The following is a 230686-nucleotide window of genomic DNA, read 5'->3' as shown; positions in this document are numbered from 1 at the left end:
ATCATTGGCCCTCGTAAAGACCGGTTTATTAGCCCTCAACAAGTCAATGAAATCCCATCCTATAACCATACGTTAGTCACAATAGGCGTATTTCTTATGGTATTTGCATGGTTAGGGTTCAATGGAGGAAGTTTCTACCAGTTTGACGCCCGTGTGCCAGTGGTACTGTTTAACACCCTGCTATGCGGTGCCGTTGCAGGATTTGTGACGCTTATGCTTGTTCATCGGTCTCGGCATATCCCTGTTTTTGTTACTTTGAATAGTGTTTTAGGCGGCTTAGTCATCGTGACAGCAGGCGCAAATATCTTAAGTACTGTCGAGGTGGTTCTGCTCGGAATATTGGCATCCTTCACCGTTTATTACGGAGAAAGAATACTTGTCGCCTTGCGTATTGACGACCCCGTTGGTGCTATTCCTGTCCATCTTTTCTGTGGGATGTTAGGTGTCCTTTATACAGGGTACTCATTGAGCCTAACTCAAAATGGTGATCTATTGTGGGATGTGGCGGTGCAAGTTATTGGTCTATTGGCGATTTTGCTTTGGGCTGGTGCGAATTCCTATCTATGCTTCCGGCTATTGAAATGCTTCGATCTTGATAGAGTCTCTCCTGAAGATGAACAGGTGGGTTTGAATGTCACTGAACACGGGGTTCAAATGAGTTGGCTGGAGACCTTAAGAGTGATTGAAGATATTAGCCGAGATGGTGATTACTCTAAGCGTGTCCCTGTTGAGTTTGGTACGGAAGCTGGAGATGTTGCCATTTCCTTTAATCGTTTGATGGATAGACTGGAAGCGAATATTGAAGTTTTACACCACGTAGCAAAGGGAAATCTCGATGATGTTGCCGTGGTTCCAAGTAGCGATAAAGATGTCATGGCTAATTCACTTCATTCGATGATCGTCAGCTTACGCTCTTTAATAGATGAAGTCGAAGATGAAATCGAAAATAAGGCGATGCAAATTGAAACCAGTGAACACTCCATTCAGACGCTGATTGAGAAGTTTAAGCGCACTCAAGACCAGCTGATGGAAGCGGAGAAAATGTCTGCTTTGACAGGAATGGTTGTCGGTGTCGCTCACGAGCTCAATACGCCGTTGGGTATTTCAGTCACAAGCCTTTCGGTACTCAGTGAGCAACTTGATGAAGTGGCCAAGAAGTTTGTTCAAAAAACCATCACGACGGAGGATTTGAATCGGTTCCTGACTGTGGCGAATGAGTGTGTTGAAATGGTTGTCAATAATGTCGAACGTTCTGTCGATTTGGTCAGCAAGCTGAAACAGATCAACCAAAAAATGACCACAGAGGAACCAAAACTGGTCGATTTAAAGCAGATGATTATCGATGCTGTACTCCATGTGAATGAGACACTCTTGGATAAATCCATTGACGTCGATATACAATGTGACGAGTCACTTCAGGTCTTTTTGCCACCGATATCACTTCAGTGTGTGATTGAAGAGCTACTCAACAACAGTGCACTTCATGGCTTTAATGGTGAAGGGCTAAGTCATGAGCGGGTTATCATCGTTAATGCCAAAGAAATCAATGGCAAAATTAATATTGTAATTGAAGACAATGGTGTTGGGATCACACCCGAAAATCAAAAGAAAATCTTCCAACCTTTCTTTACTACGTTGAGAGCTAGAGGAGGAACTGGACTCGGTTTACACATGGTTTATAACATTTGTACACAAAAATTAGCGGGTGCGATTAATGTTCAAAGTGAAGTGAATAAAGGCACTCGGATTGCCCTTTCTCTGGATCCTCTGTCTGCTACTCAGTGAGTCAACGAACTATCATCAACTGTAAAAATACTGCCGCAAAACCTTAAGCGTCATGTCACGTTTGCTCAACAAACTGAATATCAGTGTGATAAACATTGGTGTGATGATGAAAGTAGCAATTTTTGGTAGCGGTTATGTTGGCTTAGTTCAGGCCGCAGTCTTGAGTGAGGCCGGTCATAACGTTTTCTGTATTGATGTGGATGAAGATCGTGTTGAACAGCTTAGAAAAGGCGTCATTCCAATATATGAACCGGGGTTAGAAAAGTTAGTTGAAGAAAATGTATCGGCAGACCGACTCACTTTCATGACTGACGCTGAAGAAGCGCTTGCTCTGGCTGATGTTATTTTCATTGCCGTCGGCACCCCTCAAGATGAAGATGGCTCGGCGGATCTCAGCCATGTGTTAGCAGTAGCCTCGCAGATAGGGTGTTACATCAACACCGATAAAATTATCATCAACAAGTCCACGGTTCCCGTTGGAACTGCACTGGCCGTAGAGTGTGAAATCCAGCAGCAACTGAGCCGTCGCGGCTTAGAAAAGCTGGACATTGCGGTCCTGTCTAATCCGGAGTTTCTCAAGGAAGGCAGTGCAGTGACGGATTGTATGCGTCCAGACAGAATTATTATTGGTTTGGATAAACGTCATCCTCGGTATCTGCTCCTTAAGGATATGATGCGGGAGTTATATGCCCCTTTCAATCGCAATCATGAGAAGCTGATTTTTATGGATGTAAAGTCGGCTGAACTAACGAAATACGCGGCAAATAGTCTCCTTGCGACCAAAATAAGTTTTATGAATGAAATGGCTAACATTGCTGAGCGTGTGGGGGCCAACATTGAGGATGTTCGCAAAGGGATAGGGAGTGATGAGCGTATCGGCTATCACTTTATTTACCCTGGTTGTGGTTATGGAGGTTCATGTTTCCCGAAAGATATTCAGGCGTTGATCAAAACCTCTGAAAGCTTTGGTTACAGTAGTGAGATTCTAAAAGCTGTAGAGAATGTGAATTTCTATCAGAAACGCAAGTTGTTTGATTTAGTGCAGGCCCATTTTGGTGGTAGAGAATATCTACGCAACAAGACATTCGCCTTGTGGGGGCTGGCGTTTAAGCCGCGTACCAATGATATGCGTGAAGCGCCTAGCCGTGTTTTGATGGAATCATTATGGGAAGCGGGCGCCAAGATTCAAGCTTTTGATCCCAAAGCAATGGAAGAGGCGCAACGAATTTATGGCACTCGCTCAGATTTGAGCTTGATGGGAACCAAAGAAGCGGCTTTGAGTGGGGCTGATGGGCTTATCATTTGCACCGAATGGCAGAATTTTAAAGCGCCGGACTTCGATTTCATTAAACAGGTGCTTAAGCAAGCAGTGATCTTTGATGGCCGAAACCTGTATGAGCCAGAACGCCTTTCGAGTCGAGGAATTCAATATTACTCTATAGGTCGTCCTGCGTAGCCAATGACAGAAGGGGGATTCCCCCTTCTGTTTAGCCAAGAAATTGTGTTTGTTTTACAGGTTCGGTTACTTTGCGCACGACAACCGTTTTGGCGATCAAGTCATGCCAACCTTGTTTCTTTCCATTAAAAGCAATCCAAATAAAACCGAGACAGAGTGGAATTGCACTGACGTAGTAAGCGAGATAACGAAGGAGTGACTTAGACAATGTCAGTCGGTGGCCTGTTTCTTCATCCAATACCTCCAGCTTGAGTGCCATTTTTCCCGGAGTTGCGGAGCGGTAGACCCAAAATGCGACAGTCGCAATGAGAGGGCAAACCCAATTGAGCACCAGATCCCAACCACCCAGCAGGAAATCATCTGAGCTCCAATAGAGTTCCCCATAAACCCAGTGCATAAGTGGTGTAATGAGGAGTAACAGTAGTATCGTGTCGATGATTGATGCCGCTAAGCGGATCCAAAAACCTGCGTATACCATGGATGTATTGTTCATTTTTTACCTTCTAGCCAGTTGCCGAGCCTAACGATAGATAGACTTGATGGTTTTATTGTCATTAATAGCAAAGGGAATGTATCAGAAGTTGAGGGAGAAGTATTCTCCCTACAATTAATCAGATACCCTCTGATAAACCTGTCTATTGAGCTATTGAGTGGTCAAATACTCAGAAACAGCTCGGTGAGTTCTGCTAAAGGATACAATGCTTGGCGTAGCTGGTGGCTTCATTTGCAGTCCAGTCGCCTTTTGGTTTGTCTGATATGCTCTGACACCAAGCTTCACTGCCAACTGTATTCTGAAACACACAGTGCTTGGCAAAATCTAATGCCCCTTGTGCATTCCACTCACTTTTGGGCTTTTCTTGCATATTGTCACACCAATCTTGTGTGCCGACTTCGGCTTTGCAGGCGTTCAAAGCGAAACCAGTAGCAAGGATGACAATTAGTCTCTTCATGGTTTTTCTCTGTAATTTTGTTTGCGTCACTATACCTAAAATCATAAACCAAGTGTGTAAATTGCGAGTGATAAGTTGCATTTTAGATGCTTTCTAAACGTTAAATTCGGTGAATTAGGTCACTGTTTGGTGCTGTCAGAAACATCAATTAAAGATCCGTTTCACACTCTATGAATGAGACTCTCGCAAAAATGCCGGTAGAGCTTATGATTTCATCGAAACGTTTCGATGAGTTTTTTGTTAATAAAAGTGAAGGTTATTGCAGTTTGAACGTGCATTCGATAGGTCAATGAAATGAAAAAAAGTACCCTGATAAATTCTGAACTTTCCTACTTGGTCGCATCACTAGGCCATACTGATGAAATCACGATATGTGATGCTGGCCTGCCAATCCCAGAGCAAGTTCAGCGTCTAGACCTAGCCTTGACCCATGGGGTTCCGAGTTTTCTAGAAACGGTTCGAGTAATTCTTTCAGAATCACAGATTGAAGGGGTAGTGATTGCAGAAGAGTTTGCGTCTGTTAGTCCAACACACCATGAAGCTTTGATTTCGGAACTGCGTGTTGAAGAGGAAACGACAGGAAAAGCAATCACAGTGACTTATGTATCACATGAAGAATTCAAAACACGCACGCAACATAGCCGTGCTGTTGTCCGAACTGGTGAATGTACACCTTATGCGAACGTTATTTTTCAAGCGGGCGTTGTGTTTTAAGCCGTTTGAGACTGAGGACCAATTATGACTCAAGCTATCCTACAACTGAGCGAAATTGAGAAGGCATTTCCCGGTGTGAAAGCACTGGATAAAGCCAGCCTGAACGTTTACTCCGGAAAAGTTATGGCTTTGATGGGTGAAAATGGCGCGGGTAAATCCACCTTGATGAAGGTGCTTACTGGGATCTACAGTAAAGATTCAGGCAGTATTCATTACCAAGGTCAGCCAGCTGCGTTTAATGGCCCACGTGATTCACAGGAAGCTGGCATCAGTATCATTCACCAAGAGCTTAACCTGATCCCTGAATTGACCATCGCTGAAAACATTTTCCTTGGCCGAGAATTTACAGGCGCAATGGGGCGTATTCAGTGGGATAAGATGTACGCCGAAGCCGACAAGCTTTTAGCAAGGCTCAATGTTAAGCACAGCTCTAAACAATTGTTGGGTGAGCTCAGTCTCGGTGAACAGCAGATGGTTGAGATTGCTAAAGCACTGTCGTTTGAGTCGAAAGTCATCATTATGGATGAACCGACCGATGCACTGACGGATACCGAAACCGAGTCTTTGTTTAGCGTGATTCGCGAACTGCGTGAGCAAGGTTGCGGCATTGTTTATATCTCTCACCGTTTGAAAGAGATCTTTGAAATCTGCGATGACATCACAGTGCTTCGTGACGGAAAGTTCATTGGAGAGTGCTCTGTAGCGTCTACCAACGAAGATGGACTGATTGAAATGATGGTTGGTCGTAAGCTAGATGAGCAATACCCACGCATTGACGTTCAACATGGCGACATTTGCCTTGAAGTGATTGGACTAACGGGATCTGGTGTTCACGATGTCAGTTTTAAACTGCAGCGTGGTGAGATACTCGGTGTCTCGGGTTTGATGGGGGCTGGGCGCACTGAGTTGATGAAAGTTATCTATGGCGCTTTACCCAGTGAGCGTGGGGTAATCAATCTGAATAACAAAACCATCAACCCAGTGAGCCCACAAGATGGCCTTGCAAACGGCATTGCTTACATCTCTGAAGACCGTAAGGGTGACGGCTTAGTCTTGGGCTTGTCAGTAAAAGAGAACATGTCGCTTTGCTCTCTGGATAAATTGACCAAAGGTGGTCGAATTCAGCATAGCGATGAAGTGGTTGCTGTCGAAGACTTCATCAAACTCTTCAACATCAAGACCCCAACTCGCGATCAGATCATTGGCAATCTATCTGGTGGTAACCAGCAGAAGGTGGCGATAGCGAAAGGTCTGATGACTAAACCTAAAGTACTGATCCTTGATGAGCCCACCCGTGGTGTCGATGTCGGTGCAAAGAAAGAAATTTACCAGCTCATCAACAAATTCAAAGCCGATGGCATGAGTATCATTCTGGTTTCTTCAGAAATGCCGGAAGTGTTGGGAATGAGCGACCGCATCATCGTGATGCATGAAGGTCGCATTAGTGGTGAGTTTGATGCCAAAGACGCCGATCAGGAGAAGTTGTTGGCGTGTGCAGTAGGCAAAGAAATAAATGAGGAAGCAGCATGAGTACTAATACCATGAGCAAACCAAACGAAGCGGGCAGCAAGAAGCTGTTCAGCAAAGAGTGGCTGATTGAACAAAAGTCGCTCATTGCACTTATCTTCCTGATTGTTGTTGTATCGTTCCTTAACCCCAACTTTTTTACGGTCGATAACATTCTTAACATTCTGCGTCAGACCTCCGTAAACGCAATTATTGCAGTAGGTATGACGTTGGTTATCTTGACCGCAGGTATTGATCTGAGTGTCGGCTCGGTTCTGGCCTTATGTGGTGCCTTTGCCGCCAGTTTGATCGCTTTGGAAGTGCCTGTATTGGTCGCGGTTCCAACAGCCTTGTTTGCTGGAGCGGCATTGGGTGCGATCAGCGGTATCATCATCGCCAAAGGCAAGGTGCAAGCGTTTATCGCAACACTGGTAACCATGACCTTGTTGCGTGGCGTCACTATGGTTTACACCGATGGTCGTCCAATTTCGACAGGCTTTACCGATACCGCTGATGCTTTCGCATGGTTTGGTACAGGTTACGCTTTGGGCATTCCGGTTCCAGTCTGGTTGATGGTGATCGTTTTCGCTGCGGCCTGGTACCTACTTAACCACACGCGCTTTGGCCGCTATGTGTATGCATTAGGCGGTAACGAATCTGCGACACGCCTATCTGGCATCAACGTCGATCGCGTTAAGATTGGTGTTTACGCTATATGTGGCCTGTTGTCTGCACTAGCGGGCATCATTATCACATCTCGTCTTTCTTCTGCTCAGCCAACGGCTGGTATGGGCTATGAACTGGATGCCATCGCTGCCGTTGTACTTGGTGGTACTAGCCTTATGGGCGGTAAGGGTCGGATCATGGGCACATTAATTGGTGCGCTTATCATCGGCTTCCTCAACAACGCTCTGAACTTGCTCGACGTTTCATCTTACTACCAGATGATCGCTAAAGCTGTGGTTATTCTGCTGGCTGTACTGGTCGACAACAAGAACAAGTAATTCATAAAAAGGCTTGGAGGTAAGTACTCCGAGCCACCCTACACAAGGACTAAACACAATGAAAAAACTCGCAACTCTTATCTCTGCTGCACTTCTTTCATCCACCGTCTCTGTTTCGGCGCAAGCGCAGGATACGATGGCCATCGTACTGTCAACGCTAAATAACCCTTTCTTCGTTACGATGAAAGATGGTGCTGAAGCGAAAGCGAAAGAGCTGGGCTATGACCTGATTGTTCTTGATTCACAAAATGACCCAAGCAAAGAGCTATCAAATGTGGAAGACCTCACGGTACGTGGCGTGAAGGCAATTCTGATTAACCCGACAGACTCTGATGCCGTTTCCAATGCAATTCGCATGGCTAACCGCTCAAAGATCCCTGTATTGACACTAGACCGTGGTGCAAGTCGTGGTGATGTCGTTAGCCATATTGCTTCTGATAACGTAGTCGGCGGTGAAATGGCAGGTCACTTCATCATGGAAAAAGTGGGTGAAAAAGCAAAAGTGATCCAGTTAGAAGGTATTGCGGGTACATCAGCTGCGCGTGAACGTGGTGAAGGCTTTATGAACGCAGTTAAAGGCAGTGAGATGGAGCTGCTGGCCAGCCAGCCCGCTGACTTTGACCGCACCAAAGGCCTAAATGTAATGGAAAACCTCTTGGCTGCTAACCCAAATGTGCAAGCCGTTTTTGCTCAGAACGATGAAATGGCACTGGGTGCTTTACGTGCTGTTCAAGCATCAGGTAAAGACGTGATGATTGTTGGTTTTGATGGCACTGAAGATGGTATTGCAGCAGTGAATCGCGGCAAACTGGCGGCAACAGTCGCACAACAGCCAGATCTGATTGGCTCACTGGGGATTGAAGCTGCAGACAAAGTACTGAAAGGTCAGGCTGTAGAAGAGTACATCCCAGTACCACTTAAAGTGATTGCCAAGTAATCGTTATTTTGCCCTTTTCTCTATTTTCAACCTGTCGTTTTGGGGAAGAGGGCAAATAGGCTTGCGCTTTTGCGAGAGTGCAAACTTATTATTCCCGTTCCAAATTAGTAAGGTTCCATTGAACCGAGGATAACCGTATGAATAAGTTAGTGGTATTAGGTAGTGTTAACGCTGACCATGTTCTCCAAGTGCCTTCTTTTCCTCGCCCGGGCGAGACGTTACATGGTCGCAATTATCAAGTTATCCCTGGTGGTAAAGGGGCAAACCAAGCCGTAGCGGCTGCCCGATTAAACGCAGATACTGGATTTATCGCCTGCGTTGGTGATGATGCGTTTGGTATCAACATTCGTGAAAACTTCAAAATGGACAACATCAACATTGCTGGCGTCAAAATGCAGCCAAATTGTCCGACCGGAATTGCCATGATTCAGGTAGCTGAAAGCGGTGAGAACAGTATTTGTATTTCTGCAGAGGCGAATGCGAAGTTGACTGAAGACGCGATTGAAGTTGATCTAGAGCGAATCCGTCAGGCCAACTATCTTCTTATGCAGTTGGAAACGCCGATGTGTGGCATTGAAAAAGCCGCGAAAGTCGCGAAAGCGTCTAGAACTAACGTCATCCTTAACCCAGCGCCTGCGCGTGAGTTATCGGATGAGCTGCTTGCTTGTATTGATGTGATTACCCCAAATGAGACTGAAGCAGAAGTGCTTACTGGTGTGACGGTTATCGATAACGAGTCAGCCCAAGAAGCAGCAAATGCACTTCACCGTAAAGGTATAGAAATCGTATTGATCACGCTCGGGGCTAAAGGAGTATGGCTAAGTCAGAATGGCCGTGGTGAACTAATCCCAGGCTTCAGAGTTGAAGCAACAGACACAACCGCTGCAGGTGATACCTTTAATGGGGCCTTAGTCACTGGTTTATTGGAAGATTTACCACTAGAATCGGCGATAAAGTTTGCTCACGCTGCCGCGGCCATTTCCGTCACACGTTTTGGCGCACAGACTTCAATCCCTAGTCGAGCTGAAGTTGACGCTTTTCTGGAGCAATACAGTTAGTCAAAGATAAGGAGATAATTACATGGCTACAATGAAAGATATTGCCCGGCTCGCCGGTGTTTCCACTTCAACTGTCAGTCATGTCATTAATAAATCTCGTTATGTGAGTGAAGAAATCTCTGAGCGGGTGAACAAAGCTGCTCAGGAACTCAACTATACGCCTTCCGCGCTTGCACGTAGCCTTAAGATGAATCGTACCAAAACCATTGGTATGCTCGTGACCACTTCGACGAACCCCTTCTTTGGTGAGGTCGTGAAAGGGGTTGAACGTAGTTGCTATCAGCAAGGGTATAATTTGATCCTTTGTAATACTGAAGGGGATAACGAACGCATGCGTGAGTCGATCAACACCTTATTACAAAAGCGTGTAGATGGCTTAATTTTGATGTGTTCATCATTGGAAGGTGAACGTATCGATGTCTTCGAAAAGTACCCTGATATTCCTGTTGTTGTCATGGACTGGGGACCGATGTTATTTACCAGTGATAAAATTCAGGACAACTCGCTACGCGGTGGCTACATGGCTGCTAAGCATTTGATTGAAGCTGGTCATAAAGAAATAGGTTGTATAACCGGCCCTTTGGTTAAACACCAAGCACAAATGCGTTACGAAGGTTATAAACGTGCGTTAATTGAAGCGAGCTTAGAATTTAATCCAAATTGGATTATTGAAGCTGACTTTGAATGTGAAGGCGGCCATGAGGCCTTTATTAAAATGCATGCCAAAGGCCCGCTTCCAAGCTCTATATTTGTGTGTAATGACATGATGGCAATGGGGGTGATCAATGCGGCTAATGAAAAGGGGATTCGTATTCCTCAAGACCTTTCTATTGTCGGTTACGACGATATTCAAATTTCTAAGTTCATGACACCAGCGTTAACTACTATCCATCAACCTAAATATCGATTAGGTAAAGCCGCCGTTGAAGCATTGCTTAAAAAACTCGATGGTGGCGAAACAGAGCCGCAAGTCGTTCAACTAGAACCTACACTCATTGAGCGTAAAACCGTATATCAAATTCAGTAAATGAAAATAGTGGTCACCCGAGCTATCCGATGTTCAAATTTGCTGAGTTATCAAAAACCTGAGCCTACCAACAAAAAAGCAACGGTTTGATTTACTAGGTAAGCCTTTTCTATAAGTTTGTGCTAAACCTTAAGTTAGAGAAATGTAATTAAGGGGTTAGACAAGAAATGGAATTGTTTGCGGACCATCGACAGTCAGAACAGCCTGAAATCAGTGAAGATAACCGTGCTGCTGAGCGTTTGGCTCCACCGTGGAAAGTGCTTCTCATTGATGATGATGAGCAAATGCATCAGGTGACGAAACTGGCTCTGTCAGATTTTGAGTTTGAGGGCAGGTATCTCGATCTCATCTCTGCCTATTCCGCAGCAGAAGCGAAAGACATTTTCCGAGAATCTGAGGATATCGCGCTTGCTCTTGTCGACGTGGTGATGGAAACAGAACATGCGGGCTTGGAATTAGTCAAATATGTTCGTGAAGAGTTAGGTAATGGCTTGGTTCGCCTTGTTTTGCGAACAGGGCAGGCAGGGCAAGCACCGGAAGATACGGTGATTCGTGAATATGAAATCGATGACTACAAAGAAAAAACCGAACTGACGACACAAAAGCTGAAGACCTTACTTTACTCTATGCTTCGCTCTTATCGGGATTTGTGTCTGATTGAGCAGCAAAAAAAAGGCTTAAGCAAGGTGATAGAAGCTTCAGCCTATGTTCAAAACACCAATACTTTGCAAGCTTATGCGACTTCAGTGTTGGAGCAACTGACCTCATTACTCAAGCTGGATCAATCTGCTCTTTACTGCATTGTTCAACCAAGACCGAATGGTGAAGAATCACGTGCTTTAACACTTGCTGCCACGGGGAGTTTCGTCGATTACTACAGTGAATGCGCCTTTGAAAAGTTACCAGAAGTAGTGGCAGAACGATGCAAGCGGGTTTTTGAGGGGCAGAAGTCTGAGAATTTTGGTGATGCCTATGTGCTCTATACGCATGATGATCAGGGTGTCGATTGCATCTTATATGTGAATGTCAGCAGAGAGTTGACCGAGCTGGATATGCAGTTGCTTGAAATCTACATGCAGAACATAGGGCTGACTTTTGAGAATCTCAGTTTGATGCTTGATATCCGTGAAACGTCCAAAGAGTTGGTTTACAACTTAGCAAATGCGGTGGAAGCGCGCAGTAAAGAGACAGGTGCCCACGTGCAACGTGTTTCTCTTTTCAGTGAAAAGTTGGCATTGCTATATGGTTTAAGTGAGTATGATGCTTCAATGATTAAACATGCCTCACCTCTGCATGATGTGGGTAAAGTTGCGGTTCCAGATTCTATTCTGCATAAGCCCGGAAAACTTAATGCAGAAGAGTGGGAGATCATGAAAAAGCACGTCGATTATGGGGTGGATATTCTCAGCAAGTCCAAGCGTCGACTGATTACCGTTGCTAAGGAAATTGCAGGCTATCACCATGAAAAGTGGGATGGCACTGGGTACCCAAATGGTTTGTCTGGCTTAGATATCCCGGTCACCGGAAGAATTACGGCGTTAGCTGACGTGTTTGATGCATTAGGGGCTAAACGCAGCTACAAAGAACCATGGAGTGATGAAGATATTATGGTCGAACTGGTGGCGCAAAAGGGCAAGCATTTTGAACCAGAACTGGTTGAATTACTTGTTCAGCACTGGGATGAATTCATCGAAATCCGTAATTCGCTTCCTGACTAAAGCGCTACTTTTATTCGGATTCTGGAGGTAAGTTCATTGGCAAAATGAGCTTGAACATTACACCTTCTCCTGGTTGAGAGCTGAATTCCAGCTCTCCTTTTAATTTTTGTTTGACTAAGTTGAACACCAAGTTTAACCCGAGTCCTGAGCCACCCAGCCCTCGTTTGCTTGTATAGAAAGGTTCAAATATTTTTTGATGGAGTGACTCTTCAACCCCACTGCCGTTATCACGATATTCAAATAAGACCATGTCATCAACTTGATAGAAATGAATGCTGATCGCCGCATTAGGCTGCTGCTCAAAGGCATGATTGATACTGTTCATCACTAAGTTGGAAATAATCTGCGTTAGTACACCGGGTAAGCTATTCATTAAAATGGTGTTATCTCCTGTCAAAAGAGGTTCGACAGGGATCTTGCGAGTTTCAGGGTGTAAGCTGGCTAATAGAGCTTCCAATACTTGCTGTACATTAAATTGAGAACGTGCTTCGGAGACCTGATCTACGGCGGTTTGTTTGAAGTCCTTAACCAGTTTGGCAGCGCGGCTTAAGTTGTGTTCCAACATTTGGCTGCTGTCTGACATCCGTTTCATTAATATTTCAAACTGACTGCTGGTCAAAGTTTGTGCGGCAAACGCGGCGTTGAGTTCACGTGTAGCGTCTCGTATTACTGATGTTGCAGTTACAGCGATGCCGAGTGGCGTATTCACTTCATGTGCGACCCCTGCAACTAACCCACCGAGTGCGGCTAACTTCTCTGATTCAACTAACTTGTTTTGCGCCTCTTGCAACTGCTCCATACTTTGTTTGAGGTCCAAGGTTCTGGAAGCCACCATACGCTCAAGGTTTTGGTTGAGTTCTTCTAGCTCAATCTGGGTTAATTTAAGTTCGGTGATATTGATTGCCGTGCCTCGAAAACCTAAGAAATGACTATTCTCATAGCGGGCTTTGGCTTGGAATAGAAGGTGTCGAGTGATGCTGTGGATCGTGACACTTTCTTCAACTTGAGTGAAGTCATTGCGCTTTGCAATGGCCTTATGTAGTTTTGTCGCTTCTTGCAAATCAGGAATATCAGAGAAGCTAAGTCCATGAACCGTCGTCAGCCCGAGGACTTCTTTCATAGGCTCGGAACAGTAGGTGAGTTGTCCAAGCTCATTGGTTTCCCACAGCCAGTCTGAAGAGACATGAGTAAAATCGGCCAAACGTTCTTGCTCTTCTTTGATGTTATTGTAGAGCAGGGTGATATTACTACTGATCTTGTTTGCACCTTCGCCAAGCCAGTCGAGCTCATCGTTTTTCTCTGTTATCCAACGCTTGTGTTTTAAAACTAAAGGTGGGCTGGGATGACGAGGGTTAAAGGCTCTCAAATATTGTGCGATCTGAAAAACTCGACGATTAACACTGGCGTGGAAGATGAACATCATCACTGAGCACACGAGTAAGGTTTTGAAGGCATTTAGAAGCAGTGTAGAAATGAATTGCTGAATAAGGTAGTCATAGATTTCTTGAGCATTTGACTCAACATAAATGGTGCCGATATCCTCGGTATGGCCATCATCAAGATCGTGATAGGTCAGTAAATAGGTGGCCTTCACCACATTGCCTGTGACTTTTTTTCCTGAGTTGAATGTGTAATTGCCCGAGTTCACTTCAAGGTAGTCTATTTTAGGTAAGTTAACTAATCCATCCAACCTCTCCTGCAGAACCACCAAGTCAAACGACCATAAAGAAGAAGCTAACAAATTCGCATGAACATCCCGTATTTCGACGTGCCTTTGGTCTACATCATCGAACTCTTTGTCATAGTCCCATGACAGTTGCAGCAGTGTAGTAAGCAGTGTTACTACACTGCTTAATGTCACCATGAGTAAAATGATGCGACGACCAATTCGGCTATATAACGGGTTGTTGATACTTTCTTCTACTTTTTTGCTGCGGCTCATAGGGCTCTAAAGTCGTGTTTTTACTTGAGTATAGCTTGCGCTGATTAAGTTTTATAATGACCTATTCACACTAAAGATGGTTTCTACTTCTAAACTAAAGTGTGAGGTGTCGTTTTCAGGAGGTGCCCATGAGGGGACTTGTTTTGTGTTTATTGTTTTATGCCAGTGTGTCACAAGCGGAAAAAGTCCTGCTGATAGAAAGTTACCATGCGGAATACCCATGGGATGTAAGCTACGTGAAGGGGATTGAAGAGGCCTTAACACAATCTGCGGTGTTGTACCGATTCCAAATGGATACCAAAAGGTTACCTAAGGAGGAGTTTGAAGCTAGAGCGGATCAAGCCCTGTCTTATTATTATAGTTTGCAACCTGATGTAGTGATTCTGGGCGATGATAATGCTCTGAGCTACATGCTCCCTAGATTGTATAAAGAGTCTATTCCTATTGTGTTTTTAGGTGTGAACGCCAATCCTCGTTATCTACTCTATCAGTATCGAGGCAGTGCTAAAGTGACAGGGGTCCTAGAGCTTCCTCTTTATATTAAAACTCTTGGCGACCTCAGCGTAATATATCCGGAGCGGTATTTTAAAGTACGGGTCATGTTTGATTCTGGAATTACTTCCAAGATTGCTGCCAAATACATAGAGCGACAACATGACATGATCAAAGATAACTTAGGTATTGAAACTGAAATTTTACTTCTTTCTACACAGCATGAATGGGAAAGCGCCATTAAAAGTGCTGCTGCCGACAATGTATCCATCATCATTATTGGTCTTTACCATACTTTGAAAGATGAGCATGGAGAAAGCGTTCCTTCAGAGCAGATTTTACAATGGACCAATGAAAATTCGACGATTCCTTTATTTGCTTTTTGGGACTTTGCTGTCGGTGAAGGGAAAGCAAGTGGCGGTGTTGTGCTTTTTGGAGAAAGCCAAGGTAAGCAAGCAGCAAACTTAGTGAATAAAATATTAGACGGAGAAAGTGCCGATCAAATCCCTATAATCATCGGAGAGCAGGGACGAGCGATTTATTCAGCTACAGAAATGCAGCGTTGGGGGTTAGCTCCTCCTTCACATTGGCAGGCTATCGATTGACAAGATATAAAAATCCCCACGAGCTTGCGCTGGTGGGGATTTTAAAAATCAGCTAATTAAGCTTCGGTGCGACGGTCACGGCTATGACCACGTTCACCACGGTAGTTGCCACGGTGATCGCCACCACGGTTGCGGTCGAAGCGACGTTCACCATCACGACGGCCGCCTTCTCGATTGCCACGACCACCTTCGCGGTTACCACGATAGCCACCTTCACGATTGCCGTCACGGTTACCACGGTAACCACCATCACGACGGCTGCCATCGCGACTTCCACGACCGCCATCACGGCCACCACTACGACGTGGTTCGCGGAAATCATTGAAGTCACACACTACAGCGTCAACTTGCTTCTGACGGATACGCAGTTTGCGTAGCTTACCTGCAGTGTCTGAAGACATCGCTTTTGGTAGCTGAACGTAAGTTTCACCTTGTGCAAGTTTGATTGCACCGATAGAGCCTTTCGTCAGGCCAAGTTCGTTTGCAAGCGCACCAACGATATCTTTAACTTGTACGCCTTGCTCACGACCCACTTGAAGTTGGTAAGTATCCCAATCTTGAGTATTGAAGCTACGGCCACCGTCACGGCCATCGCGACCATTTTCACGACGTTCTTTACGGCGTTTCTTGTCACGCTCAATCGCTTCAATCATTGGGTCTTCGCCAATGTAGAATAGTGGGCGCTTACCTTGCTGGCGCTTAAGAAGAATGGCAGCCAGTGTTGCTGCGTCTAGCTCTAGAGATTCTTGCAGTTTTTCAACTAGCTCAGAGAACTTCTCTAGTGCTTTGTGTTCTTTATCTGCTTCAAGTTCTGCCCCCAGTTTTGCAACGCGAGCTTCTGCAACTTTGTCACGATGTGGAAGTTGGATCTCTTCCATTGATGACTTAGTTACGCGCTCAATAGTGCGAAGCATACGTAGTTGGTTAGTACGAACTAGAAGGATCGCTTTACCTTTACGCCCAGCACGACCTGTACGGCCGATACGGTGGATGTAAGACTCAACATCGAATGGAATGTCGTAGTTGAATACGTGCGTGATACGTGGAACGTCAAGACCACGTGCTACAACGTCAGTTGCAACTAGAATGTCGATAACACCTTGTTTGATGTGATCAACAGTACGTTCGCGTAGAGACTGAGGAATGTCACCATGTAGGGCAGATGCTTTGAAGCCACGTGCACATAGCCAATCCGCCAGACGCTCAGTGTCTTGACGAGTACGTACGAATACGATGGATGCGTCAGTCTCTTCAGTTTCTAGAAGACGAGACATTGCTTCGTCTTTTTCTACGCCTTTAACAACCCAGAACTGTTGCTCTACTTTGTCTACTGTGTGGTTTTTCCCCGCAACGTCTACTGTTTCTGGATCACGTAGGAAACGTTCAACAATGCTCTTAAGCATAGGAGGCATAGTCGCAGAGAAAAGTACACGTTGTGCTGATTCAGGCGCGTGCTCCATGATTTCAGTCACGTCATCAACGAAGCCCATGTTTAGCATCTCATCCGCTTCATCAAGAACGAATGTGTGTACTTCGTCTAGGTGTAGACGGTCACGGTTGATAAGGTCTTGAACACGGCCAGGTGTGCCGACAACAATGTGAGCACCGTTTTTAAGGGCACGCATTTGATCGACGATAGACGCACCACCGTAGATCTCAAGTACTTTAAGGCCAGAGATGTTTTTGCCTAGGTTCTTAATTTCAGCTGCAACCTGAATCGCAAGTTCACGCGTTGGTGCAAGCACAATGGCTTGAGGCTTACGTTGTGCCAGGTCTAGCTTGTTAAGAAGAGGGAGAGAGAAAGCTGCTGTTTTACCAGTACCAGTCTGAGCTTTACCTAGTGCGTCTTTACCAGCCAATAGGTGCGGAATGGCCGCTGCCTGAATTGGCGTTGGTGAAACAAAACCCATACCGTCAAGAGCTGAAAGGATAGAGTCGTTAAGCGCTAGATCGCTAAACTGAATTACAGAATCTGTCATTGGGATCCTACTATATTATGTCAACAAAAGGTCCCATGAGCTCTACCAATTCCAATACCAATCCAGTTGAGAGCTGATTCCATTCAGATGCGGAAAAGTCGTAAATCGCATCAAGCCACTAGGGACATAAATTCTCTCGATGCCGCTCACTACTTTGCATTGTGTCACGTGGTCACTTTGCCATAAAAGTAGTCGCATCGATTTGAGGGAGCGAATTATTCCCTAAAAGCATAAAAAAAGCCAGAAAAAATTGAATTACATCACATATTTTTCTCACTATGGACAAAAATGAGTGCTCAGTGAGCGAAAGTTGGGGGCATGTGAAACTATTTGTGTGCAAAGTAGCCATCAAACGTTTCCTTGGTAGAAGCTGCTGATGATAAAACAGTTCTGCAATATACATTGATCACATTACCTAGTACCATGTGCGGCAACAAGTGGACTCCAAAAAATGAGTGGTCATTGCGAAGTGCTGATGACTCGTTGACTAGGAAGAATATAGCGTCGAATGCGACTGCATTCGGGATATGAACGAATTAGTTAGAAGTTAAAATGTTCCAAGACAATCCTCTACTGGCTCAACTCAAGCAGCAAATCCAAGAAAACCTTCCTAAAAAGGAAGGCATAATCAAGGCGACTGAAAAAGGCTTTGGCTTCCTAGAAGTCGATAGCAAGACAAGCTTCTTTATCCCGCCTCCGTACATGAAAAAATGTATGCATGGTGACAAAGTGAAGGCGATTATTCGTACAGAGAAAGAGCGTGAAGTGGCTGAGCCAGAAGAGCTTTTGGAGCAGGGCGTCAATCGTTTTATTGGTCGAGTAAAGCTATTCAAAGGTAAGTTGAACGTTGCTCCTGACCATCCTCAGCTTAAAAAACTATCTTTGAAAGCAAAAGTTCAGAAAGGCTTGAAAAGCGACGACTTTAATGAGGGCGATTGGGTTGTCGCTCATTTGACTCGTCACCCTTTAAAAGGGGATAACGGCTTCTTTGTTGAAATTTCACAGAAGATTACTGACGCTGACGACAAGATCGCGCCTTGGTGGGTAACATTAGCTGAAAACGACTTACCAAACACCGAACCGGCCGGTATCGATAATTGGGAAATCAAAGATGACGCAGAGTTAGAGCGTATCGATATGACGCACGTCCCTTTTGTCACTATTGATGGTGAATCAACCAAAGATATGGATGATGCGTTGTACGCTAAGAAAACGGAAACCGGCGATTTTGAGCTGACGATTGCGATCGCTGATCCAACGGCTTATATCACACCGGATAGTGATATGGACAAAGTGGCGCGTGAGCGTGGCTTCACGATTTATTTACCTGGCCGTAATATTCCTATGCTGCCGCGAGATCTTGCCGATGAGCTATGTTCTCTGATTGAAAACGAACAGCGCCCAGCTTTGTGCTGTACTGTTACGGTGAGTAAAGATGGGGTGATTGGTGATGATGTTAAGTTCTTTGCTGCAAATATCAAATCTCATGCTCGTCTGGTTTACGACCATGTTTCAGATTGGCTTGAAAACGGCCATTGCGATGCCTGGCAACCAAATGATGAGATAGCTGAGGTCGTCCGAGATCTTTACGCGTTTTCTCAAGCTCGAGCAGAATGGCGTGAAACTCATGCCGTTGTATTCCCTGATCGACCAGATTATCGTTTTGAACTGAGTGAAGATAACGATGTGGTTGCAATTCACGCGGATATGCGACGTTCTGCAAACCGCCTTGTTGAAGAGTCGATGATCACTGCTAACATCTGTGCGGGTAAAGTACTAAAAGCGAGCTTTGATTCTGGCATGTTCAATACCCACGCGGGTTTTAAACCTGAGAAAGTAGCTGACGTTATTACATTGATTAACCCAGAAGGCGACTTACCATTTACGGTAGAAAGTGTTACTACTCTCGAAGGTTTCGCTCAATTACGTCGTTGGTTAGCAAAGCAAGAGACGAGTTACCTTGATAACCGAATTCGTAAGTATCAAGCGTATAGCGAAATTGGTAATCAGCCATTGCCTCATTACGCGATGGGGCTAGAGTTATATGCGACTTGGACATCCCCAATTCGTAAGTATGGCGACATGATTAACCATCGTATGCTTAAAGCACACATTCTGGGTAAAGAGCCGGTTCAAACGGCAGATGAAACTGTGGGTGAAGAGCTAGCTTTACATCGTAAGCATCATAAAATTGCTGAGCGTAGTGTTGGGGATTGGTTGTATGCTCGAACTCTCGCAGAAGAACCAACAAAAGGCACCATCTATAATGGTGAAATTTTTGATGTCTCACGTGCAGGTGTTCGGGTTCGCTTAATTGAGAATGGCGCGGCGGCATTTATTCCGGGCTCTTTAATTTTGGCGAACAAAGAGCGCTTGGAGTGCAATGGTGAGGCTGGCACTGTTTCTATCGATAAAGAAGTGATCTATCGTCTAGGGGATGTGCTTGAGCTAGTGCTGAATGATGTTAATCAAGAAACACGCAGTATTGTGGCAAAACCAACTCAGGTGTTTGAAGATGTGAAAACATCCGAACCTCAAGTCGAGTCCTAGTCCAAGCGAAAGTTGCAGCTGAGCGATGACTTTTAGACTACCGATCCCCAAGCGTTTAGCTTGGGGATTTTTTTTCGGGTCAGGGAAGGTGAACTTTAGTCAATGCATAGGGATGAGAGGTTTATGCTACGGCGCGACTGCCCCACCTAAATCTAGAGAGGTTGGCCATTTAGTGATACGATTCCCACCTAAGAAGATATTGCCTTTCACAGTCATCTTATCTGGGAATTCAGTAATGTTTGACCCTCCAATATAAAGATTACCTTCGACGACTAATCCTTCTGGGAGCTTCTCAAGCGGGGTTCTTATCACGCTCAAGTCACCTTTGACTTTGAAGCGAGGAGGGAGCTTAGTAAGAGGCGTGTCTGTCAGATTGACATAGCCTCCGACTTTAATGCCTGATGGCCAGCGGGTGATTTGTGAGGCAAGTAAATTCGCGTAACCTCTGATGTTCACGCCTTTAGCTATCTTTTTGAGCTGGCTGTTTGAAGCATCCAAGCTACCTTGTATCTCAACGCCTTGAGGAATTTCTTTGATGCTGGTTTTGGCAATGTTGAGATTGCCTTTAATCACTAAGCCTGATGGAAGTTCTTGATAAGGTTTATTGCGAAGGTCAAGATTGCCATAGTTATCAAGGTGATTGAGGATACGATAATGATCTATCGGCTCACCAAGTGTAGGCGCAGACAGTAGAGCGATAAGTGAAGGCAGAAGCCAATGCTTCATAAGACAGTCCAGACGATAATTTGCCTTAAGTATTAATGAGGAGTCTAGCCTGGGTCAATATTGAGAGAGTAACGGCACCAAAAAAGCGGACTAGATGTCCGCTTTTTACATATCTTAGCGTGTCAGTGAACGCGTTTTTAACTCAAAAATAAGCTTTTCTGCGCTGACTTCGAACTTGAATCGAGCGGTTAGCTCTTTGGACGTCTCTTCAATTGCTGTGACTTCATACTCTACATTCTCAGAAACTTGTTTTGCTAACTCTATATATTTATTCAGCTCCGCTTCGAGTAGGACTTTTCCCTCGGAAAAAATCGTGACTTCTGCGATGTCATCCCCTTCTTTGATAATAAAGCCCATCTCACCAGCGCAACCACATGCTTCACATACGTCAGCTTGTTCTAGTTCTGTGCTCATTACTACAATCCTCTTACAAAAATTATGGATATTTTATCGAGTTATTTGATGGTAATCCACAAAAATGAGCAAGAGTCCAGAAGGTATAGATAAACGAAATGTTATCTTATAAATATATTGTGGAAACAGCTGAGAATTGATAAACCTGTCAAATAGTGTGACATTAGTCATGTTGTTGCGAAATATCATGTCATTATCGAGTCAGGATGGTGTGCAGTTAGTTGTAAGCGAGTTCGATTTGTATGATTATCGTGAGCCAAATTATATAAATGAAAGATAATGCCTGTTTCTTTTATAAATTGCGCGGATGTGGTGATTTATAAAAAGTATATCTTACACGACATTGTGTACCCATCTAAGACGCCGTTTGTATTATATGGTACGATGGTTTTATTAGATTCCCTATAGGGATCTGCTGAGACTATAACGGGTGTCTTGTAAGATATCTAATAGGCGACATTATTGACTCGTTTGAGTTAGATGGATTTACAGAGAGAAGAGCCTGAACATGCCAAAGCGTAGTAAAGAAGATACTGAAATCACGATTCAGAAGATTATGGACGCAGTAGTGGATCAACTTTTGCGTCTGGGCTATGACAAGATGTCGTACACAACCCTAAGTCAACAGACAGGTGTATCGCGAACAGGTATTAGTCACCACTTTCCGAAGAAGACAGACTTCACGGCAGCGCTAGACGGTCGAATTTTCAAAATGTTTGTTGAGCATTTGAATTTTGACGGCAGCTTGCAAGAGTTCTCAGACAGTTGGGTGAAAGCGTTAGACAACGCAGAGTTTCTAGCGATTTTACGCCTACTATTCCACCATATCGTAACCTCTCAAAGCACACATGAGTTTGCAATGAATGGAATTGAGCGTCTATACAAAACGACAGAAGCACAATACGGCGCAGAGAGCGCTAAAGAATTAGAGTGGCTAATTGGTAAGTCACTGGTTCGCATGGCTAAGTAAACGCGTTGTAGACGACGATAATAAGCCTTCTAAGATTTGAAGGCTTTTTTGTGCCTAGAGCTTCCTGAACTGATTCACCAGTTTCCCTTGTGAATTTAGGTTTTTAACTAACCCTTCACATTCATCTCGCGTATCGCTGGCCAGAATATTTGTGGCTGAGCAGACTTCACTAATTGATTGCACGCTGGCGTTCATGTCTTCTGTTACTCGCGCCATCTCTTCAATCGCCGCCGCGATTTGATTGTTGCGATCTGAAATATCCGTCACTTGCCCAAATAGAGCATCCAGTTTCTCGCCAGATGTGCTAGCGCAATCTACGCAGATATCAGAGAGTTTGCTACCTTCGTCCATGGCTTGTACGGCTTTGTCAGTACTGGTTTGAATGAGTGTGATAATATTTTGTATTTCTTCTGTAGATTCATGGCTTCGTTGGGCGAGTTTTCGCACTTCATCAGCGACGACTGCGAACCCACGTCCTTGCTCCCCGGCTCGTGCTGCCTCTATAGCAGCGTTTAAAGCAAGTAAGTTGGTTTGTTCAGCAACGCCTTGAATTACAACTAATACTTCTCCGATGGTACGACCATGCTCTGCGAGTTGTTGAACCACATCTGCTGCTACGCCAAGTTGTTGTGAAAGCTCGTTCATCGAAGTGACGGTTTGTTCAACAGAGGTTTTCCCTTCACCTAAAGCAGAATTAGCACGCTCGGTTGCTTCCGAAGCACTTTGAGCATTTTGCGCAATTTCATTTGCGGTGGAGTGCATTTCATTGATCGCAGCAGCGACTTGTTCCGTTTCCGCTGTCTGGCCAATCAAGTTGTCTGCTGTTGTTTCACAGTTTTGTGCTGATGACTGAGCGGCGTCTGCAATTTGCTCGTTTGAGTTTTGGATTCGCCCCACTACAGCGTTGAGCTCTGATTGTCTCATTTTTAACGCTAAAGAAATTTCAGAAAGGTCATCAACGTGCCCGTTATAAACCAGCTCCATTAGGGGGTTATCGAACACTTTACGTGCCTCTGCTGAAAGAGCCTCTAATCGTCTGGTAAATAAGAGACCAGTACCAGTTGCTAGGAGGAAAAATAACCAGATTGCAGCAATAGGAGAGACAGACGCAACCAATGTGGAAATTACAGCAGCAGCAAGAAATGCGGCACAGAGCCTTTGCCATAGACGGGTGCGAGGCATTTTGAGCTGAAAAGGTGTTTGACCTGCTTTGAGTTGAGCGTAAATTTTTTCGGCGTTTTTGACATGTTTACGGTTGGGACTGAGACGAACGGATTGATACTCAACGATTTTGCCATTTTCCTTTATCGGCGATGCAAAAGCATCAACCCAATAGTGATCGCCATTTTTACATCGGTTTTTTACTATCCCCATCCAGGATTTGCCAGACTTTAGAAACTCCCACATATCCTTAAATGCCTCAGGTGGCATGTCAGGATGGCGAACGATGTTGTGTGGTTGCCCAACAAGTTCATCCAAACTATATCCAGCAACATCGCAAAACTCTTTACTGGCATAGCTGATGTGACTACTGGTCTTGGTGACGGACAACAAATTGTATTCAGGAGGATAAGTGACTTCTTTCTGGGTCACAGGTTCGTTTATGCGCATCGAGCAACCTCGTACAAAATAATAGAAATGACTGGGTACTTCTCAAACAGTATAAGTACAAATTTTTAAACGTGAGAGAATTGTCTGGTTTTTATTGATATTAAAGTAATTTGTTTCTAACTATTCAACTTATTGCTCACAGTCTTATTTTATTGACTATCCTGATACTAATGAGCTGTGCAGGAAGGAATCAGCTCGACTAAGGCCTTGAATACAATAATCATGGAGGTTATTGGTATGTCTCTTACTTCTTCGACAGGAAACTATAACAGTGCCCAAAGTTTACTAGAGCTTCACGATCTGAATGAGGCTGACTTAGCGCTAATCAGAAAGTTCGGCAGCATGATGGTACCGAAGCTCGATGATTATGTTAGGCACTTTTATGATTGGCTCGACAAGCTACCAGAATATAAACAATTTTTTGGTGATGAAAAGAAACTTGTACGAGTGCAAGACTCCCAAGTACGTTATTGGACCGTATTCTTTGAAGCGAAAGTCGATGAAGCTTATGTAAAGCAGAGAAGAGATGTCGGAGAGGTACACGCTCGCGTTGGATTGCCCTTACCTACGTACTTTGCTGGCATGAATATCTCAATGGTGATTTTTACTAAGCGAATGTATGACGGCAGTTTATACAGCGATGAATACAGTTCTTTGGTCACTGCATTCACTAAATTACTTCATCTTGATACGACGATTGTCGTGGATACCTATTCGCGCTTAATTAATAAAAGGATCGCTGAGCAAAGCGAAGCTCTGCTAGCGATGTCGACACCGGTTACCATGATCTGGCGCGACATCTTAATGCTTCCCATAGTGGGGATTATAGATTCTAAGCGTGCGCAAGACATCATGACTGCGGTATTGAATAAAATCTCTGAGCATAGAGCTAAGATTTTCATCATGGATATTTCTGGTGTAGCAGTGGTGGATACTGCGGTGGCTAATCACTTCATTAAAATAACCAAAGCAACCAAACTGATGGGCTGTGATTGCTTGGTTTCAGGTGTTTCTCCTTCTATCGCTCAAACCATGGTCCAGTTGGGAATCAATGTAGGCGAAGTTTGTACCAACGCGACTCTTCGTGATGCGCTAGAGAATGCCTTCAAAATGGTTGGGCTCAATGTTGATGCTTTAAAACAGCTCTCTGATGAGTCGTGATAGGCAGGTCAGAAGATGCATAAATCGATTTCCATCAACCGAATGAAGCAAGCGCTTATTGCCAATATCCAAGTGGATTTAAGTAAAGCGGTGTTGGATGAGTTCAGGCAAGAGCTGTTGAATATGGTGATGAACTCAACCTCGATCAAAGGAGTGCTTATTGATCTATCTGGTGTCAAAACATTAGATAGGCAAGACATGGACTCGCTTATGCAGGTTGTTAGTGCCGTCGAAGTCATGGGGCGTATTTGTCTCTTTGTAGGAATTCGTCCGGGTATTGCTATGGCATTAGTCAACATATCTTACCAGACAGAGTCCTTGCGCTGCGTAAGCAGCATAGATGATGGTCTGGCGATAATAGGGAGTTAGTGAATGACGGCGTCGAGCATAGTGGAAGACATAATTGAAACATACGAAATTCGCTCGGAATCCGATGTGATGAGCTCAGTGATCGCCACGTATACCTTAGCTGCACAATTTGGATTCAGCACTCCAGCCGTTAGTGAATTATCAACCGTTGTGTCGGAACTGGGGATGAACATCGTCAAATATGCTGAGTCTGGGGTTATCTCTGTATGGAAGCTAGAAAGGGAAGAAGGGCGAGGAATGAAGGTGGTTGCTCAGGATAGTGGCCCCGGAATAGAAGATGTCGATAAAGCGTTAGAAGAAAATTATTCAACTGGACGCTCGCTTGGTTTGGGGTTACCAGGTGTGCAGAGAATGGTGGATGAGTTTGAAATCGACACCTGTATTGGTCAAGGAACCCAAATTCAGGTAGTGAAATGGAGAGAGTAGATGGGATTTTCATACAGCTCTCGCGCTGTTCCCTACTTTGGTGAGTTAGAAACGGGAGACGGCTTCTTTATCCAGGAGTTCAGCGAGGCTCTTCTCGTCGTGATTATTGATGCCCTTGGGCATGGGAGTAAAGCTGCAAAGCTGGCGCGTGAGATTGAGCACTTTCTCGAAGAGCATGGATGTGAAGACGTGGAGTGGTTGATGACGGAGCTACACCGAGTCTTCCTTGGTTCAATAGGCGCGGCAGTAACGATCGTCTTTTTTGATGCTGCTCATAAGTCTGCCAATGGTATTGGGATTGGAAATACGCTTGTACGTCAGCTTGCCAGCGAGAAAAGGTCCTTTCCTGCACAGCCTGGCATTGTTGGTGAAATGTTGCCTACTCTGCGTCCGTTTCAGTTTACTTTTGCTGATGGGGATGTATTTATGTTCACCACTGATGGCATTAAAGAAAATATCAACGGTGATTTACTGCCTAATGCGAATTACGAAACTGTCGAATCACTTTCTTCCAAGTTTATTGAATCTTTTAGCAAACCTTATGACGATGCGACCGCTATCGCAGTGAGGTATACCGATGGATAGGCCGCATGTATACCGCTTAACGAACGATGATGAATCTCGAATTGTGCTGCGCAGAAAACTCATTGCTGTGCTTGATTTGATGGGTTATGAAAGGCATTACAGAGATCAAGTTATTTTCCTATGTGGCGAGATACTTTTCCAGTTATTCGCAGCCTTACCCTCTATACAACTTAAAGTTAGGGTTCATGACAACGGCATTCAAGCGTTGTGGTGCTCAACGGACGGTGAAAGTTTACCTAATGTCTCTATTCCTCTTTTGACGCTTACACAGACCAGTCATGAGTTGGCTTGGACGCTCAATGCGAATAAGCCACTTACCCCATTAGATTTTGCTGAAATCAAAAACGTGCTGTCTGAAAAAACACGTGATGATCTCATGCACGAACTCCAAGTTAAAAATCGAGAGCTGGCGACTCATCAAGAGGGATTGGAAGCAGAAATTGAACGGCGAACTAGAGACTTGCAGGCGAGTGAAGCATTGTCTCGAACGATTATTGAAGGAGCGCCGTCCAGTGTCGTCATCGTCGATAAGCACAAAAATATTGTTCTGTGGAATAAAACCGCTATCGAGACCTATGGCTATAGCGTGGAAGAAGCTGATGGAAAAAACCTATTTGATTTATTAAATGCAGAACTGCCAGAGGATTTAATAGAGCTGATTTCAAGAGAGATAAGCCTTGATGATCAGGACAAGGTGAGTGGCTCGTTTTTTGAAGTACAGACTTATACTCGCGATGGAAAACTAATTCCCGTTGATCTCGGAATGACAATATTTTTGTTCGATGACGAATACCGTATAGCAATGTTTCTTCGCGATGTGACGTCGAGAAAGCAAGTAGAAAATGAGCTAAATGAAGCGAGAGCAAAGGCTGAAGAAGCCGTTGAAATCAAATCCATGTTTTTGGCTAATATGAGCCATGAAATTCGAACACCGATGAACGCCATTATTGGCATGTCTCATCTTGCTTTGAAAACAGATTTAACCCCTAAACAACATGACTACATCTCCAAAATACACAATTCAGCTTCGCTTTTATTAGGCATCATTAATGACATATTGGATTTCAGTAAAATTGAAGCGGGTAAGTTATCTATAGAGGAAATTGAGTTTTATCTCGACGATGTTCTGCATAACGTTTCTATGGTGACTGGGCAGAAAGCGTTCGAAAAAGGTTTAGAACTGCTCTTCGATATTCCTAGAGGCGTTCCTAAGATGCTTTATGGTGATCCACTTCGGCTTGGGCAAATCATTATCAATCTGGTTAACAATGCGGTGAAATTTACCGAACAAGGAGAAATTTCTGTTGCTGTTAAAGTGCTAAGAACCCTAGACGACAAGATTGATCTGGGATTTGTAGTAAAAGATACGGGGATTGGGATGAGTGATGAGCAGTCTAGCAAGCTCTTTAATGCTTTCACTCAAGCTGATGGCAGCACGACGAGAAAATATGGTGGTACGGGTTTAGGTCTATCTATTTGTAGGCGATTAGTCGAATTAATGGGGGGAAGGATTTCCGTTGAAAGTGAACTGAATGTGGGGAGTAGCTTTCATTTTAATATTTTGGTCGGTGCGTCGACTGAGGGGGCATATACGCCTGTCGTTGTGCCGGATTTGCTCAATCATGTCAATGCGTTAGTTGTAGATGACAATGAGCATGCGCTTATGATTATGGAAGACTTGCTCGATATGTTCCTTTGTAAGCCTAAGTTTGTCAGTAGTGGTGAACAGGCCTTGGATGAATTGAAACGTGCTTCAGCCTCTGGAAAGCCCTACGATTTAGTCTTTATGGACTGGAAGATGCCGACAATGAGCGGCATTGAAGCTAGCCAGCATATTAGGCAGCAGATCAGTGCTGCGCACCAGCCCAAGATAGTTATCGTCACGGCCTACGATAAAGATGATATCTCTGATGAAGTGTCAGCATTGGATATTGCAGGTTTCCTCTCTAAGCCTGTGGGACAGTCGTATCTGTTTGATCTCATCATGGATCTCTTTGGTCCTCAAAGTGGTAACGAAAGGCCAGCCAGTCCTTCTCGTCGGCATTATAAGGACAAAGACCTTGAAGGCTTGTCCGTTCTTTTGGTGGAAGATAATGAGATCAATCAACAGATTGCAGTTGAACTGATGGAAGAAAAAGGCATCGTGGTTACGGTCGCAAACAACGGTGCTGAAGCGTTGGAGTGTTTGGAGCAAAGAATAGGCACGCCCGATATGTTTGAGATAATCTTCATGGATCTTCAGATGCCCGTGATGGATGGCTATGAAGCGAGTAAGCGTATACGCAGTGATGCTCGCTATGACACGGTTCCACTGATTGCAATGACAGCCCATGCAATGGTTGAAGAGCGTGACCGTTGCATGAAAATTGGAATGAACGATCATGTCTCTAAGCCGATTGACCCTGAGCACCTATTCGCGACGATAAAACGTTGTTGTCCGCAAGGGGGGCAGGAAAAAACACAAGCACGTCACAGTCACTCATTTCCTAGTCCGGTCGATAAAGTCGTTGAAGAAAATCAATCGACAGCATCACTACTTGAGGCAATTGAAGCCCTAGATACCCACAATGGTTTACTTAGAGTAGCCAGTAATGAAGCCCTTTATCACCGTCTTCTATCTCAACTTGTGGACAAAGAACACGACTTTGTAAAACGACTCGATGTCGCTTTGGATAAAGGGGACTTCGACTATGCAAAACTGAGCACCCACACCTTAAAAGGTTCATCAGCTAACCTTGGTGCTATTCGGTTATCTGATACGGCGGCCCGACTTGAACAAGAATTGCAAGGCGGGGAGCCAACTGAGCGGCTGGTGCAACTTAGAAATGAAATGTCAGATTATCTCGCGGTCTTTGTTCATGACGTATGTCAGGCACTACATCGGCCACAGCCCTCTGATTCTAAGGGAGATTTAGACGATGAAAGCGTGAAAATTATACACCATCTGGATGTGCTTCTTCAGGAGTTAGATGCGCAAGCGCTCGATTACCTTGACGAGCATTATTTGTACCTCAATACTTTACTTGGGTCGGAAGAATTCGACACTTGCTGTAAGTGTATCAACGATTGTGATTTTTTGTCTGCAAGTGTTGCCCTAAGAAAAGCAGCCAGCATTTATCCCTTAGATGTGGATAAAGTGTTTGGGGGAAACCATGGATGACCATTTAACCAGCGTCTTAGTTGTCGATGATAATGCTGAGAACAGAGTGTTACTTAGCGGCTTACTGAAACCACACCATCGTGTTCTCGTAGCAACGGGTGGGATGCAAGCAATAAATATCTGCAAGCAAAGAAAACCAGATATTGTTCTTTTGGATATCATGATGCCAGAAATGGATGGCTATGAGGTATGTACACGTTTAGCGGCGGATCCCGATACTTGCGATATTCCCGTTATTTTTCTCACTGCGAAGTCACAAATTGAAGATGAACAGAGAGGCTTTGCCGCGGGTGCGGTGGATTACATACTCAAGCCCATCAGCCCACCAATACTAATTTCTCGGATTAATACTCACCTAAGATTGCGTGGTGCCATGGATGAGTTAGCTGAGCAAAATGAAGAGTTGGAGAGAAGAGTTAAAAAACGCACGAGAGAACTGGAAATGTTGCAAGACGCGACCATTGGTGCGATGGCCTCTCTTGCTGAAACTCGTGATAATGAAACGGGTAACCACATTCGACGTACACAGCATTACGTCAAAGCCTTAGCTGAAGAACTGGTACGTGGAGGTCATTATGTGGAGGACCTTACACCAGACGCGATCGAGTTACTTTACAAATCTGCGCCTTTGCATGATATCGGTAAAGTTGGCATACCTGATAGTGTGTTACTCAAGCCTGCTCGATTAACCGATGATGAGTTTGATGTTATGAAGTATCACACAACTCTTGGGCGAGCAGTGTTAATGACAGTAGAAGAATCGATAGATTTCAAATGCGACTTTTTAACCGTTGCTAAAGAAATTGCATATAGCCATCAAGAAAAGTGGGATGGAAGTGGCTATCCAGAGGGACTGGCCGGATTAGACATTCCTCTCAGCGCAAGACTGATGGCATTAGCTGATGTATATGATGCATTAATTTCCGAGCGAGTCTACAAACCAGCATTTCCTCACGAAAAGGCATTGGACATTATATCTGAAGGCTCTGGCAGCCACTTCGAGCCTTTAATCGTGGACGCGTTTTTGAACATTGAAAACACTTTTAAAGAAATTGCATCCACCTATCAAGATGAAGGGTTTGATGAAAGCACGTTTCAGTTAAAAGCGAGCGGTGAAGAATAACGGTTCGTGGTAAGTTGCTTTTTACTGCCTAGCTTGGCTTGTATCATTTGGCAACATCACACTGTCTGATCGGAGTTCTCATATCAGATGTGTTTTATCTCGTTGGATTCGTGTCTGATGAGTTAACTATCTGTTACACTTAAACTATTAGTAACAAGAATAGCAGTAGGTATATGCATGGCTTTTCCTGTCCTTATCTGTGACGACTCTGCGTTAGCCCGAAAGCAAATGGCGCGTTCATTACCTGCTTCTTTGAATGCAGAGATTACTTTTGCCGTCCATGGGCTGGATGCACTAGAACAACTAGAACAGAACGACTTTAAATTGATGTTTCTCGACTTAACCATGCCTGAGCTTGATGGCTTTGGTACGTTAGAAGAGATAGGCAATCGTGATATCAACATACAAGTTGTGGTGGTTTCCGGCGATATTCAGCCTAAAGCGAAAGAGCGGGTCATGGCTCTTGGGGCCAAAGCTTTTATACAAAAACCGATCGATAAAGACGCGTTAAACGCTGTATTAAAAGAGTTAGTTGAAAAGCCCACTCAGCCACAAATAGTCACGCCTGTGTCTGTTGATTTACCCGTATTACGTCGACGCGATATTTATATGGAAGTGGCCAACGTCTCTATCGGTAGAGCGGCTGATGCCCTTGCTCGGCACTTTGATGTCTTCGTACACCTTCCTCTTCCTAATGTTAATATCTTCGAAGTTAGTGAATTGCATATGGCGCTGCGTGATTTGGCTGAGAACGATCAGGTGTCGGGAGTTTGCCAAGGCTTCAGTGGAGAAGGCATTGCCGGAGAAGCATTGGTCTTGCTCAGTGATTCCAGTGTTTGTGATTTAAAAAAATTAATGAAAGTCCCGGCTGATAGCGAAGAGCTGGAAGAGTTAGAGCTGTTGATGGATGTGTCAAATATTCTCGTCGGTTCTTTCTTGAATGGATTAGGCAAGCAGGCAGAGGTTCGTTTTTTCCAAAGTTCACCAGTATTGCTCGGTCAACATATTTCGATCGATTCAGTTATCCAATCGACAACGGGATCGTTTAAGAAAACCATGACGTTTGAGGTGAGTTACAACATCGATGGGACCTCCATCCGCTGTGATCTATTGTTTATGTTTGTTGATGAGTCTCTTCCATTGCTCGACAACAAGTTATCTTACTTGATGGAGGACTTTTGATGCTTAACCTTCCTGCCGAATTTGAGCAATTCCACTGGATGGTGGATATGGTGCAAAATGTCGATCTCGGGCTGATTGTGGTTGATCGTGAGTATAAAGTTCAAGTTTGGAATGGCTTTATGACTCACCATAGTGGAGTTCAGGCTCATGATGCGATAGATAAGTCACTGTTTGAACTGTTTTCTGAGATACCTGAAGACTGGTTTAAATTAAAGAGCAAGCCTGTTTATGATTTAGGATGTCGGAGCTTCATTACATGGCAACAGCGTCCGTACTTATTCAAATGCCGAAACGTAAGACCTGTGACACAGCAAGCGGATTTTATGTACCAAAATATCACACTCAACCCGATGAGAACGCCGACAGGTGACATTCGCTCAATGTTCCTATCCATTCAAGATGCAACGGCTGAGGCTTTGGTTTCGCTGAATCAAGTTAAGTAGAGTGAATTTAGCCTAATGTATGTATAAAGCCAGAATCTGTCTGGCTTTATTTTTATCTTAAGGAGTCCCCATGTCATCCCCCATTCCTCTTTATCGCGCAGAGCAGGTGAAAGCAGGTGAAGTGGTTGCCGCGAAAAGCCAATCAGTAACTTTATATCAACTAATGATTCGTGCTGGTCGTGCCGTCTTCGAATTGATCCAAGAACAATACCCCACATGCCAAAGTATTCTGGTTGTGTGTGGAGGAGGAAACAATGGGGGAGACGGTTATGTGGTGGGTAGATTGGCGATTGAAGCTGGGTGGCGAGTGACGGTCTGGCAAAGTGTCGAGCATAGCAAACTCAAAGGTGATGCACTACAGGCATACCAAGACTTTAGTGCAGTTGGCGGGTGTGTTGAGGTGCCGGACCTAGATTCAAAGCTTAACTATGACTGCATTGTGGATGCTTTGCTTGGCACGGGCCTTTCTGGCTCTGTTAGAGCGCACCTTCTTTTGGTTATTAATAAACTCAATCAGAACGATACCCCCATTGTCTCAGTGGATGTTCCTTCTGGCCTTTCCAGCAATACAGGGCAAGTGCTAGGAAACTGCCTTAAGGCTGACCATACGGTATCTTTTATCGGGCTAAAGCAGGGGTTGTTTACAGGGCAAGCTCGGGATTATACGGGAATAGTGCATTTTCGAGGACTAGGAGTGGAAGGTGCATTTGAACAACAGAATGCTCCGTCTGCGCAGCTGCTTAATAGAGTAGAAGATTATGCACCAATGCTTTCTCGATCAAGAAGTGCGCACAAAGGTTTGCATGGCAAAGTGACGCTTGTGGGAGGCAATCAAGGAATGGGAGGAGCGGCGGTACTTTCTGTATTGGCATGTCAACGGGTCGGGGCAGGTTTGACTGCATTACTTACCCATCCGGATCATACACTACCTGCTTTAGTGTCATGTCCAGAGGTTATGGCATCATCATGGCTGGATAACAAGGTTAATGCGTTGAGGTTGAACCAGTGGTGTAACTGTTTTGCCATTGGCCCTGGTCTAGGTACGGATGCGTCTGCAAAGAAGATGTATAAAGCCGTTGTTGATACCACATTGAATAAAGTGTTTGATGCAGATGCTCTTAACTTGCTTGCAGAAAAAGCAAATTATGACCCTAATCGAATCCTGACCCCCCATCCAGGTGAAGCCTCTCGGCTTTTAGGGTGCTCAGTTCAAGCTATAGAAAGTGATAGATTCAATGCAGTACGCAAGCTGCACAAGAAATATGGTGGTGTCATCGTTTTAAAGGGGGCAGGAACGCTCATTTGTGATGGACAAAAAACCTATATTTGCAATGCAGGCAATCCGGGAATGGCGACTGGAGGAATGGGGGATGTTCTTACTGGTGCGATCCTTGGTCTGCTAGCACAGGGAGAAAGTTTGATCAGTGCGGCAGTAAAAGGTGTGATGATACATAGCCAAGCCGCTGACAGAGAGGCTGAAATCAACGGTGAACGAGGCCTTTGTGCAAGCGATTTACTGCCTCATATTCGTTATTTGGTGAACACATAAACCCAATACAACCTTTTTCACCAAAAACAATGAAGTGAACGATTTCGGAAAACGATTGCGGGATGCGTGATGAATTTTTATCAGTAGACTCTAAGTCTTTGTTTGTTGGAGTTTCTTTTGGCGAAAGGGATGGTATGGGGGAATCGGATTTGCAAGATGACAAGATGGTATCACAAAAAAAATGCAAATATCAGTCTTGCGGGAAATAAATCCCAGCCTATAATGCTGAAAACCGGAGCGTCTGCCAACGCTCCGGTTTTTTTGTGTCCGAAACTCAGTAAAACGTCTGCCAACGTTTACCGAAAACGCACGACACGTAAATTTGCTTACAGGAAAATTTATCATGCGTATCGAACAAGAACTTAAGTTAGGCTTTAAAGATGTACTGTTCCGCCCGAAGCGTTCCACCCTTAAAAGTCGTTCTCAAGTTGAATTAACCCGCGATTTTACATTCAAGCATAGTGGTCGTCAATGGTCTGGCACACCGGTAATTGCGGCAAACATGGACTCAGTGGGTAGCTTCGCGATGGCAGAAGCTCTAGCTGAACATGGTGTGATGACTGCAATTCATAAACACTACACTGTTGAGCAGTGGGCTGATTTCGTAGAATCAGCCGATCAGAGCACATTGAACAATGTATTTGTCTCAACTGGTACTTCTGAGGCTGACTTTCAAAAGACTCAAGACATCATGGCGTTAAGTGATGACCTCATTTTCATATGTATTGATATCGCCAACGGCTATTCAGAGCACTTAGTCGAGTACGTAGAAAAAGTGCGTGCAGCCTTTCCTGATAAAGTGATCTCCGCAGGTAACGTTGTGACTGGCGATATGTGTGAAGAACTTATCCTCGCAGGCGCGGATATAGTGAAAGTGGGTATTGGTCCCGGCTCTGTATGTACCACTCGCGTTAAGACAGGTGTGGGTTATCCTCAGCTTTCAGCCATCATCGAATGTGGTGATGCTGCGCATGGCCTAGGCGGCATGATCATCGGTGACGGTGGCTGTTCATGCGCAGGTGATGTAGCAAAAGCCTTCGGCGGCGGCGCTGATTTCGTTATGCTAGGTGGTATGCTTGCCGGCCACGAAGAGTCAGGCGGTGAACTTGTTGAGAAAGACGGTGAGACATTTATGAAGTTCTATGGCATGTCTTCTCAGTCTGCTATGGATAAGCACTCAGGCGGTGTTGCAAAGTACCGCGCAGCTGAAGGAAAAACCGTACTATTACCATTCCGTGGCAGTGTTCACGGCACTATCTCAGACATCCTTGGTGGCGTGCGTTCAACTTGTACCTACGTAGGCGCAGCAAAGCTTAAAGAGCTAACTAAGCGTACGACTTTCATCCGTGTACAAGAGCAAGAGAACAACGTTTTCGGTAAAGAGAAGTAATCCTGCACTTCTGAAAACTCGAAATATTAAGAGCCGCATTTTGCGGCTCTTTTTTTGCCTGAAAATTGTTAAGTGGCGACAACTATAAAGAGTAATATCTATATATGTTCACTCAGCTTCTCCGGCTCTGTCTATCTACTTACACTGTTTATTACGCTACCTAATCAAAAACAATTTGAATGGTATTAGGTTACACATAAGGCTAAAAGATGGGAAGAACTTCACAAAGGTCTAATTGGAGTAGGTGAAAATAAGCGGTGGCTTTAATCCAGCTCCCCGAGATCGTCGAAAGTAGTTTGAAAATTAAACAAGATAAAGGAAGGCATCAGACAAGTAATCCCTTCTAAAGAAAACGCCAAGCTTAAGCTTGGCGTAGTGAATGTGGACTTTAGAAGATTAAACTTTAGGTGTGGTTCAAGTTATTCTCTTGCACTAAGATATCTTGCTTCGCATAATCCGCTGTTTTGTGTGACACCTATCCGAACGGGTTTCTGTGTAGAATAGGCAGTTAATGCTGTGGAGAGCATAGCTTTGGGACTAGGCTTGTTATTTGAGCTGAGCCACACAATGTCATGTCCACATTTCCATTCTGAAGATGCCGGATTTGGATTGGTATGGTCTTTGAGACCAATCCACACACTTTCGTTTTCCATAGCCGTTACCCTGTATACAGTAGCGGTCCAGTGAACCTCACCCTCAGATGCAACAGAAGGGATGGTGAATAGAGTTGTGGCTAGTATAGCTAATAGTTTTTTCATTGATTTTTCTCAGCTTAGTCTTTATTTGAGAAGGATATTAATGCATTACAGATTTAAATGTTAGGGTGATTTTAAATAGACTGGGTTGATGGAAATACTTTGAGTAGGGAAGGTATGCGTTGGCTGTTGAGTTGTTTGGCTGGTTTTATCTATCTGTTTCAATCCTTTAACTTTAAATTGAATTAGGCTGGGTAATAACTTTCGTCTTACTTATCAAAGTTCATTGGTAGGCGGGTCACAGAATGAAAATCCAAAATGTCACACAGTAGATGAACATTAGATCTTTTGTAATTATGCTGGTGCAGAATTATTGGAGGAGCTATGGATCTATTAGTTAAGTTGTATGATATGCCCCAGTTAGAACGAACTTGCCCAAGTGATGTACTGATTCGACCTGCTATGGTGCCGGAGAGGCATATAGTTGTCGATTTTGTTCGAAAACACTTTAGTGAATATTGGGTAAGTGAAGTCGAGTTTGCCTTATCACAACATCCTGTTCGTTGTTTGGTTGCCATTCAAAATGGAAATGTAGTGGGTTTTGCTTGTTACGACACCACTTTTAAAGGTTTCTTTGGCCCCACTGGCGTGAGTGAGGCGATGAGAGGTCGAGGCATTGGAGAGTTGCTTCTGCATAAAGCTCTCAATTGCATGAAGGATCAAGGCCATTGCTATGCATTTGTAGGAAAGGCTGGCCCAAAAGAATTTTATGAGCGCTCTGTTAATGCTATCGAAATTGAAGGTTCCGTCCCTGGTGCTTACAAAGGCCTATTACGAAGAGAAAATCAAAATTAAGTGATATATTATCTAAGTGTGAGAGGGTGTGGTTTTATTATTTTTGTAAATTATGATGAATAATATTATTGAACTATATTTATTAAAATATTGAAACACTAACTGATTAGGGCCGTTATTAGCGGCTCTTTTTATATATTAAAATTAATAAAAATAAGAATAATCTTATTTTAATCGTTTTCATGTTAGCTATTATCTTAAAGCTAGATTTTATGATGTTTCATATTGATAAGTGAGAATGATGAAAGAAAAAGAGCATATAGATGAAATTTTGAGTAAACACTCAGAGTTTGAATGCCAGAATCTATCTAGTAGCGTATCAAGTGAAGAGTTTATCAATAATCAAGCCTTATTTTTTGATAAAGAGTCTCACTGGTACGCATCAGAAGAATCTAGACCGGGGTTTACGGAATTAAGGCTGCAAGATATTGCTTTTAGCCCTCAAAAGTACTTGGAAGAAAAACACACTGATGCTCTTAATATCTTAGATGTCGGGACAGGTTCAGGAGTGCTGATTAAATATATAGAAGATGCATTCCAAAATATTTGTCTGCATGCTTTGGACTTGTCCTACAATCAACTGAGAATCGTTCAGTCTCAATATCCACATGTCTATACTCATCAGGGAGATATATCTAGCTTTGTTAATCCAGTAGCATTTGATGTGATATATTGTAATGCTTGCTTTGGAAACTTTTTAAACCAAACGGCTGCGTTAAAGAACATGTCAAATATGTTGAGTAATCATGGCATTATTGTAATCAGTCATCCTCTTGGGTCCGACTTTGTTGAACACCTTCATCTGAGTAATAAGTTCATTGTGCCGAACACTTTACCCACTAGCATAACAGAAATTCAAGAGTTAATTTCAGACACCAAACTAATAGTATCTGACCTGATAGATACTAAAGATCTTTACATATGTGTTTTGAAAAAGACGGTTTGTTGAGAGTAATGCTATTAATTTATCCACAGTTGGCAGCTAATAAAGATAGCCCTTTGTGATTAAAAACATGAGGTTGTCACTCCAATAGAAAGTGACACTTAAAACCAATGTTTGATCAGCACTTCTTAATTATGACAAGTATGCAGTTGTAATCTTTTGTTAAGTACACTGACCCTCACAGGGAAGGATAAAAACCTACTTGATTTTAAAGAAATTTCTTTGTCCTTGTTCAACTTAGATACTATTATCTCTTTAGTAAAGTGTTAAAATTGCTTATAATTTCAGATAATTAACCATTGCTTGTGTAGGGGAAGCTGAGCGTGGCAAGTGTCGCTTCAAAGATAAAAATAGCAATACTGGATGATCATGAACTCGTATTACAGGGTATCAAGTCCTACTTAACTAATGAAGAAAGCTTCACTATCCTTGGTACCTATACAAAAAGTAGTGAATTGCTTAAAAGCTTTATCCATAACCTACCAGATGTGCTTGTTGCTGATTATGAGCTGACACCCGATGAGAACGATGGTGCTAATTTAGTTCGTTCTATTCACGCGAAATTTCCAAGTGTCAAAATCATAGTCATGTCCAGTCATTTTAATACAGGTATCGTTTCGTTAGCGTTACGTGCTGGGGCAAAAGGATTTGTTGGGAAACATCAAAGCCAAGAAGAACTGATTAAAGCAGTCAAAATGGTCTGTAAGGGAAAGCTGTATTTAGAACGAAATATGGCAGAACAAATCTCTGAAAATAGGGGTGTTTCTCTAAGCCTCAATAATGGCTCTTCTCATACATCATTGCAGATGACCCCGCTGATTAAACAAGGTGAGCTCACCACCCGAGAGAGAGAAGTAATCCGATGCTTAATTTCCGGAATGACTGTGTCTGAAATCGCTGCTAAGTTTTCTCGGAGCATTAAAACAATCAGCACACAAAAGGTAAATGCTATGAAAAAACTCGGTGTGAGTAGTGATAAAGAGCTTTACCAAATAGAATTTAAAGAGATAGATAGACAAGAATAAACCTACTATCCTGTACTAATTTAGCTCTGAACTAGCAGAGTAAAGCGGAAGTTTAGATCGAATCTGAATTAGCACACTTTAGGTAACTTACTCTTCTATCTCATTTTTGGTCGGTAAAGGATGGGTTAATAGGTCGCTATAAAATCTAGATTCCGAAAATTGGAAATTTATAATGGATTCATCGGATTGAAATGTAGAGCTCTTAAATTCTAACTCAGTGTTTTTACCAGTCACTATATAATCATTATGGACAACTATGGAATCAGAGGAAATAGTGCTTAATTCACTGTTCTTAAAGCTTAATTCTACACCTCCAGACATAATATGGTTACCTTGGTTGTCTAAGAATTGACTTTTTGTATAAATGATTTTCGGATATAGGTTATATGAGTCGCAATTTAAAGCTAGAGTGAAGAATAATATTGTTACTATTTTTAGAGCTCGATGGGTTTCAATATTATTTTTTGATTTCGGTAATAGTGTAAGAGTGTTAATGTCTAAAGTGGCTTGTAGAGATTGAATAGTTTCTTTGGATGCTATACCTGTTTTCTCTACTCTTTGGATAGTACGAATACTCAAGCCACTCATCATAGCAAGACTCTCTTGAGTCAATAATCGCTTTTCTCGAATCTCTTTAAGTTTATTACCATCAACTTTCATAACGATTACTGTATGTAAGTAAGCCCAGAGAGAATATTCGATTCTGGGCTATTTAAGAGTTATTGATACTTATTGAATATTACTTCCCCCAAATCCGCAACAACTTTGTCTCGCTCCTCAAGGGATGTTTCACCTTTTCTCACATACATCGAAATGAGCAGTGGGGAGCGAGTATCAGACCACGCCATGGAAATGATTCCTCGGACACCATAACTGCTTGCACCGGAGCGATCCGCGATTTGCCATCCTTGAGGCAAAGAGGCCCTAAGTAGTCCATCTGCGACTTTGTTTCCTTCCATCCAAGCTAACAGCTGCTGCTTTGATGTGTCAGAAAGCGTCTCACCAAGCAAGAGTTCTTGTAAGCTTTTTGTCATTGCATTGGTGGTGGTTGTGTCCCTGTCATCACCAGCCACGTTGAGAGTCAAATCCGGTTCGTATCGATCGGAGCGGAATGTCTCGTCCCCTATTGAACGCATAAACTTTGTTAAGCTCAGTGGGCCACCAACGGCGGATATTGCATAGTTAGCCGCTGTGTTATCACTATATGCTGTTGTGGCATCACAGGCTTGTTTCAAGGAAAAGTCTTTCCCTACATAATCTTGAGTGATTGGAGAGTACTCTACGATATCTTCTTTACTCAACTTGATGCTATCATCAAGCGACAATTGCTGATGATCGACTTTATATAATACATTTGCGCACGCTAAGACTTTGATAGTGCTGTTGAAATGAAATCGCGTGTCACCATTTATAGACTCCATTTCGTTTGAGCTCGTATCTAAAATCGTGACCCCGACTTCCCATCCTTTTTGCTCATAATATTGAACTCTCTCCTCCAAATCAGACGCTAGTGCGTTTGTTGACATCAATAAACAAGTTGATAGAACGGCTAAGCGCGCCGATGTATAGCTGTAAGGTTTTTTCATAACTAGTTATTTCGCATTTTAATGAATGGGAGCCAGTGATTCTTGAATCACAGCCTACATCGATTCCTCAATACAGCGAAACCCCTTAGTGAGGTGATTTTGTAAAATTAGGATTATTCCTATTTTTTTTATGTGGAGGGAGATCTAAGTTTAGCAAGCTTTATTGAATAGATGGCTTGTCAGGCCGACCAAGGATGTAAATTAGTCGTGCATGCTTGTCCTTCTGGTAACGACTTAAAATGTTTTTCCGAAGTAACCCTTAGTTGTCTGAGCTCGCGGCAGATAACATTTAAAAATTGAGAAGATGATGAAGAAAAGAATGAAATTGCACATCACGTTAGCCACTATTTGTTCGTTAAGTACTTTTACGGCTTTTGCGAGCTCTGAAGCGACCATAGATAGCAAATTAAAAAATATCGTAGATGAAAATGCAGCAGAGCTGATGAAGGAATATGATATCCCAGGCTTGGCTGTGGCAGTCACGGTAGATGGTGAACGTTACTATTACGATTATGGTGTTGCCGATAAAGAAACCAACAGCCCGGTAACCAATGAAACCATCTTTGAGTTGGGTTCAGTGAGTAAGACTTTCGCGGCAACTTTGGCTGGCTATGCCGAGCAAAAGGGTAAGTTGAATATGGGGGATAAAGTTTCGGCTTACATGCCAGAGCTGAATGGTAGCCCTCTAGGAGAGGCTAAGTTACTACACATCGCCACCTATACTGCGGGTGGGCTACCTCTTCAATTTCCTAGTGAAGTGACCGATCATCAGGGCATGATCAATTATTACCAATCTTGGCAGCCTGAGTTTGAAGCAGGTGAACAGCGGAGGTATTCAAACCCTAGCATCGGTTTGTATGGTTATATCGGAGCCTTGAGTATGAAGGCTGACTACGCTGAAATGATGGAAAAGGTTATTCTCCCTAAACTTGGAATGGCCAATACGTTCGTAAATGTTCCTAGCAATTTAACGCACAAATATGCCTTTGGATATAATGCAAAGAATGAAGCAGTGCGAGTAAGCCCAGGAGTGCTTGACGCTGAAGCTTATGGTATTAAATCGACTAGTGCGGATATGCTTCACTTTATCGAAGCGAATATGGGAAAAATATCTCTAAGTGATGATATCGAGAAGGCGATAGAAAGCACACATAAAGGGTATTTTGATGTTGGCCCATTCACCCAAGCCGTTGGTTGGGAGAGTTATGACTACCCGGTTTCACTTCAAGATTTATTAAAGGGGAACTCAAGAGAGATTATGTTCGCTTCTAATCCAGTTACTGAAAGCCAATCTAGTAAACTAGGAGGTGCTGCTTGGGTCAACAAGACAGGCTCAACAGGTGGTTTTGGCGCGTATGTGGCGTATGTACCCTCTGAAAAAATTGGAGTGGTGATTCTAGCCAATAAAAGCTATCCAATTAATGAAAGAGTGGAAGCGGCTTACGACATTATTAGCGCTATCACTCAATAGATAGAAAGCGCTCAACGTTAACAGCTTAAAGTAACGTTGAGCTTGCTCACATACACTCTCTCATTACCCGATATTGAACCGACAAAAGATCCATACAGGGATGAGTTACATACTAAGTAATTTGAGCAGTCGGTATACATATTGACGTGGTAGAAGTTATTTGTACTATTGAGTAGAAAATTTATTTAAATCTGGAGTTAAAATGAAAACCAAGCACTGGTCGAAGACCACTTTGCTGCATGAAGTTGTGACGAACCCTAATATCACTATTAAGGGTAAACACAGCTATTACAGCGACTGCTGGGATGCAGGGTTTGAAGAGTCTGTCGTCAGATATTTACAAGGTGATGAGGGCAGCCGAGATTGGGAATTAAAATGGAAGGTTGATAAGTTACATATCGGTGACTTCGTGTGTATTGCGCCTGAGGTTGTGATCGTGATGGGTGGTAATAGTACCCACAGAGCAGACTGGCTATGTTTATATCCGTTTATGGACTTTATCGAAGAGGCGTATGTCGGAAAAGGCGATACACATATTGGTGATGGAGTATGGATCGGCATGAGAGCCATGATCATGCCGGGTGTCAATATTGGGGAAGGGGCGGTTATTGCTGCAAATAGCGTAGTTACTAAGGATGTAGAGCCTTATAGTATGGTGGCAGGTTCACCCGCTCAGCATGTAAGATATCGTTTCACCAAAGAAACCATTGATGAGTTAATGGCGTTGAAAGTATATGACTGGCCGGCAGATAAAATTGAAAGCTTAAAAAGGTTACTATGTTCAGATGACATTGAAGGTTTGAAAAAAGCCAGCGCAGAATATGATAGCAGAGCAAGCTGAACACAAGACCACCATTATTTTTTGATCAAACAAAGGAGGCTGAATATATTCGCCTCCTTTGTTTGTTTTTGAGCCTTAAATATGATTATCAAACAAGCCAGTTAGGGCTGGCTTGCCGATTTTCAATAGGGTCAACACACACGTTGGTAACTGTTGTGTTTAAGCAGAGTGAGCAGATCACCTTGGCCATGTTTCTCAACGGCTGCTCGTTGTTGATGACGAATCACTTGGTCATAGGTTGGGCGGTTAACTGACCGCAAAACACCGACTGGAACAGGAAATTCAGGATAACTCAAGTTAGCCAGAGCATAAGCATAGTTTGGGTTATCATTATTCGGTAAGTGCATCAGAAGATTAGTAGTATCGGATTCCACAACCTCAAACCCAAACCCTTTGTTGGTCAGTGCTTTGGAATGGTGTCTGCCATACAATAAGGGTTCATTTTCCTTGAGGTAAAGCAAATGTTCATTCCTATTTGCTGGCCCGTTATAGGGCTCATGGACTTTGTCATTGAAAATAACGCAGTTCTGTAATATTTCAACAACCGCTGTTCCAGTATGGGCGGCAGCGGCTTCTAGAACCATGGTCATATGGGTAGGATCATTGTCAGAGGTTCGTGCAAGGAAAGTGGCACCTGCAGACGCTGCTACGGCCAATGGTTTTAGTGTTTGGTCAGGCGATCCCTCTGGGCTTGATTTGGAAACAAACCCTTGCTCACTGGTTGGAGAGTATTGCCCTTTCGTTAACCCATAAACCGCGTTATTAAATAGCAAGATCTTAATATCTTGGTTGCGTCTAATTGCGTGGATAAAGTGATTACCTCCAATACTTAACGCATCACCGTCACCGGTCACGACCCACACATCCAGATCTGGATTGGTCGCCTTAACACCTGTCGCTATCGCTGGCGCTCTGCCGTGAATAGTGTGAAACCCATAAGTTTCCAAATAGTAAGGAAAGCGAGAAGAACACCCGATACCAGAAATGAAGACGGTATTCTCTCGGGACCGTCCCGATTTTGCGAGTACTGACTGCATGGTTTTTAGAACATTGAAGTCGCCGCACCCACGACACCACTTCACTTCAACATCAGACGCGAAATCTTTGCGGTTGAGTTCATTAGTCTTCATGTTTGATTTCCTCTTGGTAATGCTGAATCGAATCTATGACATCTTGAACCTTAAATGGCAGCCCCTTAACTTGAGTGATGCTGTGTGCGTCAGTGGAAAATTGAGCTCGAATGACATTAACTAACTGCTGATTATTAAGTTCGAAGACGATTATGTGCTCATACTGACTGATGATGTCCGCGAGGTTTGCAGGAAAAGGGTTGAGGTATTGGATATGGGCATGAGCCACTGAGGCGCCTTGCTTTCTTAGTTGTGATATTGCGGTTGCTATTGTGCCCTGAGTGCCGCCCCAACTAATGACTAAAACAGAATCTTGAAGGTGCCCGACTAATGACTGCTCTGGTATGAAATGTTGGATATTACTAATTTTGTGGGCTCTTTCCTCGGTCATACGTTGATGATTTTCGGGATCGTGAGAAGGCTCACCTGTGATTGATTGTTTTTCTAACCCTCCAATGCGGTGCATTTTATTTTGGGTTCCTGGAGTCACCCATTCGCGGCTGAGGTAGACCTCATCACGCATATAGGGCTGAAATGGTGTTGAGTCTGAATGTGACGTTTTCGGACTTAAAGTGATATCGTCAGGGTTAGGGATGAGCCATGACTCTGAACCATTAGCTAGATAACCATCACTTAATAAAATTACAGGTGTCATAAAGGTTGTAGCAATACGACTTGCTTCTAAGGCCATTTCAAAACAATCCGCAGGTGACGCGGCAGCCAGAACGGGCAGTGGAGAATCTCCGTTCCTGCCATATAAAGAAAGCAATAAATCGGATTGCTCGGTTTTGGTTGGCAACCCTGTTGAAGGGCCACCGCGCTGAACATTAACAACCACAAGTGGTAATTCAGCCATGACAGCAAGGTTAATGGTTTCTGTTTTTAAGCATAACCCGGGCCCAGATGTTGATGTCACGCCAAGACCTCCGGCATAAGATGCGCCTAAAGCTGAGCAAGCGGCAGCAATTTCATCTTCGGCTTGGAAAGTTGTAACACCAAAGTGCGCGTAGCGAGACAAGGTATGGAGAATATCAGATGCTGGTGTTATGGGGTATGAACCCAAGAACAATGGACGTTTTAGCTTTTCGGCGGCGCATATCAAGCCTAATGATAAAGCCTCATTGCCAGATACTGTGCGGTAGAGACCATGCTTTTCAGCCACGGGGGCAACTTGATAGCATTCACTGAATATTTCTGTGGTATCGGCGTAATTGAATCCGGATTTTAGTGCCAGGATGTTCGCCTCACGAGCTTGTGGTCTATCAGAGAACTTATCATTCAACCACTGGATGGTTGGCGCCATTGGGCGATTATAAATCCAGCACACAATACCAAGCATAAAGAAATTCTTACTGCGCTTAACTATTTTTGGCGCAATATTCAGCTCAGCAAGCGATTGCACTGTCAAGCGAGTAAAGCTGTCGGCAATGACCCGGTAGTTTGCCAAACTGTCATCGGTTAATGGATCAGATTGGTATCCGGCAAGCTCAAGATTCTTGTTATTAAAGCCATCCACATCAATAAGGACGAGTCCGCCACAGGCTAACTGTGAAATCTTGCTTTTCAGTGCCGCTGCGTTTAAAGCAATCAAGACGGAAAATTCATCGCCCGGTGTAAATATCTCGGAAGAAGCGAACTGCATTTGGAAAGCTGACACACCCGATGTGGTACCGGCCGGAGCGCGTATTTCTGCTGGGTAGTCAGGTAATGTCATTACATCATTACCTTGCTTTGATGAGTTATCTGAAAAGCGCTCTCCTAGCAACTGGATACCATCCCCTGAGTCTCCGGCAAAACAAATGACTTCGCGTTCAAGTTGAATTATCGTCATAAAACCTCTGACTTTCACTGTTCAATATAGGTATAGGTGTTGCGATTTTTTGACCAGAAAAGCAATAAGCGGCAAGGACGAATACAACTCTGAATTTTCAAGGTGTAGTGCAGTGCTGACTTATGAGATATCTAGCCTAAAAGCAAAAATGTTAAGGTGTGGAATTGAGCCATGTCACGGTATACTAGGAAAGATCACGGGGCACAGAAATACATTTTTCATCACATTAGATGTGAACTTATTTCACTAATTATTGGTCGGTATGGATAAATTAAATTTATTAAAACTGTTTATATCAGTCGTTGATTTAGGCAACTTCACCTCGGCTGCGAATCAGCTCGGGCAGTCACCTTCGACCATCAGTAAAGCCATTGCCAGGTTAGAGCAAAACTTGGGTGTTCGCTTGATTCACCGCACAACGCGTCAGGTAAAGCTCACTGAAGCTGGTTTTAATTACCTAAACACGGCAAGAGAAGTGGTCGATCTTCTTAAAAACAGTGAGGAACAATTAGCTCAGAGTACGAGTTCACCTTCGGGGACACTTCGAGTGAATCTCCCTCTTTCATTCGGCCAGCACTATATTGCTCCTCTGATGCCCGAGTTTTGTCGTCTTTATCCAGAGGTGAAGCTGGATCTTAGCTTTTCGGATGAATATACCGACATACTGGAAAGTGGCATGGACATCGCCGTACGAAGCGGAAAGCTGAATGACAGCAACCTCATTGCTAGACGTTTATGTCCTATTGATTTAGGCATGTTTGCCAGCCCAGAGTACTTACGGGAAAAAGGGCGGCCTGATAGCGTTGAACAGCTAAATGAACACAAATGGATCATGTATCGCTTTAAACAATCTGGGCGTTTACTGACCATGGTGATGACGTTCAACGGGCAACAGATAGAAATCAATCCAGAATACCAAATCACTGTAGATAACGGATACGCGATGGCCACATTGGCTAGCCTTGGAGCGGGTATCGCTTATATGCCTCATTACCTTGCGCGAGATTTAGTCCAAGAAGGAAAGCTGGTATTAGTGTCGCAACCACAAAGAAACCCAGAACAGGCTGTATACCTATACTATCCGTGTCGTGACTTTGTGCCTGCTAAAGTGAAAGTGTTTATTGACTATGTGGTTGAAAAGCTAGAAGAGCAGGGCGAGTCTATGAACAGTAGTTGGATGTACCGAGGTGGTTAAGCGCAATAAGTGAATATCCCAGCTTTCAATTCGTTGTCATGCGTTCAATGCATGACTGTACTTAATTTCAAACTCTGACGATTTCAAAATACCCGTTATGCTCGTGAAAACATAACGGGTGTGGGTTTCACTCTACGTTCTTGAAGTCAGGGGGGCACTTAAGATTCGATTTTAAGAACTTGGCGAGGCCTTGATACACTTGCTGCCCCTCAGGGGAGTTGGGAATCATTGTGTATTCAACATGTGAAAGCCCTTCTAAGATGTGTAGCTCCACTGGGATTTCTTTTTCCAGCAGTTTTCGGTGTGTTCTTAGTGTGTCACTTAACAGTAGGTCTCGTGTGCCACTGACTAAGTAAGTGGGCGGGTAGTTTTCAAAGCTACCATATATTGGTGACAGGTATGGTGTCTTTAGATCTGTGCCATTTGCATACAACAAAGCGGAAGCTTCTAGCCACCCATCGTAAGTGTTTAATACGCGGTCAATCCCATCTAAAGTATGGAGCGTGTCGCTGCTGTCAGAGAGATCTGACCAAGGTGAACCTGCATATAAGGCTCCAGGCATTGGCAGCCCCATTACTTGGAATTTTTGTAGTGCCGCCATACTTAGCCCAGCACCGGCAGAGGAACCGCCAATTGCGATTTTGTTAGCTGGGTATTGATTCAACAGGCTTTTATATACCTGAATAGCGTCATTGAGTGCAGCAGGGTAAGGGTGGCTTGGAGGCATTCTGTAATCCACAGCAATAACCTTTATATTGGCTGATGCAGCAATGAGTGCGCCTTCATACGCACCAAGAGGGCCTGAATTAAACACATAGGCACCGCCATGCAGATATAAGAAAACAGATTGCGGTTCTGTCTTGTCTGCTTGTGGTGGGGAGAGCTCATAGGTCAGTACGCCTCCCATATTACGCTCTGTTGCTTCAATTCCGAACCAGTCTTCTAAATTTTCTAACGTGATCCCTGCTCCATCAATAGTTTCAATTAGCTCTTGCCATTCTTGCTCATTGGTTGGTTTGCTCGCCGTAACTTCTTTAGGGTAAACGTAACCTTGCTTTATGGCGTTTTGTAGCTCTTCGCTAGCAGCACTTGGGATAGGGAATTTGTCTAAGCCTGTTGTGTCTGCAGCACAACCAGAAGCGTATAACAGTGCGGTTGTAGAAAGAAGTATGTTTCTCACTAATGAATACGAGATTAAACTTTGCATATCAATGGTTTCCAAGTCGTTGAGTTTATATACGGTTAATAAGACTTGGAATTAAACGTAAATAGTGAGTGGTTTCAAATCAGAGGATTCCTATTTTTAAACGCTGAAAATGTAATGAATCGCAATGTGAAGTTCATCTTTCATCTCATTTTTATTTATAAAGAAACTCTATTCAATTACGATGTTTACTTTTTTTAAAAATCTTTTAAAAACATAGGTATGCATATAAATAAATATAAAATATAAGCGATGTCATATAAAAGTCATAGGGTAGTTCTAGTTGTGAATGAGTAGGGGCGGCTAATATCGCAATGCGACACAATATTTCATTTGTGTCCTTTTAAAAACACAGAGTTCACCTTGGAGGAATCATGAAAAGAAATGTGATGATGAAAAGCATGCTAGTGTGCTTTTTGTTCTCGGCACCGTCATTCGCAGTGGAAATGAGCGCAAATAAAAACTATCAAGTGCAAAAGTATATTGGAAATGCCGAGATTTTATTTGGACCCGAAGAAAAGTTTGAAATAGAAGCAGACTCTATTTCTGAAATAGCGGGTAAAACCATTTATTCAGGTAGTGTATCTATCAAGATATTGCGTAGCGGTGAGGCTCCAGGAAAGATGGCTGAAGTGGCTTCGAGTCAAAATCATGAAGGTGCTGAGTACCTAGAAACCATCACAGTAGAGGATAAGTATCTGATCGCTGAATCGGATCGTGTCACACTATATCGATTGGCAAATGGGGGAAACTTGTTAAAATCAGATGAGTTTACTTTGGTTCGTCGTCATTGAATTGTATGACGTACTGATAGGCTGATATTTTTAGGCCAAAACTGCAGTGAATGTAGTTTTGGCCTCGTTAATTTTAAGGGGATGACGCGGCAATAAGCTCAGTTGTTCCTGTTTACTATTGATTGCTCTTCCACTCGCTATGACTGGTACTGGCTCACTTCTATGATTGCACTTTTATTCAAAATCGCTCGACTCTGTCGTAACCTTGTTACGCTGTTAATAATGATACTTTGGGTGATGCCGACCCAGGCTCATGAGTTGTTCAGTCAAGAAGAAAAACAGTGGATAAGGGCTAACCCTGTTGTTTGGTACGCTTATCCTGATAGTTGGCCAGTCGACTTTGAGCAAGAAGGGCATCATGTTGGGTTGTCAAAAGATTATCTGGATATTATCTCTGAAATTTCTGGTTTAACGTTCCGCGCAGTGTCAGATGATACGGCCAATGGTAACAGCCAAACCGTTGACTTGATTTCGCTAGTTTCACAGCGTTTTGCAATGGAAGATAAACATTGGCTACTGACTATCCCCTATCTAAATGTTGGGGCCTTAGTGGTTTCGAAATCAGACAAAGCTACCGTTTATTCCCTTAAGCAACTCTATGGTAAAAAACTTGGTGTACTGAAAAATAATCGTTTCTTTAGTGATTGGCTAATTAAGCATCACCCCCAAATCATACTGGTTGAATTCGAGGATGCTCTTCATGCCATCGAAGCTATTAAAGAGGGCGATGTTTATGCCGTTCTAGATACAGAACTCACGATGCGTCCAATTGTGCAGCGATATGCTCCGATGAGCCTATCCATTACGGGTAGCCTACCTGAAGCTTATATTGGTCTGAGTATGGCTGTAGATAGTTCAAAGCCTGTGTTGCTCTCTATTTTGAACAAATCGCTTCAAGCATTGACCGCTGAGCAAACGGAGAAGATTTTTAATCAGTGGGGTAACACTCTCCAATTGGGAGTTCCTCCAGTAAAAACGGTGCTGTATTACTATCGCTATGAGGCTGTTACATACAGCATTTTAATCTGTGTGCTTTTGGTTGCCATGCGTCAGGTTTGGATAAGCCGACGACGAGCGCAAGCCAGTGAAAAGAGTAAAGCCCGTTTTCTTGCTGTCATGAGTCATGAGATTCGAACGCCATTGAATGCGGTAATGGCTTCTTTGGACTTACTTAAGCAATGTGATACACCACAACAAGAGCAAAAGTACCTAAGCTTAGCGCGGCAATCTGCGAACAACCTAATGGAACTGTTAAACGACATTCTGGATTATTCGCGTTTAGAATCTGAAAGTATGACGATTCGCAAAGAGGCTATTGATGTTGGGGAACTATTAAAGTCGGTTTGTGATAGTCATCAGCCCTCAGCAATCAACAAAGGTTTAGTGCTGAGGTTGAAAGAAAGGACTGACGCCGAAAAACTTTTCATTAAAAGTGATGCTCAACGATTAAGACAAATCCTGCATAATCTAGTATCAAATGCGATTAAATTTTCTTCTAGTGGAGAAATTCTTATGTCGTGGGAGGTTGTAAGAAATAACAGTGAACCCTCTGTAGTCATCGATGTCCGTGATGAAGGGCAAGGTATCGAAAAAGAAGCGCAAGCCAAAGTGTTTAAAGCTTGGGAGCAATCAAATAGTGGAGTGAGCCGGGGTGGAAGTGGGTTAGGGCTATACATCTCAAACCAGTTTGCGCAGTTAATGGGAGGAAAGTTAACTTTACATAGTGAGCTGGGCAAAGGAACGCGAGTATCGCTTTCATTGCCTTTAGAACTGGCGTCCGAACAAGAAATGTACGCTTGTTCTGTTGAACAAAGCGGTGTTCAATTTAATGATGAAACCTCTGTCTTAGTCGTTGAAGATCATCCGGTAAACCGACAACTTATTTGTGAGCAGTTGCGCTCTTTAGGATGTCATGTGGAGAGCGCTGACAGTGGGGAAGCCGCACTGGCACTGCTCGAAGATGAAAACTATTACAGTATGATTTTACTGGATTGTCATCTTCCTGGTTATAGTGGTTATCAGGTGGCTGAAAAGATACGCGATAGGGAAGAACAACTTGAATTAGATCATACTCCTATTGTGGCCATCTCTGCGCTAAACGAGCAAAAGCATGTTGAAAAGTGTTATGCCAGTGGTATGGATGACGTACTTCATAAGCCGATAAGTTTTGAAAACTTAGTTCCGGTTTTAAATAAGTGGTGTGAGCAAGCGGCCACGATGGCTACGGCCTTGTCTTCGACACAGTTATTTACCCAAGAACAATGCACACTTGTCGAAGCCGATTTGAGATCGTTGGAACTGGCATTTAACAATGGAGACATTAAGCATCAGTTGTATTACGCGCACCGCCTTCATGGGGTTGCTCTGATGTCTAAAGACGCGGCGTTTATAAAGAGCGCCGCGCGCTTAGAGAGTTTGCTGCGAGAGAAAAAGCCCATATCGGCGCAAGAAGGCGCAGCATGGTGCAGCAAGTTAGCATGGCAAATTTTAGCCTTATCTCAAGATAAGACTGAATAATACGCTATTTAAAGCAAACGAGGTTTATGTCGGTGTTAGGTACCGCACAGCACGCCAACACCTGACCTTGTGCTTTTTCACTGTCTTGAATTGCGGGGGCATCGGCTTGGTGCACGGAACCTGATATAACGGTGCATTTACACGCTCCGCAGAATCCGGCTCTACAGCTGTTGGAGATGGAAAGACCAGCAGCTTCGGCTTGCTCAAGGATAGTGCTCTGGTTGTCACCCTCAAATACCACTCCATCTAGGCAAACTTTAACCTTTTTATAGGGCGGCAAAGGGGCTCTTGAAATACCAAAGGTTTCTTGGTGATATTGTTCTTCTCTTAGTCCGTTGGTTAGCATTAATTTTTTAATATTTTCCATGAAGCCACTAGGCCCACAAACAAAGACTTGTCGTGAGCTAAAGTCTAGAATTTGCTTCAAATGGGAAAGATTAAACCGCCCTGCTTGTCCTGGCCAATGTTCTGATGGCTTGCTGAGTAGGTAGGTAATGGTCACATTCGGGTGCTGCTTGCTGATGAGTCTCAGCTCTTGTTTGAAAGGTATATCATCTTCGGCCACGCATTGGTGATAGAACACGATGTCACGAGTATCATTTCTATCTGTTAAATCACGCAGTATTGACATCATAGGGGTTACCCCGCTACCCGCTGACAGTAATAATAAAGGGGCATTTGGCGCTTCTGAAAGGTGAAAACTCCCTTTTGGTTGGTCCGCGATAATTGTTCCCCCGGTTTGAAGATGATCAAGAAGCCAATTGGAGACTTTACCGCCATGGACTCGCTTCACCGAAATGGCCAAGCGCTCTGGGCGAGTTGGACTAGAGGAGAGGGTATAGGTTCGTTTTACGCGCTGATTATCGATCAACACTTCAATTGGAAGATGCTGACCAGCTTTGTAGCTTGGCGTGTGATCTGTCTTGGGCTTGAGCCAGAAGGTCTCAAAATCTTTTGCGACGGTTTCTCTGGCCACACAAATAAACTCTTGTTGCTTCGCATCGAGATCTTCGTAGCGTTCTTTGGCTTTATATTCAAGCACCTCAACGATGTCATTGGTTGAGATCATCCCTTCGTTTTTTGCGATAAGATTCTGGCCAAAAAATATTTTTCCATCCTCGTTGGCTCTAAAACGAGAGAAGGTCTTGAGTGGCTCCTTGTTTGCTCTGAATGTGCCTTGTTCAACATTGAGTGTGGTTAATATACAGCGCTCACAAGGTTCTACGGTTTCAAACTCCACGTCACCGATTTTAATCCGCTTCCATGAATCTTCGATAAAAGGCTCATCGGATTGAACGACCAGATTGGTACGAAACTGCGCCATGTTATGTACCTCACTACTTCGCCTATTGAGCTCATCCAACGAGGCGGAACTAATGAGCAATAGTGGAAAGCCATCAGCAAAACTGACGGGCTGGGCCGTGTTTTCTCTTATCCGGTTGGACTGTTCCCCTGTGAAGATGAGTGTCACTCGTTTGCCTATTACCTTACTGAACCAATCATCCGCTTCATCGGTCGTCGTATAAGCAGAAAAGTGATCTCTCCATACGATTGCGTTGGTGTTGTGCATATTGAAATTAGCATAATGCAATTCAAGTGGAGGCATGCCGGGATAGGTAAAGACGATTCCCGTAGGTCGTAAGCTTGATGCCACCTTAACCATGTTCGGGTATTGACGTGCAGTGACCATCGTCGGGTACTTAGCATTCATTGCTCGGGAGTCACCCACTAGCATTAGCATAAAGCGGCGATCAAAACAGAGGCCTTGCTTTTCGACCCATGATGAAGACAGGGAAATTCCACCCGTGGACTTAACTGGGTAAACATTTATTTGAGAAAGTACAGTAGGATTGACCACAATGTGCCCTTTTAAAATGATGTTTTTGAGGAATGAAATAAAAAGTAGGCTGACGCTAAGAAAATGCCTATCCCAGCCTACAGAGCATAATCAATAGAAAGTATGATCGTTAGCTGCGACAGAATATGGCTTCATAACCGAAGACGCACACTTACTTAGGATGAATGTCGTCGAACCCAATACACTCGATATCGTTCTCTTTCAACCAGTTGGAAAACGCGTCACTGGTTAAGATCTCCCATTCTTTGTGTCGATGATGCGCATAACTAGACAGTTGCTCCAACTCTGCGCTGACTGAGTTAGCAGGGTGGCACATTAACTCAATGGTGCCATTCGGCATGGCTTGCTTGTAGGCAGTCAGTATGGCTTTTAGGTGTTCGATAGTGGCGCCTTCTGCAAAAAAGCCAGTGTCAAATGCATCTGGTGTAGGCACAGAAAGTCGATCTTGACCAAGAATAAAGGTATCGATCCGTCTTACCGGAAGGCCGATTTCATTCGCTGCTTGGACAAACCCCGCTTTTAGAGGCCGATATGCGCCAGCAAAATGATGGCTGTCGATGTGGCTGATTTCTAACCCTGCGTCTAGCGCGGCTTGATATTGTGCCAGTAACTCTCTTTTTATATCTTCAGCGGACACCTCTGACTTGCTAAATAGCGCTGTTCTCGAGAAAAAATTACCATTTTTGTCTACGAGAGTTGGTATGGCTTCAGGCTTGGAAATAGGCTTGCCTGATGTCACTGTAAAATGAAGCCCAACATGACGAATTAATCCGCTTTTGTAGAGTTGTATTGCGTGGTTTACCGCCGGCTGGTTCATCATGATGGTTGTGGATTTTACCGTTCCTGCGCGAAAACAGTCGGCAATACCTAAATTTACTGACTCTGTAAGACCAAAGTCATCTGCATTCAATATAAGTTTCATACGGCATAACCTGAATGATTAAAATGAATAATACTGGCATTAAGCATGATCACAGCAACTCTTTTCTGTAGTGACAGCTTCGAGCTTCTCTCTTACGCCAAACTAAGTATTTTTATGGTGGGTATTAGATTGATTAATTTATAATGTAATTTTTCGTCTAACAAACTAATATAATCCCAATATAAATTAACTGAGGTAATGCATGGGTGTGCCAGCTAACCAACAGCAACTCCTTTCGCTACTGTATACATTCAGTGTGGCTGCTCGTCATTTGAGCTTTACCGATGCCGCTGAAGAGCTTTTCTTAACGCAAGGAGCGATCAGTCAGCGAATAAAAAAGCTTGAGGGGTTACTTAAATTCAACTTGTTTATCCGAAAAACAAGAAGGCTAGAACTTACACCAGAGGGGAGGAGGGTATTAACTACACTCAATAGTTCGTTCGAATCTATCTTTTCCGTATTATCCGATATCCAAACGGGGGAACTTACTGGCGATTTATACATAGCCACCTCACCTTATTTTGCTTCGGCATGGTTGATCCCTCGCTTACCCTCACTTCGGCGGCAATACCCAAGTTTAAGTATTAAGTTGCAGACGAAGCAGAACCAATCTGATTTTCAGTTTGAACCATACGATGTAGCTATTTTTTATAGCGAAGGGCGTTACCCCAATCACTATAGTGAACGACTTTTTTCTGGCATCAGGACTCCAGTATGCAGCGCCTCTTATGCTCAAGAACTTAACCTTCATAGTGGAATTGAGTCACTTTCTCGGGTGAATTTTATTCATAGGGGGGATACGAGTGCATGGCAGTATTGGCTAGATGAAATGGGGGCCAATATTGACTGTAAGAAAAAATGTGACTTTTACAGTGATAACCGCCTAGCAATGGAGGCAGCAGAGTTATCTCTAGGGGTCTTTCTAGCACGGCTAGAGTTTGCTCTTCCCTTAATTAATGCAGGAAAGCTGGTGGCACCTTTTCCAAGGATTGAATCAGGGAAAGGCTACGACCTGGTATGTCCTAAGGGGATGGAAACAAGAGCAAAATTTCAAGCCTTCTCTCGTTGGATTCACGCTGAGGTGAATAGTAAGAATAATCATATAGGCTAATGGGATGGAGCAGTAGAGCCTTGTTCGCTATAAACTAAAGAAGCCTAGCATCGCTGCTAGGCTTTGAGTTGGGAATAATGAAATCAACGATTTCTTGTATGTAACAAAAAAGCACAAATCGTTGCGGCGACACCGCACAGCGTCAAGACTAATCCCAGCGACTGCATGGCTCCAGCCAGACCTAGTCCTATACTTAGCAACAAGTAATAAGCTAGGCCAAATAATGCGCCAGCGCTCCCCGCAACCTCTTTGTAATCGACTAAAGCTTGGCTCAAGATATTTGGTATTGCGATACCAAATGAGATCACAACGCCCATCATAGGTAACAAGAACCACAGTGATGATTGAGTCAGCCATACCGCTGTTCCACAAATGAGCGCGATACCAACGGCGAGTTTGGTCAGTGCCATGGGTGACCATCCCTTATTGAGAAGGTGCTTATTCATCATGCTACCAATAAATGTCGCCATAGCAAGCACTACACCGGAGTAGCCAAAGTCTTTTGCTGTCATACCAATATCTGAAAACAAAAATGGTGCGAGGCTGTAATACCCAAACAACATTGAGTTGAAAATAGCAACCAGTAAGGCGTTTAGCCAAAGTGTTGAGTCTTTTGACATTCGCTTTATCAAGGGCCACATCTGTACCTTAGAGGTTGTCATAGGCCTAGTTTCAGGTAACCCCCATACTGCTATGAGCAATAGAACCATTGCGAGTAGCATCAAACCACTGAAAACACCGACATAGCCATAGTATTCAGCAAGCAACCCACCGCTCAATAGGCCTATGACAGGGCTAATTGAGAGAGCAACCCCCATGACGGAGAATACTTTTGCTAATTCAGAGCCATCATAGCAATCACGCAGCATCGTCTGAGTAATGACCGAACCCACTGCGGCACCAAATGCAGAAATGACACGCGCCAACAACAATATTTCAAACTTGTTTGTGACTAAAGCGAGTAGTGCACCAAGTCCATACGTCAGTAAACCTGCAAGCATAGCTGGGCGTCTTCCGATTAAGTCACTTAGCCTTCCCCAAAACACCACTCCGATAGCAAATGCTAAAAAGTAGACGGAAAGTGTTTGAGATGCTTTAGCATCGCTAACATTAAACTGATGAGCTATATCAGTAAGAGCTGGACTGTAGATTGTCTCCACGATTTGTGGAAACATCATTAATACCACCGCTAGCCATAGAGGCGGAACTTTAGAAATCATAATAACCTCCATTAATTAAGTGGCGGCCATTGTAAAGTTTCGCTTAAAGCTCTGTTATAATAATTAAGACTAAATACATCAAAAATAGGACATTATGGCAATCATTCATCCGCAGCAAGATTTTAATCCTGATTTAATCGATGCCATGGTTGTAGGTGTGGCCTCAAAGCTCGCAGTGCATGACTCTGGCCCACATACGCATCGATCTCACCAGCTGCTGTTTGCTCAAGCAGGGTGTATGAGTATTGAATTGGATCAGCGGATATGTCTGCTTCCTCCTAGCCGCGCTGTTTGGATTCCTGCTGGGATGGTACACAGAGTGTTAATGACTGGTGTCGTTGAGTACCGTTCACTTTACTTCTCGCTTGACACTGTGTTGCCTGACTTTGATAAGGTCCAGATAATGGAGGTCAATCCTTTACTGAGAGAGCTGATTGAAAGGATGGCTCATTGGCAATGGGATATGCCCGTGGGTGACCAAAAAACGGTACTTGCTCTTTTTTTGGAAGAAATAAAGAGCGCACCACGCGAATATTGGCAGTTAAAAATGCCGAAACATCCGAGGTTACAAACTTGGTTATCAGACCTTAAACAAGATCATTTGTTACCTGAACAACTCAACATATTCTCTAAACAAATTGGAATGAGTACGAAGACGGTCAGCCGTATTTTCAAAGCTGAGACGGGCATGAGTTACCAAGCTTGGCGTCAGCAATGGCGGTTACTTAAAGCAATGAATTTATTAGCCGATCACTTACAAGTTAACCAAGTCGCTGATAAATTAGCCTTTTCAAGCGATAGTGCTTTTATCAGTTTTTTCAAAAAACACACAGGCCATACGCCACTCCATTATCAAAATAATGAGTAAGCGGGCGCGAGAAAGAAAATCATACATGACTGCTCGCCCCGTTTAGAGTGAGCGCTTGCCCAATATGGATTCAAGTTCATCTTTTGGCATTGCTCGATAAAATAACCAACCCTGTGCTTTGGGGCTGTCACAAAGCTGTTTGATATGTGCCAGCTCCGATGGGTGCTCAATGCCCTCAAAAATGAGCGGTTTATTCAATTGGTTTATCATTACAATAATATGTGTAACCAACTCTCGCTTGAGATCATTGGATAGAGATTGTGTAAAAATACGGTCTATTTTTATCTCGCTAAAATCTATTTCCGTCAGCCACACCAAGTTTGCTAACCCTGTCCCAAAATCGTCCAGAGCCACAATAAAACCGAGTCCTTTCGCTTTTTGTGAAAATGCCCTCAGGTAAGGAATATCCAGTTCCACTCTTTCAGTAATCTCAAGTTTAATTTGGCTAGGGTTAATCCCCTTTGAGTCCACTTTATCGATCAGGGAATCAAGGTAGTCCAAGTGAAGTATCTCGTAAGATGAAACATTCAACGCGAGGAAAAACGAGGAGTCCGAACGTAGCAGGGCTTCCATCTCTGATAATGCGGTATCGACGATGAATTCAGACAATTGAGCATAAAGTGATAGCTCCTCAGCCATCTGAATGACAAATTCTGGCGATACATGGCCTAGTCGTTCATCGTGCCATCTAAGTAGCGACTCAACTCCGACAATATGTTCAGATCGGGCATCAACAATAGGTTGGTAGGCTAAATGTAACCGCTTATGCTTGAGAGCTTCTTGAAATCGATGCTCCATGGAGGCACGTCGCTTTTGAACGGAAGCCCACCAATAAGTGAGTAAGGCACTGAGCAAAGCGCATATCAGAACCACGACAATGAGCGCGGGAGCTGATAAATACAAGATACCAGAACGCTTGTTATTTGTGTCTATACAAATAGGCAATGTGTCACTGCATTGTTGAATCTGTTGATATAGGAAAGGTAGCTCAAAGGCTTCTGAGTCGAGGGCTTCATACGAAGCAAGAGTCTGAGACGGGCCTTGGGATAAAATGCGATAAGAAAAATCAGGAGCCAATCGCGAATACTGAGCATAGAAATCCAGTGATGCAAATGCAGCAATGGAGCCTACTCTAAAGGCAACCAAAGGTAAATCTGCCGGAAAAAGGTTGTTAGTATCTGTATAAATTTGCAGCGCTGAAGTCTCTTGGCTTTGTTTATCAATCAAAGGAGGAGGTGAATCTAAGAGACCCCAGTTGGCGGTGCATACGAGTGTGTCTTTATCGATCAAACCAATGTCATAGACAAAATAATGGTAATTCGCGAGAAGTTGAAACTCATCAATGCTAGCAGAAGAGCATTGCTCAAGTGGCTTTTCTTGAGCTTCATCGATAGCCGTCATCACATCCTGCACAACACGTTCAGTATGGGCGAGTAACCTTTCAGTAAATGCTGACTGCTTGGACAGTTGAAATTGCATAATAGAAAAATTAGCCAGTGCAAGCAGCACCAAAAATGTCACCGTCGCAATGCTTAGTATTAAAGTGCGCATCGTGTTTAGTGACATAGTTTACCTCGTTTCTTCGTGTTAATGATTGAGTGTATCGCTTGTAAGCCAATGCTATTTAAGCTGGGCAGCCCCCCAACTATGTTGGGAAGCTTTGAATGTCTCAATAACGGTGACACGAAACTGGTGTCCTGAATACGTCATTGATGCGCATAACTTGAGTCCTGATGATTTTAGGCCTGCAAGCAGTTGATCTCAATATGTAGTCGGAAATGTTTTATCATACGTAAACCGAGATTTTATGTTACTGATTGGGTTGTGGGTAGGTATTAGGCGAGACAAACGCAGGAGAGGTAACGGTTATCTCATGTTTTCCTTCTTTATAGTTGAATTCAATAAACCTAGACGTCCAACCGACGGTATTTGTCACTTTGGGTAGAGTAAAGGTACATTTTTTCTCATCACAGCGGCCTTTTATCGTATTGGCGCTGTACCTAATGTTGGTAGGGAATATGCGAAAATCACGCCCATTGGGGTTGTATGCAGACCAAAGTGTCGCTTGCTTTTCTGGAACAAAATCTGTCGTGATTACGATATGTTTTTTGTCGTATCTCCATGTCACTGAGGGATAAGAGTGATTATCAAGGAACATAGCGTAGTACTCATTAAGAGCCGTGCTGATGATTTTGGAATCAATCGAATGTGATTGATTGGGTAATATTCGAACCATGTTTTCACCTGGCAGTTTATCAATGTATTGAAGCAGAGAGCCTGGAGTAAAAAAGTCATCTGATGAGGCATTGATAATATATTTTGGAATGGAAAGTCGATCTGCGTATTCAGGTAAATTTGAGTAAGCAAGGGGGTCCTCAATACGCATCAATTTAGTGAAGTTTGGCGTATCAATTCTATCGACTACGCCTTGAGATACGTAATCATGAAACGCAATTGGCCAGTCCCCAATGCTGTCATGAATGTGGCGAATGTTATCGTCGGTATTTAAAATATCAGCGGCAATTGGAACCAGCCCGCTGACGCGAGTGTCAACCAGTGACGTTAACCATGCTACCCACCCTCGTTTGCTTGCTCCTGCTAATACGAAGTGTTCAGGTTTCGTAAAGCCTTGATTCCTTGATGCTTCTTGCACAGCGTTCATTGCTTGAACAACCGACTTAACCATGGGTAAGTGTGCAGACCAATAGGCATTGTTTGCTGGATCATCCATATAACGATTCCAGCTATAAGCCACTATGCTATCTTCCTTTCTCGGTATTCCATCGTTAAAAAACAAATACTGGTTCGGCACATCATGTAGATCCACAACTATCGAAGCGTTGTTCAAGGCAATCTCTTGTAAAGCTAAGGACTCTGGCTGAGGGTTCCCGTGAGCGTCTTGAGGAACATTAGTGCCGCCATTGATATACAGTAAAGCCTGATGGTGCTTAATGGTGTGAGGGACATAAATGATAAGAGTATGTTCCCATTCTTTACCAATGTTCTCTATAGGCGTATTTGGCCAGTATTGGCTAATTAGCTTGAAGTAATGGATATCGATAGAATCTTTTGCTTCCGACTTGATTAGCTCAATGCTAGCCATGTTCTGTGATGGCTCTGAAAGAAAGCATTGCAATACATTTTCTGGTTTGTCGTTGAGCGAATGTGGGGCACATATGTCCTGCGCTGCTGCGGGGAGGACGACAATACTGAGTAGTGTACAGATGAAGTGATGAGCACTTAAAGTGCTCAATCTTTGAATCTTGAACATGCATGTATTCCTATAAGTTGCGACACAATGGGTAGTTCACGGCAGAGAGTCGACTAGATAGTAAAAGGAACACTTGCATTATAACTATCAGATAAATCTTATATTTTTCGTCCGAAGGTTTAAGTCTTGGCCTTCTGTCGTACCCCGAATGAAGAGATACGTGAGCAGATTTGACACAGCAGATTGTGCTCAAGAGTGAATTATGATTGTTGGCTTATAGGAATTGACCTAACCTGCCAATTAAACCGTGGCACTCTTCAGCTGTTCGAATGTTGGTAAAACCAAGAATTAGGCTTGGGTGCGTTGGCTTTGAAGAGCACTGTGACAGCGCTTGAGCAAATAACCCGGCTTGCATCATCTGGCGAGAGAGCGCTAGATCATCACACTTAGGGTCATTTAACCTTGCTATCATATGCATTCCCCCCGGTTGGGGCTCAATAGATAGCTTGTGGCCTAGGATTTTGGTGAACAGCTCAGATGTTAATTCTCGCCGTTCGCGATATAGCTTTCTCATCCGTTGAATATGGCGAGGAAAGTGACCTTCTTGCATGAAGGTAAGAATACAGTTTTGTGTAAAAGTTGGGACGTTTCCAGCGAATAACTCTGCATATTGTTCAAATTGAGAGACCTGACTTGGTGGAACTACTATGTATGCCACTCTCAAGCTTGGGAAGAGAACTTTACTGAAAGTACCCGAATAAATCACTCTGTCATGAGTATCTAAACTTTTTAAAGCGGGTAGGGGCTGCCCTGTATGGCGGTACTCTCCGTCATAGTCATCCTCTATAATCCAGCTTTGATTGCTCACCGCCCAGTTTAATAGCATCTGTCGTCTTTGTAGTGAAAGTGATACACAGGTCGGGCTTTGATGCGCTGGTGTGACAATGAGTGCTTTCACTTTACTGTTGACTGGAAGAGCTAGTCCTTCCTCGTCAACAGGAATCGGTTCAGGGTGAAATCCACTGCTTACCAGTACCTGACGAGTTAGCGGGTAACCGGGGTCTTCAATGCCAATATAAGAGTGTGTTTTGAGCAGTACGTTAGTGATCCAGCGAATTGAATTGACATAACCTGATGTAATAAAAACCTGTGCCGGGTGGCACTCAACACCTCGGTATAACTGCAGATATTGGCTTATTGCGCCTCTTAAATCCGGCAGCCCGCAGGTTGGAGGATAGGCAAGGCTGCTTTTGTGTGTGTTCCTCGCACATCGCGCCGAAATTCTTGACCAAGTGTTGATAGGAAAGGCATCTAAAGCGGGAATGCCTAGGTGAAACGGTAAAATATCAGAGTGATCGTTCTCTAAATTGAGCTGAGAAGGTGGAGTTGATGGATTCCCTTTAGCTGGGGTCAATAGTTGATGACTGACGACAGTGCCAGCCTGCCCTTTCGCCTCGAGGTAACCTTCCGCTTTAAGTAATGCATAGCCTTCTTCGATTGTCCCTCGTGAAACTCCCATTTCTTTCGCAAGTGCGCGAGCCGAAGGTACTTTCTCACCCGGTTTTAGTATCTGTTGTAAAATCGCGTCGAGAATACGCCGATACACACGCTTATATGCAAATTGTTTTGGTTTTTTCATTACTATATGGACCATAAAAAAAGATAACTTATGGTTCTTAAACTGAACCATTGCCTCTTATAACATACTAAGTAAAGCAGCAGCAATTACCCTGTTTTTTGGGAGAAATATATGAATATCCTGCTAGTTAACAGTAGTCCTAGAAAGCTTCAAGCATGTACGTATCAATTGGCGCAACTTATTATTCAGCAGATGTCTGAGAAGGTAGACGTTGAAGTGGTTGAAGTCGATACAGCAACCTTGCCTCATCTTGATGCTGATTATGCTAAGGCACTGAGTACGCCTGACCTCATGTACGATGAATCAAGCGGTAGTTTATCATTGTCGAATCAATTAATTGCCCAGCTAAATAAAGCTGATCTCATTATTATTGCATCACCAATGCACAACTTTACTTTACCTTCCAGTCTTAAATGCTGGGTGGACCATGTGGTGAGGGCTGGAAGGACATTTGAGATTACAGACACTGGCAAGCGTGGTTTGCTAATCGATAAACCTATTTATGTTCTTGTGTCTGCGGGCGGAAGGTTTTCTGGGAAAAATGCTTATCAGCCAGATTTCTTTACTCCGTACCTGACAGAAATTATGGCTACAATAGGGTTAAAAGATATTAAGTTCTTCACCATTGAAGGGACTGCTACAAACCGCGAAACCGTACAAGAACAAATTGATTTACTGCAAAAACAATTAAAAGACCATTTAGAAAGGACTGAAATATCAAGAGAGATGTTTGTCGCGACTTGATGGTAGTTGCTGACTAAGACATTGATACTTTCTAGTAGTATCGTCGTATATCTCTGAGTTATGTTTTTTTAAGAGTCGTCTGATTGTTGTAAGTGAGACATATCGATAAATTAGCTCTGCATTCTGGGTCTTCCCTGTAACCCTTAATGTGATTAACTAAGGTTAGTTTGAGCCTCATTCATTGTTTTGTGTGAGGCTTTTTTTATTGTTTCTCTTCAAAGATTATTGATGGTTGGTTGTCATTTATTAACTCGATGCCATGTAGGGTGTGAACCTAAAACACACAACGGCAATGTACTCAGTTTTGATTTTAGAGGAAATATAAGAGTATGAAATCACGTATGAATTATTACACCACAGCTCCGGAAGCGATGAAAATTCTGATTGGACAAGAAGAGTATTTACGTGAGCAATTTAAAACATCTGAAACTCTTACAGTTCATTTATGGGAGTTGATTAAGCTTAGAGTGTCTCAGATGAATCAATGTGCGTACTGTGTGAATTTGCATAGTAAAGATGCGCTTGACCAAGGAGAAAGTGTGGAACGATTGATCGGCCTTAGTGCATGGCGTGAAATGCCTTTTTACGATCATGTCGAATCGATAGCACTTGATATGGCAGAAGTTCTGACCCTAGGGCAATCATTGGAAGACGACAAATACAGCCAAGCAGTGGAAATTTTGGGTGATAAAGCGGTAGTCGATTTAGTTGTAGCGATCAACGCCATTAATAGCTGGAACCGGATAGCGAAAACGTTCAAACCGCAAATAGCAAAGAAATAAACAAGATAGGCTGAATGCAATGAATAGACGCGGATGAATCCGCGTCTTTCACTTTTTGAGCCCGAAATCTACATCTTGGACGGACTAAATAGCAGGGCTGAAAAGTGAAATTTGTGTGAGTACCCTGACGAGCTTATTAATTGATTGAAAGCTCATGGTCGACGGCTATTCACGATAGGTTGTCAGTGAGTTTTCCAAGTCAATAATTGTGCATCGAATAGAAAGCATTTGCATTGCCGCGCCCGGAGAGAGCTTTCTGATAAAGCTAACGGCTTGATGTAGATCCTCGGGTGATATTTTTAAATCGTTTTTGATACGTCCATCATTGGTCATGTCAGTGTCCACGACGCTTGGACACAGACAACAGACCTTGATACGAAATGGTAGGCACTCATCATATAGGGAGCGGCTGTAACTCACTATGGCGGCTTTAGTCGCGGAGTAAATAGCAATTTTAGATACTGGTTCTAAACCTGCAGTAGAACCAAGGTTGTACACCTCACCAAATCCTTGAACCTTCATCTTTTCAACCACCATATTACAGATCAAAATATTAGAGATAATGTTGGTATTTATGAGTTCAGTGAGATCATTTAATGAAACTTGAGTATTCCCTGATTTCAATATTCCAGCACAATTGACCATCACATCAATTTTTTCATAGCGAGATAATAGTGACTTTATGGATTGCTGAATGTCCGATGGATTACGAAAATCAACCGAGACAGTTTCAATCTCACAGTAAGGATACCGTGACAGAATGTCGCTTTTCGCTTTACTTAGATTATCTGGATTGTTCGCGACAAGAATAAGAGAGAAATGTTGCTTTGCGAAGTATTCCGCTATGCTTTTCCCAATGCCTCTACTTCCTCCAGTTATAAGTGCATATTGATGCATCCTTTCTCCAGTCATTACTTGAGTATCTAGGCCAAAGGATACAAGTTCGAGATGTTTTTTTTCTTAGGAATTATCTGACTTTTCAATGAACTTAGGCAATCGAGCGTTCATATTTTCCTTCACATTAAAGTTGGAGTTGATTGAACGGTTCTCTTATGTACCAGAATGGTTGTTGATGAGAAGCGTATGTAGCCAGTAAGAGCAACCTCATGCTTCCCGATTTCCTTAGGTACATCGCCTTGTTATGAAAAGGGATAATGAGATTTTTGTTCTCGCTCATTAATTGAGCGTTTTGATTTTTATAGATCTAATGAATTTACTTGATTAGAACTCTAATGAAAGATTTTCCTCAAATACATCGATATCGAGTTAAGTGTCTAAGCTTGTGAGGGTGTAAATTCATTTCTGTATTTTGCTTTATTTGTTAAATTCACATTAAGATATTGATTTAAATTGTTTTTGTTTTGTGTTTTTGTTTCCATTTACCTGGCGATAACAACGAAAATAACTTCGACTTGGGGGAATAGACTGAAGAAATCATCATCACTATTTCTGTGAAAGCTAAGTGGTATTTGTCGGATAATTAAAAAAATAGTTTGAGTGCTAACTAATTTTCTGGCATTTTATATTTAATTGAACGTTCAATTAAAAAAGGAAAGAGTCATGCCTAAGGTAGGGATGCCAGAAGTCAGAAGGCCTCAGCTCGTTCAAGCCACAATGGCGGTGATTGATAGAGTTGGGTTGCACGCAGCGAGTATTTCGTTGATCAGTAAGGAAGCGGGAGTCTCGACTGGAATCATCAATCACTACTTTGGCGGCAAACAAGGTTTGCTGGAAGAAACAATGCGAGAAGTGCTTCGGCAGCTTTCGCTTACCGTGACGGAGCGCCTTAAGAAACTGCCTACCAGCGCACATCAGCAACGTATTAACGCGATTATTGATGGAAACTTTGTTGGTTATCAGGCTGAGAACAAAGTGGCCAAAACTTGGCTCGCGTTTTGGGCTTACTCAGTACATGAACCTCAGCTCAAGCGCTTACAGCGTGTCAATGAGAAGCGCCTTTTATCGCACCTTCGGATAGAGTTGAAAGCGCTATTTGACAAAGAGCAAGCGGAAATTATCGCGCATGGCATCGCAGCATTGATTGATGGCATCTGGCTGCGAGGCACGATGAACCCTCATGGCATTGATGCTGATAAAGCCCGGTTAATCATCAATGATTACCTGGATAAGCAGCTCACTTTTTATTCACAAAAATAACGAAAAGTCAGAACTATCAAATGGATATGAAATCACTATACATCGATGGTAACGCCTGTAAGGCGACATCGGGTGAACACTTTACTACTTACAACCCCGCGAATGGAGAACCATTGGCTGAAATTGGGCAAGCTAGCCAACAGGATCTGGATCGGGCCATTGAGTCGGCAAAGCGAGGCTTCAGAGTTTGGTCTTCGATGTCACCCATTGAGCGTAGCCGCATACTGCTTAAAGCAGTGGCTATATTACGCGAGCGAAATGATGAATTAGCCGCTCTAGAAGTAGCAGACACTGGCAAACCTATTCAGGAAGCGATTGAAGTCGATATCACAACGGGCGCAGATGTGATCGAATATTACGCAGGTCTTGCTCCTAGCATGCAAGGTGAGCAGCAACCTTTGAGCGAGAGCCAGTTTTTCTATACGCGGCGTGAACCTTTGGGGATTTGTGCCGGCATCGGTGCTTGGAACTATCCCATTCAGATTGCGATGTGGAAATCGGCCCCTGCACTGGCCGCAGGTAACGCTATGATCTTCAAACCTTCAGAAGAAACACCACTGACTGCTTTAAAGTTGGCGGAGATATTCACTGAAGCAGGGCTACCCGATGGTGTATTTAACGTTGTTCAAGGCGATCACCGTGTAGGACAAATGCTTACGGCACACCCTGACATTGCAAAAGTATCATTCACGGGTGAATCAGGTACTGGCAAACTGGTTATGGCGGACAGCGCTAAAACGCTGAAGCAGGTCACCATGGAGTTAGGTGGCAAGTCACCAATGATTATTTTTGACGACGCCAAGTTAGACCATGCGGTATCAGCGGCAATGGTAGCGAACTTCTATACCCAAGGCGAAGTGTGTACACATGGTACACGAGTCTACGTTCATGAAGATATTTATGATGCTTTTGTTAGCCAATTAAAACAAAGAACAGAAAAACTGGTGGTGGGTGATCCAATGGATATGGGCACTCAAATCGGTGCGCTGATCTCCAAAGAGCACCTAGGTAAAGTTTTGAATGCCATCGAAGAAGCAAAGCACAGTGGTGCCACTCTTCTAACTGGCGGTGAACAGTTAACGCATAACGGTCTTGAAAAAGGCAATTTTGTTGTGCCGACTGTTTTTATTGATTGCTCTGATGATATGCCACACGTCCAGAACGAAATCTTTGGGCCAGTGATGTCTGTACTCAAGTTCTCAGATGAACAAAATGTTATCGAACGAGCCAATGATACAACCTACGGCTTAGCTGCTGGCGTGTTTACACAAGACCTTTCTCGTGCCCATCGAGTGATTCACCAACTACAAGCGGGAATTTGCTGGGTAAACACATGGGGTGACTCACCTGCTGAAATGCCTGTGGGCGGCTATAAGCACTCAGGTATTGGTCGCGAAAACGGTCCTGAAACGCTTCGTCACTACACCCAGACAAAGAGTGTCCTAATCGAGCTGGGCGATTACGTCAGCCCTTACGCTTAAGCAGCAACGGAGAAAAAAATGGAGCAAAGCTACGATTATATCATCGTTGGCGCGGGTTCGGCTGGCTGTGTTCTGGCGGATCGGCTTTCTGAAAGTGGTGAACATCAGGTGCTTCTATTAGAAGCCGGTGGCACAGATAAGAGTATTTTTATTCAAATGCCGACCGCACTTTCTTATCCGATGAACACCGAAAAGTATGCTTGGCAATTTGAGACGGTTGCTGAAGATGGCCTAGATGGACGTAAGCTACATTGCCCTCGCGGCAAAGTGCTTGGCGGAAGCTCTTCAATCAATGGCATGGTTTATGTTCGAGGACATGCTTGTGATTTCGATGAGTGGGAAGAGAACGGAGCCAAAGGCTGGAATTATCAATCTTGCTTGCCGTACTTCCGTCGCGCAGAGTCTTGGAAAGGCGGAGAGGATAAATACCGTGGAGGTGAAGGGCCAGTCGGTACCTGTAACGGTAATGACATGACGCTTAACCCATTGTATCAAGCTTTTATTCAAGCTGGCAAAGAAGCGGGTTACCCGGAAACTGCCGATTACAACGGTTATCAGCAGGAAGGTTTTGGCGCGATGCATATGACAGTGGATAAAGGTGTACGAGCATCCACGTCTAACGCCTACTTAAGGCGCGCTCTAAAACGCAAGAATTTGACGCTGCTTAAAGGTGTAGTTGTTCATAAAGTTTTGTTGGAAAACAAAAAAGCCATAGGTATCGAGTTCGAGCGTTCGGGTAAAGTAACGAAAACCTTTGCGAAAAAAGAAGTCATTTCTAGCGCAGGATCCATTGGCTCAGTGCAATTACTTCAATTGTCTGGAATTGGACCAAAGGCCGTACTCGAGCAAGCGGGAGTAGATGTAAAGCACAACCTACCGGGAGTCGGTGAGAACCTGCAAGATCATCTTGAAGTTTACTTCCAATATCATTGCCAGCAACCCATCACTTTGAACAGCAAGCTCGGCTTGGTGAGTAAAGGTATGATTGGGGCGGAGTGGATCCTGACACGCAAAGGTTTAGGGGCGACTAATCACTTCGAATCTTGTGCGTTCATTCGCTCACGCAAAGGGCTTAAATGGCCCAATATTCAATACCACTTTTTGCCTGCAGCAATGCGTTATGACGGGAAAGCTGCATTTGATGGACATGGCTTCCAAGTCCATGTCGGTCCTAATAAACCAGAAAGTCGTGGCCGGGTGGCAATCAAGTCTGCAGACCCGCAAGACAAACCCATGATTGAGTTTAACTACATTTCGACAGAGCAAGATCGACAAGACTGGCGAGATTGTATTCGCCTGACGCGTGAGATCCTCTCTCAACCAGCCATGGATATGTACCGTGGGAGTGAAATTCAACCGGGAGAGAGTGTCACCACTGACGCTGCCATTGATGAATGGGTTAAACAAAATGTGGAGAGCGCATATCACCCATCTTGTAGCTGCAAAATGGGTTCAGACGAAGACCCGATGGCAGTGTTGGATGAATATTGCCGAGTACGCGGTGTTGAAGGGCTGAGGGTGGTGGACTCGTCGATCTTTCCTACCATCCCTAACGGTAACCTGAATGCCCCCACCATCATGGTTGCGGAGCGAGCCGCAGATTTGATTTTAGGGAAGCCTTTGCTCAAAGAGGCTAAGTTACCGGTCTGGATTGCGCCAGATTGGCAAGAAAAACAGAGAACCGAGACACCAAAAAGAGACATATCTTCTGTCTCGTAAAGTCAGTAAATATTACAAGGAAAACATTATGTCTATGATGACAAAAACATTATCAACGGTCGCGCTGAGCGTGATGACAACGACGGCTTATGCTAATCAGTGTGAAACCGTTCGATTTGCAGATGTGGGCTGGACTGATATTACCGCTACAACGGCAGTAACCAGCGAATTACTCAAGGGGCTGGGTTATAAAACGAAAACCGACTTGCTCTCTGTTCCGGTCACCTATTCTTCTATGGCGAACGGTGATATCGATATCTTCCTTGGCAACTGGATGCCAACCATGGAGGGAGATATCGCTAAGTATCGTGAAGCTGGAACGGTTGAAACTGTACGAGCAAACCTTGAGGGCGCAAAATACACGCTAGCTGTACCCAAATATGTTTATGATGCGGGTGTGAAAAGCTTTGCAGACTTAGCAAAAAATGCCGACAAATTCAGAGAGCGTATTTACGGTATCGAGCCAGGCAATGATGGCAACCGTTTGATTCAGTCGATGATAGACAGTGATGCATTTGGCCTAAAAGGTTTCAACTTGGTCGAATCGAGTGAAGCGGGCATGGTCTCTCAAGTTTCCCGAGCGGTCCGTCGCAATCAGTGGATTGTTTATCTTGGTTGGGCGCCGCACCCAATGAACAATAACGTGGATATGGAATACCTTGACGGCGGTGATGACTTCTTTGGACCGAACTACGGCGGCGCCAACGTTTATACCAACGTACGATCTAACTACCTAAATGAGTGCCAAAATGTTGGTCAGCTCCTGAAGAACCTGAAGTTTAGCCTAGAGATGGAAAACGCTTTGATGGAAGAGATTCTGAATCAAAATGTTAAGCCTTCAAAAGCAGCATTGCAGTGGCTGAAAGACAATCCAGAACAAGTGAAAACTTGGCTTGATGGAGTCAAAACGCTTTCAGGTAGTGATGCAGCAGAAGCGGTATCAAGCTACGTTAAATCTAACGCATAACGTTATCTGGCGGGCAATCTTGCCCGCCAAGCAACCTAAGGTTTTATTGTGAATTTTATTACCAACAACAAAATCCCTTTCGGTGAATGGATGGAAACGGGTGTCGACTGGCTAACCATGAATGCAGCGGGCTTTTTTGACTCCATCTCATATTTTCTCGAAACTATTATCCTTTTTGTTGTCGACATCTTTAAATGGATGCCACCAGCACTACCGATTTTACTTACCGCTGCTATCGCTTGGTATTTACATCGTAGCATTCCATTGGTTTTGTTTATTATTGGTGCATTGCTAACCATTCTTAACCTCGGCTACTGGCAAGAAATGCTGGAAACCTTTGTCCTAGTGTTTGCTGCGACAACGATTTCCGTATTAATTGGCGTTCCATTAGGGGTAATGGCAGCGCATCGCGCTTGGCTGTATACCTTACTGCGTCCTATTTTGGATTTGATGCAAACTGTCCCCACTTTCGTTTATTTGATTCCAACCCTGGTTCTGTTTGGTTTGGGGATTGTTCCTGGGTTAATTTCGACCATTATTTTTGCTATCGCAGCTCCGATTCGTCTTACGTATCTTGGGATCATTAAGGTTCCAGAGGAGCTGATTGAAGCGGGTCAGGCATTTGGCGCGAGTAAGATGAAATTACTCTATAAAGTCGAGCTACCAGCGGCGTTGCCAAGCATTATGGCCGGTGTCACTCAGTGCATTATGTTGTCACTTTCAATGGTGGTAATTGCTGCACTAGTCGGCGCTGATGGCCTAGGTAAACCAGTGGTTCGGGCACTAAACACTGTGAATATCTCTCAGGGCTTTGAAGCCGGACTGGCCATTGTGCTGGTTGCGATCATTCTTGACCGCCTTTGTAAATCACCTAATCAGAAGGAAGTGTAATCATGGATGCGATTAAGATTCAGAACCTTGATGTTGTATTTGGTGATCAGCCGCAGAAGGCTTTGTCGCTGCTGGATGAAGGAAAAGTACGTCAGGAAATTATCGATCAAACAGGGCAAGTCGTGGGCGTTGATAACGTCACTATGAGTGTCAAAGAAGGCGAGATTTGCGTGTTAATGGGCTTATCTGGTTCAGGTAAATCAAGCCTACTTAGGGCGGTGAATGGTTTGAACTCTATCAGCCGTGGTTCATTGCAAATCAAGGATGGCGATAATCAGGTCGAGCTCTCTTCTTGTAATGAAGAAACGTTAAGACACCTTCGCACTCATAGAGTATCCATGGTATTTCAAAAGTTTGCTTTAATGCCATGGCTGACTGTGCTCGATAACGTTGCATTTGGCCTTGAAATGCAAGGAATGCCGAAAGCTGAACGAAGAGCAAAAGCACGTGAGCAGCTGGAAATGGTCGAGCTGTCAGACTGGGAGCAAAAATATCCGCATGAGTTATCTGGCGGGATGCAGCAGCGTGTAGGGCTGGCCAGAGCGTTTGCAATGAATACTGATATCCTGTTGATGGATGAGCCCTTTTCGGCGCTTGATCCTCTGATTCGTGCTCAATTGCAGGATGAGTTGATCCAGCTTCAGAAAAAGCTTAATAAAACCATATTGTTCGTCAGTCACGACTTGGATGAAGCACTTAAAATTGGTAATAACATTGCCATCATGGAGTCTGGTAAGCTGATTCAACATGGTAAGCCAGAGCAGATCGTACTCTCACCAGAAAACGATTACGTGAAAGACTTTGTATCGCATACGAATCCGCTTAACGTGTTAAAGGGCCGCTCACTAATGCAACCGGCGAGCGAACTAGAACAAGAAAACGCAAGATGGCAAATTTGCCCAACCCAAAAAGTGTGGGTCGAAGGGCGTGACAATCAGTTGCATCTTGATAGTGGCATCAATCTAAAGCTGGTGGATTGGCGCGATGATTCGATTGAGTTGAATGATATAAATAAAGAGTCCGTCGTGATTGCAAACCCAGACATAAGCATGAGAGAAGCGATTAAACTCAAGCAGAGAAGTGGCCAGCCCATTTTATTGGTTGAAAATGGTGAGCTGATTGGCGTTTTGGATGACAGCGACTTTTACGCTGGTTTGCTGGGAAAGCATACTAAACCTCAAGCTGCTTAAGTAGGCGTTAAAATTTTGTTATGAAGCCGCAGCACTTTATGCTGAGACATAAGTGCTGCTTTTTTTGGATAAGAATCTACGCGATTTAGCTGGTTACCTTACGCCACGCTGAGATCGCGTTAGCGATAAAAGTGGTTAGTACGAATGAAATGGTCAATTTGTTTTGGGACGAAGGCGGTATAAATCATACTGGTATGTGCACTTCTCATCTCTATATGATCGGTCATGCCTTCAATTTTTGTCTCATCAACCGTAACCGTACCATCTGATAGGGTTTGATTTCCCATCATCAAGAGTGCTCTCGCTCCGACAGCTAAAGTGCCAGCAATGCTACCAAGCTTCTGGGGAAAGCACCAAACGTCATCATGCTCCTGTAAGCCAAACTCTGCTGCATTGCCGAGCATCGCACCCATACCAAGATCTTGAATACGGCTAACAATCGAGGCGCCTTTTAAAGGCGAGCCGACAGTCACAACATGCGAGATTTTCTGCTTAGATGGTTGTCTGGATGAGAGATAGTGCTTGATGATCAACCCTCCAAGGCTATGGCCAACTAGTACGTTACTTTGTTGTGGTGACAACGCTTGGTCTATGGCTCGGAACACTTTGTGCTCATCAATGGCAACACTGTTATAGCTAATAGTTTGAGTATCGTAGCCGTAAGAGCGTAACTTTTGGCTGAGTGGTTGCATTGCCAGCCCATGCATGTACAGCCCATGGAGAATGATTATTTTCATCGGACTTCTCACTACAAAATCTTAGCCTTATTCTGCCAATGCTGGGGTGGTTTAACCAGCAGTGGAAGCAAGATTTGATAATCCGTCGGCAGTATTTGTATTGCTCAACTGAACAAAAGCAATTGGCGGGGACAAGAAACCAGAGCAAGACAGTTGTTGTTCAATAGGTAGAAGCAAAAAACGGATGACACCCTAGCTACTTATACATAGATTTTGCTGCGTGAATATAGAACCGCATCACCCGAAACAATCACCTTGTCCTCTTCCACGTGACAATATAGAGTTCCACCACGTTTAGACGCTTGATAGGCTTTGAGGTTGGACTTACCTAGTTGTTTCGACCAATAAGGAGCCAGTCCGGCATGAATGGAACCCGTGACGGGATCTTCACAATCACCAACATCGGGCCAAAAGTAACGAGAGACAAAATCATATTGTTGGCTTTTGGCTGAAACCACTAAGTCATAAGGTGCTAGTCTTTCTAAATATTCACGACGAACCTGAACCTCAATGATATCTTGCTCATTCTCATAGAAAGCGAAATAGGCCTGTGGGCTTTTCAGTACATGGCTTGGTTGAATGGAAAGTGCTTCCATTACTTCCGGCGGTACTTCAGATTCAATTGGCTTCCGATTTGGGAATGTCATTAATATTCGCCCAGACAGGTCTTTTTCAACTTCTAATGAGCCTACATGTCTTGTTTCAAACTCGATCTTTCCATTCAGAGCGAAAAATTGGTAAAGCACATACGAGGTGGCAAGTGTCGCGTGGCCACAAAAGTCGACCTCTGCAACGGGAGAAAACCAGCGAATCTCATATCGGTTAGCGCCTGTGGGTTTAACAAAAGCGGTTTCAGAAAGATTATTTTCTGTTGCAATGTTTTGCATTATTTCATCGCTGAGCTAATCAGCTAAAGGAACTACTGCCGCGGAATTCCCTTTAAAGCGTTGAGTTGTAAATGCATCGCAGGTGAACATATCCAGTTCCATACTTCTCTCCAATTCTTGTTATGTATTAACTGTTGAGAATATATTCTCATAGGTAATTATTTGTAATGCTTTACACACCGTGAGTGGGAGGTCTTCGCAAAGGATAATACTTTTGTTACATGCTGTTAATAAGAACTGGGATGAGCGTAAGAATCAGGGAAGGGGAAAATTAGGCAGCACAGCATGCTGAATGTACTGCCCAAGTTGTTATTTGAAGCTAACTAGAGATTCCCTAGTCAGTTCTTGAATGTTTTTCGCGCCAGTAAGTGTCATGGCAACGCGCATTTCTTTTTCGTACAGGTCGAGAAGGTTTTCTACGCCTGCCTGCCCCTGTGCTGCAAGTGCATAGATGTAAGAACGGCCTAGCATGGCACAATCTGCACCCAAGGCGAGCATTCGGACTACATCAAGACCAGTGCGAATACCAGAATCAACAAAGATCTTCAGATCACCTTTTACGGCATCAGCAATACTTGGTAATGCTTTAGCAGATGACATAACTCCATCTAACTGGCGACCGCCGTGGTTGGAAACGACAATGCCATCAGCGCCAAATTTAACGGCATCTTTTGCGTCCTGCTCATCTAGAATTCCTTTGATGACCATGGGGCCATCCCAGAAGTCACGAATCCACTCTAGGTCTTTCCACGAGATGGAAGGATCAAAGTTTTCACCTAACCAGCCAATGTAGTCTTCGAGCTTCGTTGGCTCACCGCGGTAAGTTGAAATGTTGCCTAGATCGTGTGGTTTACCAAACAGACCGACATCAAATGCCCATGAAGGATGACGCATCGCTTGAAAGACTCGACGCATTGCGGCATTTGGTCCGCTCATACCAGAATGCATGTCACGATAGCGAGCCCCGGGGACTGGCATATCAACCGTAAAGACGAGCGTTGTGACTCCGGCTGCTTTCGCGCGTTCAAGTACGTTTTTCATGAATCCACGGTCTTTCAAAACGTAGAGCTGAAACCACATGGGTCTTGCGAGCTCTGGTGTGACTTCTTCAATAGGGCAGACGGACACTGTCGACATCGTAAATGGGATGCCTTTGTTTTCCGCAGCAATAGCGGCCTGTACTTCACCGCGTCTCGCGTACATGCCAGTTAGACCAACTGGAGACAGAGCAATAGGTAGAGCGAATTTTTCACCAAAGATTTCGGTTTCCAGATTCAGATCAGACATGTTTTTGAGAACACGTTGTTTTAGGGCAATATCCGCGAGATCTTCGGTATTGCGCCTTAACGTGTGCTCTCCATAAGAGCCACCATCAATATAGTGGAATAAGAACGGCGGAAGTTTAGATTTAGCCGCTTTGCGGTAGTCTGTTGAAGCTGAGATGATCATAAATTCAGTCCTACATTTACATATTGGGGGCCTAGATAAGGCAAGAACGACATCTTTATTAGATTAAAAAGGCGTTAATACCCGCATTTATTAGGCACGAGTGCCCAGTCTTGTCAGGGGCAGGTATTAACGCGAAAAGGTTTACTTCATTAGCGCATCGGTAATTTGGATACCATAAATGGCTACCAAGCCAATAACACCAGTCACTACAAGATAGTAGAACGTTGGGATAACGGTCTTGCGCAGCGTCGCACCTTCACGACCCAGAAGACCGACGGTTGCTGAAGCCGCTACAACGTTATGAATCGCAATCATGTTACCTGCTGCCGCACCGACTGCTTGAAGAGCGACGACGACTGCACTTGAAATAGACAACGTCTGAGCAACTTCAAACTGGAACTGGCTAAACATCATGTTAGAGACGGTGTTTGAGCCTGCGATGAATGCACCCAAAGCGCCAACTGTGGCACTGAGTGCTGGGAAGGCTTCACCCACCAAACCCGCAGCGAAGTTTGCGGTAGTCACAGGCATACTTGCTAAATCAGCTCCGTTGATTCCAGAGTTGATAAAGATACGTACCATTGGGATGGTAAACACAAGTACGAAGCCCGCACCAATCAGTGTTTTACTCGATTCACCAAACGCTTTCGTCAATGGGGTAGTACTGCGTGCTTGAAGAAGTACTGCAATCAAAGCGACAAACACTAAGATGCCACCAGGCAGATATAAAGGTTGGATAGCAGTACTGATACCAGCTTCACCAAGAATGTTGCCAAACGACAAACTCACGCTACGCAGCAAGGCTTTAAACTCAGCGCTGACGCGACTTGCTACTAGGACGACAGCTAGAAGCACGTATGGCAGCCAAGCCATAACCATGCTCATTGGCTTGTCTTTGGAATCCGCCAGATCAATCTTAAGAGAGCCTAGCCATCCTGCAGGCCATTTCTTCTCGTCTTCAAAATCCCACGTTGATTTAGGAACAAGGAAGCCACGCTTAGCAGCTGAAACCACGATCGCTAAGCCAACCAGACCACCGATAAGTGATGGGAATTCTGCGCCCAAGAACACACCTGTTAACGCGTACGGAATAGTAAAAGCAAGGCCTGCAAAAATGGCAAATGGAACAATGTCTAGGCCTTCTGTCCAGCTTCTGTTCTTGCCAAAGAAGCGTGTTAGCATCATCGCCATCAGCACAGGAATGAGAGTACCCACAGAAGCGTGGATCAGCGCAACGCTGGACGTTATCTGCTGAAGGTATGCGTCCCAGTTTGAACCGTTAGCCACAAGCGCTTCAGTAATGTTATGTGTATCTAGGCCTTTGTTCACGCCGACAATGATCGGGGTTCCTACGGCACCGAAAGACACGGGTGTAGACTGAATCATCATGCCCATTAAAACGGCGGCAAGAGCAGGGAAACCAATCGCGACCAGAAGCGGAGCAGCAATGGCAGCTGGGGTACCAAAACCAGAGGCGCCTTCAATGAATGAGCCAAAACACCAAGCAATGATGATCGCCTGAACTCGACGGTCTGGCGAGATATTGGTAAATCCATTGCGGATGGTTGATATCGCACCAGTATGCTTCAGCGTGTTGAGCAGGAAAATGGCGCCGAAAACAATCCATAGAACAGAGACAGTGATGCCTAATCCTTGGAAAATAGAGGCAAGAACTCGGGTAGTAGACATATCCCAGAAGAATAGGGCAATCACAACCGTCAATCCGAAAGCGACAGGCATTGCGCGTTTAGCTGGCCAGTTGAGACCGACTAATAATATAGCCGCAACAACTATCGGCGAAAAGGCCACTAAGGCCAGTAAAGTTTCACTCATTGGTACATCCTCGTACAGGCTTTTACTTTTACAAATCAGGATTCTCCAGAATCTCTTAGATTTTATAATTGTGATATTTGTGTTAACTCGAGGTGAATTTACCCCTTTCTTTTTTATTGATATAGGGAAATAATGAAAATAATTAATTCCAAAAATGACATAATGGTATGCGTGCGGACGATATAATCTTGTTTTCTCAGGTCGTAGAACTGGGTAGTTTTAGTAAGGTGGCAGAGATAAATAACCTTACAAATTCGGTAGTTAGTAAAAGAATCGCTCGATTAGAAGAAGAAATTGGCGTTCAACTATTATATCGAACTACGCGTAAATTGACGTTAACTGAGGCTGGTAAGGCGCTGACCCACGGCGCGAAAAATGTGAAGCAAGCCGCTCAGGAAGCGATGGACGCGGTATCTGGGTTTGGTGAGAATATCAGCGGCCACATCAAAATGTCGGTTCCTTCAATCTCTGGTGACCTAATTTTGGCTGATGCAGTGGCGGAGTTTTGCAACTTACATCCAGGCTTAACGGTTGATATGTCCCTCGATAATCGCTTTGTCGACTTAGTAGAGGGCGGTTATGACTTAGTGATTCGCACGGGGTATCTTGAAGATTCCAGCCTGATTGCTCGTCATATTCTTGATTCTCAATGGGTGGTTTGTGCGTCACCTTCTTACATCGCACGCAACGGAAAACCGATCAAACCTGAAGATCTGGTTACTCATAACTGCCTGCAATACGCCTATCAAACCACAGGTGCCTCAGAGTGGGAGTTTAAGTCAAAATCGGGGAACTATATTGTGAAGGTATCTGGGTCTTTCTCGACCGACAACGCGACAGCATTAAGGAAAGCAGCGTTGGGAGGGCACGGGATTGCGTATGTACCGCGATGCTTGGTTTATCACGATATTCGCAATGGTCAGCTGGTGGATCTGTTTCCCGAGTTGGTCGGCAAGCGGTTAGGGATTTACGCGGTGTACCCGTTTACTCGTCAGCCACCCAATAAGGTTAAGCTGCTAATTGAGCACATTCGGGCGCGCTATCTGGCTATTTCACACTATTTCTAAATAAAAAAGCCGATGCATCCTTGCATCGGCTTGTGTTGGCGGCCAAACCAATGTATTTCTATTTACTATGCTGCGACGATCTCTTCGTCTAAATCGAAAGACGCATCGATAAGCATCTTAGTGTAGTCGTTCTTCGGAGAGTGGAAGATTTCATCGGCCGTACCTTCTTCCATCACTTCGCCTTTCTGCATCACTAATACGCGATCAGAAAGTGCTTTCACTACGCTCAAGTCATGACTGATGAACAGGAAGCCAATGTTGTGCTTTTTCTGAATATCTTTAAGCAAGTCGATAACGGTCAACTGTACAGAGCGGTCGAGTGCAGAAGTCGGCTCATCCAGCAGAATAAAAGAAGGTTCTAGGATCAAAGCCCGTGCAATTGCGATACGTTGACGTTGACCACCAGAGAACTCATGTGGGTAACGGTTGATTGAATGAGGATCAAGTCTTACCTCTTCTAGCGCCTTACGAGCACGCTGCATACGCTCAGAGCGGCCCATCTGAGGCTGATGTACTGTTAGACCTTCGGTAATGATATCACCGACAGTCATACGTGGGGATAGAGAACCATAAGGATCTTGAAAAACCATCTGAATGTCTTTTTTAAGCCCAAAGCGCTCTTTCTCACTCAGTGCCTTCACATCCTGACCTTTAAATTCAATGCCTCCCGTACAGGGCAGTAGCCCGATAAGTGCACGTCCTAGTGTCGATTTTCCTGAGCCAGACTCGCCGACAATACCTAAGGTCTCACCTTGCTTAAGCTCAAGAGAAATACCTTTAACCGCTTCAAAGTACTGGTTTTTCCTTTGAATGAAATGGGACTTTATCAGGAATTTAACGCGAATATCTTCTGCTTTTAGCAGAGGTGCAGCACTCTCTTCTATAGGCTCTTTACTTCCCTTAGGTATCGAGTTGATGAGCATTCTTGTGTAATCATGCTGAGGATCGTTAAACAGTGCCTGACATTGCCCCTCTTCAACCACATCTCCTTTACACATGACGATGACACGATCCGCTAGGTGCTTTACAACACCAAGATCGTGAGTAATAAAGAGAATCGCCATGCCCATTTTTTCTTGGATCTCTTTAATTAGGTTAAGAACTTCTGCCTGTACAGTAACGTCGAGTGCAGTGGTTGGCTCGTCAGCAATAAGAATGTCTGGTTCGTTGATCAATGCCATCGCAATCATGATGCGCTGTAGCTGACCGCCTGAGAACTCATGAGGATACTTTGTGTAAGCTTGCTCTGGGTTTGGGAGGTGAACAAGGTTAAACAACTCTAATACTTTCTGTTTTGCTTGAGAACGAGAAACAGGGCGGTGGCACATGATGGCTTCCGCCACCTGAATACCTACGCGCATAAATGGATTAAGTGAAGTCATGGGCTCTTGGAAAATCATTCCAATGCGGTCACCACGAATAGACTGCATTCCCTTCTCCGCTTTATCAACGAGTTGTTCACCTTCGAAAATGATGCTTGATTGAGCGTGAACAATGGCATTATTTGGTAGTAATTGCATCAAAGCGTTGGTTGAAACGGATTTTCCGCTTCCCGATTCACCTACGATGGCGAGCGTTTCTCCTGGAAACAGCTCAAAATTAACATCCTTTACCGCGTCAACAATTCCGTCATTAGTAGTAAAGCTGACAGAGAGGTTTTTTACCTCAAGAATTGGCTTCTGTGACATTTGCATTCCTTGTATTAATTTATTGAGTGAGAGCTTTCCATTGCACTGCCATAGCTCTTTAATGTCGCAAAGTGGTGGTGGGCTTTCTGAACTTGCTCAAACTCCAACATCCACTGTGCATTACGCTGAGCACTACAAAATGCGCCCATATGGCGTAAAAGATCCTCACAGTTTTTATCTAGAATTTGGTGGGTGGCTTGAACCAATTCAGTAGGCTCAATCGACAGAAACTGAAGCAAAGCATAACTTTGGTTGAGCAAATCGAAGGCATTATGATACTGCCCCATTTTATTTAGGATCTCAGATTGAGAGATGGCTGCATCACGTAAGCCGGTCAACAAACAACTGAATTGGCATGGTTTGATTTGGTCATCACTGAGCGCACTTTGAATGTGCGTAGGTAAATGATGCAGAACCTGATCGTACAAGTAGTGTGCTTCTGGCCAATGACCTTGTTCTAATAACTGCTCAGCTTTGAGGTAATGTGTCCAGCACTGTTGTAGATCCATGTTCAAATACTCCACCAAAATCGTAACAATGCACATTTAAATGCAATTTATTATCTATTGCAAATGGTTATCATTTAAAAGGTGTTTGACGTCATAATTGATGGATATTTAATCAGTTGAACTCTAATAGTACCTAAGTCACTAAAATATATAAAAAACTGGCCTACACTAGGTCGTTATAGAGTGGATGAAAAATAACAATAAGGAAAGAAAGATGGCAATTCAACGGCTTGAATCGAGCCAGCTGTACCATGCTGCGGAGCTGGAAATGCTACCGAGTAAGTCTACAAAAGAGCTGGCACCCATTGACGAAATCGTCGGTCAAGAACGCGCCCAGAAGGCGGTAGAATTCGCAATGTCCATTAAGGAAAAGGGCTACAACATCTACGCCATTGGCCAGAACGGCCTTGGTAAGCGAACTATGATTTTACGTTACCTTAATCGCCACCAGCATGACGCAAAAGCACTCTATGATTGGTGTTATGTGGCAAATTTTGATGATATTAGAACGCCAAAAGTACTTGCACTGCCTTGTGGTATTGGTAGCCAGTTAAAGCAAGACATTGAAAAGTTAATGTCAAAACTGGTGAATGCTATCCCATTAGCGTTTGATAATGAGCTGTATTACAGCCGTGCTGACAAACTCAAAAATCAGTTGGCCCAAAAGCAGGAAGCTGAACTGGCCGTGATCACCAAAGAAGCGAAAGCGAAAGGCATTAGTCTGACCATCACTAACCAAGGTGATTATCAGTTTGTGGCCATGAATGGCGAAGAGATGCACACCGAAGAGTCTTTTGAAGAGCTGACAAAGAAAGAGCAAGAGTATTTTGGCTCAACCATTGACGAGCTTGAAATCAAGCTAAGAGATATGGTTCGTCAGTTGACCGAGTGGGAAGAAGCATACAGTGAGAAAATCAAGAAGTTGAATGATGAGGTGACTTTAGAAGTCATCACACACTTTATCAAGCAATTGAAAAAGGATTATTCTGGTTACGCGGAAATTAAAGCGTATTTGACGGAACTCCAGAAAGACATTGTTGAAAACGCAGATATTTTTCTTGAACAAAGTGGAGAGCAAGGTGAAGTTGCCACGGCATCATTGGATAAGAAACTCCCTCGTCGCTACAAGGTTAATGTCCTTGTAAGCCGTAAAGGTGACGAATTCCCAATCGTTGTTGAAGAGAATCCCAACTACCACAGCTTGTTTGGTTACATTGAAACGGCAACGTTTAAAGGAACTGTATTTACAGATTTCTCTTTAATACGCCCTGGTAGCCTGCACAAAGCGAATGGCGGCGTGTTACTTATGGATGCTCAAAAGGTATTAGAGCAACCCTATGTCTGGGATGGGATCAAGCGAGCATTGAGAGCACGCAAGCTGAGCTTTACCTCGCTAGAAAAAGAAGTGACACTCACTGGCGCGGTTTCCTTGGATCCGGAGCCGATTCCATTGGACGTGAAAATTATCTTATTTGGTGACTATCGTACATACCAATTACTTCAACATTATGACCCAGAATTCAGCGAGCTATTCCGTGTGACGGCAGATTTCGAAGACGAAATGAGTCGTAGCCCAGAGTCTGAGCTTCATTATGCTCGCTTTATCTCCAGTGTCGTGAATGATAACAACATGCTGCACTGTGATAAAAAAGCCATAGCTCGAATTATAGAGCACAGCTCTCGGTTATCCGGTGATCAAACTAAATTGTCACTGCACTCTGCTAACATCGCGAATCTTATTCGTGAATCCAACTACGTAGCGCGTCAGGCTAACTCAAACATGATTCGCGCAAGCCATGTTGAAGAGGCTCTGGCTAACCAAGAACTGAGAGTTAGCCGACTCAAAGATAGTGTGATGGAAGGCTTCATTAATGGTACCACTTTACTTCAGACTGCAGGCCAAGCTGTAGGGCAAGTTAACGCGCTTTCAGTGTTAAGTACCAGTGAGTATATGTTTGGCGCACCAAACCGGATTACCGCGACCACTTGCTATGGTGATGGTGAAGTCATTGATATTGAGCGAAGTGTAGATTTAGGTGGTAGCATTCACTCCAAAGGTGTCATGATCCTGACCGCCTATCTTTCATCGGTATTCGGTAAAACCGCAAAAGTCCCTCTCAAGACGACCATTACTTTTGAACAATCATACGGTGGAGTGGATGGCGACAGTGCCAGCATGGCAGAGTTCTGCGCTGTGGTATCGGCATTTTCTAAGCAGGCAAATCGACAAGACATCGCCATTACTGGCTCGATGAACCAGTTTGGGGAAGCTCAGCCTATCGGTGGGGTTAATGAGAAAATTGAAGGCTTCTTTGACGTGTGTAGCATTAAAGGACGAAGTGAGACACAAGGCGTCATCATACCGAGAGCCAACATGCACAATCTGATGTTACGTTCAGATGTTGTTAAGGCGGTAGAGCGAGGGGAGTTTCAGATCTGGGCTATTGATCATGTTACAGAAGCGATAGAACTGTTCATGGGCAAGCCTGCAGGCGAAGCCAGTGATGAGGGAAGTTACCCGATAGATACGGTTTTTGGCATAGCACAAGCCAAACTGAATGCATTAAGGAAATAAAAAAGAAAGGGCTTTCATATGAAAGCCCTTTTTAATCGTTACAACTCTAGCAGCTCATTACCTGAGCGCTTTGCTTCACTGAATGCAGCAATATTACCCAGCGTTGTATCTGCAATGTTGCCTAACGCTTCGTCCGTCAGAAACGCCTGATGACCAGTAAACAGTACATTGTGACACGCCGATAAACGGCGGAAAACGTCATCGACAATCACATCGTTGGATTTATCACGGAAAAACAGTTCTTTCTCGTTTTCGTATACATCCAGGCCCAAAGCACCGATTCGACCTGTTTTAAGAGATTCAATAGCCGCGGCAGCATCAAGTAATCCGCCACGGCTGGTATTGATGATCATGACGCCATCTTTCATTTGCTCAAAAGCTTTTTCATCAAGCAGATGATAGTTTTCTTCTGACATTGGACAATGGAGTGTGATGATGTCACTTTTCTGGAAAAGCGCTTCTTTTGAGCAGTAGCTTGCCCCAAGTTCAATGGCGAGTGGGTTTTCAAACGGGTCCAAGCAGAGGATATTCATACCGAGTCCCTTCAGGATGCGCATCGTAGCAATCCCTATTTTACCGGTACCAATTACACCGACAGTTTTACCGTGAAAGTTAAAGCCAACTAAGCCGTCTAAGGAGAAGTTGGCATCACGGGTACGTTGATAAGCCTTATGGAAACGGCGATTCAGGCTCATCATTAGGCCAACCGTATGTTCGGCTACCGATTCTGGAGAATAGGCTGGAACACGAACCACTTGGATGCCAAGACGTTTTGCAGTGTTGAGATCAACGCGATCAAAACCAGCGCAGCGCATCGCAATTAACTTTACGCCTTGTTCTGCAAGTGCTTCGAGCACTGGGGTGGATAAATCATCGTTTACGAAAGCGCAGACTACTGCACAACCGTGCGCCATTTTGGCGGTCTTCTTAGTTAGCTGAAATTCATGGAAGTGGAGAGCAAATCCATATTGTTTATTAACTTTAGTGAAAGATGCTTCGTCGTAAGACTTAGCACTAAATACAGCGACATCTAACATGATGGGCCTCTCTCAAAATATTACGGGAGGAAATAAAACTGACTCTATTGAACCGTGATTTAAGAAAAAATTAAACCACAAATATTTTATGGCAAATGAAACACTTATATTCGTCAGGTGCTTGTAGTGACTTTTTTGTTATTAATAAAAATGTTTGCAATGTTTGGCCTATTTTCATCTCAAGGTCACTTTTTTACTGCTAAAGTGGTATTTATAAATTAAATGACTCTTAGCTTATCAATCATCGTGTTAAACGAGGGTTAGGCTAGGAGTTGATGAGATTTTGTTCTCCGGCTAGGAAATATGGATATGATTAAACAAAGGCTTTCTGAAGTGTCCATAGCAGCACGAGCGTGGTCTATATTAGGCTTGTTTGCTATTGGTTTATTTGCGAATACTCTCCTCAACATTGCCCAGTCTCGGGAGCACATGCGTGAAAATTATGAACGTGGTGTCTCAACTTTGGTGGAATCAGCTTCCGGTGTCGTCAAACATTATTATCAACTTTATCAGGCGGGTCAGCTTTCGGAAAGTGAAGCTCAGGGTCGAGCTCTGCAAACTATCTCTTCAATGCGCTTTGATGGTGACAATTATATTTTCGTCGGTGACTCTAATGGAGTGCAACTTGCCAGCGGAGTACTCTCTTTGCTGGGTAAAAATATTCTTGGCTTAAAAGACAGTGAAGGTAAGTTTTTCGTTCAGGATCTTTATCAGGTTGCTCAAAATGGTGGCGGGTTTGTTGACTACAGCTGGAAAAATCCAGACAGTGAAAAAACGGACCCGAAAACCAGTTACGCTCTGATGTTTCAACCATGGGGGTGGATGATCGGTTCTGGTATGAATATGGTTGCTTTGCAGGAAGATATGCATCGTTCTGAGGTCGCATCGGCAGGCTACGCCATCGGCATCCTCTCGATTCTTTCTATCGCAATTGGCTTTTTCATCAAAACCATCACATCTCCAATCAAACGCACGGTTCGGGCGATGAAAACTCTTTCTAAAGGGGAGGGCGATCTGACTCAGCGACTTCCTGAAGAGGGTAGTAAGGAATTGGTGCTTCTGGCTCGTTACTTCAACCAGTTTGTCGCGTCTGTACAAGGGATTATGCTCAGTATTAGCGACTCGGGTAGCCAGGTTTCTAGTGCTGCCAATCAGCTCGCTAATTCCGTTCACCATATTGACGACAGCCTGAATCAACAACAAACCGATGTCGACATGTTAGCAACGGCTATGACCGAAATGTTAGCAACCGTAGAGGAGGTTGCGGCTCGCACAGTAGAAGCGAACGATGCCAGTCGCTTAGCCGCGCAAGAAGCCAATCATAGCCACACAATCATTGATAAAAATGTCCAAGAAGCTAACGAACTTGCCGAGCAGATACAGTCTGCCAGCCAAGTTGTCCAAAAACTGGCCTCAGATGCTCGCAATGTTGATACGGTTCTTGAAGTGATTCGAGGCGTGGCTGAGCAGACCAATCTACTGGCGCTGAATGCTGCCATTGAAGCGGCGAGGGCGGGTGAACAAGGACGTGGATTTGCTGTGGTGGCGGATGAAGTAAGAAGTTTATCTTTACGTACACATGAGTCGACCTTGGAGATTCAAAACATTGTTGAGAAACTGCAGGTGGGCGCGGAGAATGTGGTTAAAGTGATGGACCAAGGTACAGCGAAAGCTACCAATGCTTCTGAGCTTTCAAGTCAAGCAGGTGAAGCGCTAAATAAGATCAATAAAGAAGTTCATACCATAGAAGAGATGAATCAACATATTGCTACGGCCGCAGAAGAGCAGACAGTAACGGTCAATGACATAAATCGCAATGTTGTGAGTCTGAGTGATATGGCCTCGACCGTTTCGAGTGAGTCTGCGCAAATGGCCAGTTCTAGTAAAGAGCTCGGGCGTGTGTCAGACGGCTTAATGGCAATGATCAATCGGTTTAAACTCGCCTAGCTTGAGGCATCAGGGTGATGTGGTAGAATCGCGGCAAATTTTTCAATGCAAAGACTTCATGCGACACCTTAAAACAGCCATTCACCCTGATATTGATCATCTTGATGATAAAACCGTTTTCCAGCGTAAAGCTGCAAGAGCGATTGTCGTCGATGGTGAAGATATCCTCCTGTTATACACTGAGCGCTATCATGACTACACCATCCCTGGTGGTGGTATTGATGATGGTGAAGACATTATCGCAGGTCTGGTGCGTGAACTTCAGGAAGAGACAGGCGCGCAAAACATTCATAACATAAAGCCATATGGTATCTATGAAGAGTTTCGTCCTTGGTACAAAGACGACGCTGATGTAATGCACATGCACTCTTATTGCTACACCTGTAAAGTCGATCGTGAGTTAGGTCAAACCGCGTACGAAGACTACGAGATAAAGAATGGTATGAAAGCGGTTTGGTTGAACATTCATCAAGCGATCGCCCACAATGAAAAAACGATCGCTGAAAGCCCGAAAAAAGGCATGAGCATTGAACGTGAGACATTCTTGTTACACATGATCGCCAAGGAAATACTCTAAAAGATCACTAAACCCAAAACCTGCTTGATTCAGCAGGTTTTCATTTCTCTCTATCGAATAACTTTCCCTCTGTTATTAGCATATCCTTCGTGAACTCTGCGATAGGTTTCAACTGAACGCCTATACTTATTCAAGTAATTGAATTATTAATATTAATTAATAGTATAGTGTGAAAAGAATTGCGAATTCAGCCGAGGGAACAGGGAATGACAAGAATGCGCCACGCCCTATTAGGGGCAATGATTGCGAGTTTAAGCTCAATCGGATATGCAAAAGTAATTGAGACAACCAGTTTGGTTGGGTTTGGCGAAGCTAAGTATCTACAAGACTTCACTCATTTTGATTATGTGAATCCAGAAGCGCCAAAATACGGCAAAATCACTTATGGTCAAGTCGGCACATACGATAATTTCAACCGTTTTGCTTCAAGAGGTGTTGCTGCTGCAGCGACAGCAGAGCTTTATGACACCTTGATGTTTAAACCTAGTGATGAAATCGATACTTACTACCCACTGATCGCTGAGCGAGTCAGGTATTCGGACGACTACACTTGGCTTGAATTGGATATCAATCCTAAGGCGCGATTCCACGATGGTGAGCCGATCACCGCGCATGATGTCGCATTTACATTTGATAAATTTATGACAGAAGGCGTGCCGCAGTATCGGGTGTATTACAAAGATATTAAATCTGTTACCGCCAAAAACGATATGACGGTTCGTATAGAAATGGCCACGCCGAATCGCGAAAAAATGTTCAGTTTTGCCCAATCAACCCGTGTGTTACCAGAACATTTTTGGAAGAATAAAACCTTCTCCGAGCCTTTATCAACCCCACCAGTCGGCAGTTCTGCGTATAAAATCATCGATTACAAGTCTGGTCAGAGTGTGACTTATTCGTTAGTGGATGACTATTGGGCGAAAGATCTCCCAGTGAATGTTGGGAGAAATAACTTTAAGCAAGTTCAATACGACTACTATCGGGATGATACGGTTATGCTGGAAGCTTTTAAAGCCGGAGAGTTTGACTTCCGCTTAGAAAGTTCAGCGAAGTTTTGGGCCAACTCTTATACCGGTGTGAATTTCGATAAGGGCTACATCATTAAAGAGGAAATTCCTCATCAGAAGCCTGAAAATACGCAAGCATTTGTGTTCAACATTCAAAGTGAAGTCTTCAAAGATGCTCGAGTTCGCGAGGCATTGACTTATGCGATGGATTTCGAATGGATGAACAAGAACATGTTCTATGGCCAATATACCCGTACACGTAGTTACTTCCAGAATACTGATTATGAAGCGAAAGGTCTGCCAAGTGCAGAGGAGTTAACCGTTCTAGAGCCTTTTAAAGATCAAATTCCACCGCGAGTGTTTACCGAAGAGTATCAACCACCAGTCACGGATGGCTCAGGACGGATTCGTTCGCAAATGAGAACTGCGTTCAAACTGTTAAAAGATGCGGGTTGGGAGTTAAAGAATAAGGTCTTAACCAATACTAAAACAGGTCAGCCTTTTTCCTTTGAACTATTGATCTATAGCCCTACCGCTGAACGTATTGCGATCCCGGTACAGAAAAATATGAAGCGTCTGGGTATTGATATGAAAATACGTTCTGTTGATACCACTCAATATATCAAACGACTGCGTGACCGTGACTTTGATATGGTCTCTTCGTCGTATTCTGCAAACCCTTATCCGAGTCCGAACCTGATGATTGTCTGGAACTCTAACTACATAGATTCGACTTACAACACGGCAGGTGTTATTGACCCAGTGGTCGATAGTTTGACGATGCAGATATCGAAAAAGCAGCAAGACCCGGATGCATTACTTGCGTTAGGACGTGCACTGGATCGTGTGTTGCAGTGGAATTTTTATATTATTCCTCAATGGCACGTAAGTGAATATCGTGTGGCGATGTGGGATAAGTTTGAGCGGCCGACCACAATGCCAAAATACGATTTAGGCGTCGATACTTGGTGGATCTCCAAAGAGAAAGCCGAAAAACTTCCTGAAAAACGACGCTAGTGAGGGATAGATGGCTGCCTATATATTTCGTCGCTTACTTTTGGTGATCCCCACACTGTGGGCGATCATCACCATCAATTTCTTTATCATCCAAATTGCACCAGGTGGCCCTGTTGAGCAGGCAATTGCACAGCTTGAAGGTCATAGCTCTGGGATCATGGAGCGCTTTGCCGGTGGCGGGAGCGAAGTCGAATTGGACGTAGGAAGTGATGCAACAGCAAGTGGTTATAAAGGTTCGCGTGGCTTAGATCCAGAAGTCGTGGAGGAAATCAAAAAGCAGTTTGGATTCGATAAGCCGATCCATGAACGCTACTTTGATATGCTCAAAAACTACGCCACTTTTAACTTTGGCGATAGTTTGTTCAAAGGTGGAAATGTGATCGACTTGATTGTTGAACGGCTACCTGTGTCAGTTTCTCTTGGCTTATGGAGTACCTTGATTATTTATTTAATCTCCATCCCATTGGGGATAATGAAAGCCATTCATCACGGTTCCAGGTTTGATATTTGGTCGAGTGCCGTGGTCATTGTCGGCTATGCGATTCCGGGCTTTTTGTTTGCCATCATCTTAATTATCTTGTTTGCCAGTGGGAATTACTTTAGCTGGTTCCCGCTAAGAGGCCTCGTCTCCAGCAACTTTGACCAGTTGGCTTGGTATGATCAAATTATTGATTACTTTTGGCATCTTACCTTGCCAATTCTGGCGATGGTGATTGGTGGTTTTGCAACGTTAAGTATGCTGACCAAAAACTCTTTCCTTGATGAAATCAATAAGCAATACGTTGTCACAGCTCGGGCCAAAGGTCTTGATGAGAGAAGTATTCTTTATAAACATGTGTTTCGTAACGCCATGCTGATCATTATTGCAGGCTTCCCAGCCGCATTTATCAGCATTTTCTTCACAGGCTCAATGCTGATTGAAGTGATGTTCTCCTTAGAAGGGATCGGCCTGCTGGGTTTTGAGTCGACAATCCAACGCGACTATCCCGTGGTGTTTAGCTCGTTATACATCATGACGCTGCTTGGCCTTATTTTGAGTATTATTTCCGATTTAACCTACACCTGGGTTGACCCAAGAATTGATTTTGAGGCGCGTTAATGCTGACAAAGAAAAGACGTAACCCGTTAAATGAAGCGCGCTGGCAGAGGTTTCGGGCCAATAAACGTGGCTATTGGTCTTTGTGGATCTTTATGGTCTTGTTTGTGATCAGCTTGTTTGCGGAACTGATCGCGAATGACAAACCGCTGCTAGTCGAATATGAAGGCACATGGTATTACCCTATTGCCACGCAGTACGCCGAGACGGAGTTTGGTGGAGAGTTTGAGACAGAAGCTGATTACACTGACCCATACGTGATTGAGTTGATTGAGGAAAAAGGCTACATCATTTGGCCTCTGATTCGGTTTAGCTACGATACCATCAATTACAACATATCAGGTTCGGTTCCTTCTGCTCCAGATCACGTTAACTGGCTTGGCACGGATGATAAAGGTCGAGATGTCTTGGCGAGAATCATTTATGGTTTCAGGATTTCTGTCTTGTTTGGTTTCGTCCTTACCATTATTTCCAGTGTTATTGGTGTGATTGTTGGGGCAACTCAAGGCTATTATGGCGGTTGGCTAGATTTGTTAGGGCAGCGGTTTATCGAGGTTTGGTCGGGGATGCCGACACTCTTTCTTCTCATTATCCTTTCCAGCTTTGTTGAACCCAATTTCTGGTGGTTACTCGGGATCATGGTACTGTTTAGTTGGATGAGCCTAGTCGGAGTTGTGAGAGCTGAGTTTTTGCGCTGTAGAAACTTTGATTACGTGAGGGCTGCCCAGGCATTGGGTGTTAATGATAGCCGCATAATGAGCCGCCATATGTTACCTAATGCCATGGTTGCTTCACTGACGATGATGCCTTTTATCTTGTCGGGCTCTGTAACGACACTCACGTCACTCGACTTTCTTGGCTTTGGCCTTCCTGCTGGTTCTCCATCTTTGGGAGAATTGTTAGCGCAGGGGAAAGCGAACTTACAAGCGCCTTGGCTCGGCTTTTCTGCTTTCTTTGTCTTGTCAGTCATGTTGACTCTACTTGTTTTTGTCGGTGAAGCAGTTCGCGACGCCTTTGACCCGCACCATCAGGGAAGCTAACCATGATTAGAAAAGTATTAACTATTGATGGGTTGTCAGTCGGATTTGGCCGTGGGAAAGAGGTCGAACAAGTTACTCATCGGGTCTCTTTTTCGATTAATCAGGGTGAAACCCTAGCGTTAGTTGGCGAAAGTGGCTCTGGAAAGTCCGTTACAGCTAACTCGGTATTAAAGCTCTTACCCAAGGGCTCTTCTCACTATTTAGAAGGCAGTATTCACTTTGATGGTATAGACATTCTGAATTGTTCTGAGCGACAGCTAAGAGGCATTCGGGGTGGTAGAATCGGTATGATTTTCCAAGAGCCTATGGTATCGCTCAACCCACTGCATAAAGTCGGTAAGCAACTGGTGGAAACTCTAGCGATTCACCGTGGTGTTCGGCAGAAGAAAGCTGAAGCTTTGGCTATTGAATGGCTGGGTAAAGTAGGAATCCGTAACCCAGATGTAAAAATTAATGCCTATCCACATGAGTTATCAGGAGGTGAGAGACAGCGTGTCATGATTGCAATGGCTCTCATCAACGAACCTGAGCTATTGATTGCTGATGAACCCACGACTGCCCTTGATGTATCAGTACAGGCACAAATTCTAGACCTCCTAAAAGAGCTGCAGCAAGAGCTAGGCATGGCCATGTTATTCATTACCCATGACTTAAGTATTGTGCGGCGTATTGCTGACCGTGTCGCTGTGATGCAAAATGGCAAACTGGTTGAAGAGGCTGACTGCAAGTCTCTATTTTCCACTCCCCAGCACCCCTATACACAAAAGCTGATCAACTCGGATCCAAGAGGTTTACCCGTCGAAGTTCCGGCTGATTCAAGTGGCCTTTTGTCTGTTGATAATCTCCGAGTTTGGTTCCCAATTACCGGCGGCCTATTTAAACGTGTGGTATCGCATATCAAAGCGGTAACCGATATGAAGTTTGATCTTAAACGTGGACACTCCATTGGTTTAGTCGGAGAAAGCGGATCTGGCAAGTCGACAACAGGAATGGCTATTTTGCGTCTTGTTCACTCTGAAGGTTCGATTTCTTACCAACAACAAGAGTTACAAGGCTTGGATCGCAAAGGAATGCTGCCGTATCGCAGTAAAATGCAGGTAGTGTTTCAGGACCCGTTTTCAGCACTTAATCCGCGAATGTCTGTGGCTCAGGTCATTGGAGAAGGGCTACGTGTCCACCAAGACTATGACGATGAGACGGTCGATAGAATGATTTGTGATGTGATGGAAGAAGTGGACCTTGATCCGGAAACCCGCTTTCGCTATCCAAACGAGTTTTCAGGAGGCCAACGGCAGCGAATTGCAATTGCAAGAGCGTTGATTTTAAAGCCAGAGTTTATTTTATTGGATGAACCTACTTCCTCTCTAGATCGAACTGTCCAGGCACAGGTGCTGGACTTGCTCAAATCTTTGCAGGAAAAGTATCGTTTAACTTATCTCTTTATAAGCCATGACTTGAATGTGGTTAAATCTCTGTGTCATTACACCATAGTGATGAAACAAGGAGAGATTGTTGAACAAGGAGAAACTGCGGATCTATTCCATAACCCGAAGCGGGAGTACACCAAAGAGCTGGTGGAACTATCCAGTTTTTAACCATGCTAACTAGAGGTGGCGACAAAGAGGCTGCATTCAGACCGCCTCTTTTTTAAACGGTTTTAATCGTTTTGTACAGGTTTGAAAGCGCTGACTAAGTATTTGCGTAAACGGCATTTCGACCATTTTGCTTTGCTTGATACAGAAGCTCATCGGCGCGTTTAAGAGATTGCGATAGTGTACCTGAGTAAGGGTATAGTCCCCCAGAAATGGTCACCTTAGGTGCTTGAGTAAACTGGGATACATCCATGCGTATACGATTCATGGCTTGTTGTGCATCTTGCATGGAGGCTGTCCGGATCAGTATGACAAACTCTTCACCCCCAATTCTAAATGCATAGTCTGAAACGCGGATACGTGACTTGATAATAGATGCGACTCGTTTGATCACTTGGTCTCCGACATCATGGCCGTATTTGTCATTGACGGATTTAAAATGGTCTATATCGAAAATACCCAAGTAGTAATTGCCATTAGCGAGATTTTGCCTTTCTACTTTCTGTAAATAGTGTCGGTTGTACAAGCCAGAAAGTTGGTCGGTGTAAGTGATTTTGCTTAACTCTCGTCGTTCTTGCCTTAACTTGTACAAGTAGTACGAAGCACCAATACTCACACCCAGCAGAACCATAATCAAATACAGATACTTAGGAATAAACTCATCTTTTCCTATCACTTTAATCAGGTAGTAAGGTTTATTGCCAAAAAAACCAATATTACGATAGATGAAGTAGAGTTCATCTTGTTCGAGAATACCTTCAGAACGTTGAGTTCTGCTTAGATCCCGCCAAACGGTCGAGTATGAATCGGATAGGTATTGATAGCGTTCAATCGACGGGTGAGAGCTTGAGTAGATAAACCCACTCTCATCTGCAAGGAGGATATCTTTTCTACTGGTGCTGTTGAACTCGCTCATATTGATGTCGACAACCAAATAGCCTATGTGTTTTGAGCCCTGATAAATAGGCGCAAACTCTGTGAGAAGACCCAAATCAGGCTGATAGAGAATTTGAAGTAAATCAGCATTGAGGCTAGAGGCGTAAAAAGGCGTGTAGGAATCGATTAAGTTTTTATATCGATAGCTGTGTTCTGGGTTTTTGGTGACGATTTCTATTTTGTCGATCAAATCTTGATTGGTAAGCAAGTGCCTGATCACATCATTGAATGGCTCAGGGTGTTCAAAGTAGTTTTGCGCAAGCTGGGTTTTACGTAGGGCTAGGTAGTTACTGACTTGTTGTTTTCGAAGCTTCAGTGTTTCATCGATGGCTTTGAGTTGGAAAGAGATATCTTGTTTTTGTGCGTCTTTAATGAAACTCAGAGGAGTATTGATCGCGAAGACAGCAATGAGCATGATGCCCAGACATTTAAGCTCAATATTGCCGTTAGAGCGGGGAGACTTACTGTAATGGAGAATCATTGCTTGTATTTAATTTGGTCGAATTATCATCAAGAAAGTTGATGTTATTGAGCATTGTCACAAAAGTCTATTTCCCATGGTGAACCTTTTGTGACAAAACGTTTGTTGGCGAGGTGCGTCAAACTAAGGTGTATTGACTGGCGCTAGCGAGAGAAAGTGGCTTAGAGAACCAATACCCTTGGAGGAATGAAGCACCCATATCAGTGAAACATTTTTGCATCTCAGCATTTTCTATACCTTCAACAACGATATCCACCTTGTGTGATTGGCATAATTGAGTGATAAATGTGAGGTATTTTAAAGTAGCGGGGTTGTCGAGACATCGCCAAGCCATGGTTTTGTCGACTTTAATTTGCTTAAGGGGCAAATCAAAAAAGCTGTTGAGTGAGCTATATCCTGAGCCAAAGTCATCAAGGGAAAGTAAAAAACCGTATTCGCTCAAGCGGCTTAATTGAGAGATGGCACTTTTGTTGCCATCAAGAATGATCGTTTCAGTCAACTCTAAGACAATATTTTTTGTGTCGACTCCGTGTTGGTCGGCAATCAGTTTTATTCGATCTGGAAACTGATGGTTCAACAACTGTAGAACAGATACGTTCACATTCACACGAATGTTTGTTTTGTGGGTTGCTAAGTACCTTTTAATGAATTGGCACGCTTTGGAGAAAACAAGGTAACCTAACTCAACAATCAAGCCTTTCTTTTCAGCCACTTCAATGAATTCATCGGGGTAAATTTCACCAACCGTGTTACTTTTCCAACGTACCAGTGCTTCGAAGCTGGCGACACGATTTGTTTTGGCACAGATGATAGGTTGGAACTTAACCGTCAGAGTTTCGTTATGAATGGCGTTGGCAAGTTCCCGCTCGATGTAAAAGTGCCGATCAACTTTGCTTTTCGTCTCATCATTGTAGACACCAACGCGATTATGTCTTTTTTCACCTGCAAACTGACAGGTACGCGCAGCGATTTTAATCACTTCTTCCGCTGCGAGTCCAATGTCAAAGCGAGGAAACATCCCGATACTAATATCTGCACCATACAGGTATCCACTGGCTTGAACCGATTGTTGGTAAGTCTTGGAAATGTTTTCTCCTAGCAGCATGAGCTCATCAGTCGAATATTGGCCTCTTATCAAGACAGCAAAGTCATCGGATCGGACACGATAGATATCAACAAAGTCATCGGTAAACGAATTTAATGCCGTGATAAGGTGTGACATCACATCACGTAAAATATGGGGCCCGTAAGCGCTGAGGTACGAGCGAATATCGCCAATTTGGATATAGACCAGTGAATGTAACCCCGGTAACTGGTCAGCTAATCCATCAATATCGATGATGAGTTTCTGACCATTAGATAGCCCAGATGCATTGTCTCTAAATGCAGCTTGCTGAACGTAGGTTTCCATCAATTTTCGGTCTGAAATATCACGGTGGCAGCCAATCATAAAACGTGTACCGTTAATGGTTTTGGTCACCGCCGTTCCTTCAATCCAAACATATTGACCGGATTTGTTTTTGACTCGGTATTGAGTCGATAGCTTACGATCATCCTCTTGGAAGTGTGTGTCAACTTCACCTTTTAGCATGGCTTTATCCAGAGGGTGTACTAGGTTAAACCATGCATCTAGATGACATTGACCAGAGGCAATATCATATTTTTCATAAAAAGTAGGATTGTAAAAAAAGATCCGATCATCATCGGTCATATAGAAAATACCATCATTAAACACATCAAACATGTGCTTAAAGTGGTTATCCATCAATTCGTCAAGTTCGGCGCCACTCAGAGAAGCGGAGCTTTGTCCTGGTAAGTTCTCATTGGCAGAGCGGCTACCTGAGATCGACGAAGCGTTCGATTGCGACGTTTTGTTCTTGATGATATGTGACATTTAATTCGACGTACCTAATCCAACACTTGGTAAGCCTTCCATAAGCTTTATTGTTTAAATTTATAAATATCTTCCGTGTAACCTATATTTGTAACATGAAATATTTATTAAGCTCCAGCAGTCAAGCCAGTATCGGGCAGTAAATGTGAGCTTTTATTGATGTGTGTTCATATTTTAAGCTGAAATGTTGTTTTCAGAGGTAGCGAATTGGAGAAATGAGAAGCTGCGCTTCTAGAATTTGGCTGTAATAATTCGTCACTTGCAAAGTCAACTTCATTTGAAAAATGATTGGGTTTGTTAGGTGATAATGTGCCAAAAGTATTAAATGCATTGCTCTTGTAAATACTGTTTTATCAACTATTCCCCTCGTTTTTGTGAACGGTAAATCCTGACGAAACTCTGATAAAACTGACGTTTTAATCAGCTTTTCCTTTCTATACCCTAACGAGCAATTTCACTCTAGTCAAAGCAGTTGAATATGTTCGGCCAAATCCAAAACATCAGCCAAGCGGGAGTCTTGATCGCAGACGACTCTCCATTGGTCGTAACTAATTTAAGAATTTTGCTTAGGGAGCTGGGCTTTAGTGACCGTTTGATCTTTACGGCTAAAGACGTGCGATCGGTCTATCAAACTTTACGAGAAATCTCGATTGACTTATTCATTTGTGATTATAGATTTGGCAAGGAGCTTAACGGCAAACAAATATACGAAGAGTGTTGCCATTATGGTTTGATTCGCTCTGAATGTGCATTCGTTATGTTGACGAGTGAAACAGCAGGAAACGTTGCGCGCTCAATTTTGGAGGCGGAACCTGACGAATACATTCTTAAGCCGTACTCGATTTATGACTTCAAGAAGCGAATTCTACGCGCTTACAAGCAAAAGCAAATATTGTCTTCTTTACTGCGATCTACCAAGAAGGCGAGTTTCAAAGAGATAGAACACTCCTTTAACAAAGCTAGGGAGCAATACCCTGAATATTCAACCAGCTTTGTTCGTGCTCAAGGGGCTGTGTACCTGAGAGAGCAATACACCGAACAAGCATTTTCACTTTTTCAGGCTTGTCAGCTAAAGTGCACCAGCCATTGGGCTATCGTTGGTTGCGCAATGGCGTTAGTCATGGAAGGTAAAGAAATCAAAGCACAAGTATTGCTTCAGCAATGGATGGATGAAACAGGCAAAAAGCCATCTGCAGTGTTAGACATGCAAGCGTTATGTTGTTTGTTGCAGAAAGATCGTGAGGGAGCCCAACAAGCGCTACTTCAAGCGATTAAATTTTCAAAAGGAAGCGCATCTCGTCTTTTGGCTTACATTCACTTATGTGAAATGGAAGAAAACTATCAGAGCGTGATGAGTCACTTAGCTGTGTATCGAGATCAAATCGTCAATACACACCGTAATACAGTAGTGAATGCCACTCACGTGCTGCGGTTAAAATTGCTCACAGCAAAAGCGCAAGGACGATCTATTTCGATGTCTGCTCACCATGAGTTGTCCAATATAATGAAGGCAGACTTGTCCGATCATGATGCATTGGCGCTCACTTTAGTCGATGTACATATTGAGTTGCATGATAAGAACTATAAAATTGCTCGGATAAAGTTGGCAAATTTACTCAAGAACTACCAGAAACTAGACTTGCCTTTACTGGATTATCTTTTATTTCTACTTTACGAAACAGACAATTACTATTGGTTTGACAAAGTAACTCATCATGTTCGAAGTCATCGCTCTGGCTCGACACCATTGTTGGAAGAGGCTTCCTTGCAATTATTAATAGAAAGCCGGATTGAACGCGGTAGAAAACGTAAGTCCGATTTAGTGAGACTATTGTGTCAAGTTGATAAGTATGCAGTTCAATCAGTAGATAAGGCGATAGCTCTGTGCTTAGAGGTGTTTAAGTCTAGACTGCAATGTGTGGAGGTCGCCAGCAAACTGTTATCTCTCCTAAGCCGAGAAATCCCAGCAAAGGTGAGTCCTGCTGACGTGAGAAAAGCGATCTTTGACTGCGAAGCCGCTATTAGCCATACATCGAGTTTGAGAAGGAGCGAGCGTATTGAAGCGCAAAAGAAGCTCAATTTAGTTAAGCACAAATTTAATCGATCATTAGCAGCTGTGACAATGTGAGAGTGAAGCCAATATTTGAGTTGATACTTTGTACCCCAGCAGAATTCCGGTCATACTTCGCCTTGGTAGTACATGAATGACCTACAGGCTACTATCGAAATAGGCTTTTATGATGGCTTCAATCTCGCCTTGTTCTTGAAGTTTCACTAGGTTGTGATTGAATTGTTTGACAAAATCTTGCTTGAATGGATAGTTATCCGGTTCACGATTTGTAAATCCTAAATAGCCCTGTTCAGCACTAACCACTGCACCTAAGGTTAGCTGCCAGTCTTCTGGTAGTAATCCTTCCTGGGTCATACGTTTAATTTCCCATAAAATAGACAATCGGTCATTCATGTAACAATCGATTTTTTTGTCATGAAGATTAGTCAGATTAGGTCGGTTACCTTTGGCTTCGAGTAGAGTGATTTTCCCTGCTTTGACTGCATCCCAAAACTGTTTGCCACCAAGGGCAAAGGCCTCATTGACACCGACCTTTAAACCAAAGTAATCGCTTGGCCAACGACTTAAAGAGCGTGTTTTTACACTGTCTGAGTTGCAGAACACAACCACTTCTTCATCAAGAATCGGTTTAGAGTAGGGGGAGATATAAAGGCGTTTGTCGGAATAATAATAGGGCGGATAGAGCGCAAAACCTTGACCCACTTTGAGCATCTTTAACCCACGTTTCCACGGAATTGGGACTAGTTTAACCTCATAGCCCGGCATCTCTTCAAAAACACGACGTAAAATATCACTGTAAATGCCTTTTGCTATGCCATTTTCACTATAGCTATAGGGTGGATAAGAGTCGTCACCATACACCAGTACTTTAACTGGGGGAGAATAGGCCACTGCCTGAAATGAAAATAAGAGCAGAATGAGTATCCATCTAAGCAAAGCGAGTACCTTTTAAATGCTTTTTCTATGATTAACTTTAGTTTATTTATTTAAGGATAGGCATTAGACTCTGCTTTTTTCTAACTGCGGCTGAAGTAAAACATGACGGATGACTACCAAAACGAGCAAGAGATTGAAATTGAAGCGATAGGAATTGAGGTTTCAACCCAGCCCATAGAACTGTATAAGGTATTCAAGATCGCTAACCTTGTCGGTGGAGGCGGTGAAGCGAAACACATTATTGCAGAAGGCTATGTTGCGGTTAATGGTGAATTAGAAACTCGTAAACGCCGTAAAATGTACGATGGTGATTTCTTCGAGTTCAACCAAGAATACTATGTTGTGGTTTGCGATGCCCCAGTGACTGAACCAGAAGAGCGTTCAATCACTAAATCGGACTCAAAGCCGGAGAAGAAGCGTAAGCCACCTAAGACAAGTCAAGAAAAGAAAGACAGTGAACAGAAGAAAAAAGGTAACAAGAAAAACGAGATAGGTCGTTCAAATATCGATTTTCTATAAAGCTCACTGCTCTGCTTTGACCTGAGCTTTTGAGCTAGCTCAGGCCGACGATGTTGCCTGCATCATCCAGATCTAGGCTCATGAAAGCGGGTTTTTCTGGCAGGCCAGGCATGGTCATCACGTTACCACAAAGCGCGTAAATGAACCCAGCACCAGCACACAGCTTTAGTTCTCGGATTGGAACATCAAAATGCGTTGGTGCCCCCTTCACAGAGCCGTCGGTAGATATGGACAGTGGTGTTTTTGCAAGGCATACCGCTAGGTTATCGAACCCTTGCTGCTTGTATTCTGCCAACTGCTGTTTTGCTTTGTCGCTTAGTGTGACCCCTGCGGCGCCGTAACCGGATTCAGCTACCGCCATTAGCTTTTCTTCTGTTGTCTGCTCGAAATGATACAGGGGTTTGAAACACGCTTCTTGCTGACATTGCTTGACTACTTTTCTCGCCAACTCAGTTGTGCCTTCTCCACCATGGGTGAATCCTTCACTGATAGCGACTTCGACATTGTTTGGTAGAGCTTGAATCATGTCAGACAGTTGCTGCAATTCATGTTCACTATCCTGTGGAAAGCGGTTGATCGCCACTACTGCTGGGATACCGTATTTGTTGACGTTGTTAATGTGCCACTTGAGGTTATCGAACCCTGAGGCGAGTGCGACAGGATCTTCCTCAAAGAGTGAATCCGGTAAGGCTTGGCCGGGCTTTAAGTCGTAATGGCCCGAATTTGCTTTCAATCCACGTAAAGTGGCAACCACGACAGCACAATCTGGTGCTTTGCCGGAGACTTGCGCTTTGATGTTACATGCTTTTTCAAACCCCATATCAGAACCGAAACCACCTTCCGTTACTGTGAAGTCACACAATTTCGTGGCAATGTTGTCAGCAATGATTGAAGAGTTGCCATGGGCAATATTAGCAAATGGGCCTGCGTGGACGAGAGTGGGGACTCCTTCGAGTGTTTGCATCAATGTGGGTTCAATCGATGCTTTCATACTCACCGCCATTGCACCAGCAACTTGAAGATCTTCTGTTGTGACAGGTTGACCTTCAAGATCATAAGCGACAACAATTCGTCCAATGCGCTGACGCAGGTCTTTTAAGTCACTGGCCAGAGCCAGTACAGCCATAAGTTCCGATGCTGCCGAGATATCAAAACCGTCTTGCCTTTCAAAGCCATTAATATTTTTGTCATGGGTATTTCGGCCGACAGTGACCATACGTAGGGCTCGATCATTATGGTCCATGACACGTTTCCAAACGACACGTTCTGGATCTATACGCAGTGCCTGTAAACCTGAACGCTGCTCAAAATTCTGATAGCCTTCTCGCTGCTCATGATAAATCCTTGCATCGATAGCTGCCGCAGCTAGGTTATGTGCAGCGGTAACGGCATGAATATCGCCAGTCAGATGCAAATTTAACTCTTCCATTGGAGCTACTTGCGAATAGCCACCGCCAGCAGCTCCACCTTTCACACCGAAAACTGGGCCCATGGAGGGTTGGCGAATACATGCCATCACGGATTGATTGATTTTAGCCAGTCCTTGAGCGAGGCCGATAGTAGTAACGGTTTTCCCTTCGCCCAGAGGTGTTGGAGTGATAGCTGTGACTAATACCAATTTACCCGAGTTATTGTCTTTTAACCTGGTTAAAGTACTCAGTGATACTTTCGCTTTATATTCCCCTTGGCTTTGATATTCGCTGTCCAGTAGTCCTGCATTTTGGGCAACTTGGTTAATTGGGTGTAATGTTTGAGAACGGCAGATTTCAATGTCCGACAGCATAAACCCCTCTATGTGTAAGAGTTTGAAGAGAAATCAACGCGACATGGCGTTAAGGGTGTCGATAACGATTAGTCGTTACCTTATTTTGCAGTAGGAGGATTATACGTGTTACGTGATGTGGAAGGCAAAAGAAAGCCCCGTAAAACGGGGCGTTCATCGTTAATACCAATCGTCCTCGGGGATTATTTTTCCCTCAGGTGCGTAAGGACCATCATCGAAAGGATGTTCAGCTTTGCCGCGCAAACTTTCTAATTGATGCTCAAGCATTTGGACAGTGTCGTAATCACCCTCTGAGCAAGCCACATAGATTTGTTGCTCGATAGCGCGAATACTATCTCTAATACTCATACTCACCTCCTGCGTTAGAAAACGCTCGGTTGAACAGTTCTACCTATTCTCAAAACGATTATAGTCAAGTAGACCAAATTCGACAGGCTGATTTTCTTTGTACCAAGCATGTATTTTGTCGCTGAAAGGCCAGAATTTGTCTGAGCTTCGGCGGATTGCGAATCGATCCAATAACTTAACGTAGTCGTCTTCCGAGCGGACATTTTTTATCATGCTGACAAGCTGAGTAATCTCGTCTTCATGTAATGAAAGATACGCAGCGGGGTAACTTCCGATCACTCCTCTCACTAGAGTGAAATCATCATTTTTATAATCGCGATTACTTTCTTCATCGAATAAGCTAGAGATGTTGGTATGTGCATTGTTGTGGAGCAAAGTAAACAACTGCTCTTCACCAGCCTCAGACTCAATCATGAGCATAATAATTTGAGGAAAATTAAGGAGTCCTTTGCCTTTGATGTTGTCGATAGTTCGCAAGGCAGATTCATTGGCAGGCTTGAACCCAGTTTGCTCTATGTCATAGCGATTGCTCAGCACCGGTGCAAGTTTTGTCTGTAAAATATCGTAAAGCTCTCGCTTAGGGTTGTCGGTCTGATATGGAACCTGTGTTGGCTGATCAAAGGGCTTCACATTGTTATGTAAGAAATCACTCAGCTGAGGGCTTTGGTTTTGATACCAACTTGATTGCTCAATGTGGCGCACATCTCGCGGGAGGAGAGCGATAAAATTACTTTCGCCTTCGAGCCTCAAGAAGTCCATAAAAAGTCGCGTCATGAGCTGGTGGCCGAAGTTTCCATAGACATCAAAGCCAGCAACGAGTAGGTAGTGAATGCGCTCAATCAGAGCATAATCTAAAATCCAAGCCGTCTTTGGTGGCTTTCCAACTAAGCCTTGAACCACTGATGCGCTGTCAAAATGGCGGAACACGGTCAACGCGGCATTTGGATTGGTGCCATCACCATTCCAAAGAATATCCGTTGTTAAGTGCTTTCCATCTTTGAACCAGTGGTTAATAAAGTTGGACTTGGCTGTTAAGTAGCGAGCTTGCTGGCGTGAGTATGCGACCCAGCTTGTAATAGGCAAAGTATTGCTCTCCAACTCGGCTGGCAATTTTAAGTTTTCAGCTTGTGAGCGATAAAACTCATTCACCTCTGGAATATCTGATTTCTCAGGGTCAAGAAAGAATACCCAAAAACGATCATTAATCACATTGAGTGCCAATTGCCCACGACAAACGGGGCCTTTTATATAGGCGTTAATAGTGTTTTGTGCATTGTCCAACATGAACTTAAAACGAGATTTTACGGGTAACTCAATAAATGCCGTCATTGGGTTAGCCGCTATTTCAGGTTCATACCCGGGGAGTTGAGCGACGTCATAATCTGCTTCGAGAAACCATTTCTGCCATTTATCCATACGTTGGGTGTTGAGAGCGAAGGGCATATGGGTCTTATCGACAATAGTGGCCTGTACAGGAATTAGGCGGTAGTAAACACGCTTGGCTTGTGGATCATCGTAAGGTCTTCTCGTTGTGATACGTTTGAGTGGTTGTCCCGGAGGCGTTTTTGAACGAACCAAAGTGAAAAAACGCGGTGTGGTTTCATTTAGCTCTGAGAAATACAGATGGGATAAAAACAAATGTTCATAGATGTAGCGTGCGGTAAGCTGTGCTTTGCGAGAGCTTTTGTTGAGAAATTGCTCGTATTCGTTGACCAAAGCTTGGTGTTCTGTGGCCAGTGGGATTGGCGCATTCATTAAAGCGCCATCTTGCAACCAGCTCATGAGTGTTGAGTATTCATTTGGTGATAGGTTAGGCATCCCAAAAGGCATGCCCCAACTAGGGTAATCTTGAGCATAGCTGTCATACTCTTCGATGGTTGGGCACTCCTGAGAGCGATCGATTGAAAAATCAAATCCTTCAAGTTGGGCTTGGTCTGGTAAAGGGTGAGCTTCTTTTTGCATTAACAATTTGGCCATTAGGCCGGCTTCGATGTTAGCTGTTGGTGTTTGATCTCTCTCATTAAGTACGGGATGAAACCCCATAGAGCGCCATTGCTCTGTTGTTTGAGCATCTTGGAATAACCGGGTTGGTGTTGCTGCGGTTAAGCGTGTTCCTTGATAGACGAGTTCCTTGCTCCCGCCTCGGTCAATACCCTCCACGGAAGACATCTTAAGTTGGCAGGGGGCATCGTAGCAGGCGTGACAGACGACACAGCGGTTATCGATGATGGGTTTGACTTCGTTTAAGAAAAAATCACTAGGTTGGCTGACCGTACTAGCTTGCCTGTCACGGATCTGAGCCTCGCCAAACAGTTGGTTGTAATTGAAACCTGCATAAGTGGCACAACCAGCGAAGGCGGTAACGACAGTGAGAATAAAAAAGGAACGTAAATTCATTTGGATAATAACTATATTGACGAGGTTTGATAATTTCAGCAGAAGGATATTAAATTGGCAAATAAATAAGAGCCTTGTAAGGCGTCTGTCTTATCGGTGAGCTAACGCTGAGTATTCGTTACATAGCAAACCGAAAACGGAACGTGGAGCTTTTGGAAGTGGTCAATCCAACGCCACTGATTGTCTTGGAGGCGATCCCCCGGCCCTTTGACTTCCATCCACTCAAACTTCCCATCTTTAAAGAGCACCAGATCAGGTAAGCCATTCCTATACAGTTTGAGGTCTTGCAACATGATCTTAAAAAGTTGGCATAACAATGAGCTTGGGATACAGGTGAGAGCGTTTTCTAATAATTGCGGGGTAAACACATTCCAAGAAACAAATGGATTGTTTACGCCTACTTTGTCTTGATAAATCTGAGTTAGATTCGAAAGACCGTCTTCTTCTAAAACAGTGAAAATATGACTGATAAGAGACTGACGCTTGAGCGAGAAATCAGGCTGGTAGAGATCCAAGGGGCGATATTGATAACGATTGATAAATGCGCCTTCTATGGGACTGAATATCACCTCCCAAAATGCCAACCCAAATAAACCGTTGAGTAAGGTATTTTCAGAGTAAAACACGTTATAACCTTGTTGTTCGAAATGTTCTTTAACCGCTAGTTCAACGCGTTGATGTGATAAATCTAGCGATAGGTGTCGCTCTTGAAGAGTGGGCTTGCTCACTCTTGGGACTTTCAAGCCCTTAAGGCGTTGCAGACGCTGCTGTAGCCTGTTCGCGACCTCTTGCTCTGATACATCATAAGGGGTATGCAACATATCAGTGACAATGTCACTCATTGCATTTAGGTGACCTTGCTTATCATAGATTCGTGCGCGACGTTCTCGCGACGGAGGTAATGACGTGTGCTCAAACCATCGGTTAGCAAGTTCGTACTCTTGGAGCCGCTCTAAATCACGTGCGATGTCGTTTATGAGGTGCTGACGCTTTCGCTCCACGTAGTCATGCTGGATTGGCGTGGCGAGCTGCGCAAGGTGATTCATCAGTGTAGGGACACATTGGCGATCTCCATTTAGATAGTTCTCCTGAGTTCGCGATAGACTAAGCAGTTGATCCAATTCACCACGCGAAGCAAAGAATCGGCGCTCACGGCTAAGTTGGTAAGGCTCAAACTGATGTAGGCCAAGCTCATCTAGGACAAACTGGCTGAGATCTTGGTGAGTATTAGCAAAGAAAAGAGCTAACAGAACATCAATAACCTGTGGAGATTCAAGTCTGATGATGATGAAGCCTAAAGCGTTATATTCAGAGAAAGCTTGGGGAGAGAGTGCCTCTATGATGGCTCCTTTTTTGGCTTGTTTATTCGTGATATTAAACAGGCGGATCAACTCCGGCTTTGTGAGCAAACTGGAGGCTAATGTTGGAATTGATATATCAGGATTGAGTGTGACGAAATCCGAAGTATTGAGTTCATCTAGAGTAGTGTCAAGGTCGTCGATCTCATCGTATTTTAACTTGTCACTTCGAAACCATTCTCCCTTGCGGGAAAGCATCCTAACCAGTAGACACTTAGCCTGAATCGATAAATGCTCAAAGTTGTCTAACCATTGCTTTTCTGATGGAGAAAGTAAATCGGGGTACATTTCTTGAGCATGATGCGTCAACTTCAAGAAGTTATTTAGGTAGTAATCAGCAGGTAATACGCTAGGTTGGTGCATAATAGATAGAGACAAAAAAGGCTTAACCGCAAGGTTAAGCCTTTTAAAGAAATTTTCAAATTATCAAGCGTTTTTAAGCTCAGCCGATTTGGCTTCAGTGATTGGCTTAGTCACCAGCGCTAATACGATACACACTGCCATCATGATTGCCGAAATGGTGTAAGCAAGACCGTAACCATCACCACTTGTCATGGAGAAACCAACGACAGCTGCGCCGATCGCACCACCAATACCCCATGCTGTGTATAGTACGCCATAGTTAGTGCCGTAATTCTTAAGGCCATAAAACTCAGCGGTCAGTGTTGGGAAAACCGCAAGTAGGGTGCCGTAACCAACAGCGGCAATAGCTGTGCCGATGATCAAAGTGAATTCCGTTTTAAAGGTGGCAAACAGCACCATGTTGATACCTTGCAACACGAAAGCAAGGAGGAGTGTACGTACACCACCAATCTTATCTGCCAGTATACCGGCGGCTACACGACCACCTGAGTTAAATACCGCCAAGATGGATGCAAGATAAACCGCATTGGGTAAGTTAGCTTGAACACTAGCGATGGTGGTGATGTTACCGATGATCATTAGACCAACAGAAGCGGCAAATGCGTACATGATCCATAGTGAATAAAACTGAGGCGTCTTAAGCATCGACTTCCACGTTAAGTCCTCTGTTTTCTTTGTCGCTTTTGGCGCTTGGCCTTCTTTTAGGTTAGGTTCCGCTGGTGTATAGCCCGCTGGCGGATTACTGATAGTCGCAGCAAGAGGAACAGCGATCGCTAAAACGCCAGCGCCCAGTAACATAAAGCTGGTTTGAATGCCCATACTGTCAATCAATGCTGAAGTGACAGGTGCAAGATAGATCGCGGCAAGACCAAAGCCCGCAGCAATCAGGCCGTTGACCATCCCTTTTTTAGAAGAGTGGAACCATTTCATCGCCGATGGCGAAAGGCATGCATAGCCAAAACCGATACCCGCACCAGTGATCACGCCAAAGGTAATGTTCAGCATTAGTGGCGTTGTAGCAAAGCCAGAAGCAATCATGCCTAGCCCTGTCAGAGCAGTACCTAAAATCAATATTTTGCGTGGGCCCATACGATCTTGAAGGATACCCGCAACAAGAAGACAAACAGAAAAAGTGATGGTTGCGATCGCATACGGTGAAGAGGCTTCAGCTGCGCTCCAGCCAGACTCCGTTACCAATGCTTTGTTAAACACACTCCAAGCATACAGGATGCCAAGACAAAGGTTGATACAGAATCCCGCTAGCAGTATACGTGTCGCTTTATCAATCTTGCTCATTTTTCTTCTCAATTTCACCTCTAGAAAAGAGGTATGGTTAACAGGCTATTTATTCAAATTAAGTTTGCGTTTATCAACACAAAGCGTAATGGGCGCGAATTATAACCAATCTATATGTGATTGGAATCTCTTTTTAGGGGTATTTTAAGATTATTTTTGTTTGTTAATTTGATGTTTTTATTGTTGTTTTTATGTGTCTGCTTTTGAGGGTTTTGGCAACCTAAACAAAGTCGTGTATTGATACGAAACCTCCTAGGGAAATAGAGACTGAAGGATGAGAATGTGTTGGGAATCAGCCGCTAACAAACATGGCTGGGTTTGTCTGTAGTCAGTCTTTCTCATAAACCTGAGCAGTATGGGATCTATTCATTGAGCAACCAGTCAAAAGTTCATGAAAATGCTTAACTTATATTTAACAATAAATAGCAAGGCGCTATAGTTAGGGGATTATTAAAATAGGAGTTATTAGGATGAAACTCACGATATCAGGGAAGTTACAGTTGAGTTTTCTGTCGCTTGCGGTACTTTTTATCGTTGCTGCGCTCTTTATCTTCCGTAGTGTCAATACTGTTGAAGAGCATACTACATTTTTATTAGAGTCCGACCTGCCGACCGTAGATACAGGACGTTCCCTACAACAATCGCTACAAGCGACAGTCTCGACTCTCAGAGCTTATATGCTGTTGGGAAGAGATGAATCTATCGGCTCCCTACAACTTGAGCAACTCAATGGCGTTATTGCCTCGACTGATGAAGCTTTACCTACACTTGAAAATTTGTTGGATGAGTCTTCTTACCAACAAGTGTTAAGCCAATGGCAATCGGTGAAAGCTTTAGTAAATCAGATCTCCGAAACCAGTCATTCAGATGAGAACCTACCGGCACACTCCTTGTTTATCAATGAGGCTGCTCCAATTGCTGAGGTGGCATTGGATCAGTTGCAGGGGCTGATTAATGATGAGGCGGGCAATAAAGAAGGTGGGGAAAGAAAGCGATTATTTCGTTTGTACGCTGATAGCTATACCTCTCTTGCTAATGCACTGTCTTCAATGCGAGATTTTCTCCTGTATGGTAAAGAGGAACACCTCAGTAAATATCAGGATTTCCTAAAAGCTCACGGCAAATATGTGGCTGAGATAGAAAGCAAAGTGAGTTTAATGAGTGATAGTGACCGGGGGCTGTGGGATCTTTTCAAAGAAATGCAGCAGCTTTACTTTCCTCTGGCAGAGCAAGTCATTGCTCTAAGAACCACCAGCGGTTGGAACCTAGTGAATGAAAAAATGGCTAAAGAGTTGGTTCCAGCAGTGGATGTTCTGAATACCAGTTTGGAAAACTTGATCCAAAAACAGCAGCAGCAAGCCGATGTCAGTGGACAAGGTATTTTCAGTTCATTGTCTAGTGTCGTATCGCTCCTTATAGCCTCTTCGATTATTTTTCTCTTAGCCTCATTCACGGTTTCCACATTCATGGGCAGAAACATAGGGCGACGGATTAAAATCGTTTCAAAGCGCGCTCAGCTGATTGCGGCCGGTGATGTTTCCCAGCCTCCACTTAATGTTGAAGGCAGTGATGAGTTGGCAAGCTTGACAAGCTCCATCAACAAGATGAATGTCGCACTGTTGGATATTGTACGTGGTGTAAGTGCTAAAGCGAGGACTGTTGGGGACAGTATGACATCACTACTTGAAGCGAACATGAATACTTCCAACAAAGTCGACAGTCAAATGTCTACGATGACATTGGTTGACCAACAACTTTCCGAAGTCAGCCTATCAGCAGATGAAACAGCGAATCAAGCCAAGCTCTCTGCTAGCAATCTTGCTGAGTCTAAAAACCAAATAGAAGACGGCTCTCAAGCGTTGGAGCAAAACATGCAAACTGTTACGTCCTTACACCGCACGATAGAAAGTGCGAGTCAGCAAGTTACAGAGTTAAGTAAAGAAAGTGAGGCCATTGGCCGTGTTACTGAGGTAATAGAAGGACTTGCTGAACAAACCAACCTCCTAGCACTTAATGCGGCAATTGAGGCTGCAAGGGCAGGGGAATACGGTCGAGGCTTCGCGGTTGTTGCTGATGAAGTGCGTCTTCTGGCAACAAGAACCACTGAATCAACGACAGAAATTAACAACATTGTTCATGCAATCCAATCTTCTACAGCTGCTGTTGTATCAGAAATAGATAAGAGCAAAATACTAGCAGAAGAAGGGGCAAATCATACCAAGCAAGCGCACGGTACACTCGGTGCGACGACCGATCAGATTGAGCGTTTGGATTCGCAGATGAAAGAGTTACTGCACTCAGCTGAGAGTCAATCTTTGGCTACTCAAGAAATCCACAGCTTAATGTCTGATGTGACCAGTCGAGTAAAGGAAGTTGCCGATATTTCAAGTTCATCTTCCCAGGTCTCTGAACAAGTTCGTCATCAGGTTGAGGAGCTCAATGAAGAGATGAAGCACTTTAGAACAGAGTAAACTAAAGTAAATCTTTTTATGTTAAATGAAGTGAGGACTAAAAAGCCACTTTAAGGTCGATTTGCACATAAAGTCAGCACTTAAGCCTGAAAATGAAAAAAAGACTTTTCTTTTCAGGCTGATGTGGCATATTGGCTCTGTCTTCACGATGATGCGTGCATCGTATAATGGCTATTACCTCAGCCTTCCAAGCTGATGATGCGGGTTCGATTCCCGCTGCACGCTCCAATCTTTCTTGTCTAAGACTCTAACTCACCTATCTAAGAACACATTACTCTGTTTCACTACAAATAAACCAAAGCTAGCGTACGTAATCTGTCTTACGCACACTGACTTAGTGAGCGTTAGTTTATCTGTTGCTCAAGCTGTGAGAAGACTTTCTGAGCCTCTCGGGATTGAGAAGATACAAGCTGCACGGCGACCTTTTCAGCGAATGCTCGCTTCTTTTCAAAGTCGATAGGCCTACCGTTTTTCCATAACTCAAAGTGAAGGTGCGGGCCGGTTGTTCTTCCCGTATTACCGCTTGTACCTACTGTTTCCCCTTGTAAGACAACATCCCCCTTACTGACATAGCGATTAGACAGGTGAAGGTATCGCGTTTTTAATCCGCCAGGATGCTGGATAACAATGTAGTTTCCCGCTATCGGGTGATAGCGAGAGGCGATGACTTCGCCTGAAGAGATACTGACAACAGGTGTTCCGACAGGCACAGCGTAATCTGTTCCAAGGTGGGGAGCCATAGTGCGAGTCACAGGGTGAAAGCGCGAATGGCTGAACGGCGAACTGATTCTAAAGCGTCGTGATACTGGAGAAAGCAGGTGCTTATCTTTGTAAAAACGCTCACCATCGGTGCTAAATAAGGTGCCAGCTTCTGTACTATAAACATAAAATGCCTGAGACTTGTCACGATATAAAAAAGCAATGAGCTGATCTTTCTCGTTAAGTTTAAAAGCAAACTGTCCAGAACCTGATACTGAATTGATGAAGTCAAACTTACCGGCAGATAAAGATATAAGGTCTTGGATAGTATTTGGTGCAATGCCCAAGTTGAGCGTCGTCCCATAGAATGAGTAACCCACATGGCTACTAATTAACTTATCTTTTTTTACCGGTGTTTTTAATACCAGATCATCTTGCTTAATAGTGTTATTAACTTCAGGCGGAGTCGTTTTGCTTGAATGCCTAGTTGATGTGTCACTGAATGGTGATATTTCAACTAGGGCGCATAAACTTAAAGGAATAAGAGCCAGATACCAGAAGGACAAATAGTCTCGGTAACTTTTCGCTGGAATAGACGTTGAATGCATTTTAATAGTTATTTGATATTTTCATACAATGATAGGGCTTTAAAGCATAAAATCCATATAAAAAAATAATTAATAATAGTGATAATAAGTCGCTTTGAAGGCTTGTATATACTTTATGCCATTAGGCTAGGCAAACAAATATTTAAAAGCGTTTTATTAGTAGTAAATGTGATGTTTTATATAGTCAATATGCCATGTTGAGAAAATTAATTTCCTAAATATAATCGTTGAAAATTTAACTTGTCATTGGCATTGGCTTCAAAAATGAAACACTATAATTATTTAGCACTCAGTGCATCTCTTCTACTTGTCGCATGTGGTGGCGGCGGTGGTGGCGAGGGTGATAGTTCACCACCGTCAAGAACGATTGGTTCAATTTCTGGCAATGTTTATGATGCGCCAGTATCGAACGCGAAGGTCTATATTTGGGAATATGATAACGGCCAGCAAGGGCGGCTCATTGCTTCGACCAAAACAGACTCAAGAGGTAATTATAGTGTTTCGGTGGAATCTGCTTCACGCCCTGTATTGATTCGTGCTGAGGGAGGATCATATATCGATCCTGTAACAGGGGAAGAGGTTTCTATCAGCGCGAACAAAGTCCTCAAGTTAGATAGTGTTGTCAATTACGTTGAAGGCTCACAGCAGTCAGTCATGGTGACACCTCTCACCAATATGGCAGCAGGCTTAACAAAACATAAGCTGAGCAAAGGTATCAGCGATTCATCAGCGGTTTCCCAATCCATTAGCGCTATAAGTGATATGTATGGGTTTGACGTTAATACGACTGAGCCGATCGATATCACGAATGGCGCTCAAAGCGCGTATGCGACTGATGGCCATAAATATGGCGCGTTGCTAACGGCCTATTCTTCCTACGCTAAGGACCTGATCACTCAGCATGGTGGTAACACTGATAACCAATACACTTCAATTAATTTAGCAAGCATTCAATATAATGACATCAGTTCTGATGGCTTATTGGATGGAATGGGGAAAATCGGTAACCATGATCAGCCATTAGATTTTGGTGCGGTGAGAGTCACCAGCGAGCTATACACCAATGAGTTAGCTAAGCATGTGATGATCGTGGCCAATAGCCCTGAGCTTAATAAGTCGAGTATTGGGGCCGAGGAGTTTGATTCTTTTGGTAAGAAAGTCAATGCTATCGGCTCCGGTGGAGATACTAATGTCATTCCTAAACGTGATGAAACCGCTATCGACTCGACTCCTCCAGTCGCAAGTCGACCAGATGAAACTGAAAACGATGTTATTGCACGTACAGGTAGTGTTGAAGTCAAACTTGAGGATGAAGTTGGGGTTGATGTCCCTAAAGTCGTACTTGAATCATTTTTGAGTGGCACATGGACTGAATTAGATACGTGTCAAGTTGGTGAGATAGGTTCTGGTCACTGCGCTATAGACGTTACTGGTTTCGAAAAGGGCTTAAGAAGCTCGAATGTTAAAGTCAAAATCGATACCGTTTCCCTGGACCAGCTCAACATCAGTTCTGGTCAGGCGCGCCTTGTGTTTTATACCGTAGACGTACTTGGCAACACAATCGTTAAGGATTCTGCGGAACACAACCCTCATATCATTAATTTTTCTTGGGATAACCAAAAGCCAATCATTAAAGTGATTTCTGGTCAGACTATCCGTAGTGACAGTACTGAGACCGACTATATTTTATTTGGTACCGTCACAGAAAGTTCGCCTGGTGGAAGTGCTGTTACTGTTTCATTTAAAGGGGATACACCTGAAGAGTTAGTTTGTTCTCCAACTGCAGAAGAAGGCACATGCGAGTTTTCTAACAAATATCCTCTTTCTCAATTTTCAACGACATCAACCAAGTTTGAGATAAGAGCAACGGATGCTCAGGGCAATATTGGTGAGAAGACTCACACGGTAACGAAAGATGATCAACCGCCGAGTCAGGATATCTCTTATCCAGCCACCCAGTTTAACTTTGTACTTGAAACGGCGTCGGGTGATCGTACTAGTTACCCTGATGCGTATACTCGAGATACATACGATGCCACATCCGTAATCACATCAAAAAACTACCTCAAAATCGATTATCAATATGCGGCTAGCAAGATTAAGAATAATACTGATCTTAATTTCCAGTCGTTTACTACTAACTATCTAGATGTTAACAAAATCCCGTACATTAAGGTGGTGGTAGAAGATGCTCGTTCGTCAGATGGTGTAGATGTTGGCTCTCCAGCCAATAAGTTGAAGTTAGAGGTGCGTTATTTTGTCAAAAAAGATGGCCAAGGCGAATACGAGCTCAAAAATACGACCACGGCTAATGCCTTCCTTGACCAAGACGCTGTACGTATACCACACGAAGCCATAGTAGAAGAAGAGGCTCAAGAAGGAGAAGATAAGTGGGTATCATCAATGACCTACTACATCCCGTTGACTAGGGATATATTAGGCGATTCATTTAGTAATGTGTCTGAGCTAGACGCGCAAAAACTTGTCATTCGCACTTCCGATGACTCAAAGAATTACTCAAGTGAAGAAACGGTGTATTTCAAAACTACCTTTGATCTTCCCACTTATACGGTAGTGACGCCCTTTGTCGGTGCGTTAGCACAGCTAGAAGGATTGAATACAGCGGATGGGGAGTTTATTGGTTTAACCACATGTCAAACATCAAGAAGATCTGAGTCTAATTCTGTATTAGCACGAGATGTTGCGACTTGCTCTTTGACAACTGACATTATCGGCTATGACTTCCTGCGAATCAGACTAGCAAGCCCTACTGCATTAAATACACACTATTTCAATTGGACTAATGACAGCAGCGATCCCGTGTCGGTTAACCTAGACGATGCCAACTTTGGGGTCTACTTTAAGCCTGATGGTTCAAGCAGTTATTATGTGACTGAGCTTTCTGCCTACCACACTGGGTTATTTGACTATCGTTGGAATAATTACCAAGGGGCGAAGGACGTAGAAGCTGCAGAATCCATTCTTGCCGAGGTCAAAAATGCATTGGCGTTAAAAACACCAGGCAGTTTTTTCGGCTTTGACCCTACCACCACCAGTTATGCAACCAACGAAATGCTGTTGAATGGTACTCCTAGTCAGCTAAGTGTTGAGTACCAGCACCGCTTCCTTGCTGAATCAATTGCAAGTTTGTCTGAAAAGGCGCTACGTTATGATTCAGCAGGCTTTGCCACCGCTTTTTACGACGATCTAAGCGCAGATGGCAAGCCTGATGGTAAAGGGAAAAGCGGTAGTGGCATTAAACTTGATAATTACGAGTTGAATGCAGAAACTTATCGTACCGATTTAGCCCAAGCATACTTTGATTTACTTACGGGTAAGCATACTGGTAAACCTTGGGTAACAGACAGCATTGCACAGTTGTTTGCGGATGATATATCCAAAGCTAGGCCCATGTTAGGTACTCTGGACCTATTTGGTAAAGATGGGGTAAGTATCGACCAAGACGCGCCTAACGTGGAACTAACGGTAGCGGGTAGAACTTATACTGACAAGAATCAACAATATGTCGCGGGTCCGATTGAAGCGAAATTGGTTGTCTCTGACCCATCGGGCATAAAAGATGATGCATCTACTCGGTTAACTTTCGCTCCGATGTGGTACAAACGCTCAACCCCTAATGACGAAGAACCAGCCAATGACATTTCGTTCACACCAAACGTGAACAATGATGAATACGTAAAACAGTTCGCTTTTTCTGTAAATACCGCGTTAAGTGAGCATAAAGACAAAGTGGAATTGGCTATCCATACCAGTGCAATGGATAACCAAGGGAACGGCTATGGCTACCCAGATAATAAGCGTAAAGATTCTCTCTTCATCGATAACGAACCTCCTAAAATCTCCTTGATTCGCCCTGAGGATCCAAAAACCGAGAATCAGCTTGAAGACAGCGTATACCTTAATACCAACAACGAACTGAAGCTACAGTTTAACGTTGTGGATACTGTCAATGACCAAAAAGAAAAGCGTGTTCTGCTATTCAAAGATAGCTCGGGTAAAATTAAGAGTTATGATGCCAATAAATTTGCTATTAATGACCCTGATAGCTTTGTTATTAACCTGTGTAAGGAAGTCGTTTGCGATAATAAACCCGTCTATCCAGGTGAAGGTGATTGGGAGGTTTATGTAAAAGCGATCGATAACTTGGGCAATGAGGTAAATGAGAACTCAATATCAGCACCGAAGTTTACAGTTCGGGTTGACTCAGTACCGCCTGAAGTTGAAAACAGGACCGCAGAAAAAATGCTGGGAGGCAATACCACATTAAATCCTGCGCCTATCTGGGGCGATCATAGCCCAGGTGACAAACTTGATTTGCAACTTAAGATAGGTAATGTCCTTGTACCCAATTTAGGCCTTTGTAGTGATGACGATACTGTGCCTTGTTTGGAAGGGACTCAACCTAACGTTGGCGTCAAGCTCGTAGCCGATGCCTTTACGCATGGTCAAACCAATACCTTGTTCTATACAGCGACAGATAAGGCATACCCACCGAATACCAGTGGGAGAGGAGAAATCAAATTTCAAGTCGATAAACAAGGGCCCGTTATCAACTTCCAAGACCCATGGTTAGTCGACTATGTCTCACAAAAGACTGGTGTATTGGGAGCTAAGTTCTCGGCGAAATTTAATAGCGTCACAGATGACTCCGGCGTAGAGAAAATCTCGCTTTATCAGAAAACAGACTCCGGTGAAACCTTCTTAAAAGATTGGACAGCAAGCGAGTGGAGCTCTAGCTTTGAGGGCACATACTCGGCAATCAATGACGAGAACAAGATTGTTACAGACGACAGTAACCGCGCTAAGCTTTTTGTTAAAGCGACCGACATTCATGGATTTGTATCAAGTTCCAATGTGTCTAATGTGATCATTGATACGCAAGGCCCATCACTAAAATTGAATGGGCATCAAGAGAATGATTTTTATGTGCCCGGTTATGAGCTCACGATCATTGCTGAAGACTATGACGACAACGGCTCGATAAACTCAAATGGTGTAAATAAGGACAAGTTTGAGTATTGGATATTCAAGGGCGATGTTGCGCCAAATGGAGAAGGAACCAAGCCAAAGAAAGTTGATGGCCAATATAAGATCCCACTACCGTCAAATCTCGATACAACGGGTGAAGATGCTATTACCGTAAAACTGAAGGCGCAAGATATCCGCGGCAATGTTTCCACGGTGCCATTTAAACTGCATATCAAACAGACACCACCAGCCGGAAGATTAATTGATGTTGTGTACGCAAGCAATAATGAATCTATTGGCACTGCTATTACTAAGGATGACCATATCAAACTCCTTCTGGAGATTTCAGATATTAGCGGCATAGGTCAGATAACCGGCTCTTACCACTTTGGGAGTGAAGAAGCCGGAACTACGACTGATGAAGAAGCCGGAACTACGCTCAGCTTTACTAAGAAAGGTGAGAAACAATGGGAATCTGTTATTCAAAAAACCGCGCTGGCTAAAGACGGTACCTACACTGTATCTATTTACGCATACAACAAGGCCAAATACTTAGATGGAGGGGATAACGCACAGCAAATACCTCTAAAAATAACAGAGACGTTAAGTGTTCAAAAAAAGGGTGTACGGCTTAAGGTTAAATCGCCGGAAGATTTCCAAAACTTTATAGCCAATGGCGAGCTAAAGGTGGATTTTGAGGTAACAAGCGCAGTCACACCAAATGAGCTCCAATGTTGGGTTCGTGAAAACTATACGTTGGACCAAGCACCGACAGATGAAGGAGCGACCTCTGGGCTAATAAAAGGTGAGCTTGGGAATACCCCAAGTTGTACGGTGAAGTCTAATCAGAACTTTCAAGACTCACCTGTGGTATTAATTGTTCAAACCAAAGGCACCAATGGAACACCGAACGTGCAAAGGTTTACGTTCAATCAAATGGATGTCAACCCACCAACGTCTGGGCAAAAAGACTACTTATTAAAGGGTGAACACGTTATTCCAGCGAGTCAATCTCCAAATAATAAAAAGCAATTAAGTATCCAGCTCGGATTTACTGACGATCAATCAGGGGTGAATATTAGCAATATAGATCAGCAAGACTTTAGACCATACCTTGCTAGAATCAACAATATTACTCCAATAAGGCCTAAAGAGTGTCTACGCAATTCTGATGGTCAAGTGACGTGTAGCTATATTGCGGATTACGCAACCTTCATCGCTTCAACAGACGCGGAGCATATCTTTAACGTTAAGAACGTAAATGATAATGCAGGTAATACGGCTGACGTCTCTCAGCTTTCATTAAAGCTTCCGGAAGGCAAGCCGACAGTTGCAATCACCAGTACAGACGATATTGCGACCCCCCTTGCTCAAAACACCGTCGTTAAGGACCAGATAAGCATCAACCTTAAAACGCTGTTACCTAATGGCTCGAAGCTGGAAGTGTTAACTGTCAAGGTAGGTGACACCACTTATTCTACTGCCAATACCAATCATAAGGATAACTTTGGTGCAGTAACAAAGTGTGGAGAGAATGACGAATACCTATGTTCGGAGTTTAACGCTGATCTGTCTGGCTCTGACGCTCAATCCTTGACGGTTACAGCAAGAGCGATGGATGTGTTTAACCTCAAAAGTGCTCTTAATGGTGAGTCTAATCAGGTAACGTTTATCGTTGACAAAGAAGCCCCTAAGGTTGGTAAAACTGTTGTGATAGAGTCACAACCGGGCGACAAAGTCAGATTTACTTTCCCCATTACCGACAGCGGAAGCGGGTTAGCTAAAGTCACTTACACAGTGACAGAGCTAGGAACGAATTTCACCAGAGAAGAAAAAAAAGGTGATGACCCTACCTACTTTGAGGTAGAGGCATCGGAACTGGCTAACAAGAACAAGTTGACAGTAACTGTCACGGCTGAAGACAAAGCGGGCCACGTGTATACAGAGAATAATATGGAGGTCAATATAGCGCTACCCACTGTAGCGTTATCTCTGAAGGATAATCCGCGTATAGAAGGGGGATTGCTTGTACTTGGCCGTACCAGTCAAGAAATGACACTAGAAGTGAATGCTACGAGTAGTATTACTGCAAAAAGTTACCGTATCACTCTTGTGCCTGTTTCAACTGGAGAATCAATCGAACAGTCGGCGACGTTTGTCGGCACGTCTGCGACCAGTACATTTAGCTTCAAAGACACGGATCAAGGCCAGTACATGTTGAAAGTGGCAGTAACGGACTCGATTGGTCGCACGCTTGAAACGTTCACTTACGCGGGTAATGAATATGGCGTTGAAGGCATAAAGTCTGTCGTTGATACCCAAGACCCGAGCGTGAGTAACCTAAAAGCCGAGCAAACAACCTTCGCACCAGATGATAATGGCGAATACTTAGTCGAGGTGACTGCAAACGTCTTGGATACGAACTTGAAAGAGGTGAATGCAGAGCTTGCGTTGAAAGCAGGTGGCAACAAAATACTGCCTAAATCTGTAGAAGAACCGACGGACGATAGTAAGCCGTACGTCTTCAGTTTCTCCGTCCCAGCGGGTGTTTATCGGGTTTCGATTAACGCGCGTGATCTTGCCGGAAAGGTCAATTCATCGCAAGAAATCGAGACCACGGTAGTAGCCGCTACGACCCCAGAGGTAAAAGCAATATCAGCCACACCGCAAGGTCCGATTGGAGGTGATAAACAGACTCAGCTGAAAATCGAGTTTTCTGAAAAGGTCCAAGACTTTACTCTGAGCGATATAAAACTCACCCAAGCGGGTGGAAGTGATGATGTGGGCACTCTGAGTGGATTATCTACAACAGACAACATTATTTGGATCGCTAACTACAAAGCGCCTCAAGGAGAAGATAAAACCATCACCTTTACCCTAGAAGACGATGCCTATCAAAGTGAGAAGGGAATCAAGGGTAAAGGGGATACGTTTAATCTAGAGGTTAAAGGTGTACTGCCAACAGTAAAATCACTATCGCTCAATCCTGAATATGCAGATACAGGGGATACCATCAATGTGACAGTGGAATTTTCACAGCCGGTCTCAGAGCCTTCGGAGTCGTATCTCAATACCAGCACAACCAAAATCAATTGGGATGCTGCTAGCGGTGAAAGTGACCGTTGGACAGGTAAGGTCAAGGTTCCAAGTGCCAATGACACAGATCTTGAAATGCCAATAGTGATTGCTGGTTTTAGTGATACATACACGAATGAGGGCGTAGCCCATCAAGATAAAAAGTTGTTACTGAAACCTAAGGTGACAATCACTGAGCTTGTAGTGAGTGCGCGCAAAGTAACGGTAAAAGGAACTACCACAAGAACAGGGACATCCGCGACGTTGAAGCTAACGTTTGAAGATGAGAGTAAAAACACAGTGAGTCTAGATAAAAACGGAAACTTGTCGGATGGCGCTTTTGAACAAACGGTGACGTTTGATGAGCTATCGAGCTTAGCCAGTGGTTCAGTCGATGTCACCGCAGTGGTAACCAACAGTCAGAATGCTTCAGGTGAAGAGAGCGATACTTTTACCTTAGACAAGCAAGCACCGACGTTGGCATCAACCAACCCAGTGAGCTTTAACCCGGGTTCAGCCGTCGTGGGCACCGACGGTGTGACAGTGACCGTGACTTTTGATGAGGCGGTGACGAAACCTTTAGGCAGCCAACTGGGCGGTGAGACCATTATCTGGGACGCAGCCAGCACGGCTAAAACAGTGTGGGTAGGTCAGGTCAACATTCGCAGCACTGCTACGAAAGCGGAATCCTTGCCACTGAGTATCAAAGGGTTCGAAGACGCATCAGGCAACCCAGGTGCGGAAAACACGGACCACCAGTTTGCGTTGCAGCCAGTAGTGACCATAAGCGAGGTAACGGTGAGCGCAGGGGTGGCGACGGTGAAAGGCAGCATGACCCAATCAGGCGATTCGGCGAAAGTGGCACTGACGTTTTCAGACACAGACGATGGCACGCCTGACGTTAGTGAGACCTACACACTACTGTCGAGCGACAGTTGGACACAAGACGTGGACGTAAGCAGTTTGACGGCTGGCACCATCACAGTAAAAGCAGTGGTCACCAACAGTCAGAATGCTTCAGGTGAAGAGAGCGATACTTTTACCTTAGACAAGCAAGCACCGACGTTGGCATCAACCAACCCAGTGAGCTTTAACCCGGGTTCAGCCGTCGTGGGCACCGACGGTGTGACAGTGACCGTGACTTTTGATGAGGCGGTGACGCAACCTTTAGGCAGCCAACTGGGCGGTGAGACCATTATCTGGGACGCAGCCAGCACGGCTAAAACAGTGTGGGTAGGTCAGGTCAACATTCGCAGCACTGCTACGAAAGCGGAATCCTTGCCACTGAGTATCAAAGGGTTCGAAGACGCATCAGGCAACCCAGGTGCGGAAAACACGGACCACCAGTTTGCGTTGCAGCCAGTAGTGACCATAAGCGAGGTAACGGTGAGCGCAGGGGTGGCGACGGTGAAAGGCAGCATGACCCAATCAGGCGATTCGGCGAAAGTGGCACTGACGTTTTCAGACACAGACGATGGCACGCCTGACGTTAGTGAGACCTACACACTACTGTCGAGCGACAGTTGGACGCAAGACGTGGACGTAAGCAGTTTGGCGGCTGGCACTATCACAGTAAAAGCAGTGGTCACCAACAGTCAGAATGCTTCAGGTGAAGAGAGCGATACTTTTACCTTAGACAAGCAAGCACCGACGTTGGCATCAACCAACCCAGTGAGCTTTAACCCGGGTTCAGCCGTCGTGGGCACCGACGGTGTGACAGTGACCGTGACTTTTGATGAGGCGGTGACGCAACCTTTAGGCAGCCAACTGGGCGGTGAGACCATTATCTGGGACGCAGCCAGCACGGCTAAAACAGTGTGGGTAGGTCAGGTCAACATTCGCAGCACTGCTACGAAAGCGGAATCCTTGCCACTGAGTATCAAAGGGTTCGAAGACGCATCAGGCAACCCAGGTGCGGAAAACACGGACCACCAGTTTGCGTTGCAGCCAGTAGTGACCATAAGCGAGGTAACGGTGAGCGCAGGGGTGGCGACGGTGAAAGGCAGCATGACCCAATCAGGCGATTCGGCGAAAGTGGCACTGACGTTTTCAGACACAGACGATGGCACGCCTGACGTTAGTGAGACCTACACACTACTGTCGAGCGACAGTTGGACACAAGACGTGGACGTAAGCAGTTTGACGGCTGGCACCATCACAGTAAAAGCAGTGGTCACCAACAGTCAGAATGCTTCAGGTGAAGAGAGCGATACTTTTACCTTAGACAAGCAAGCACCGACGTTGGCATCAACCAACCCAGTGAGCTTTAACCCGGGTTCAGCCGTCGTGGGCACCGACGGTGTGACAGTGACCGTGACTTTTGATGAGGCGGTGACGCAACCTTTAGGCAGCCAACTGGGCGGTGAGACCATTATCTGGGACGCAGCCAGCACGGCTAAAACAGTGTGGGTAGGTCAGGTCAACATTCGCAGCACTGCTACGAAAGCGGAATCCTTGCCACTGAGTATCAAAGGGTTCGAAGACGCATCAGGCAACCCAGGTGCGGAAAACACGGACCACCAGTTTGCGTTGCAGCCAGTAGTGACCATAAGCGAGGTAACGGTGAGCGCAGGGGTGGCGACGGTGAAAGGCAGCATGACCCAATCAGGCGATTCGGCGAAAGTGGCACTGACGTTTTCAGACACAGACGATGGCACGCCTGACGTTAGTGAGACCTACACACTACTGTCGAGCGACAGTTGGACGCAAGACGTGGACGTAAGCAGTTTGGCGGCTGGCACTATCACAGTAAAAGCAGTGGTCACCAACAGTCAGAATGCTTCAGGTGAAGAGAGCGATACTTTTACCTTAGACAAGCAAGCACCGACGTTGGCATCAACCAACCCAGTGAGCTTTAACCCGGGTTCAGCCGTCGTGGGCACCGACGGTGTGACAGTGACCGTGACTTTTGATGAGGCGGTGACGCAACCTTTAGGCAGCCAACTGGGCGGTGAGACCATTATCTGGGACGCAGCCAGCACGGCTAAAACAGTGTGGGTAGGTCAGGTCAACATTCGCAGCACTGCTACGAAAGCGGAATCCTTGCCACTGAGTATCAAAGGGTTCGAAGACGCATCAGGCAACCCAGGTGCGGAAAACACGGACCACCAGTTTGCGTTGCAGCCAGTAGTGACCATAAGCGAGGTAACGGTGAGCGCAGGGGTGGCGACGGTGAAAGGCAGCATGACCCAATCAGGCGATTCGGCGAAAGTGGCACTGACGTTTTCAGACACAGACGATGGCACGCCTGACGTTAGTGAGACCTACACACTACTGTCGAGCGACAGTTGGACACAAGACGTGGACGTAAGCAGTTTGACGGCTGGCACCATCACAGTAAAAGCAGTGGTCACCAACAGTCAGAATGCTTCAGGTGAAGGGAGCGATACTTTTACGTTAAATTAAAACTCGTATTGTCTATAAATAGGTCGTATATATAGACGGTGCTTTAATTTTTGAACCAAAACGCCAATTTTTATTGGCGTTTTTTTTATTTAAAATATCTGATGATAAACGAAATGAATATTGAAATAGTCTGATTGTACATTCACTCGATTAATTGACTATCTTACGCTCGATAATGGCTGTCGAAGTGTAATTAATTTCATGAATTTCGCCACGTTGCATTGTGTCTCAGACCTTGTATAGTGGCGCTGCGCCTAAGGGTGCTATCCTGCACAGGTGGTGAATACTATCTGTTTAGTATCTACAATATATTGGTACATTGACGTGATATTCAATCACGTCTTTTTTTTATTTCTTATTCACTCAGCGTATATTAATAAAGTCATAGATGTAGATACAATGCATCTTAGTCATCAATATTAGAAACGACAGCTGATTATAGTAATAATTACTAACATTTAATCACAAACTGTTCAGTATGGAACGGACGTCATTTTTATGAATTTTGGTTGCCATAAATGAGACATACCTTTATGTGCACTAATGACGTAATGATTAGTTAAAGTGGTGTTATTTTGAGTTATTGTGCCTATTTTACTGGTTTATTTTACTTATTGTATTTAGCTTGTTGAAATGTAATAAGTAACTTATTACCATGAAGGCCACCAAATCGTTACAGAGACCTCTTTTAGGGTCTACTTGTTACCGCAATCAAAAGACATTAATGGTTGTGGAGAACTAAAATGCAATTAATTTGCAAATTTGTTCCAGGAAACTCAGTTTCTAGGGACGTGTTAGACTACATACTGTCGCCAGATGAATGCATCGGGCAGCTTTCGCGTACGCGCAATCTTCAGGATATCCTCAGACAGCTCCCTAAGCCTTTGTCTGATACTCTCCCTCAGTCGGCTAAAAAAGATACCCACAGCCTTTTATCTTCGATCAAACAGCGTCTTGTACGTGCAGAGTGGGTGGCTTTGTCCTCCTTTGCTCGGCGAACTCCTCTCTCTGATGCTCAGCTTGAAGCGTATCCAGCGCTGAAAATGCGGATTGATCAATTTGCCGCTGAACAACCGAAAAAGATCATCAAAGCGAACTACAAGGCTGTTACAGACGATGTACCTTTGGCGCGCAACCTTAGCTATACGCCTGTTGAACCGTCTCCGGATAAAAAAATCGTGATTGAGTTTGCGGGGCAGTGGCCTAGTAATGCCGCTTACCTGATTTTATCCGCAACGGACAATCAGAAAGAAAAGATTGCTAAACCTCGCAAAGACTCTAGCAAAAGCCACCGCAGTGTTGCCGTTTTTAAGGGCCTCGAAGCAGAACCAAGGAATCTTTATTTAGCCATTCCTATTAGCGGCTCTGCCGCCCCACTCAAGTTATTACTGGCAGAGAATGTTGAGCCAGTGGACGCCAGCGACGAGATGGATGAATGGGATAATGTGTTAGTGCCCGTTCGACCGCTAGCGTATCTAGATGGTAGTAAAAGTAAAGATAAGGCTTCAGAGTTACGTGGTGGTTATCTTTACGTATTCTGGAAGGGTAAGCTGTGGCGTGAAATGGCGATTACAGACAAGGGCTACTATCAGGATGTAGACGTCGAGTATTACCGCAGCCTCTATCAAGAAGAACAAACGAAAGAGCAACCTAAAGCTATTCAACGTGAAGCGGAAGGATTTGCAATATCTCAGTTTTGGGTTCCTTACAAAGTCCTTGGCGAGGTGCAAGAGGGAGAAAATGGACTTAAAGTCATATTTTCTCCAAAACAAAAGCGATTCAATCAGATAGAGTCATTAGAATCTGATGCTGCATTGCTAGAGAAATCGAGCACGCCACTCGATGAACTCAGTAATTACAGTTCTGAACAAGCATTCTCTACACAGGAATTTACCTCAGACGTTGATAACGCCAAAGTCCATGCAGTTGGTGAAGACGATATGCCATGGCTGAGTGACCAACAGGTCTTGGTCCGTAGTTACGATCAAAGTAATACCGTGATTGCCTATGTCGATGGTAAGAATAGTGGTTTTAAACTTTCCGTTGAGACCGGGCTAATGGATTTTGACACCGCCATTACCCACTATGCCGTGTTGTCTGACAGTGAGAGTGACTGGGTACTGAGTGAACCATTAGAATACAGCGAAGACAATCCGCATTTTGCGACGGCGATATTGGGCGGCTTCCCACCTAAGGGCAAGTTTACCCTGCAAATCTCCTCGCCAGGGCACATCCACCATTCTGAACTGGTCTTTAGTGACCTAACATTCGAGCAAATACTGGCATGGTCTGAACCAGCAGGTCCTGCCCCGGCGCTGGAACCGCTTCCTGAAATGAGTGCAGAAGATCAAGCCGCAGTGGACGACCTTAAAAGCTATATGTCGCTATGGCGAGAAGAATTAGGACTATCAAAATGAACAAAAAAATTATATTTGGCGTCTCGGCCATGGTGATATTGGGGCTTGGTGCAGGCGCGGTATTTAGCCCACAAATGACTCAATGGTTAGACGCAAGGGCCAAAGCCAAGGCCGAACAAGCAAGATACGATATAGCGCTTAAAAAAACAGTCTCTTTTCTTGACTCGCGCCCCGGAGAATCATCCGCTTTAGCTTGGTGGTATTTGAAGGTGTCTGATCCGAGAGCCGCGCCGCTGGCACAGTGGGACAAGCCAGGTGATAAGCCGCAGATAATGACGCAAATTTATGTCGAGGAAAACCAAAAACAAGCTGGCTTATATACCATGAACTTGGATGGTACCAACTTACAAACATTATTGACCGCTGACGAAGTCAAGGGATCGGTAAGCTTTACAAAAAACCTTCGCCCACAGCGCTCGCCCAATGGCCGTTATGTGTTTTTTAATACTGGATTATTTTCTCAGCAAAAAGGTTGCGTCCTGGCGGATTTAAAAACCCGTCAAATTGAGCGCTTTGGCGGCGACTGTAACTTTGGTGGTTGGCTACCAGATAGCAGCAAAGCTTATGTTTCCGAGCTTGTTACAGCGTATGAAATTGATACCGCGACAATGACAATAAGCCATTTACCCCTTACTGTGCCAAACCCTGATACCCCTGAGTTAAGAAAGGCTTGGTTTGATGGAAATGACCATGCGAAAGATAAGATAAAACGGGTACGGCTGGTGAATAATGGCACTCAATTACTGGTCAATATCAAAACCAACTATAACAAGTCTACCTTACAGGTCAATGCTAAGCCTACCTATTTAAGTTATAAAGTGGGTGATTGGCAAAACTATCAACAGTCAGATTTTTACCCGCAAGACTGCATTCGTGAAGATTATATTTATTGGCGTGAAGATGGTGGCGCCTTTAGCTGTAATACTTCGGAAGGTTATCGCGCCTATAATGCCTACGACTTGAGCCAGTCAGCTTTGATGGCAGATGATGCTCGTTATCCACTTCAGCTTGGGCTTTTTAACGGTCAAGAAGCGATTACCCCTAGGTTTACTCGCGTGCGAAAATCAGACGAAATTTCGCCGATAGATACACTGCGCTATTTCTATCAGTTAGCCAACCCGCGTGATAAGATCTATGGTTTTTCACTTTATATCCCGCCAGCTTTAAGCCAAGGCTTTAATCAATATGATCTTGTGCAAGACTTACCTGCTTTACCTACTTATAGTCAATACAAATCGGCGTTTGCTATTAACTACCAAGAAGAATTTGATAAATGTGAGTTGCTTTGGCAAACGCCGAATGACTCTAAATGGACTCGCCGCGATTTTAATGGTTGTAAAAGGCTGTGCCAAATAGAGAAAGTCGGCAGCCATTTTATTTCGGGTGATTGCAAGGCAATGAAGGAGAACCGTCGTGGCTAATTCTAAATCCATCTCTGGCATCTATCTATTTGGTCAGCTTGCGCAAGGAAAAGAAGTTGATAAGCATTGCCGCTATTTCCCCTTGCCAAATATCTGCTTTGCCCGCGCTGATGACAATACCGCAGTGACAATAAGCTATGACGGTGAGGGAAAACAAACCCAAACCCCAGCTAAAGCATCGCTGTTATTTAGTGATGCGCTGGGCAAAATCACCGCCTTTACCAGCCCTGAATCAGGCCAACTCAGTCAAAACTTACCATTGCAAGGTAACCCTGCATTGGCCACCAATTTTGAAGCAGGCAACCCTAGACTGTTATTTTTCCCGCCTTATTTAGCGCCGGTGCATTTACTTAGCAAGCAAGGCAAAGATGGAAAATGGCTGGCAAATTTGTACAACGATTTGATATCTAGTGCTAATCAGTCGCCTAATAAAAACTATTTTTCAGCGCTTGATATTAAAGATATTCACACAGCTCAAATTATACCCAGCGATCAGGTCGGCGACTCCAACTACGCCAAAGCGATTGGTGAAGTTGAACGATCATTAACACAAAAACACTTAAGCTCAGTACGGGCTCTGGTGCTGCCGCAGCAATTTACCATTGTGGTGCAATTTTCTAGTGCGCAATTTGAAGGCGCAAACGTCACATTGTCTAACTTTCCAGAGCAGCTAAGAATTATTGGTAATAGCGAAGAGAACACCAACTTAACCGCAGTCAGTAAAGTTCAAGCGGTCAACTTTGACGATGTCGATGGAACAGATGAGAATGCCTATGCAGCGACCTTTTGGGTGATGTCGGATTCGGTGTTTGCCCTGAAAGAAGTCAACCAATATTGTCGTTTTGATATTGATTTAACAACAATAACCAATGACGATGGCCTTGAATTTTGGAAAGACGAAAACGTTGAGCAATACAGCTTTTGTGAGCGAGTATTGCATTTACCAATCCAAACCCCGCTTGGGCGCAGTGCCTTAGTGAATGGCGATCCTGTGTCGGTCGAAGAAGCACTGTTTAATCAAGCGCCTCACCTATACCCTGATTTACTTGCAAAGCTGAAACAAAGCCCGACAGATTTACCTGAAACACTCGCTAGTGAACAAAGTAAACCTATCGCTGCTCAGTTATGGCATAGCGTGCAAATGAACAAAGCCTATATCGAAAGCGCAGCGCAGGCAATGCAGCACAAGCTAAGCTGGCAAACGGTGGCTAAGATAGCGGCGGCTTCAATGGGCACGAGTGCAGACAGTGAGCTAAAAAATATCGCTGGGGCCACGGCCGCCTCATTAGCCATCATGAGCAAAGCCTATGAAATAGATAATGCCGCCTTTGGCCAAAAATCGATTGATCTGATTAAACTTTTTGGTGATAAAGGCAATATTTTATTCGATGGCTTAAAAGATAAAATTAACCTTGTTGAAGTCCCGCCCCAATGGCGAGCACTCATGCAGAATATGCAGGTGTTAGAAAACGTTGGCAAGGGCTTTTCAATTGCAGATGCCGTGATGAAAGGCGGCAGTCTGGTTGAAGCATATAAGAAGGGTGCGAAAGCAAGCAAGAAGCTTGACACTGTGGTGGTTGAGTATTTGGCTACAGTGCAGCAGCCTGGTCAGAAAGCACTGGCAGATTTTAAGGAGAAAAAAGCGCTGTCTGAAGTAGAAAAGAGAGCGCTTGAACAGCTTAAACAAATGTTACCTACACTGGGTGATAGTGATGAAGTGACCGCCGATACGCAAGTTAAGCAAGGGCAACATCTATTTGAACTAAGAAGCACCACCTTTGCTTTTGATCGTAGTGAATTCGCCAGCACACAAGCACGAGAAAAGTTGGTCAAATTGGGTGAGATTCTGTCTCAGTTAGATCAGCCTATTCCCATTACCATTAAGGGTCATACTTGCTCAAGAGGCTCAGTTGACTATAACCAAGATTTGTCACAGCGCAGGGCTGACTTTGTACGAGAATGCATTCTCGAAGGTGTTGCACGCAACCAAGCGATATGGAAAAACTGTATTAAGAGTATTGGCTACGGAGAGCAAGTTCCACTAGTTGCTAATGATTCAGAGCAGGAAAGACGGCGCAATCGCCGTGTTGACATGATCCTTCACTTTGAAGCCATATTGGATTACCCCTTATCTCGCAGCGCGATTACTGTGGTTGAAAAAGCGCGCCAAATGGCCATTGCTGAGGAACTCAAACTCGATAAAGCGACGCTGGACGCCATTGAGCTGGCGCTGGATACTGCTCTTGATGTCGCTTCGATTACGCCTTGGGGAGCGGCTGCGAATTTCCTTTATACGGTGACCAAAGAAGGTTCGTCGCTGGTTTCGAATCTGTATGACTTGTGTACGGAGAATGCTGACACCCTGAAATTGCGTAATAACCTTGAGCAAATCCAACATCAAAACTTTGTCTCTCAAGAACAGCTGCTTTCTTTTGGTTCACAAAGCTTAAGCGAGCAGATGAAGGCGAGTTATTATAAACGGGCACATGCGTTGAATGGCTTAAGTCGTTTATTACTTGAGCGTAATTACCAACAAATGAGTGGCGATGAGGTTAGCGTTGAACAACAACATATTGATGGTTATATCCAACAATTTTTATTAAAAGACCAATGGCAGCTAGATGAAAATGGTTTTGGTATGGTTCATTTAGATGAATACTATATGGACTCAGATTACGCTGAAGCAGAGCTATCACTACTCAAAGCCAGTACTTATTCTGCTTATGCTCAACTTGGGGCGAGTATTGTCTATGACAGCGTGGATGATTGGCTATCCAATGAGCAAGATGATGCTCCCAAACCTTTTATGCAATATTGTCCAATTCATTACCGCGCGTCATCAAGCATCAAAGCACTGATCGATATGTTTGAAGTGCCATTCGATACTAATGAGCTTAAGGCCTTGTACCAAGGTGCCAAACAGTCGATTTCGGTGAAAACATTGCGCGAAGGTGCGCGCCAAGAATGGTTATCTTTGCATGAGCATTTGCAGCAGTATGATTCTTTATCTCCGCTGGATGAAGTGAGAATCATTGTGGTGCTAGATAACAAGGCCATTCAAGCAGTACCTGAAGAAAAACGACAGCTTTTGCATCGTGTTGGTATTGAAACACAAACAAAATGGAGTTGGCTAAATCACTCCGAGTTGACGGATAAAGTTATCGAAGGTTCTAAAATCGTTAGTAAGAGCTCTGAATATTTGCGTGAAATCACCCCTCTGCTTAAGAAAATGAAGTTAACATCAAGTGAGCGGAGCATAGTCACTCAAGGCTCAGGTAAAGAAATTTGGGGAGCGATTATCGAGCCGTCTTATGTGTTTGGCGCTAATAAAATCAAAGGTACGCGACCATGGTTAGTAAATGATTCTTTTGACGCGTTTTATTTAAAAGCGCTGTTTAAAGATGAAGGTAGAGAAATTCGTTCTGGTGAATTGTCGCTGAGCTACGAATATTTTGCTGGAATAAAAGGTGTAAAAGACTCATTCAAGTCAATAAGCTATGACAACTGGGGGCCGTGGGATACGTCAATATTTAATTTAACTATGAGTCCTTCAAGGCTGTATCAATTTGGTGATAGTAAAGATCCCAAGCATGCGGATCATTTATTAGTGTCAGAGAGCTTTCTATTTGCTCCAAAACCAGACTCAGGTATGGCACAGTTCCCGAAAGTGTTTGATGAGCCTGTTGTTGAGCTTCATATTATGCAAAAAGGACTCTCTGGAGAGCACTCCGATTATAACAATTACTATAAAGATGATGTCGAAGGCTTTGATTGGGGTAAATATGTCAATTGTCTCGCTGTAGTAAAAACGCGCCACTGTGATGACAAATTATTTACTAATGCTGGTTTTGCGCCGGGTAAAGTTGTAGGCGTCGATGCTAAATTGAGAGAAGTCGATATGGCAAACAATGTTGATTTTATACCGGGAGTGTCAGGTGGGGAACGTTTTTCTTTGGGTAAAACCGAGTTGTATCGAATTGGAACCATTGTAGAGAAGGATGATAAGTGGACATTTGAAGCCTTTACCTTGCAAGGCGGTGGGAAGTCGTCACAACCTAAGCTTTCTAGTCATCTTAAATCTCTATGTCGATACTATTTGGACATGGAGCCTGATCAGTTAAGAAAACATGTGATAACCAGCTATGGGTTTGGTAAAGAGACGGATATTTATGTTCAAGTTCTCAAGCCAGAGTATGTGAATGCGTTGGGAACGAAAGTTCATGGTCTGAAACCGTTCAAACGGGTAGAGACGCTATCCGATATTGATTACCTAGAACTTAAACTTGAGCTTATTGGCCCGATGGGCTCAGGATTAAACGCTGAGTCTGATGAACTTAAGGTCAATCTTCATTCATTTGATCGAAACGATATCCCCGAAACATGGTACACATGTAGTGATAATGTTCTCCGATGTGCTAAGGAAATTATCCAGGTTGAGGAAAAAGATAATTACTATACTAAGCGAACTATTGCGCAGACCTATGAGCAAAGATACTCAGATATTTTGCCCGCCATTCGCTGGTTAGAGGCGAAAGACGAAGACTCTGAAAAGCTTTCAGACGAGCAACTTGAACTGATTAACCAATGGATTGAAAGTAATTAAGAACAATAAATAGACCTAAAAAAAGCCATTTCAGTAATGAATGGCTTTTTGCTTTCCATGTTCTGTCCTGAAATGTGTTTAACATAGGGACTAGACATCAACACCTGCACAATTTAGCTCGTTGTGGAAATATCGTACTTCTTCATTTTGTGGCTCAATGTGCTGACAGGCAGTGATAGCTGCTCCGCCACACGTTTGATTTGCCAGTTAGAGGCATTCAGGCAGTCGAGAATGACGTTCTTCTCGTATTCGCCTACTGCTTCCTTAAGACCTTTCGAGTAATCAATAACTTCTGTAGATTCCTCTTCGGGTTCATCTTCAACGATAAGCGATGGCTCGATCTCTACCTCAATGGGCTCTGCTATTTGAGGCTCATCCACTAAGGCCTCAGCTTCACCTAGCTCTATCTGACTGATCGTTTCAAAATCCGACAGGAGCAATGCACGCTCAACGATGTTTTTTAGTTCGCGAACGTTTCCGGGGTATGAGTATTCCTGAAGCTGCTTTTGCACCTTAGCGCTAAACCCTGGCGCTTGAGCAAGGCCTAAGTTAGAAGCGCTCTGCTTTACGAAATGTTCGGCTAGCGGCAAAATATCGGCTTCACGCTCTCTCAAAGGAGGAAGGGTGATAGGGAAGACATTGAGGCGATAGAACAAGTCGGCACGGAACTCGCCATTTTTGATTTTATCCATCAAATGACAATGCGTAGCCGCGACAACACGAACATCCACCTCGACTTCTTGGCTGGCCCCAACAGGACGTACTTTGCGTTCCTGCAAAACACGCAATAGCTTAGCTTGAAGCAATAATGGCATATCACCAATTTCATCAAGGAAAAGAGTTCCGCCATGAGCAGCTTCAAACAAGCCGACCTTGTCTTTATCTGCACCGGTAAATGAACCTTTTTTGTGACCAAAAAGTTCAGACTCAAGCAATTGCTCAGGAATCGCCGCACAGTTTTGCACAATAAGGGGTTGATCGGCACGGTTGGAGTTCTCGTGGATGTATTTCGCGATGACCTCTTTACCTGCTCCTGTCTCACCTCGAAGTAAAACATCGACTGGAAGCGTCAGTACTTTCTCTAAACGACGAAGAACTTCCAGCATTTGCTCGCTTTCTGCAATCGGCCCAGTGTAGTGGCTTTGTTTGCGCTTTTTGAGGTGTTGGTTCTCACGGACTAAAGCGGCATTATCGGCACTTAGGCTTTTGATCATATAGCCGTATTCTTCAAGCCAAACGGCTTGTCGAATACTGTTTGCTGCCATATTGCAAAATGCCGTTAGCGCCGATTCATTATCTATTACGCTCAAGTCGAATAGAGCTAATAAACCAATGGTTTTACCGCTGTCATCAACGAGTGGCCATGCAAGTAGGTTGGCACTTTTGATGCCAAGCGTAAGCTCTGTCTCATAGATGGCTTCACAATCATAACCATTGTACTGATAAAGCTCGTTAATCAGAACGACTTCGCCATTCTGTATCGCGTAGTTAAACGGATCGGTTTGGCTAGTTTGATCGAACGAGAGAGCTTGCCAAGGGTGTGAAGTGAGCGCTTGTTCGTTGTGATGAACAATGCTTGGGATCAGAGCCTGACCCGTCTGATCAAGAACGTAGATGATGCCGTGTTTGGAAAACGTCATCTGACGCGCTGCAGTGAGCACCGCATCCAAAGTTTGTGCAAGCTGGGTACGATCAGCCAGAGACTGGCTGATCGCTAACAGTGCATTACTCAGATCGTTCTGATTAGCTGAACGCATAAGATAGCGTTCCTTGCTCATCGACAGAGACAGTGATCTGACTATGCGACTCGTCCTTATCGTGCACTAGTAGTTGGGTCGACAGTTGAGGAAGTAATTGGCGATTAATTACCGCATCAATATTACGTGCACCGGTTTCTGCTAAGCGACAGTTACCGAGTACGAATTCGACTAGGGTATCGTCATAGTTCAATGACAGCTTGTGATGATTCTGCAGACGCTCTGACACTTTACCCAACTTATGGTGGATGATGTCTGTCATTGCTTCGTCTGATAGAGGTACAAACGGCAATACTGACATGCGAGCAAGTAGAGCTGGCTTGAAGTGTTGGTTTAGGGTTGGGCGAATGGCTTCTGCAATTACACCAGCATCAATATCTTTAGACTGCTGTACCAGTGACTCAATTTCATGAGTTGCTAGGTTACTTGTCATGATGATTAAGGTGTTCTTAAAGTCGATTGAGCGGCCTTCACCATCGTTCAGTGTGCCTTTATCAAAGACTTGATAGAACAGGTTAAGTACCTCTGGGTCCGCTTTCTCTACTTCGTCCAATAGAACAACAGAGTATGGACGTTGACGTACCGCTTCTGTAAGCATTCCACCTTCACCATAGCCAACATAACCTGGAGGTGAACCAATCAGGCGTGAAACAGTGTGTTTCTCTTGGAACTCTGACATGTTGATGGTGGTCATAAAGCGCTCACCACCAAATAGCTGATCCGCGATAGCACGTGCAGTTTCTGTTTTACCTACACCACTTGGGCCGACAAGTAAAAACACGCCTGTTGGTGCATCTGGATTACCTAAGCCGGCTTTTGCCGTTTGGATTCCTTCAGCCAAAGCATCGATAGCGTATTCTTGGCCTTTGATATTGCTAGTGAGGCTATCTTTCAGTTTCAGAGTTGTTTCTGCTTCATCTTGAAGCATTTTACCCATAGGGATGCCAGTCCAGTCAGAGATCACGTGGCTGACTTCATCTGGGCCAACTTCAAAGTGCACCAGTGGGTTACCGCCACGAATGGCATCCAGTTGCTCTTGGCAAGCTGCAATGGCAATACGTACCGCTTCTTCATCCATTTCTGCATAAGGAGAGGTTTGCGTTTCTTCGCCTTCTTCTTCAGCATCAGCAACTTCAATTTCTTCGCCAGATACAAGCTCATGAAGACGAGTTCGCAAAGCGATCATTTCTTCAATTTGCTCTTTCTCGTTTTTCCATTGAGCTTCTTGGATTTCAAGTTCAGCTTGGGTTTCTTCCATCTTGGTTTTTAGATCTGGAATAGAAGCTAGGCTGTGTTTGTCGCCTGTTTGCTGAAGTTGGTCACGCTCAAGAGCCTCAAGTTCGCGAGTTTGAGCAGCAAGCTCTTGCTGCAAAGTTTCGACAGAAGCAGGGACGGCATTTAAGCTGATGTTGACGCGTGCACAAGCAGTATCCAGAACGTCAATGGCTTTGTCTGGCAGTTGGCGACCTGAAATGTAACGAGCAGAAAGCGCAGCTGCGGCTGTGATGGCATCATCACGAACGTAAACGTTGTGAGACTTCTCGTAAGCAGGGCGCAGACCACGGATAATCAGAGCCGCTTGCTCAGGTGATGGCTCATCGAGTTTAACCAGTTGGAAACGTCGAGCAAGCGCTGGGTCTTTCTCGAAGTATTTCTTATACTCAGACCAAGTTGTTGCTGCGATTGTTTTTACTTCACCACGGGCAAGCGCTGGCTTAAGCAGGTTTGCAGCATCACTACCGCCGGCTTGGTTACCACCGCCGACAAGCGTATGTGCTTCATCAATAAATAAGATGATTGGTGTTGGTGAATTTTTCACTTCATCTAAAACGGCATTTAGGCGCTTCTCAAATTCACCTTTGACGCTTGCACCAGCCTGAAGTAGACCCATATCTAAGCCATAAAGCTCGACACCTTTCAGGTTATCAGGCACTTCGCCTTGAACAATTTTCAGTGCCAGCCCTTCAACCACTGCCGTTTTACCCACACCCGGTTCACCCACAGCGATTGGGTTATTTTTACGACGACGAGCAAGAATATCGACGATTTGGCGAATTTCTTGGTCGCGGCAGAAAACAGGGTCTATCTCGCCTTTACGCGCTTTCCCGGTAAAGTCGGTTGTAAACTTGCTCAGTGCCGAACCTTCCTCACGAGCTTGAGTGTTCTCAGATGTTGCAACCTGAGCCTCAAGGGACTGGCTGGTCAGCTCGCCAAAGTTACGCTTTAGGCTGTCTGGGTTTACTGTTTCAAGAAGAGCAGAATATCCATGCTGTCCGTAACGTAGAGGGTTACTGACTAAGGTAAGTAGTAATGCACCAGAACGGATCTGCGTTTGAGATAGATCTAATGAAGAAACTAGCCAGCTTTCTTGTAACCATTCGATCAATAAAGCCGAAAAGACAGGTTTTCCGCCGTTACCTGTTGGGCTTGTATCTAAAGTAGAGCGAATCGATTGACGTAAAATGTTTTCCGAACAGTCGAAGTGTGCAAGCAGAACATCGAAATCACTATTCGGTCTTTCAAGCAAACTTAGCAGGAAGTGCTCAATTTGTACTTCGTTGGCCTTTTCCGATACAGCTAAAGCTGCGGCGTCTTCTAGCGCGACTTTTGCGATAGGGTGCAGACGTTGAATTAATGAAGATAGATTAATATTTATCATTGTCTTTATCGAGCTTATGGTTTGTTTAAAGTTGGCTCGAATTGTACTAAATAATAAAAGTCATTTTTTTTTCTCCGCTATTTTAACAGGTGTTTCATGGTTGTTTGTTAAGCGATATTGAATAGTTTAAAACCCTATTTTTTACATGCGGCCGTCACAATGATTGTTATTTTAGTTATTCTGTCTTAAATGGCCGTTAATAACGCTTTTTTTACTCTATTGCCAGCCGTTGTTTTACCAAGTTATCTGAGCAACAATAAATTGTTTTTAAATCACAAGAAGTTGTTAAATTTTACAATTTATTGAATTGATAGATCACGCTAATAATAATATTAACTTCATAAGTTGTTGATTTTTATGGTTTGCAAAGTTGGCACGGAGTTTGTATTAAGCTATTCGGGTCGCGGTAATAAGCGATTTGGTGAATTTAAATAAATAGAATTTTTTAGAAGGAATACAAGATGCCAACTCCTGCATATATGTCTATCACAGGCGAAACTCAAGGCGATATCACAAAAGACGCTTACTCAGCTGACTCAGTTGGTAACTCATGGCAAGAAGCTCACGTTGATGAGTTCCTAGTTCAAGAACTTGATCACGTACTAACTATTCCACGTGATCCACAAAGTGGTCAGCCAACAGGTCAACGTGTTCACAAGCCTGTAGTCGTTACTAAAGCACAAGACTGCTGTTCACCACTTCTATTCAACGCACTAGTTTCTGGTGAAAAACTGCCTGAGTGTAACATCAAGTTCTACCGTACTTCAGTACAAGGTAAGCAAGAGCATTACTACACAATCAAACTAATCGATGCTCTTCTAGTAGATATGCAAACTCGTATGGCTCACTGTCAAGATGCTGCTACTTCTGACCGTGTAACTGAAGAAGTATTGAGCTTCACTTACCGTGCTATCGAAGTAACTCACGAAGTTATGGGTAAAGGCGGTAACGACGACTGGCGTGCTCCACGCGAAGCGTAAGATCGTCTTACAGAACGCTAAGGGCCAACTTAGGTTGGCCCTGATATTATTATTTGTATCAGGTGAAAGGTATGCCAAATAACGAAGGTACGAGTGACGTAGAATTTAAATTTGAAGTTCAGGGTAGTGGTCATGAATTTCGTGTTGAAAGTTTTCAAGTAACTGAAGAACTGTCGAAACCATTTCAAGTCAGCCTCTCATTACTTTCACTTGATGCTGATATTACTTTTGATGAACTTATCCGTAAACCTGCGCTTTTGACATTATTTGGTCAGGGTGTGGGTTCTGCTCGTTTGTTCCACGGTGTCGTAAATGAAGTACGATTCCTTGGTTCAGGGCGTCGATTCTCTCGCTATCAAATTATTCTTGTTCCACAAATGTGGTTCATGACGCAGCGTCAAGACTGTCGAATTTTCCAGAATTTAGCTGCTCCAGATATCATTTCTCAAGTGCTTGATGATGCTTCAGTCACGGATTACCGCCTTGAGTTATCAGGTGTTTATCCGCCAAAAGAATATGTACTGCAGTATCGTGAAAGTGACAGCAACTTTGTCCAGCGTATGCTTGCTGAACATGGTATGTGGTACTACTTCGAGCACGCCGAAAGTAATCACACCATGGTTATCGTCGACAGTAATGATGCTATTCCGGAATTGCTCAATACGCCGATCAATGCTTCTTATGTCGGGCCACTGGTCTATCATTCAGACGCAGGTGGTGTAGCAGATCGTGAACATATTTTTGAGCTAGCAGCGATAAATCGTGTAAGGACGGGAAGTACAACTTACACAGACTATAATTATGAGCAGCCAAAGATCCCTCAGGAAATGTCCAGTGACGGTCCTTTAGATCAGGATCTTAAGCAGTTTGACTATCCTGGCCGTTATGTTGACCCAGCGATGGGGCAAGTCCGCGCTTCAGAATGGATTGCTGATCATCAGGTAGAAAATCAGCAGATCGAAGCCGAGTCGAATATCATGAGGGTCGTGCCTGGCTACAGCTTTAATATTAGCGAGCACCCACGTAGTGCGATCAACCGCGATTATACTATGCTGTCTGTCATCCATAGTGGTCATGATCCGCAAGTGCATGAAGATGAAAACAGCGGTGCTCCTACGACTTATCAGAATCAATTTATTTGTATTCCTCGAGACGTAATATTCAAAGCGCCGAAATTGCCTGCACCTATGGTGGATGGCCCACAGACAGCGGTTGTGGTCGGTCCGGCGGGTGAAGAAATCTATACAGATAAATTGGGTCGAATTAAAGTACAGTTCCACTGGGATCGATACGGTAACAATGATGAGCATGCGAGTTGTTGGATTCGTGTCAGTCAGTCTATGGCTGCGCCAACATGGGGAGCGGTGTATCTACCGCGTATTGGGCACGAGGTGGTCGTTACTTTCCTTGAAGGCGATCCTGACCGTCCGCTAGTAACTGGTGCGGTATACAATGGTTTGCATTATCCTCCGTACTCATTGCCTGAGAACAAAACGCGTACAACTTTCCGTACTCAAACGCACAAGGGCACTGGCTACAATGAGATGAGCTTTGAGGATGAAGCGAATCAGGAAGAAATTTACTTCCATGCTCAAAAAGACATGTCGACTAAGGTGCTGAACAACCGTTACCGTGAGATTGGTCAGGACGAGTTCCTGAAAGTAGGCCGTCATCAAACTAATGAAGTCTTCGGTGACCACCAAGAAACCATCGACGGACACAAAACGACTCAAGTAAACAGTACATTTACTGAAACCGTTGAGCAGGACGTTACGGTGACATATAACGCCAACGAAACTCAAACGGTTAAAAATAACTCCACACTGGATATTGGTGATAACCGCTCGACTAAGATTGGCAAAAATGATGACTTAGACGTGGGGGAAAACAGCAACTTGGCGGTCGGTGCTTCTCGCTCAGCTGACATAGGTGCTGATGATAACCTGACTATAGGCGGAAACCTGACGGTTTCGGTGAAAGGTAATACGTCATACAAAGCCGATGCCGCGACACAGGTGATCAGCGGTGACAAAATTGTTTTGAAAACTGGTGGGTCGTCTTTGGTGATGAACAGCGACGGCAGCATTAAGCTTTCCGGTTCATCCATTACGGTTGAAGGAAGCGACAAAGTGGTGATTAAGGGTGGCAACGTAGCGATTAACTAATGAAACAGCAAAAGCACCTAGAACAATTAGAGTTAGAAACACAGCAAGCCGAGCAATCGGCTTGCTTTTCCCGTTTTGGCACCATAGTCGACTTTAACGAAACTCAGGACAGTGTGAGAGTCGACTTCGAAGGTAATCCATTCGGTCAACCCCTTTCTGCCAGGTTGGGTCGTGGCTTTAGAAAGTCAGAGCTTAAACTAGCCATGGATAATAAACTAAATTGTCGTATTGAGTTTATTAATCAGGATGTTAGCCTGCCTGTGGTGACGGATATTTTCTTCTCCATGCTGAATGATGGCGATGAAGTGATAATTCGAGCAGAGAAGATGACGATAGAAACGTCACAAGAGCTCATTGTGAAGAGCGGTGATACTCAAACTCGTTACAGTGGCAGAGACGATCGAATTACGACTCAAGCTAAATATGTAACCTCACAGGCTGAAAAAGCCCAGAAAATTCAGGGCGGAACGGTTGCTATCAACTAAGCAATTTACGCAGATAGAGTATGAGACAGAGAATTACCAAAGAGCAGCTTAACTCAGCGTTAAATGATCAAGATCTTGCCAAAGCAATGGAGAAGCTAGACTCTCATATTGCTCAGTTAAGTGCTTTGAAGCCAGTATGGCTTGAGTTTTGTCATGAGAAATCGGGTCTAGCCACAGAGTCACTCTTTTTCCTTTTCAAGCAGTGGGTAAGGTTGCACCGTAAAGGTTACCCATCAAACAGTCAGGATTATTTACGTTTGGTAGAGCGCCAAATGTATGAAGTGAAGCAAGTCTACTTGGCATTCTATAAATTGCACCCTGGGTTGGTTTATGAGTTAAAAGAGACTTCCCCAGAACTTTTTGTGTGGTTGATGCTTGAGCCAGAGTTTGAAGCGGATCGTAACCACTTGCTCGCAGCCTTTAAGATTGCTGAATCCCTTGATGCTCATGACGCAACATTACTCATGTTGCACTCAAAAAACGCCTATTTGGATATCACTTTAGCTCAGCTTGTTGAAGGTAAGGTCTCGATGAGACAGCTATGTTTTGAGCTGATGAGGCTACGTCAGACACTAAGTATTGGTCTTGCAAAACATTGGATTAAGCATGAGTCGCTTAAAGAGCAAGAGGTACATCCAGTGCTTGCTAAGTTTGACGTTGAAGACAGCATTGAATGGATCAATGAAATCCACAATGATGAAAAATACTTATTTGAATTATTGCTGTGTAAACATGACCGAGGCACATGGTTTAGAAAGCGTTTTGGTGTTCAAGAGCAAGGGTTACCCAGTGAAAATGTTGCAACCTACGCGAAGTTACTTGAACTAGTGGAGTTTAACCAGTTTGATCCAACAACTGACATGGCTCCAGTTCAGATGGTATTGACCGGCCGCCCAGAATGGATTTCTTCAGCTGTAGAGCATGTGATGGCGCTTGATGAAGAACAGGGTGAGGAATGGCTATTTGCGCTTTATATTGTGTATGGCGATCGCTTTCCGCTAAACCCTCATGATTTAGGCGTTGAATACGAATGGGGAGAAGCGGTGGTTCGACTGGAGGATTGGTGCAAGCTTGATGGTCATCGTGTTAATAAGCCGATGCGCCTAGGCGAAACCTTGACTTATGAATCGACTGTTCTTGCGATGAAGAATATCAAAATACCAGCGAAATACCGAGATTGGATATGGCGACATCTCTGTATCCATGGGCGCATCTATATACCGTGGAGTTGGACAATGCCAGTAGCACAGCAAAACTGGCTTTTCAGTAAGATTTCCAATCAACCAGCAGCGATTGAACGATTTAACCTAAGGAACCAGAATGCAACTTTGGGATATTGAGCAAACGACAGATTTGCAAACAAAAGGTCGTTTTCAGCGTGACGAAAATGGGCATGAAGTCTGGGTGCTGACGGCGAAACGTCAATGGAATTTAAACGAAAAAGTTTGGCAAGAAGTCCTTGCCGAAGAGATTCATGATGATCCTGTGTATTTAGGTGAACCGGGTTTATCGGCCATGAAAATTGATCACGAGTTTCCAGTCTCAAAGCAGAATACGGATGTGCTGGTTTACGGAAAAGCCAGAGCCTATGCAAAACGCCCAGTGACCTATCATGAGTGTCGAATACTCATTGATAGTCATATCGACAAAACGATTGCAGTACACGGTGAGAGACAGTGGGTTGAGCATGGTGGTAGTGTGACGGTTTCTCTCCCTAAAGCTTATGTCGAGGCGGAAATTGACTATTCAAGAGCTTTGGGTGGTGATGAGCGAAATCGTCTTGGTTCAGGCGTGGCTAAAAGTAGCTCGGAGCTGTTGGAAAGAGCGGTTCCATCGGTGTTTTTTCCTAATGAGGATTGGGGGCCAAATACGAAAAACTTACGTGTGGCTGGTCTTGGGCCTGTTCCGCCTTTTTTTTCCGAGAGAATGCAATACGCAGGTACTTTTGATGATAAGTGGCAAGAGTCTCGACGCCCTCTGTTACCGGAAGATTTTAATCGCAGGTTTTACCAGTCAGCGCCTGCAGATCAGCAATGTAATGGTTTTTTAGAAGGAGGAGAGCGTCTGATGATGAGTGGGTTTTCTCATGATGACGTTTTTTCTTTCCGTATTCCATCAGAAAAGTATGTTGCAGTGGCTGATTTTGGTGAAGAAAAATTTAGGATCCCAATGGCGATGTATACCGTATTTATCGATACAGAAGCAAAACGCCTGACGATCAGTTACAGCGCGTCTTTCCCATGTCAGGCTAAAGAGCATTTGCTCGTTTCCTCCAAGGTACTCAAAGTAGGAGAGAAAGTATGAGTAATGTTTATGGTCGATATGTTTTGGATGTTGATGTACTGACCCCAATGGGGATGAATTTAGATATTTCATTGGCAGTAGCTAAAGCGGATTTAGCTCGCTTTAATCAGCAAGCTGATGAAAACGGAATCGATAAGTATACTTACGCCAAAGCTGACTTTATTAAAGGAGAGGAGAAGCAAGACAGGGCTGTCGATATGATCGATACACTGCTTTCTTCTATGTTAAGTAAGTTACCGAAAACTCTTAAACCTGTTCCTGTCATAATTTCTGTCCCAGAGTCGATAGAAAATAACCGTTTACTTAGTTGGATAGAAGAAAGTGAGCATGCTAAGTGGCTATCAAAGATCGATATCTCCCATGTAGGTGGTCCCCGATTTATTCATGACTCATTAAGCGTGCTCAACCAACAAGATGCGGTAATTTGTATTGCTGTTGATTCTCTATTTTGTGATTTGGATTCGCTCATTGCAGAGTCCAAAGTCATGGGAAGTCAAAATCCTTGGGGGCTAATTCCCAGTGAAGGGGGAGCAGGTGTCATTTTCACTAAAAAAAACATTATTGAGACCCTCAAATTGAAACCTATTGCTTCATTAGAATACTTTATTGCTGAGTGGAACACGTCAGATCGCAGAGGCATGATGCGTTTAGTTCGCAAGGCTGGTGAAGCGTTTGAACATTTAGGCCGTGTTTATTCAGATATGAATAACTCTAGGAATAATACGGAAGATTATGGTTTCGCTTTAGGAGCACGAGCAGAGAAATTCACTAACCCGCAACAGCCTTTTCTTATCAATGATTTATGGGGGACGCTAGGTCAATCATCAGCGATGGCTTTGCTTGGTAGTTTCACTCAAGTGCACAAATCATCTGACTCTGCATCTTTGTTCATGTATGGGCTAAATGGCGATCGTGGCTTATTAAGAATGTCTTTGTGTGACTATAAGTAACCGATGCTAAGCTGTGCCATGATATGGCTCCCAGCTAATAATAGATTTATATTTAAGCTGTCAAAGAGAAACATGTTTTATCGGTTCTACCGTCATTCTGACTAAATTGATAGATATAGTGGGCTTTTTATTTTTACACAGTTGAAAAACAATATTCAAAATAATTAATATGCCCCCCTAGTTATTATTATTAGTTGGCTAAAGAGTAAAACGTGTCTGATCAAAATGGATCAAGCGACAGCTATATCAATCAATTAGTTCATAAAGCGATTGAGAGAAAAAAACAGTTAGAGCAGCAGGAAGCACAAAGAAATAAGCCTAAGTTGGAATATGTTTTATTCTCTCAATTCGATGTACTGGAGTCTTTTCCTTCAAAAAATGGTAATACGACATTGTACCACCTCGCGAAGCAAGGTGAGCCTGATAAGCAGGTCTGTTGTAAAGTTGCCAATGAAGGGACATCTAGTCACGAACACTCGCTACTGGTTGGTGAAGCAAGCAAGCTTGAAATCTCTCAACACCCTAGCGTTGCTGACTTTATTAAGATCGGCAATGAGTTTGATCGCCCTTACATCATGTATGAATGGATACATGGTGAGTCTCTTGCTGAGAAAATAGAAAGACACTCAAAGAAAGGCTTTAGACACGATCATATTGCTTGGCTCGTTTATCAGCTCGCTGGTGCGCTAGAGTATATGCATACCCGAGGTGTCTGCCATTTAGATATTAAACCTGCGAATGTACTTGTTGGCGAAGATGATAGCGTTAAGCTAATCGATTTTGGCGCGGCTCGTTATACAGATGAATCGCAAGGGCCAGCAGAAGTAAGCATGAATTATGCTTCACCAATGTACGTCGAAAGCGGTATTGCTAAGCCTCAGGACGATGTCTACTCTTTAGCCTTGTTGACAGGTCATCTCTTCTTGGGATCATCTTATGGTGATGTTTGGCGTCAGTTATTAGGTCAAAACAAGCGCTGCCAATTGATTCCAAAACATGTCTGGTCACTGCTTAAAAATGTCATCAACAAACCTAGAGAGCATGGCTATACCGCGATCTCTTTTGCGCAGGCACTTGCTCGTATCGATACACAGGCACTCAAATCCGATAACAGTGCTCCAATCTTTTCGAATTTACGAAACGCTGATCTTGTCTTAACGCAGCACAGTGTGGCGGATAAATTTGCATTGGGTCGGTTTAAGTATTTGGAAGCAGCGTTAGTGGCATCCGTTGTATTGGTTACTGGTACCTACTTTTATGATTATTTGCAGCCAGAATGGAAGCCTTCAGCAAAGCCAGGTTTTACTGATCCGTCGGTGTTAGTCAATAAAATTAAGCCAGCTCAAACCGCCTCATTTCTTGCTCAGCCTCCGTGGGAGATTGAGTACGCACTGGATGATATGTCGAATGATGTGGTTATGATGGCACCTTACCGCGATGCATATCGAGTCCAACAAACCAAATTACTTAATGTCTATCAGAATAATGAAGAATCTTTGAATGAGCGCAGGGAAGTGGCGAGTCATATTCCAGTTGCATTGAGGGACATCCGTACTCAGCTCGTATCACTCCATGAGAATCTAAATAACGATGGCGTGTTGTTTGCTAAATCCGAACGCTCTTTTAATCAGGTGATGTCAAATCTTAACAAGCTGACCATTGAAGCTCAGAAAGTGACAAATTACTTAGGTAAACCAGATTCTGAGTTAGTGAACTTGATTTTAAATGGTCGTGCCAAAGCGGTAGATGACTACATGAAAACTGCATGGGCGAATCACCAAGCTGAGTCGTATTATTACAGTCAAGTTTTGCCTAATAACGTATTGAATAAAGTTTATGCAACGATTGATGCAAATGCAGAGCAGCATTATTACACTCGCGCAATCGAACAAGCAGAAGCGGCAAAGCAGTATTACGGAAGCACTCCAGATTTAAACGCGAAGATCCGAGCTTTAAAAGTTGCTCGTAGTGAGTACATTCTTTTCAGCACAGTGACGGAACAGGCCATATTTGAAAATGCGAAGCTCAATGCTTCTCTCAACGATTTAGAAGTGAATGCGCCGAAAAAATTCAGCGAAGTGACTGAGTTGCTGAACAGTATGGCAAGCGATGCGATTCGAAAAAGTCATAAAAAGTCTAAGCCAGCCCGTGGTGCATTGGCTGTAAAACGTGCGATTCATGACTACCAGCCGGATGCAAGGAGCTAAGTGATGTCTGAAGAAATTAATACGCTCCTTGAACCAATCAATGACGCTTCGCCTGCGGGTGAAGACGCGCGTTATGAGTTCAGCTTCGAAATGATGGAAGCTGAAGTCAAAAAATTCGGCTCTTTGTTTGGCGAAACGGTCGATTGGGCTGTAGTTCAAAATCATGCAACCGAAGTCATCACTAAGCACAGCAAAGATTTTAAAGCGATGTGTTACCTGACGCGTTCTCTTGTTGAAAGTGAGGGCTTACAGGGGTTAGAGCAAGGCCTTTCATTGCTGGCCGAGTCGTTGGTTCGCTTTGGCTCTGATTTATACCCGCGCAGAAAGCGCGGCCGAGACGGTGCTGTAGAGTGGCTTAATCATCAGCTTAAGCTTGCTCTGCCTAAGCTACCGAACGAGCAACTTTCATGGGATGCGCTATCACGTTGTAATGATGCAGTGGAAGAGATTCAACGCCATTTTGATGAAGTATTCCAAGATTCTGAGGCGGATTTCTTTGAATTGCGTAGTGAGCTAAATCGTCTACTTCAATCCGCAGGAGTTGACGAGGCACATGCGGTATCTTCTGAGCCAGAGGCTGAACAGGCTCCAATTGAAGTTTCACAACCTAAACCTGAAAGTCAACCTTTACCAGAGCCAACGCAAGCTAAGCCTGTAGTTGCTAAACCAAGTACTGTGAAACCTGTAAGTCGACCGCAAAGAGAAGTGGATGTCGACACCGACTTTTCTTCACCTACAGCTTCTAAACGAACGCTGAAAAAGGTAGCGGAAATGATTTTGGGCTCCGAGCCTGAACTGCCGCTCTCTTACCGTATTCACAGACATTTGACTTGGTCAGACATCGAAGAGTTGCCAGACCATCAGAACAATGAAACGCCTTTAATTCTTGCTGTGTCTCAGGACAAACAATCCGAATATCGAGACAAAGCAAAGCAAGAAAGTGATATTGATACTATTAAACGACTAGAGCGTACTTTGACCGATGCGCCTTTCTGGCTTACTGGTCATTACTATGTTTATCAGATGCTCAAAAATTTGAGTCTTGAAGAGGCGGCGCAAGCAGTATCTGAAGAGGTTAAAGCTTTCGCCCAATCTTTACCGGGCATTGAGGCTCTGTCATTCAAAAATTCGATTCCATTTGCCAACGAAGCAACGGTTGAGTGGCTTAATAAAGCAAGCTCATCAACGTCCAGTGCAGGTCAACAAATGTTACCTAGTGTGGTCGTGCAAGAAGGCGATTTGGTGTCAATGGACGATGTTACTCTCGAAAACTTGGGAGAACGCGTAGCTGAAGTTGCACAAAACTTAGAACTAGATAGTTCTGGGCGAGGGCAGTTCATGCTGCATTTACAAATCGTGAAAGCTTACCAAGCTGTTGGACTTTACGCGCTCTGTTTACCTTATCTTGAAAAGTTATGGTCTATCAGGGACGAAATGCGCCTGAGCAGCTGGGAACCACACCTTTCTTTGCAATTAGATGAATTAACTCAAAAAATTCTGAAGCAGCTGTATCCAAGCAAGGAGCTGTTGCCTGCAAAGTTTGAGGAGTGGGAGTCAATCTATAACTAACTACACAATTAGATAAGGAACTAATTATGTCACGCGATGGCTCGGTAGCTCCTAAAGAGCGAATTAATATCCGTTATGTTCCAGCAACTGGTGATGCGCAAGAAGACGTTGAACTGCCGCTGAATATGATGGTTGTTGGTGACTTTACAGCACGCTCTGATGAGACACCAATCGAAGAACGTACGCCAATCAACATTGACAAAGACAACTTTGACGAGGTTTTGGAAGGCTACGCGCCAAATCTAAAAGTTAACGTTGAAAACCGTCTTACTGATGAAGAAGGTGCACAGCTTGGCGTTGATCTAACGTTTACGAACATGAAGGACTTCTCCCCTGAGGCGATTGCTAAAAGTGTTCCAGAACTAAACAGCCTACTAGAGCTTCGTGAAGCACTGGTTGCGTTGAAAGGCCCACTAGGTAACGTTCCTGCTTTCCGTAAGAAGATCGCTGCCGTTCTTCAGGACGAAGAAGCTCGTAAGAAACTACTAGAAGAACTCAGCCTTGGTGAGAGCCAAGATGCTGAAAAGGCTGAATAAGAGGGTATTATGACAGCAGAAGCACAAGCTCCAGAACAAGAAGCGGCGTTAGCCGAGTCTGGTTCTCTTCTGGACAGCATTCTTAATGAAACACGACTAAAGCCAAGTGATGAAGGTTTTGACGTAGCCAAGCGTGGTGTTGAAGCGTTCATCGGTGAACTTTTAAGCAATAACTCTGCTGAGAAAGTTGACCAATCCTTGGTTGATCTTATGATCAGCGAGATTGATCAGAAGTTGTCTAAGCAGGTAGATGCCATTCTTCACAACGAAGAAGTGCAAGCTATCGAGTCTACGTGGCGTGGTCTTAAGTACTTGGTTGATCACACTGATTTCCGTGAAAACATCCTTATTGAATTGATTTCAGCGAAGAAAGACGAAATGCTGGATGACTTTGAGGATGCGCCTGAAGTAGTGAAATCTGGCCTCTATAAGCAGATCTATACGCGTGAATATGGTCAATTTGGTGGTAAGCCAGTGGGTGCAGTTATCTGTGATTACCAGCTGACTTCTTCTAGCCCAGATATCAAGCTTATGGAATACATGGCAAATGTTGGTGCAATGTCACATGCACCATTTATTACGTCTGCCTCTTCTAAGTTCTTTGGTCTGGATAGCTATGAAGAGCTACCAAACATGAAAGATCTTAAGTCTGTATTCGAAGGGCCACAATACACGAAATGGCGTGGTCTACGTGAACATGAAGATTCACGCTACCTAGGCCTATGTACTTCTCGCTTTATGCTACGTAACCCTTACTCGGTTGCAGACAACCCAATTAAAGCGTTTGATTACGATGAGCTAGTGACTGACGACCATAACCACTTCTTATGGGGTAACTCTGCGTACGCAATGGCATCTAAGATCAGTGAATCTTTTGCTAAGTACCGCTGGTGTCCAAACATCATTGGTCCTCAAAGTGGTGGCGCGGTATTTGACTTGCCTGTATACAACTATGAGTCAATGGGCCAGATCGAAACCAAGATCCCAACAGAGATCCTAGTTTCTGACCGTCGTGAGTTCGAACTAGCAGAAGAAGGCTTTATCGCTTTGACGATGCGTAAAGGTTCAGATAATGCTGCGTTCTTCTCAGCAAACTCTATCCAGAAGCCTAAGGTTTATGCGAATACGCCAGAAGGCAAAAACGCGGAAATGAACTACAAGCTGGGTACACAGCTGCCGTATATGTTCATCATCAACCGTCTTGCTCACTACATCAAAGTGCTACAACGTGAGCAAATTGGCTCTTGGAAAGAGCGTTCTGATCTAGAGATCGAACTAAACAAATGGATTCGTCAGTACGTTTCTGACCAGGAAAACCCGCCAGCAGAAGTACGTGGTCGTCGCCCACTTCGCGCTGCGAAGGTTGAAGTCTCTGACGTTGAAGGCGATCCAGGCTGGTACAAAGTATCAATGTCTGTTCGTCCGCACTTCAAGTACATGGGTGCAAGCTTCGATCTGTCTCTAGTTGGTAAACTAGATCAGTAATCAGAGTGTTTATTTAAGTTTCGAGCGGCCAGCTTTGCTGGCCGCTCTTTTTGGGATTCAGTATGGAAAAAGGTTATCGCTTACTCGAACGCATAGAATTGGGTGAACCCAAAAACTGCTACGAAAAAGTTGTATCTCATAAACATCTTATAGAATCGATTCACATTCATCTCGCGGATCTGCTTAATACGCATGCCGGGAATGCAATGATAGACAATGATTATGGTCTTCCAGACTTCAATGATGTTCTAGCCAGTCAGTCAAACCTTGTGCGTCATATTCAGCAGAACATTCGCACCACTATTCATAAGTTTGAGCCTCGACTAGGCAACGTCGAAGTGACGTACAGGCAAGACTTTCATAATCCCTTACAGCTGAGTTTCGGCATCACTGGTGAGGTTTCCCACAACGGTGGTCAGGTACCAATGTCTATCAATGTGTTCATGGGCGTTGACGGTAAGTTTAACGTGTAAACTCAGGAGAAATCTTCGTGAGCAGCAGTAAATATTTTCAGGATGAACTTTCTTATCTCCGTGAAGCAGGGAGTGAGTTTGCAAAATATCACCCTAAGTTAACGAACTTTCTGGGAGAAGGCGTTTACGACCCAGATGTCGAACGTTTGCTGGAAGGTTTTGCCTTTCTAACCGGACGTATTCGAGAAAAAATTGATGATGAACTGCCGGAGTTAACTCAGTCTTTAATGACGTTGCTTTGGCCTCATTATATGCGTTCGGTACCGTCGATGTGTATTTCTGAACTCTCCCCGCATGTTGGGGGAGTGACGGAAAAAACAGTCGTGAAGCGAGGTGTTGAAATGGCCAGTGAGCAGGTTGAAGGGACGCAATGTCTATTTCGTACCTGTTACGATGTTGCTCTATATCCGGTCAGTATTACTAATGTCGAGCAATCTAATAGCCGTACCAGTTCTAATGTTGATGTGACCATTGCGGCAGAATATGGGCAAGAGTTATCTAGATTGAAGATGGACTCGCTGCGATTCTATTTGCATGGTGAGGTGCATATAACGCGTACTTTATATTTATGGTTGTTTCGCTATCTCGATTACATTGAGCTTGATGTAGGAGGCGGTTACAAGCATAAATTGCCTGCAAGCAATATAAAGCCTGTGGGTTTTGGCGATGATGAAGCGATTCTTCCTTATGGCGCTAACTCGTTTGCTGGGTATCGTTTGCTTCAAGAATATTTTTCTTTACCAGAGAAGTTCATGTTCTTTGATGTGACCGGTTTAGAATGGTTGAGTGGTATTCCTCAGCGTTCAACGGTCAAAGTCTCGTTTGTGTTTAAGAGAGCGTTACCTTCTGAAGTGGTGTTAAAGAATAAACATTTACGCTTGCACTGTACGCCGTCTGTCAATCTATTCCATAAAGATGGTGATCCTATCCGTTTGGAACACCGTCGAAGTGAATATAAAGTTCGACCACAAAGCAGTAACCAAGAGCATTATGAAGTGTACTCGATTGAGAATGTAGAGACATGGAGTAAAAACGAACGCAGTCGTAAGAAGCTTATCGAGTTTGAATCGTTTGAGCATCAGATCAATCAACGTGACAAAAGAGAATTCTATAAGACGAAAGTCTCTGAGCGAGTCAGTGGTCGTGGTCTGGAGCGCTATATCTCTTTCCATACCCATAACAGTGATATTGCAGATTTAGGCTCAGAAACGGTATTAATGAAGTTGACGTGCAGTAATGGCGATTTGGCAGAGCGTTTGTCTGTCGGCGATGTGACTTATACGTCGCACAATTCACCGACATATGCGAGCTTTACAAACATTACCAAACCAACTCAATCGGTGAGCCCACAGGTGAACGGAGAGTTGCAATGGCAATTGATTGCCAATATGTCGCTAAACTACCTTTCATTAGCAAATATTGATGTACTTAAGGTGCTTCTATCAACGTATGACTTCCATTCCCGAGTGGACCGTCAAGCCCATCGTGCATCAATACATCGCCTAGATGGAATCAAAAAAACGGAAATGAAGCCAGCAGACAGGGTATTTCGAGGCACGGCGATTCGAGGAACTCAGTTCACTCTGACAGTCGACTCTACTTACTTTGTTAATGAAGGTGATATGTTCTTGTTGGTCAGTGTATTGAATGAGTTCATTCGTTTGTATTCCAGTTTAAACTCGTTTACAGAGCTGGAAGTCTTCGACGAAAAAACGGGTGAAAACTATCATTGGCCAAGCTTAGCTGGGCAGCAAACGGTTCTATGATTAATCAAATTGAACAAGAAACTCATGAGTTTGGTTTTTTTCAAGCAGTTTCGTTGCTAGAAAAGTATTACCAATTTCAAACAGACTTTACCTATCAAGGGATCGGGCAAAATAAGTACATTGCGCAGGAGCATATTCGCTTTAGTGTTTCGCCGAGCTTAGCTTTCCCGAAAAGCGACATTGACTATGTTTCGCACTATGAAGTGGAGGGCAATCCCTACTCACGCGTAGAAGTGACTTTTCTCGGGCTTCACGGCTCGAGTTCTCCTTTGCCTTCTTCTTATACGGAGAAGTTGGCAGGACGTGATGATGAAGATAATCCAGTTAAACAGTTTTTTGACTTTTTCCATAATCGCCATATTTCATTGGTGTACCGTGTTTGGAAGAAGTATCGCTATCATATCCAGTACCTGAGTGATGCTAAGGACCCATTCTCAGGGAGGATGTTGCACCTGTTAGGGTTATCCTCCGTAATGCAGGAGGCAGAAGTCAGTGAACTGGATAGAGCCAAACTGCTCTCATACGTCAGTCAGTTATCGACCCGGACTCGCTCACCAAAGCTGATATCCGGTATTGTGGCTCATTACTTTAGCTTGCAGAATGTGACTGTCGATGAGTGGATATATCGACGTGTGGCAATTCATCAGTCGCAACGCAACAAATTGAACCATATGAATTGTGTCTTAGGGCATGATTTGCACCTGGGCAAAACACTTCCTGACCTGGTGGGTAAATTCCATCTACGTATTGAAGACATTGACTTTTCAACCTATCAAACATTTTTACCCGGTAGAGGAAACTACAAAACTCTTATTGGCTTAATGCAATTTATATTAAGAGATCCGTTAGCTTGGGATCTGATTATGAAGGTGAAACTGGATACGATTCCTAAAAACGAGCTAGGGCGGGGTGAAGGTAATCTATTGGGGCAAACAGTTTGGTTGGGTCAGCCAGAGCAAAAAGATGCTTCAATTAAGCAAATTGGTCAGTTATAAGTAAGCCGTTACGGTCGAAAACAATAAAAACCCGCGATATTCGCGGGTTTTGTTTTAATGTGTCCTACTCAAGCTTTTATAAAGATTAGCGTCGGATAGGTTGATGCAATACCACGGTGTTGTTTAGTGACTGAATGCCGTTAAACGACTCGATTTCATTACACAGGGTATGTATCGACTGAAGATCTGGCGCCTCAATGAGAGCAATAATATCGTAAGTGCCACCGACAATACTCGTCAGCCTCACTTCAGGAAGCTCTTTAAGAGCTTCCGTGACATTATTCTTCTTACCTTTCTCACAGGAGATTAGCAAGTAACTGGCTGCAGATCTGCCTTCTTGCTCAACTCTGATCTGTGCGGTATAGCCTTTAATTACACCGGTTTTCTCCAGTCGACTGATACGTTCAGCCACTGCTGTACGTGACAAGCCAATATTTCGCGATAAGTTCGCGATTGACTCTCGGCCATTAGACAAAAGGTTAGAGAGAATTTTCCGATCGAGTTTGTCTAATCCCTGAAGGTTAGTAGTTGACATCATATATCCTGCCTTACGTTGTTTTTATATGTTTACTTTTTTTATAGGTTGATGGTTTCTGGTAGAGAGAAGTTATACAACTCTGCCAAGGTAAATGGGTTCCTTTGCGAAAGTGGCTTCACTCTTAGCTTCAGGTCGCGACCTGAAACAGTGATATCACTAACAAAACTACCATCATGTTGATTTGTTAGTGTGGATTGGCCTAGTAGTCTGTAAATCGCCCACTGGCCACTCTTGCTCAGTACGTATTGTTTGCCCTCATCAGTTACATCTTGAATGGTAATACTCACGTTGAAGTCACCACTCTTAGGCGGCCACTCCAGTTCCCTAATACGACTTGGTCCGTGGTAGTAGCTCATCTGAGAATCTGCGACTTTAACCGTTGCTCGAATAGCGCTGGAGTCTAAGTCGAGAATCTTAGTACTAAATGGTATGTAGACACGGTTAGTACTTTTATTGATCAAGGTATCACGAATCACATTGTAGTTTTTGAGTTGCACCAGAAGTTCAGGTGTCAGTGGCATAGTTTCGCCTTCAACCCGTTTTGCTGTCCACAGGTTAGTATCGTAGAAAGACGCCAGGTTTTTTTGAATGAAGGTATCAATAATACCACCTGTCGAGAACAGCAGCTCAAAGTCTTCAAGTGCAATTTCCTCTTCAGCATTCAAATCAAACGGATATTTGTTCAATGCTAATTCACGATATTTGGTGTAAACCTCGCTATACCATTGAGTCTGAACGCCTTTTGCTGACTCGGCAATCATCACTGCCCAGCTTTGCTGAACCATTCCGAGTAACCAACTGCGTACTGGCTCTGGCGATTTTTGGGCAATTTGCTTCAATCGAACAATCGGATCAGCTTCTGAACTTTTCATTCGTGAGCGTGCAGCTAGCAAAGAGGCCATTTGTGGATCTGGAGAGTCCGCAATGTCTTTCATGTAAGTACGCAGGTTGCTCAGCGCAGTGACAATTTCATCCCATGGAGTAGGAGAGTTAGGCGTTTCATTGATCTGTAGTTGATTCAACTGGAAGAATGCTTGCTCGACACGTTGCATTAGCAGGTAGTCAGGTTGTACAAATTCTTCAGCAGAGTCAGTAAGTTTATCAATTGCTTCAGTTGCCGCTTTAGGCACTTTATTAGCTAATAGCTCTTTTTCGCCAACCGGAGAGAAGTGCGTATTTGAGTAAACTTGCTTCAATACAGTCGTCAGTGGTGAAGATGGACCTGAAACTAGATCGATAGCGTTCGTTAGCTCTCCAATTGAATGATATTCCTTGACCTTAAGTTCACTCAACGCATTACGCCAGTAATTGATGTAGTCGTCGGTGTACTTTTTACGAATTTGGTCTTTAAATGCTTCGTGTTCTTCTTTCGTTGGGGTGACATTTTTAGACAGGCCCAATACCCAGTTATTTGTGATCACGTCTTTTGACATCAGATCGATACGAGGGCGATAGAAAGTGCTAAAGCCAGTGGCGGTGTAAACTTTGCTAATATCAAGAAGATCTTGATCTATTTGGTCATTAAATACATTGTTGAAGTCGAAGCCTACAGCTCGTTCAAGATTCAAAGTGCCTAAGTCAATAGTGCTCGCTTGGTTAATTAATTGAGCGTAAACCAAATCGACATTGGATTCAGCTAATAGGTTACGGCGAGTTGCACGGACGATGTCCATATTAATATTGACGGGCTCAAAATCTGTTCTGAAATAGGCATTCAAGTACTTCATTGCTGTACTGACCTGTTCAGAGTCACCAATCACCTTGTTTAGAGTTGACTGTGTCTGTGCGGTCATAAAGGGTAAATCGCGTTTACTCTTTTCTCTGAGCATCAGATAGCCCTTAAGTATTGGAAGTGCTTGAATTGGCTTATCTTGATACTTAGTCAGCTGGACACGATAAGTTTGTTCAATGACAGGTACCAGCTCTTGCTGAATTGAATTCAGAAGGGTTTGGTAAGCCATTTTAGTCGCTGGCTCTAAACGGCTGACATTAAGAGAAACAAGCTCTTGATCTAATGCTTCGCTACCTTCAACCCACGCATTATATACGGGCTGAATTTGAGTGATGGCGTAGGCCAATTTCTCGTCAAGTAAGCGAGTACTGTTCGCTGACTGAGCATCCGTTTCAATGCTAAGAAGTTGGTAAATCACTCGAAGGTTACTATCAAGAGTTGTACCGAGTAGATAAGCGCCACCTGCCAGAAATACGATGGAGGCAACCATAGCTAAGCGACTCTGACGCAGGATTCTCTTAAGGTAAGTCTTATTCTCGCCAGCAAAATCAGCCTCAGGAAGGATCTGAGACTCAATCAGGAAGCGCGTAAAATAGGGCGTTTCAGATAGCTGAGTGTGTTCGGATGCAATAATAGGTAGGTTGAAGTATGTGCTACAACTTTTTGCGAGTAGGTTATATTTGCGTCCACCTTGAAGGCATGAGGAGAAGAACAACTCGCGCAGATCAAGGAAGTAGGCACCACGATTAACTTCACTTAGCCTTTGTACTACGTATTCAACTTCTTTCTGACATATTTCAAGTTGTTTAGGGAACGACAGAATCGCTTGTTTTTCCTTGGTATCGTTAGATTGAGAAGTAGAGTCCAGAGCATTCTTCTCAATGACTTTTACTAAATTGCTAAAGCTGTCACGGTAGTAGTCAACTAACACGCCTTTGGAGTCTTTCAGCGGAATAGAAAGGTACTCGACATTGTGTTTTAGTGGGCTGAGCTGAACATACTCTTTAAAGCCTTGCAACTTATCGAGCTTAGATACCACCATATAAACAGGCAAAGCAGTGCTTGTACGGTCACAGATCGAAGTGATGCGCTCTATCAGAGCGGTAAGCGCGTAATCAATTTGTTCTTCTTCAGAAATGATTAAAAACTCAAGGTCAGTAAAGAACAAACATCCCGCAAATGGTTTACGTGGGCGGCTGCGAATAACTTCGGAGACCATGGTATCCCACAGTAATGAGTCTGCCGCTGAAACCTCTTGAAATACCAAACGTTGATCTGGTTTGAGGTAAATCGCTTCGTCAGATTCATACCACTCGAAAAAGTCGTTTTTTGTAGTTCGAGACGTATCAATAGATTTAATGGCATTTGAACTGAATAAGAATTGCTTTTTGCCCGCAGCTTTATTACCTATCATCAAGTAGATAGGCTTTTTCTTTGAGCTGATAAGCAGGGGTCTTAATACTAAGCTTAGAGCTTCTTCTTCAGTTTCGAGTTGCTGGTCACGGCTTTGTTTTCTCTTCTTAACGAAAAGAGTGATTTGATATAAACAAAAGACTAAGACAATGACTGCAAGACAAATGTAGAAAATTGTTTTAGAAACAACTTCGGGGAATAAAAAGTGTACTGCAGTTAAACCACCTACCAATACTAGCGCAAGTAAAGTGGATAAGAATATCGGATGACGTATTATATTTTTTAGCATAGTTATTCAGCCACTACTTGGTTTGATGTTTGATTTTCTTGGGTTGCTTTTAATTGAGCGATCTTATGCAGATAAACATTTATAAGAATGAGTGAGCGATCCAGCTCTTCTGTGTTGTTTGTTTTTTCTGCATACTCAATGCGCCCTAATAGCGGGAATAATGAATTACTGTACTGGTAAGCGAGCTTAGTATTCGTGTCACCTGAGTCTAGTTTCAAATTGGCGATTGCAGTTCGCGCACGTGAAAAACGAGAGCTGATATCAGTGAAGTCTTTTTCTAATTGATTCTTCACTCTTTGTAGCTCTGTGGAAAGTACTTGAACGGATGAGGAGTCAGAATATAGCTCTGAGAGGTTATCTGTAAGTTGAATTAAGCTTGATATCTGACCGATCTTTTCTGGTGATTTATCTAAATCATAAACAATAGTATCGACAGTGCTAATTAAGGGCTCTTTAAGTTTATTAAGAGTATCTTTATTCTCTAGTCTCAAACTTTCTGTCACTTGGAGGAGGGTTGGGATATTGTTTGAAGCAATCTGTTGCTTGTAGCTATTTAGCATCTGTTCTTTGTGCAAATAGTAAGCGCTGAGTGAAAATATAAATAAGCCAACAACGAGTGCTATTGTCCAAACGGTAGCACGACTTTTTTCTTCTTCAGGTATTGGGGGGGCTTTCTCGGTCATCGGTGGCTTGACATTGACAGTAATACCACCTGGTACGGAAGTGTTAGCGGCGCTTTGGGTCGGTTCCTTTCTCTCATGAGCTTTTCTTTGCGCTTCTTTCTTATCTTCGAGTTCTTTGATCTCATCGATATATTGGCTAAACAGTCGGCGGATAACACCTAGTGAGGGGGCCTTGTGACCGTAGTGGAGTCTTAGCTCTTCTTCGATTCGTAAACATACTCTGTGGCCCGCTTCAAGGATAGGTCGATCTTCAACACCAATATTGAATTGTTTAACACGTCTTTCGGCATGTTCTATTAACCACTCAAATGCGCCCATTCTCGCGCTGGTTTTAGACACCTCAGGAAACGATGATGACCAGTAGACAACGCATAAATCTAAAATTGAATTTAGCCCGTCAACAAAGCCACTTAAACCGTCATTATGCGCAGATGCAACGGCATAGTAACAACCGCAACGCAAATCTTTACTTTTATTCTTAAGAATATCTTTAGATAGTTGTTGGACTTTTTTCCATGAAACTCGTCCAGTTACCTTGTTGATATTATTAATCTGCCGTTTAATTTCCTCAAACTCTTCGAGATTGTTTGGGTTTACTCCGCAAGGAGTGAGCTCGTCCACTGGCCGCCGAGCAAAGTCTGAAAAGTACATTAAATCCTACCCAAATGACGTTAATTATAAAAAGTGTTTTGTGTCTTATTTAGTAATTCTTAATTATCACGAGGAGGATTTTACGTAGGAGAAAAGTAATTTGTAGATAAGATATTGCTTAAAGCTAATTAAAGTTCATTAAATGTGACCGCTATCGTTTACTACTAAAGTTTAATTGAGAAAAAAGTAAATAGTGATGGTGTTTCATATTTACAGTATGGTTATTTATTGTCCATATTATACAGGTAAATGATTGCAATTTCGGATTTACCCTTTCTACTCATCATTTCGAGTTAAATATTGAGACTGATGATTGAATTTTGACCAATAGTTGAAATGTCCATTTTGATAGGAAAAAAGAAGTTAACGATAGGAGAAAGAACATAATTGTGTGGGGATTTTTTTTCGCTATTGAATTTGTTAGTTAGCCTGCTATTTTGCTGAATCTTTAATTTATCTTTTGACTTTAGACCTTTTGAGGATAAAAGGATGAACAAGTTAAGTCGACTGGGCTTACTCGCATTGGCATGTACTGTGTCAACGGTGGCTAACGCGAAAGGGGAGCGCTATGGTGGCTCCATCAATATGCTGAGCATTGACAGCATCGAATACAAAGAAGGAACGAGCGGCACAGTTGACGCGTTGAGATATGGTTTTGTCCACACTCGACCAATCGATGAAGACAACAACCGCTGGAGATGGTGGTTAGGGTTCAATTATATCAATGAATCTATTGATGCGCCTGCAAACGGTATCTATCAAGAAGTAACCAACTACGAGTTACGAATTGTGCCCCAATATGCTCTAGGCAGTTGGTCTATTTTTACACCTTATATCGGTGCAGGTTTGTCAGCTGGTTATAGCCAGTATTCGAATCGTTGGGTTGTGGATAGTGATGGATTTAAATATGGTTCACAGCTTGAAGATATTGATCAGTTCGAAGCGGGGGCTGTAGCGACAATCGGTACTGTGATCAAGTTAGGCAGCAACCCGGATGCACACCTCCAGATTATCCCGCAAGCATCGTATATTCTACCGGTCTACAACGATGGCCTTGGTGGTGTTGAGTTCACAGTGTCACTTCTTTTCTAGAGGATAAAAGCTTTGTTAGAGCGCTTGGTTATAGTCATATCAAAGCATCCTGAAGAATACACGGGAGCAAAGTTCGTAGAGTTACCAGAAAGTGGTGGCTCTATTGGCCGCAACCCAGGATGTTCAGTTCCTTTGGTTGACCACAATCGTTATATTTCCAGTACTCACTGCTTAGTGAGTATTTATGGTGATGCGTATTATATTAGTGACGTCAGCACCAATGGAGTCATTGTCAATGGGAATAAACTGCTTAAAAATCAACCTATCCCAATCCATGAAGGGGATAGTATTGTATTAGGGCAGTATGAATTATCAGTCAGCGTAGAACGTACTACTAATACCGCGGATATTGCATTCGATATTACCCCTGACCGAGATACAATGGATCCGCTCGTTAATCTGGATGAAGTGCCTGCAGAGCTTGAGCAACAGGGGCCGTTGGAAGAAATTTTCCTTGAGACAAAATCGGACGAGTCAGACGCCTCTGACCCAATGACACACTTGGATTTCTCACTTGATAGAAGCGAAGAGCATCTTATTCGTTCAGAGGAGGAAGAGCTTGAGCAGTTTGTTGTGGCGAATGAATCAGCACGTCAAATGGTCGATGACAGCCTAAGTGTTTATTCAGAGTTTGATGCACCGAGTCTGATTCCTGAAGACTGGATGGCTGGTGTTGATGCTCAGCCTAAACAAGTGGAAAACACTATACCACCTGTAACGCCGCGCCCACAATCCAAGAACACGACTGCTTCAGTACCTGCGCAGCAGCAATCCACCGCATCAGTGCCAAGCGCAATAAAAGTCCAGAGCGAGCAGTGGGAAGAAGTCGCACCTAAAATTGAGTCGCAACCTTCTGAAGGGCATGATAGACAAAAAGGTGCGGTGACTCCTGAGCATTCACACAGCGATTTGTTGTCTTCGTTCAAGAAAGGTCTGGGTGTGACTGATGATGAATTACTTGATGCTGATCCTCGCCTGTTCGAACAGATGGGGATTTGCCTACGTTTGTGTATGACAAAACTGCAGCATGAGCTTGTTGAAATTGAAGAATTGAAGCAATCTCATACGCCCGCGGACACCGATTTGATCAGCTTAATGTTGGATCTAAACAAGCAAAGTATGTTGTCACCCAACGAACTTGTAGAGCAAATGTTGGATGAAATCAGCGAGCATAAGTCTTTATATGAGCAAGCTCTGAATAGCTATGTTCAACAAAGTATCAGCCAGTACGATCCAATAATCTTTGAGCAGAAGAGCGAGAACAAAGGTTTTCTGGCCAAACAAAAATTGTGGGATACGTACAAATTGCACTATTTGGAGAGTTTAAAAGGTGTACACGGAGTGGGCACGAAAAAACTCGTTCAAGAAAATTATAATCGACTCTTAAAAGAAAAATATGCGTAAACTTATCGTCCTTTTCTTATTCTTCTCCTTAACTGGTTGCTCAATGTGGGATCAGTTCAAGGAGTCGAGCGGCATTACGCCGGAAACCTCATCTATTGAGTTGATCATTGAAGCTTCACCTCAGTTAAATCAGCGTGATGGAGGGCAACCTTCTCCAGTCATTCTTCGTATTCATGAATTAACCTCTCCAGTATTGTTTCGTAATTTGGACTTCTTTGCCTTATTCGAGAATGACAAGGCATCACTTGGTGATGAATACATTAAACGTTATGAGTACCAGCTAAAGCCGGGTGAAAAAATCCATGAAGTGCTTGTCCTTGATCCTGCGACAAGAGCATTGGGGTTTTCAGCGGCTTTTCGTGACATTAATGGCTCGTCGTGGCGAAAAGTCGAGTTAATTGAAGAAAAATCGGAATACTTCTTAAAACTGAAGCTAGAGGGAAGCGAGTTGTCGTTCAACTCTACGCGTGGAATTGAGCAAACTTACTTTTAAGGAACAACGAAATGTCATTATATAATCCTGTAGTGTGGCAAGATGGCATGTTCATGAAACCACAACACTTTCAGCAATTTGATCGTGCTCAGACGAAACTAAGCACCATGCTGTTTGCCAGTAGTACACCACTACACTGGGGTGTGAATCGTATCGAAATCAATACAGAATTACTGACTCAAGGAAAGATCGCTGTTACCCGAGCGGTAGGTGTTCTTCAAGATCGGACGCCGTTTGATTTGCCCCTTTTGGCTGAGGTGCCTGACGTCAAAGAAGTTGACCCGTCAATTACCGATAAAGTGATTTATTTGTGTTGTCCGCTGCCTTCTGAGCGAGAAGAGTTGTTTGGCTCTGACAAAGACGGTGCTCGTTATATTGTGCGTCATCAGGATGCTGTCGACGCGGTATACGAAAGTGAAGACACAGCTAACATCGCGGTCGGACAACTTAAGTTTCGGTTAATGTACGAAGATGAGGATCGTAGTGCCTACACTGCAATTCCGATTCTTAAAGTCTCTGAAGTAAAACCAGATGGCAGTGTTGTGCTGGACGATCGTTACATTCCAACTTGTATTGATATCAATGCATCAGAAGTACTCAGTAAGTTCACCAGTGAATTTGCTTCGATGTTAAAGCACCGCGCGGAATCGATTGTGGAACGCCTCGGTACCGTTGACCAGCAAGGTGTATCAACGGTCTCTGATTTTATGCTGTTACAAGCGCTCAACCGTTATGAACCTCTATTCTGGCATTTTTCAAGTGTTGAAGGTGTTCATCCTGAGTCACTGTACCGTATCTTGCTTCAGGCGGAAGGTGAGCTTTCAACATTGTGCTCTGCTTCTCGTAGACCGCCTGAATTCATAGAGTATAACCACGGTGATTTAACGAGTTGTCTATCGCGTACGTTGGAGAATGCGAAGCGCACATTAAGTGTAATGTCCGAGCAACGTGCAATACCATTAACGCTGCAAGAGCAGAACTTCGGTATTCGTACAGCGGTGATCCCTGATAAGAAAGTGGTTGAAACCGCAACCTTTATCTTGGCTGTGAAAGCAGACGTCACCCTTGATGTGCTTCATACTCAATTTGTTAGTCAGACCAAGATTGGGTCTATCGATAATATTCGTGATCTCATTAACTTACAGCTTCCTGGTATCGGTATTAAGCCAATGCCAGTTGTGCCGAGAGCGCTCCCATATCATGCAGGTTATACCTATTTTGAGCTCGACAGAGCAAGTGAAGAATGGGCCGCATTAGAAAGTGCATCGGCGATTGCAGTACATGTTTCTGGAGACTTCGCTAATCTATCGCTACAGCTATGGGCAGTTAGAGCATGAGTTACATAGATAACGATGTAACCGTTGTATTGTTCCAGCCAGAGCCGGGTAAGCCAATGGAGGTGATGCCCGCGCCTGACTTGTCGAGAAATATCGCGGTTAAAGATCCGAATATCGAGAAAATGGGTGTCAACCCGCTGGTAGATCAGTTTTCTTGGTTAATTGCTAGCCTGTCATGTATGTCTTCTATTCCTTGGCTCGAAGATCCTATGCCGTTTCGGGAGCAGATTGCTCGTGAAATACGCAAGGGAGAACGTAAGCTAAATGAGATGGAAGTCGATCGTGCATCAATATTGGTTATCCGCTATTGCTTATGTGCTGCAATTGATGAAGCAGTATGCCGTCAAGAGTGGGGATCAAACAGTAGCTGGAGTCAAAATAGTCTGCTGGCTGAGTTTCACAATGAAACTTCAGGTGGTGATAAGTTTTTTACTATTCTCGAACGTTTGAAAGCAGATCCGCGTCGTTATCGATACGTCATCGAATTGCTTTACCTTCTTATTCAGCTTGGCTTTCAAGGAAAGTATGGCCGAGAAGAAAGAGGACAGGAAAAGCTTGCTGATATCGCCAATACAATTTATCGCCTCATTAAAGATGAAAGGCTAGCGGAAAACGAAAAAGTATCCTTGGTGAATCTTAAAGCCAAATACCTAAAGCAACCTTTGAAGCGAGTTATACCTCCAAGAGTGACATTAGGTGTATCAGCGATATTGTTCTCCATTATGTATGCGGCGACGTATTTTATTATCGATACTAATTTCCAGAACCTGTTAAATAATTTTCAATAGAAAAAGTCTGCTTAGCGCAGACTTTTTTATCGCTCACAAGTTAGATCAAAGACTAACTCTTCAACTTTATCTGGTGTAAGCATATCTGTTTGTGGAACTTGAAAGCGACATGCCATCATCTGATTGAACATATTCCAATGCTTGAGTAAGCACTGTGAATAGTCCTCGGTTTCATCCCTCCAGGTTTCTCGCATGAATGGTTCGAGGCTAGCTGCCCCGTGTGCAAACATAATCATTTGCCATTTGATTTCCCAGATTTTTATCGGAGTGTTGGGGAATGCTTGATTATAGTCATCAGCAATGCGGTTGACTAACGCTTCCAGCTCGCCTGAATGGTCAATGAAGTAGTCAAAAAGTGTATCTTCTTGGCGTACGGCATCGGCGATAAGTTGTATTGGTTGCTTGAAGGTCAATAGATGGGCGAGAAGCTGAACAGAAAACAAGTACAGCTTTATGTTCGGACTTATACCCTTGGGCATATTATTGACGATGGTATGAATATAAGCCTCTATATAGCTATGTAATCGGTCACTGATTGCGTGCCAGATTTTTTCTTTGCTACCAAAGTGATGACGAATCAAACTGTGTGAAACTCCAGCTTTTTCACTGATATTACGTAGTGATACACGTTCATAACCAAGCTCGCAAAATAGTTCAGTCGCAACCTTCATGATATCGCACTTCGTCTGCTCGGCATCTTGGGCGCTACGGCGGCCTTGTTTTTTTTCTAGCATTTTCTTTTTCAATTACTTACGACGCGGTATTTCTATCAGAAATCTAACCGCTTTTCATCTCTTAAAGCACGAAAATATTCATACCATAAACCTATAATGCATGCGGTAAATAAGCGCAGGGTGCAGACGTGTAGCCAACTAGCCGTGACAAACACATTACTAAACTCTGGTCATCACTGGGTTAGAAGCGAACTCAAATAGCGGTTGGGGGCATGGTATGTTTTAGGTTCTACAACGGGGTGAGTTATAGAATAAGTATAAAATATTTAGAAATGATTATATTTGAAAACATATTTAGAGATTTTTAATATATTCCAAAATTAATAGGATGCATTTTATTTAATTATTAGAATTGTAAATTCCATAAAGTGCATAATGAAAACTAAACGTCATAGGAAATTGATTATTTTGTCATGATAATATCAACCTATCTGCAACAAAAATACTTGCTTTTTAAAAGGTGATAAAGACTGATGAAATAGGTGTAAGCAATGAAAATTCAAGTTAAAACAATGTTTTATACACTTCTGATAAAAATAAGCTTTAATTTAATTCATTTCAAATCAATGGCTTATGGTAAGTTAACACTTATATAACATTTCATTCCTTATGAGATCTCGTTCAACATTATGCAACTAAACTCAAAAAGTATTTGAACTGTAACATTAAGAGTTTAGTTTTATTTATCAGAACAAGGACAGAAAGTGCCTTACTGAAATATTACTAATAACGTTGGTTGGTGCTTGGCTTGAGCACCAGTTAGTGGCGAATAAATTTAATTGCTGTTAAGAATGGAGTCTCTTAATGAAAAAAGTCGCTTTGATCACGGGATCAAAAGGCGGAATTGGTTCTGCAATTTCTTCTCAACTAGTGAACGATGGCTATCGTGTAATCGCTACCTATTTTACTGGTAACTATCAGTGCGCTCTGGATTGGTTTAACGACAAAGAATTCAACGAAGATCAAGTCCGCTTGTTTGAGTTGGATGTCACAAACACTGAACAATGTGCTGAACGTTTGGCTTTGCTATTAGAGGAAGAAGGCACCATCGATGTTGTTGTGAATAATGCAGGTATTACTCGTGATGGTGTGTTCAAGAAAATGACCGCATCAGCTTGGAAAGATGTCATCGAAACAAATCTCAATAGCTTGTTTAATGTTACGCAACCCTTGTTTGCTGCGATGTGTGAAAAAGGCAATGGGCGAGTCATTAATATCTCTTCAGTCAATGGTCTCAAAGGCCAGTTTGGTCAGACAAACTACTCTGCAGCGAAAGCCGGTATGATCGGTTTTTCTAAAGCGCTTGCAGCGGAAGGGGCAAGAAGTGGTGTCACTGTTAACGTGGTTGCTCCAGGCTACACGGGCACGCCAATGGTGGAGCAAATGAAGCCAGAAGTGCTGGAGTCGATTAAAGCTCAGATTCCGATGAAGCGTCTTGCTACACCAGAAGAGATCGCTAAGTCTGTATCATTTCTTGTCAGCGATGCGGGTGCATATATTACGGGTGAGACATTGTCCGTAAACGGCGGCTTATACATGCATTAAGGGTGAGTGTGATGGAAAAAGTTTATATTGTTGCCGCAAAACGCACACCAATCGGTGCATTTGGTGGAACATTAAAAGACATTGCAGCAGGAAACCTAGGTTCAATTGCTATTAAGGCTGCATTGGAACAAGGGAAGGTAAGCCCTGAACAAGTTGATGAAGTGATTGTCGGCAACGTGGTTGGTGCAGGGCAAGGCATGGGAATTGGTCGTCAGGCCGCCATCTATGCTGGAATCCCTGAGACTGTGCCTGCCTATACACTGAATATGGTATGTGGCAGTGGCATGAAAACCGTCATGGACGCGGTCAGCCACATTCGCTCCGGTGATGCATCTGTCGTCGTCGCCGCTGGCGTAGAGGTGATGTCTCAAATTCCTTTCATTGTGCCTAGCAACATTCGCGACGGCCACAAGATGGGCAACATGAATCTAACGGATCTGCTCATCAACGATGGCTTAACTGATGTATTTAACCAATACCACATGGGTAAAACGGCTGAAAATGTTGCGCGAGAAGTGGGCATTAGCCGTGAGCAGCAAGATGAATATGCTCTGGCTAGCCAAATGAAAGCAGTGGCTGCGATTGAAGCTGGCAAATTCGTTGATGAAATTGTTGCTGTGGATGTGAAAAAACGCAAAGAAACCATTGTGTTCGATACCGACGAGTACCCTAAAGCAAGTGCTACGCTAAGTGGTTTAGCAAAATTGCGCCCAGCATTCGATAAAGAAGGGACGGTAACGGCTGGGAATTCTTCTGGTATCAATGACGGTGCGAGTGCCATTATCGTTGCGAGCGAGAGTGCGGTTCAACAACATGGCTTAGAACCCATTGCTGAAATAGTTAGCTACGCGCAGTCCGGTTTAGACCCGCAGATCATGGGATTGGGGCCTGTTGAAGCTGTGACGCAAGCTTTGAGTAAAGCGGATATTACCACAGACGATATACATGTTTATGAGTTGAACGAAGCGTTTGCCGCTCAAGCGCTTGGTGTTATCCATAAACTCGCACAAGAGCACGATGTATCTGTTTCTTCAATTTTAGATAAAGCCAACGTAAATGGTGGTGCAATTGCTCTTGGCCACCCTCTGGGTGCATCAGGTAACCGTATTTTGGTTTCTCTTGTACACGAGCTTAACCGAAGTAATGGGACTTATGGTGTCGCTTCGCTATGTGTTGGTGGCGGTATGGGAACGGCCGTCGTTATTAAATCAATCGCTTAAATTCAATTCGAGCCTGAATTTTAGCCAAATTAAAATGGAATTAACCCAGGAGTAAGACTATGTACACTGATTTTTTCAAATCTTTCACAGACCAAACTGAAAAAAGCCTAGAGCCCTACGTAAAATTCAACAAACTTGTGACTAAGAACGTAGAAGTGTTAACAGAGCTTCAGCTAAATGCTATCCGTACTTACAGCGAAATGGGCCTAACTCAAATGAAAGCGGCAAGTGAGATTAAAGATGTCACTTCTCTGACTGCATTCAACAGCCAGCAGCTTTCTGTACTTACAAAGCTCTCTCAGCAAATGATGGATGACAGCAACAAGCTACAATCTATCGCTAAAGAGTTCAAAGATGATGTTGATCAGCTTACTACGGAAAACCTTAAGACAGTGACTCCCGCATAGCACTGACTTGTTTGCCGCCGAGAGGCGGCATTTTTTCCGATCATAGGAGTAGCAATATGTATCAACACTTCTTTTCGGACTACCTTGTGAAGCTTCAGGAAACCAATCAACAATGGTGGGAAGATCTAGAACTAAGCAGGGCAGCCGTTAATTCCCCTCTAAACAAAGCCATGCAAGAAGTCAATTTCGAAGATACAACGAAACTCTTCGAAAGTGCAGCTAACCAACCAGCTACTATGTTGAAAATCCAAGCTGATTGGTGGCAACAGCAACTGCAAATCTGGCAAAATGTCGTTTTGGCACAAAACAACACATCTGTTGTTGAAGCGGAAAAAGGAGATAAACGCTTCTCCAATGAAGAATGGCAAAACGATGTGTTTTATAACTTCATCAAACAGTCATACTTACTTTTCAGTAAAACTTACCTACAAACTATCGATAGCATTGAAGGCTTAGATGAAAAAGCGAAAGAGCGCATTAGCTTCTTTTCTCGGCAAGCAATCAATGCGATGTCTCCTAGTAACTTTATCGCGACTAACCCGGAGCTATTGAAACTGACTCTGGAGCAAAATGGTGAAAACCTTCTTGCAGGCTTAGAACAACTGAAAGAAGACGCAGAGTCGAGTGCTGATATCTTAAAGATTCGCATGACGAACAATAACGCGTTTCGTTTAGGTGATGATGTTGCTAATACGGCAGGTGAAGTCGTTTATCGTAATGAACTGTTTGAGTTAATTCAGTATCGTCCGATGACGGAAAAAGTGTATGCAACACCACTTTTAATCGTGCCGCCATTTATCAACAAATATTACATCCTTGATTTACGCCAGAAAAACTCAATGGTTCGTTGGCTGCTTGAACAGGGACACTCGGTATTTATGATGTCGTGGCGTAACCCTGGTAAGGCACAAAGCCATGTTGAGTTTGGCGACTACGTGACGGATGGTGTGGTCAAGGCAGTATCTGCGATTGAAGATATTACCGGACAAGAGCAGATTAACGCAGCGGGTTACTGCATTGGTGGCACTGTATTGGCAAGTACTATTGCTTACTATGCTGCGAAGCGAATGAAAAAACGTATTAAGAGTGCAACCTTCTTCACTACATTGCTCGACTTCTCGCAACCTGGAGAGGTAGGTGCATACATCAACGATACGATTGTCAGTGCCATTGAAGCGCAGAATAACGCTAAGGGCTATATGGATGGCCGCTCTTTGAGCGTGACTTTCAGCCTGCTTCGTGAAAATAGCCTCTACTGGAATTACTATGTAGACAACTATCTTAAAGGCCAAAGCCCAGTAGATTTTGATCTGTTGTACTGGAACAGTGATAGCACCAATGTCAGTTCAACCTGTCACAACTTTATGCTTCGTGAACTGTATTTGAACAATAAATTGGTACAGGACAAGGGTGTCAAGATTGGTGGTGTATGGATCGATCTCAATAAGATTAAGATTCCAAGCTACTTTGTATCCACTAAAGAAGATCATATTGCCTTGTGGCAGGGTACGTATCGCGGTGCTTTGAACGTTGGTGGTAATAAAACGTTCGTTTTAGGTGAGTCTGGCCACATTGCGGGTATCGTCAATCATCCATCTAAGAATAAATACGGTTTTTGGACCAATGACAGCTTAGATGAAAGCGCGGATGAATGGTTAAGTAATGCGCAGCACACTGAAGGATCGTGGTGGACGCATTGGCATCAATGGCTATTAGGCTTTAGCCCAGAAGAGCAAGTGGAGCCGTTTAATACAGGCAACGAGCAGTTCCCTGTACTTGGCCCTGCTCCTGGTGACTATGTCAAGCAAGTGCTCCCCGTCAAAGAAGAAGTTACCAGCTAAATTTGGTGATAGAAATTGAAAAGCCCTGAGTGATTCTACTCAGGGCTTTTTTATGTCAGTGAGCTTGGAAATCATCTTGTAATTTTGTTACGCATTTGATTAATTGGTGTAGTAATCATGTGAAGGGAAGTGCGATGAAAACAATTGGTATTATTGGTGGTATGAGCTGGGAGTCAACAGTCAGCTACTACAAGCAGATTAACCAAGCAACCAAAGCTGAGAAAGGGGGCTTGCATTCTGCAAAGTTGATTCTAAATAGCGTCGATTTTGCGGAGATTGAAGTTTTGCAACATAAAGGCGAATGGGAGAAAACAGCGGTTATTCTGAGTAATGCTGCCCAGTCCCTAGAAAAAGCAGGTGTGGACTTTGTGCTTATTGCAACCAATACAATGCATAAAGTAGCCAGTCAGGTAGAAGAGGCGATCTCTATTCCATTACTACATATTGCTGATACAACAGGTCAAGTATTGGTTGAACAAGGAATCAATAAAGTTGGCTTACTTGGTACTGCATTTACCATGGAACAATCATTTTACAAACAACGTTTGACGGATAAATTTGGGATTGAGGTTATTGTTCCGAATGGTGTTCAGCGCCGACTTATACATGACGTCATCTATGATGAACTGTGTCTTGGTACCCTGAGCGTAAGATCAAAACAGGACTTTAAAACGGTCATAGAAGATTTAGGTGAGCAAGGTGCACAGGGGGTGATTCTCGGATGTACTGAGATAGGCTTACTCATTAGCGAGGACGACACGGAAGTTCCTTTATTCGATACTGCAGAGATACACGCAAATGCAGCGGTTAAAGAGGCATTAAAGTGAACAGAAACGTTTGGATTCTCTCACTGTGTCAAGCATTGTTGATGACAGGAAACATTCTCCTGATATCTGTGATCGGACTAGTAGGTAAGGAAATAGCACCGATTGAAAGTATGATTACTTTGCCTGTAGCTCTGCAATTTCTTGGCTTGATGAGTGCCACTATTCCAGCCTCTTTGATCATGGGGAGGTTCGGTAGGCGAAAAGGCTTTAGCTTAGGGAATCTAGTGGGCATTACGGGGGCGTCTGTTTCGACATACGCTCTGTATAGTGAGCAGTTTTATTTGTTTTGTTTCGGCACTTTTCTATTAGGTATTGGTATCGGCTTTGGGACTTTATACCGCTTTGCAGCCATAGAAGTTTGTAAGGAAAATGCACGGCATCAAGCAATCTCAATATCTATGGCTGGTGGTGTACTGGCTGCTATTCTTGGGCCAAACCTTGCTGTTTACTCACAGCAGATGACAGGTGATTCACTTTATGTCGGGGCGTTTATGTCTCTCATTGTACTTAACATCATCGCATTATTCCTGTTGCAAACTATTGAATTTCCAAGTCATCAGCTAAGTAAAACAAAAGATAGCCCAGATTCGATCAGGCAAATCATTAAAGCACCTAACTTCATGTTAGCTGTATTTGCTGCCATGGTGGCTTATGCGGTAATGAATATTTTGATGACAGCAACGCCTTTAGCAATGATTGGTTGTGGCTTCGATTTTGAGAAAGCCGCAGGGGTTATTGAATGGCACGTTTTGGGTATGTTTGTTCCAGCATTTTTCACCGGTAAACTGATTGAGAAATATGGCGCAAGGCAGATGATCCTCACTGGCGCTATCTTATTTGTACTGTGTGTAGCAATCAATATCCACGGACAATCTATCTGGCATTTTTCATTGGCTCTTGTTTTACTCGGCGTTGGATGGAACTTTATGTTTATTGCTGCTACGAGTTTGTTCAGTCAGTCTTATGAGACACATAACAAATCTAAGGCTCAGGCATTTAACGAGTTTTTTGTCTTTAGCTGTGTGACAATGACTGCATTATTGTCTGGTTGGTTAGAGGCGACAGTGGGGTGGGAGAGCTTAAATATCTATGTACTTCCATTTGTACTTGCCGTAATTACTTTGTTCGGCATTAATGTCTTCAGAGTGAGGCGTGTAGCGGCTTAGTGATGCATTAAAGGATGAAAAGAGGCAAATGACTTTGCCTCTTTTGATAGGGACTGACTCTAGAAGTTGAATTGATCTAACTTCGTCGCAATGATTTGATCGGCAATATATTTATGCGTTGCTGTTGTCGGGTGAGTGACACCCCAGAACACGTACTTATCAGAGCTATGATAGGCACAGTCATTGGTTAACTCATGGCTGTATAAGTAGTCAATAGAAGAACTGCGATTGAGGTTCAAACACGCATCCGTTGAGTTCTCAAAACCATGCTGCTTAGGGTTGGATGTGATTTTATCGAAGATATCGTGGGCGTCATACAGAACCACGTTTAGCCCTTTATCTTGATATAACCTTGCTTGCTCTTCAATAAAGTCATTGAACTCAAGAATCTTGGCTTGAACGGTATCAATTTCTTCTTGGTTTGAATACTTGAATTGTGGAGCTTTAGTTGCGTCGGGTAAGGTGAAAAGCAAAATGTTACTTGCTCCAGATTCCGTTAACCGAATCAATGCGCTGCTCAAATCTGCTTTAACATCGGCCACTTCTCGGCCATAGTTCATAAAGTCATTTAGGCCAAACTCAAGAGTCATTAAACTGTTCTCAGGGTTGTAGTTTTTTGCCATCTTCATATAGGTTAAGTAAGACGTAACTTGATCATAAATCCCTGTCAAGGCTACATATTGGTTGGTGCCCGCAGCGCCACCCACTGCCCAGTTGTACAGCGGGACCCCTTTTGCCTGGGCTAAGTATTCAGTCCATACAAAGCCATTCGAGAAATGGCCAAGAAACCAAGAGTTGCGGTTAGGAAATACCCATTGGGAACCATTGTATAGGTTACCTGTATCCGACAAACTATCTCCAAAAGCAATGATACGATTGATTCTGTTGTTGAGAGCGTTGTCGTTTGTCCAAATACTATGGTTGTATGAGAAACGATTATCCGAGGCATAGTAAAGAAGATCGGCACTGTCATGATGAACATCAAGTGTCTCTTTACAGCGGTTTTCTATCTCTGTTTGAGAGGCGTTGGTATAGAACATGTTCTTGAATGAAACCGATGACCACCAATACCCATCGATGGTGTAGTAGTCACCGTTATCATCACGCGCCCACTCCCAGTCAGTGGAAGGGTCGTCATGATTTTGTGCAGGGCGGTACCAGCACCGGACATAAGTGTATGTTTGTGTGTCCTGTACTTCAGAAGCATAACTTGCGGTTACAGCTTCTGGTGTCATTGGTAAGTTATCTGCAAAAACGGTAGGTGTTGCCAAAATGCAGCTAGCTAAAATCAACGTTTTATTCATAATTATGCACTTATTATTTTGATTGTAGAGTATTTACTCATTATTTTTTGCATATATAACATAGAACAGTCAAAGTATTCATTTGATAAATGAATTGAGATTGAATCAAGATCAAATTTTTATCCATAAATGAGTGTTTAATGATTAGGAATAATTAATAAGCAATGCGTTTGATTTTTAAACATTTAGAAGTCGAATTTTATGGCTATTTTTTGAAGTGGCGATTTATAGAAATAAACTGAGTGTATCATTTGACATTATTAATGTTTCGGTTAAAAAAACATTAGCCGAACATGGGATAAAAATAGACTTGGCTGTAATGCGTAGAATAAAAGGTGATTACTATAATGATAAAAATAAAAAAAACTGTAATGGATAAAAAAAGAGCGCAACTTAAGTTGCGCTCAAATCTCACTCAAATAAGAGGAGTAGGAAGTTAAGGAACGGGGAAACCTTATAGATCGACAGTTATGATTTTAGTGACTTTATCACCGTTGTTGTCCATGACGGTCAAGCGGACTTCTTGCTTACCGTAGCTCGGGAAGATAGAAGTAAATATGCGTCCACGTTTCACTTTTCCGTTTGGTAGAACCCATTCAGTATCAACGATGCGGCCATCTGGATCTGAGCTTGTTGACCACATAGTGACCCAGCGACCAAGGTGTATGTAGCGTGCACTGGCGGTTGGGAGTAGGTTGTCAGCTTCTACTGTAATGGTTTCTGTCGTTGTGTGCTGGTCACCACGATCATCCGTCACTGTTAAAGATACTGTATAACTGCCGTCATTGAGGTAAGTCCATGTAGGAGTACTCTCATTGCTCGACTCACCGTTACCAAAATCCCAGTCGTAAGCGACAATAGAGCCATCGCTGTCTGAACTCGTGTTGGTTGCAGTAACCTTCAAACCATCAATAGACAGCGTAAATGCAGCAACCGGCGGCTGATTAGGCGCTTCTGCTTTCGATACTTTGATTACACCGTAAGTGTTGTCTGTAGCTTGGTTGATCACTTCAATTTGAACACCGTGTTCAGTGAGAAGTCGGCCTGCATCTGGTGCTTGAGGGTTTGAGTAGTCTTGGTTGTCAGCGAAATAGGCATTACCAATCAGGCTCACATCTTCAAGTACATCACCGTCGCTGTTCTCCAGACGCATTGGTTTCTGGTCATTTAAAGAGAAAGCTGCATCACGAACTTGGTATCGTGTTTGCGCTGCTGTTCCTGAATTTGCCCAAATCATGGCGTTTTGATCAGCATCGACAACACCTAGCCAACCTTCACCAGGGTGTTTACCTACCCAGTTATCCGTCATGGATTCATCTACATACCAAACGATCAGCCCTGGCTCGAATGACATCAGCTTGCCAAAGCGTTTGATGTTGTTCAAACCTTCATCGACATCGTTGTGACTACGCCATTGCAGTAAGTAGTAATGAGCAGCTTCATTGAAGCCATCATTTAACCGATAACCATCGAATGTAAAACTAGATTGATCTTCCGCATCATCGATCAGAGTTGTGTTACCGTCAGCCACAATGGAAATATTATCGAGGTGAAGACCTTCCATAGCTAAGCCGCCATCGGTCACATAATCGAAACTCAGTTCAATGGTTTGACCTGCCCACTGAGATAGATCGAACTCGGCATCAATCCAACCGTCAGATTCGCCAGCGATGGCTGGAACAAGACCTGTGTTGTATGGGTCATCCATGGTTGTTATGTTACCTTCGATCTGCTGACCGTTGATAAGCACTCGAGCGTAGTCATAGTCTTTTTCGATCTGATACCAAGCTTTAAACGTCAGCTTGACGCTGTTGCCTTCTGGTAGAGTCAGTTGACGAGACATCTTGTTCTTTAGGTCATCGCCTTTACCTGAATGGAAGCTATAATTGCCCGCGAACGGTTTGTGACCTTCAGTTCGTTTGACTGGTAAGTCAATGCGAACCATGTTTTGCTTGTCATTGTCGATCGTCTGATACAGCGTAATCTCTTCACCTTTGCTCGATAGAGCATCTGCAGAGATGGTTTGGTTAGCAATCCATTTACCGCCAATGGATTCTTGTAAAAATTGTTTTGCCCACGAGCTGAATGCGGTTGGTTGTGTGCCCCCAATTTTTCCTGCCCAGCTACCTGAAGACATGATAGACCAGTAAGAGACGGGTTCACCTTTACCTGTGTACTGAGTGTCGTACTCATCTGGAAGGCCGAGATCGTGCCCATATTCGTGAGCACAGACACCTGCTGCGGCATCAATAGGTTGGATAGTGTAATCAAATGCGGCATATTTACCGTCGAAACGCCCAGGGACGGTGCTAGACGTACCTTCAAGCACATGATACTTACCTAAATTATAGCGGTGAGACCAAATTGCATCATCACCTAAGACACCACCACCGGCTTCCTCACCCACCGAAGAGTGGAATACCATCAGGTGGTCAATGACGCCATCAGGCTCACGGAAGTTGCCGTCACCATCGTAATCATAACGATCTTCAATATCGTAGTCGGCCAGATTAATACTTGGATCTTGTGCTAACTGGTTTAAGGCTTCACGTACTAACTCTTGAGCATTGAGATCATTGTCCGTTGTAGGAGAGTTACCCCCGTAGAAAGACGCGTTCTTCGACGCTCGGTACCAGCCAGCCGCTTGACCAGCTACGCTATAGCTTTCACCTGACTCACTTTCGTAATATTGACGCATGGAGATGAGGTTTTCTCCATTCGGGCCAAGATAGCCTGCACCTGAGAAGAGTAGGTTCTGGTAGTGTTCGGGTTTGTAACTATCGTAGAGCATCTCGGTATGCTCGGAGGTCAGTCGGTTTTCATCCCAAGGTAAGTCAGGGAAGTCGACGAGTAGGGCAAGGACTTTGTCTGTACGCTTTTGTGATAAATCAAAAGCAAACACATGTGCTTTATGGTGACCTTTCTTTGCTTCGATAGACTTTAGGATCTTAGCTCGCTGCTCCAGCGCTTTCTTGCCGAATTGAGCGTCTCCTTTGAAGCCTCCATTAAGCTTTGTGTTTAAGTAGTTATCAAGGGCGTTTTTTTGCTCTTCTACCGACGAATTTTTATCAAGAACCCCTTTTCTAACGAGCATCTCGATAATTTTTTCTTCGTTCATCACACCTAAATCTATAGGTGTTTTGGCGTGACCACTGACACTAAAAAGGGTCAGCACCGCTGTTGCCAGCAGTGTTTTCCTCATAGGACTCATATTATTTCCTTATTATATTTTGATTGCCAAATACCACTTATTAAGCGGTTATAACGTTGCGTGAACAACAAAATCCCAATCAATGGGAAGATTCCTTTTAAGTGACTTTCAGCCTGAGCTATTTCTTAATTGCTGAAATACACTTTTGTTCAGTCGGGTTGTTTTTTATATTGGTGTTATTATCTTTCTTATCGTTTTTGTTTTTTTTGTCGAATCTATTAGCAAGATAAATCTGGAGAGATTCTTGTTTTTCTTCATAGGTTTGATTATCGCAAATAACACCGCGTTCAATTAAAGAAGCAATGAGTTTCTCATCATCAGGTTGTGGATTTGCTATAACGGCAGAAGAAAGAAGTGTTAACAGACAACTGACAAATTTCATTTTAATTTATAAAATATTAATCTTTCGAAACAAAATATAACTAAGCGTTATTAAATGCAACGGCTATTTTTTGTCCATCAAGATCTTGATTCATGTATCAACAAAATAAGTAAACACATATGCTCGTCCTTAATTTACTCTTTTGTTATCTAATTATTTAACATTATAGAATAAATAACTTTATAAATTTGTTATTAGTGGCTTGGGGGTATTGAAAATAGAAAGGTGTGGAAAAAGAGGGTAAATATTTATTTTATCGTACGCTAACTTCAACAAAAAAGCGCCATAAGGCGCTTTTTACAATATAGAGAATGATCATTACAGAGGGAAACTGAGCCCAGCAATGTGATCTAGGCAGTTAAAGTTCTATGCGGTAAATCGATGTAGTTCCGCTGACTTCGTTACCCACTGCGAGGAGGTGCTGACCATGTCGAGCAAAATAACGAATCGATTCGGGACCTAAATCACCTGCTTCTGGGTTATATGTATCATTACTACACTCGCCATCCGAAACTTGAGTACAAACTGGCTCGGAGAAGTCGCGATTGTTTATGTAGTTGATGAACATCGGTGAAGTTGGTGTGCTCACATCGTAAACCATAATGCCACCTTGTCTTTCCAACCCGATAAACGCATACTGCCGACCATTAATTGATGCAACTTCAATGGCCTCTGGCTCAACTCCTTTATCATCACTGCGGTCATCAGCTGTTTCATTGCTGTCGTTGCTGCTGTTCAGGTGTTGTGGATCAAGTGTATTGACGATATCAGCAAACTCATCGCCACTGTCAAATACGAGTTCACCGTTTGCATTCCACAGTGAAAAAGAGCGGCTACCAAAACTATAAACCACATCATCTTGTGCTAAATCGCCATTCGGCTTTACAACTTTCAGACGGGCAAGTTGGTTTTTGTCACTGAGTTGGCTTTTTAGTGGATGTGATGCGTTGACGTTAAGGTCTTTACCACGCAGCTCATCGCTGTATACGATACAGAAGCCTTTTTCAGTTCTGTATTGGCTCGAGTCCGTGAAGTCATCTTCGTCCCATTCAAAACCTTTGCTATCGCAGACCGCTTGAGTGGTTTTAAAACCATACTCTCGACCATCACCTTCGTTGGCTGTTGCGATGTAGGTTTCTCCCTCTACTTGAAAACTAGCGATAGAATCTGGCATGTAAAGCCCTTCAAGTTGAGGGTAAGAGTTAAAGTTGCCCAGCTTTTTATCTTTGTTAGAAGCATCTAGAGCTTTTGTTTCCCAGCTTTTCCCACCTAAGCCGTAGATAGAGTCAACGGAAGCCTTGTGAATATCAATTTTAGCCAGCGCATTGTTTTCCTGAAGCGCAACGTACAAATAGCCGTCATCTGCGAAAGTCAGGTATTCTGGCTCTAAATCTTGTGCAACGGTCGCCCCTGGAGCTGATATTCTGATGGTTTCCATTAGCTCATCATGTCGTGATTCGCCTTGGTTGAACGCTTTGAATGAGATCTGTTTGACTTCGGCTTGCTCAATACCTGATGCGAGGTCGACTAATGTGATACTGCCTTCAGGGTCGATGCTGTAGTCAGAATTTGGCTCGCCTTCGTTAGCTGTTGCTATGTAACGACCATCTTTAGAAAAAGACACCATATCTGGCAGTGCACCGGTTTGATAGGTCTTAATCAGTTCTAATGTGTCTGCATGGTACAACGCAATCAAGCCATTTTCTTGCTTCACTTGGTTTTCAATGGCGACTGCGACTAAGCCATTGTGAACAGAAACACTATTGGCGGCGCCAATCTTGATGTTGGCCATTTCACCCGCGGTGGATAAGTCAATATGCGCAGCTTTAGTAGGACGATTTTGTGCATCTAAAGTCATGACATCGACTCGCTTGGCTTGGGCATTCACCACAAACAATTGATCGCTACATTCGTCATAAGCAACGATTTCTGCTGCCGAAGTGTCAAACTCACTATCGGCGACATAGGTCCCGAGTAATGTTAACCCGGTGATAGAAGACTCTGAGCTCTCAGGCTTGGCGGTAACTTGGCACTCTGCGGTCAATTTAGTTGTTTCTAGAGAAGTGCAACCCGCTAGAGCAATAGCAGTACAAGCAGCCAAAGTAGTCAATTTATGAACAGTAAACAAAATGGTTCCTCCATGATTTAACGCGCTGATACTACGGAGGAATTGTGAAAGAAATATTTAAGTTCTATAACAGTTGATTGAATTGTTGATAGTGTAATGTAGCACTGGTGGGCTTTTTGTCTTACGGACTAACGTGATGGCCTAAATTGTTAGGCAAAGTGGTTGGTGTAACAATGATATCTAAATTAGTATTGACTAATATTTGTGGGTGAGTGATAATTTTCATTAATTTAGTAAATACTAATTTATCAGTTATGGGTTCAAACACGATTGATATTCCAGAAATGAGGGAAAGGGCGACTGAGGCTTCAGATATGCTGAAGGTTATGGCTCACCCTGTTCGTTTGATGATTTTGTGCCAACTGACGCAGGGCGAAATGGGGGCAGGAGAGCTACAGAAGAACGCTTTACTTAGCCAATCTGCGTTTTCTCAGCATCTTACGATATTGCGTAATCACAAGATGATTCAGGCCCGCAAAGTCTCGCAGCAAGTTTTTTATTCTTTAGCGGACCCTAGAATTGAAACGTTAATTGAATCTTTTCACGATGTGTTTTGTAGGAGGTCATGATGAGTGGAACCTTTCCATGGCATTCTTTAATAGGTGGTACTCTTCTTGGCCTGTCAGCTGCTATTTTATTGTTATTTAACGCTAAGACCGCAGGAATAAGTGGGATTGTAAATGGCGTTTTTACGCCTAATCGGCATGACTTTTTGTGGCGTATCTTGTTTTTGTCAGGAATGGTAAGTGGAGGTGCACTCAGTGTGAGTTTTTCAGAGATACAAGTACCTAGCCCCGACTCTATATCAACGCCTCATTTGGTCGTAGCAGGTTTGCTTGTTGGCTTAGGTACGCGTATTGGTAATGGATGTACCAGTGGTCATGGTATCTGTGGTATCGGCCGATTTTCTCTACGCTCCGTTGTGGCCACGCTGATCTTTATGTTCACTGCGGCTGTGACGGTTTATGTTCGCTAAAGTGGGATAACATGTCACAGCTTAAGTTTCAAATGCCAGCACAAATATCAGAACAATTCGTTGCACTCGCCAGTGGGATAATGTTTGGTATTGGCATGGCGTTGTCTGGGATGACTAATCCAGAAAGTGTTATTGGTTTTTTAAATGTCATGGGGGATTGGGATCCCAGCTTAGCGTTTGTAATGGGAGGTGCGCTAGTCGTATTTACCCCTATTTACCATTTTATAATCAAGCCTCGGAGACATGCGTTGCTGGGGGAGCCGTTCTGTTTAGTAAGGAGCCAGAAGGTTGATAGAAGATTAGTCTCGGGCTCAATACTATTTGGTACCGGCTGGGGACTCGCAGGCATCTGCCCTGGACCTGCTATCACAAGCCTATCATTTGGTAACCTCGATATGTTCATCTTCATTATCGCAATGATGACGGGTTCACTGATGGCAAAACACATCCGAGTACCTATTAATAACATGGCCATTCAACGCGAATGAAGTCGAAAAGGGCTATGCAAGTACCGTAAAATCTTCACTGGTTGGTAGTGGCGGAATAAATTGATTTGAAGATTGAATGATCAGCCATTCCAGATTCTATGCAGTGATAGAAAGATAAGTTTCTGCAAAAGACGATGTTGAAACAGTTATCAACAGAAGCGCCAGAATCGATATAAGTTTAGTGTTTGTCATACTCTATATAATTTGTGTTTATTGACAGCCTTTATTCTATAAGCACTCAAGAAAAAGCAAGTGAAAATCGAGTGAAAATCACTTTTTTCATACATTTCTTTCAAGCTGAGATCACTGCCACTAAGATCGATTTGATCTTAATCTAGGGCCCAATTTTATTGATCGAAATCAATACATACCATGAGCTCATCTCGTTAAATACACCACAATATATTGTGTTGGTAGAGTAAAAATTAACCCTATATAGTGTATTTGTGGATAACTCTGTGAGTATTTAAAGGGTAAGGAGAGAAGGTGAAACCAATCGTAATCAAACGTGACGGCTCTAGAGCTCCGTTTAGCAGGGATCGCATTCAAGCTGCTGTTGAAGCAGCGGCAGAGCATGTCGATAAAGAGATCGCTATTTACGCGTTAAATGTCGCGTTAGCGGTGGAGCTGAAGCTAAGAGATCACGATGAAGTTCATATTACTGAGATTCAAACCTTAGTAGAAAACGAGTTGATGCAAGGTCCTTACAAATCACTGGCGCGGTCATATATTGAATATCGACATGACCGTGACATAGCGCGAGAAAAGCAGAGTACATTAACACGGGAAATTGAAGGCCTTATTGAGGAAAGTAATGTCGATCTTATTAACGAGAACGCAAATAAAGATGGCAAGGTAATTCCAACTCAACGTGATTTATTAGCGGGTATTGTTGCTAAGCATTATGCTAAAACTCACATTCTGCCTCGCGATATTGTTCAAGCCCATGAACAAGGCGATATTCACTACCATGATTTAGATTACGCACCGTTCTTCCCTATGTTTAACTGTATGTTGATCGACCTAAAAGGCATGTTGACACATGGTTTTAAAATGGGGAATGCCGAAATAGATACGCCAAAATCTATTTCGACAGCGACCGCAGTCACCGCACAAATCATTGCTCAAGTGGCCAGCCATATCTATGGCGGAACGACAATCAATCGGATTGACGAAGTCTTAGAACCTTACGTGATGGCAAGTTACGCTAAACACCTTGAGATAGCTAAAGATTGGGACATTCACGAACCGGAGGCATTTGCACGTGCTCGAACGGAAAAAGAGTGTTATGACGCTTTTCAGTCTTTAGAATATGAAGTCAACACGCTTCACACCGCAAATGGGCAAACTCCCTTTGTCACTTTCGGCTTTGGGCTTGGCACTAGTTGGGCTTCACGCTTAATTCAGCAGTCTATCTTGAAAAATCGTATTGCTGGTTTAGGTAAAAACCGGAAAACTGCGGTGTTCCCTAAACTGGTTTTTGGCATCAAAGACGGACTTAACCACAAAGAGGCTGATCCTAACTACGATATTAAGAAACTCGCACTAGAATGTGCTTCAAAGCGCATGTATCCAGATATTCTTAATTACGAAAAAGTGGTAGAAGTCACGGGTTCATTTAAGACGCCAATGGGTTGTCGTAGCTTTTTGGGTACCTACCGAGAAGAGGGAGAACTCATCCATGAAGGGCGCAATAATTTAGGTGTGGTTAGCTTGAACTTACCGCGAATTGCCATTCAATCTGAAGGCTGCGAAGCGAAGTTCTATGAGATCTTGAATGAAAAACTGGTGCTGTCACGTCGAGCGCTTGAGACTCGTATCTCAAGACTCGAAAATGTCAAAGCGCGTGTGGCGCCTATTCTATACATGGAAGGAGCATGCGGAGTTCGACTTAAAGCTGATGAACCTATCGCCAACATTTTTAAGCATGGTCGAGCATCTATTTCTCTTGGTTATATTGGTATCCATGAAACCATCAACGCACTCTATGGCAATAATGAACACGTGTACGATAGCTCAGAGCTACGTGAAAAAGCACTGAATATTATTAAGCACCTAAAAACAACAGTGAATCAGTGGGCTGAAGAGTCGGGTTATGGCTATAGCTTATACGGCACGCCAAGTGAGAATCTGTGCAGCCGATTCTGCCGTATCGATACCAAGGAATTTGGTGTGCTTGAGGGAGTCACTGAAAAAGGGTACTACACCAACAGCTTCCATTTAGATGTTGAGAAAAAGGTTAACCCATATGACAAGATCGACTTTGAAATGCCTTACCCTGAGATCTCAAGCGGTGGATTCATTTGCTACGGTGAGTTTCCGAACATGCAGCGCAATATCGAAGCGTTAGAAAATGTGTGGGACTATAGCTATAGCCGCGTTCCTTACTATGGAACCAATACGCCCATCGATGAATGTTATGAATGTGGTTATAACGGAGAATTCGACTGCACCAGTAAGGGCTTTACTTGCCCAAGCTGCGGGAATCATGACTCGACTAAAGTTTCGGTAACCCGACGTGTTTGCGGATATTTGGGAAGCCCCGATGCAAGGCCGTTTAATTTCGGTAAACAAGAAGAAGTCAAACGCCGGGTGAAACATCTGTAACATTTTTGGTTAGTGAATAGGGCGAAACCTTCGTCCTTTTCTCAATGCCAGTACTGAGATTGTATGGAGTCGAATGGCATCATGAATTATCACCAATATTATCCAGTTGATGTTGTGAACGGACCTGGTACTCGCTGTACTCTGTTTGTCTCGGGGTGTGTGCATCAATGCCGTGGCTGTTACAATCAATCCACGCAGCGACTTGATTCTGGCGCGTTGTTTACCCAAGCAGCAGAAGACCAGATCCTTCTGGATTTAAAAGATACCCGTATAAAACGACGTGGTTTGTCTTTGTCTGGCGGAGATCCACTTCATCCTGCAAACGTGGCGGATGTCCTCAAGCTAGTAAAGCGTGTGCGTAAAGAGTGCCCTGATAAAGACATCTGGATGTGGACCGGCTACACACTGGCAGAATTGACGTCAGAACAAAGCGAGGTGGTTGAATTACTCGATGTACTTATTGACGGAAAATTTGAGCAAGAGAAAAAAGATCTCAAGCTGGAGTGGAGGGGGAGTTCCAATCAAATCATACACAGATTCAAAATCTAACCTTAGCGATAGCGTTTTATTCTGAACTACTACTTTGTGTTGCAATTATGTTAACTGGTGCAGGTTTTTATCCTGTTTTGCTCTTAGCCGCTAAAATTTTATTTCTGAATTAAAGGATTCAATGATAAGTTGAACACCGTTACTTGAATTTCAAAGGGTTATGACTTTCATGTTCTCTAATTTACCAACACCTACATTGGATCCTATCCTTTCTTTATCCGTTGCATACCGAAACGATCCCCGTCCTGACAAAGTGGACTTGGGTATTGGCGTCTATAAAAATAGCGCCGGTGAAACCCCGGTCATGAAAGCTATTTTGCAAGCGCAAGATATTGTTGTTGAAACACAAAAGACGAAATCTTATGTCGGGTTAGCTGGCTGTGAAGAGTTCAACCAGAGCATGGTTGATTTACTACTATCGGGCACCTCTGCAATGGACCGTGTTGCAGCGATCCAGACGCCGGGGGCAAGTGGCGCTTTGCGTATGTTGGGTGACTTAATGAAAGTTGCTCAGCCAGAAACTACGGTTTGGATTTCGAACCCAAGCTATGTTAACCATCGACCAGTCATGGAAGCTGCAGGGTTAAAAGTTAAACACTACTCTTATTTCAGCCCAGAGACTAAGCAAGTCGACACAGGTCGCATGTTGGAAGAGTTATCGCAGGCAGGGCCGAAAGATGTGGTACTTCTTCACGGGTGTTGCCATAACCCAACGGGCGCCGATATTGATTTCTCAGCATGGCAAGCCATTACGGAACTTTCTCAGAAGAATGGTTTTATTCCGTTTGTGGATATCGCGTACCAAGGGTTTGGCGATGGTTTAGAAGAAGATGCCAAAGGCTTACGCTTTATGGCTGATAACGTTGAAGAGATGCTGATAACGACGTCGTGTTCAAAAAACTTTGGCCTATATCGCGAACGCACAGGTGCGGCCATTGTCGTTGGTAAGTCTGTACAAGATGTCAATAACGCAAAAGGTAAGTTACTGACGTTGGCTCGTGCGACTTACACTATGCCACCAGATCACGGTGCTGCGTTGGTTAAGACTATTCTTCAAAATGAAAACTTAACACATGCTTGGAAGCAAGAATTGAGTGAAATGCAGCAGCGCTTGCTCAACCTCCGTCAAACTTTGTGTAACGAACTGAGAAATACCCATAACACTTCACAGTTCGATTTTATTGAAAGCCACAAAGGCATGTTTACTGTGCTAGGATTTACTCAAGACCAAATGACGCAACTCCGTGAAGAGTATGGTATTTATGGTGTCGGTGATGGTCGAATTAACATCGCAGGACTAACAGAAAAAGATATTCCTTACGTAGCCGATGCGATAGTTAAAGTGTCTTAAATTTTGCTTTAAGGCTCACATCATGTGGGCCTTTTAAAAGCAGTCGTGTCTTGTTATTAGTTAGGTGATCGAATGAACAAACCGTGGAAAGCTTTAATTCCGATTATGCTTAGTGGTGGTTTGATGGCATGTTCTACAACAGGTCAACAGCCGGTAGAGTCAGAGCAAAAACCACAAGTTGAAGAGCCTAAAGTAGAGCCAGAAAAAGAAACAAAACCGGAAACAAAGCCGGAAGAGAAACCTAAGCCAAAACCACAGGCAAGAAAGACGGCTGATGGGAAGCTGATACTGGGTGAACAAGAATGGGTGTATGTTCCGGGGCTAGAAGAAAGTTTTAAAGCACGAATCGACACAGGTGCAACCACCTCCTCGATCAGTGCTACGGATGTCGTTGAATTTGAACGTGATGGAAAAGATTGGGTTAAGTTCAAGATTGAGCATGATGGTATCAAGAGTAAAGAGATTGCTTTGCCTGTCCAACGCTGGGTAAAAATTCGCCAGTCGAGTGCAGAAGAGTCTGAACGTCGCGCTGTCGTTGAATCTTGGATTCAAATCGGAGATCTAAAGGAGAAAACCGAGTTCACACTTGCTGATAGAACGCACCTCAAGTTTCCATTGTTGCTTGGACGTAGCTTTTTTAAAGATGTCGCAGTGGTCGATGTCAGCAAAAAGTTTGTGCAGAAAAAGCATAAGTAAAGAAGTAGCAAAGCAAGAACGGCACCATTTAAGGTGCCGTTTTTTATTGTTTTACATTGAGATTTTTGAACACAGTGAGAGAACTTAATTGCATATTCAGTTACTCTGCGCGGGTTCTTAACATTCCGTATCGGTGGCAGGCATTTCTAATTTAAAAAACACAATACGCCTGGGTTGGAAGTACCGATACAGTCAGCTTAATCCAAGGAGTCCCAAATGAAGCATTTAGCGATGGCCGTTGTTATCAGAAACGGCAAAGTTCTGATTCAAGAACGTTACCGTGCAGAGCAAGGTATGGTGATGGAATTTCCGGGAGGTGAAGCCAATGAAAACGAACCAGGAACAGATGCCGCTATCCGAGAGCTCTATGAAGAAACTCACCTAAGTGGCCTCTCACATTTAGCGACTTATAGCGATATTAATGAATATGGTGGGAGAATTTACTACGTCGTGTTGCATGCTGATGAGGCAGCAGTACCAGTCGCACACGACAAAGGCAGACAGCAAACGTTTTACTGGATGTTGATTGAAGATATTCCAATCCATGATTTTTATAAAGCAGACGTTAACTTTATTCAGCGTCATCTAAAGAAACATTTGCGCCGAGAGTCAAAGGAACTTGTATAAAAGAAAGGCCAATCATTGAATGATTGGCCTTGCTGTTATTGGATTTCTAAAAGTTCCACATCAAAGATTAAAGTTGATGCTGGTGGAATAGGACCGGTACCGTTCTTGCCATACGCTAAGGGACTTGGAATAAACAAGCGGAACTTGTCGCCTTCGACCATATGAGTCAGGCCTTCTTGCCAGCCTTTAATCACTTGTTTCAAAGCGAATGAAATCGGCTCACCACGCTCAACTGAGCTATCAAAAACAGTACCGTCAATCAATGTGCCGTGATAATGCACCTTAACTTTACTCTTAGTGGTTGGATGGACAGTGCCTGTCCCTTTATTGAGCACCAAGTACTGCAACCCGCTCTCAGTAGTGACTACGCCTTCTTTCTTGGCGTTTTCTAGAAGAAAGGCTTGCCCGGCTGCGAAGTTTTCTTCACCTGCTTTACTTGTTACTAAAGTGCGGTAAATCATAAAGCCTGCTAGAACCAGAACGACAATGGGAATAATAATTTTAGACATGAGTCTTTTCCGTATTTACTTAAGGTTGTTGAGTAAGATAATTGATGGTGTTGGCGATGTCTTGAACATCTTTATGGCCTGATGTCTGAACCATGTATTTACCATTGATAATAAAGGTCGGTACGGAGTTTATCTGACCTTTTTCTGTGAGGTTTTCAGCAAGCTGCATTGCTTTAAATAATTGGTTTTGATTCTCTTCTTTTAGCTCATATGGGCTTACCAAGCCTCGTGAGTGAAACGCTTGAATAATCGCTTGTTTTTTCTCTGCCATTGTTGCGTTGTTACCCATTTGTGCGGCTTGAAATAGCTCGTTCATCATGGAGTGATCAGGCTTTTGCCCAAGTTGCATCTCAGCAGTGTAATAAATCATGGCACTGATTTTAGCACTGTCATTAAAAGTAACGTGAACCTTGCCAATGTTTTGTTGAGTCAGTTCTTCAAGCTGAGGAAGGACTGACTCCATTTTTTTACAGTGGCCGCAGTTTAATGAGAAAACTTCGGTCACCTGAGGTAAACGATAAGTGGACAAGTCCGTAGGGAGTGTTTGGAATTGTTTACCTTCCTGAGGCACATCTCGGTCGCTACAGCCTGCCAACAAAGTGACAAACACGATGGCAAATAAGGTCATCATTTTTTTCATAATAATACTCTTTGTGGACACTGGCCATTTTGATGCTCAGCGAGGTTGTAATAGCTGGATTTTACTCTTTCACAGGCCTTAACTAAACAGTTCTGGCAGTGAAATGCTTATTAAATCATTTCAGAACGTTAAGTGGTCAGAAGGCGAACAGTAAAGGGTTAAATTATCATTAAAGTATTCCCAAATTTGCCGATATAAATGATGTATCGAAACGGAAACGAACGAATGGTGGATCGATGAAATATCTTGCCTTGCCTCTGATCTTGCTTCTGACAGGTTGTGGAAATCTGTCAAAGGAAATGCGTTACCTAACGGAAGACATGCTCGAAACCGCACCAAAGACAGATTTTGAGGTTCGATACCCTAATTGGGGGGATGCCCCTCAACTGGCTTCGTCAGGCGTTAAAGGCCCAATGGGGCAAATGCGCACGACCAGCTACAGTGATCTGCAGAACTTCTTGCTGAAGAATGGTGTTGACTACGAAGTACTACCGGGCAATCACGTCATGGTTAAGCTAACCGACACCATCAAGTTCAACACTGGGTCTTCGATGGTTAAGCCCGATTCAATGTACTGGCTGGATATGATGGGGCGCTATCTTGCAACACAACCTGGCATCGACATCGTCATTGATGGTCATGCTGACAGTACTGGTGCACCAACATTTAATGATTCACTTTCTATGAAGCGTGCCAAAGCCGTGAAGCAACAGCTGGTCAGCCATAATGTGGCGATGAACTCTATCTACACAAGAGGCTATGGGGAATATGTTCCAGCTTGCTCAAACAAAACCAATGCTGGAAAAGCGTGTAATAGACGGGTAGAAGTCCTATTTATCGTTTCGAATAACTGAGAAAAGTTCGCGCAACTCAAAAGCCAAAGCTAGACTTTTTAAATACAACTCGATGACGCTTCATTGGGATTGTATTGATTAGCTTAGCGTTAGCGGAGAGTCTATGCTCCATAAACTTCAGCCTTTATCTAAGGGCTTGGGTATATTGTTTACCTATTTCTGCCTTGTTTTTATTCCTCTGTCCGCTTCTTCGCAAACAGTCACCATTGCTGTTGGGGGGGAATATCCGCCCTATCACTCTAAACAGCTGCCTGGTGATGGCATCAATGCTCAAATTGTAACAGCTGCATTTAGAACTCAAAATGTTGCAGTAAAGTATGTGTACTTACCAACGTGGAAAGATGCCTTTGATTTCGCGGCGCAAGGGAAGGCTGATGCCACGGCGTTATGGGAGTTAAATAAACAGTATCACGAACTTTTCTTGGTCAGTGATGTTGTCTATAAGATAAACGCACACTTCTTTTACAAAGAAGAGCTAGAATTCGACTGGAATCGTATAGAAGACCTTAAAGGCTTAAAAGTGAGTGCTTTGGTCGGTGGCTATTATGGTGAACCATTTGAAAGTGCCGAGCAAAGTGGAAAAATTTCCGTCGAGCGAGTTGATGATGAAGCTAAAAATATCAAGAAATTAATCGCGGGTACTATTGATGTTTCACCGCTTTATATCGCATACGTTAACTACGTTCTTAAGAAAGAAGGACTAGAGTCAGAAAGGAAACGTTTGGCTTACCATCCTACACCTTTGTTTATCAATACTCTGCATCTATTGCTACCTAAGCGAAGTTCCGAAAGTAGGCAGAGATTGATGACTTTCAATAAAGGCCTGAAAGTCATCAAAAAAAATGGCAAGTTACAAGCTATTCTGAACGCACATCTTCATTATCGATGACCTCTCGAAACGAGAGCATTTAATGGCTTATTGCCATTGCTAGTAAAGAAATGGGGTGAATAGTTTCTAGCTGCGTGTTTTCTTCTATCTGCCACTTACAGGTTTCGCAATCTGTAATCGCATAGTCTGCTTCTGCGTTTTTGATCGATTCAAACAAGTGGTGTCCTATCTTCATTGAAACCGAATAATTTTCTTCTTTAAATCCATATGTGCCAGCGAGTCCACAGCATTCGCTATCTAACACAATCAGATCCAATCCTGGGATCTGGCGCAACACCTCTAGAGTGAATATCACATTACCGCTTCGCTCTAGGTGGCAGGGAGTATGGTATACCACGCGTTTGTTAATCGGTGACATAGATGGTGTGTTGCCGTTCATAAACTCTTTAAGCAGATATTTCATCACGTAATCAATACGGTTGTTGACGTGGTGATTTTCGACCCCTAATACATGCGGATACTCTTGCTTTAGGGTGAATGAGCATGTTGAGGAGGTCGAAATAACGGTTCGATCATGTTTTATCACTGCATCCTCAATGTTCTTTACATTGAACTCTGCGTGACGGCGAGCTTTGTTATGAAAGCCATTTGCAATCAGCGGCACACCGCAGCACTTTTCTTTCTCTAGTAACTGAACACCTATCCCCATAGTGTTCATGACGGTGATGAGGTCTTTGCCGAGTTGAGGATGGTTGTAGTTGACGTAACAACCATGAAAGTAACTAACTTGTTTAGGGTATAAATTCTGCTCCGAAACCTGCTTTTTGTACCAGCGACGAAACGTACCGTGAGAGTATTTAGGTAAGGATTTATGGTCATGCACACCAATGGTTTTATGCATGATCGTCTTGATGGGCTTGTTGTCTGTAATCCTATTGACCAACGGAGCAACAGGTGTTGCTAGAGTGCCGAACAGGTCGGTATGGCTTAAAACGAAATCCCGAATGAGCTTTGGACTTAGGCGTTTTTTTGCGTATTTTCCTCTAGCAACGGCGATGATGTCGCCAATGTTGACACCTGATGGACAAGCCGTTTCACATCGCTTGCAATTGGTACAAAGCTTAAGCGCTTCGTCGTAGTACTCCGCATTTTTTATACGTAATCGCTCTCCATCTGGGCCTGATTGCTTAGGGCCAGGGTAAAGTGGGTTTGCTTTAGCTACCGGGCAGTAAACCGTACAAACAGTGCATTTAATGCATTGATCAAAGCTAGTGATTTGAGGTGCGTGAGTGGCGAATTTTGTTGTCATACACGGGCCTCCTCAGATGTCATTGAGTGAATAATATTTTCAGCGACCTTATATGCTGACGCGATGGCAACACCGCCGCCACACCCTTCATATATAGGATCATAGTGAGACAACACTGAACCACAACAATGTAAATTGCTTATCGTCTGCCCATTTCTCGAAGGACTAAATTGACTGTTGGTCACAACGCCAAACTGCATAAATGGATGAGGTTGCTGACTCAAAAATGCTTTAGCGCGCCACTGGCGTCGGTGTTGGTGAAAATAAACGTCGAGGTTGAACACAGGTTCCACAACTTGAGTCGATTTCGCCACCAATCCATGGCTGAAGTAGCTTCCAGAGGCAAGAATGTAGTGCTTAGCTACCAGCGGAAAGTCTTCTAAATTCGCAGTTTGAATTGATTCGATACATGGTTTGTTGAGGTACCATTTTGCAGAGAGAGCTTTATCGCCTTTAAGCTGAATACCACCAAGACGGATAAATGCTCTATAAAGAGCTTCTTCAATGCGAATCCCTAGTAAAGAAGGAGGCATAGTGGGCACTTCGTGAAAATTAAGCTGGGTGAGCTGCTGAAGCTGTTCCATCAAGGTGAGCCCATCGCCATTTCCAATTATGGCAGGGAGAATAACAAGGTCATCTTTTGTCGCACCATCGCTGAGCTGATGGACTAGGCTGGAGAATGCTTTAGGCTGTTTGAGAGCCCTCGAAATATCAATAGAACGCAGTTCATTAGGGTTTTGGCGTGATGACTCAAAGCCTGGAATACGAATAGGCAGTATTTTTTTCTCTATATGTTGAAATGCTTCGATTTGGCTAAGATTATCGAATGCAAGTTGTGGCTGAAAGTCCCTAAATCCATCGATGGCAACGAGCACTAGCCTTTTGAATGTGGCTTTATGATGAAACTGGTGTACGAAAGGCTGTGATAACCATGTTGATTTTAGTGTCCCAAGAGGAGTAATTCGACAGTGATTGTTATGATCTGAACTGTGCGATAGAGACACGCCTTCTTTAGCTAATGTGGTCTGAAACCATTTCAATGAAGATTGTATTTCTTCAACACGCATTTTGCTGTAAGGATGTTCAGGGGAGAGCTCTTTGAGCTGATGAATACCAGAAAATGGATCTTTGATTGCTTGACCATTAGGTAAACTACTCAGTACGTCAATGGAGCCAGAAGAGAAGTGCAAAGAGCTATGGCCTTGATTGATTAATACGGTTTTAAGTCCTGATTCCAAACACCTAAGGGCAGCGCAGTAACCTGCAATCCCACCTCCAATGATTGCGACATCATATTTCATTGGGTTTCCTCCTTCTTTTCGGCATGGTTATCTAACTGGCTGGCACCAAATAAACCCTCATAAATCCAGTGACTAAATTCGGCCTCTCTGAGAGCATCTCCCCAAAAAATGGGTTGTATTCCTTTCCATCGCTCTTCTAAAAATTCGTTCAGCAGTAGACTGCATTGGTAACCATCAGCATTGGCATATTTATGAAACAAGTGCGCTGCTCGATAACTGCATAATTCTCCTTGGCAGGGGCCCATACCAAGCCTAGTTCTTCGGCGTAAATCGACCAGAGAATGAACATTAAGCTGTTTAATGGCATACTCAATTTCACCCGCTGTTACCATCTCACATTCACAAATAACGGTTTGTTTATCTAGGCTCTCATCAAGAAACTCTGCGACGCGTTCTCCATGTCTGTAATTCGCAGATTCGTAAACAGGCTTAGCGATACTGGCTGTTTTCCGGCTTTTTAGTTTATGTTCGTTTGAACCAGGTAAGGGTTTGGTATGGGTTGAGCAAGGTGTATCTACTGACAGTTTTTCGGCCAACAAATCAGTGGTCCATTCGGCCATAAGACGATAAGTCATTAGTTTGCCACCAGTGATGGTTGTAAAGCCTTTGAGGCCATCACGCTTTTCGTGATCGAGGAGTATGATGCCTCGGCTAATGTTTCGCCCACTACCATCGTCATCAACGGATACGAGCGGTCGAACGCCTGCGTAAGCGCGCAGCACTCGAGTATTAGCCATAATGGGAGCGAGTTTTGCCCCTTCTTCAAGTAAAACATCGACCTCTCTATCACTGACATGGAGATCATCAATCTGCTCGTAATCGATATGTTCAGAAGTAGTACCAATAAGGGAAATGGTGTCGCCAGGTACAAGGATGTCAGCATCGGAAGGCTTACGACAGCGGTTGATGACCAAGTTGTTAATGCGATAGTCGAGTATGAGCAGTGAGCCTTTAGCCGGAAACATTTTTATTTTTAAATCTGCATATTCGCAAATATTTTGGCCCCAAATGCCAGCCGCATTGACAACCTGTTTGGCGAACACTTGAAAAGGTTCATTGTGCTGCGTGTTGTAGCAATTAACACCAAGGACAGTATCTTCATGCCGGATCAAGGACAACACTTTGGTTTTATTAAAGAGGCGAGCGCCATGTTCTTTGGCGTCAAGCACATTGGAGGCGCATAAACGGAAAGGATCTAGTGTCCCATCAGGCACTTGGACTGCCCCTACTAATTTAGGGTTAACATTGGGTTCGAGCGAGAGGGCTTGTTTCGCTGTTAAGCGTTTTGTGTTGATACCTGCAGTGTCACAAGCGCCAATAAACGTGTTTTGAAAATCAATATCATCTTCAGGTAAGGTGATAAAGAGCCCTGAGGTTTCTTCCACACAATGACGAGCAATTGACTTGAGTATACGGTTTTCTTGAATACACTCCTTGGCCGACTCCTCATCAGTGACGGCGTAACGAGCGCCGGAATGTAGCAGTCCATGATTCCGTCCAGTTGTTCCTGACGCAATGTCATCTTGCTCTAAAAGGATGCAACGAATCCCTCGTAATGCGCAGTCGCGCATGATTCCGGTGCCAGTCGCACCGCCTCCAATGATAACAACGTCTGTTTCAAACCGTTTATCCATAGCGAAATGAGCCTTGTGAACAAATATCCTTAAATATAATGTGCCATTTATTTCATTTTATTTTCGATGTATTGCTCACAAATGTTCGTACGAAATAAAAATGCTTGTTGTGATGTTGGTTAATAGGAGGTTTTGGGTACTAACACGCAAGACCCTGTAGATATTACAGTAACAAGAGGCTTGAAAACGTATGCGTAACAAAAGATAAACATATGATAAGTTTGTAGTTAGAGTATTTACACCTGTTTAATGATAGGGCTCTATCATTACCACTTCTGGCTTGCTAGCAGGAGGGTATGGTTGCAAATTCATGTCAAAGGTGGATTTGGTCGCTAAGATCAAAAAATTGATTTAATTAACAAAATAGAGAACATAAAAATAACAAAATGTGCTCGAACGCTCATTAATGGGCTGGGGAAGTTTAATATCACGCTCTTGTATGCAAAATACAATGCGCAATCAATAAAAAAATAAATTGCGCATCTTAATGTAAACAAGGACTCTTACTATGACTAATAGAAAACCAACCTTACTTGGTGAATGTATCGCTGAGTTTATAGGCACTGGGCTTTTGATTTTCTTTGGCGTTGGCTGTGTTGCTGCTTTAGTACTTGCGGGGGCTCAGTTCGGCCAATGGGAAATCAGTATCGTCTGGGGCTTTGGTGTTTCCATTGCCATTTACTGTACTGCCGGTGTATCAGGTGCACACATCAATCCGGCAGTGACAATCGCACTGGCCGCTTTTCATGGATTTGATAAAGCGAAGGTTATTCCATACATCATCGCTCAAATGTTAGGTGCATTTTGTTCAGCGGCACTGGTATACAGCCTATACAGCAATTTGTTCGTTGATTACGAAATCGCTCATAGCTTCGTCAGAAGCAGCCAAGAAGCACTGGCAACGGCAGGAATCTTTTCTACTTACCCTCATGCGTCGTTATCATTTGCTGGAGCTTTAGCTGTTGAATTTGTCATTACTGCCGTTCTGATGTTCGCAATTCTGGCGCTTGGTGATGAAAATAACGGCGCAGTACGTGGTCCGATGAACCCTCTACTTATTGGTGTGTTGATTGCGGTTATAGGTGGTTCACTTGGGCCTTTGACCGGATTTGCAATGAACCCTGCTCGTGACTTTGGTCCTAAGCTATTCGCATACCTTGCGGGTTGGGATTACGCACTATCAGGTGCTAAAGACATTCCATACTTTATTGTTCCTATATTAGGTCCTATTGCTGGTGCATGTTTTGGTGCTTGGGCTTATCCAAAATTTATCGCTCAATACCTGCCAAACACGGGTACAGGTTGTACGATTCCAAATCAGTGTGACGACACTGAAGAAAATCAAGAAGCGCATGTTTAATACTAAAATTACTAATAGAAATATCGAAACAAGAAGGAAATGATCATGACTGAGCAAAAATACATAGTCGCGCTAGATCAAGGAACAACAAGCTCACGTGCAGTTGTACTCGATCACGATGCAAATATTGTCAGCGTATCTCAGCGTGAGTTCACTCAAATTTACCCTGAAGCAGGTTGGGTAGAGCATGATCCAATGGAAATTTACGCGACACAGAGCTCAGTGCTAGTAGAAGCACTTGGCAAGTCGGGCATTCGTAGCGATGAAGTTGCTGGTATTGGTATTACCAACCAACGTGAAACCACCATCGTATGGAATAAAGAGACAGGTAAGCCAGTCTATAATGCGATTGTTTGGCAGTGTCGCCGTACCGCGGCAATTTGTGAAGATTTAAAGCAGCGTGGCCTTGAAGACTACATTCGAGAGAATACAGGCTTAGTGCTAGACCCATACTTCTCTGGGACTAAAATTAAGTGGATCTTGGACAATGTGGAAGGTGCTCGTGAGGAGGCCGAAGCGGGTAAGCTATTGTTTGGTACGGTGGATACTTGGCTGGTATGGAAGATGACGCAAGGCCGTGTGCACGTGACTGACTACACCAACGCATCACGTACAATGTTATTCAACATTAATACCTTACAGTGGGATGAAAAACTACTTAAAGAAATGGACATTCCATTGTCTATGATGCCTGAAGTTAAGAAATCCTCTGAGGTGTATGGTCAAACAAACATTGGTGGTAAAGGTGGTACTCGTATTCCAATTGCAGGTATTGCTGGTGACCAACAAGCTGCACTTTACGGTCAGATGTGTGTTAATGCCGGTCAGGCAAAAAATACATATGGTACGGGCTGTTTCCTTCTTATGAATACAGGACAGGAAAAGGTCATCTCGAAGAATGGCCTTCTAACTACACTTGCGTGTGGCCCCGCGGGTGAACCTGCATACGCTTTGGAAGGGGCTGTCTTCATGGGCGGTGCATCTATTCAATGGTTACGTGACGAGATGAAGCTATTGGCCGACGCAAAAGACTCTGAGTATTTTGCGACTAAAGTGGACACATCAAATGGAGTGTACGTGGTTCCAGCATTTACAGGTCTTGGAGCGCCATACTGGGATGCATATGCTCGCGGTACTATCGTGGGTTTGACTCGTGGTGTTAATTCGAACCACATTATTCGTGCGACACTGGAAGGTATTGCCTACCAGACACGTGATGTACTTGATGCGATGCAAGCGGATTCTGGCATTAAGCTTGAAGCACTTCGTGTTGATGGTGGTGCGGTTGCGAACAACTTCTTGATGCAGTTCCAGTCGGATGTTCTGGATACGCAAGTCCTTCGTCCTAAGGTGACTGAAGTTACAGCGCTGGGTGCTGCATATCTTGCAGGTTTGGCAGTTGGTTTCTGGGGCAGCTTGGATGAAGTAGCAAATAAAGCAGAAATCGACAAAACATTTGTGCCTCATCACGATGAAGAAAAACGCAATCGACGCTACAAAGGCTGGAAGCGCGCCGTGAAGTGTGCCCAAGCTTGGGCAGATATGCACGACGAAGAGTAAAGCAAAACGCCCCGAACACGTTCGGGGCGTTTTGATTTAGCGGATAATGACTTACTATGCTGCGCTTTCGGCTTCAGTGCTCTTTTTTTCGCTTTGCATTTTCGCAAGGAAGTACACATTAACGCATGCAATAAAGCCATTCGTCACTACGACTGGCCACGCATCAATCATAAGACCGTAAGCGGTGAAAAGTGCACAACCAATGAAGTTCAGTACACGTAGCTTAACAATGTCTTTCATGGTTAAGGAAATCGCTACCATGATCGATGCTGCGTAACCTAAAATTTCAACCATATCCATAATTTGACCCTCTAAAAGTTTGCCGAACAATGTCGGTACCAATTCTTCTCATCTTGAGATAATTGAGGAAGCTCCATGCCTCGAATGGTCTAAATGATTATCTGTGAGGAAATATAACAGGGCTAAATGTGTGATGAAAGCCCCAGTTTTGGGTTTGTAGAAGGTTAGCGATTACGCAAACGTTTAACGCAATTTACTAAATTATAATAACCAAAAATGTTGGCATTACCTTCCGCTGGGATTAAAAAAGCTCGCATATTTTAATGCGAGCTTGATGTGTTACTGGAGTGAACCACTATTTCTTTTTGCCTTGAACGACTTGCTTATCTTCTTCTGTCAGTTCACGAATGCGACGGCTTATATCACGACGCTCTTTTGAGATTTCTGCGCTCTTAATGATATGGTCGTCTACACGATCTTCGTAATCCGCTTTCATATTTTTAATGATGCCTACGATTTCATCTGGAGTCATATCAGGTTTGATGTAGTCCATCAGGTTATCTAATAGGTCGACACGTTTGCGGTTATCACGAACCTTCTTTTCGTTGTCAAGCAGCTCGCGTTTTAGTTTATTCTTACGACGAGCCTGAGCTACAATTTCAAATACACCACTCATAGGTTCCTTTCCCATATTTACTTACCTTTAACTGTCAATGATTAAAACATAACATTCCTGCCGATAACAGTCTTAAGATCAATCATGACAAGGCGTTGACGGTTTTATCACCAATCTCATTATTAGGTGATTGAGCAGCAGCTATAGTTCAGGATATGATTTCATTCTCAATAGCAACATATACCTCAATATTATGCGAACTTCTGACATTATCATCCCCAAAATTGAACCTAATGATGCTCCTCAACGCTCAAGTAAAATTGTAGAAGCTTATCGAAAAGAGCGTACACGCCAAGAAGCGACAGAAGTTGAATTAAACCGTAGTAAAATCATGATGATCGATGAAGACGGTAATATGAGAAAAGTTCCCATTCTTTCTGAACACTGATTTGGGAAGATGCCAATAAGGAAATAAAAATGAGTATAGAACTAAACCCTATTGAAGCCCGTGTCATTGGCTGCTTGATTGAAAAAGAAGTGACCACACCCGATTATTACCCGCTGACCTTAAACAGCCTAACCAGCGCATGTAACCAGAAAAGCAATCGTGAGCCTGTAATGACGTTAAGTGACGTAGAAGTTCAACAAGCTGTTGATGGCTTGATTGCACGTCGATTAGTGAGCGATGAGAGTGCCTTCAACAGCCGAGCTAGCAAGTTCCAACACAGATTTTGCAACACGGAATTTGGTGACTTGAAGCTGACTGCACAAGAAAAAGGGATTGTTTGCTGCATGTTGTTACGAGGTGCACAAACGCCCGGTGAGTTACGCACTCGCACTAATCGACTGGCAGAGTTTTCCGATGTTAAAGAAGTTGAGGCCGTGCTCGAAGGTATGGCAGCTAGAGAAGAGGGCGCTTTAGTCGTTAAGCTACCACGTGAGGCAGGTAAGCGAGAGTCTCGTTATATGCACCTTTTTAGTGGTGAAGTGGATTTGGAAGCACTTTCTCCAGCGACAGAGGGAGTATCTCAGGCAGCAGACAACAGCCGAATGGAGTCTCTAGAGCAAGAGGTGACTGCACTGAAAGCTGAAGTGGCTGAACTACGACAAATGATTGAGGAATTAACGGCTTAATGTCGAACCCTAAGTCAAAAATGGTGTGTGCGGATTGGTATGTGTATCTGATCCGGACACGCTTAGATACGTTGTATTGCGGAATAACAGTCGATGTAAAGCGGCGTTATACCCAGCACCAACAGGGTGTAGGTGCAAAAGCGTTAAAAGGAAAGGGGCCTTTAACCTTAGAATGGTCTGCTAAAGTAGGCCAAAGCCGCTCGGATGCTTCCAAGATAGAATACAGAATTAAGAAACTCACTAAACCTCAAAAAGAGCAGTTGATTTCCGGTCGCTCCAACTTAAACGACTATATCGATATGACGCTACCCGATTAATATCACATCATTTTCTGAAATTTGTATTAACCTTGACTATGGGACTTCATAAAGGTTGATATGGATATGAAACTATTAATAAAAAAGTTAGTAGCGGTGGTGTCAGGTTTAATTTCGTTAGCTGCTAATGCGGCAACGGTTGTTCCCGATGGTCGGGGAAATGGGATGGGCAATACAGGGGTGACTACGGCGGATTATGTCTTAGCCCCTTTTTATAATCCTGCTCTAGTCGCTGTTTATAGAGATTCCGATACTGTAGGAATTCTTTTTCCAGGTATCGGGGCTAGAATTCGAGATACTGATAAGACGCTTGAAACGGTTGATGACCTTCAAGATGTTATTAAACAGTTTGAAGCGAACCCTTCAACACCAGGTATTGAAGACACAATTAACAGCTATTTGGATCAGCTTTCAGATGATAAACCCCTTGGCGTTAATGGTGGAGTGGTTGCTTCTATTGCGTTACCTTTGAACTCACTCTCGACCAATCTGTTTTTACGTGGTTACGCAGACGTCATTGCTAACACGGATATCTCTAATGATTCTGACACTCAAACAAGATACGAAAACTCCAGAGTTGATACGATTGCTTTTGGCTACAGTGAGTTCGGTGTTGCTATAGCAAAACGTTTGACGATCGCTGGCCAAGACGTCTCTCTGGGGATATCGCCAAAGTTTCAAACTATGCGAACCTATAAACAGGTTCTGACCGTCGAAAACTTTGATCTGGATGATTATGATCAAAGTGAAACCAAGGATGATGCATTTAACCTCGATCTGGGCGCAGTGTGGTTTTATCAGCAATTCCGCGCTGGATTTGCCGTTAAGGACTTGTTTTCTCAAAAGATTGATACGTTAAACATTGGCGGTGTTAGTACCTACAAATTAGATACTCAGGTGACGGTTTCAGGGGCATACGCGTTAGATTACTTTGTTGCAACGGTTGATTGGGATCTCACTAAACAGGAACGTTTTACTGATCGTAATGATGACACTCAATTTTTGCGTTTTGGTATTGAAGGAAATGCGATGGGTTGGGCGCAGCTCAGAGTGGGTTATGAAGTGGATTTGGAAGACACATTAGATAATTCTATTACCGCTGGCATTGGCATAAGTCCGGGCGATATAGTCAGCCTAGATCTAGCGGGAAGCTATGCCGGAGATAACCAATATGGCCTTTCAGGCAATTTATCTTTTACGTTCTAAGTGCATTTGTGCATAATGCTATAACTTATGTAAGTTAATGTTTTTAATGGATTAATCTGTAGTTATACAGCCTGTTTATGGCTGTATACTACGGATTGTCTGAGAAAACAAAAATGGAAGTCTGTTAGGCATCCAGTAAGAGGATAAAAGATGTTAAAAACAACGTTCTTGTCACTAGCCGTCATTGCGTCGGCGGCAAGCCATGCGCATACCACTCAAGTCCTCAATGGTTATTGGCAGTATGATGAATACCTCGAGTCTAACCCAGTACAAAAGCAGTTAACGGATGCGCTTTCAGAAACGGTGAGAAACTATCCGATTCCCATTTCTTTAAAACAGGATAAACCCGTATCGATTGCGGTTGTGTATCCTGGGCAGCAAATTTCAGATTATTGGGTAAGAAATATTAGGGCCTTCGAAACCCGCCTTGAAAAACTGGGGATCAGCTATAAGATTAATCAGGTTTTCACACGTCCTAACCTAGATGTCAGACAACAAAGTTTATCTTTATTAGAAGCGGTACAGAATAAAGCGGACTACCTGATTTTTACTCTTGATACCACCCGACATCGCAAGTTTATCGAGCATGTGCTTAGCTCGACAAACACTAAGCTTATTCTACAAAACATCACAACTCCGGTAAGAGCTTGGGATGATCAACAACCCTTCATGTACGTTGGATTCGATCATATCAAAGGTGCTCGAATCATTGAGCAGTACTACAAAGAGACTGTCCCTAAGCAAAGCCGTTACTCAGTACTCTATTTCTCCGAAGGCTATGTGAGTGATGCGCGCGGTGATACGTTTATCGAAGAAATGAGTCACCACGACTCTTATCAACTTTCTTCATCCTATTATACAACAGCTACGCGAGAGTCCGGCTTTAAGGCCGCGGTTAAAGCGATTGAGAAAGATCCGAACCTTTCATTTATCTATGCGTGTTCAACCGATGTTGCTTTAGGTGCAGCAGATGCTCTTAAGTCAATGAAAAGAGAAGATATTCTCATCAATGGTTGGGGAGGGGGAAGTGCAGAATTGGAAGCGATTGCTAACGGGCAGTTAGATGTCACTGCGATGCGAATGAATGATGATACGGGGATCGCAATGGCTGAAGCAATCAAGTGGGATCTAGAAGGGAAAGCTGTACCTCATGTTTATTCTGGTGATTTTGAGGTCGTGGCTAAGACAGACAGCCCGGCTAAAGTTGAGAAACTTAAGCAAAGAGCATTTAGGTACTCGGATCAATAATGGACTTACTAGCGCGGCGAGGCAGGAAAAGTCGTCTCGCCACATTACTTACTCGTTCTATATTCCTCACCATAGGCGTGTTGTCTTTGGTGATGGTACTTCAGAACTATCAAGTAAACCGCCAAGTCGTTTCCCAAGAGGTTGCACGCTCTAAACTACAAACTCAGAGTTTAGTACAGCAAATTTTCAACTTTAGACTGAAAGCTTTAGAGATCCAGCAGGACAGCTACAGTCGAAATGAATCCCTTATCGATGCATTTGTCACATCAAATGTTGCCGGTTTAGACCGTTTCTTTAATGGAATTGATCAAGCTGCACCTGAACTTGCTCCTGATTTTAGATTCATTACCGCAGAAACTGAGGTGGTATGGGATGATTCTAACTATCAATTTTATGGGATTTCCCCTGAACAACTCGCGCACCTGAATGATGAAATGACGACGGGTGGTAGTTGGCATTTATCACAAACACCATCGTTACTTGGCACTCGTTACCTAATGATTCGAAGAGTCCCGATTATTTACATGATTTCCGGTGAAGTGCTTGGGTACCTACACGTTGGTGTTGTGCTTAATAATAACTTCGCACTGATCAATGCATTAGTCAGGGGGAGTAATGCCGATGAAGTGCTGTTGTCTGTTGGTTCAGAAGTTATTGCATCAAGCACTAAGGACAAAGGGTTTAGGCATATTGAGTGGCTGGAAGAAGCTGCTCTGGACTATACCGCCAGTCAGTATATGGTTTCTAAAACGGACTTAACCATCAGCGATGTTGCAACATTTTTATCGATTTATACTATACAGAACAACCAGCCGATTATTACGCTGGTGCGCAGTCACTATATGTGGGTAGCGATAACCGCATTGCTATTAGTTGTGATTGCGGTATACAGCCGTCAGTGGTTGGGTAAACGGGTATCCAAAGAGCTTGCTAAGCTGATGCGCTATACAGAAAGCACTGTTGAAGCTAAGGATTCCAGTAAATTTCCAGGCTCTACGATTGAAGAGTTTGATCAAATTGGCCATTCCTTTGAGTTGTCTTTTCTACGATTAAGTGAGCAGGAAAAGCAATTTGCTGACTTATTTAACTTTTCTCTTTCTCCAATCACACTCTGGAATGTAGAAGGTAAGTTGTTGAGAAGCAATCCCGCTGCAGAACGAAGCTTTAGAAAAAACACTGGCTTAGAATATGATGATGACCTGCTCTTAGTTGAAAAGCTCGGACCACATATTCGTATGTGCGCTAAAGGGGCAACGTTAACCGGCATTAACATTGCCATTAGAGATAAGACGTATAGATGGAATTTATCTCCTATTTTCATCGATAAAGGCATAAGCAACATTATGGCTCAAGGTCAGGATGTGACGAGTTTTGTTGAGGCTGAGCTCCAAAGCCAGGCAGCTCGAAAAGAAGCGGAAGAATCGGCGCGAGTACGAGCAGACTTTTTGGCAAAAATGAGTCATGAACTCAGAACACCACTCAATGGCATTTTGGGGGTATCCCAACTGCTAAAAAGTAAATTGTCAGATACGGAAGACATCGAACATTTGGATGTACTCTGTAACAGTGGAGAGCACCTCCTTGCTGTACTTAACGATATTCTTGACTTCTCAAAAATAGAGCAGGGTAAATTCCATATTCAGGCAGCTGACTTCCGCTTAATTGAGCTGATTAGTGCAGTTGAGAAAATTTACACGCCACTATGTGATGAGAAAGGAATTGGTTTTGAAGTCAAGACCAATGTAAGCCATTCCACCTTTGCCCATAGCGATCAAGTGCGGCTTAACCAAATTCTGTTTAACCTTGTGAGTAATGCGATCAAGTTTACTCACGAAGGTAAAGTGACTGTATCGTTAATGTGTGGCAATGACGGCCAAAACTCTTGTTTAAATATTAGCGTTAGTGATACAGGTATAGGCATTGACCGTGAACGTATTTCGCATATTTTTGAACCGTTTGTTCAAGCGGAGGCTACCACCACTCGTGAATATGGTGGTAGTGGCTTGGGGTTAGCCATTGTTCACAGTTTAGTTGAAATGCTCAATGGTCATATCGAGATTGAAAGTTCAATAGGGCAAGGTACTACATTTAGTTTGTCAGTACCCATAGAGTTGACGGAGTCCGTAGAACAGGTAGAAGCCAATACACTCTTAGCTGACCCAGAGACTTTGTTTGATCGTACGCTCAACGTTTTACTTGTCGAAGATAATCACACGAATGCATTTATCGCTAAAGCCTTTTGTGAAAAGTACGGTATGGAAGTGATCTGGGTGCAAGATGGACATAATGCGATAGACCAACTCCAAAAGTCAGCTAAATTTGACCTAATTCTCATGGATAACCAATTGCCTAACTTAGGCGGTATTGAAACCACCAAAATAATCCGTGAAGATTTGAAGCTCGATATCCCAATATTTGCTTGTACTGCAGACGGTATGCAAGACACCAAGCGAGCATTTCTAAGCGTTGGTGCAGATTACGTAATTGTGAAACCAATCAAAGAGTTGGCACTGAATCAGGCGTTTATACACTTTAAAGAGCAGTACCTTACCAAGCTAGAAGAGTGTTGAAAGTGCTGATTGTTCTAGTAGTGCTTGCTTTAATTCGTCGGAGAGTACGATTTCCTCATTGAACTTGATACCAAACCGATGCCCTTTGTTTTCTTTTTGAATCCCGACAATTGAGTACTTAATGTCGTCCGGTAGCCATTCACTAAGTGGGGTGTCGAGTTTGATGATGCTTGCTTTCGACAATTCACTCTCACCAGGTATAAAAAACGCACAGCCAGATACAGAGAAGTCAACCATGACCGCGTTATAGCTGACGGTATTAGATTTCACTTCAATAGGAACATTCAATGCGTAACGTTCATGCTCACGAATAGCTTTGGAGGCAAAATGCTGTGGTATGCGAAGGAATATTAGCGCACCTGGAGAACTGACTTGAGATATGATCGAAGTTTTAAACGCAACGATGTGGCCGAGTTTGGTGTTGGTTATCCCACGAATAATGATGGCGACATTGGTTAGCTTGCGCATAACCAGAGACTCTCTGGCTTTCTGTGGTAAATCGATGATCAAAAATTGATTGGTCTTACAGCCAATGTAACTAGTACTGAAAGGCTGAAGGTCTTCAGGGCCAAATTCGATGGTTGCAGATAAGCGCATTCCAGGAGCGAGAAGTTTTATAAGTTCAGAAGCAGTGTCATTCACAGAGTGCATGGGCAATACCAAATCATATTATAATATTAGCGTGTTTTTTAAATATACTCCCTTCTAAATCAAGTGTAAGTTTCGAGATTAAAAATGGGGGCTAAGCCCCCATTTCTCATGCACATTGTGCGTGAATGCTATATTCCGTTTTTTCAAGGTAGCGTTCAATGGCGCGATAGCATTCGGGGTCACACAATAAATGCAACTTACTACGTCGTTTAAGAACATCTTCTGCGTTAGTGCCGAGTTCTTGCTTCACTAGATAATCTATTTCCTTTTGATAAATGCCTTCAGAAAACTTGATACCAAGATCTTGTTCAGTTATGACATCATTAAGCAGTTGTTCGACACGACTACCGTATGCACGTAGCCAACGCAGTCGAGTATCACTATCAACAAACGGGACCTGCTTGGATAAACGAGACTCCATTTCGTCCCATATGAAGTTCTCACCGCCAGGCAGTGGGGCCTCTTTCGTCCAAGACTCCTTTAAATTGAAGTATGGAGAAAGGTGCTGCATAGCAGATTCCGAAAGCTTTCTGTAAGTTGTTAGTTTCCCGCCAAAAATGGAGAGTAAGGGCGCTTCACCTTCTTGGTGATCTAATGACAGTGTGTAATCGCGGGTGATGGCTTGCGGTGAGTCGGACTCATCATCACACAGCGGTCTAACACCACTGAAATCAGCAACCACATCGTCCAGTGAAATCTGCTTACGGAAGTGCTGGTTTGTGACATCAATGAGGTACTGCTTTTCTTCTTGGCTAATCGAAACTTGTCGAGGATCCCCTTTGTACTCGACATCGGTTGTACCGATCATCGAGAATTTACCAAGATAAGGAATCACAAACACGATGCGGTTGTCTTCGTTTTGCATGATATATGCTTGCTCTTCATCGTGTATTTTAGGCACGATGATATGAGAGCCTTTAATTAATCGAATACCGTAAGGAGAAGGTAGTTTAGTGTTTTCGGTTAAGAACTCTTTAACCCACGGCCCCGTTGCATTGACTAACGCTTTAGCTTTTCTGAAAAACGTTTTGCACGTGCGCTGATCATAAAGCTCAACGTGCCAGATACCATTGACACGTTGTGCTTTTGTTACCTGACAATAGTTGCTGACCTCTGCCCCAAGTTCTTGAGCTTGGATTACATTAAGAATCACTAAGCGCGCATCATCAACCCAACAATCAGAATATTCAAAGCCAACATTTAACTCGGGTAAGGTCACATTCTGGTTGTCCAGTTTGATTTTTTTACTACTAGGTAGAGAAGTCCTCTTACCTAAATGATCGTAAAGGAACAAGCCTGCACGGATCATCCATGCAGGTCTTAGGAAAGGGCGGTGAGGCAGTCTAAAACGCATCGGAAAAGCGATGTGCGGCGCTTTGGCGAGCAATACTTCTCGCTCTGCGAGTGCTTCACCCACCAAACGAAATTCATAATGTTCAAGATACCTTAATCCACCATGTATCAACTTTGAGCTAGCTGATGAAGTGGCTCCGGCAAAATCCTGTGCTTCATAGAGGCCGACTTTCAAGCCTCGGCCAGCAGCGTCTACTGCGATACCAGCACCATTGATGCCACCTCCGACGACTATTAAGTCTAGCAATTCTTGTTCTTTTTGTTCTTTTAAGTAACTAACGGTCATCTTTTTGTTCCCTAATGTTCGAACGAGCATTTGATTTCTGCAATATAACCATATTGCAGTCGGTGATGTTAGTCTTTACGCAAATAAATATGATCTGGATCATTCAAAGGAGCGAGTTTCGAAAGTAAAACGAATGTTTTTTGGTGAAAAGAAAATGTAGGAACAAAAAAGCCCTCGACAAAGCGAGGGCTACGTAAAAAGAGGTTAAAGCTATCGTGCGAGTTTTTGATGTGCTCTCGAAAAATGACCAGCACAGAATGCACCGACAATTGAAAGTTCACCAGCAAGACAAAGTGCAGCGGCGACTTCAGCCAGTGCTTTCGCTTTACCAGTGCCATGTAACCCGAGAAGTTCTAAACAGGCCTTTTGGCTAGGAAGACTGGTACCTCCGCCAATCGTACCCACCATAATGTTGGGTAAAGTCACACACGCATAGAGATCTCCTTGTTTATTGAGCTCCATACGTGTGATGCCTATTGCTGATTCAGAAACGCACGCTGCATCCTGGCCGCAGGCGATGTATAAAGCGGCAAGAGCATTCGCGTAATGCGCATTCACGCCGATTGACCCGCTCAAAGCTGCGCCGGTAGATGTCATCTGACCAAATTTAACCATTTTTTCGGGTGTGGTATGAAGAAACTTTTCAACTAACGCTTTGGTGAGCTGGATTTCAGCCGTGACCTTTTTTCCTCGAACATGCCGTAAAGTGTGTGTGTTGGGCTTCTTATCTCCTGATAGGTTGCCATCAAGAAAAGATTCCTGAGGCGCTATGGGGGAGTGCTCCAATATGTAGTTGTACACTTCGTTGGTTGCGATAGTGACCATATTCTGTCCGGATGCATCGCCAGTGTGGAATTCAAAAATCAGATAAACGTGATTGCCTTCGATATTGACGTTGATATCGTGTAGTTTGCCATGCGATGTGGTTGATTCTGCCACTTGCTTAAAGTGGTCGTATTGAGTCACTACCCAAGCGACAAACTGGCCAGCATCGGCAAGATGTTGAAATTCAAACACGGGCGTTCTGGTCACGCCTTCGTTGAGTAACATCGCACTCGCGCCACCGGCTGCTGTAATCAATTGAGCACCGCGGTTATATGAAGCGACAAGAGCAGCTTCGGTTGTAGCGAGCGGTACATGATAATCTTGGTTGGCATAAAGGCCGTTGACACGTAAGGGACCAGCGACTCCCACAGGGAGTTTTACTGTTCCAATGAAATGCTCAATGTTCTTGTTGTAAACGTCAGCATGTTGAGCCGTTACCGGATCGAGTAATACTTCCTTCGCTGTTAACGTGCTGAGTTTCTCCCAACGTTTCGCTATATTTCTCTCTGAGATATACGGGCTTGGTGTTAAACGCATGGCTGGGTGTTCGAAATGCGGGCTAAGTTGTTGCTCGAGTTGATCGGATTGTGGCCCTTGTTTGAAAACAGGATTATTGTCACGGCGAGACAAATTGATTTTGGGCATGGCGAAAACAAAATATAAAATTATCAGTGGATTCTAACGTCTCTGAGCGGGAAGACAATAACTGTTTGCTTTTTATAACTACACATGAATATCGAGCAGAGTACCTATCATCTCCTGATCTCTTTGCAGCATATTCGTGCCAATGCGGCTGTACTGTTCTGCTTGTGTCAGTTTCAGCATTGGCTCGATTTGGGAAGGTTCTGGTTGTTTAAATTCGACTTTATTGAATTCGTAAGATTCGTCTTTTTGGATAGGGTTGGTAAGCGGAACTTGGTTGATTTCGTGCGCAGCCTCCTCAGCCATTTTCGATGACTGCTCAATCAGTTGATAACTGGGCTGGACTAATGAGACGGACATAAACACCCCCTACATATTTAAGCTTAAGGTGCATTTGCGTTTTCAGCAAGTTGTGCTAGGAAAACAGACTTGCGATCAGTTTTTGCTCTTCATCTGTAACCAGAACACAGCTGGACTCTTCCAACGTTTGTGTAATTTCACCTCTCAATGCACGTAGTTGATGAGGGGTTAGTGTTTTTATCTGTTCTTTGAACAGTTCAAATTGTTTTGTATTCATATTATGTTGCGTTCGAATCAATCTAGATGGCCGGTTCGAAAAACAAGAGCTGCTTCTTTCCATCTTCTTACTCCCGTAAGAATTATCTGAATACAGTTTATGAAAAAGAGGTCAAATTATGTCCGAATAATGTCAGGGAGTGTTAGAGAAACGTGAGGGTGTACCCGTTGCGGCCCCTTATGATTACTAGCTTTTATCGATAGTATCCAACTGATTGACACGGACAGCAAATTTACTTGCTAAGGAGTGTAATTCGGGAAGCATTCGATAGATTAAATATAACTGCTGCAATACCATTTTGGCTGAGTTGTCATCCTCTTCACGCCATTCTGCCAACCTCGCTTCAAGTGCAGGATCATCGATATCACTGGTATCACAGCTATTGCAGTGATCGTTCAATTGAGTGAATAACACCTCTAGATGCTGATGAATGACACGGTGTGCATCCAGCACCAGTTTGTGTGTCTCCTCGTCACTGATTCTTGTTCTGTGCGCTCCTAACGCGGAAATATAACTCAGCAGAGCATGACTTAATGTAAGAAAACGGAAGCTTTCATCAACAGCAGAGCGATAACGTCCAGGCTCTGCCAGCATTGAACTGATAGCGTTAGTCAGGTTCGCATCATGATTGTGGGCGCTGCGTCTAGCGATTCGATAGGTTAGGTTATCCTTTTTACCAATCCGATATTGACCAATGATCTGAGCAAGATAGTGGCGGTTAGCCTGAATCGTGTCCGCCATAACTTTATGTAAGCGTTTAGATTGCCAGTCAGGCAGAATAAAGGCGACAGCGAGCACAGCTAATGCGCAGCCAATGATCGTATCGGCTAAGCGAGGGAGGACAACCGCATACCCCTCACCAAGTTGATGGAAGCAGAACAGGACTAATACGGTAATAAACCCTGTAGCATAACCATAGTTTGCTAGCCTGAATGCAAAGAAGGCAACACCAGAGATAACAATGAATACCAGCTGGCTTTCCTGTGAAGGGAAAAAAGTCAGCAGCGGGACCCCTATCAGTAAGCCTGCAAGGGTGCCGAGTACTCTGGCGACAAGCTTTTGCCGTGTGGCGCTGTAGTTAGGCTGACAAACGAATAGTGTCGTCAGTAATATCCAGTAGCCCCGTTCAATATCAAAAGCTTGAATAATGCCGTAACCCAGGGTTAGGGCAATAGACATTCTCACTGCATGGCGAAATAACATTGAATCTTTGTTGAAGTGGGAAGTGATACGCATCCACATAGCACTGAGAGTATGTGCTTCAGTATCATCGAGTACATCTTCTTCAAGTGCTTCAGCATCTGGATTACTGATGTTACTCAGCTGCTTTTCTACTGTCGCAAGGTTATTGAATAGATAATTAAGTTGATTAAGAAGAGATTTCCATTTGGGGTTGTTTTGCTCTTGTAAATGACTCAATGAACTCATCAGTTCATCCAGTGCGACGACGGACTCTCCACTGTGTTGGTATTCCTTGCCTAATCGAATAGCTTGAGCTATCTCTCGACATGCTTTGGCTTGTGTTTCTAACAAGTATTTAAAGCGGAATAAAACATCTGAGCGTTCAAAGTGTTCGGCAAGCTCTTGATAACGATAATGACTGGAGCTGACTCGTTCATGAATATCTTGAGCGAGGAAATAGATGTTGAGGAAACGGTCGCTAGCCCCATCAACATGTCCGCGATTAGAACGACTCAATAATGTCGCCTTACATAGGTTTAAGGCGGTTACGGTTGCGGCATTGAGTGTGGCTTCTTTTAGACGATAAGGCTGAGGATCCAAGTTGGTCACTGGGTGAAATAACTGACTGCGAGAGTCTAAGTAATTGGCTAACTGTAAAAATACAGTTGCTAAACTTTGTTGGACAGGCTGCATTGGCCAAAGTGAGGACCAGAGTATAGACATGAAAAAATACCAAGATGCCCCAGCAAGTAACATCAAAGGCTGAAGCCAAACACTCGTACTTTCATGAGCTCCAAGCATGGTGTAGACAGCGATGAGCAAAGAGCCAAATGCGATACTGGCATATCGGGGGCCGATAGCGCCCAGCATAATAAAACCAAAGCTGGATACAAACAGGCCAACCGCAAACAGAGTCGGTGTATCAAATAGCAGCTCAATCGAGAACGACGCTATAGCGAAACATGCCAATGTTAAGGTGATAGAGATGAGTCGGCCGGTAAATTTATCATCACTTTCTGCAAGTGCTGCCGCAATTACGCCTAGAATGAGAGGAATAATGTAAGCGTCCATCGGGTAATACCAACTTGGGATGACAACACCCAATAAGGTCACCAAAATAAGCAGGCTGTAGTTTATGGTCTTATTAACCCAGTAAAGGCGGAGTTGACTGATAAATTGCACGTTATCGATTCTTTGTGTGGCTTTGTATTGACTATTGTAACTAATAGTCAATGGTAAACTTCTGATACAGGTAAAGAAACGGGTCTGTTTGATTACCTTTTCTACATCGTGAGCATAACAATAGATATTGACAGGATCTTTTCATTCTTCAATCCGGTTGAGTTATGATGTCGGCAATTGAATTTAAGGACAAGCAAGAATGCAGCTAATTGCCAACAAGACTGCACAATATTTAATTCAAAATGAATATCATCAGGTTTCCCTCGAGTCTGATTTCCTCGTACTCAGTTCCAAAGCTTGCGAAGAGAGAATTCCGTTTAATGTTTGGAATGGTAAAGTGAAGCTTAAGCGAGGATTATTTTGGGGGGGCTTACAGTTTTTCGCTCATTCTGAAGGTGGGGTTCAGCGTTCTTGGCTAATCCAAGGGCTTCCCTGGGAACGCTGTCGAGATTTCGCTAGATTCGCTGTCGCGGCGTATCAAAAGTGGCACCAGCATCAATGTGTTCAGCTCAATAAATTCTTACCCGAGTGGGAAATGGAGATTCGAGGTTTTGAACGTCAGCCCGCATTTCTGACACATTCAACCGTGAATAGTTGGCTTGATAAGCTGAATCAAGACTTCTCTTCTATGGAAATGACCCTAGAAGATGCCGTTCTCAGGATGCCAGAAAGGATGTCCAGTATTATTCCGTGGATAGAGCAAACCGATGAGGTAATGGCCGAACGTAATCAAAACTGGATGGTGACTGAGTTAGACAATTGGAAAGTACTGTTTTCACAGATAGAGTCTTCTCCACTGAATCTTTCCCAGCAACAAGCGGTTTTGCTTAATGACGACAACAACCTTGTTCTTGCAGGTGCGGGCTCAGGTAAAACCAGTGTTTTAACTGCACGGGTTGCTTACCTACTACAAAGCCACCTTGCGCAGGCTGAAGACATACTGATGTTGGCGTTTGGCCGCGATGCCGCTGAGGAGATGAAACAGCGTCTTGAGACCAAGATAGGGCTCAGTGCTGAAAACGTCACGGTAAATACGTTCCACCAACTGGGCTTAAAAATTCTAAATCAAGTAGAGAATGAACCTGTCATCATTTCTCCTATTGCTTTAGATGACAATCTTAAAAATGCTTGGTGCATCGACTGGCTCAAGAAACATTGGATGACACCAACGGCATTTAAACGCTGGCAAAAGCATCTTCAAAAATGGCCTATTGCTTATTTAGCAGGTGATGATGAGCTCGGCAGTCATGTAGAGAACCCGAAACTGATTGCTTGGTTAAATAAGCAGCTGAATCAGTTGTCATCAATGGGATGCACTAAGAAAGAGATACAACAGAAATTAGTGGATCACAACGATTACACCAGATTGAACAGCGAACTCTCGCTTGTCTGGCCTTGTTATCAGGCGTGGTTGGAGATGTTGAAGGCCGAAGGACATATCGACTTTAATATCATGATCACCAAAGCGACCCAATATGTTATGAAAGGTAAGTTCAAAGCGCCTTGGAAGTACATCATGATTGATGAGTATCAGGACATATCACCACAACGCTTAGCCTTGGTAGAAGCATTATGTCAGCACGTGAACGATCAACACTGTGTGTTGTTTGCCGTTGGTGATGATTGGCAGTCGATTTATGAATTTGCTGGGGCCGATGTTGACCTGACGACGGGTTTTTCTGAGCGCTTCCCGCACTCAACCGTTCATTATCTTGATACGACCTATCGGTTTAATAATCAGATAGGGCAAGTTGCAAATCAATTTATACAGCAAAACCCTGCCCAGTTGGAAAAAGAGCTGAAAAGTCACAAAGAGCAGAAATCAAAAGCGGTGACACTAGCGCCAAGTAACTCTGTTGAAAAAATCTTAGATGAGCTTAATCGGAAAGCGAAAAGTACTCAGACCGTATTGATGCTTGGCAGAAATCATTATCATAAACCTGAACTGCTTTCTGAGTGGCAAAAACAATTCGCCTTGCTGTCTATTGAGTTTATGACTTGCCATGCTAGTAAAGGTAAAGAGGCAGACTTTGTTATTGTTCTCTCTGTAGATGAAGGGCAGTTTCCAGCTCGGGTTAAAGCCTTGCACATTGATGGTGCTTTAACCCAAACTGGTGAGACCTTCCCCTATGCCGAGGAGAGGCGTCTGTTTTATGTAGCTTTGACGCGTGCCAAGAAAAAAGTATGGGTGACTTACACTGGATCTGGCTCAAGCTTTGTCAAAGAGCTGGTGGAGAATGACTATCCAGTCATTGTTAAGAAATAAGGATATACGAATTATGAGTGGGCAATTCTGTATTACTCTGACTACATCAAATAGTGACAGCATTACTCAGCAAATTATTGAGTCTGCGCTTAAGAAAGGCTTAGCAGCCTGCATTCAGACAATGCCGATTCGAAGTCATTACATTTGGGAAGGAAAAATCTGCAACGATAAAGAAACGCTACTTATCATGAAAACCAAGAAAGCGTGCTATGCGGAACTTGAACAAGTAATTGTTTCTAATCACAATTATGAGGTACCTCAGGTTGTTCAAGTCCCGTTTACAGAAGGGTTTAACCCTTACCTAACTTGGATAGAAGAGAGCACCCGCTGTTGAGACGCAAGCAAGGTTAATGAAAGTAATGCACCAAGCGTATCCATTAACATATCTTTTTGTGCATCCCATATGTCGCCTTGAGAGCCTAAAAAAGCAATGCCCTCATCCCCGCCTGCGAGGGCAGCATACCACCATTCGATAATTTCATACCCTGCAGCAAGAGACATTATTGCGAAAAGAGCGAAAGCCATGGCTAGCTTTATGCTCATCAGCTGTTTTTTGATTAGGTATTCAGCAATTGGGTAGGCGTATAAGCCGATAGAGAAGTGTGCGACACGATCGAAATGGTTTCTTTCGGAACCGATTAAGTTGTTAAACCAGTCGAATGGTACTTCAGCAAAGGTGTACTTCGCCCCAATGGTATGCAGGGTTAGCCAGATAAACATTAGACAATAGGCAGTGTTGGAAAACTGAAAGCGTCTAGAGACCCACCAAATAACGGCAAGGATTCCTAATGCAGGAATGATCTCTGCTATCCATACTGGGTACGAAGAAGGGGATATAGCAGAAAATAAGAAAACTAAAGCGTAGGCTGCTGTTAACCAATGTAATATTGAAAATGAAGCTTTATTTGGATTCATTAGACTTTTCCTAATTCAGTTCGTAACGTAATCATGCCACTCAATAAAACATTGTTCAATTGTGGGTTGAGATGTTTCCGGTAATAAGTGTTTAACGATTTATGTTGAAAGACATAAATATCGCACACTTAGAGCTCAAACAAACGTTTTCATTTCATCAAAGTTTGATTTACCTATATGTCACACTTAGAATCGCAAACTCACTTATTACATAAACAATAAAAGTAAAGCCATGAAACTGGAAACTGTCGATTATTTAGCTGAAGATGCTGCTCAGCAATTTGTCACCTCACTTCGTGAGACTGGATTCGGTGTACTAAAAAATCACCCGATTCCAAAAGAGCTTGTGGAATCTATCTATGAGAACTGGTATCAGTTCTTCATGACGGAGCGTAAGAACGAGTTTACCTACAATGTTGAAACTCAAGATGGTTACTTCCCACCTTCCGTTTCAGAAGTTGCAAAAGGCCACACAGTTAAAGATATCAAGGAGTATTTCCATATCTACCCTTGGGGGCAGATGCCAGAAGAGCTTAAAGAGCAGATCATGGATTACTATGATCGTGCGAATCAATTTGCTCAAGAATTACTAGGCTGGGTTGAAGCATATGCACCGAAAGAGGTACAAGAAAAATTTTCTGTAGCGCTTTCTGAAATGATCAAGGATAGTGATAAGACGCTGCTTCGTGTCCTTCATTACCCACCAATGACAGGTGATGAAGAGCCTGGGGCAATCCGCGCTGCAGCTCATGAAGATATTAACCTGTTAACCGTTCTTCCAGCGGCAAATGAACCAGGCCTGCAAGTGAAAGGTAAAGATGGCGCTTGGATTGATGTGCCGTGTGATTTTGGTAATTTAATCATCAATATTGGCGACATGCTCCAAGAAGCTTCTGGTGGTTACTTTCCATCGACGACGCATAGAGTGATTAACCCTACTGGTGAACGTCAGGAAACATCGCGCATTTCATTGCCTTTGTTTTTGCATCCTAAACCAGAAGTGGTATTGTCTGAACGTCATACAGCCGACAGTTACTTGATGGAACGACTACGTGAGTTAGGTGTTATCTAACAGCCAGTTTATTAGAAAGAGCCAGCAAACGCTGGCTCTTTTTTTGGGTCACGATCCTTAAATCTAAGATATTCGCTCGACAAACGGGCCATTTTGGATTTTTATTAAAAATAAACCCCTAGTGAGTGGATATGAACGAGCATCAGGAAGTCGCGGCCCAGTTCCAGCAGTATATGGAGAATCCTCTGCTGTGGCCTATCATGGAAATCCTCAGAAAGCAGCCTTCAGGATGGAAAGTTCATACATTATCTTCCCACCTCAGTGAGCTCGAACTGTTACCTGTACTTGATGGTTTACCGGAAAAAGATCTCTTCAAGCGCAATTTCTTAATCATGAATGCTCTGTATCAGCTTCAGGAAACCTTATATCCAGATAATTGGTTACAGGTGCAGGCGATGGACATTGTCTTAATGCCTCAGTCACGAGTGTTTGGTCATGAAGTGGATCATGAGGATCCGCTGCGGGATTATTATCTAGATTGGCACAACTATGAAGCAGAAGAGGGTGAGGTTAAACGCCTACTGAATGAATTCTGGACTCGATACCGAGAGTTTGTAGGCAGTACAAATGATGATATGGACCGTGCTAAAGCACTGTCCTTATTCAAGTTACCGCGCGACGCTAGCCAAACGGAAATACGTAAAACATGGCGTAAACTCGCGCTTAAGTGGCATCCAGACAGAGAAAACGGCAATAGTGAGCGTTTTCGAGTGCTTTGTGAAGCATGGCATGTACTCAGACACTAACAAAAAGCGCCAATCAAGGCGCTTTTTACGTGGAGTCTTTCCAGACTATCTCATTACGATGTCGCTTTAAAATGCGACTTTCTCATCCGGTTTAGCGCGGCCATGACATCAAGAGTTCTTGGCTTAGCAAGGTCGCCTTGATTCGGCATGTTTTGACACCAGTCGCCCTGTAAAATCTGTTGGACTTCTTTTGCAGGGTTTTCAGACCAACCAGGCAATTGTGCTAATTGGAACCACAGCCAACCGATGGCGTTGATCTCTGAGCTGGACTCAATCTGCTCCAACGCACTGAGGTCAGTAAATTCTTTACCAAAACGCAGAGAGTCTATGCCCTTTGCTGACACACGGAATTTCCCATCAGCCAGTATTTTTTGCAATGCTGCTCTGTTGAGCGCTCTTGGTCGGAATGTCCTTAGAGCATTTTCTGACTCATTATGTCGCTCTGTTGGATGTTGCTCTACCACTTGCTGGGCTTTCTCGGTGACATCTACGGCTTGGTAATCGTGCATTTGAATCACGGTATCAGCGACATCCAAGTAATCACCAGATCCCCCCATGACGATAACAGTCGATATATCTAGCTCATCGCGAAGCTGCCCAATACGATCAACTAAAGGGGTGATTGGTTCATCCCCTTTGCTAACCAGAGCCTGCATACGTTCATCGCGAATCATAAAGTTGGTTGCAGACGTATCTTCATCAATTAGAATGCCTTGCACACCTGCTTCAATAGACTCTTGCAGCCAGGCCGCTTGAGAGGTTGAACCTGATGCATCCTGAGTGGAGAAGTCTTTGGTATCACGGCCCATCGGAAGGTGATTAATATAGTTGGAAAGATTGAGATTGTGCACGCAGCGACCGTCTTCCGCACGTATCTTCATGGCGTTCAGGTTTGTCACTACAAGTTCACGTCCATCACCAGGGATGTGGTTGTAAATTGAGCGCTCAATGGCGTTAAGAAGAGTGGATTTACCATGGAATCCGCCACCGACGATCAAAGTAATGCCTTTTTTAATACCCAAGCCTTGGACAATGCCTTGGTTTGGCGTTGTAAAGCTGACTTGCAAAGATTCAGGAGCTTTAAGGGTAACGGCGTCTTTCATCGGCAAATCACAGTTGCCAGCGACACGAGGTAATACAGAGCCGTTACCCACAAAAGCAAGTAGGTTAAGCTCATCAAGCTTGCTACGAATAAATTCCTGATCTTCAACGATTTCGCAATGATGGATTAGGGCTTCTTTATCTAACTCACGTTCTAGGGTTGCACGTCGAATAAACTTTGGAAGATGGAATGTCAGAATATTGTTGGCTTTTTTGCCCAGCACTGAACGGCCTTCTGCCGGAAGATTAACGCGGAATCTGAGCTCGATGCCAGCTTCAGTAAACAACACAGCGGTGCTATCCAAAACGGTTTGTCCGGTTAAAGCGATACTGATGCTGTTTTCATGCTTAGCAAACTCGGCAAAGCTTCGTGCAATAAAGTCGCGAGCAGCCATTTGATACGTTTGAGACTTATCACGTAACCACTGTAATCCAGTAACTGACCAAGGACGGATAGCACGTACGCGAGAAGCTGATGCATAAGGGTCAGCCTGAACATAGTCGATATAGAATGTGTAATCGCTAAAGTCGTACTGACCTTTGATTTGCTGGTAAGCGCGATAATTCTGTTTTTCGATTTTTTTTAGCGTAGCAGTTAGCTGGTCCATAAGACGTTCTCAAGCGAGATAAAATGAAGGCGAGGATTATAAGAATCGCTCGCCACAGAGTAAAGGGTTAAGCTACTGATAAGTCATGTTGGTATGACTGGGGTAATTTTGGCTGAGCAAACTGGTTTCAAACTCATCGCATGGCATAGGTTTGCCATAGAAGTAACCTTGCCCATATTCACAGCCTTCTTTAATGATAAAGCTCTCTTGACTTTCGCTCTCTATACCTTCAACGGTGACGGTTAAGTTGAGCTTTTTGGCAACATGAATGATTGACCTGACAATTTCTTTATCTTCCTCACTGTCGTCCAATTGCTGAACAAAGCTTCTATCAACTTTAATCGCGTCAAATGGAAACTTTTTCAAATAATTAAAGGAAGAATAACCAGTTCCAAAATCATCGAGCGACAGCGTTACACCTAGATTATTCAGAGCAAGTAAAGTATTTCGCGCAGTGACTTCATCATCAATTAAACCACTCTCAGTGATCTCAAGTTCTAGAAACTTAGCTGGTAGCTGGTAGGCGTTGAGCAGATCTTCAACTTGCTCGATAAAATGCGGGTTTTTAAGCTGTATCGCTGAAATATTAACGGCGATTTTAAAATCGTCCACATGTTCCATCCAATCAGCGGCTTTTTGAATAGCGGCTTGAAGTACGAAACTGCCAACTTCAAAGATTAGCCCGTTTTGCTCGGCCATATGGATAAGAGTTTCATTGGAAATATCACCCAGAATAGGGTGACGCCACCTCAGTAGAGCTTCAGCGCCTGTCCATTTATGTGTCGTCGGTGACACTTTCGGTTGGAAGTAGAGCAATAAATCATCATTACGTACTGCTTGCAATAAATAGCTTTCCATCTGATTTATGTGCTTCTGAATATCAGCGATCGCTTGTGAGTAGTAACTGAATTTATGCCCTGAATCTTTACACGATTGCATCGCTTCAGAAGCGTACTTTAGTAAGTTCTTTGGGCAAAGTGTGTCGTTGGTTGTGCTGATTCCAATATACGCATTAAGGTGAAGAATATCGCCATCAATATCAAATTCAGATTGACTAACTTCGACTAGTAGATGGCTGAGAATGTTTAAGTCAACGTCGAGCTGAGATGACTCAATCAGTAATACTAAATTGGTGGAAGTGGGGCGAGCGGTTAGAATCTGATACTGGCTTAAATCACCCAGCCTTTCTCGGTATTGAATTAATACATCTTCCCATGAACTGTAGCCATATTTTGACTGGATTCTGCGACCATTGGTAAAACCAATATGGATAGCTGCCGCCTGTAACGAAGGGCTGATTCCCACATCTTTAATAAAGTGTTCCGCTTCATGCTCAAGTGCGGAACGGTTTAAAAAGCCAGTACCCAAGTCATGTCTTTGCTGGTAGCGAATTTTTTGTTCAGCGGCGCGCCGTTTATCTATCTCTTGATTCAGAGAGTAGTTGAGATCTACAAGATCCTGAGTGCGAGTATGTACTCTTGATTTGAGCTCTAAGTTGAGGTGTTTTAGCTTTTCATGCTGATAGAGTGTTTTTAGCTGTGATTCGATAGAGTCACGAAAACTTTCTATCAATTGCTGATAGGTCTCAGAAAAGTGGTTTTCTTTATTGTCGAGTACACAGATGGTGCCAAAAGTATCGCCATTCGGCCAGTTAATAGGAACACCACAGTAAGCCAGCAGTCCAAACTTGATGTCTGGATTGTCTTGCCATGCAGGGTCTATCTCAGCGTTTGGTACAATAAGCTGACTTTGTTCATTGACAACGGTTTCACAGTACAGGCCTTGCCCCAGCGTTTCTGAATCACCCACACGATAAGGGTGGTTTCCGTTGTTATTTGACGAAAAAACTTCAATATGTTGTGGGTAAATACGCATGATCAATGCGGTGGGTACTGACACAATCTCTGCGAGCAAGTCGACAATATTTTGCCAACCACTGGTCATTTCGTCAGGAATGACCAAGTTTGTAGTATTGATTTTTGACATACATTTTTTATCCCTGGCAGCTTAGCCTTCTAACCGGGCAATCCTAGCCCTTATGTTAATAATAGTCGCTATTTAGTAGGAAGCAGGAGAAGAGGCGTGCTTGGGAGACAACCTTCGTTCTTATTATTAAGAAAGGCAGATGCTACGTTTTAAAAAACGCCCTGTCAGTAAGGCAGGGCGCTTGTTGTATGTGTGTTTCAAAAATAAGACATACTTGGTAGGCGAATAATCAGCGCGTAAAATCACTTAAGTCAACGGGTTTGGTATAGTCTATTTCGCTGAATCCGAATCCGTTAATGTTCAAAAACTCTTGCTTAAAGCCCGCATAGTCACCAAGCTCTTTGAAGTTCTGACTGTTCATTTTTTCAAGCAACACACTCACTTGGCTCTGAATAGCTGGGCTCAGCTCCCAGTCATCCATTCTGATCAATCGCTCACTATCCAAACGAATAGAGGAGCCTGAGTAGAGTTTCTCTCTGAAAAGGCGCTGCATTTGTTCAATGCAGCCTTCATGAGTTCCTTCCTGTTTCATTACCCGATAAAGGGCGAGAATATACGGGGTGAGGCCGGGAATAAACACACTTGCTTTGGTTACCAGTGCTTTACACACCGTGGCATAGGCACCGCCACTGAAGTTTGCCATTTTAAGATTCAAAGCGTGACTGGTTTGGTGTAAATCGATTTTTGCTCGCCCGAGCGTTCCATCGAGATAGATTGCATGTGTCGACTCTGGGCCAATGTAAGAAAATGCAATAGTTTTACAGCCTTCAGCGATGGACTCTGCATTGATCAAGGCATCAATCCAGTTTTCCCAATCTTCTCCCCCCATCACTTTTAGCGTGGCTTCCGTTTCTTCTTCACTGGCTGAGTGAAGTGATGTTTCTACCCATTGATCGGTCTCCAAAGATACAGACGACCCTGAAACATCCTGCCCAATCGGTTTTATGGTCGAACGCCACATATCGTCACTATTGGGCTTTGGTCGAACACCACTTGCCAAACTATAAATAATTAAATCCACTTCACCTTCAAAATAGGTCTCAATGGCTTCAATCACTTCAGCTTTAGTTTGAGGTAAAAAAGCGTCACCTTGGATATTGATCGCAACACGGCCAGACTTTTGTGCGTGTTTTTGGAAGAAGATGTCATTGAAATAACCAGCAGAGCCTACTGATCTACTGGAGGGCCCTCGTTCGTATGAAACGGAAATGGTGTCTGCGTTTGCGCCACCGAAGGTGAGTGCTATGCGCGCTGCTAAACCAAGGCCAGAAGAACCACCAATGATAAGAACGCGTTTTGGCCCGCATTTTATTGGAGTGGCTTGTTGTGAATATTCGATTTGTTTTATTACTGAATGCTCGCATCCGGTTGGATGAGCGGTACGAGCAACAACGCCTTCAATCATGGGTTCTATGATCATGGAAACTTCCTTTTCAACACGGAGTCTCGTCACATTAACGTAAAGCTAGGTAAAGTTTATTGAGCTAGACCAATTAGAGGTGATTTAGTAATTCATTGGCGACAAATTCCGCAATCCATGGTTGAGCGATGTCCTTAGGGTGTAGGCCATCGTCCATCATCCATTCCGGTTTTGTAATTACTCCTTCCAAAAAGAAAGGAAGCAAGGGAACGTCAAGTCGCTCAGCCGTTGCAGGGTAAAGCTCTGAGAACGCCTGCGTATAGCGCTTACCATAATTAGGGAGTACGTGAATTTGCATCAATAGAGGTTCAGAACCCTCATCACGTACCATATTGATGAGTTGAGTTAAATTATTTTGAATCAGGCTTGGTGGGAAGCCTCGTAAACCATCGTTAGCACCAAGCTCGATCAAAACAGAGTCTGGCTGGTGTTCTTTGAGTAGTTTGGGCAGTCGAGCTAAGCCGTTACCTGTAGTGTCACCGGAAATACTGCCGTTAATAACGGTCAGATTTTTCCCTTTTTTAGACATGATGTCGGGTAACAATGTAGGCCATGCTTTTTCGATTGGCATCTGATAGCCTGCACTAAGACTGTCACCTAAAATCAAGAGTTTAGTCGCACTTGCTGGGTTAACGAAGAAAAGCACAAATACAAAGGAAAGTAGTCGAAACATGCATGCATCCGTAATTAAAGCTGAATCACTGTCCAAAGTAGTCTCTACTAATCAAGAGCAATTAACAATCCTAGAAAATGTAAATATTGACATTAAGGAAGCTGAAAGCGTCGCTATTGTTGGCACATCCGGCGCAGGTAAGTCTACGTTGATGACTCTGTTGGCTGGCCTAGATACACCAACGTCAGGTGATGTGCATTTACTAGGACGAACCCTCAATACTCTCAATGATGAGGAGAGAGCTGCGATTCGCAGTGAGTCGGTCGGTTTTGTTTTCCAAAGCTTTTTGCTTATTCCGAGCTTGAGTGCCTTGGAGAATGTCACTCTGCCTTGTTTGCTGAAGGGAGAGAATGAAGATGTAGACAGAGCCAAAGCTTTGCTGACCTCTGTGGGCTTGGAGCACCGTATCCATCATTCTCCGTCTCAGCTATCTGGCGGTGAGCAACAGCGTGTGGCGTTGGCTCGAGCATTTATGGTGCAGCCAAAAGTGTTGTTTGCAGACGAGCCAACAGGGAACTTGGACCAGCAAACGGCTACTAAAGTCATTGAATTACTGTTTGAGCTGAATAAACAGCACGGTACGACTCTAGTTTTGGTTACCCATGATATGAAGTTAGCTGAGCAGTGTGATCGCCGCATCCATATTCAAGCAGGGCATGTGGAGGAATCATAATGAGCTCGAGTTATTCTCCAGCCTTAAATCGTAGGCTGTTTTCATGGAGTTTGAGTGAGATACGTCATGGGCAGCTATGGCCAGTTTCGATTGCTTTAACACTAATTATCGCCTGTATTTTTGCTTTGACTGCGCTTGCTGAACGAATGGAGCAGGTTGTGGTGAAACAAGGTAAAGAGGCGTTGACAGCAGATACTGTGTTCGCAACCGCAAATCCAATCCCAGATGTGCTCTATCAAGCAACCAATGAGGCAGGGTTGACCACTTCCACTCAAACTCGCTTTGCCACTATGGCATTTAGTGATCAAAGCATGAAGTTGATTACCGTGAAATCGGTAGACAGCGCATATCCTCTCAGAGGGGAAATGGTGCTATCGGATGACAATCAAAAGTACAAGGCGGTTAGCCCCGGTGAGTTGTGGTTAGATGAGCGGCTGTTTTCTCAACTTGAGGTTAATATTGGTGACAGCGTCACTGTTGGTGATGCTGATTTCACGGTTACGGGGCGTATTGTTGAAGAGCCGGGACTTAGCTTTAATCCATTCCAGCAGATGCCGTCGGCATTCATTCACAATACAGATTTAGAAAAAACTGGGGCTGTTCAGCTAGGTAGCCGTGTCCGATACAGTTTGTATATCAATGGGGACGAGTCTGACATAGAGCAGGTAAAGCAAGCTATCGACTTAACTCCAAGTGATCGTTGGCGCGACCAAAATAGTGCTAGCCGAACCAATGAAGTATTCCAGCGTACTGAGCAGTACCTGTCACTCACGGTGGCGATTGTTGTTATCATGGCTGCGACAACGCTAGTGTTGACCTGCCAGCATTATGTTGCCACTCGCCGTAAAACAATATCGATGCTTAAAAGTCTCGGGGCAAGTAAACGTTGGATAGGGCGTTGGTTAGGTATTCAGGTCACTATCTTACTTAGCAGCGCTTCTGTTATTGGAGTGATAATTGGTATTGCACTTGAGTACTTACTGCGTATTCCACTTGTGGATTTATTACCAAACCCCTTGCCGAGTTATGGTCTTCAACCAGCGTTTCTTTCCATCATCACCAGTATTCTGATCGCAGTACCAGCACTCGGTATTCCTTTACTCAGTTTGCTGAATGTTAGTGCAATGGATGTCATGCAATCACAAGCAACGGCACAAAGAAGCCGCAAAACGGGTTGGCTGATCTTGGTTCCCATTGTGCCAATGTTATTCGTTTACAGAGAGAATACTTTGGTATGGATTGTACTGGGAGGGATGCTCGCTTTGTTTGTGACACTAGCAGTGGTGAGCTTGGTAGTGACCAGAATGCTTGGACGACTTCCGTTATCAACATCTTTCAAATTAGCGCTTAGCCGTATTAATCGATCTTCATTAGCTACGGGCATTCAGTTCGGTGCGTTAGCTCTTTCTCTGATGTTATTGGCGGTGATGTGGTTGGTTCGTACGGACTTGTTGTCAGATTGGCAAAAAACGATTCCTGAGAATGCGCCGAATGCTTTTGCGTTAAATATTGCTCCATATGAGAAAGAAGCCTACATAAGCGCGTTAGACGATCATCAAATTGAGCGTTCAAAAGCTTATCCGATCATAAGAGGCCGTTTAACGGAAATAAATGGTGAAGATGCTAAAGATAAGGCGCAAGGCGAAGAAGGTAGTGATGTACTACGCCGAGAAATTAATTTTACCTTCGGCAAAGAAAACCCTGAGCATAACATCATCTTGCAAGGTGAATGGACTGACCGCAATGGCGTTTCAGTCGAATCGGATGTCGCAGAAGACTTTGGACTTCAAATTGGGGATCAACTTACGTTTGTGATTAATAGTCAAGTCGTGAAGGCGAACGTCAACAGTATTCGTCATGTTGAATGGCGAGATATGAAGCCTAACTTCTATTTTATATTCACTCCAGACGTTTTAAAGAATATTCCTGCAACGTATTTGGTGAGTTTCAGAGTGGAGGAGCAGCACAATGGTGTCCTTAATGAGCTATCAAGAAGTCACCCAACAGTGAGTCTAATGGATATTCGCAGTATGGGTGCGAAAATTCAGGAGCTACTTACACAAATCGTTTGGTCAATTACTGTGTTAGCCGCGTTAGGTGTTATTGCTGGTGTGTTGTTAATCTTCACTTTGCTACGTCTCAGTTTGGGTCAGAGACAATCGGAAATACAGTTGTATCGAACGTTAGGAGCAAGTAAAAAGCGGGTTACTCGAACCATTTGGGCTGAATATGGATTAATGGCTCTTGTGGCAGGTTTGATCGCAACAATCGGTGCGGAGGCAGTGGTAGGGGGTATTATGTCATTTGGTTTTGATCTTTCTCCCAACTTGCATTTTTCACTCTGGTTTGCACTTCCTTTGGTGACTTTTTGCACACTTGCATTGGTTGTGAACAGCCTAATAAAACGGCTGCTAGTCCCTATAAATAAAGAGTTTAGCTAACTCATCAGTGGCTAAGTTATCCAGTTATCCACAAAAACAGTGGATAAAGTTTGGGATAACTTAGCCTGTAGATAACTCCCCATTTCCTCCAAAGCCAATAAGCATAATGTTTAGAGGATTCTTGTTATTCACAGTGACAATTTTTCTTCTTTCCACAAGATATGAGTCAAGCGTTTTTTTTCATTTTTTTTACTTGAAATTGTCATATTTATCCCCTTCAAAAAATGTGATTTTATTGGGCGCGCAAACTCAGTAAAATGTGCTGAGAATGAATAAATTAGCAACATAAATGCAGTCTGAAAAAACGAAAGTGGATACGCCTTCTGTCGCTGTGATCGGTGGGGGCATCGCGGGTTCGACCGCTGCCTTGCATCTGGCAGAAATCGGTATAAATGTTGTGTTGCTGGAAAAAGGCAAAACTTTAATCAGTGGGCCACCTATTTGTCATTTGCATGCTGGTGGAAATTTGTACAGAGAAATTTCCACCTCACAATGCATTGAGCTGTTGGAACAGTCCATCGAATCCGTACGTCTTTATCCACATACTATCAATCGTCGCCCAACCGTCATTGCTGTGCCATACAGTGATGGTGGTAGCCCAGAAGAATTGTATGAGCGGTTAATCACGATACAGCGATGCTATCAGGAGTTGGTCGATTTAGATCCGGCGAATGAAGTGCTCGGTGCCCCATCAGACTATTACAAGTTTTATGTTCGAGAAGAACTGGAAGCGTTAGCGACACTTAAGCAACCGAGCCAGCCAAGCAATGTGGATGATTGGATGATACCGTTTGCTAAATCTGCTGATTTAGACTCGCTCAAGTTTCCAGTCGTTGCAGTGCAGGAACATGGTTGGAGTGTATTTCGAATCGCTGCATCTGCAACATTAGCACTGGAGTCGATCCCCAACTGCCAGTTGCTGACAGAATCACAAGTTATAGGCCTTGAAAACACAAACCGTGGCTGGAAACTGGAATACATCAGCGCTAATGGTGTAACCAGCGTTTTGGAAGTCGACTATTTAGTCAACGCATGCGGTTATGAGACGGGAAGCATCGATGATCTTGCTCAAACTCCGCGCAATCGACTCGTTGAATTCAAAGCTGCTTATGTAACGCGCTGGGATGATTGCTGTGAGCTGTGGCCTGAGGTGATTTTCCACGGTCCAAGGGGAACTCCAAATGGAATGGCTCAACTGACTCCTTACCCTAACGGCATTTTCCAACTCCACGGAATGACGAAAGATATTACCTTGTTTGATGATGGCTTGGTGGCCTCAGGAGAAGAGTCGTCGCAGCCTACATTACCACTCAGGCTCCGGCGTAAGATTCAACAGGGCTGGGATGAAGAGGTGGTTCTATCAAGAACACGCCGAGCCATTGAACACATGGCGAAATTTGTGCCTAGTTACGAGAAGGCTCATGAGTTTGGTACGCCTCTTTTTGGGGCCCAACAAATCCCAGGTTATGATGAAACACTGCGCGCTGCTGACGTGACTTTTGAAGGGCGGAACTACGCGAGGATCGAAGTTGTTAAAGGTTCTTCTGCACTTGAAGCGGCTAATAAACTGGTTGAAGAGTGGAAGTTGTTTGACTATCAAGGAATGGCGATCGAAGCGTTGCACCCTGTCAGCATGGCGCTCAAGCCTGAGGATATCGAATCAAAAGCGGAACAGTTAGCGACCCTGCGGAATTATCCGAAGGAATTGGCTAACGTGTACGGTCAATAATCAAGAAGCTCCCGAGATTGGGAGCTTTGACGTTGTCTTGAAGATAGACTAGTAGCCAAAGAACTTTGCCCATTGGCACCATACGTCCTGTAAGCCTAATAGGTCACCCCTGACGAATCTAACCTTCTGCCCAGGCTTCGCTTGTGCAAGGCGAGGTAGATCAATCCGAGCGACACAGCCAATTTTCGGGTATCCGCCGATAGTCTGTCTGTCATTGAGAAGCACGATGGGCTCACCATTCGGCGGGATTTGGATTGCTCCTAAAGCAATGCCTTCACTAAGATATTCTTTGTCTGGTGGAATGACTTTGCTATCGCATAGTCGATAACCCATGCGATCTACCAATTGGCTGACTGTGAATTCTTGATTGTACAGTGAGCTAACGGCATCCTTGGAAAAGTCATTGATTTGATATCCTTCTATGACTCTTAGTTCAAGGGGAAGGTTATAGTCAGGTTTGTACCGAAACGTCATTTGTAGAGGCTTCGCTCTAACATCATGGGGCTTAAAGCCAATGACTTCTCCTGCTTGTACGGGGTTCCCTGACTGACTGCCACCTAGCTGATCTCGAGTGACGGTAGCGCAGCTTCCAAGTTGAGGTGTGACAGTAAAGCCTCCTTTGATTGCGAGGTAAGCCCTTAGCCCGTTTTTTGGTAAGGAAAAGGTCAGAGTTTGCCCTTGGCGAGCAACGAATGTTGACCAATTTTCGAGAGGCTTACCATCAAGTCGAGCATTAAGGTCTCCGCCTGCTATGGACATTTCGCATTTAGAGTGAATAAGAAACTCCGCCTGACCTAGTGTGATTTCAAGAGAAGCGCAATTAGTGGTGTTACCAAGCAGATGATTAGCCCAACTATATGCGTAGTCATCTACTGGGCCACCTTGAGTAATCCCCAAATGTGCCAGACCAAATCTACCGAAATCCTGAATGAGTGTTTGTTGCCCTGGCTTTACGACGGTGATTGCGTGGTTGATCATCATTGCCACCCCTTAGTGATTTCTCCACCTAGACGGAGAAACTCTTTTTCCGAAATCGGTCTAAAACGTACTTTAGTGCCTATTGAAAAGGGCAAAATGGGTGAGTTTTGGGGAGTATAAAGGTCAAGTGGACAATTACCTATGATGTTCCATCCCCCCGGAGATTCAGCAGGATAAACAGCGGTATTGGAATTGGCAATCCCTACGCTGCCTTTTGGTAACTTCACCCTTGGAGAAGGCTTCCTCGGTAAACGAAGGGAGTCTGCGACGGAAGTTAAAAAGGCGAAGCCGGGGGCAAAACCAATCGCACCCACTGTATATTCATGGGTCGTGTGCAGATCTATGATTTCTTCTAAGCTTAAGCCTTTTGCATAGTAATCCTGTAAGTCAGGACCCACATCATCATGGTAGTAGATCGGGAGCTCAATATGATGTGACTCAACATCATCAGGAAGGGCTTTGATTGCTTCAGTCACCAGTTTTTCTAGGTAAGGGACAAATTCGAAAATTGAGACCCTATGCGGTAAGTAATCAATTAAGATTGAATCAAAGGAAGGGGTGACATTCATAATCATCGCTCCCAATTGATTGGTGAGATAGTGACTTATTTCACCAATGAGGAGTGACAGTTTATGGCTAGGTTCTGCTTCAAAGTGGATGAGTATTGAGCACTCAGCAACAGGGTCGACAGATGTCTCTATATTCACTCGACAGTCTCCTTGCGTTAAAGGATGTTTCGTATTTTTTGAATCATAGTGATGGCTTGTTGATTATCGCCATGGACACAAATCGTGTCGGCTTCAATGGGGATGAGAAAGCCGTCAATTGTGCGTACTTTTCCGTAGTGGACGATTTGGCGGACCTGATCGAGTATGTCTTCCTCTCTATGTAACACTGAACCGGTCATCGAGCGTGGAGAAAGTGAACCATTTGATAAGTAAGCTCTATCCGCAAAAGCTTCAAACAGGATAGGAAGTTCATACTTATCAGCGATCTCCAAATGCCTTTCGTTATCATTGAACGCAAGCATCATTAAAGGTACGTCAAAGCAAGAGACTGCGTCAGCGATAGCATCAAAAATCGACATATCGCGCATCATGTCATTGTAGAGAGCACCATGAGGTTTGACGTAGTTCAGTTGGACATTTTGGCTTTCCGCTAAGGATTTCAGCGCTCCCACTTGATAGATTAGCATGTTGGTGATCTCGTCCGTTGCCATCGGTATTGAACGTCGACCAAAGCCTTGTAAATCAGGATAACTTGGGTGGGCGCCGATCTGAACATCATGTTCAATAGCCAACTTAATGGTTTGTGACATGATCTGTGGGTCGGAGGCATGAAAGCCGCAGGCGATATTTGCCATGTCGATCCAGGGCATCACAGCTTTATCGTTCCCCATTTTCCATGAGCCAAAGCTTTCACCCATATCGCAATTAAGAGTCATCGAGCGCTTTGTCATTGCTTCCATTCCGCTGTTTCTTATCCTTTCAACATCTTATAAAAATAACAAACAATCAATGATCCATTTCATTATTTCAGGAACAAAAAACAGTTTAGCGTGTTTAATACAGAACATTTGATGTTCATGTATCGCTTAGTGGGATGGAAGACAGTTAGACAAGCTTGATTCTCATTAATAAGCTATATTTTAATTCTCATATTCGTTAATATTTGGCCAAATTAATCAGAAGGTTAGTAATATGAATGTCTTGGTTACAGGTGGCATGGGGTACATAGGCAGCCACACATGTATTCAAATGATTGAAGCAGGAATGACTCCTGTTCTTTTTGATAATCTGTACAACAGTAAAAGATCTGTTTTAGACAGAATCAAGCAGGTAACAGGGACAGTACCGTCTTTTATCGAAGGTGACATTCGGGATAAAAAAAAGTTGGTGTCGGTTTTAAAGGAACACCAAATTAGAGCCGTCATCCACTTTGCAGGTTTGAAGGCGGTGGGGGAATCCGTAGAAAAACCGCTCGAATATTACGATAACAATGTAAACGGTACATTAGTACTGGTTGACGCTATGCGCGAAGCCGGCGTGAAATCAATCGTCTTTTCTTCTTCTGCTACTGTCTATGGTGATCCTGCTAGTGTGCCTATTAAAGAAGATTTTCCTACCAGTGCGACCAATCCTTACGGCCGCAGCAAACTAATGGTTGAAGAGTGCCTGACTGATTTTCAAAAAGCGAATCCAGATTGGAGTATTACATTACTTCGCTATTTTAATCCGGTAGGCTCACATCCCTCTGGAAACTTAGGCGAGGATCCGCAAGGTATTCCCAACAATCTGATGCCATTTATTTCACAGGTCGCGGTTGGAAGACGTGAATGTTTGTCTGTCTTCGGTGGTGACTATCCGACTAAAGATGGTACTGGCGTTCGTGATTATATTCATGTCATGGATCTCGCTGATGGTCATGTTGCTGCGCTTAGGAAAGTTGGTCACAAGGATGGTTTGCATATCTATAACCTAGGAACGGGTAATGGTTACAGCGTGCTAGAAATGGTCAAAGCGTTCGAAATCGCATCAGGTAAGCAAGTGCCTTACCAAATCGTTGCACGCCGTCCCGGGGATATTGCAGAGTGCTGGGCTGATCCTGCAAAAGCAATGAAAGAGTTGGATTGGAAAGCAGAGAGAACATTGGAAGAAATGACAACGGATACTTGGCGTTGGCAGTCCAATAACCCACAGGGCTACCCAGACTTTTAGTCTTATCGCTCGCTAAAAAAACAAAGCCACCGTTTCCGGTGGCTTTTTTACGCATGATACAAAATAGGCAAAATTGAAAATGCGAGTGAAGTTAATCGACCTCTTTGTCTTTACCAAGCGATAGTAGCCAAATCGAGATGGCAGCGACGACAGCAAATCCAGACAAAATAATGAATGGCATAGCGCCATAGCCAAGAATATGCCAGATAACGGATTCTAAAGTACTCATATCTCAGTGCTCCTATTGCCAGCCTTCAACGCCGTGCATGTCAGGAAGTTTATGTGCGATACCTTTGTGGCAATCGACACATGTTTTCTCTCCTGATGCTAGCGCGGTTGAGTGTTGCTTCGCACTACGTTCGCCTTGCTCTGAAAAATCCATGTACTCAAATTCGTGACAGTTTCGACACTCCAAGGAGTCATTTTTCTTAAATCTAGCCCACTCACGTTCGGCTAGGTGAGCGCGCCGCTCTTGGAATTTTTCAGGTGTATCGATAGTCTTTGTCACAAAGTGAGCGAATAGCTCTTTTGAAGCTTGAACTTTTCGTACGATTTTATCCGTCCATTCGTGTGGCACGTGACAGTCTGAACAGATAGCCCTTACTCCAGAACGGTTGGAGTAGTGAATAGTCTCTTGAATTTCAGCGACGATAGGCGCGTGACAACCGGAACAGAATTCTTCTGTATTGGTTGCTTCCATACCTGTGTTAAATGCGCCCCAAAATAGAAGACCACCAGCAAAGCCCATGAATAAAACTACACCGACGGCAGTTTTACTAGGGGATGCTAATCTCTTCCAAAACGCTTTCAATAATTTCATAGATAGCCTCTTACTTACTCGCGTATCACTTATTTAAGTGAATCGACACTCTTGAACTCATTTTCAACAAGCGGCTGAGCGTTTGCTTGCGGAACGTGACACTGAAGACAGAAATAACGGCGAGGAGACATATCTGCTAACACAGCGTCTTCGCGGTTTATGTAGTGCGTGACACTGATCTTAGTTGCGCCCATCTCTTTTGCATTTTTCCAACTGTGGCAAGAAAGACATTTGTTTGCATTCAAAGAGACTTCGTAACCACGGATGTTATGTGGGATCAGCGGTGGCTGATAAACATAGCTGCTATCTAGTGCCTGTTCACGAGGGTATTTTTTGAAATCGTCAGCAGGGCGAGTGGTTTCTAGCTCACTGGCACCACGTAGTGATTCCAAGCCGCCAATACCACCCGGGTTTTCTAACTCGGCAACGGCAGCTCCACTGATTAAAGCACCAACAGATAACAGTGCAATAAGTAATTTTTTCATCTTACATTCTCCGCCTTATGGCTTAATTCTTATCTGTGGTCGCCCTATGGGCGACCAACACATTCTGGTTTATGCAACTTTAGTGATCTTGACTGGACACTTCTTAAAGTCTGTCTGCTTGGACAGAGGGTCAGTCGCGTCAAGGATCAGTTTGTTGATCAGGATGCGTGCATCAAAGAATGGTACGAATACCAAGCCTTTAGGTGGGCGGTTACGGCCACGTGTTTCAACACGAACACGCACTTCACCACGTTTGTTGGCAATCAGTACTTCTTCTCCACGGCGAACACCACGAGCTTTAGCATCTTCTGGATGCATGTAACACACGGCATCAGGTACTGCTTTGTAAAGTTCAGGTACACGGCGCGTCATTGTGCCAGTATGCCAGTGCTCTAATACTCGACCTGTACATAGCCAGAGATCAAACTCTGAATCAGGCACTTCCGGTGGCGCTTCATATGGCGCAGAGATAATCAGTGCTTTGCCATCTGGTTTGCCATAAAAGTCCCAACCACTGCCTGCTTTTGCATAAGGATCAGAACCTTCTTTGTAACGCCATAGGGTTTCTTTACCATCCACAACAGGCCAGCGTAGACCGCGAACTTGGTGGTAAACATCGTAAGGTGCCAAATCATGACCATGCCCACGACCAAAGGCTGCATACTCTTCGAATAAGCCTTTTTGTACGTAGTAACCAAAGTGATGAGCATCATCATTAAGTTCACGTGCTTCTTCGATAGGGAATTTGTTTACGACACCATTTGCAAATAGCATGTCGTACATGGTTTTACCACGGTACTGAGGTGCTTTAGCCAGTTGTTCTTCTGTCCACACTTCTTCCATCTTGAAGCGTTTAGAGAACTCCATCACTTGCCATAAGTCAGATTTTGCTTCGCCAACGGTATCTACCTGCTGGTACCAAGCCTGAGTACGACGTTCAGCGTTACCATAGGCGCCTTCTTTTTCAATCCACATTGCAGTTGGAAGGACTAAGTCAGCAGCTTGGGCTGTTGCAGTTGGGTAAGGATCAGAACATACGATGAAGTTTTCTGGGTTACGATAACCTGGCAAACGCTCGCCGTTAATGTTTGGACCGGCTTGCATATTGTTGTTACACATTACCCAATATGCATTCAGCTTACCGTCGCGAAGCATGCGATCTTGAAGTACAGCGTGGAAGCCAGGTTTTGGAGGGATGACGCCATCAGGAATATTCCAGATGCCTTCTGCAATCTTACGGTGTTTAGGGTTAGCAACGACCATGTCCGCTGGTAGGCGGTGTGCAAAGGTACCAACCTCACGTGCTGTACCACATGCAGATGGCTGACCAGTGAGTGAGAATGGGCTGTTACCCGGAGTTGCAATCTTACCTGTAAGAAGGTGGATGTTGTAAATCAAGCTATTCATCCACACACCACGAGTATGTTGGTTCATACCCATAGTCCAAAGAGACATTACCTTCGTATCTGGATCTGCGTATTGCTTGGCAAGCTCAACGAGTTTCTCTTCAGAAACACCAGAAAGTTCGGCTGTTTTCTCTAGCGTGTATGGCGCAACCGATTTTTTGTATTCCTCAAAAGAGATAGAAGACATAGCGCCAGAGTTAGGATTCGCCGCTGCCATTTGGATTGGATCGTCGTCGCGAAGACCGTAACCGATATCTGTAGTTGCTTGCTTGAAGTTAGTGTGCTTGTTAACGAAATCCCAATTCACTGCATCATTTTCAATGATGTAGTTGGCAATGAAGTTAGCGATAGCTAAGTCTGACTGAGGTTCGAAAATATAACCTTTGTCTGCAAGCTCAAAAGAACGGTGGTAGTACGTAGACAGTACATTCACCCTAACGTGTGGGTGGCTTAGACGGCGGTCAGTAATACGAGTCCACAAAACAGGGTGCATTTCGGCCATGTTTGAGCCCCAAAGCACGAAAGAGTCAGCGTTTTCGAAGTCATCGTAACAGCCCATAGGCTCATCAATACCGAAAGTACGCATGAAAGCGCCAACAGCAGAAGCCATACAGTGACGTGCATTTGGATCAATGTTGTTCGAACGAAAGCCAGCTTTCATCATTTTGGCTGCCGCATATCCTTCCATGACAGTCCACTGGCCAGAACCGAACATACCTACGCTAGTAGGACCTTTGTCTTTAAGGGCTTGTTTCCATTTCTCTGCCATGGTGTCAAATGCGACGTCCCAAGAAACAGGAGTGAAGTCACCATCTTTATGATACTTACCATCTTTCATACGCAGTAGTGGCTGCGTTAGACGGTCTTGTCCATACATGATCTTAGAGAGGAAGTAGCCCTTGATACAGTTCAGGCCTTTGTTTACAGGTGCTTCTGGGTCACCTTGCGTAGCTACGACTTTGCCATTTTGTGTACCTACAAGGACAGAACAACCAGTACCACAGAAACGACAAGGCGCTTTGTCCCATGTGATTTTTGTTTGGTCTGAGCTAGCAATCAGGTTAGTCGCTGACGCTGGTAGAGTGATACCTGCGACCGCTGCTGCTGATGCTGCTGCGTTTGCTTTCACAAACGCACGTCTTGTCATCTTCATACTTCACCCTCGGTTTGGGAATATTGAGTTCCAGTGTTTTTATTTTTTGATTCGTCTTCTTCTAGCTCAGTTTCAATTTGGTGGTAGACCAGTACTGTGCTTAAAACGTTCGGTAAGTTGTTAATAGCTTCGATAGTGTCAGTAATGAATCCCTGATTTTCGGTTTCCAAAACAACAACAATTTTGCCTTCTGGACTGTCACCATAGATCTCTGCATTGTCGTATGCTTCGATCTGAGACTTAATCTCGGTCAGGTGTTCAGGAGAAACATGAACCACTAAGCTAGAAATATGCACTTCGTTAAGTGACATAGATATCTTCCGTTTTTATTACAAATTGCTCACATTGATGGATGAAGTAGGACACACAGAAACACAGGCGCCACAGCCGTTACATTCATCAAGATTTATATTGGGTTGTGCTACTTTGCCAACTTCTAATTTGAATGTGATTGCCATAGGTTCACACATATCGCTGCAGCTACGGCAATCAACATTTTGTTTCGCTAAACAGCTTTCATTAATAGTAGCTTTTACGTTCCATGGCTGCTCATTTTTTGAGCTGAATAAAGGTTCAGGGCAGACTTCTGCACATTGATAACAGAAGGTGCATTCATCCACGGAAAAATCAACTTGAGGAAAACCGCCATCCCCTTTGACAATAATTTGGGTTTCACAAGCGTCACTGCATTTGCCACATCGTGTGCACTGGTCGGTGAAAAAGCCTGGCTGTGATAACCATGGTAGGTGCAACTCATTATTTTCTAGCTTCTTCCTTGAGAAGAAACGTCGTTTTGAAAGGTCGACCACTGCGCTACCTAAAGTTGATGAAATCTAAACTAATCATAGTTCACAT

Annotated in this window: 176 protein-coding genes, 1 tRNA gene and 1 pseudogene (1 of these 178 cut by a window edge); 106 read left to right on the top strand and 72 right to left on the bottom strand. The window is 43.7% G+C overall.

Annotation, left to right across the window (positions count from 1 at the left end):
* Together CTT30_RS20380 and CTT30_RS20375 are read left to right on the top strand one after the other, a co-directional pair.
* On the top strand, positions 1-1785 hold the 3' portion of the coding sequence (locus CTT30_RS20380) for an ATP-binding protein (RefSeq protein ID WP_252046710.1). It extends 480 nt beyond the left edge of the window; only the last 1785 of its 2265 coding nucleotides appear in the window; the start codon falls outside the window, past its left edge; it ends in the stop codon at positions 1783-1785.
* Positions 1786-1891: 106 nt separating this feature from the next.
* Positions 1892-3241 (top strand): UDP-glucose dehydrogenase family protein, encoded by a 1350-nt coding sequence (locus tag CTT30_RS20375; protein ID WP_255906615.1) that lies wholly within the window; start codon positions 1892-1894, stop codon positions 3239-3241.
* Between the two features lie 31 nt (positions 3242-3272).
* On the opposite strand, the gene CTT30_RS20370 is transcribed toward CTT30_RS20375, so the two are convergent.
* Positions 3273-3734: an RDD family protein gene (locus CTT30_RS20370; protein ID WP_239863834.1), complete on the bottom strand. Its 462-nt coding sequence runs from the start codon at positions 3732-3734 to the stop codon at positions 3273-3275.
* A gap of 193 nt (positions 3735-3927) precedes the next feature.
* Entirely contained in the window at positions 3928-4191 is a 264-nt protein-coding gene (locus CTT30_RS20365; RefSeq protein ID WP_239835372.1) for a DUF3012 domain-containing protein, read from the bottom strand.
* A 294-nt stretch (positions 4192-4485) separates the two neighbouring features.
* On the opposite strand from CTT30_RS20365, the gene rbsD reads away from it, so the two are divergent.
* The 7 genes from rbsD (at position 4486) to CTT30_RS20330 (ending at position 12155) form a co-directional block, all read left to right on the top strand.
* The gene (gene rbsD, locus CTT30_RS20360; RefSeq protein ID WP_239863835.1) at positions 4486-4905 is read left to right on the top strand and encodes a D-ribose pyranase; all 420 of its coding nucleotides are present in this window, start codon (positions 4486-4488) and stop codon (positions 4903-4905) included.
* Between the two features lie 24 nt (positions 4906-4929).
* Entirely contained in the window at positions 4930-6435 is a 1506-nt protein-coding gene (gene rbsA, locus CTT30_RS20355) for a ribose ABC transporter ATP-binding protein RbsA (protein WP_252036816.1), read from the top strand.
* Complete coding sequence (gene rbsC / locus CTT30_RS20350; protein WP_006960603.1) at positions 6432-7415, top strand: ribose ABC transporter permease; 984 nt, start codon at positions 6432-6434, stop codon at positions 7413-7415. Before rbsA ends, rbsC begins: the two co-directional genes overlap by 4 nt.
* A gap of 58 nt (positions 7416-7473) precedes the next feature.
* On the top strand, positions 7474-8352 hold the full coding sequence (rbsB, locus tag CTT30_RS20345; RefSeq protein ID WP_252036815.1) for a ribose ABC transporter substrate-binding protein RbsB: 879 nt from the start codon (positions 7474-7476) through the stop codon (positions 8350-8352).
* A 137-nt stretch (positions 8353-8489) separates the two neighbouring features.
* On the top strand, positions 8490-9410 hold the full coding sequence (gene rbsK, locus CTT30_RS20340; protein WP_252036814.1) for a ribokinase: 921 nt from the start codon (positions 8490-8492) through the stop codon (positions 9408-9410).
* A 22-nt stretch (positions 9411-9432) separates the two neighbouring features.
* Positions 9433-10437 carry a substrate-binding domain-containing protein gene (locus CTT30_RS20335; protein ID WP_239874494.1) on the top strand — a complete coding sequence of 335 codons (1005 nt, stop codon included), beginning with the start codon at positions 9433-9435 and terminating at the stop codon, positions 10435-10437.
* Between the two features lie 167 nt (positions 10438-10604).
* A complete protein-coding gene (locus tag CTT30_RS20330; RefSeq protein ID WP_252036813.1) occupies positions 10605-12155 on the top strand; it encodes a response regulator in 1551 nt (516 codons plus the stop codon).
* Positions 12156-12165: 10 nt separating this feature from the next.
* On the opposite strand, the gene CTT30_RS20325 is transcribed toward CTT30_RS20330, so the two are convergent.
* Complete coding sequence (locus CTT30_RS20325) at positions 12166-14097, bottom strand: sensor histidine kinase (RefSeq protein ID WP_252036812.1); 1932 nt, start codon at positions 14095-14097, stop codon at positions 12166-12168.
* A 128-nt stretch (positions 14098-14225) separates the two neighbouring features.
* On the opposite strand from CTT30_RS20325, the gene CTT30_RS20320 reads away from it, so the two are divergent.
* The gene (locus tag CTT30_RS20320) at positions 14226-15194 is read left to right on the top strand and encodes an ABC transporter substrate-binding protein (RefSeq protein ID WP_252036811.1); all 969 of its coding nucleotides are present in this window, start codon (positions 14226-14228) and stop codon (positions 15192-15194) included.
* 56 nt (positions 15195-15250) lie between these two features.
* On the opposite strand, the gene CTT30_RS20315 is transcribed toward CTT30_RS20320, so the two are convergent.
* On the bottom strand, positions 15251-17173 hold the full coding sequence (locus CTT30_RS20315; RefSeq protein ID WP_239835363.1) for a DEAD/DEAH box helicase: 1923 nt from the start codon (positions 17171-17173) through the stop codon (positions 15251-15253).
* 552 nt (positions 17174-17725) lie between these two features.
* On the opposite strand from CTT30_RS20315, the gene rnb reads away from it, so the two are divergent.
* Positions 17726-19723, top strand: coding sequence for an exoribonuclease II (gene rnb, locus CTT30_RS20310; protein WP_252036810.1), 1998 nt, complete (start codon positions 17726-17728; stop codon positions 19721-19723).
* 126 nt (positions 19724-19849) lie between these two features.
* On the opposite strand, the gene CTT30_RS20305 is transcribed toward rnb, so the two are convergent.
* Both CTT30_RS20305 and CTT30_RS20300 read right to left on the bottom strand, forming a co-directional pair.
* Positions 19850-20449: a hypothetical protein gene (locus CTT30_RS20305; RefSeq protein WP_252036809.1), complete on the bottom strand. Its 600-nt coding sequence runs from the start codon at positions 20447-20449 to the stop codon at positions 19850-19852.
* A gap of 114 nt (positions 20450-20563) precedes the next feature.
* On the bottom strand, positions 20564-20863 hold the full coding sequence (locus CTT30_RS20300; protein WP_252036808.1) for a YfcZ/YiiS family protein: 300 nt from the start codon (positions 20861-20863) through the stop codon (positions 20564-20566).
* Positions 20864-21371: 508 nt separating this feature from the next.
* Here CTT30_RS20300 and CTT30_RS20295 point away from each other — a divergent pair.
* A complete protein-coding gene (locus tag CTT30_RS20295; protein ID WP_239835359.1) occupies positions 21372-21833 on the top strand; it encodes a TetR/AcrR family transcriptional regulator in 462 nt (153 codons plus the stop codon).
* A gap of 54 nt (positions 21834-21887) precedes the next feature.
* On the opposite strand, the gene CTT30_RS20290 is transcribed toward CTT30_RS20295, so the two are convergent.
* A complete protein-coding gene (locus tag CTT30_RS20290; protein WP_252036807.1) occupies positions 21888-23444 on the bottom strand; it encodes a methyl-accepting chemotaxis protein in 1557 nt (518 codons plus the stop codon).
* A gap of 237 nt (positions 23445-23681) precedes the next feature.
* Between CTT30_RS20290 and CTT30_RS20285 the strand changes: the two genes are divergently transcribed.
* The 13 genes from CTT30_RS20285 to CTT30_RS20225 all read left to right on the top strand — a co-directional run bounded on the left by CTT30_RS20285 (position 23682) and on the right by CTT30_RS20225 (position 38350).
* Complete coding sequence (locus tag CTT30_RS20285; RefSeq protein ID WP_239863846.1) at positions 23682-24605, top strand: protoglobin domain-containing protein; 924 nt, start codon at positions 23682-23684, stop codon at positions 24603-24605.
* Between the two features lie 15 nt (positions 24606-24620).
* Complete coding sequence (locus tag CTT30_RS20280) at positions 24621-24974, top strand: STAS domain-containing protein (RefSeq protein WP_239835356.1); 354 nt, start codon at positions 24621-24623, stop codon at positions 24972-24974.
* Positions 24975-24977: 3 nt separating this feature from the next.
* Positions 24978-25400 (top strand): ATP-binding protein, encoded by a 423-nt coding sequence (locus tag CTT30_RS20275; RefSeq protein ID WP_239863848.1) that lies wholly within the window; start codon positions 24978-24980, stop codon positions 25398-25400.
* A complete protein-coding gene (locus tag CTT30_RS20270) occupies positions 25401-25985 on the top strand; it encodes a SpoIIE family protein phosphatase (protein ID WP_239874501.1) in 585 nt (194 codons plus the stop codon).
* Positions 25978-29145, top strand: coding sequence for a hybrid sensor histidine kinase/response regulator (locus CTT30_RS20265; RefSeq protein WP_252036806.1), 3168 nt, complete (start codon positions 25978-25980; stop codon positions 29143-29145). Before CTT30_RS20270 ends, CTT30_RS20265 begins: the two co-directional genes overlap by 8 nt.
* Positions 29138-30268, top strand: coding sequence for a response regulator (locus CTT30_RS20260; RefSeq protein WP_252036805.1), 1131 nt, complete (start codon positions 29138-29140; stop codon positions 30266-30268). Before CTT30_RS20265 ends, CTT30_RS20260 begins: the two co-directional genes overlap by 8 nt.
* Positions 30269-30445: 177 nt before the next feature.
* Positions 30446-31450, top strand: a complete 1005-nt coding sequence (locus CTT30_RS20255) for a response regulator (RefSeq protein ID WP_239874504.1) — start codon at positions 30446-30448, stop codon at positions 31448-31450.
* The gene (locus CTT30_RS20250; protein ID WP_239863853.1) at positions 31450-31893 is read left to right on the top strand and encodes a PAS domain-containing protein; all 444 of its coding nucleotides are present in this window, start codon (positions 31450-31452) and stop codon (positions 31891-31893) included. The genes CTT30_RS20255 and CTT30_RS20250 overlap by 1 nt, the downstream gene beginning before the upstream one ends.
* A 70-nt stretch (positions 31894-31963) precedes the next feature.
* Positions 31964-33442, top strand: a complete 1479-nt coding sequence (locus CTT30_RS20245) for an NAD(P)H-hydrate dehydratase (protein WP_252036804.1) — start codon at positions 31964-31966, stop codon at positions 33440-33442.
* Positions 33443-33785: 343 nt separating this feature from the next.
* Positions 33786-34832 carry a GMP reductase gene (locus tag CTT30_RS20240; protein WP_252036803.1) on the top strand — a complete coding sequence of 349 codons (1047 nt, stop codon included), beginning with the start codon at positions 33786-33788 and terminating at the stop codon, positions 34830-34832.
* Between the two features lie 1079 nt (positions 34833-35911).
* Entirely contained in the window at positions 35912-36382 is a 471-nt protein-coding gene (locus tag CTT30_RS20235; RefSeq protein WP_252036802.1) for a GNAT family N-acetyltransferase, read from the top strand.
* 238 nt (positions 36383-36620) lie between these two features.
* Positions 36621-37331, top strand: coding sequence for a methyltransferase domain-containing protein (locus tag CTT30_RS20230; protein WP_239863860.1), 711 nt, complete (start codon positions 36621-36623; stop codon positions 37329-37331).
* A gap of 317 nt (positions 37332-37648) precedes the next feature.
* Positions 37649-38350, top strand: a complete 702-nt coding sequence (locus CTT30_RS20225; RefSeq protein WP_252036801.1) for a response regulator transcription factor — start codon at positions 37649-37651, stop codon at positions 38348-38350.
* An 87-nt stretch (positions 38351-38437) separates the two neighbouring features.
* Here the strand turns inward: CTT30_RS20225 and CTT30_RS20220 are convergent, their stop codons facing one another.
* Complete coding sequence (locus tag CTT30_RS20220; RefSeq protein ID WP_252036800.1) at positions 38438-39010, bottom strand: helix-turn-helix domain-containing protein; 573 nt, start codon at positions 39008-39010, stop codon at positions 38438-38440.
* Positions 39011-39069: 59 nt separating this feature from the next.
* Positions 39070-39936, bottom strand: a complete 867-nt coding sequence (gene bla / locus CTT30_RS20215; RefSeq protein ID WP_252036799.1) for a class A beta-lactamase — start codon at positions 39934-39936, stop codon at positions 39070-39072.
* A gap of 319 nt (positions 39937-40255) precedes the next feature.
* Here bla and ampC point away from each other — a divergent pair, with 319 nt between their 5' ends.
* The gene (gene ampC / locus CTT30_RS20210; protein ID WP_252036798.1) at positions 40256-41407 is read left to right on the top strand and encodes a class C beta-lactamase; all 1152 of its coding nucleotides are present in this window, start codon (positions 40256-40258) and stop codon (positions 41405-41407) included.
* Between the two features lie 202 nt (positions 41408-41609).
* Positions 41610-42248 carry a CatB-related O-acetyltransferase gene (locus tag CTT30_RS20205; RefSeq protein WP_252036797.1) on the top strand — a complete coding sequence of 213 codons (639 nt, stop codon included), beginning with the start codon at positions 41610-41612 and terminating at the stop codon, positions 42246-42248.
* Between the two features lie 131 nt (positions 42249-42379).
* On the opposite strand, the gene CTT30_RS20200 is transcribed toward CTT30_RS20205, so the two are convergent.
* A complete protein-coding gene (locus CTT30_RS20200) occupies positions 42380-43378 on the bottom strand; it encodes a 2-oxoacid:ferredoxin oxidoreductase subunit beta (protein WP_252036796.1) in 999 nt (332 codons plus the stop codon).
* Positions 43368-45209: a 2-oxoacid:acceptor oxidoreductase subunit alpha gene (locus CTT30_RS20195; protein WP_252036795.1), complete on the bottom strand. Its 1842-nt coding sequence runs from the start codon at positions 45207-45209 to the stop codon at positions 43368-43370. The genes CTT30_RS20200 and CTT30_RS20195 overlap by 11 nt, the downstream gene beginning before the upstream one ends.
* A gap of 262 nt (positions 45210-45471) precedes the next feature.
* On the opposite strand from CTT30_RS20195, the gene CTT30_RS20190 reads away from it, so the two are divergent.
* Positions 45472-46404: a LysR family transcriptional regulator gene (locus CTT30_RS20190; RefSeq protein ID WP_252036794.1), complete on the top strand. Its 933-nt coding sequence runs from the start codon at positions 45472-45474 to the stop codon at positions 46402-46404.
* A gap of 127 nt (positions 46405-46531) precedes the next feature.
* Here the strand turns inward: CTT30_RS20190 and CTT30_RS20185 are convergent, their stop codons facing one another.
* Positions 46532-47611 carry an alpha/beta hydrolase gene (locus tag CTT30_RS20185; protein ID WP_252036793.1) on the bottom strand — a complete coding sequence of 360 codons (1080 nt, stop codon included), beginning with the start codon at positions 47609-47611 and terminating at the stop codon, positions 46532-46534.
* Positions 47612-47982: 371 nt separating this feature from the next.
* On the opposite strand from CTT30_RS20185, the gene CTT30_RS20180 reads away from it, so the two are divergent.
* Both CTT30_RS20180 and CTT30_RS20175 read left to right on the top strand, forming a co-directional pair.
* Positions 47983-48402, top strand: a complete 420-nt coding sequence (locus CTT30_RS20180; RefSeq protein WP_252036792.1) for a hypothetical protein — start codon at positions 47983-47985, stop codon at positions 48400-48402.
* Positions 48403-48639: 237 nt separating this feature from the next.
* Positions 48640-50919, top strand: a complete 2280-nt coding sequence (locus CTT30_RS20175) for an ATP-binding protein (protein ID WP_252037614.1) — start codon at positions 48640-48642, stop codon at positions 50917-50919.
* Positions 50920-50923: 4 nt separating this feature from the next.
* On the opposite strand, the gene CTT30_RS20170 is transcribed toward CTT30_RS20175, so the two are convergent.
* Positions 50924-52777 carry a hybrid-cluster NAD(P)-dependent oxidoreductase gene (locus CTT30_RS20170; RefSeq protein WP_252036791.1) on the bottom strand — a complete coding sequence of 618 codons (1854 nt, stop codon included), beginning with the start codon at positions 52775-52777 and terminating at the stop codon, positions 50924-50926.
* Positions 52778-52928: 151 nt separating this feature from the next.
* Positions 52929-53699, bottom strand: a complete 771-nt coding sequence (locus CTT30_RS20165) for a carbohydrate deacetylase (protein ID WP_252036790.1) — start codon at positions 53697-53699, stop codon at positions 52929-52931.
* 202 nt (positions 53700-53901) lie between these two features.
* On the opposite strand from CTT30_RS20165, the gene CTT30_RS20160 reads away from it, so the two are divergent.
* Complete coding sequence (locus CTT30_RS20160; protein WP_252036789.1) at positions 53902-54810, top strand: LysR substrate-binding domain-containing protein; 909 nt, start codon at positions 53902-53904, stop codon at positions 54808-54810.
* A gap of 83 nt (positions 54811-54893) precedes the next feature.
* Here CTT30_RS20160 and CTT30_RS20155 read toward each other — a convergent pair whose 3' ends face one another.
* Positions 54894-56027 carry a multidrug effflux MFS transporter gene (locus CTT30_RS20155; RefSeq protein WP_252037612.1) on the bottom strand — a complete coding sequence of 378 codons (1134 nt, stop codon included), beginning with the start codon at positions 56025-56027 and terminating at the stop codon, positions 54894-54896.
* 97 nt (positions 56028-56124) lie between these two features.
* Between CTT30_RS20155 and CTT30_RS20150 the strand changes: the two genes are divergently transcribed.
* A complete protein-coding gene (locus CTT30_RS20150; protein WP_239863883.1) occupies positions 56125-56898 on the top strand; it encodes an AraC family transcriptional regulator in 774 nt (257 codons plus the stop codon).
* Between the two features lie 42 nt (positions 56899-56940).
* Here CTT30_RS20150 and CTT30_RS20145 read toward each other — a convergent pair whose 3' ends face one another.
* From CTT30_RS20145 to pdxR, 3 genes are all read right to left on the bottom strand, one after another.
* The gene (locus CTT30_RS20145; RefSeq protein ID WP_252036788.1) at positions 56941-58464 is read right to left on the bottom strand and encodes an EAL domain-containing protein; all 1524 of its coding nucleotides are present in this window, start codon (positions 58462-58464) and stop codon (positions 56941-56943) included.
* A gap of 244 nt (positions 58465-58708) precedes the next feature.
* Positions 58709-60169 carry a PhoPQ-activated protein PqaA family protein gene (locus tag CTT30_RS20140; RefSeq protein WP_252036787.1) on the bottom strand — a complete coding sequence of 487 codons (1461 nt, stop codon included), beginning with the start codon at positions 60167-60169 and terminating at the stop codon, positions 58709-58711.
* A gap of 214 nt (positions 60170-60383) precedes the next feature.
* Positions 60384-61748, bottom strand: a complete 1365-nt coding sequence (pdxR, locus tag CTT30_RS20135) for a MocR-like pyridoxine biosynthesis transcription factor PdxR (protein WP_252036786.1) — start codon at positions 61746-61748, stop codon at positions 60384-60386.
* 111 nt (positions 61749-61859) lie between these two features.
* On the opposite strand from pdxR, the gene CTT30_RS20130 reads away from it, so the two are divergent.
* Together CTT30_RS20130 and CTT30_RS20125 are read left to right on the top strand one after the other, a co-directional pair.
* Positions 61860-62492 (top strand): FMN-dependent NADH-azoreductase, encoded by a 633-nt coding sequence (locus CTT30_RS20130; RefSeq protein WP_239863888.1) that lies wholly within the window; start codon positions 61860-61862, stop codon positions 62490-62492.
* A 329-nt stretch (positions 62493-62821) separates the two neighbouring features.
* Complete coding sequence (locus CTT30_RS20125) at positions 62822-63274, top strand: carboxymuconolactone decarboxylase family protein (protein WP_252036785.1); 453 nt, start codon at positions 62822-62824, stop codon at positions 63272-63274.
* 165 nt (positions 63275-63439) lie between these two features.
* Here CTT30_RS20125 and CTT30_RS20120 read toward each other — a convergent pair whose 3' ends face one another.
* Positions 63440-64171 (bottom strand): SDR family NAD(P)-dependent oxidoreductase, encoded by a 732-nt coding sequence (locus tag CTT30_RS20120; RefSeq protein ID WP_252036784.1) that lies wholly within the window; start codon positions 64169-64171, stop codon positions 63440-63442.
* Between the two features lie 663 nt (positions 64172-64834).
* On the opposite strand from CTT30_RS20120, the gene betI reads away from it, so the two are divergent.
* The 6 genes from betI to choV are packed head-to-tail and all read left to right on the top strand — an operon-like array spanning position 64835 to position 71679.
* Positions 64835-65431, top strand: a complete 597-nt coding sequence (gene betI / locus CTT30_RS20115; RefSeq protein ID WP_239874531.1) for a transcriptional regulator BetI — start codon at positions 64835-64837, stop codon at positions 65429-65431.
* 20 nt (positions 65432-65451) lie between these two features.
* Entirely contained in the window at positions 65452-66912 is a 1461-nt protein-coding gene (betB, locus tag CTT30_RS20110) for a betaine-aldehyde dehydrogenase (protein WP_252036783.1), read from the top strand.
* An 18-nt stretch (positions 66913-66930) separates the two neighbouring features.
* The gene (betA, locus tag CTT30_RS20105) at positions 66931-68631 is read left to right on the top strand and encodes a choline dehydrogenase (protein ID WP_252036782.1); all 1701 of its coding nucleotides are present in this window, start codon (positions 66931-66933) and stop codon (positions 68629-68631) included.
* A gap of 28 nt (positions 68632-68659) precedes the next feature.
* Positions 68660-69598, top strand: coding sequence for a choline ABC transporter substrate-binding protein (locus CTT30_RS20100; RefSeq protein ID WP_252036781.1), 939 nt, complete (start codon positions 68660-68662; stop codon positions 69596-69598).
* Between the two features lie 48 nt (positions 69599-69646).
* Positions 69647-70489, top strand: a complete 843-nt coding sequence (choW, locus tag CTT30_RS20095) for a choline ABC transporter permease subunit (protein WP_239835282.1) — start codon at positions 69647-69649, stop codon at positions 70487-70489.
* Between the two features lie 2 nt (positions 70490-70491).
* Entirely contained in the window at positions 70492-71679 is a 1188-nt protein-coding gene (gene choV, locus CTT30_RS20090) for a choline ABC transporter ATP-binding protein (RefSeq protein ID WP_239835281.1), read from the top strand.
* Between the two features lie 119 nt (positions 71680-71798).
* On the opposite strand, the gene CTT30_RS20085 is transcribed toward choV, so the two are convergent.
* The 4 genes and pseudogenes from CTT30_RS20085 to CTT30_RS20070 form a co-directional block, all read right to left on the bottom strand.
* Entirely contained in the window at positions 71799-72416 is a 618-nt protein-coding gene (locus CTT30_RS20085) for an alpha/beta fold hydrolase (protein WP_252036780.1), read from the bottom strand.
* A gap of 200 nt (positions 72417-72616) precedes the next feature.
* Positions 72617-73405, bottom strand: a pseudogene (locus tag CTT30_RS20080) (PhzF family protein).
* Positions 73406-73612: 207 nt separating this feature from the next.
* On the bottom strand, positions 73613-74752 hold the full coding sequence (gene lldD, locus CTT30_RS20075; RefSeq protein ID WP_252036779.1) for an FMN-dependent L-lactate dehydrogenase LldD: 1140 nt from the start codon (positions 74750-74752) through the stop codon (positions 73613-73615).
* Positions 74753-74893: 141 nt separating this feature from the next.
* Entirely contained in the window at positions 74894-76585 is a 1692-nt protein-coding gene (locus CTT30_RS20070; RefSeq protein WP_252036778.1) for an L-lactate permease, read from the bottom strand.
* 167 nt (positions 76586-76752) lie between these two features.
* Here CTT30_RS20070 and CTT30_RS20065 point away from each other — a divergent pair, with 167 nt between their 5' ends.
* Positions 76753-77652 carry a LysR family transcriptional regulator gene (locus CTT30_RS20065; RefSeq protein ID WP_038161629.1) on the top strand — a complete coding sequence of 300 codons (900 nt, stop codon included), beginning with the start codon at positions 76753-76755 and terminating at the stop codon, positions 77650-77652.
* A gap of 65 nt (positions 77653-77717) precedes the next feature.
* Here the strand turns inward: CTT30_RS20065 and CTT30_RS20060 are convergent, their stop codons facing one another.
* Positions 77718-79340 carry an ABC transporter ATP-binding protein gene (locus CTT30_RS20060; RefSeq protein WP_252036777.1) on the bottom strand — a complete coding sequence of 541 codons (1623 nt, stop codon included), beginning with the start codon at positions 79338-79340 and terminating at the stop codon, positions 77718-77720.
* A gap of 14 nt (positions 79341-79354) precedes the next feature.
* A complete protein-coding gene (locus tag CTT30_RS20055; protein ID WP_239863909.1) occupies positions 79355-79849 on the bottom strand; it encodes a hypothetical protein in 495 nt (164 codons plus the stop codon).
* 214 nt (positions 79850-80063) lie between these two features.
* Between CTT30_RS20055 and CTT30_RS20050 the strand changes: the two genes are divergently transcribed.
* Complete coding sequence (locus CTT30_RS20050) at positions 80064-82424, top strand: ATP-binding protein (RefSeq protein ID WP_239874539.1); 2361 nt, start codon at positions 80064-80066, stop codon at positions 82422-82424.
* 38 nt (positions 82425-82462) lie between these two features.
* On the opposite strand, the gene CTT30_RS20045 is transcribed toward CTT30_RS20050, so the two are convergent.
* Positions 82463-83461 carry a 2-hydroxyacid dehydrogenase gene (locus CTT30_RS20045; protein ID WP_252036776.1) on the bottom strand — a complete coding sequence of 333 codons (999 nt, stop codon included), beginning with the start codon at positions 83459-83461 and terminating at the stop codon, positions 82463-82465.
* Between the two features lie 309 nt (positions 83462-83770).
* Here CTT30_RS20045 and CTT30_RS20040 point away from each other — a divergent pair, with 309 nt between their 5' ends.
* The 6 genes from CTT30_RS20040 (at position 83771) to CTT30_RS20015 (ending at position 91740) form a co-directional block, all read left to right on the top strand.
* On the top strand, positions 83771-85408 hold the full coding sequence (locus CTT30_RS20040; RefSeq protein ID WP_239863912.1) for a methyl-accepting chemotaxis protein: 1638 nt from the start codon (positions 83771-83773) through the stop codon (positions 85406-85408).
* Between the two features lie 58 nt (positions 85409-85466).
* Complete coding sequence (locus CTT30_RS20035; protein WP_239874542.1) at positions 85467-85985, top strand: NUDIX hydrolase; 519 nt, start codon at positions 85467-85469, stop codon at positions 85983-85985.
* A gap of 215 nt (positions 85986-86200) precedes the next feature.
* Positions 86201-88009 carry an extracellular solute-binding protein gene (locus CTT30_RS20030; protein ID WP_370689731.1) on the top strand — a complete coding sequence of 603 codons (1809 nt, stop codon included), beginning with the start codon at positions 86201-86203 and terminating at the stop codon, positions 88007-88009.
* A 10-nt stretch (positions 88010-88019) separates the two neighbouring features.
* A complete protein-coding gene (locus CTT30_RS20025; protein WP_239835265.1) occupies positions 88020-89108 on the top strand; it encodes a microcin C ABC transporter permease YejB in 1089 nt (362 codons plus the stop codon).
* Positions 89108-90145, top strand: a complete 1038-nt coding sequence (locus tag CTT30_RS20020; RefSeq protein ID WP_239835264.1) for an ABC transporter permease — start codon at positions 89108-89110, stop codon at positions 90143-90145. Before CTT30_RS20025 ends, CTT30_RS20020 begins: the two co-directional genes overlap by 1 nt.
* 2 nt (positions 90146-90147) lie before the next feature.
* Positions 90148-91740, top strand: coding sequence for an ABC transporter ATP-binding protein (locus tag CTT30_RS20015; RefSeq protein WP_252036774.1), 1593 nt, complete (start codon positions 90148-90150; stop codon positions 91738-91740).
* Between the two features lie 94 nt (positions 91741-91834).
* On the opposite strand, the gene CTT30_RS20010 is transcribed toward CTT30_RS20015, so the two are convergent.
* Positions 91835-93154 carry a GGDEF domain-containing protein gene (locus CTT30_RS20010; RefSeq protein WP_252036773.1) on the bottom strand — a complete coding sequence of 440 codons (1320 nt, stop codon included), beginning with the start codon at positions 93152-93154 and terminating at the stop codon, positions 91835-91837.
* Between the two features lie 118 nt (positions 93155-93272).
* A complete protein-coding gene (locus tag CTT30_RS20005) occupies positions 93273-95048 on the bottom strand; it encodes an EAL domain-containing protein (protein ID WP_239863922.1) in 1776 nt (591 codons plus the stop codon).
* Positions 95049-95526: 478 nt separating this feature from the next.
* Here CTT30_RS20005 and CTT30_RS20000 point away from each other — a divergent pair, with 478 nt between their 5' ends.
* Positions 95527-97176 carry a response regulator gene (locus CTT30_RS20000; protein WP_252036772.1) on the top strand — a complete coding sequence of 550 codons (1650 nt, stop codon included), beginning with the start codon at positions 95527-95529 and terminating at the stop codon, positions 97174-97176.
* A gap of 81 nt (positions 97177-97257) precedes the next feature.
* Here the strand turns inward: CTT30_RS20000 and CTT30_RS19995 are convergent, their stop codons facing one another.
* The gene (locus CTT30_RS19995; protein ID WP_252036771.1) at positions 97258-98055 is read right to left on the bottom strand and encodes a substrate-binding periplasmic protein; all 798 of its coding nucleotides are present in this window, start codon (positions 98053-98055) and stop codon (positions 97258-97260) included.
* A gap of 102 nt (positions 98056-98157) precedes the next feature.
* On the opposite strand from CTT30_RS19995, the gene CTT30_RS19990 reads away from it, so the two are divergent.
* Positions 98158-98574, top strand: coding sequence for an RNA-binding S4 domain-containing protein (locus tag CTT30_RS19990; RefSeq protein WP_252036770.1), 417 nt, complete (start codon positions 98158-98160; stop codon positions 98572-98574).
* A 34-nt stretch (positions 98575-98608) separates the two neighbouring features.
* Here the strand turns inward: CTT30_RS19990 and CTT30_RS19985 are convergent, their stop codons facing one another.
* The 5 genes from CTT30_RS19985 to CTT30_RS19965 all read right to left on the bottom strand — a co-directional run bounded on the left by CTT30_RS19985 (position 98609) and on the right by CTT30_RS19965 (position 106119).
* Positions 98609-100357: a formate--tetrahydrofolate ligase gene (locus CTT30_RS19985; protein ID WP_252036769.1), complete on the bottom strand. Its 1749-nt coding sequence runs from the start codon at positions 100355-100357 to the stop codon at positions 98609-98611.
* Between the two features lie 159 nt (positions 100358-100516).
* Positions 100517-100705: a P-loop NTPase family protein gene (locus CTT30_RS19980; protein ID WP_239835256.1), complete on the bottom strand. Its 189-nt coding sequence runs from the start codon at positions 100703-100705 to the stop codon at positions 100517-100519.
* 39 nt (positions 100706-100744) lie between these two features.
* Positions 100745-103102, bottom strand: a complete 2358-nt coding sequence (locus CTT30_RS19975) for a fatty acid cis/trans isomerase (protein ID WP_252036768.1) — start codon at positions 103100-103102, stop codon at positions 100745-100747.
* A gap of 101 nt (positions 103103-103203) precedes the next feature.
* Complete coding sequence (locus CTT30_RS19970) at positions 103204-104823, bottom strand: VRR-NUC domain-containing protein (RefSeq protein WP_252037610.1); 1620 nt, start codon at positions 104821-104823, stop codon at positions 103204-103206.
* Between the two features lie 63 nt (positions 104824-104886).
* A complete protein-coding gene (locus CTT30_RS19965) occupies positions 104887-106119 on the bottom strand; it encodes an L-lactate MFS transporter (protein ID WP_252036767.1) in 1233 nt (410 codons plus the stop codon).
* 470 nt (positions 106120-106589) lie between these two features.
* Here CTT30_RS19965 and CTT30_RS19960 point away from each other — a divergent pair, with 470 nt between their 5' ends.
* Both CTT30_RS19960 and CTT30_RS19955 read left to right on the top strand, forming a co-directional pair.
* Complete coding sequence (locus CTT30_RS19960; RefSeq protein WP_252036766.1) at positions 106590-108590, top strand: HAMP domain-containing methyl-accepting chemotaxis protein; 2001 nt, start codon at positions 106590-106592, stop codon at positions 108588-108590.
* Positions 108591-108743: 153 nt separating this feature from the next.
* A tRNA-Gly gene (locus tag CTT30_RS19955) sits at positions 108744-108818 on the top strand.
* A 116-nt stretch (positions 108819-108934) separates the two neighbouring features.
* Here CTT30_RS19955 and CTT30_RS19950 read toward each other — a convergent pair.
* The gene (locus CTT30_RS19950; protein ID WP_252036765.1) at positions 108935-109897 is read right to left on the bottom strand and encodes a M23 family metallopeptidase; all 963 of its coding nucleotides are present in this window, start codon (positions 109895-109897) and stop codon (positions 108935-108937) included.
* Between the two features lie 264 nt (positions 109898-110161).
* On the opposite strand from CTT30_RS19950, the gene CTT30_RS19945 reads away from it, so the two are divergent.
* From CTT30_RS19945 to CTT30_RS19930, 4 genes are all read left to right on the top strand, one after another.
* Complete coding sequence (locus CTT30_RS19945) at positions 110162-121366, top strand: tandem large repeat (protein ID WP_255906571.1); 11205 nt, start codon at positions 110162-110164, stop codon at positions 121364-121366.
* A 743-nt stretch (positions 121367-122109) separates the two neighbouring features.
* Complete coding sequence (locus CTT30_RS19940; RefSeq protein WP_252036761.1) at positions 122110-123783, top strand: hypothetical protein; 1674 nt, start codon at positions 122110-122112, stop codon at positions 123781-123783.
* On the top strand, positions 123780-125204 hold the full coding sequence (locus tag CTT30_RS19935; protein WP_252036760.1) for a TolB-like translocation protein: 1425 nt from the start codon (positions 123780-123782) through the stop codon (positions 125202-125204). The genes CTT30_RS19940 and CTT30_RS19935 overlap by 4 nt, the downstream gene beginning before the upstream one ends.
* A complete protein-coding gene (locus tag CTT30_RS19930; RefSeq protein WP_252036759.1) occupies positions 125197-129807 on the top strand; it encodes an OmpA family protein in 4611 nt (1536 codons plus the stop codon). Before CTT30_RS19935 ends, CTT30_RS19930 begins: the two co-directional genes overlap by 8 nt.
* 113 nt (positions 129808-129920) lie before the next feature.
* Here the strand turns inward: CTT30_RS19930 and CTT30_RS19925 are convergent, their stop codons facing one another.
* Both CTT30_RS19925 and tssH read right to left on the bottom strand, forming a co-directional pair.
* Positions 129921-131564 (bottom strand): sigma-54-dependent Fis family transcriptional regulator, encoded by a 1644-nt coding sequence (locus tag CTT30_RS19925; RefSeq protein WP_239874557.1) that lies wholly within the window; start codon positions 131562-131564, stop codon positions 129921-129923.
* Positions 131551-134223 (bottom strand): type VI secretion system ATPase TssH, encoded by a 2673-nt coding sequence (tssH, locus tag CTT30_RS19920; protein ID WP_239863941.1) that lies wholly within the window; start codon positions 134221-134223, stop codon positions 131551-131553. The genes CTT30_RS19925 and tssH overlap by 14 nt, the downstream gene beginning before the upstream one ends.
* Positions 134224-134684: 461 nt before the next feature.
* On the opposite strand from tssH, the gene CTT30_RS19915 reads away from it, so the two are divergent.
* The 13 genes from CTT30_RS19915 to tssG all read left to right on the top strand — a co-directional run bounded on the left by CTT30_RS19915 (position 134685) and on the right by tssG (position 150138).
* Positions 134685-135203, top strand: coding sequence for an Hcp family type VI secretion system effector (locus tag CTT30_RS19915; RefSeq protein ID WP_239863942.1), 519 nt, complete (start codon positions 134685-134687; stop codon positions 135201-135203).
* A gap of 71 nt (positions 135204-135274) precedes the next feature.
* Entirely contained in the window at positions 135275-137368 is a 2094-nt protein-coding gene (locus tag CTT30_RS19910; RefSeq protein ID WP_252036758.1) for a type VI secretion system Vgr family protein, read from the top strand.
* A complete protein-coding gene (locus tag CTT30_RS19905; protein ID WP_239835244.1) occupies positions 137368-137853 on the top strand; it encodes a hypothetical protein in 486 nt (161 codons plus the stop codon). The genes CTT30_RS19910 and CTT30_RS19905 overlap by 1 nt, the downstream gene beginning before the upstream one ends.
* A 20-nt stretch (positions 137854-137873) precedes the next feature.
* The gene (locus CTT30_RS19900; protein ID WP_252036757.1) at positions 137874-139193 is read left to right on the top strand and encodes a hypothetical protein; all 1320 of its coding nucleotides are present in this window, start codon (positions 137874-137876) and stop codon (positions 139191-139193) included.
* Positions 139174-140157 (top strand): DUF2169 family type VI secretion system accessory protein, encoded by a 984-nt coding sequence (locus tag CTT30_RS19895; RefSeq protein WP_252036756.1) that lies wholly within the window; start codon positions 139174-139176, stop codon positions 140155-140157. Before CTT30_RS19900 ends, CTT30_RS19895 begins: the two co-directional genes overlap by 20 nt.
* Entirely contained in the window at positions 140154-141107 is a 954-nt protein-coding gene (locus CTT30_RS19890) for a hypothetical protein (RefSeq protein WP_252036755.1), read from the top strand. The genes CTT30_RS19895 and CTT30_RS19890 overlap by 4 nt, the downstream gene beginning before the upstream one ends.
* A gap of 212 nt (positions 141108-141319) precedes the next feature.
* Positions 141320-143314 (top strand): serine/threonine protein kinase, encoded by a 1995-nt coding sequence (locus CTT30_RS19885; RefSeq protein WP_252036754.1) that lies wholly within the window; start codon positions 141320-141322, stop codon positions 143312-143314.
* A gap of 3 nt (positions 143315-143317) precedes the next feature.
* Positions 143318-144883, top strand: coding sequence for a type VI secretion system protein TssA (gene tssA / locus CTT30_RS19880; RefSeq protein WP_252036753.1), 1566 nt, complete (start codon positions 143318-143320; stop codon positions 144881-144883).
* Positions 144884-144909: 26 nt separating this feature from the next.
* Positions 144910-145419, top strand: coding sequence for a type VI secretion system contractile sheath small subunit (gene tssB, locus CTT30_RS19875; protein WP_239835238.1), 510 nt, complete (start codon positions 144910-144912; stop codon positions 145417-145419).
* Between the two features lie 9 nt (positions 145420-145428).
* Entirely contained in the window at positions 145429-146904 is a 1476-nt protein-coding gene (gene tssC, locus CTT30_RS19870) for a type VI secretion system contractile sheath large subunit (RefSeq protein WP_239835237.1), read from the top strand.
* Between the two features lie 62 nt (positions 146905-146966).
* Positions 146967-147377 (top strand): type VI secretion system baseplate subunit TssE, encoded by a 411-nt coding sequence (tssE, locus tag CTT30_RS19865; RefSeq protein ID WP_099608287.1) that lies wholly within the window; start codon positions 146967-146969, stop codon positions 147375-147377.
* Positions 147378-147394: 17 nt separating this feature from the next.
* Positions 147395-149143: a type VI secretion system baseplate subunit TssF gene (gene tssF, locus CTT30_RS19860; RefSeq protein WP_239863952.1), complete on the top strand. Its 1749-nt coding sequence runs from the start codon at positions 147395-147397 to the stop codon at positions 149141-149143.
* Positions 149140-150138: a type VI secretion system baseplate subunit TssG gene (gene tssG, locus CTT30_RS19855; protein ID WP_239835234.1), complete on the top strand. Its 999-nt coding sequence runs from the start codon at positions 149140-149142 to the stop codon at positions 150136-150138. Before tssF ends, tssG begins: the two co-directional genes overlap by 4 nt.
* 85 nt (positions 150139-150223) lie before the next feature.
* Here tssG and CTT30_RS19850 read toward each other — a convergent pair whose 3' ends face one another.
* From CTT30_RS19850 to CTT30_RS19840, 3 genes are read right to left on the bottom strand one after another with little or no spacing between them, the layout of a single operon-like run.
* On the bottom strand, positions 150224-150676 hold the full coding sequence (locus tag CTT30_RS19850) for an Lrp/AsnC family transcriptional regulator (protein WP_239835233.1): 453 nt from the start codon (positions 150674-150676) through the stop codon (positions 150224-150226).
* 38 nt (positions 150677-150714) lie between these two features.
* Positions 150715-154110 carry a type VI secretion system membrane subunit TssM gene (gene tssM / locus CTT30_RS19845; protein ID WP_252036752.1) on the bottom strand — a complete coding sequence of 1132 codons (3396 nt, stop codon included), beginning with the start codon at positions 154108-154110 and terminating at the stop codon, positions 150715-150717.
* 2 nt (positions 154111-154112) lie between these two features.
* Positions 154113-155444, bottom strand: a complete 1332-nt coding sequence (locus tag CTT30_RS19840) for a type VI secretion system ImpA family N-terminal domain-containing protein (protein ID WP_239874566.1) — start codon at positions 155442-155444, stop codon at positions 154113-154115.
* A gap of 489 nt (positions 155445-155933) precedes the next feature.
* Between CTT30_RS19840 and CTT30_RS19835 the strand changes: the two genes are divergently transcribed.
* The 5 genes from CTT30_RS19835 to icmH are packed head-to-tail and all read left to right on the top strand — an operon-like array spanning position 155934 to position 160558.
* The gene (locus CTT30_RS19835; protein ID WP_239835230.1) at positions 155934-156536 is read left to right on the top strand and encodes a hypothetical protein; all 603 of its coding nucleotides are present in this window, start codon (positions 155934-155936) and stop codon (positions 156534-156536) included.
* Positions 156537-156548: 12 nt separating this feature from the next.
* Positions 156549-157940, top strand: a complete 1392-nt coding sequence (gene tagH / locus CTT30_RS19830) for a type VI secretion system-associated FHA domain protein TagH (protein ID WP_239863955.1) — start codon at positions 156549-156551, stop codon at positions 157938-157940.
* Complete coding sequence (gene tssJ / locus CTT30_RS19825) at positions 157933-158433, top strand: type VI secretion system lipoprotein TssJ (RefSeq protein WP_239835228.1); 501 nt, start codon at positions 157933-157935, stop codon at positions 158431-158433. The genes tagH and tssJ overlap by 8 nt, the downstream gene beginning before the upstream one ends.
* An 11-nt stretch (positions 158434-158444) precedes the next feature.
* On the top strand, positions 158445-159770 hold the full coding sequence (gene tssK / locus CTT30_RS19820; RefSeq protein WP_239835227.1) for a type VI secretion system baseplate subunit TssK: 1326 nt from the start codon (positions 158445-158447) through the stop codon (positions 159768-159770).
* Positions 159767-160558 (top strand): type IVB secretion system protein IcmH/DotU, encoded by a 792-nt coding sequence (gene icmH, locus CTT30_RS19815; RefSeq protein WP_239835226.1) that lies wholly within the window; start codon positions 159767-159769, stop codon positions 160556-160558. Before tssK ends, icmH begins: the two co-directional genes overlap by 4 nt.
* 26 nt (positions 160559-160584) lie before the next feature.
* On the opposite strand, the gene CTT30_RS19810 is transcribed toward icmH, so the two are convergent.
* Positions 160585-161292: a TetR/AcrR family transcriptional regulator gene (locus CTT30_RS19810; RefSeq protein WP_239863957.1), complete on the bottom strand. Its 708-nt coding sequence runs from the start codon at positions 161290-161292 to the stop codon at positions 160585-160587.
* 804 nt (positions 161293-162096) lie between these two features.
* Here CTT30_RS19810 and CTT30_RS19805 point away from each other — a divergent pair.
* The 6 genes from CTT30_RS19805 (at position 162097) to CTT30_RS19780 (ending at position 168298) form a co-directional block, all read left to right on the top strand.
* Positions 162097-162837 (top strand): SDR family oxidoreductase, encoded by a 741-nt coding sequence (locus CTT30_RS19805; protein WP_239835224.1) that lies wholly within the window; start codon positions 162097-162099, stop codon positions 162835-162837.
* An 11-nt stretch (positions 162838-162848) separates the two neighbouring features.
* On the top strand, positions 162849-164057 hold the full coding sequence (locus tag CTT30_RS19800) for an acetyl-CoA C-acetyltransferase (protein WP_252036751.1): 1209 nt from the start codon (positions 162849-162851) through the stop codon (positions 164055-164057).
* Positions 164058-164116: 59 nt separating this feature from the next.
* Complete coding sequence (locus CTT30_RS19795; RefSeq protein WP_239835222.1) at positions 164117-164464, top strand: phasin family protein; 348 nt, start codon at positions 164117-164119, stop codon at positions 164462-164464.
* Positions 164465-164520: 56 nt separating this feature from the next.
* On the top strand, positions 164521-166305 hold the full coding sequence (phaC, locus tag CTT30_RS19790) for a class I poly(R)-hydroxyalkanoic acid synthase (RefSeq protein WP_239835221.1): 1785 nt from the start codon (positions 164521-164523) through the stop codon (positions 166303-166305).
* Positions 166306-166439: 134 nt separating this feature from the next.
* The gene (locus CTT30_RS19785) at positions 166440-167132 is read left to right on the top strand and encodes an aspartate/glutamate racemase family protein (RefSeq protein WP_239874568.1); all 693 of its coding nucleotides are present in this window, start codon (positions 166440-166442) and stop codon (positions 167130-167132) included.
* On the top strand, positions 167129-168298 hold the full coding sequence (locus CTT30_RS19780) for an MFS transporter (RefSeq protein WP_252036750.1): 1170 nt from the start codon (positions 167129-167131) through the stop codon (positions 168296-168298). Before CTT30_RS19785 ends, CTT30_RS19780 begins: the two co-directional genes overlap by 4 nt.
* A 59-nt stretch (positions 168299-168357) precedes the next feature.
* Here CTT30_RS19780 and CTT30_RS19775 read toward each other — a convergent pair whose 3' ends face one another.
* The 4 genes from CTT30_RS19775 to CTT30_RS19760 form a co-directional block, all read right to left on the bottom strand.
* Positions 168358-169605, bottom strand: coding sequence for an SGNH/GDSL hydrolase family protein (locus CTT30_RS19775; protein WP_239865353.1), 1248 nt, complete (start codon positions 169603-169605; stop codon positions 168358-168360).
* A 451-nt stretch (positions 169606-170056) separates the two neighbouring features.
* Complete coding sequence (locus CTT30_RS19770; RefSeq protein ID WP_252036749.1) at positions 170057-172813, bottom strand: immune inhibitor A domain-containing protein; 2757 nt, start codon at positions 172811-172813, stop codon at positions 170057-170059.
* A 118-nt stretch (positions 172814-172931) separates the two neighbouring features.
* A complete protein-coding gene (locus tag CTT30_RS19765) occupies positions 172932-173195 on the bottom strand; it encodes a hypothetical protein (RefSeq protein WP_252036748.1) in 264 nt (87 codons plus the stop codon).
* Between the two features lie 358 nt (positions 173196-173553).
* Entirely contained in the window at positions 173554-175323 is a 1770-nt protein-coding gene (locus CTT30_RS19760; RefSeq protein WP_370689719.1) for a choice-of-anchor I family protein, read from the bottom strand.
* Between the two features lie 254 nt (positions 175324-175577).
* Between CTT30_RS19760 and CTT30_RS19755 the strand changes: the two genes are divergently transcribed.
* The 8 genes from CTT30_RS19755 (at position 175578) to CTT30_RS19720 (ending at position 182617) form a co-directional block, all read left to right on the top strand.
* Positions 175578-175892, top strand: coding sequence for an ArsR/SmtB family transcription factor (locus CTT30_RS19755; RefSeq protein ID WP_252037607.1), 315 nt, complete (start codon positions 175578-175580; stop codon positions 175890-175892).
* A complete protein-coding gene (locus CTT30_RS19750; protein ID WP_239875106.1) occupies positions 175892-176299 on the top strand; it encodes a YeeE/YedE family protein in 408 nt (135 codons plus the stop codon). The genes CTT30_RS19755 and CTT30_RS19750 overlap by 1 nt, the downstream gene beginning before the upstream one ends.
* Positions 176300-176310: 11 nt before the next feature.
* A complete protein-coding gene (locus CTT30_RS19745) occupies positions 176311-176787 on the top strand; it encodes a YeeE/YedE family protein (RefSeq protein ID WP_252036747.1) in 477 nt (158 codons plus the stop codon).
* 486 nt (positions 176788-177273) lie between these two features.
* Positions 177274-179394, top strand: a complete 2121-nt coding sequence (gene nrdD / locus CTT30_RS19740; protein ID WP_252036746.1) for an anaerobic ribonucleoside-triphosphate reductase — start codon at positions 177274-177276, stop codon at positions 179392-179394.
* Positions 179395-179475: 81 nt separating this feature from the next.
* Entirely contained in the window at positions 179476-179943 is a 468-nt protein-coding gene (nrdG, locus tag CTT30_RS19735; protein WP_239874574.1) for an anaerobic ribonucleoside-triphosphate reductase-activating protein, read from the top strand.
* Positions 179944-180112: 169 nt separating this feature from the next.
* Positions 180113-181294 (top strand): amino acid aminotransferase, encoded by a 1182-nt coding sequence (locus CTT30_RS19730; RefSeq protein WP_252036745.1) that lies wholly within the window; start codon positions 180113-180115, stop codon positions 181292-181294.
* 72 nt (positions 181295-181366) lie between these two features.
* Positions 181367-181990 carry an ATP-dependent zinc protease family protein gene (locus CTT30_RS19725; RefSeq protein ID WP_252036744.1) on the top strand — a complete coding sequence of 208 codons (624 nt, stop codon included), beginning with the start codon at positions 181367-181369 and terminating at the stop codon, positions 181988-181990.
* A gap of 216 nt (positions 181991-182206) precedes the next feature.
* Complete coding sequence (locus CTT30_RS19720) at positions 182207-182617, top strand: NUDIX hydrolase (protein WP_252036743.1); 411 nt, start codon at positions 182207-182209, stop codon at positions 182615-182617.
* 35 nt (positions 182618-182652) lie between these two features.
* Here CTT30_RS19720 and CTT30_RS19715 read toward each other — a convergent pair whose 3' ends face one another.
* Together CTT30_RS19715 and CTT30_RS19710 are read right to left on the bottom strand one after the other, a co-directional pair.
* A complete protein-coding gene (locus CTT30_RS19715; protein ID WP_239863969.1) occupies positions 182653-183126 on the bottom strand; it encodes an FKBP-type peptidyl-prolyl cis-trans isomerase in 474 nt (157 codons plus the stop codon).
* Positions 183127-183145: 19 nt separating this feature from the next.
* Positions 183146-183766 (bottom strand): thiol:disulfide interchange protein DsbA/DsbL, encoded by a 621-nt coding sequence (locus tag CTT30_RS19710; RefSeq protein ID WP_252036742.1) that lies wholly within the window; start codon positions 183764-183766, stop codon positions 183146-183148.
* A gap of 236 nt (positions 183767-184002) precedes the next feature.
* Here CTT30_RS19710 and CTT30_RS19705 point away from each other — a divergent pair, with 236 nt between their 5' ends.
* Both CTT30_RS19705 and CTT30_RS19700 read left to right on the top strand, forming a co-directional pair.
* Entirely contained in the window at positions 184003-184620 is a 618-nt protein-coding gene (locus CTT30_RS19705) for an OmpA family protein (protein ID WP_239863971.1), read from the top strand.
* Between the two features lie 103 nt (positions 184621-184723).
* Positions 184724-185509, top strand: coding sequence for a substrate-binding periplasmic protein (locus tag CTT30_RS19700; protein ID WP_252036741.1), 786 nt, complete (start codon positions 184724-184726; stop codon positions 185507-185509).
* A 19-nt stretch (positions 185510-185528) separates the two neighbouring features.
* On the opposite strand, the gene glpC is transcribed toward CTT30_RS19700, so the two are convergent.
* From glpC to glpA, 3 genes are read right to left on the bottom strand one after another with little or no spacing between them, the layout of a single operon-like run.
* Positions 185529-186758 (bottom strand): anaerobic glycerol-3-phosphate dehydrogenase subunit GlpC, encoded by a 1230-nt coding sequence (glpC, locus tag CTT30_RS19695; RefSeq protein WP_252036740.1) that lies wholly within the window; start codon positions 186756-186758, stop codon positions 185529-185531.
* Positions 186755-188059, bottom strand: coding sequence for a glycerol-3-phosphate dehydrogenase subunit GlpB (gene glpB / locus CTT30_RS19690; RefSeq protein ID WP_252036739.1), 1305 nt, complete (start codon positions 188057-188059; stop codon positions 186755-186757). Before glpB ends, glpC begins: the two co-directional genes overlap by 4 nt.
* On the bottom strand, positions 188056-189693 hold the full coding sequence (gene glpA / locus CTT30_RS19685) for an anaerobic glycerol-3-phosphate dehydrogenase subunit A (RefSeq protein ID WP_252036738.1): 1638 nt from the start codon (positions 189691-189693) through the stop codon (positions 188056-188058). Before glpA ends, glpB begins: the two co-directional genes overlap by 4 nt.
* Positions 189694-190201: 508 nt before the next feature.
* Here glpA and CTT30_RS19680 point away from each other — a divergent pair.
* Positions 190202-191053 (top strand): MIP/aquaporin family protein, encoded by an 852-nt coding sequence (locus CTT30_RS19680; RefSeq protein ID WP_252036737.1) that lies wholly within the window; start codon positions 190202-190204, stop codon positions 191051-191053.
* A 45-nt stretch (positions 191054-191098) separates the two neighbouring features.
* Positions 191099-192613, top strand: coding sequence for a glycerol kinase GlpK (gene glpK / locus CTT30_RS19675; RefSeq protein WP_252036736.1), 1515 nt, complete (start codon positions 191099-191101; stop codon positions 192611-192613).
* A 54-nt stretch (positions 192614-192667) separates the two neighbouring features.
* On the opposite strand, the gene CTT30_RS19670 is transcribed toward glpK, so the two are convergent.
* Together CTT30_RS19670 and CTT30_RS19665 are read right to left on the bottom strand one after the other, a co-directional pair.
* Positions 192668-192913: a YgjV family protein gene (locus CTT30_RS19670; protein ID WP_239836237.1), complete on the bottom strand. Its 246-nt coding sequence runs from the start codon at positions 192911-192913 to the stop codon at positions 192668-192670.
* A gap of 295 nt (positions 192914-193208) precedes the next feature.
* Complete coding sequence (locus CTT30_RS19665; RefSeq protein WP_286037073.1) at positions 193209-193544, bottom strand: DUF496 family protein; 336 nt, start codon at positions 193542-193544, stop codon at positions 193209-193211.
* A gap of 178 nt (positions 193545-193722) precedes the next feature.
* On the opposite strand from CTT30_RS19665, the gene CTT30_RS19660 reads away from it, so the two are divergent.
* From CTT30_RS19660 to luxQ, 6 genes are all read left to right on the top strand, one after another.
* Positions 193723-193917, top strand: coding sequence for a hypothetical protein (locus CTT30_RS19660; RefSeq protein ID WP_252036735.1), 195 nt, complete (start codon positions 193723-193725; stop codon positions 193915-193917).
* Positions 193918-193946: 29 nt separating this feature from the next.
* Positions 193947-194603 (top strand): YceH family protein, encoded by a 657-nt coding sequence (locus CTT30_RS19655; protein ID WP_239863978.1) that lies wholly within the window; start codon positions 193947-193949, stop codon positions 194601-194603.
* Positions 194603-194920 (top strand): GIY-YIG nuclease family protein, encoded by a 318-nt coding sequence (locus CTT30_RS19650; protein WP_239863979.1) that lies wholly within the window; start codon positions 194603-194605, stop codon positions 194918-194920. Before CTT30_RS19655 ends, CTT30_RS19650 begins: the two co-directional genes overlap by 1 nt.
* Positions 194921-194986: 66 nt before the next feature.
* The gene (gene traF, locus CTT30_RS19645; protein ID WP_252036734.1) at positions 194987-196126 is read left to right on the top strand and encodes a conjugal transfer protein TraF; all 1140 of its coding nucleotides are present in this window, start codon (positions 194987-194989) and stop codon (positions 196124-196126) included.
* 150 nt (positions 196127-196276) lie between these two features.
* Positions 196277-197374, top strand: a complete 1098-nt coding sequence (locus CTT30_RS19640; RefSeq protein WP_252036733.1) for an autoinducer 2-binding periplasmic protein LuxP — start codon at positions 196277-196279, stop codon at positions 197372-197374.
* Entirely contained in the window at positions 197374-199944 is a 2571-nt protein-coding gene (luxQ, locus tag CTT30_RS19635; protein ID WP_252036732.1) for a quorum-sensing autoinducer 2 sensor kinase/phosphatase LuxQ, read from the top strand. The genes CTT30_RS19640 and luxQ overlap by 1 nt, the downstream gene beginning before the upstream one ends.
* Here the strand turns inward: luxQ and CTT30_RS19630 are convergent.
* From CTT30_RS19630 to yccS, 6 genes are all read right to left on the bottom strand, one after another.
* Positions 199930-200595, bottom strand: coding sequence for a PilZ domain-containing protein (locus tag CTT30_RS19630; RefSeq protein ID WP_252036731.1), 666 nt, complete (start codon positions 200593-200595; stop codon positions 199930-199932). The two genes, luxQ and CTT30_RS19630, sit on opposite strands and share 15 nt — an antisense overlap.
* Before the next feature lie 106 nt (positions 200596-200701).
* Complete coding sequence (gene glpD / locus CTT30_RS19625) at positions 200702-202234, bottom strand: glycerol-3-phosphate dehydrogenase (RefSeq protein ID WP_252036730.1); 1533 nt, start codon at positions 202232-202234, stop codon at positions 200702-200704.
* 210 nt (positions 202235-202444) lie between these two features.
* Positions 202445-203704, bottom strand: a complete 1260-nt coding sequence (locus tag CTT30_RS19620) for a hydroxymethylglutaryl-CoA reductase (protein WP_252036729.1) — start codon at positions 203702-203704, stop codon at positions 202445-202447.
* Positions 203705-203782: 78 nt separating this feature from the next.
* Positions 203783-204061, bottom strand: coding sequence for a hypothetical protein (locus CTT30_RS19615; protein ID WP_239836247.1), 279 nt, complete (start codon positions 204059-204061; stop codon positions 203783-203785).
* Positions 204062-204116: 55 nt separating this feature from the next.
* Complete coding sequence (locus CTT30_RS19610) at positions 204117-204278, bottom strand: hypothetical protein (protein ID WP_252036728.1); 162 nt, start codon at positions 204276-204278, stop codon at positions 204117-204119.
* A gap of 186 nt (positions 204279-204464) precedes the next feature.
* Positions 204465-206642 (bottom strand): YccS family putative transporter, encoded by a 2178-nt coding sequence (gene yccS / locus CTT30_RS19605; RefSeq protein WP_252036727.1) that lies wholly within the window; start codon positions 206640-206642, stop codon positions 204465-204467.
* A 199-nt stretch (positions 206643-206841) separates the two neighbouring features.
* Between yccS and helD the strand changes: the two genes are divergently transcribed.
* Together helD and cutA are read left to right on the top strand one after the other, a co-directional pair.
* Entirely contained in the window at positions 206842-208908 is a 2067-nt protein-coding gene (gene helD / locus CTT30_RS19600) for a DNA helicase IV (protein WP_252036726.1), read from the top strand.
* Positions 208909-208921: 13 nt separating this feature from the next.
* On the top strand, positions 208922-209242 hold the full coding sequence (gene cutA, locus CTT30_RS19595) for a divalent-cation tolerance protein CutA (RefSeq protein ID WP_239863989.1): 321 nt from the start codon (positions 208922-208924) through the stop codon (positions 209240-209242).
* On the opposite strand, the gene CTT30_RS19590 is transcribed toward cutA, so the two are convergent.
* Positions 209206-209823, bottom strand: a complete 618-nt coding sequence (locus CTT30_RS19590) for a DUF2238 domain-containing protein (RefSeq protein ID WP_252036725.1) — start codon at positions 209821-209823, stop codon at positions 209206-209208. The two genes, cutA and CTT30_RS19590, sit on opposite strands and share 37 nt — an antisense overlap.
* Positions 209824-210055: 232 nt before the next feature.
* Here CTT30_RS19590 and CTT30_RS19585 point away from each other — a divergent pair, with 232 nt between their 5' ends.
* Together CTT30_RS19585 and CTT30_RS19580 are read left to right on the top strand one after the other, a co-directional pair.
* Complete coding sequence (locus CTT30_RS19585) at positions 210056-210895, top strand: isopenicillin N synthase family dioxygenase (protein ID WP_239836253.1); 840 nt, start codon at positions 210056-210058, stop codon at positions 210893-210895.
* A 131-nt stretch (positions 210896-211026) separates the two neighbouring features.
* Positions 211027-211641: a DNA-J related domain-containing protein gene (locus CTT30_RS19580; RefSeq protein WP_252036724.1), complete on the top strand. Its 615-nt coding sequence runs from the start codon at positions 211027-211029 to the stop codon at positions 211639-211641.
* Positions 211642-211694: 53 nt separating this feature from the next.
* On the opposite strand, the gene CTT30_RS19575 is transcribed toward CTT30_RS19580, so the two are convergent.
* The 4 genes from CTT30_RS19575 to CTT30_RS19560 all read right to left on the bottom strand — a co-directional run bounded on the left by CTT30_RS19575 (position 211695) and on the right by CTT30_RS19560 (position 217429).
* Entirely contained in the window at positions 211695-213350 is a 1656-nt protein-coding gene (locus CTT30_RS19575; protein WP_239863992.1) for an ABC-ATPase domain-containing protein, read from the bottom strand.
* Positions 213351-213422: 72 nt separating this feature from the next.
* The gene (locus tag CTT30_RS19570; protein ID WP_252036723.1) at positions 213423-215336 is read right to left on the bottom strand and encodes a sensor domain-containing phosphodiesterase; all 1914 of its coding nucleotides are present in this window, start codon (positions 215334-215336) and stop codon (positions 213423-213425) included.
* 229 nt (positions 215337-215565) lie between these two features.
* Complete coding sequence (gene fabV, locus CTT30_RS19565; protein WP_252036722.1) at positions 215566-216756, bottom strand: enoyl-ACP reductase FabV; 1191 nt, start codon at positions 216754-216756, stop codon at positions 215566-215568.
* A gap of 73 nt (positions 216757-216829) precedes the next feature.
* Complete coding sequence (locus tag CTT30_RS19560) at positions 216830-217429, bottom strand: GDSL-type esterase/lipase family protein (protein ID WP_252036721.1); 600 nt, start codon at positions 217427-217429, stop codon at positions 216830-216832.
* Here CTT30_RS19560 and CTT30_RS19555 point away from each other — a divergent pair.
* The 3 genes from CTT30_RS19555 (at position 217428) to CTT30_RS19545 (ending at position 222272) form a co-directional block, all read left to right on the top strand.
* Complete coding sequence (locus CTT30_RS19555; RefSeq protein WP_239836259.1) at positions 217428-218102, top strand: ABC transporter ATP-binding protein; 675 nt, start codon at positions 217428-217430, stop codon at positions 218100-218102. The two genes, CTT30_RS19560 and CTT30_RS19555, sit on opposite strands and share 2 nt — an antisense overlap.
* Positions 218102-220543, top strand: a complete 2442-nt coding sequence (locus CTT30_RS19550; RefSeq protein WP_252036720.1) for an ABC transporter permease — start codon at positions 218102-218104, stop codon at positions 220541-220543. The genes CTT30_RS19555 and CTT30_RS19550 overlap by 1 nt, the downstream gene beginning before the upstream one ends.
* A gap of 289 nt (positions 220544-220832) precedes the next feature.
* On the top strand, positions 220833-222272 hold the full coding sequence (locus CTT30_RS19545; protein WP_252036719.1) for an FAD-dependent oxidoreductase: 1440 nt from the start codon (positions 220833-220835) through the stop codon (positions 222270-222272).
* Between the two features lie 48 nt (positions 222273-222320).
* Here the strand turns inward: CTT30_RS19545 and CTT30_RS19540 are convergent, their stop codons facing one another.
* Genes CTT30_RS19540 through CTT30_RS19530 form a run of 3 tightly spaced genes read right to left on the bottom strand, consistent with a single transcriptional unit; the run spans position 222321 to position 224709 of the window.
* On the bottom strand, positions 222321-223253 hold the full coding sequence (locus CTT30_RS19540) for a 5-oxoprolinase subunit C family protein (RefSeq protein WP_239836262.1): 933 nt from the start codon (positions 223251-223253) through the stop codon (positions 222321-222323).
* The gene (locus tag CTT30_RS19535) at positions 223250-223957 is read right to left on the bottom strand and encodes a 5-oxoprolinase subunit B family protein (protein ID WP_252036718.1); all 708 of its coding nucleotides are present in this window, start codon (positions 223955-223957) and stop codon (positions 223250-223252) included. Before CTT30_RS19535 ends, CTT30_RS19540 begins: the two co-directional genes overlap by 4 nt.
* 17 nt (positions 223958-223974) lie before the next feature.
* Positions 223975-224709, bottom strand: a complete 735-nt coding sequence (locus tag CTT30_RS19530) for a 5-oxoprolinase subunit PxpA (protein WP_239875107.1) — start codon at positions 224707-224709, stop codon at positions 223975-223977.
* Positions 224710-224950: 241 nt separating this feature from the next.
* Between CTT30_RS19530 and galE the strand changes: the two genes are divergently transcribed.
* Positions 224951-225967, top strand: a complete 1017-nt coding sequence (gene galE / locus CTT30_RS19525; protein WP_252036717.1) for a UDP-glucose 4-epimerase GalE — start codon at positions 224951-224953, stop codon at positions 225965-225967.
* A gap of 91 nt (positions 225968-226058) precedes the next feature.
* On the opposite strand, the gene CTT30_RS19520 is transcribed toward galE, so the two are convergent.
* From CTT30_RS19520 to napF, 6 genes are all read right to left on the bottom strand, one after another.
* Entirely contained in the window at positions 226059-226196 is a 138-nt protein-coding gene (locus CTT30_RS19520; RefSeq protein WP_005473113.1) for a TIGR02808 family protein, read from the bottom strand.
* Between the two features lie 12 nt (positions 226197-226208).
* A complete protein-coding gene (locus tag CTT30_RS19515; protein WP_239874603.1) occupies positions 226209-226787 on the bottom strand; it encodes a NapC/NirT family cytochrome c in 579 nt (192 codons plus the stop codon).
* 29 nt (positions 226788-226816) lie between these two features.
* Positions 226817-227272 carry a nitrate reductase cytochrome c-type subunit gene (locus CTT30_RS19510; RefSeq protein WP_239836266.1) on the bottom strand — a complete coding sequence of 152 codons (456 nt, stop codon included), beginning with the start codon at positions 227270-227272 and terminating at the stop codon, positions 226817-226819.
* Positions 227273-227341: 69 nt separating this feature from the next.
* Positions 227342-229831 carry a periplasmic nitrate reductase subunit alpha gene (napA, locus tag CTT30_RS19505; RefSeq protein ID WP_252036716.1) on the bottom strand — a complete coding sequence of 830 codons (2490 nt, stop codon included), beginning with the start codon at positions 229829-229831 and terminating at the stop codon, positions 227342-227344.
* On the bottom strand, positions 229828-230142 hold the full coding sequence (locus CTT30_RS19500; RefSeq protein ID WP_239836268.1) for a chaperone NapD: 315 nt from the start codon (positions 230140-230142) through the stop codon (positions 229828-229830). Before CTT30_RS19500 ends, napA begins: the two co-directional genes overlap by 4 nt.
* 18 nt (positions 230143-230160) lie before the next feature.
* The gene (napF, locus tag CTT30_RS19495; RefSeq protein WP_239864003.1) at positions 230161-230640 is read right to left on the bottom strand and encodes a ferredoxin-type protein NapF; all 480 of its coding nucleotides are present in this window, start codon (positions 230638-230640) and stop codon (positions 230161-230163) included.
* Between the last annotated feature and the right edge of the window lie 46 nt (positions 230641-230686).

Origin of the sequence: Vibrio coralliilyticus (assembly GCF_024449095.1) — a bacterium.
GTDB lineage: Bacteria > Pseudomonadota > Gammaproteobacteria > Enterobacterales > Vibrionaceae > Vibrio > Vibrio coralliilyticus_A.
Note: the sequence above shows the minus strand (reverse complement) of the source record. Positions and strands in the feature narration are given on the sequence as shown.

What these genes read in the sequence shown, in the direction of transcription:
- CTT30_RS20375 (WP_255906615.1), top strand. Translation starts at nt 1,892, where the DNA reads ATGAAAGTAGCAATTTTTGGTAGCGGTTATGTTGGCTTAGTTCAGGCC.
- CTT30_RS20370 (WP_239863834.1), bottom strand. Translation starts at nt 3,734, where the DNA reads ATGAACAATACATCCATGGTATACGCAGGTTTTTGGATCCGCTTAGCG.
- CTT30_RS20365 (WP_239835372.1), bottom strand. Translation starts at nt 4,191, where the DNA reads ATGAAGAGACTAATTGTCATCCTTGCTACTGGTTTCGCTTTGAACGCC.
- rbsD (WP_239863835.1), top strand. Translation starts at nt 4,486, where the DNA reads ATGAAAAAAAGTACCCTGATAAATTCTGAACTTTCCTACTTGGTCGCA.
- rbsA (WP_252036816.1), top strand. Translation starts at nt 4,930, where the DNA reads ATGACTCAAGCTATCCTACAACTGAGCGAAATTGAGAAGGCATTTCCC.
- rbsC (WP_006960603.1), top strand. Translation starts at nt 6,432, where the DNA reads ATGAGTACTAATACCATGAGCAAACCAAACGAAGCGGGCAGCAAGAAG.
- rbsB (WP_252036815.1), top strand. Translation starts at nt 7,474, where the DNA reads ATGAAAAAACTCGCAACTCTTATCTCTGCTGCACTTCTTTCATCCACC.
- rbsK (WP_252036814.1), top strand. Translation starts at nt 8,490, where the DNA reads ATGAATAAGTTAGTGGTATTAGGTAGTGTTAACGCTGACCATGTTCTC.
- CTT30_RS20335 (WP_239874494.1), top strand. Translation starts at nt 9,433, where the DNA reads ATGGCTACAATGAAAGATATTGCCCGGCTCGCCGGTGTTTCCACTTCA.
- CTT30_RS20330 (WP_252036813.1), top strand. Translation starts at nt 10,605, where the DNA reads ATGGAATTGTTTGCGGACCATCGACAGTCAGAACAGCCTGAAATCAGT.
- CTT30_RS20325 (WP_252036812.1), bottom strand. Translation starts at nt 14,097, where the DNA reads ATGAGCCGCAGCAAAAAAGTAGAAGAAAGTATCAACAACCCGTTATAT.
- CTT30_RS20320 (WP_252036811.1), top strand. Translation starts at nt 14,226, where the DNA reads ATGAGGGGACTTGTTTTGTGTTTATTGTTTTATGCCAGTGTGTCACAA.
- CTT30_RS20315 (WP_239835363.1), bottom strand. Translation starts at nt 17,173, where the DNA reads ATGACAGATTCTGTAATTCAGTTTAGCGATCTAGCGCTTAACGACTCT.
- rnb (WP_252036810.1), top strand. Translation starts at nt 17,726, where the DNA reads ATGTTCCAAGACAATCCTCTACTGGCTCAACTCAAGCAGCAAATCCAA.
- CTT30_RS20305 (WP_252036809.1), bottom strand. Translation starts at nt 20,449, where the DNA reads ATGAAGCATTGGCTTCTGCCTTCACTTATCGCTCTACTGTCTGCGCCT.
- CTT30_RS20300 (WP_252036808.1), bottom strand. Translation starts at nt 20,863, where the DNA reads ATGAGCACAGAACTAGAACAAGCTGACGTATGTGAAGCATGTGGTTGC.
- CTT30_RS20295 (WP_239835359.1), top strand. Translation starts at nt 21,372, where the DNA reads ATGCCAAAGCGTAGTAAAGAAGATACTGAAATCACGATTCAGAAGATT.
- CTT30_RS20290 (WP_252036807.1), bottom strand. Translation starts at nt 23,444, where the DNA reads ATGCGCATAAACGAACCTGTGACCCAGAAAGAAGTCACTTATCCTCCT.
- CTT30_RS20285 (WP_239863846.1), top strand. Translation starts at nt 23,682, where the DNA reads ATGTCTCTTACTTCTTCGACAGGAAACTATAACAGTGCCCAAAGTTTA.
- CTT30_RS20280 (WP_239835356.1), top strand. Translation starts at nt 24,621, where the DNA reads ATGCATAAATCGATTTCCATCAACCGAATGAAGCAAGCGCTTATTGCC.
- CTT30_RS20275 (WP_239863848.1), top strand. Translation starts at nt 24,978, where the DNA reads ATGACGGCGTCGAGCATAGTGGAAGACATAATTGAAACATACGAAATT.
- CTT30_RS20270 (WP_239874501.1), top strand. Translation starts at nt 25,401, where the DNA reads ATGGGATTTTCATACAGCTCTCGCGCTGTTCCCTACTTTGGTGAGTTA.
- CTT30_RS20265 (WP_252036806.1), top strand. Translation starts at nt 25,978, where the DNA reads ATGGATAGGCCGCATGTATACCGCTTAACGAACGATGATGAATCTCGA.
- CTT30_RS20260 (WP_252036805.1), top strand. Translation starts at nt 29,138, where the DNA reads ATGGATGACCATTTAACCAGCGTCTTAGTTGTCGATGATAATGCTGAG.
- CTT30_RS20255 (WP_239874504.1), top strand. Translation starts at nt 30,446, where the DNA reads ATGGCTTTTCCTGTCCTTATCTGTGACGACTCTGCGTTAGCCCGAAAG.
- CTT30_RS20250 (WP_239863853.1), top strand. Translation starts at nt 31,450, where the DNA reads ATGCTTAACCTTCCTGCCGAATTTGAGCAATTCCACTGGATGGTGGAT.
- CTT30_RS20245 (WP_252036804.1), top strand. Translation starts at nt 31,964, where the DNA reads ATGTCATCCCCCATTCCTCTTTATCGCGCAGAGCAGGTGAAAGCAGGT.
- CTT30_RS20240 (WP_252036803.1), top strand. Translation starts at nt 33,786, where the DNA reads ATGCGTATCGAACAAGAACTTAAGTTAGGCTTTAAAGATGTACTGTTC.
- CTT30_RS20235 (WP_252036802.1), top strand. Translation starts at nt 35,912, where the DNA reads ATGGATCTATTAGTTAAGTTGTATGATATGCCCCAGTTAGAACGAACT.
- CTT30_RS20230 (WP_239863860.1), top strand. Translation starts at nt 36,621, where the DNA reads ATGATGAAAGAAAAAGAGCATATAGATGAAATTTTGAGTAAACACTCA.
- CTT30_RS20220 (WP_252036800.1), bottom strand. Translation starts at nt 39,010, where the DNA reads ATGAAAGTTGATGGTAATAAACTTAAAGAGATTCGAGAAAAGCGATTA.
- bla (WP_252036799.1), bottom strand. Translation starts at nt 39,936, where the DNA reads ATGAAAAAACCTTACAGCTATACATCGGCGCGCTTAGCCGTTCTATCA.
- ampC (WP_252036798.1), top strand. Translation starts at nt 40,256, where the DNA reads ATGAAATTGCACATCACGTTAGCCACTATTTGTTCGTTAAGTACTTTT.
- CTT30_RS20205 (WP_252036797.1), top strand. Translation starts at nt 41,610, where the DNA reads ATGAAAACCAAGCACTGGTCGAAGACCACTTTGCTGCATGAAGTTGTG.
- CTT30_RS20200 (WP_252036796.1), bottom strand. Translation starts at nt 43,378, where the DNA reads ATGAAGACTAATGAACTCAACCGCAAAGATTTCGCGTCTGATGTTGAA.
- CTT30_RS20195 (WP_252036795.1), bottom strand. Translation starts at nt 45,209, where the DNA reads ATGACGATAATTCAACTTGAACGCGAAGTCATTTGTTTTGCCGGAGAC.
- CTT30_RS20190 (WP_252036794.1), top strand. Translation starts at nt 45,472, where the DNA reads ATGGATAAATTAAATTTATTAAAACTGTTTATATCAGTCGTTGATTTA.
- CTT30_RS20185 (WP_252036793.1), bottom strand. Translation starts at nt 47,611, where the DNA reads ATGCAAAGTTTAATCTCGTATTCATTAGTGAGAAACATACTTCTTTCT.
- CTT30_RS20180 (WP_252036792.1), top strand. Translation starts at nt 47,983, where the DNA reads ATGAAAAGAAATGTGATGATGAAAAGCATGCTAGTGTGCTTTTTGTTC.
- CTT30_RS20175 (WP_252037614.1), top strand. Translation starts at nt 48,640, where the DNA reads ATGCCGACCCAGGCTCATGAGTTGTTCAGTCAAGAAGAAAAACAGTGG.
- CTT30_RS20165 (WP_252036790.1), bottom strand. Translation starts at nt 53,699, where the DNA reads ATGAAACTTATATTGAATGCAGATGACTTTGGTCTTACAGAGTCAGTA.
- CTT30_RS20160 (WP_252036789.1), top strand. Translation starts at nt 53,902, where the DNA reads ATGGGTGTGCCAGCTAACCAACAGCAACTCCTTTCGCTACTGTATACA.
- CTT30_RS20150 (WP_239863883.1), top strand. Translation starts at nt 56,125, where the DNA reads ATGGCAATCATTCATCCGCAGCAAGATTTTAATCCTGATTTAATCGAT.
- CTT30_RS20145 (WP_252036788.1), bottom strand. Translation starts at nt 58,464, where the DNA reads ATGTCACTAAACACGATGCGCACTTTAATACTAAGCATTGCGACGGTG.
- CTT30_RS20140 (WP_252036787.1), bottom strand. Translation starts at nt 60,169, where the DNA reads ATGTTCAAGATTCAAAGATTGAGCACTTTAAGTGCTCATCACTTCATC.
- pdxR (WP_252036786.1), bottom strand. Translation starts at nt 61,748, where the DNA reads ATGAAAAAACCAAAACAATTTGCATATAAGCGTGTGTATCGGCGTATT.
- CTT30_RS20130 (WP_239863888.1), top strand. Translation starts at nt 61,860, where the DNA reads ATGAATATCCTGCTAGTTAACAGTAGTCCTAGAAAGCTTCAAGCATGT.
- CTT30_RS20125 (WP_252036785.1), top strand. Translation starts at nt 62,822, where the DNA reads ATGAAATCACGTATGAATTATTACACCACAGCTCCGGAAGCGATGAAA.
- CTT30_RS20120 (WP_252036784.1), bottom strand. Translation starts at nt 64,171, where the DNA reads ATGCATCAATATGCACTTATAACTGGAGGAAGTAGAGGCATTGGGAAA.
- betI (WP_239874531.1), top strand. Translation starts at nt 64,835, where the DNA reads ATGCCTAAGGTAGGGATGCCAGAAGTCAGAAGGCCTCAGCTCGTTCAA.
- betB (WP_252036783.1), top strand. Translation starts at nt 65,452, where the DNA reads ATGGATATGAAATCACTATACATCGATGGTAACGCCTGTAAGGCGACA.
- betA (WP_252036782.1), top strand. Translation starts at nt 66,931, where the DNA reads ATGGAGCAAAGCTACGATTATATCATCGTTGGCGCGGGTTCGGCTGGC.
- CTT30_RS20100 (WP_252036781.1), top strand. Translation starts at nt 68,660, where the DNA reads ATGTCTATGATGACAAAAACATTATCAACGGTCGCGCTGAGCGTGATG.
- choV (WP_239835281.1), top strand. Translation starts at nt 70,492, where the DNA reads ATGGATGCGATTAAGATTCAGAACCTTGATGTTGTATTTGGTGATCAG.
- CTT30_RS20085 (WP_252036780.1), bottom strand. Translation starts at nt 72,416, where the DNA reads ATGAAAATAATCATTCTCCATGGGCTGTACATGCATGGGCTGGCAATG.
- lldD (WP_252036779.1), bottom strand. Translation starts at nt 74,752, where the DNA reads ATGATCATCTCAGCTTCAACAGACTACCGCAAAGCGGCTAAATCTAAA.
- CTT30_RS20070 (WP_252036778.1), bottom strand. Translation starts at nt 76,585, where the DNA reads ATGAGTGAAACTTTACTGGCCTTAGTGGCCTTTTCGCCGATAGTTGTT.
- CTT30_RS20065 (WP_038161629.1), top strand. Translation starts at nt 76,753, where the DNA reads ATGCGTGCGGACGATATAATCTTGTTTTCTCAGGTCGTAGAACTGGGT.
- CTT30_RS20060 (WP_252036777.1), bottom strand. Translation starts at nt 79,340, where the DNA reads ATGTCACAGAAGCCAATTCTTGAGGTAAAAAACCTCTCTGTCAGCTTT.
- CTT30_RS20055 (WP_239863909.1), bottom strand. Translation starts at nt 79,849, where the DNA reads ATGGATCTACAACAGTGCTGGACACATTACCTCAAAGCTGAGCAGTTA.
- CTT30_RS20050 (WP_239874539.1), top strand. Translation starts at nt 80,064, where the DNA reads ATGGCAATTCAACGGCTTGAATCGAGCCAGCTGTACCATGCTGCGGAG.
- CTT30_RS20045 (WP_252036776.1), bottom strand. Translation starts at nt 83,461, where the DNA reads ATGTTAGATGTCGCTGTATTTAGTGCTAAGTCTTACGACGAAGCATCT.
- CTT30_RS20040 (WP_239863912.1), top strand. Translation starts at nt 83,771, where the DNA reads ATGATTAAACAAAGGCTTTCTGAAGTGTCCATAGCAGCACGAGCGTGG.
- CTT30_RS20035 (WP_239874542.1), top strand. Translation starts at nt 85,467, where the DNA reads ATGCGACACCTTAAAACAGCCATTCACCCTGATATTGATCATCTTGAT.
- CTT30_RS20030 (WP_370689731.1), top strand. Translation starts at nt 86,201, where the DNA reads ATGCGCCACGCCCTATTAGGGGCAATGATTGCGAGTTTAAGCTCAATC.
- CTT30_RS20025 (WP_239835265.1), top strand. Translation starts at nt 88,020, where the DNA reads ATGGCTGCCTATATATTTCGTCGCTTACTTTTGGTGATCCCCACACTG.
- CTT30_RS20020 (WP_239835264.1), top strand. Translation starts at nt 89,108, where the DNA reads ATGCTGACAAAGAAAAGACGTAACCCGTTAAATGAAGCGCGCTGGCAG.
- CTT30_RS20015 (WP_252036774.1), top strand. Translation starts at nt 90,148, where the DNA reads ATGATTAGAAAAGTATTAACTATTGATGGGTTGTCAGTCGGATTTGGC.
- CTT30_RS20010 (WP_252036773.1), bottom strand. Translation starts at nt 93,154, where the DNA reads ATGATTCTCCATTACAGTAAGTCTCCCCGCTCTAACGGCAATATTGAG.
- CTT30_RS20005 (WP_239863922.1), bottom strand. Translation starts at nt 95,048, where the DNA reads ATGTCACATATCATCAAGAACAAAACGTCGCAATCGAACGCTTCGTCG.
- CTT30_RS20000 (WP_252036772.1), top strand. Translation starts at nt 95,527, where the DNA reads ATGTTCGGCCAAATCCAAAACATCAGCCAAGCGGGAGTCTTGATCGCA.
- CTT30_RS19990 (WP_252036770.1), top strand. Translation starts at nt 98,158, where the DNA reads ATGACGGATGACTACCAAAACGAGCAAGAGATTGAAATTGAAGCGATA.
- CTT30_RS19985 (WP_252036769.1), bottom strand. Translation starts at nt 100,357, where the DNA reads ATGCTGTCGGACATTGAAATCTGCCGTTCTCAAACATTACACCCAATT.
- CTT30_RS19980 (WP_239835256.1), bottom strand. Translation starts at nt 100,705, where the DNA reads ATGAGTATTAGAGATAGTATTCGCGCTATCGAGCAACAAATCTATGTG.
- CTT30_RS19975 (WP_252036768.1), bottom strand. Translation starts at nt 103,102, where the DNA reads ATGAATTTACGTTCCTTTTTTATTCTCACTGTCGTTACCGCCTTCGCT.
- CTT30_RS19970 (WP_252037610.1), bottom strand. Translation starts at nt 104,823, where the DNA reads ATGCACCAACCTAGCGTATTACCTGCTGATTACTACCTAAATAACTTC.
- CTT30_RS19965 (WP_252036767.1), bottom strand. Translation starts at nt 106,119, where the DNA reads ATGAGCAAGATTGATAAAGCGACACGTATACTGCTAGCGGGATTCTGT.
- CTT30_RS19960 (WP_252036766.1), top strand. Translation starts at nt 106,590, where the DNA reads ATGAAACTCACGATATCAGGGAAGTTACAGTTGAGTTTTCTGTCGCTT.
- CTT30_RS19950 (WP_252036765.1), bottom strand. Translation starts at nt 109,897, where the DNA reads ATGCATTCAACGTCTATTCCAGCGAAAAGTTACCGAGACTATTTGTCC.
- CTT30_RS19945 (WP_255906571.1), top strand. Translation starts at nt 110,162, where the DNA reads ATGAAACACTATAATTATTTAGCACTCAGTGCATCTCTTCTACTTGTC.
- CTT30_RS19940 (WP_252036761.1), top strand. Translation starts at nt 122,110, where the DNA reads ATGCAATTAATTTGCAAATTTGTTCCAGGAAACTCAGTTTCTAGGGAC.
- CTT30_RS19935 (WP_252036760.1), top strand. Translation starts at nt 123,780, where the DNA reads ATGAACAAAAAAATTATATTTGGCGTCTCGGCCATGGTGATATTGGGG.
- CTT30_RS19925 (WP_239874557.1), bottom strand. Translation starts at nt 131,564, where the DNA reads ATGCGTTCAGCTAATCAGAACGATCTGAGTAATGCACTGTTAGCGATC.
- tssH (WP_239863941.1), bottom strand. Translation starts at nt 134,223, where the DNA reads ATGATAAATATTAATCTATCTTCATTAATTCAACGTCTGCACCCTATC.
- CTT30_RS19915 (WP_239863942.1), top strand. Translation starts at nt 134,685, where the DNA reads ATGCCAACTCCTGCATATATGTCTATCACAGGCGAAACTCAAGGCGAT.
- CTT30_RS19910 (WP_252036758.1), top strand. Translation starts at nt 135,275, where the DNA reads ATGCCAAATAACGAAGGTACGAGTGACGTAGAATTTAAATTTGAAGTT.
- CTT30_RS19905 (WP_239835244.1), top strand. Translation starts at nt 137,368, where the DNA reads ATGAAACAGCAAAAGCACCTAGAACAATTAGAGTTAGAAACACAGCAA.
- CTT30_RS19900 (WP_252036757.1), top strand. Translation starts at nt 137,874, where the DNA reads ATGAGACAGAGAATTACCAAAGAGCAGCTTAACTCAGCGTTAAATGAT.
- CTT30_RS19895 (WP_252036756.1), top strand. Translation starts at nt 139,174, where the DNA reads ATGCAACTTTGGGATATTGAGCAAACGACAGATTTGCAAACAAAAGGT.
- CTT30_RS19890 (WP_252036755.1), top strand. Translation starts at nt 140,154, where the DNA reads ATGAGTAATGTTTATGGTCGATATGTTTTGGATGTTGATGTACTGACC.
- tssA (WP_252036753.1), top strand. Translation starts at nt 143,318, where the DNA reads ATGTCTGAAGAAATTAATACGCTCCTTGAACCAATCAATGACGCTTCG.
- tssB (WP_239835238.1), top strand. Translation starts at nt 144,910, where the DNA reads ATGTCACGCGATGGCTCGGTAGCTCCTAAAGAGCGAATTAATATCCGT.
- tssC (WP_239835237.1), top strand. Translation starts at nt 145,429, where the DNA reads ATGACAGCAGAAGCACAAGCTCCAGAACAAGAAGCGGCGTTAGCCGAG.
- tssE (WP_099608287.1), top strand. Translation starts at nt 146,967, where the DNA reads ATGGAAAAAGGTTATCGCTTACTCGAACGCATAGAATTGGGTGAACCC.
- tssG (WP_239835234.1), top strand. Translation starts at nt 149,140, where the DNA reads ATGATTAATCAAATTGAACAAGAAACTCATGAGTTTGGTTTTTTTCAA.
- CTT30_RS19850 (WP_239835233.1), bottom strand. Translation starts at nt 150,676, where the DNA reads ATGATGTCAACTACTAACCTTCAGGGATTAGACAAACTCGATCGGAAA.
- tssM (WP_252036752.1), bottom strand. Translation starts at nt 154,110, where the DNA reads ATGCTAAAAAATATAATACGTCATCCGATATTCTTATCCACTTTACTT.
- CTT30_RS19840 (WP_239874566.1), bottom strand. Translation starts at nt 155,444, where the DNA reads ATGTACTTTTCAGACTTTGCTCGGCGGCCAGTGGACGAGCTCACTCCT.
- CTT30_RS19835 (WP_239835230.1), top strand. Translation starts at nt 155,934, where the DNA reads ATGAACAAGTTAAGTCGACTGGGCTTACTCGCATTGGCATGTACTGTG.
- tssJ (WP_239835228.1), top strand. Translation starts at nt 157,933, where the DNA reads ATGCGTAAACTTATCGTCCTTTTCTTATTCTTCTCCTTAACTGGTTGC.
- tssK (WP_239835227.1), top strand. Translation starts at nt 158,445, where the DNA reads ATGTCATTATATAATCCTGTAGTGTGGCAAGATGGCATGTTCATGAAA.
- icmH (WP_239835226.1), top strand. Translation starts at nt 159,767, where the DNA reads ATGAGTTACATAGATAACGATGTAACCGTTGTATTGTTCCAGCCAGAG.
- CTT30_RS19810 (WP_239863957.1), bottom strand. Translation starts at nt 161,292, where the DNA reads ATGCTAGAAAAAAAACAAGGCCGCCGTAGCGCCCAAGATGCCGAGCAG.
- CTT30_RS19805 (WP_239835224.1), top strand. Translation starts at nt 162,097, where the DNA reads ATGAAAAAAGTCGCTTTGATCACGGGATCAAAAGGCGGAATTGGTTCT.
- CTT30_RS19800 (WP_252036751.1), top strand. Translation starts at nt 162,849, where the DNA reads ATGGAAAAAGTTTATATTGTTGCCGCAAAACGCACACCAATCGGTGCA.
- CTT30_RS19795 (WP_239835222.1), top strand. Translation starts at nt 164,117, where the DNA reads ATGTACACTGATTTTTTCAAATCTTTCACAGACCAAACTGAAAAAAGC.
- phaC (WP_239835221.1), top strand. Translation starts at nt 164,521, where the DNA reads ATGTATCAACACTTCTTTTCGGACTACCTTGTGAAGCTTCAGGAAACC.
- CTT30_RS19785 (WP_239874568.1), top strand. Translation starts at nt 166,440, where the DNA reads ATGAAAACAATTGGTATTATTGGTGGTATGAGCTGGGAGTCAACAGTC.
- CTT30_RS19770 (WP_252036749.1), bottom strand. Translation starts at nt 172,813, where the DNA reads ATGAGTCCTATGAGGAAAACACTGCTGGCAACAGCGGTGCTGACCCTT.
- CTT30_RS19765 (WP_252036748.1), bottom strand. Translation starts at nt 173,195, where the DNA reads ATGAAATTTGTCAGTTGTCTGTTAACACTTCTTTCTTCTGCCGTTATA.
- CTT30_RS19755 (WP_252037607.1), top strand. Translation starts at nt 175,578, where the DNA reads ATGGGTTCAAACACGATTGATATTCCAGAAATGAGGGAAAGGGCGACT.
- CTT30_RS19750 (WP_239875106.1), top strand. Translation starts at nt 175,892, where the DNA reads ATGAGTGGAACCTTTCCATGGCATTCTTTAATAGGTGGTACTCTTCTT.
- CTT30_RS19745 (WP_252036747.1), top strand. Translation starts at nt 176,311, where the DNA reads ATGTCACAGCTTAAGTTTCAAATGCCAGCACAAATATCAGAACAATTC.
- nrdG (WP_239874574.1), top strand. Translation starts at nt 179,476, where the DNA reads ATGAATTATCACCAATATTATCCAGTTGATGTTGTGAACGGACCTGGT.
- CTT30_RS19730 (WP_252036745.1), top strand. Translation starts at nt 180,113, where the DNA reads ATGTTCTCTAATTTACCAACACCTACATTGGATCCTATCCTTTCTTTA.
- CTT30_RS19725 (WP_252036744.1), top strand. Translation starts at nt 181,367, where the DNA reads ATGAACAAACCGTGGAAAGCTTTAATTCCGATTATGCTTAGTGGTGGT.
- CTT30_RS19720 (WP_252036743.1), top strand. Translation starts at nt 182,207, where the DNA reads ATGAAGCATTTAGCGATGGCCGTTGTTATCAGAAACGGCAAAGTTCTG.
- CTT30_RS19715 (WP_239863969.1), bottom strand. Translation starts at nt 183,126, where the DNA reads ATGTCTAAAATTATTATTCCCATTGTCGTTCTGGTTCTAGCAGGCTTT.
- CTT30_RS19710 (WP_252036742.1), bottom strand. Translation starts at nt 183,766, where the DNA reads ATGAAAAAAATGATGACCTTATTTGCCATCGTGTTTGTCACTTTGTTG.
- CTT30_RS19705 (WP_239863971.1), top strand. Translation starts at nt 184,003, where the DNA reads ATGAAATATCTTGCCTTGCCTCTGATCTTGCTTCTGACAGGTTGTGGA.
- CTT30_RS19700 (WP_252036741.1), top strand. Translation starts at nt 184,724, where the DNA reads ATGCTCCATAAACTTCAGCCTTTATCTAAGGGCTTGGGTATATTGTTT.
- glpC (WP_252036740.1), bottom strand. Translation starts at nt 186,758, where the DNA reads ATGACAACAAAATTCGCCACTCACGCACCTCAAATCACTAGCTTTGAT.
- glpB (WP_252036739.1), bottom strand. Translation starts at nt 188,059, where the DNA reads ATGAAATATGATGTCGCAATCATTGGAGGTGGGATTGCAGGTTACTGC.
- glpA (WP_252036738.1), bottom strand. Translation starts at nt 189,693, where the DNA reads ATGGATAAACGGTTTGAAACAGACGTTGTTATCATTGGAGGCGGTGCG.
- CTT30_RS19680 (WP_252036737.1), top strand. Translation starts at nt 190,202, where the DNA reads ATGACTAATAGAAAACCAACCTTACTTGGTGAATGTATCGCTGAGTTT.
- glpK (WP_252036736.1), top strand. Translation starts at nt 191,099, where the DNA reads ATGACTGAGCAAAAATACATAGTCGCGCTAGATCAAGGAACAACAAGC.
- CTT30_RS19670 (WP_239836237.1), bottom strand. Translation starts at nt 192,913, where the DNA reads ATGGATATGGTTGAAATTTTAGGTTACGCAGCATCGATCATGGTAGCG.
- CTT30_RS19665 (WP_286037073.1), bottom strand. Translation starts at nt 193,544, where the DNA reads ATGGGAAAGGAACCTATGAGTGGTGTATTTGAAATTGTAGCTCAGGCT.
- CTT30_RS19660 (WP_252036735.1), top strand. Translation starts at nt 193,723, where the DNA reads ATGCGAACTTCTGACATTATCATCCCCAAAATTGAACCTAATGATGCT.
- CTT30_RS19655 (WP_239863978.1), top strand. Translation starts at nt 193,947, where the DNA reads ATGAGTATAGAACTAAACCCTATTGAAGCCCGTGTCATTGGCTGCTTG.
- CTT30_RS19650 (WP_239863979.1), top strand. Translation starts at nt 194,603, where the DNA reads ATGTCGAACCCTAAGTCAAAAATGGTGTGTGCGGATTGGTATGTGTAT.
- traF (WP_252036734.1), top strand. Translation starts at nt 194,987, where the DNA reads ATGAAACTATTAATAAAAAAGTTAGTAGCGGTGGTGTCAGGTTTAATT.
- CTT30_RS19640 (WP_252036733.1), top strand. Translation starts at nt 196,277, where the DNA reads ATGTTAAAAACAACGTTCTTGTCACTAGCCGTCATTGCGTCGGCGGCA.
- luxQ (WP_252036732.1), top strand. Translation starts at nt 197,374, where the DNA reads ATGGACTTACTAGCGCGGCGAGGCAGGAAAAGTCGTCTCGCCACATTA.
- CTT30_RS19630 (WP_252036731.1), bottom strand. Translation starts at nt 200,595, where the DNA reads ATGCACTCTGTGAATGACACTGCTTCTGAACTTATAAAACTTCTCGCT.
- glpD (WP_252036730.1), bottom strand. Translation starts at nt 202,234, where the DNA reads ATGACCGTTAGTTACTTAAAAGAACAAAAAGAACAAGAATTGCTAGAC.
- CTT30_RS19620 (WP_252036729.1), bottom strand. Translation starts at nt 203,704, where the DNA reads ATGCCCAAAATCAATTTGTCTCGCCGTGACAATAATCCTGTTTTCAAA.
- CTT30_RS19615 (WP_239836247.1), bottom strand. Translation starts at nt 204,061, where the DNA reads ATGTCCGTCTCATTAGTCCAGCCCAGTTATCAACTGATTGAGCAGTCA.
- CTT30_RS19610 (WP_252036728.1), bottom strand. Translation starts at nt 204,278, where the DNA reads ATGAATACAAAACAATTTGAACTGTTCAAAGAACAGATAAAAACACTA.
- helD (WP_252036726.1), top strand. Translation starts at nt 206,842, where the DNA reads ATGCAGCTAATTGCCAACAAGACTGCACAATATTTAATTCAAAATGAA.
- cutA (WP_239863989.1), top strand. Translation starts at nt 208,922, where the DNA reads ATGAGTGGGCAATTCTGTATTACTCTGACTACATCAAATAGTGACAGC.
- CTT30_RS19590 (WP_252036725.1), bottom strand. Translation starts at nt 209,823, where the DNA reads ATGAATCCAAATAAAGCTTCATTTTCAATATTACATTGGTTAACAGCA.
- CTT30_RS19585 (WP_239836253.1), top strand. Translation starts at nt 210,056, where the DNA reads ATGAAACTGGAAACTGTCGATTATTTAGCTGAAGATGCTGCTCAGCAA.
- CTT30_RS19580 (WP_252036724.1), top strand. Translation starts at nt 211,027, where the DNA reads ATGAACGAGCATCAGGAAGTCGCGGCCCAGTTCCAGCAGTATATGGAG.
- CTT30_RS19575 (WP_239863992.1), bottom strand. Translation starts at nt 213,350, where the DNA reads ATGGACCAGCTAACTGCTACGCTAAAAAAAATCGAAAAACAGAATTAT.
- CTT30_RS19570 (WP_252036723.1), bottom strand. Translation starts at nt 215,336, where the DNA reads ATGTCAAAAATCAATACTACAAACTTGGTCATTCCTGACGAAATGACC.
- fabV (WP_252036722.1), bottom strand. Translation starts at nt 216,756, where the DNA reads ATGATCATAGAACCCATGATTGAAGGCGTTGTTGCTCGTACCGCTCAT.
- CTT30_RS19555 (WP_239836259.1), top strand. Translation starts at nt 217,428, where the DNA reads ATGCATGCATCCGTAATTAAAGCTGAATCACTGTCCAAAGTAGTCTCT.
- CTT30_RS19560 (WP_252036721.1), bottom strand. Translation starts at nt 217,429, where the DNA reads ATGTTTCGACTACTTTCCTTTGTATTTGTGCTTTTCTTCGTTAACCCA.
- CTT30_RS19550 (WP_252036720.1), top strand. Translation starts at nt 218,102, where the DNA reads ATGAGCTCGAGTTATTCTCCAGCCTTAAATCGTAGGCTGTTTTCATGG.
- CTT30_RS19545 (WP_252036719.1), top strand. Translation starts at nt 220,833, where the DNA reads ATGCAGTCTGAAAAAACGAAAGTGGATACGCCTTCTGTCGCTGTGATC.
- CTT30_RS19540 (WP_239836262.1), bottom strand. Translation starts at nt 223,253, where the DNA reads ATGATGATCAACCACGCAATCACCGTCGTAAAGCCAGGGCAACAAACA.
- CTT30_RS19530 (WP_239875107.1), bottom strand. Translation starts at nt 224,709, where the DNA reads ATGACAAAGCGCTCGATGACTCTTAATTGCGATATGGGTGAAAGCTTT.
- galE (WP_252036717.1), top strand. Translation starts at nt 224,951, where the DNA reads ATGAATGTCTTGGTTACAGGTGGCATGGGGTACATAGGCAGCCACACA.
- CTT30_RS19520 (WP_005473113.1), bottom strand. Translation starts at nt 226,196, where the DNA reads ATGAGTACTTTAGAATCCGTTATCTGGCATATTCTTGGCTATGGCGCT.
- CTT30_RS19515 (WP_239874603.1), bottom strand. Translation starts at nt 226,787, where the DNA reads ATGAAATTATTGAAAGCGTTTTGGAAGAGATTAGCATCCCCTAGTAAA.
- CTT30_RS19510 (WP_239836266.1), bottom strand. Translation starts at nt 227,272, where the DNA reads ATGAAAAAATTACTTATTGCACTGTTATCTGTTGGTGCTTTAATCAGT.
- napA (WP_252036716.1), bottom strand. Translation starts at nt 229,831, where the DNA reads ATGAAGATGACAAGACGTGCGTTTGTGAAAGCAAACGCAGCAGCATCA.
- CTT30_RS19500 (WP_239836268.1), bottom strand. Translation starts at nt 230,142, where the DNA reads ATGTCACTTAACGAAGTGCATATTTCTAGCTTAGTGGTTCATGTTTCT.